The organism is Comamonas sp. CMM03 (genome assembly GCF_019218715.1).
Classification (GTDB): Bacteria; Pseudomonadota; Gammaproteobacteria; order Burkholderiales; family Burkholderiaceae_C; genus Comamonas; species Comamonas terrigena.
Genome location: NZ_JAHUXB010000004.1, coordinates 57,672 through 284,749 on the forward strand (window position 1 = coordinate 57,672; position 227,078 = coordinate 284,749).

Genomic DNA, 227,078 nt, shown 5'->3' on the forward strand with positions numbered 1-227,078 from the left:
ACCTACACCTCCAGCCCGCTGCTGGCGAGCAAGACGCCCAAGTGGCGCAGCAAGTTCATCATGGGCTTGATGGTGCTGGGCTTCACCGGCCTGGGCGTGCGTGCTGCCTATGTGCAGGTGTTCGGCAACGAATTTTTCCAGCGCCAGGGTGAGGTGCGTTACGCGCGCACGCTGGAGTTGCCGGCCAACCGCGGCCGCATTCTGGACCGCAATGGTCTGATCTTGGCGTCCAGCGTGCCGGCGGCCAGCATCTGGGCCATTCCCGAAGATATAGAGCTGGACAGCGCCGAAGTGCGCGCCAAGCTGCCCCAGCTGGCCCGGCTGATGGACATGCCGCTGGCGGCCATCAAGAGCAAGCTGGACAACGACAAGAGCTTTGTCTGGCTTAAGCGCCAGCTGGACTGGGAAGTCGGCCAGCAGATCAAGGCACTGGGGATCAAGGGCATCTACCAGACCAAGGAATACAAGCGCGAATACCCCGAAGGCGAGTCGGCAGCCCACATCGTGGGCTTTACCAATGTGGAAGACCATGGCCAGGAAGGCATGGAGCTGGCTTTCGACAAGGATCTGGCGGGCAAGCCGGGTTCGCGCCGGGTGATCAAGGACCGTTTCGGCCGCGTGGTCGAAGGCCTGGGCGAGGAAATTCCGCCCATGGACGGTCGGGAGATCCAGCTGTCCATCGACAGCAAGATCCAGTTCTACGCCTACCAGAAGCTGCGTGACCAGGTCATCGCCCACAAGGCCAAGGCCGGCACGGTGGTGGTGATGGATGCCAAGACCGGTGAGCTGCTGGCGCTGGCCAACTACCCCAGCTACGACCCGGGCAACCGCAAGCGCCTGACTGGCGAGCAGCTGCGCAACCGCGCCATCACCGACGTGTTCGAGCCGGGCTCGACCATGAAGCCCATCACCGTGGGCGTGGCGCTGCAGAGCGGCAAGTTCAAGCCCAGCACCATCGTGGACACCACGCCCGGTCGCATCAACGTGACCGGCTCGACCATCTCCGACACCCACAACTATGGGGTGCTGACGGTGGAGGGGGTGATCCAGAAGTCCAGCAACGTGGGCACGACCAAGATTTCCCAGCAGCTCACGGCGCAGGAAATGTGGGAAACCTATTCGGCCCTGGGCTTCGGCCAGAAGCCCCAGATTTCCTTCCCGGGCGCCCAGAGCGGGCGCTTGCGACCGTACAAGACCTGGCGGCCTGTGGAGCAGGCCACCATGTCCTACGGCTACGGGCTTTCGGCCAGTCTGCTGCAGATCACCCGGGCCTATACGGTGTTCTCGAATGACGGCAAGGTGATACCGGCCAGCATGCTCAAGATCGATCGCCCCCCTGTGGGCGTTCCTATTTTTTCGGAGCGCACGGCCAGTTCCGTGCGCAAGATGCTGGCGCTGGCCGCCGGTCCCGGGGGCACCGGTCAGCGTGCCCAGACCGTGGGCTATTCGGTGGGCGGCAAGTCGGGTACGGCGCGCAAGCAGGAAGGCAAGGGCTATGCCGCGGGCAAGTACCGCGCCTGGTTTGCCGGCATGGCGCCGATCGAGAGCCCGCGTGTGATTGTTTCCGTGATGGTGGACGAGCCCATGAATGGCACCTACTACGGTGGCACGGTGGCGGCCCCGGTATTCAGCGATGTGGTGCAGCAGACGCTGCGTTTGATGGGCGTGCACCCCGATATGGCCGTGCAGCCCCAGATTGTGGCCAACCCGGTGGAGGAGTCGCTGTGAGCACGCTGCACACACTCGCCACACCGCAGGATGCCGTGCGCTGGCTGCGCAGCCGCGTGACCGGGGCCTTGCGCACCGACAGCCGCCAGGTGCAGCCCGGTGACGGGTTCATCGCCTGGCCCGGCGGCGTGACCGATGGTCGGGCCTATGTGGCATCGGCCCTGGAACGCGGCGCTGCAGCCTGCCTGGTGGAGCTGGAGGGCGCCGACGCCTTTGACCTGCGAGGGGATGCGGTCGCGGCCTTTTCCGGTCTGAAGGCGGCCACGGGTGACATCGCCGACCTGTGGTTTGACCGTCCCTCGGACGCGCTGACCGTGCTGGCCGTGACCGGCACCAATGGCAAGACTTCCACCGCCTGGTGGCTGGCCCATGCACTCTCGGCCTGGCCGATGCACCAGCGCACCGGCTGCGCCCTGGTCGGCACGCTGGGCATTGGCGTGCCGCCGGCGCTGGTCAGCACCGGCATGACCACCCCCGACCCGGTCTGCCTGCAAGAGGCGTTCCGCGGTTATGTGGACCAGGGGCTGGCCGCCTGTGCGATCGAGGCGTCATCCATCGGCATCGAAGAGCACCGCTTGGATGGCACACGCATCCGCTGCGCGGTCTTCACCAATTTCACCCAGGACCACCTGGACTACCACGGCAGCATGGAGGCCTACTGGGCTGCCAAGACCCGCCTGTTCCGCTGGAACGGCTTGCAGACCGCCGTGGTCAATATCGACGATGCCCATGGCGCCACCCTGGCGCAGCAGCTGCAGACACAAGAGGGCCTGGAGGTCTGGACGCTGTCCATCCGCCAGCCCGCACGCCTGTGGGCGCGGGACATAGGCCACGGCCGCGAAGGGCTGCGCTTCACCGTGGTCGAAGGCGATGCCGCAGTGCCGCTGCAGACCCGGGTGGTGGGCCACTACAACATCAGCAACCTGCTGGGCGTGATCGCCACCTTGCGCAGCCTGGGCATGCCGCTGGCGCAGGCCGTGCAGGCCTGTGCGCACCTGGAGCCGGTGCCCGGCCGCATGCAGCAGATTGCCCAGCCTGGTCAGCCGCTGGTGGCGGTGGACTATGCCCATACCCCCGATGCACTGGAGCAGGCCTTGACTGCCTTGCAGCCGGTGGCGCAGGAGCGTGGCGGCCGGCTGTGGTGCGTGTTCGGCTGTGGCGGCAACCGGGATGCCAGCAAGCGCCCGTTGATGGGGCAGGCCGCCCAGCGCCGGGCCGACCAGGTGCTGGTGACCAGCGACAACCCGCGCGGCGAAGTGCCCGAGGCCATCGTGCAGCAGATTGTGGCGGGCATGCAGCCCGGTGCCCTGATCCAGGTGGACCGGGCCGCGGCCATTGCCCAGGCCATTGCCCAGGCGGCGCCCCAGGACGTGGTGCTGCTGGCCGGCAAGGGCCATGAGGATTACCAGGAAGTGATGGGCGTCAAGCGCCCGTTCTCGGACATGGCCGAGGCGCAGCGTGCGCTGGCGGCCCGCGAAGGACAAGCAAAGTGATGATGACATTGCAACAGGCACTGGTGTGGATCCAGCGCTCCCAGCCCGCAGCGCGGCTGGTGGGCGATGGCGCCACGCCCCTGCAGCGCGTGTGCACCGACACGCGCCAGCTGCAGGCCGGTGACCTGTTTGTGGCGCTCAAAGGCGAGCGCATGGACGCCAACGATTTTTTGCCACAGGCCCGGGCTGCCGGCGCCGTGGGCGCCGTGGCCCACCGTGGTCTGGAGGCCGCCGGGCTGGCCGGTATCGAAGTGGCCGACAGCACCCTGGCGCTGGGCGACATTGCGGCCGGCTGGCGGGCGCAGTTCGGTCTGCCGCTGGTGGCCATCACGGGCAGCAACGGCAAGACCACGGTCACCCAGATGGTGGCCAGCATCCTGCGTGCCGCCGCCGGTGAGGCGGCTTTTGCCACGCAGGGCAACTTCAACAACGCCATCGGCGTGCCGCTGACCCTGCTGCGTCTGCAGGCGCAGCACCGCCTGGGCGTGGTGGAGCTGGGCATGAACCACCCCGGGGAGATTGCCGAGCTGGCGCGCATTGCCCAGCCCACCGTGGCCTTGGTGAACAACGCCCAGCGCGAGCACCAGGAATTCATGCACACCGTGCAGGCGGTGGCCGAAGAGAACGGCAGCGTGTTTGCTTTCCTGCCGGCGGATGGCGTGGCGGTGTTCCCTGCGGACGAAGAATTCACCGCGCTGTGGCGCGCGCTGGCGGGGAACCGCCGTCAGCTGACCTTCGGTGGCGAAGGCGCCGATGTGCGCTGCACCACCGCGCAGTGGCAAGGTGGCGCATGGCAGGTCCAGTTGCAGACGCCGGCAGGCGCCGTGGCATGCCAGCTGCACATTGCTGGGCGCCACAACGTGCGCAATGCCCAGGCCGCTGCCGCCTGTGCACTGGCCGCAGGTGTGCCTCCGCAAGCCATCGGGGAAGGGCTGAATGCCTTCCGCCCGGTGAAGGGACGTTCGCGTTCGGCCGCCTTGCAGGTCCATGGCCGCAGCGTGGCTTTGGTGGACGATACCTACAATGCCAACCCCGATTCGATGCAGGCCGCGATTGCGGTACTGGCCGAATTGCCGGCACCGCGTGTGCTGGTGCTGGGTGACATGGGCGAAGTGGGTACGCAAGGCCCGCAGTTCCATGCCGAGATCGGTGCGGCTGCGCATGCGGCCGGGATCGAGCATGTGTTGGCATACGGTGCGCTGATGCAGCACGCCGTGCAGGCCTGTGGTGACACGGGCCGTCATTTTTCAGACAAGGCTGCATTGAATGAAGCAGTCCTGGCATTGCTGCCCCTGGCGGGCAGCGTGCTGGTCAAGGGTTCGCGAAGCATGAAGATGGAAGAGGTGGTGCAGGCGCTGGAGTCTGCCCAGGAAGGGGGCGCAGCATGCTGCTGATACTCGCCCAGTGGTTGCAGGATCTGTTTCCGGACCTGACGTTTTTGCGCGTGGTGCAGTACATCACGTTCCGTGCGGTGATGGCGGCGCTGACGGCGCTGCTGATCGGCCTGTGGATCGGCCCCAAGGCCATCCGCATGCTCACGGCCCTGAAGGTGGGCCAGCCGGTGCGTGGCTATGCCATGCAGACCCATCTGGTCAAGAACGGCACGCCCACCATGGGGGGCGTGCTGATCCTGTTTGCGATTTCGGTCTCCACCCTGCTGTGGTTCGATCTGTCGAACCGCTTTGTCTGGATCGTGCTGCTGGTGACATTGGGCTTTGGCGCCATCGGCTGGGTGGATGACTGGCGCAAGGTGGTCAACAAAGACCCGGAAGGCATGCGTTCGGGCGAAAAGTACTTCTGGCAGTCGGTCATCGGTCTGGTGGCCGCGCTGTACCTGGTGTTCAGCATTTCCGAGAATTCCAACGGCCGCGTGCTGGAGCTGTTCATCACCTGGGTGCAGTCCGGCTTCTCGCTGGACCTGCCGCCCAAGGCCGGTCTGCAAGTGCCTTTCTTCAAGGAAATCAGCTATCCGCTGGGCGTGCTGGGCTTTGTGGTGATGACCTATCTGGTCATCGTGGGCGCCAGCAATGCGGTCAACCTCACCGATGGCCTGGATGGCCTGGCCATCATGCCGGTGATCATGGTGGGCACGGCGCTGGGCATTTTTGCCTATGTGACCGGCAATGCCAGCTATGCCAAGTACCTGCATTTCCCCAGCATTCCCGGTACCGGCGAGCTGATGATCTTCTGCGGCGCCATGGCGGGTGCGGGTCTGGCCTTTCTGTGGTTCAACGCCCACCCGGCCCAGATCTTCATGGGCGATGTGGGGGCGCTGGCCCTGGGCGCAGCCCTGGGCACCATTGCGGTGATCGTGCGCCAGGAAATCGTGCTGGCCATCATGGGCGGCATCTTCGTGGCCGAGGCCGTGTCGGTGATGCTGCAGGTGACGTACTTCAAGTACACCAAGAAGCGCTATGGCGAAGGCCGCCGTCTGCTGAAGATGGCCCCCTTGCACCACCACTTCGAAAAGAGTGGCTGGAAAGAGACGCAGGTGGTGATCCGTTTCTGGATCATCACCATGCTGCTGTGCCTGATCGGCCTGTCCACGCTGAAGCTGAGGTGACAGCCATGGCAGACCACGACCTCCAGCCACCCGTCACCCCTCCCACGCCCGAGGCGCTGGAAGGGGAGCGCCTGCCCGTGCCGGTGAATCCGACGGACACAGATACATTGGGCGTTGACGCTGTAGTTGATGTGGCAGGCTCCGAAGCCGTGTCAGAGCGCGCTGCCGCCGATGCCGACACCAGTGCTGCGGAGGACATTGCCCCCGCGCTGGATACGGTCGAAGTGCCCGCTGCGCCGCCCGCGGTGGAGCCGGTGCCGGATATTTCCACGCTGAGCGCCGCCAAGGATGCGGCGGCCTTCGTGGCCCAGATCTTTGCCGACCCGAGCATCTCCGATGCGGCCGACAGCGAGGTCACGGCAGTGCAGGCCGCCGCCGAGCAGGAGCCCGTGGTGGAGCTGCCCCCGGTGCCGGCGCTGTGGCCGCAGGGCCAGACGCAGCACCTGCAGGGCCAGCGCGTGCTGGTGCTGGGGCTGGGGATTTCGGGCATCGCCATGGCGCGCTGGTGCATACGTGCCGGTGCCGAGGTGACGGTGGCCGACACGCGTGCAGCCCCGCCCCATCTGCCCACCCTGCAGACCGAGCTGCCCGGCGTGCGCTTTGTGGCCGGTGACTTCACGGCCGCTTTGGTGGACGGCCAGAACCTGACCGCGGTCTACCGTTCCCCGGGCCTGAGCCCCGAGACCGTGGCCGCAGTCTTTGACGCTGCGCGCGCCATCGGTCTGCCGGTGGGCGGCGAGCTGGATCTGTTTGCCATGGCGCTGAAGGGCCTGGCCCAGGCCCATGGCTATGCGCCCAAGGTGCTGGCCATCACCGGCACCAACGGCAAGACCACCGTCACCTCGTTGACCGGCCAGTTGCTGGAGCATGCCGGCCTGACGGTGGGTGTGGCCGGCAACATCGGCCCTTCGCTGCTGGACACGCTGTCGGCACGTATCGATGCGCAGGACCTGCCGCAGGCATGGGTGCTGGAGTTGTCCAGCTTCCAGCTCGACGGGGTGCAGGGCTTCGAGCCCACGGCGGCCACGGTGCTGAACATCACCCAGGACCATCTGGACTGGCATGGTGGCATGCCTGCCTATGCAGCTGCCAAGGCGCGCATCTTCGGCGACAAGGCACTGATGGTGCTCAACCGCGAAGACCGCACGGTGATGGACATGCTGCCGCCACCGGTCAAGGTCAAGCTGCAAAAGCCGCAGCTGCGCGCCCATGTCACGTTCGGCGCCGACATGCCGCGCAGCCCCGGGGACTTCGGTATCGAAGTGGTGGGCGGCATGGCCTGGCTGGTGCGGGCCATGGAATCCGACGAAGTCGGTCGCCGCTCGCGCGATCCGCAGGATGATTTGTTTATCCAGCGCCTGCTGCCGGCCGATGCGCTGCGTATCCGTGGCCGACACAACGCCACCAACGCGCTGGCTGCGCTGGCCTTGGCCCAGGCCGCAGGCTGCGCGCTGGCCCCGATGCTCTACGGCCTGCGGGAATACCGGGGAGAGCCCCACCGCGTCCAGCCCATCGGCATGGTGGGCGGGATCGAGTATTTCGACGACAGCAAGGGCACCAATGTGGGTGCTACGGTGGCAGCGCTGACCGGCCTGGGGGCCGACCGCCGCATCGTGCTGATTCTGGGCGGTCTGGGCAAAGGCCAGGATTTTTCGCCGCTGGCAGCGCCGGTGTCGCGCTATGTGCGTGCCGTGGTGCTGATCGGCCGCGATGCGCCGCAGATCCGTGCGGCGCTGGCCGGCGAAGGGGTGCCGCTGTCGGATGCCGACAGCATGGAGGCCGCCGTGCGCCAGGCCACGGCCCAGGCGCAGGCCGGCGATGCCGTGCTGATGTCGCCCGCGTGCGCCAGCATGGACATGTTCCGTGACTATGCCCACCGTGCCGAGGTGTTCGTCGAGTCCGTGCGCCAGCTGGCCCACGATGCCGGCCACGAGCTGGAAGGAGCCGAATGATGGACATGTCCAGCGTGCTCCAACGCGTATCCAACTGGTTTGGCGGTACGTCCGACAAGCCGGTGGATGTGCTGCCGGTGCGCGTGGGCGGCACGGAATACCGTGCCACGCCGGCACGGCCGGTGCAGATGCTGGGTCTGGACCAGGCGCTGGTGTGGGTGGTCATCGCCTTGCTGACCTGGGGCGTGGTGATGGTGTATTCGGCTTCGATCGCCATGCCGGACAACCCCCGTTTCGGCAAGATCGAGCCCTACCACTTCGTGCTGCGCCATGTGATTGCGCTGGGCGTCGGTTTTGTCGGTGCGCTGCTGGCCTTCCAGATCTCGATGAAGACCTGGGAGCGCATGGCGCGCAAGCTGTTCATCCTCTCCATCCTGCTGCTGGTGGCCGTGCTGGTGCCGCATGTGGGCGTGGTGGTGAACGGGGCGCGGCGCTGGATTTCGCTGGGCATCATGAACTTCCAGCCTTCCGAGCTGGCCAAGTTTGCGGTGCTGGTCTATGCGGCCGACTACATGGTGCGCCGCATGGAGATGAAGGAGCGCTTCTTCCGCGCGGTGCTGCCCATGGCGGCGGCCGTGTTCGTCTGCGGCGTGCTGCTGCTGGCCGAGCCGGACATGGGGGCGTTCATGGTGATCGTGGTGATCTCCATGGGCATCCTGTTCCTGGGCGGTGTGAACGCGCGCATGTTCTTCCTGATGGCGGCGCTGGTCATCGGTGCCTTCGTCATCATGATCGCCTTCTCCGACTGGCGGCGCGAGCGCATCTTTGCCTACCTCGACCCCTGGGACATGAAGCACGCGCTGGGCAAGGGCTACCAGCTGTCGCATGCGCTGATCGCCATCGGCCGGGGCGAGCTGTTCGGCGTGGGTCTGGGCCGCAGCGTGGAAAAGCTGCACTGGCTGCCGGAAGCGCACACCGACTTTCTGCTGTCGGTGATCGGCGAAGAGTTCGGTCTGGTCGGCCTGCTGGTGCTGATTGTGGCCTTTGTCTGGTTGACGCGCCGGATCATGGAAATCGGCCGCCAGGCGATTGCGCTGGACCGGGTGTTTTCCGGTCTGGTGGCGCAGGGTGTGGCCATCTGGATTGGCTTCCAGGCCTTCATCAACATGGGCGTGAACCTGGGCGCGCTGCCCACCAAGGGGCTGACGCTGCCGCTGATGAGCTTCGGCGGATCGGCTGTGCTGATGAACCTGATTGCCATCGCGGTGGTGCTGCGCATTGATTACGAGAACAAGGTCCTCATGCCATCGGGCAGGGGAGCAGTGAAATGACAGAGAAAGTGGCACTGGTCATGGCGGGCGGAACGGGAGGACATATCTTCCCGGGTCTGGCCGTGGCGCAGGCTTTGCGGGAGCGCGGCTGGCGCGTGCACTGGCTGGGTGCGCCCGGCAGCATGGAATCCCGTCTGGTTCCGCCCCAGGGCTTTGCCCTGGAAACGATTGAATTCGGCGGCGTGCGTGGCAAGGGGCTGGTGACGCTGGCCCTGCTGCCGCTGCGCCTGCTCAAGGCCTTCTGGCAGGCATGGCGCGTGGTGCGCCGCGTCCAGCCCGATGTGCTGGTGGGCTTTGGCGGCTACATCACCTTCCCCGGCGGGATGATGGGCGTGCTGGCCGGCAAGAAGCTGGTACTGCACGAACAGAACTCGGTGGCAGGGACCGCCAACAAGGTGCTGGCCAGCGTGGCCGACCGGGTGTTCACGGCGTTCCCGAACGTGTTTGCCAAGGGCCGCTGGGTGGGCAATCCACTGCGCGAAGCCTTTGTGCGCCAGCCCGAGCCCGAGGCCCGCTTTGCCGGGCGCAGCGGCCCGCTCAAACTGCTGGTGGTCGGCGGCAGCCTGGGCGCCAAGGCGCTGAACGACATCGTGCCCCAGGCGCTGGCGTTGATTCCGGCGGCGCAGCGCCCCAGCGTGCTGCACCAGAGCGGCGCCAAGCAGATCGACGAACTGCGGGCCAACTATGCCGCCGCCGGCGTGCAGGCGGAGCTGACCCCCTTCATTGATGACACGGCCCAGGCCTTTGCCGATGCCGATGTGATTGTCTGCCGTGCCGGTGCCAGCACCGTGACCGAAATCGCCGCTGTCGGTGCGGCAGCGGTGTTCGTGCCTTTCCCCCATGCGGTGGATGACCACCAGACCGCCAATGCCCGCTTCCTGGTGGAGCAGGGCGGTGGCTGGCTGATTCCGCAAAAGGCGCTGACGGCTGAAAAATTGGCAGAAATGCTACAGAATACGGAGCGTTCTACGCTGCTTGAACGGGCGAGAGACGCTAAGAAAATGCAAAAGATTCAGGCTACCCACGAGGTCGTGGCGGCATGCGAGGAGTTGTCCGCATGAAGCACGCCATCCAGAACATCCATTTCGTCGGCATCGGCGGTGCCGGCATGAGCGGCATCGCCGAGGTGCTGCACAACCTGGGCTACCGCGTCTCGGGCTCGGACCTGTCCAGCTCGGCCGTGCTGCAGCGCCTGCAGTCGCTGGGCATCCACACCTTTGTGGGCCATGCGGCCGAACATATCGGTCACGCCGATGTGGTGGTCACCTCCACGGCGGTGCAGGGCAGCAACCCCGAGGTGGTGGCGGCCCGCGAGAAGAAGATTCCCGTCGTGCCGCGTGCGCTGATGCTGGCGGAGCTGATGCGCTTCAAGCAGGGCATCGCCATTGCCGGAGCCCATGGCAAGACCACCACCACCAGCCTGGTGACCAGCGTGCTGGCCGAAGCCGGCCTGGATCCCACGTTCGTGATCGGCGGCAAGCTCAACAGCGCCGGCGCCAATGCCAAGCTGGGCCATGGCGACTACATCGTGGTGGAGGCCGACGAGTCCGATGCGTCGTTCCTGAACCTGCTGCCGGTGATGGCCGTGGTCACGAACATCGATGCCGACCACATGGAAACCTACGGCCATGACTTCGGCAAGCTCAAGCAGGCGTTTGTGGATTTCCTGCACCGCATGCCTTTCTATGGCCGCGCCATCCTGTGCGTGGACAGCCCGGCCGTGCGCGAGATCCTGCCGCAGCTGGCCCGTCCGGTGACCACCTACGGCTTTGCCGAGGATGCCCAGGTGCGGGCCGTCAATGTGCGCGCCGTGGCCGGCCAGATGCATTTCACCGTGCGCCGCAGCAATGGCCAGCCCATGCCGGACCTGGAGGTGGTGCTGAGCCTGCCGGGCGAGCACAACGTGCTCAACGCGCTGTCTGCCGTGGCTGTGGCCATGGAACTGGAAATTCCCGACGCCGCATTGCTGCGCGCTCTGGAAGGTTTCAAGGGCGTGGGCCGTCGCTTCCAGCGCTACGGCGAATTGCCTGCAGCCCAGGGCGGCGTGTTCACGGTGATCGACGACTACGGCCACCATCCGGTGGAAATGGCGGCCACGCTGGCCGCCGCCCGTGGCGCCTTCCCGGGCCAGCGCCTGGTGCTGGCCTTCCAGCCGCACCGCTACACCCGCACGCGCGACTGCTTTGAAGATTTCGTGCAGGTCATCGGCCATGCCGACAGCGTGCTGCTGTCCGAGGTGTATGCCGCCGGTGAAGCGCCCATCGTGGCGGCCGATGGCCGTTCCCTGACCCGTGCATTGCGCGTGGCAGGCCGGGTGGAACCAATTTTTGTTGAGCAAATCGCTGATATGCCCCAGGCAATTGCGGACAATGCTCGGTCTGGCGATGTGGTGCTGTGCATGGGGGCGGGCTCGATTGGCGCCGTCCCGGGGAAATTGGTCGAAATGCTATCGAAGAGTGAGCGGTCTGGGCAAACGGGAGGTGCGCAGTGAGTACGCACGCACAAGATATGGATGTCCAGGCACTGGGCAAGGTCGCCGTCTTGATGGGCGGCAGCTCGTCCGAGCGCGAAGTCTCGCTGATGTCCGGCAGCGGTGTGCTGCAGGCCCTGCGTTCGCAGGGGGTGGATGCCCATGCGTTTGACCCTGCGGAACGCGATATCGGTGAGCTGAAGAAAGAGGGTTTTGCCCGCTGCTTCATCGCCTTGCATGGCCGCCACGGCGAGGACGGCACGGTGCAGGGTGCGCTGGAATTGCTGCGCATTCCCTATACCGGCCCGGGCGTGATGGCCTCCAGCATGGCCATGGACAAGGTCATGACCAAGCGCATCTGGCGCTTCGAAGGCCTGCCCACACCGGATTGGCGCATGGTGGCCAGCGCGGACCAGACCCGCGCAGCATTCGCGGCGCTGGGTGCGCCCATGATCGTCAAGCCGGCACGCGACGGCTCCAGCATGGGGCTGACCAAGGTGGAGGACGCCAGCCAGTGCGAAGCGGCCTATGCCCTGGCTGCCAAGTACGACGAAGAAGTGCTGTGCGAGCAGTTCATCTCCGGGGACGAAACCACCTGCGCCGTGCTGGGTGAAGGCCGGGGCGCACAGGCCCTGCCCGTGATCCGCATCGTCGCGCCGGACGGCAACTACGACTACCAGAACAAGTACTTCACCGACGTCACGCAGTACCACTGCCCGAGCGGCCTGCCGGCCGAGGAAGAGGCCGAGATCCAGCGCATCGTCGAGCAGGCATTCCGCACGCTGGGCTGCCGCGGCTGGGCGCGTGCCGACATCATGATCCGCGCCAGCGACCGCAAGCCCTTCCTGCTGGAAATCAACACCTCGCCGGGCATGACCGGCCATTCGCTGGTGCCCATGGCCGCACGGGCCAAGGGCATCTCGTACGAAGCGCTGTGCTTGCGCATTCTGGCGACGGCCTCGCTGGATGGCGACGCACACGCCGTGGAAGGGAGTGCCTGATGCGCCACGCACTGCCCCTGGACGTCCGCCTGATGAACGCGACCGCGTCGGTCCTGTTCGCGGGCTGTGCCGTCCTGCTGGTGGCGGTGCTGGGCTGGTGGGCAGTGCGCCATCCGGCGTTCTCGATCGCGCGCATCGTGGTCGAAGGCGAGCTGGTGCACAACAACGCGGTGACGCTGCGGGCCAATGTGGCCCCCAGCCTGACCGGCAATTTCTTTACCGTGGACCTGGCCGGCGCACGCAAGGCGTTCGAGCTGGTGCCCTGGGTGCGCACCGCCGAAGTGCGGCGCGAGTTCCCCAACAGCCTGCGCGTGATCCTGAAGGAGCATGTGGCCCAGGCGTACTGGGGGCCGGAGAACGGCACTTCCATGGTCAATGCCATGGGCGAGGTGTTCGAGGCCAATGTGGGTGAGGTGGAGCGCGAAGGCCTGCCCCGTCTGCAGGGCCCGGAAGGCTCGGCGTCCCAGGTGCTGGCCATGTTCTACGCACTGGAGCCGGCCTTCGAGCCGCTGCAGGTGGAAGTGGACGCCCTGACGCTGCGTGACCGCGGCAGCTGGGTGGCGCGCCTGGACAACGATGCCGTGATCGAGCTGGGCAATGGCTCCCCCGAACAGGTGCTGCAGCGTGCCCAGCGTTTCGTGCGCACGCTGGGCCAGGTCACCGGCCAGTACCAACGCCGTGCCGATGCACTGGAATATGCAGATTTGCGCTATCCCGATGGCTATGCGCTGCGCCTCAAGGGCGTGACCACCGTGTCGCGCGAACGGGCCTTGCAGCTGAGCCGGGATGCCGCAGCGAGAGAAAAGAAGAAAACCCGAACAACCGAGGGCAGGAACTGATATGGCAAGAGAATACAAAGACGTGGTCGTGGGACTGGACATTGGTACCGCCAAGGTCATGGCCGTTGTCGCCGAAGTCATGCCTGGCGGAGAACTCAAGCTGGCGGGGCTGGGTGTGGCACCCAGCAACGGCCTCAAGCGCGGTGTGGTGGTGAACATCGACGCCACGGTGCAAAGCATCCAGCAGGCGCTGAAGGAAGCCGAGCTGATGGCCGACTGCAAGATCCAGCGCGTGCACACCGGCATCACCGGCAGCCATATCCGCGGCCTGAACCAGAGCGGCATGGTGGCCATCAAGGACAAGGAAGTCACCCAGGCCGATGTGGCCCGCGTGATCGAGACCGCCAAGGCCGTCAGCATCTCGTCGGACCAGCGCCTGCTGCTGGTGGAGCCGCAGGAATTCGTGATCGACGGCCAGGATGTGAAGGAGCCGATCGGCATGAGCGGCATCCGCCTGGAAGCCAAGGTGCACATCGTGACCGGCGCGCAGAGCGCGGCCGAGAACATCATCAAGTGCGTGCGCCGCTGCGGCCTGGAAGTGGAACAGCTGCTGCTGAACCCGCTGGCCGCCAGCCAGGCCGTGCTGACCGATGACGAACGCGAACTGGGCGTGGCCCTGGTGGACATCGGCGCCGGCACCACCGATGTCGCCATCTTCACCGGCGGTGCGATCCGCCACACGGCCGTGATCCCGATCGCCGGTGACCTGATCACCAGCGACATCGCCATGGCGCTGCGCACCCCCACCAAGGACGCGGAAGACATCAAGGTCGAAAGCGGCTACGCCAAGCAGATGCTGGCCGACCCGGACAGCCAGGTCGAAGTGCCGGGCCTGGGCGATCGCAGCCCCCGCATGATCAGCAAGCAGGCGCTGGCCGGCGTGATCGAGCCGCGTGTGGAAGAAATCTTCTCGCTGGTGCACCAGGTCATCCGCGAGTCCGGTTACGAAGAAGTCCTGTCCTCCGGGATCGTGCTCACAGGCGGCAGCGCCGTGATGCCCGGCATGGTGGAGCTGGGCGAAGACATTTTCCTCAAACCCGTGCGCCGCGGAGTACCTCAGTACGCCAGCGCCTTGGCCGACATGGTGGCGCAACCGCGCTCGGCCACGGTGATGGGATTGTTAGAGGAGGCTCGCATGGCGCGTATGCGCGGTTTCAAGGTGGCACAAAAGAGTGGGTCTGTGAAGACCGCTTTTGGGCGATTCAAAGACTTCATTGTGGGAAACTTCTAACTATGTGCTCTCGACGTTTGCGCATCACGGGGCCTCCCACGGATTTTCGCTATCAGCGATACCGAAGAACAGCCAAAACGACAGCAGCAGTGACCAATTACGTAGAAATTTCAGGAGCACCAACATGACCATCGAAATGATCGAAGCCGAAGAATTCAACCAGGGCACACGAATCAAGGTGATCGGCGTGGGCGGCGGTGGCAGCAATGCCGTGGAGCACATGATTGCCTGCAATGTGCAGGGTGTGGAGTTTGTCTGCGCCAACACGGACGCCCAGGCACTGATCCGTAGCAATGCACATCGCACCATCCAGCTGGGCCAAAGCGGTCTGGGTGCAGGCAGCAAGCCCGACAAGGGCCGTGATGCCGCTGAAGTGGCGGTCGAAGACATCCGCGCTGCCATCGATGGCGCCCACATGCTGTTCATCACGGCCGGCATGGGCGGCGGCACCGGCACCGGCGCTGCACCGGTGATTGCCCGTGTGGCCAAGGAAATGGGCATCCTGACGGTGGGCGTGGTGACCAAGCCCTTCGACTGGGAAGGCAGCCGCCGCATGTCCAACGCCGATGGTGGCCTGTCCGAGCTGGAAGCCAACGTCGACTCGCTGATCGTGGTGCTGAACGAAAAGCTGCTGGAAGTGCTGGGTGACGATATCTCCCAGGACGAAGCCTTCGCCCACGCCAACGATGTGCTGAAGAACGCGGTGGGCGGCATTGCCGAAATCATCAACGAGTACGGCCATGTGAACGTCGACTTTGAAGACGTGCGCACCGTGATGGGCGAGCCCGGCAAGGCCATGATGGGCACGGCCCGCGCATCCGGTCCGGACCGCGCCCGCATCGCGGCCGAACAGGCTGTGGCCTGCCCGCTGCTGGAAGGCATCGACCTGTCGGGCGCCCGCGGTGTGCTGGTGCTGGTGACCGCCGCCAAGGGCAGCCTGAAGCTGTCGGAGTCGCGTCTGGCCATGTCCACCATCAACGCCTACGCTTCGCCCGATGCGCACGTGATCTACGGCGCGGCCTACGACGACTCGCTGGGTGACGACATTCGCGTGACCGTGGTGGCCACCGGTCTGGCCCGCCAGAACGCCCGCCGCCAGCCGATGTCGGTGGTGCAGGGCGGTCTGCGCACCGGTACCGACGGCATGTACGCGATGCCGACGGCCTCCATGGGTGCCGCAGTCTCCGGCGCCGCTCCTTCCATCGGTGCAGTGGGCCAGGCCGACTACGGCGGCATGAACGTGCCCAGCGTGTGGCGTACCAACCGTACCCAGGCCGCAGCCCGTGTGGATGCTCTGTCCTCCGGCGGCATGGACGATCTGGAGATCCCGGCCTTCCTGCGCAAGCAGGCTGACTGACGGTTTCCCGTAAAACCACCAGCAGGCCCGCAGCGCGCAAGCGCTCGGGCCCATTTTTTTGCCCGGCAATGGCACTGCAGCAATCGCAGCTATTGGGATTTCCCATGACCGTGCCCGGCAGGAAAATGCCGCAGATCGGTAAAATTGGCACCATGCTTCAGCAACGCACCCTCAAGACCATCACCCGTGCCGTGGGCATGGGTCTGCACAGCGGCCAGCGGGTCGAAATGACCTTGCGCCCGGCGCAGCCCGATACCGGCATCGTCTTCCGGCGTGTGGATTTGCCAGAGCCGGTGGACATTCCCGTCAATGCCATGTCGGTGGCCGATACGCGCATGGCCACCACCATTGCCACGGGCAGTGCCAAGGTGCACACCATCGAGCACCTGATGTCCGCCCTGTGCGGCCTGGGCATAGACAACCTCTATATCGACATCACGGCCGAGGAAGTGCCCATCCTGGATGGGTCTTCGTCGTCCTTCGTGTTTCTGCTGCAAAGCGCGGGCATCGAAACCCAGAATGCACCCCGCCGCTTCATCCGGGTGACCAAGCCGGTGGAAGTGCGCGAAGGCGAGGGGGCCAACCTGAAATGGGCCCGCTTCGAGCCCTACCATGGCTTCAAGCTGCGCTTTGACATCGACTTCGCCCACCCGGCCGTGGATTCCACCGGCCAGTCGGTGGAGTTCGACCTGGGCGCCGGCAACTACCCGCGCGACATCGCCCGGGCCCGCACCTTCGGTTTCACCAAGGATGTGGAAATGCTGCGCAACAACGGCCTGGCGCTGGGTGGCGGGCTGGACAATGCCATCGTCATGGACGACTACAAGGTCCTGAACAGCGACGGCCTGCGCTATGACGACGAGTTCGCCAAGCACAAGATACTGGACGCCATGGGCGATCTGTACGCCGTGGGCAAGCCGCTGCTGGCGGCCTACAGCGCGTTCCGTTCGGGCCACGGCATGAACAACCAGCTGCTGCGCGCGCTGATGGCCGACCCGTCGGCCTGGGAAGTGGTCAGCTTTGACAGCGACCGCAAGGCGCCGGCGGGCTTTGCCCAGCTCGCCCAGGCCTGGTAAGCCGGTTCCGGGCGGCTGCAGATGCTGATCTTTCGCTGGCTGGCCTCTGTGCTGCTGCTGGGCTCGGCCCTGTGCTTTGTGTTCTACCTGGGAACCGGGCAGGCGCGGTACAAGCGCTGGGGGCTGCTGGTGCTGAAGTGGACCGTGGTGGCTGCGCTGGCCTTTTTTGCGGTGCTGATCTTCGGGCGCATCGTCTGACGGCGTGGTTCCGTGGGGCCGTGCAGCGGCGGGTTCGGGCCGTGCATGCTGCGCTCCACAGGCTTTCTGTCACGCAATTTACGGTTTGCAAAGCACTGTCACCTCGCCGCAAAGCTGCGGTAAAACCGGCGCTGCAGCATTCCCGCTCCGCTGCAATCGGTGCATGATGGTGCACATGCCGGTTCTTGTGCTGGCCCTTCTCACCCCAGGAAAGGAGTGTCCGATGAAAAAAATGTCTGCACTGGCAGCCGCCCTGGCCCTTGGCATGGGGATGTCGGCTGTGGCTCAAGCCCAGCCCCACCGCAATGACGACCGCCGCGGTCCGCCTTCGCATTCCCAGGGCAATGGCCATTACAAGCACGATGACCGCCGCAATGACCGCCGCGACTGGGACCGTGACCACCGCCGCGACGACCGGAGAGATGACCGCCGTGACGACCGCGATTTCCGCCGGGGCGCCGGCCCGGACCACCGCTGGGTCAAGGGCTACCGCGTGCCCCCGCAGTACCGGGGACCGCAGTATGTGGTGCAGGACTGGCGCGGCCACCACCTGAGTGCGCCGCCCCGCGGCTACCACTGGGTGCAGTACGGCGGCGACTACATGCTGGTGGCGATTGCCACGGGCGTGATCACCCAGCTGATCCTGAGCGGCGTGCGCTACTGAGTCCCGGCGCCCGTCAGCAACAAAGGCACCCTGCGGGGTGCCTTTTTGCATGGTGGCATGCCGCCAGCGGAACTAAAGGTGCTGCAGGTGGGGCGGCAGTCAGTAGGTGCGTCCGCCTTTGTACAGCGCATGCTGGCGGCGCTGCAAGGTGGTCTCCTGGGCCAGCCGGTCCATCACATGGCCGGCATGGGCATGGGTGATGGCCAGGCCCAGTGCATCGGCCGCATCGGGGCCGGGCAGACCGGGTAGCTGGAGCATGCGTTTGACCATCTCCTGCACCTGGTCCTTGGCTGCTCGGCCGTGGCCGGTGATGGCTTTCTTCATCTGCAGCGCCGTGTATTCGGCCACCGGCAGCCCGTGCATCACCAGTGCCGCAATGGCTGCCCCCCGGGCCTGCCCCAGCAGCAGCGTGGACTGGGGGTTGACGTTGACGAAGACGATTTCGACGGACGCGGTGGCCGGCTGGTAGCGGGTGATGACCTCTCCAATGCCTTCGTACAGGATTTTCAGCCGCGCCGGCAGATCGCCCAGTTCCACCCCGGGCGTGCGCGTGGTGCGGATGGTGCCGCAGGCCACATAGCGCAGTTGCTGGCCTTCGCGGTCCACCACGCCGAAGCCGGTGGTTTGCAGGCCGGGGTCGATACCGAGAATGCGCATGAAAAAGTGCTGTAAACAAAGAGGAGTCGGCGCACACCGCGCCGCCCGGCGATTGTGCCCCATGCCCGGGATACACTGCGCGTCCTGCTTGTTTGCCCGCTGTGTGTGCCCATGTCCCTGCCTGTCCATCGACGTCTGTTGCGCGCCTTGTGGCGCGGAGTGTGGGGGCTGGGTGCCGCCGTGCTGCTGTTCCTGGGCTGGCGCATCGCGGTGCTGGCCACCACGCCCGCTGAGCGCCAAGCGGACGTCGTGCAGCAGGTCTTCAGCACCGAAGCCCTGCCGCCTTTCACGCCGGAGCACCTGGCCCTGGTACGCGGCTTGCGGGTCTGGTGGCTGCCGGTGGAGTCCGGGGCGCCGGGCGTGGACCCGCGGCAGCCGCTGCGGGGGGCAGATTCCAGCGCGTCCAGCGTGCAGCTGGCGCAGCAGTTGCTGGCGACCGACGATGCGGCGCTGGCCATGCGGAGGCTGGTGGAGGTGGCGCGCTGGGTGTACCCCTTTGTGGAGCGGGCCCGCCTGGCGCCGGGGCGCTATGCGGTGCCTGCCGAGTTGCAGGCGCAGCTGCCCGGGGTGCAGCAGGGCCAGTTCCAGCTGCGTGCAGAACATCTGACGCTGCTGCGCGGCGCCATCTGGCAGGAGCTGACGGGGCCCAGCCTGGACGCGGTGCTGGCCGAAAGCACCGAGGCCGAGCCGCTGTGGCCCATGCCCTTCATCGACGGCAAGCGCCCCTATGGCGACCGGTCCTACTACACCATCGACATGGCGGAGCTGCTGGGCAGTCCGTTCGCACTGGATGCGCGCGGCCACGCCATCATCGTGCCGGCCCGCGATGCGGCGCTGAAGCGCCTGCATGAGGAAACGCTGACCGCGCTGCAGCTGCTGTTCCTGTACGGCGAGATGGACGGGATGGCGCCTTTACGGTAGCGGCGTGGCCGCCATGCGGCGCTGGATGGCGCTGCTGCGCTGGTTCAGGTAGGGCGAGCGCGGGTTGGCCTCGAAGTGGCGCGGGTTGGGCAGCATCACCGCCAGGCGGGCGGCTTCGGCCGGGGTCAGCCCGGCGGCGCTCTTGCCGAAGTAATGCCGGGCTGCGGCCTCGGCGCCAAAGATGCCGTTGCCCCATTCCACGCTGTTGAGGTAGATCTCCAGAATGCGCTGCTTGCTCAGCAGCAGTTCCAGCAGATGGGCCAGCACCAGCTCCTGGCCTTTGCGCAGCATATTGCGCTCGCCGGACAGCAGCAGGTTCTTGGCCAGCTGCTGGGTGATGGTGGAGCCGCCAAACAGGCGCGCAGGCCGGGTGGACTGCTTGCGCGCCGCGCGGTGTTCTTCCTTGGCATTGCGCTCCATGGCGCGTTCGATGGCGTCCCAGCGCACGCCGCCGTGTTCCACGAACTGGTCGTCTTCCGAGGTCAGCACGGCGCGCTTGAGGTGGTCCGAGATCTGGGCATAGTCCACCCAGCGCTGCTGCCAGGGACGCTCGGCACCATCTTTCCACTGCTGCCACATTTCCGAGCGCTGGAAGGTGGTGGATTCGGGCGCCACCACCACCATCAACCCGATGCGCAGCACAAAGAACAGCTGCAGTCCCACTGCCGCCAGCAGCACCAGACCCAGCCAACGTTCGAATGCCTTCATGCGCAGACTCCGTCGGCCCTGGCTCAGTGGGCGGCTTCGGTGGCCAGCAGGGCGCGCAGTTCGGCCAGCACCTGGGCCGAAGGCGGGCGCACACCGCGCCACAGCGCGAAGGATTCCGCGGCCTGTTCCACCAGCATGCCCAGGCCGTCGCGGCCCGTGGCGCCGTGCAGCGCGGCCCAGTCCAGGAACGCGGCGGCGGCGGGGCCGTACATCATGTCGTAGGCCAGGCTACCGGGACGCAGCACCGTGGCCGGCACGGGAACGCCCGCACCCTGCAGGCTGGCGGCCGTGCCATTGATGACCACGTCAAAGTCACCGTCCAGCGCCTGCTGCGCTTGTGCCTGCAGCACCACGTTCTGGCGTGCTGCCAGTTCCGCATGCTGGGCGACCAGCGCTTCGGCCTTGGCCGCCGTGCGGTTGCAGACCAGGATGCGGCGGGGCGACTGCTCCAGCAGCGGGCCGAGCACGCCGGCCGCGGCGCCACCGGCGCCGATCAGCAGAATGTCCTTGCCGGCCAGTGCCACGCCGGCATTGCGGGTGATGTCGGCCACCAGGCCCAGGCCGTCGGTGTTGTCGGCATACCAGCTGCCATCGCTCTGCCGGGCCAGGGTGTTGGCCGCGCCGGCCAGCGCCACGCGCGGGCTCTGCCGGGCGGCCGCCTGGGCGGCTTCCAGCTTGAAAGGCACGGTGATGTTGCAGCCCTGGCCGCCGGCGGCGGCGAAGCCCGCCAGTGCCGTGGCAAAGCCGTCCAGCGGCGCCAGGCAGCGGTCGTACTGCAGCGCCTGGTCGGTCAGCGCGGCGAAGCGGGCGTGGATCCAGGGCGAGCGGCTGTGGGCCACGGGGTTGCCCATTACGCAGTAGGAGTCAGGAGCAGCAGTCATGTGTGGGCGCTGGCCAACGGGCAGCGTGAAATCCGGAAAACAGGGCAGGGCCGCAGTGTCCGGGCAGGCATGGGGCGGCGGCGAAACGGCTGGGGTTCGCCGCGCAGCGGGGTGGTCTGCCGCTCACCGGACATCGGTCTGCAGCGTCTGGTCGCGGGTGAACTTGAAGCGGGACACCACGGCGATCTGGTCGGCCTTGGCGCGCATGGCCGGGCCAAAGTGGCCGTAGGGGCCGGCGGCGCGGGCAATGGCCTCGGCACGGGTGTCGAGCTGGCGGTTGCCCGAGCCCTGCACCACTTCGGTGGCCAGCACCTTGCCGTCGTGGTTGACGGTCAGGATCATGGTCAGCTCGCCATAGAGTTTCTTGCCGGCCTGCTCGGGGAAATTCTCGGTGCCCTTGTCTTCCACCTTGCGGCGCAGCGCGTCGTAGTAGACCGCGTAGACCTCCTCGCGCGTGGCGGGGCTGATGTAGCGTTTCTTGGGGCGGGCGTTTTCTTCGTTGATCCGCTTTTCGATTTCGGCCAGCAGCTTGACCAGCTGCTGGCGGCGTTCCTGTTCCTGCGCCGCCTGCTTGCTGGACGCCTGTGGGGTCGGGTCCTGCTGCGGCAGCGTGGCCAGTTGCTTGCGCAGCTGGGTCAGCAGCACGCTCTGCTGCTCCTGCATGGCGTCGATCTCGCGCTGGCGGTTCTCGAAATCATCGCCAATGGCCGTGATGGCCGAGTAGGGCATGGGGCTGGTGGCCCGGCCCTGGGCCGCATCGCCGCCTCCGGCCAGCGCCGCCTGGGCAATGGCCTGGGCTTTTTCCGGCCGTTCCTGGGTGTGGGCGTTGACCAGAATCACCTCCAGCGGGGTGTCCTGGAACACGCGGTTGAACTGCTCGGGCGCCACAAAGCGCACGCTCAGCAGCACCGCGTGGACGGCCACCGAGACCCCCAGTGCAATCGACAGGGGGGACAGGGAGCGGAGGGCGGCAGGCAGGGTCACGGAGCGGGATTATCGGCGCTGGCGCCTTCGCTGTCGTTTACATCCACGGCAATGGCGATCGGGCCGGCCACGTTGTCGTCTTCTTCCGACACCTCGTCCACCGGTGCGTCGTCGCTGGTGTCATCCGGGTCGTCCAGGCGCTCCAGCACCGTGCCGTGGATGTCCAGCGTGATCTCGTCGATCTCGCCCAGCTTCACGCGGATGCGGGCGCCACGCGGCAGGTTTTGCGCGCCCAGCACCGAGATCACCAGGGGCAGCGTGTCGGCGCGCACCAGCATCCCGGCGGGGCCGTTGTCCTTGATGACTGCGGCTTCCAGTTCGGTGATGCCGTTCTGTTCCAGATACTTCAGCGTCCAGAAGCGTTCCATGCCGGCCTGGTAGCCGTTGTAGGCACTGTAGGCGCCATCAAAGCTGCTGATGATGCCGAACAGCTCGGCATCCTTGGGCTTGAACGGTGCAGCCAGGGCGGCCGTGGCGCCGTGGCGGGCGCAGGCAATGATCTGCCACTGGTTCACCAGGTCGGTGTAGCGGCGCAGCGGCGAGGTGGCCCAGGAATAGGCTTTCACGCCGATGCCGGCGTGGGGCAGGGCCTTGGTGGACATGCGCACCTTCACGCCCGGGGCCAGGCTGGCCTGGCTGCGGTAGATGCCGGGCACGCCGTGCTCGGCCAGCATCAGGCCCCAGCTGCTGTTGGCGACGATGGCGGCCTCGGCCACGATCAGGTCCAGCGCGGCACCGCGCTTGCGCACGGTGATGCTGACCTTTTCGCTGCCGTTGGGCTCGCCGTCGCCATTGCCTTCCAGGCGGAAGGTGTAGTCGGGGCGCGAGAAGTTCTCGGGCTTGCCGCGCACCACTTCGCGCTCGGCCTTGAGGTGGCGCGCCAGCTTGTGCAGAAAGGACAGCTGGTCGCGCACGGCCAGCAGGTTGGCGGGGGTGTTCTCGACCTCGATGCTGCTGTCGCTCAGCCATTCCTCGGTGACGATGTGGTCCAGCTTGTCGTGGCGGAAATTGGTCACCACCGGCACGCGTTCCAGCCTGGTTTCCTTGGCCAGCACCTCGAACGTGGTTTCGTCATAGGTCACATACAGCGACACGGCGGGGTTGGCACGGCCTTCGTCCAGCGTGTAGATGCGCACCACCTCGTCCGGCAGCATGGTGATCTTGTAGCCGGGCATGTAGACCGTGGACAGGCGGTTGCGGCCCAGCTTGTCCAGCTCGGAGCCGGGCTGGATGGCCAGACCCGGCGCGGCAATGTGGATGCCCAGCGTGACCTTGCCGCTGCCCAGACCCTGGACGGACAGGGCATCGTCGATTTCGGTGGTCATCGAATCGTCGATGGAATAGGCCTGCACATCGGCCAGCGGCAGATCGGCCGGCGGCTGGGGGGCGGTGATGGCCGGGAAGCCCGTGCCCTTGGGGAAGTTGTCGAACAGAAAGCGCTGCCAGTGGAACTGGTAGGCCGAGTCGATGGCGCCGGCCGTTTGCAGCAGGTCCAGCGGTGCTTTCTGGGCATTGCGGCTGGCCTCGACCACGGCCTTGTATTCGGGGGCGTTCTTGTCGGGGCGGAACAGGATCTTGTAGAGCTGCTCGCGGATGGGCTGCGGGCAGGTGCCCGCCACCAGTTCCTGTGCCCAGCCGTCGATCTGGGCCTGGAGCAGCTTTTTCTTCTCGATGGCAGCCAGGGCCTGCTGCAGGATTTCGGCCGGCGCCTTCTTGAAACGGCCCTTGCCGGCGCGGCGGAAGTAGTGGGGGGCGCCATACAGCGCGAACAGCATGCCGGCCTGCTGGGCCAGCGGCGCGTTGTCGGAGAAATAGTCGCGCGCAATGTCGGCAAAGCCGAACTCTTCTTCGGGGGCGAATTCCCAGGCCAGGTCCAGCTCCACGGTGGCGGCAATGGCTTCGGCCTCGGCCATCAGTGCTGCCGGCTCGGGCTTTTCGAACTTCAGCAGGATGTTGGCAGCCTTGACCTTGACCCGTTTGCCGGTGCCAAGCTCGATTTGGGAGGAGGACTCGGCCTCGGACAGGATACGGCCAGCCAGGAATTTGCCGGCGTCTTCAAACAATGCGTGCATGGCCGGCATTTTCCCATGCCGGCTTTGCCCTTTCGTCGCAGTGGCACCACGGGGGATGACGGGCTGCGTGTTCAGGCCAGTTGCAGAAAGTCGCAGATGTCGGGGATATAGGCCTCGAAACCGCTCAGCGCATGGTCGCTGCCTTCGATGAGGATGTGCTCGGCCAGCGGGTAGCGGGCCAGCATCTCACGCCAGTCCAGCAGCTCGTCGCCCTTGGCAAACAGGCCCAGCTCCCGCCCGGCCGGAGCCTTGCCGTGCAGGCCCAGGGCCTGCAGCTCGGGAATGTATTCGGGGCGGAAGAAAAAGCGGGTCTCCGGGTCGTGCCAGCTGCTGTGCTCGCCGATATAGCGCTCCAGGTCGCGGTCGGGGTAGGCGGCCGGGTTGATCAGCACGCTGGGGCAGCCCTTGAGGTGAGCCACCCAGCTGGCATAGAAGCCGCCCAGCGAGGAGCCGATCACCGCCATCTGGTCTGCCGGCCAGTCGCGCACGCCGTCGGCCACCAGTTCCATGGCCTCCCGGGGGGACGGCGGCAGCTGCGGGCACCACCAGTGCACGTCCGGGTGGTGGTGGTGCACATGTGCCGCCATGGCCTGGGCCTTGGCCGATTGCGGGGAGGAGCGAAAGCCGTGCAGGTACAGCAGATGGGTGGTGGTCGCCATCCCTGCATGGTAGCCGCTGGGCCGCAGGGAGGGATGACAGCCAGGGTGCCCCCTGGCCGGTGCAGGGCGCAGCCGCCCCGCGATAATGGCGGGCTTATGGCCGCCGAAATCGACAAACCTTCCCTGCTGCAGCGCTTTGTGCCGCTGTTTCGCAACTTCGACTATCCGTTGCTGATGTGCGTGGGTTTGCTGGCGTGTATCGGTCTGCTGGCCATGTATTCCGCCGGCTATGACCATGGCACGCGCTTTGTGGACCATGGCCGCAACATGCTGCTGGCCGCCGGCCTGCTGTTCGTGGTGGCCCAGGTGCCGCCGCAGCGGCTGATGCTGCTGGCCGTGCCGCTGTACACGCTGGGTGTGGCCCTGCTGGTGGCCGTGCTGCTGTTCGGCATCACCAAGAAGGGGGCCACCCGCTGGGTGAATGTGGGGGTGGTCATCCAGCCTTCCGAGCTGCTGAAGATCGCCACGCCGCTGATGCTGGCCTGGTGGTTCCAGATGCGCGAGGGCCAGCGCCGGGCCATGGACTTTGTGATCGCCTTCGTGCTGCTGCTGGTGCCCGTGGGCCTGATCATGAAGCAACCGGACCTGGGCACCTCGCTGCTGGTGATGGCCGCAGGGCTGGCGGTGATCTTTTTTGCCGGGCTGTCCTGGAAGCTGATCGTGCCGCCGGTGGTGCTGGGCGTGGTGGGCATTGCGCTGATCATCTGGAACGAACCCACGCTGTGCGCCGATGGCGTGAGCTGGTACTTTCTGCACGATTACCAGCGCACCCGTGTGTGCACGCTGCTCGATCCCACGCGCGATCCGCTGGGCAAGGGGTTCCACATCATCCAGGGCATGATCGCCATCGGCTCCGGCGGCGTCTGGGGCAAGGGCTTTATGGCCGGCACACAGACCCACCTGGAATTCATTCCCGAACGCACCACCGACTTCATCTTTGCGGCCTTCTCCGAAGAGTTCGGGCTGCTGGGCAACAGCCTGCTGATCATCGGTTTCCTGCTGCTGGTGTGGCGCGGCCTGGCGATTTCCATCCACGCCAACACGCTGTTCGCGCGCCTAATGGGCGCGGCCGTGGCCATGATCTTCTTCACCTACGCCTTTGTGAACATGGGCATGGTCAGCGGCATCCTGCCGGTGGTGGGGGTGCCGCTGCCGTTCGTCAGCTATGGCGGCACGGCCATGGTCACGCTGGGGCTGGCGCTGGGGGTGCTGATGTCGGTGGCCCGCCACCAGCGCAACGTGCCCAAGGAAGTCGGCTCGCGTTTGTGAAGGATTGCCAGGACCGGTGACAGGCTCTTGCCTGCCGCGATGGGCTGGAGTACAACTGGCAGGCCGCCGTGTCGGATTTCTCTGGTGGGAAGTTCGCACGGCGGTTTTTTCATGTCCAGTTGTGAGGAGCAATGCCCATGGCCGCCAAATTCGCCCTGAAAAAGACCTCGAACGGCAAGTTCAGCTTCAACCTGCTGGCCGGCAACGGCCAGGTCATCCTGACCAGCGAGGTCTATGAGGCCAAGGCCAGTGCCAGCAACGGCATTGCCTCGGTGCGCAAGAACGCGGCCGATGTGGCGCGCTTTGACAAGCTACAGGCCAAGGACGGATCGCCGTATTTCACCCTCAAGGCCACGAACGGCCAGGTGATCGGCCAGAGCCAGATGTATTCCAGCGAGTCGGCGCGCGATGCCGGCATTGCCTCGGTGCAGGCCAATGCGCCCGAAGCGGCGCTGGACGACCAGACCGCCTGACAGCGCGGGTTCGCGCAGACCGGGTGCCGCACGGCGCCCAGCGGCCTGTTGCGGGGCGGGGGCATGGTGGCTTGCCTACAATGCTTGCCATGATCTCCCGCGAACCCACCATCGAGCGCCTGGCCACGGCCCGGCAACTGCTGCTTGAACCTTTTGGGCTGGACGAGCGCCACCTCGGCGCTGCGCTGGCCGAGATCCGTGCCCACCAGGTGGACGACGCCGACCTCTATTTCCAGTACACCCGCGCGGAAGGCTGGAGCCTGGAAGAGGGCATCGTCAAGACCGGCTCCTTCTCCATCGACCAGGGCGTGGGCGTGCGTGCGGTCAGCGGTGAGAAAACCGCTTTCGCGTACTCCGACGATATTTCCGAAGCCTCGCTGCTGGACGCAGCGCGGGCCGTGCGCGCCATTTCCTCGGCCACACAAAGCCGCAAGGTGCGCATTCCCAAGGCCAAGATCGCGCCCAGCCGCACGCTGTACGCCGGTCTGGACCCGATCGCATCCATGGACAGCACCGCCAAGGTGGAGCTGCTGGGCAAGGTCGAAACACTGGCCCGTGCCAAGGACCCGCGCATCGTGCAGGTGATGGCCGGCCTGGCCAGCGAGTACGACGTGGTCATGGTGGCCCGTGCCGATGGCACGCTGGCCGCCGATGTGCGCCCGCTGGTGCGTCTGTCGGTGACGGTGATTGCCGAGCAGAGCGGCCGCCGCGAGGTGGGGTCGTCTGGCGGTGGCGGCCGCTTCGGCCTGGCGTACTTCAGTGACGAGCAGATCGCCCAGTACGTGGACGAAGCCGTGGACCAGGCCCTGGTCAACCTCGAATCGCGCCCCGCACCGGCCGGCATGATGACCGTGGTGCTGGGCTCGGGCTGGCCGGGTGTGCTGCTGCACGAGGCCGTAGGCCATGGCCTGGAAGGCGACTTCAACCGCAAGGGTTCCAGTGCCTTCAGCGGCCGCATCGGCCAGCGCGTGGCCGCCAAGGGCGTCACCATCCTGGACGACGGCACGCTGACCGACCGCCGCGGTTCGCTGAACGTGGACGATGAAGGCTGCCCTTCGCAGGCCAATGTGCTGATCGAGGACGGCATCCTGAAGGGCTATATGCAGGACGCCATGAACGCCCGCCTGATGGGCGTCAAGCCCACCGGCAACGGCCGCCGCGAAAGCTATGCCCACCTGCCCATGCCACGCATGACCAACACCTACATGCTGGGTGGCGACAAGGATCCGCAGGAAATCGTCGCTTCCATCAAGAAGGGCCTGTACGCCACCAACTTCGGGGGCGGCCAGGTGGACATCACCAGCGGCAAGTTCGTGTTCTCGGCCAGCCAGGCGTACTGGGTGGAAAACGGCAAGATCCAGTACCCCGTCAAGGGCGCCACCTTGGTGGGCAACGGTCCCGAGTGCATGAAGAAGGTCAGCCTGATCGGCAACGACATGCGCCTGGACAGCGGCGTGGGCACCTGCGGCAAGGAAGGCCAGAGCGTGCCAGTGGGTGTGGGCCAGCCGACCATGCGCATTGACGGACTGACGGTGGGTGGTACCGCTTAATTATTGAAATTTTGCAGGATTCCTGTGTAGGTCATGCAAAACGCTGCGCTGTGCAAACGGTGTGGCGTTTTTTTTTGGGGTTTTTTGGAATTTTCCTGCGTTGGTGGATGAGGCGGGTGTTGCGCTGCCGCATGAGCGGTGCTACATTCAACCGCTATGCAAGTACGCAGCGCTTTCTATTTTTACTTTTGGTTCTCGGTCCCAGGCGGATGAGAGGCAAGCGCTCGCACACACGAACACCTCCCAAAAAACCGCCGAAGCTGAAAAGCCCGGCGGTTTTTTTTCACCCCTTCACTTTCCACACATCCAACAGGACCACGAGGCTGACATGAACGCTCACCACACCTCCTCCGGCGACGCTTGGTATCGCTCTGTGCAAAAGACTGAAAAGACTGGCCAGACCGACGACGAACGCATTGAGGACATTACCGTGTTGCCCCCTCCCGAGCACCTGATCCGCTTCTTCCCCATCGACGGCACGGCCGTGGAAACCCTGGTGAGTGGCACCCGCAACAGCATCCAGCGCATCATGCGCAACCAGGATGACCGCTTGCTGGTCATTGTGGGCCCCTGTTCCATCCACGATCCCGCCGCCGCACTGGAATACGCCCGCCGCCTGGCCGTGGTGCGCGAGCAGTACAAGGACCGCCTGGAAGTGGTGATGCGCGTGTACTTCGAAAAGCCCCGCACCACCGTGGGCTGGAAGGGCCTGATCAACGACCCCTACCTGGATGGCAGCTACCGCATCGACGAAGGCCTGCGCATTGCGCGCCAGCTGCTGATCGACATCAACCGCCTGGGCGTGCCGGCGGCCAGCGAGTTCCTGGACGTGATCTCGCCCCAGTACATCGGCGACCTGATAAGCTGGGGCGCCATCGGAGCCCGCACCACCGAAAGCCAGGTGCACCGGGAGCTGGCCTCGGGCATCTCGGCGCCCATCGGCTTCAAGAACGGCACCGACGGCAATATCCGCATTGCCACCGACGCCATCCAGTCCGCCAGCCGTGGCCACCACTTCCTGTCGGTGCACAAGAACGGCCAGGTGGCTATCGTCAATACCTCGGGCAACCCGGACTGCCACGTCATCCTGCGCGGCGGCAAGACCCCGAACTACGATGCTGCCCATGTGTCCGCCGCCTGTGCCGACCTGGAAAAGGCCGGCCTGCCGGCCACGCTGATGGTGGACTGTAGCCATGCCAACAGTTCCAAGCAGCACGAGCGCCAGAAGGATGTGGCCGCCGACATTGCCGACCAGATGCGTGGCGGTTCGAACCAGATCTTCGGCGTGATGCTGGAAAGCCATCTGGTGGCCGGCGCCCAGAAGTTCACCCCGGGCAAGGACGACGCCTGCGGCCTAGCCTACGGCCAGAGCATCACCGATGCCTGCATCGGTTGGGACGATACCCTGTCCACGCTGCAGGTGCTGGCCGACGCCGTGCAAGCCCGCCGCAGCGTGCTGGCGGAAGCCGAGCAGGCCCTGGTGGCCGCCTGAATGTAGCGGGGGCGACTTTTGCTCTGAAAAACAGAGCTTCAACCGCCTGTGCTACGCTGATTTCCATCAGTGATTGCCCTGAAAACAAGGAGTTGCCCATCCAGGCGGCTCCTTTTTTCATGGACACTGCGCAGATGCCCTCCGGGCCGTGTTCCGACCGTCTGGCGCTGGTTCGGGCCGGTGCCGGGCTGAGGCCATGGCGGGCGCAGCAGCGTCCACCATCCCCGATTTGTGAGAACGAAAGGCGCACTATGCAGCACGAAGTCATCATCAACCTGGCTGCGGGGCAGGAGCTCCGTATCGACCTGACCCATGTGCCAGCGATGGCGAACGAAGACGGCCGCCGCTGGCTGGACGAGCAGTTCACCGCACTGGAGTGCGAACCGCTGCGCCCCAGCGGCAAGGTGCTGCTGGCAGACAAGGTGCTGGTGGTGGCCCGTGCCGGTCAGCGGCAACTGCAGGGCGATGCCGTCTGGCGCGAGACCTTCGGCCGTGCGGCCGCTGCGGTGCTGCAGCGCCCGCTGATCCGTGTGGATGTGCCGGGCATGGCCATATCGTTCTGATGGCCCTGCCGGGCCGCTGTCTGGCGCCCCGGAGGGATCAGAGTGCCGGGGCTTGCGGGCCGTGGGCCAGCTGCTGCAGGGCTTCGCCCGTCATGCGGTAGCGAATCCATTCGCTCTGGGGCTTGGCGCCCAGGCTGTCGTAGAACGCAATGGACGGGGCGTTCCAGTCCAGCACGCTCCACTCGAAACGGCCGCAATCCTTGTCCAGGGCGATGCGGGCCAGGTGCTGCAGCAAGGCCTTGCCAGCGCCCACGCCGCGTTGCTGGGGCGTGACATACAGGTCTTCCAGATACAGCCCATGCTGGCCCTGCCAGGTGGAATAGTTGAAGAAGTAGATGGCAAAGCCGATGGGGGCGCCGTCCAGCTCGCAGATCAGGCCATGGGCTGTAGGCTGCGCCGCAAACAGCGTGCGGTGGATGTGTGCCGGGGTGGACTGCACCTCGTGCTCGGCTTTTTCGTAGATGGCCAGCTCGCGGATGAAGCGCAGGATGGTGTCGGTATCAGCGATGGTGGCCGGGCGGATGTTCAGTTGTGACATGAAAAAAAAGAGGAAAGAAATAGCTGCGTGCGCAGATGGTATATGTGCACGCAGCTATGAAATTGAATGGGGTTTTAGGGCCGGTTGGCCCTGGGGCGGGCTGGATCGCCCGCGCTTCAGGCGTGCAGCGGCTGCACCGGCATCTCCCAGCCGGCAAAGCGCTCCATGCAGCGGCGCACCACATGGAAGTGGTCTTCGAAGAACTGGGACTCCATGGACGGCAGGTCCTGGATGGGCACCCAGCGGGCCAGGGCCGCATCGTCGCCGCCGGTGACGGCGGGCAGAGCGGTGCCCGGGGCGTCGCCCAGGTCCAGCGCATGCACGTGGGTGATGGTGCGCCCGCGCAGGCTGCGGTCCGGGTGGTCGAACACTTCCACACCCTGCAGCCGCTCGCGCAGCTGGGTCTCGCTCAGCGGGAACAGGGTTTCCTCCTGCAGCTCGCGCAGGCAGGATTGCCACAGCGTATCGCGCGGCTCCACAAAACCGCCGGGCAGGGCCCACAGGCCTTTGCCGGGGCGATGGCCGCGCTGCACCAGCAGCAGCTGTTCGTTGCAGCGCACAAAGCCGTCGACCGTCACAAACACCGGCGGGTAGGGCGCGTTGGACCAGGCGGCCTGGTAGCCCCGGATCATCTGCCATTCCTGCTGGATTTCCGCGTACTGCGGCGTGCGCGCCCATTCCTGCAGAAAGCGCAGCACGGCGGGCGGCACCTGCGTCTCCAGTGCGGGCCACAGGGCGGCCAGTTCGGCGGTGGGCGTGCCCAGGTAGGCATCGCGCACGGGGGTGGCGTCAAAGTCGCCCTGGCGCGGCAGGCTGGCCAGCTCCCAACCGGGAAAGCGTGCCAGGTAGTCGCTGCTGACGTCCTTGAAATGGCCCACCAGCGCAATGCGGCCCCCCGGTGGCACCAGTGCCTGTACGCCGGCGCGCACGGCGGCCACCCAGCGGGGCTCGTCGTAGAAGTCGCGCATGGGCAGGCAGCGCACGCGGGCCTGGTCGGCGTTGGGCAGGGACGCGAGGATCAGCGCCGCGCGCTCCTGCCAGGTGAACGGGTTTTTGGGGCTGCGTGCCTGGCCGGCGCTGCCCAGTACCACCACCACCTGCTCGGCGCGCGCCAGTGCCTGTTGCAGCAAGGCCAGGTGGCCGTTGTGAAAAGGCTGGAAGCGCCCGATCAGCACGGCGGTGTGGGGAGCAGCTTTTGGTGCGGTCGTCATGGCAGGGTCTCCAGGGGCGGTGCGGTCACGCCCACCACAACGGGGGGTGGCCGCACAGGCGGTCTCGGTTGGGCGCTATTTTCGGTGCAGTTGCAGTCTGCTGGCGCACGGGCTGCTGCAATTTTGATAGATGCCTGCGCAGACCGGAATGGGGCTTTCTCCCCACTCCGGCGCGGCAGGCAGGGCAGGGCGGCCGTCATTCGCTCCAGTCATAGCTGGCTGCAATCGGCATCTGCCGGCCGCTGCCGAACGCACGCTGGCGCAGGCGGATGACCGGGGGGGTCTGGTGGCGCTTGTATTCGCTGCGGTGCAGCAGGTGGCGGACTTTCTCGACCATGGCCTTGCCCTCGGGGGTGGCCCGCAGCATGTTCACGGTCTCCTGCGCCGCCAGATGCTCGGCGGCAGACAGTCCGTTGCCTTCGATCAGCAGCTTGAGGATGGCGTCCAGCAGCGTGTAGGGCGGAAGGTTGTCCTGGTCGGTCTGCCCCGGTGCCAGTTCGGCCGATGGCGGCTTGTCGATGATGGTCTGCGGAATCACCTCGCGGCCATGGGTTTCGTTGATGTGGCGTGCCAGCGCAAACACCTCGGTCTTGTACAGGTCGCCCAGTAGGCCCAGGCCGCCGTTGGTGTCGCCATACAGCGTGCAGTAGCCCACCGACAGCTCGGACTTGTTGCCGGTGGTCAGCAGCAGGTGGCCATAGCAGTTGGAGTACTCCATCAGCACCGTGCCGCGCACGCGGGCCTGCAGATTCTCCAGCGTCAGGCCGCCCAGCGGTTCGCCAAAGCTGGCCTGGAACTGCTGGGCAAATGCATCGACCTGGGCGGCAATGGGGTGGTGGATCAGTTCCACGCCCAGATTGCGGCACAGGGCGACCGAATCGTCCACCGATCCGCTGCTGGAAATCCGGCTGGGCATGGTGATGGCGGTCACGTTCTCCGGTCCCAGCGCCTCGGCGGCCAGGGCCAGGGTCAGCGCGCTGTCGATGCCGCCGCTGCTGCCCACCACCACCTTGCGAAAACCGCAGCGCCGGGCATAGTCACGCAGGCCCAGCCGGGTCTGTGCGCGGTAGAAGGCCATGGTGGACAGGCCTTGCGCGGGCACGGGCCGGGTGGGCGTGCCATTGCCCAGGGAGAAACAGCCGCGGTGCAGTTGCAGCGTGGTGATGTGCTCGGCAAAGCGCTCGGCCTCGAACACCACGCCGCTGGCGGGCTCGATGGCAAACGAGGCACCGTCGAACACGATCTGGTCATGTCCGCCCACCTGGTTGACATAGACGATGGGCAGGCCGTGGCGGCGCGCGGCGGCACTGAACACCTGGTGGCGCTGTTCGCGCCGGCCCACGTTGGAGGGGCTGGCATTGATGCTGACCACCACGTCGGGGGCGGCGTCGGCCATGCGTTCGAACGGGTTCACGGCATAGTCGCTGCCGCTGTCGTTCCAGCCGTCTTCGCAGATCAGAAAGCCCACCTGGGCATCGCCCACGCGCAGTACCTTGGCCACATCGCGCCCGGGCTCGAAATGGCGGCGCTCGTCAAAGATGTTGTAGGTGGGCAGCAGCTGCTTGTCGTACTGCAGCTTGACCTGGCCGTCCTGCAGCACCAGCAGGCTGTTGTGCAGGCGCTTGCCCGGGCCGTGGGCGGGCGTGGGGGCTCCCACCACCCAGCACAGTCCGGGCCACTGGCGCGTGGCGGCCAGCAGTTCCTGCAGGCCGCGCGCGCAGCGGGCCAGGAAGGCCGGCTCGTCCAGCATGTCCTCGGGGTAGTAGCCGCACAGCGACAGCTCGGAAAACACCACCAGGTCTGCCTGGGCCTCGTGGGCCTGGCGTGCGGCTGTTTCCATTTTGCGCAGATTGCCGGAGACGTCGCCCACCGTCATGTTCAGTTGGGCCAGGGTGATGCGCAGCATGGAGGACTCCTTGAAAGCTGGGATTCGGTGCAGGGGCAGTGTCGGTGGCCGGCGTTCAGGCCGCAGCAGGGATGTGGAACACCTGGCGCAGGTAGGCGAGGTAGGTCTCGTCTTCGCACAGCGTCTTGCCCGGCGTGTCGGAGATCTTGGCCACCGGCTGGCCGTTGGCGCGGGTGAGCTTCATCACGATGTTCAGGGGCTGCAGGCCCACGTCATTGGTGAGGTTGGTGCCGATGCCAAAGCCCAGCTGGATGTGCGGGGCGAAGTGACGCCACAGGGCCAGCGCCTTGTCCAGGTCCAGCCCGTCGGAGAACACCAGGCGCTTGCTGTGGGTGTTGATGCGCAGCTTGCGGTAGTGGCGCAGGGCTTTCTCGCCCCACTCGAAGGGATCGCCCGAGTCGTGGCGCAGACCATCGAACAGCTTGGCAAAGTACAGGTCGAAGTCTTCCAGGAAAGCATCCATGCCCACGGTGTCGGTCAGCGCAATCCCCAGGTCGCCCCGGTATTCCTGCACCCAGTCTTCCAGCGCGGCCTTCTGGAAATCGCGCAGGCGCACCCCTTGCGACTGGTAGCTCTGCATGTATTCATGGGCCATGGTACCGATGGGCGAGATGTCCAGATCGCGCGCCAGCAGCACGCTGGACGTGCCCTTGAACCACTGCGGCACCTCGCGTGCCAGGGTGCTGACCACTTCGCGCTGCCAGGTGCCGGAAAAGCGCCGGCGCAGGCCGAAGTCCGATACCTCGAACGGGTGGGCCAGCGTGGGGCCGCCCTTCAAGGCACGCATCTGGTCGATCTTGGCCTGCAGGCGGCGGCGCCCTTCCTCCAGCGTGCCGGGCTGCTGCAGGCGGCGGAAATACAGCTCGTTGACGATGCACAGCACCGGAATCTCGAAGCCCATCACATGCACCTGGGGGCCATGGGCTTCGATGGCCAGGCTGCCGTCGGTCTGGCCTTTGACGGTGATGAAGTCCCGCTGGTACTGGAACAGGCGCAGGTAGTCGATGAAGTCGCTCTTGATGTAGCGCAGGCTGCCCACGTAATCCAGCTCGTCCTTGGTGAAGCGCAGATCGCAGAGGTGGTCGATTTCGGCGCGCACCTCGGCTTCCAGTTCGGCCAGCGGAAAGGCCGTGGCATTGCGGCAGGCAAAGCGGTACTCGGCGGTGGTCTGGGGGTTGCGGTGCAGCATGGCCTGCCACATGGTGAACTTGTACAAGTCCGTGTCGAGCAGGCTGGTGATGATGGGCGTCATGCCGTTGTCTCTTCAAAAATAGGAGCTTCTGCCGTTGATGCAGGCGGCTCCTGAGCCTAATTTCTTATAAACCGAATGCAGTGCTGCTGGTGCAGCGTACACCCAAGTCGCGCATCTGCTGCACCAGGCCATCGTGCGCGGCCTCGAAGCCGGTCACCGGGCTCATGCAGTCGGTCAGCAGTACCAGGCGGTCGGGGGCCATACCGCTGTGCTGCACGATGTGCTCGACGGTGGCGCGCACGCAGTGGCTGCTGGCTTCGCCAGCGATCACCACGGTGTCGAAGGCGGCCAGGTGGGTGAGCAGGGTGCGGTTCAGGCTGGTGCCAGGGTCTTGCGGATCGGGCACTTCGGCGCGGATGGCGCTGTAGTGCTCGGACCATGGGTTCATGCCCTTGAACACATGGTGCACGGCGCGCTGCTGCACGGCCTGCCAGTGGCGGCAGGCCTGCAGCACATCGGCATGCACGCCATGGCCCCAGCTGCCGATCTCGCAGTGCAGCGGCCAGACCATCAGGGTGTAGCGGCCTTCTGCTTCCAGCGCGTCCAGGTAGCGCAGCACGCGGGGAAGGGCGGCGGCGTCGTGCGGCGTGAAGTCGCCGGAGCGCACCTGGGCAGCGGTGATGGGGGTGAACGGGGCCACGGCGCTGCCATCGCGCTGCTGCCAGAACGCGGGGTGGGCCACGTCGTAGGCCTGGTGCGAGTCCAGCGTGATGGTGATGCCGTCCAGCCGCGCAGCGTGGCGGTCGATCCAGCCGGCCAGGCGCTGCATATCGGCATGGGCCCCGGCCACCGACAGCGCAGGGCCGGTGGTGGCGGGCCTGCCCGGCAGCGCGGCCGGCCACCAGGTCGCAGGCAGATCGCAGAAATCGTTTTGGGGGTCGATGACCAGCAACTGGGTCGTGGATGCCATGGTGTCTCTCCTCGTTGCGGTCAGTGTAAACCTGTTAAATCAACTTTGCAACTAAGTGATTGAACGCAGGTTTGGGTACAGTGCTGCAAGTTGTCAATAGGAATTGGATGGCTCGCAGGCATACTGTGGTGTAAAAAAGGACTTGGTATCACGATGAATCAAACAGAGGCGCCATATCCGCAGGTACTGGTCAGCGTGGACACGGTGGTGCTGACGCTGCAGGACGATGCGCTGCACGTGGTGCTGGTGCGCCGCAGCCAGCCGCCGTTTGAAGGTGTCTGGGCCTTGCCGGGTGGCTATATCCATGCCCAGGAAGACGCCGATGCCCAGGACAGCGCCGTGCGGGTGCTGCGGGACAAGGTGGGCATTGCGGGTGCCTATCTGGAACAGCTGGCCACGTTCAGCGGCCCGGCGCGCGATCCGCGTGGCTGGTCGGTGGCCATTGCCTATTGCGCCCTGGTGTCCAGTGCACAGCTGCCGCCGCATGACGGGGTGAAACGGGTGCCGGTGGCGGCCCTGGGCCAGCTGCCGTTCGACCACCATGCCATCGTGGCGGCCGCGCTGGCGCGGGTGCGCAACAAAAGCCAGTACTCCTCGCTGCCTGTGCACCTGTGCGGCGAGACATTCACCTTGCCCCAGCTCCAGCAGGTCTATGAAAGCATCCTGGGCGAGCCGCTGAACAAGGTCAGCTTTCGCCGCAAAATGGATGAAATGCAGCTGCTGGAAGCCGTGCCCGGTGCCATGCGCAGCGGTGGCGCCCACCGTCCGGCCCAGCTGTACCGGGTGCGTGCGCCGTTCCAGCAGGCGCTGGCGCTGAGCGTGCGCGGGCTGTAGCAGCGCTTGCCGGTCGTGAAAAAGCCTGCGCAAGGCAGGCCGGGTGGAGAGTGGGAGGGCTGCTAGGCGACGGCGCCGATCCCCAGCAACGCCAGCACCACAAAGATGACGGCGACCACGATGAAGATATAGAACAGGATCTTGGCGATTCCGGCGGCGCCGGAGGCCACGCCGGTAAAGCCCAAGACCCCGGCGACCAGCGAGATGATGGCAAAGATGATGGCCCACTTCAGCATGTGCGCACCTCCTAGGTTGTTGACGATGGCCCCAGGGTAGGCCGATTCGGGGGTGGCCGCGTGCAGGGCAGGGCTGCAATCCGGGTAGGCCAAGGACGACAATGGCGGCGCCCCAGACACGGCGGGGCATGGCCGGGCCGGGCATGAAAAAAGCCAGGCAGAGCCTGGCTTGGGAGGGAGCGGTACCGAAGAATTACTTCAGGCCGGCAGCGGCGCGCAGTGCGGCCGCCTTGTCGGTACGTTCCCAGGTGAATTCCGGCTCTTCGCGGCCGAAGTGGCCGTAAGCCGCGGTCTTGCTGTAGATGGGGCGCAGCAGGTCCAGCATCTGGATGATGCCCTTGGGGCGCAGGTCGAAGTGCTCGGCCACCAGCTTGGAGATCTGGTCGTCGGGGATCACGCCCGTGCCTTCGGTGTACACGGTGATGTTCATCGGGCGGGCTACGCCGATGGCGTAGGCCACCTGCACCTGGCACTGGCGTGCCAGACCGGCGGCGACCACGTTCTTGGCCACATAGCGGGCGGCGTAGGCTGCCGAGCGGTCCACCTTGGACGGGTCCTTGCCCGAGAAAGCGCCGCCGCCGTGGGGGCAGGCACCACCGTAGGTGTCCACAATGATCTTGCGGCCGGTCAGACCGCAGTCACCTTGCGGGCCGCCGATGACGAAACGGCCCGTGGGGTTGATCAGGTACTTGGTGTTCTGCAGCCATTCGTTGGGCAGCACGGGCTTGATGATCTCTTCGATGATGGCTTCGGTGAACGATGCCTTCATCTTGGTCGCGGTTTCCGACTGGTCGGGGCTGTGCTGGGTGGACAGCACCACGGTGTCGATGCTGTGGGGCTTGCCGTCCACATAGCGCATGGTCACCTGGCTCTTGGCGTCGGGGCGCAGGAAAGGCAGGCGGCCATCCTTGCGCAGCTGGGCCTGGCGTTCCATCAGGCGGTGGGCGTAGTAGATGGGGGCGGGCATCAGCTCGGGCGTTTCATCGCAGGCGTAGCCGAACATCAGGCCCTGGTCGCCGGCGCCGATGTTCAGTTCGTCGTCGCTGGCCTTGTCCACGCCCTGGGCGATGTCCTGGCTTTGCTTGTCATAGGCCACCAGCACGGCGCAGCCCTTGTAGTCGATGCCGTAGTCGGTGTTGTCGTAGCCGATGCGCTTGATGGTGTCGCGGGCCACCTGGATGTAGTCCACGTTGGCGCCGGTGGTGATTTCACCGGCCAATACCACCAGACCGGTGTTGGTCAGTGTCTCTGCCGCCACGCGGCTGTAGGGGTCTTGGGTGAAAATGGCGTCCAGAATCGCATCGGAAATCTGGTCCGCAACCTTGTCGGGATGGCCTTCCGAGACGGATTCGGAGGTAAAAAGAAAATCGTTCGCCATTGAATAAACTCCTGTTCTAGCCGATTGCGTTGCTCGGCCAAAGGAGTCGGGCGAACGCTTTAGCAGTTTTGTTTTACGTCGCCCTGCAAGTTGCTCTGTTAACTCGGCGACAGCCCCTATTCTAATGCTTTCCCTGTTTCGAATTTTTTCCGCGTTGCCATTGGGCCTGCTGCATGCCGTGGGTGCTGCCATGGGCTGGCTGGCATGGCTGCTGTCGCCCACCTACCGGCGCCGCTTCCTGGCCAACACTGCGCAGGCGGGCTACCGCTTCGGGGAGGTGGCCGCGGCGGTGGGGCATGCCGGTCGCATGGTGTTCGAGTCCCCGCGCCTGTGGGTGCGCACCACCCAGGTCAACACCATCCATGGGGCCGAGGTGGTGGAGCAGGCCTGGGCGCGCGGCAAGGGTATTCTGTATCTGACGCCGCATCTGGGCTGCTTCGAGCTGTCGGTGCAGGCCGCCGCGCAGCGCTGGTCGGGGGAGCATGGGCCCATCACCATCCTCTACCGTCCGGCCAAGCAGGCCTGGCTGGCCGAGCTGATGCTGACGGCGCGCAACCGCGCCGGCATCCAGGCGGTGCCCACCAATCTGTCGGGGGTGCGCCAGATGATCAAGGCCCTGCGCAAGGGCGAGGCCGTGGGCCTGCTGCCCGACCAGGTGCCTCCGGACGGCCAGGGGCAGTGGGCGCCGTTCTTCGGCAAAGAGGCCTACACCATGACGCTGGCTGCGCGCCTGGCGCTGCAGACCGGCGCCACCGTGGTGCTGGCGCGCTGCGAGCGCCTGTCCTGGGGGCGGGGGTTCGAATTGTTTTTTGAGGAAATGCCGGTGCCACTGTCTGACGAGCTGGAGGCTGCCGTGGTGCAGATCAACCAGGCCATGGAGCACACCATCCGCCAATGCCCGCAGCAGTATCTGTGGGGCTATGGCCGCTACAAGCTGCCACGCAAGGAAGCCGTGGCTGAAGCGGCCGCGCAGAAAGCCGACGCATGAACTGGAGCAAGCTGGGTATCGGCCTGATGCATGTCCTGGCCACACTGCCGCTGCCGGTGCTGCGTGGCATGGGGCGTGGACTGGGCCATCTGCTGTTTCTGCTGGCGCGCCCGCGCCGCAAGGTGGCGCTGCGCAATTTCGAGCTGTGCTTTCCGGAGGTGCCCGAAGCCCAGCGCAAGGCCTGGGCCAGGGAAAGTTTTGTGGTGTTCTGCCAGACCTTTCTGGATCGCAGCTGGCTGTGGTTCGGCTCCGAGGCGCTGGTGCGCAGCCGGGTCAAGCTGGTGGGTGCCACGCACGAGCTGGAGGGTGATACGCCGACCATCGTGTTTGCCCCCCATTTCTACAGCATGGATGCCGGCGGTCTGGCGCTGCCCTTGAACACCACGCGCGAATTCACCTCCATCTTCGCCACCAACCCCAACCCGGTGCTGGACGACTGGTTCATGACTGGCCGCCAGCGTTTTGGCAATGTGAAGATGCTCAACCGCGCCGATGGCGTGAAGCCCATCATCCAGTGCCTGCGCAAGGGAGGTCTGCTGTACCTGCTGCCGGACATGGACTATGGTCGCAACGATTCGGTCTTTGTGCCGTTCTTTGCCGTGCCCGAAGTGGCGACCATTCCCTCGCTGTCGCGCTTTGCCCGGCTGGGCAAGGCCAAGGTGGTGGCGCTGTACAACCGCATGACGCCCGAGGGCTATGTGGCCGAGCTCACCCCCGCCTGGGAGGACTTTCCCACCGATGACCATGTGGCCGACACCGCCCGCATGAACCGCGAGCTGGAAGCCGCCATCCGCACCATGCCGGCCCAGTACTACTGGGTGCACAAGCGCTTCAAGACGCGGCCCGAAGGCCAGCCTTCGCTGTACCGGTGATTCAGTGATTCACTGATTCACTGATTCAGTAATCCAAAGGCAGATCGGCTGTCGATGCACTCTGGGTCGGTGCGGGCGCCGTGCGGTGGGTGAGCGCGGACAGCAGCAGCTGGTGCAGGCTGCGGATCACCACCGCGGGCTGCTCGTGCACCAGCCAGTGGCTGGCACCGGGCACGGGCTCCACCGTCAGGTGGGGTACCCACTGCTCCAGACCGTTCAGCAGCTCGGGCCGCAGCGCCACATCGTCCATGCCCCACAGCACCTGGGTGGGCACGGGGGTGCTCAGCAGGCTGTCGGGTAGCTGGAGCTGCAGGATGCTGTGGTCCGCCTCCCGCGGCGGCACCAGAGGGCTTGCGCTGTAGTAGTGGCAGGCCGTGGCCAGTGACTGTTGCCAGTGCGCCAGGTAACAGGCCTGCAGCTCGGGTGTCAGCCAGTCGGGCAGGGTGCCGGCCGGTGTGCGAAAGAAGTCCCACAGCCGCCGTGCGCCATCGGCCAGCAGCTTGTCGGCCGCATCGGGGCGGCGCAGAAAATGCATGTACTGGCTGGCTGCCTGCTGGGCCGGGTTGTGCTGCAGCTCGCGCAAGAATGTGCCGGGGTGGGGGGCGTTGATGATCAGCAACTGCTCCAGCAGTTGCGGGTGCTGGATGGCCAGGTTCCAGGCCAGTGCACCCCCCCAGTCATGGGCGATCACGCAGGCGGCTGGCTGGCCCGGGCTTTCGCGCGCGATCAGCTCCACCAGGTCCTGCACCAGGGCTTTGGGGCGGTAGGCCGCCACGTCGGCCGGCTGGCTGGAGTGGCCGTAGCCGCGCAGGTCGGGCGCCACGCAGCGCCACCGGTCGGAAAATGGCGTCATCACGCCATCCCAGATGAAGGCCCCTTCTGGAAAGCCGTGCACAAACAGCAACAGGGGTTTTCCAGGGGCTCCGCAGGCCCTGCAGTCCAGCGTGATGCCCTGGGGCAGGTGATGGCGGATGGTTTCGATCATGGCACCTCCGTGAGTTGGCGCCATATTCCCCAAAGTGCGGGGCGGCGTCTATGCGGTATTGCGCGGGCTGGCGCTGTCCGCCGCCGGGGCGTCTGCTGCGTGGGCCGGTGTGGCGGGCGCCAGACCTTCGGGGTGGCACCAATGCCAGAGCAGCTGGGCCACATCGTCCACGCCCTGCCTCTTGAGGGCCGAGAACAGGCGCACCTCGCCACCACCGGCATTGAGCTTGGTGATGGACAGCACCTTGGCCTGCTCGGCGCGGGTCAGCTTGTCGGCCTTGGTCAGCAGCACCAGGAACTTCAGGCCCTGGGCCACGCGCGGGCGCAGGGCGTCCAGCAGGGCTTCGTCCAGTTCGGTAAGGCCCAGGCGGGGATCGCACAGCAGCACCACGGCGGTCAGGCTTTCGCGCTGAATCAGGTAGTTCAGCATCACCTGCTGCCAGCGCTGCTTGTCCGAGCGGGACACTGCGGCATAGCCATAACCGGGCAAATCGGCCAGCACGGCGTCGGTGACGCCCTGTTTCCCCAGGGAAAACAGGTTGATGTGCTGGGTGCGGCCCGGTTTCTTGGACGCGAAAGCCAATTGCTTTTGCTGCGTCAAAGTGTTGATGGACGTGGATTTGCCCGCGTTGGAACGGCCCACGAAGGCAATTTCGGGGACGGTAATTTCGGGCAATTGGTGGAGTTGGGCGGCGGTTGTCAAAAACCGTGCCGTATGCATCCAGCCCATGGCCAGTTTGGGATCAATCAACGCAGTTTCTTGACCCGCAGCAAAAGCGGGATTGATGTTGGTCATGGGGTATATCTATGCGAAAGGGCCTCATTGTAGAATCCAGAGGTTTCGCGCATATATAACCAGACCCTCGATCTTATGAAGCTGCTTGCCTCGTTGCTGACGGCTGCCGCATTGGCAGCACCCGCTCTTTCGGCCTTTGCGGCCGGTGAAACTTCCGCTAAGCCCGATCTGGCCAAGGGAGAGGCTAGCTTTACTGCCGTCTGTGCTGCCTGTCACGGCGCGGATGGCAATTCGTCTATTGTCGCTAATCCTAAATTGGCACACCAGCATCCAGAGTATTTGGTCAAGCAGCTGCAGGAGTTCAAGAACGACAAGCGCGCTGACCCGGTTATGAAGGGCTTTGCCAGCACGCTGTCCGATGGCGACATGCAGAACATTGCGGCCTGGCTGGCCAAGCAGCCCGCCAAGCCCGGCTTCGCCACCGACAAGGAGCTGGTCACCCTGGGCGAGCGCATCTACCGCGGCGGCATTGCCGACCGCAAGGTGGCGGCCTGCGTGGGTTGCCACAGCCCCAATGGCGCCGGCATTCCGGTGCAGTACCCGCGCCTGTCGGGTCAGCATGCGGACTACACCGTCAAGCAACTCCAATCCTTCCGGGATGGTGTTCGCAAGAACAGCCCGCAGATGAAGGACGTCGCTGCTAAGATGAATGATCGCGAAATCAAGGCGGTGGCCGACTATATTGCCGGCCTGCGCTGAAGCCAGGCTGCATGGCACACCAAGGTGTCGTGCATGCAGGGAACTAGCCGCCCAAAAATAAACCCAAACAGGCGGGTCCATCCACACAAGGGATGGCCCCGCCTGTTTTGCTTACGCGCCGTGTTGTGTGCTCCCCATGTCTGAATCCTCTCCCAGCGCCCGCTCCGACCAACGCTCGCATGTCCTGCGGTCGTTCATGGAGTTGTTGGCATCGATGCGCTTTGCCATTGCGCTGCTGACCATTATTTGTATTGCCTCGGTGATCGGCACCGTGCTCAAGCAGCACGAGCCGCTGGTCAACTACGTCAACCAGTTTGGTCCGTTCTGGGCCGAGTTGTTCCTGGCCATCAAGCTCAATGCGGTCTACAGCGCCTGGTGGTTTCTGCTGATTCTGGCTTTTCTGGTGACCAGCACCACACTGTGCCTGATGCGCCATGTGCCCAAGTACCTGGCCGACCTGCGCAACTACAAGGAAAACATCCGCGAGAAAAGCCTGCAGGCTTTTCACCACAAGGCCCAGAACATGCTGACCGAGTCGGCCGATGCGGCGGCCCAGCGCATTGGCGGCATGCTGGCGCGCGGTGGCTGGAAGGTGAAACTGCAGGAGCGCGACACCGCCGATGGCAAGGGTTACATGCTGGCGGCCAAGGCTGGAGCCGCCAACAAGATCGGCTACATCGCGGCGCACAGCGCCATCGTGCTGATCTGCCTGGGCGGTCTGCTGGATGGCGACATGGTGGTGCGCGCCCAGATGTGGTTTGGCGGCAAGACGCCTTACACCGGTGCAGGCCGCATTTCCGATGTGCCCGCCCAGCACCGCCTGTCGCTGAACAATCCCACGTTCCGCGGCAATCTGATGGTGGCCGAAGGCACACAGGCCGGCACTGCCATCCTGAGCCAGTCCGATGGCGTGCTGCTGCAGGAGCTGCCGTTTGCGGTAGAGCTCAAGAAATTCATCGTGGAGTACTACTCCACCGGCATGCCCAAGCTGTTTGCCAGCGAGGTGGTCATCCACGACCGGGAAACGGGCGAACAGCTGGAAAAGCGCATCGAGGTGAACCACCCGGCCAGCTACAAGGGCATCGAGATCTACCAGTCCAGCTTTGACGATGGCGGCTCCAGCGTGAAGCTGCGCAGCGTGCCGTTTGTGGCCGGCTCCAAGCCTTTCGGCGTGGAAGGCATCATCGGCAGCAGCACCCAGCTGGAGCAGGTGGGCGCGGCCAAGCAGATGGCGCTGGAGTTCACCGAGCTGCGCACCATCAACGTGGAGAATTTTGCCGCCCGCAAGAAGGCCGGCGACGCCGCCGTGGATGTGCGCAAGGTGGATTTGCGTAGCTCCATCGAGTCGCGCCTGGGCGCAGGCCACAAGACGGCCACCGAAAAGGAACTGCGCAACGTGGGCCCCAGCATCGGCTACAAGCTGCGCGATGCTTCGGGCCAGGCCCGTGAATACCAGAACTACATGCTGCCCGTGGACATGGGCGAAGGCGTGCCGGTGTTCCTGCTGGGCGTGCGGGAAACGCCGGCCGAGCCGTTCCGCTTCCTGCGGGTGCCGGCCGATGACCAGGGCAGCATGGACGGCTTCATGCGCCTGCGCGCCGCCCTGCAAGACCCTGCGATGCTGAAGGAGGCGGTGCAGCGCTATGCCCGCCAGGCGGTGGCATCGGACCGCGCGGACCTGCGCGATGCGCTGGCCCAGTCGGCCCTGCGTGCGGTGACCCTGTTTGCCGGTACGCCCGCAGCGGACGGCAAGCCCAATGGTGGCCTGCAGGCCATCTCGCAGTTCATGGAAGCCAGCGTGCCGGAGTCCGAGCGCGACCGCGCCAGCGAGGTGCTGATCCGTATCCTGAACGGCGTGTTGTTTGACCTGGCGCAGCTGTCGCGCGAAAAAGCCGGCCTCAAGCCGCTGGAGCCGGGCGAGCAGACGCTGTCCTTCATGACGCAGGCAGTGTTCTCGCTCAGCGATGCACAGTTCTACCCGGCGCCCATGGCCTTCATGCTGGAAGACTTCAAGCAGGTCCAGGCCAGCGTGTTCCAGGTGGCACGGGCCCCCGGAAAGAACATCGTCTACCTGGGCTGCTTCTTCCTGATTCTGGGCGTCTTTGCCATGCTCTATGTGCGCGACCGTCGCCTGTGGGTGTGGGTGGCGCCGGCAGGCCAGGGCAGCCAGGCCACGATGGCCCTGTCGACGAACCGCAAGACCATGGACACCGACCGCGAGTTCGCCCAACTGGCTGAGAAATTAATAGCAGCACCCGCTGCCACTGCAAACGCTACGGAGCGATCAGTATGAATACCGCAACCCCCACGACCACGACCATCTCCTTGAACGAAGGCTTTCTGGCCAAGCGCAACTGGATGGACTGGGTTTTTGCCGTGCTGGCCTTGGCTGGCGGGCTGTTTGCCTTCCAGCGCTATGGTGCGTTCATGGATGTCTATGAAAAGGCGATCCTGATCGGCACCATTCCCTGTGCCGTCTGGCTGGGCTGGTTCTGGCGTCCGCTGCAGAAGCTGATGGTGGTGGTGGCCGCGCTGGCATTGCTGGGGATCTGGCTCTACCAGGGCGCCGACGGGGTGGCGCACATCGACCGTGCGGATGCCGTGTTCGGCCTCAAGTACTTCCTCTCCAGCCAGTCCGCGATCCTGTGGATGTGCGTGCTGTGCTTCATCGCCACGGTGTTTTACTGGATCGGCCTGTTTGCCAAGGGCGAGCGCGACACCATGGGCATGCTGGGCTCGCGCATTGCCTGGGTGGCCGTGACCATGGCCCTGGTGGGTACCATGGTGCGCTGGTACGAAAGCTATCTGCTGGGCCCGGACATCGGCCATATCCCGGTGAGCAATCTGTACGAAGTGTTCGTGATGTTCATCTGGATGACCACGGTGTTCTACCTGTACTACGAACAGCAGTACAACACCCGCGCCCTGGGCGGCTTTGTGATGCTGGTGGTCAGTGCTGCCGTGGGCTTTCTGCTGTGGTACACCGTGGTGCGCGAGGCGCATGAAATCCAGCCGCTGGTGCCGGCCCTCAAGAGCTGGTGGATGAAGCTGCACGTGCCGGCCAATTTCATCGGCTACGGCACGTTCGCGCTGGCCGCCATGGTCTCGTTCGCCTACCTGATCAAGCAGCAGGCCGAGGAGACCAAGTGGTACAAGCTGGCGCCGCTATGGCTGCTGGGTGTGGCCCTGTGCTTCGAGCCGCTGGCCTTCCGCCAGAGCCAGGCCACGGGCAGCAGCTACTGGCTGGTCTATTTCGGCATCTCGGCACTGATCGTGGGCGCCATCCTGGCGGCCCGCAAGCCCATTGCCGCACGCCTGCCGGCCTTCGAGATCCTGGATGATGTGATGTACAAGTCCATCGCCGTGGGCTTTGCCTTCTTCACCATCGCCACGGTGCTGGGCGCGCTGTGGGCGGCCGAGGCCTGGGGCGGCTACTGGAGCTGGGACCCCAAGGAGACCTGGGCGCTGATCGTGTGGCTGAACTACGCGGCCTGGCTGCACATGCGCCTGATGAAGGGCCTGCGCGGCACGGTGTCGGCCTGGTGGGCCCTGGTGGGCCTGGCCGTCACCACCTTTGCCTTCCTGGGGGTGAACATGTTCCTGAGCGGCTTGCACAGCTACGGCGAGCTGTAAGTCGTGGGCCGTGGAGGCCCCACTGCAAAAAAAATGCGGAGTGCCTGGTGCGCGGACGCGGCGGATTTCAGACCGGAGACGGCCTGAAGAACCCACGGTCAGCGAACCAGGCACTCCGTTTTGTATGGGGCGCATGGCAGCGCGCTGTGGCCGTCACTGGGTTGCAAGGGTTGCACGGTGCTTCAGGGAACTGGCATGCGGGTGCATGATCTCACCCTGACGCTGCACCTCTGCACAGTTTTCGGAGCGCGACCATGAACACCTCCCGCACACGCACGGCTTTCCCTGTTTCTCCTGCTTTCCCTGCGCCTGCGGCCAGCGAGATCACGTCTCCTGCCGTTTATGCCCAGCGCCGTGCCTGGCTGCAGTGGGCGGCCAGTGGCGCGGCCGGCGCTGCCCTGGCCGGCTGGGCCGGACGTGATGCCCTGGCGGCAGCCAGCCCGGGCGGTGGCAAGCTGGCGGCCCTGCCGGGCGCCACATCGTCGGTGGCAGGCGCGGCGACCATGGAGAAGATCACGTCCTACCGGGACGCCAGCAGCTACAACAACTTCTATGAATTCGGGACCGGCAAGGACGACCCGGCCCGCTATGCCGATGCGCTGCCCATCCGTCCGTGGAGCGTGCAGGTGGAAGGGCTGGTGCACAAGCCGGGCACCTGGGCGCTGGAGGACCTGCTCAAGCTCAGCCCCATGGAGGAGCGCATTTACCGCCTGCGCTGCGTGGAAGGCTGGAGCATGGTCATCCCCTGGGTGGGTTACTCGCTGGCGGCGCTGATCCGCAAGGTGGAGCCGCTGGGCAGTGCCAGGTATGTGCAGTTCGTCACGTTGGCCGATGCCGAGCACATGCGCGGCCTGCGCTCGCGCGTGCTGGACTGGCCCTATACCGAAGGCCTGCGGCTGGACGAGGCGCTGCACCCGCTGACGCTGCTGGCCTTTGGCATGTACGGTGAAGTGCTGCCCACGCAGAACGGCGCGCCGGTGCGGCTGGTGGTACCGTGGAAGTACGGCTTCAAAAGCGCCAAGAGCATCGTCAAGATCCGCTTTGTGGAGGCCATGCCCGCCACGGCCTGGAACAAGGCCGCGCGCAACGAATACGGTTTCTACTCCAATGTGAACCCCGAGGTGCCGCATCCGCGCTGGAGCCAGGCCACCGAACGGCGCATCGGGGACGGCGGCTTGCTGGCACCCAAGCGCAAGACCCTGCTGTTCAACGGCTATGGCGACCAGGTGGCCGGCCTGTACGCCGGCATGGACCTGAAAAGCAATTTCTGATGGCACGCACTGCAGTGTCCGGGGGCGAGTCGGGCTGGCACGCTGCGCTGCAGCGGGCGCTGCTGTCGCGCGCGGCCAAGCCGGTGGTGTGGGGGCTGTGGCTGCTGCCACTGGCCTGGCTGGTATGGGGCGTGCTGGCCGACAGTCTGGGTGCCAACCCGGCGGAGGCCCTGATCCGCGGCACCGGCGACTGGGCCTTGCGCGCGCTGTGGCTGGCCTTGGCGGTGACGCCGCTGCGGCAGTGGCTGCGTCTGAATGCCTTGGCGCGCCTGCGCCGCCTGCTGGGGCTGTTCGCCTTTTTCTACGCGGTGCTGCACCTGGCGTGCTACGCCTGGCTGGACCAGGGCTGGGTGTGGGGCGATATCGTGGCGGATGTGCTGGAGCGCCCCTTCATTCTGGTGGGCATGCTCACCTTCGTGCTGTTGCTGGTGCTGGCGCTGACATCACCGCGTGTGGTGCTGCGCTGGCTGGGGGGCGTGCGCTGGCAGCGTGTGCACCGCATCGTGTATGGCGCGGGGCTGCTGGCCTTGCTGCATTTCTACTGGATGAGGACCGGCAAGAACGACACGGCGGAAGTGGCGGTGTATGGCGGCTTGCTGGCGGTGCTGCTGGGTTGGCGGATGTGGGCGCGGCGCAAGCCGGCAGCCCGATAGCCGGGCGGGCGCTCAGTGCGTGGTCTGGTCGCTGCGGGCCAGCGAAGGCGCTGGCGCAGGGGTCGGGGGCATGGTGCGGCGGGTCGTCAGATCGATGCGGTCGCGCGGCAACTGGTAGGCGCTGGCATCCATCAGGTCGATGCCGCAGGCCAGGCCGTCCAGCCACGCATAGAAGTCCGCGATCGCCTGGGCGCCCTGGATGGGCGCGCCATGCTGCGGCACCAGCATGTCCACGTCCAGCTGGCGGGCCATGGCGGTCCACAGGCGCAGGATCTTGTTGGACACCATGTAGCGGCGGTGAAAGGCTTCCATGTGGGGCAGATGCGGGGCCAGTTCGCGCACGGGCTGGCTGGCCTGTGTGCCCGAGACCATGGAGGCGCCCAGATCCCCGGTGAACAGGATGCGGCTGACCGGGTCGTAGAAGTGGAAATTGCCCTCTGCATGCAGAAAATGCGCTGGCACCAGCCACAGCGTGCTGCGGCCCAGCGGCAGGCGGGCGCCTTCGTCCGGCACGGCAATGATGCGGTCCTGGGTCTGCCCCACCTTGGTGAAATGCGGGGCAAAGCGTTCCCAGATGCGCGAGATGACCAGCATGGCACGGGTGCTGGTCAGCCACTGGTCCAGCGAGGCGATGATGTCCGGATCGGCATGTGAGGCCAGCAGGTACGACAACCGCGGCGGCGGGAAGTGGGGCGCCATGCTGGCAAACAGCCCGTGAAACGCCAGGTTGCCACCCGGGTCGATGAGGGCGCCCACACCATGGTCGATCACCAGGAACTGGTTGGACTGCACGGCCTGGCCGTCTTCTTCCACCAGGTCGGTGAACATCAGGCAGACATGCTGGGGATTGCGGTAAAGCTCGACAGCCATGGGGAAACTCCGGTCAGGAACAGGGGAGGGCAATGTATGCCGCCCCCCTGGCGTGCCGGTTGATGTGCCTCAAAAGCGAACCCGTACCACCAATTCTGGGGATGCCATGGGGCTGGCACCTCCATCAGCGCCTGGATGTCGTTGGGAATGGCTTCTGGCGACATTGCCGGGAGGCGTTGGCGCTCTCCCAGCCGCAGGGCATCATTGGCCGGCAGGTTTGCCGGGGGTGTCTGCCATCGGATTCAGGGTTTCGGGCAGGGTGGCACGCTGCGCGGCGGCCGGATCGGTCGGCAGATACAGCGGGCCACGCTGGCCGCAGCCCCACAGGGCTGCCGTACTGGCGGCAAGGACAAAAGTCCTGATTAGAATTTGGGAAGCTCTCAACATGTGCGAATTGTAATGACCGACCTTGAATTCTTGGACCGTGCGGAACAGCTGTTGCTGGCGGTCGAGCAGTCTGCAGACCGCATCAACGACACCTCCGATGCCGATGTCGACGCCCAGCGCGTAGGCGGGATGGTGACATTGGTGTTCCCCAACCGCAGCCAGATCATCATCAATCTGCAAAAGCCACTGCACGAAGTGTGGTTGGCGGCCAAGGCCGGTGGCTTCCATTTTCGCCTGGATGGGGAGCAGTGGCAGGACACCAAGGGGGCGGGTGAGTTCTTTGAACGTTTGAGCACCTACGCCTCCGAGCAGTCGGGGCTGGCGCTGTCATTCACCGCCCAGGGCTGACCGCGGCCCCTGGCCTTGGCACTCGGGGCCCCGGTGCAAGGCCTGGGTCTGGTGCCCAGCGTCCGTGGGACATAAAAAAACCGCATGCGTGGTGCATGCGGTTTTTTTTGTGCCTGGGGCCCGATCAGTTGCGGAACAGGTCCAGGATGCGGCTGCGTTCCTCGGGCGGCGGCGCGGTGGTGGCGCCTTCCGCTGCAGCATCGTCCATGCCGAGGCTGCTGACGCCGGCGTTGCGCGCGTATTCCTCGTAGAACCATTCACCGCCGACATTGACCACGCCAGGCGGCACGGGCATTTCGGCCACGGGAACGCCCTTGAGCGCGTGCTGCATGAAGTTGATCCACACTGGCAGGCTCAGGCCGCCGCCGGTTTCGCGGGAGCCCAGGTTGCGCGGGGTGTCATAGCCGATCCAGGTGACGGCTGCCAGCGTGGGCTGGTAGCCGGCGAACCAGGCATCCATCGCATCGTTGGTGGTGCCGGTCTTGCCATACAGGTCTGGGCGCTTGAGGGTGGCTTGGGCCTTGGCCGCCGTGCCCACGCGGGCCACATCCTGCAGCAGGCTGCTCATGATGAAGGCGTTGCGCGGCTCGATGGCCTGGGGCAGTTGCTCCAGCGGAGGCGCCGTGTATTCCGACAGCACGCGGCCCTTGTAGTCGGTGATCTTGGCGATCAGCCAGGGATTGACGCGGTGTCCGCCGTTGGCAAACACGGCGTAGGCGGCCGCCAGCTGCATCGGCGTCACCGAGCCGGCGCCCAGGGCCATGGTCAGGTAGGCCGGATGCTTGGCGGCATCAAACCCGAAGCGGGTGATCCACTCCTGGCCCTGCTTGGGGCCGACGGCCTGCAGCAGACGGATGGAGATCATGTTCTTGGACTTGTTCAGGCCCGTGCGCATGGTCATGGGCCCGTCGTAGCGGCTGTCGTAGTTCTTGGGCTCCCAGGGCTGACCACCGGTGACACCCGCGCTGAAGAACAGCGGGGCATCGTTGATCATGGTGGCGGGCGTGAAGCCTTTTTCCAGCGCGGCCGAGTAGATGAACGGCTTGAAGCTGGAGCCCGGCTGGCGCCAGGCCTGGGTGACGTGGTTGAACTTGTTCTTGTCGAAGTCAAAACCACCCACCAGGGCGCGGATGGCGCCGGTCTGCGGGGTCAGCGCCACAAACGCGCCTTCCACCTCGGGCAGCTGTGTGGCTTCCCAGCCGGCCTTGGTCTTGGCCACGCGGATCACGGCGCCAGGGCGCAGCTTGATATTGGGCGGCGCCTTGTCGCTCAGTCCGGATTGCACGGGTTTGAGGCCATCGCCCGTGATCTGGAGCTTCTCGCCATCCGGGCGCTGGGCCACGATCTTGCGGGCCGAGGCTTCCAGCACCACGGCGGCCAGCAGGTCGCCGTTGTCCGGGTGCGATGCCAGCGCGTCGTCGATCACATCTTCCTGGGCCTGTGCATCGGCCGGCAGGGCGACGAACTTCTCCGGACCTCGGTAGCGCTGGCGGCGCTCATAGTCCATCAGACCCTGGCGCAGCGCGTTGTACGCGGCTTCCTGTTCACCGGCATTGAGTGTGGTGTAGACGTTCAGGCCGCGCGTGTAGGCGTCATTGCCATACTGGGCAAACACCAGCTGGCGCACCATTTCAGCCACATATTCGGCGTGCACGCGGGTGTTGGCGGCACTCGAATTCTTCAGCTGCAGCGGCTCGGCGCGGGCCTGCTCGGCCTGCTGCGCCGTGATGAAGCCGTTGTCCTGCATGCGGTCGATGATGTACTGCTGGCGGATATGGGCGCGCTTGGGGTTGCTGATCGGGTTGTAGGCCGATGGTGCCTTGGGCAGGCCTGCCAGCATGGCCGCTTCGGCCACGGTGATGTCCTTCAGCGGCTTGCCGAAATAGGCTTCGCTGGCGGCGGCAAAACCGTAGGCGCGGTTGCCCAGGTAGATCTGGTTCATGTAGATCTCCAGGATCTGTTCCTTGGAGAGCAGGTGTTCCAGCTTGAAGGTCAGCAGGATTTCGTAGATCTTGCGGGTGTAGGTCTTCTCGGAAGAGAGGTACACATTGCGCGCCACCTGCATGGTGATGGTGGACGCACCCTGGCTCTTGACCCGGCCGAGGTTGGCCAGGGCCGCACGCAGCATGCCCTTGTAGTCCACGCCACCGTGCTCGAAAAAGCGGGTGTCTTCAATGGCCAGCACGGCGTCGACCATCACCTTGGGGATGTCGGCGATGGGCGTGAGTGTGCGCCGCTCTTCGCCAAATTCACCCAGCAAGGCACCCTCGGTCGAGTAGACGCGCAGGGGCAGCTTGGGCCGGTAGTCGGCCAGTTCGGAAACGTCTGGCAGGTTGGGATAGGCCATGGCCAGAGCCACGGCAACAGTCAGCAGAATGGCCACGAAGCCCGCTGCCATCACGCCCAAGAGCCACAGCAGCGACTTGGGAAGCCAGTGCATTTTTCGTGGGGACTTGGGGGAGGCGTTGGAGGTGGTCTTCTCGTTGTTCGGAGAGGAAGTAGGCATGTCGCTCCACGCAGAAGTGGGTAGGCATTATAGGAAGCGTGCTTTAAGCCAGGCTGAAACAGGTTGTGGCAGTTGCCCGACCTTGGAAACGACACCGCGTCAGGCCGCGTGTGCATGGTGCCGCGCAGCTTGACGGAAAATGGCGTCTGGCGCTGAGGTGGTGCTTGAACGCTAGGAAGCTAGGAAGAGATGGAATCCAACAGCAAGATCGTGGCATTGGTCGGCCTGCCCGGCTCGGGAAAATCAACCGTGGGACGGCATCTGTCCAAGCGCTGGGGGATTCCCTTCATCGACTCCGACCATGAAATCGAAGCGCGCACGGGCGGCCCGGTGCGCGACTTCTTTGCGGCCCACGGCGAGGCGGCATTTCGCGATCTGGAGCAGGCGGTGATTGCGCAGCTGTGTGCCGACAATGGCCAGGCCCGGATTCTGGCCACCGGCGGTGGCGCGGTGCTGCGCGAGGCCAACCGCCAGGTGCTGCACCAGCACTGCCATGTGTTCTATCTGAAGGCCTCGCCCGAAGAGCTGTACCAGCGCCTGCGCAACGACAAGACCCGGCCCCTGCTGCAGGTGGACGACCCGGCCCAGCGGCTGCGCGAGCTGTTCGAGGCGCGGGATGCCCTGTATGCCGAGATTGCGCACTACGTGATCGATTCGGCCCGCTTGTCTTCCCACCAGCTGCTGCACCGCGTGGCCATGCAGGCCGAGATGGCGGGCATTGTCCCGGCCCGCGCGCAGCCCTGAATGGGCGTCAACGGGCGCCACACGTAAAAAAGCGCTGCGGCCAGTGGACGCAGCGCCGGGTGGAAGAATGTGCCCGTCCGGTGGCGGGTCAGGCTGCCGGGGCCAGGGCGTGCAGCAGCTTGGCGTGGATGCTGCCAAAGCCGCCATTGCTCATGCAGACGATATGGTCGCCCGGCTGCGCGGCTTCCACGATCATGTTCACCAGGGTGGGCAGGTCGTTGCTGCTGCGGGCCGCTTCGCCCAGGGGGGCCAGGGCGCCGGAGACATCCCAGTCCAGTCCGGCGGTATGGCAGAACACCAGATCGGCCTCTTTCAGCGCCCAGGGCAGCTGGGATTTCATGGTGCCCAGCTTCATGGTGTTGCTGCGCGGCTCGAACACGGCCAGGATGCGCGGGCTCTGGCCCAGGCGTTTGCGCAGGCCTTCCAGCGTGGTGCGGATGGCCGTGGGGTGGTGGGCAAAGTCGTCGTAGACGGCAATGCCCTGCACCGTGCCGCGCAGTTCCATGCGGCGCTTGACGTTGTGAAAGCGCCCCAGGGCTTCGGCCGCCACCTGGGGCGACACGCCCACATGTTCGGCGGCGGCAATGGCCGCCAGCGCATTGAGCTGGTTGTGTACGCCAGTCAGCTGCCATTCCACGCGGGCCACCGAGCGGCCGCGTTGCAACACCTCAAAGGCGTGGGCCGGGCCTTCGGCGCTGAATTCCGATACGGCGCTGCCGAAATGCGTCACCTCGCTCCAGCAGCCCTGGTTCAGCACCCGTGTCAGCGATTCTTCCAGGCCGTTGCTCACAATGCGTCCCGTGGCCGGAACGGTACGCACCAGGTGGTGGAACTGGCGCTCGATCGCGCCCAGATCGTCAAAGATGTCGGCGTGGTCGAATTCCAGGTTGTTCAGCACGGCCGTGCGCGGGCGGTAGTGCACAAACTTGCTGCGCTTGTCGAAGAAGGCGGTGTCGTATTCATCCGCCTCGATCACGAACAGCGGGCGCTCCTGGCCGGCGGCCAACTGGCCCAGGCGGGCGCTGAGGCCAAAGTCCAGCGGCACGCCGCCGACCAGAAAGCCGGGCGTGAGGCCGGCGCATTCCAGGATCCAGGCCAGCATCGACGTGGTGGTGGTCTTGCCGTGTGTGCCGGCCACGGCCAGCACATGGCGGCCTTGCAGCACATGCTCGGACAGCCATTGCGGGCCGCTGGTATAGGGCAGGCCGGCATCCAGGATGGCTTCCATCAGCGGGAATTTGGGCGAACCGTCGGCCAGGCGTGCGCGGCTGACGACGTTGCCCACGACGAACACATCGGGCTTCAGCGCCAGTTGCTCCACGCCGTAGCCTTCAATCAGCTCGATGCCCAGGGCACGCAACTGGTCGCTCATCGGCGGGTACACGCCCGCGTCGCAACCGGTCACTTTATGGCCCGCCTCGCGTGCCAATGCAGCCACCCCGCCCATGAAGGTGCCGCAAATCCCCAGGATGTGAATATGCATGTGCCCAATTCTACGGGGCCGGCCATGCCGCGGCGGCGGTCACCGCGCATGGAATGCAAGCGGTTGCTACCAATTTTGCAGTGGCAGACATTTTTGGCAAGTCGCCCCATGCGGGCATGCTGCGGGGCGCAGCGGGGTACACCAACAGCGCCGACAGGGCCGAGGCCGGCAAGGACGCATGCGCAGGCGGGGGCGCATGCGACGTGCTCCTGGCCGCTGGTGCAGGGGTATCCCGGACTGGGCCACAATGGGTCCATGTCTGTACCGTCCATTGCCGATGAAATCGCCCAGACCGCTGCCCGACTGGTGGTGGAAGAGGGGCTGGAGTGGGGCCCTGCCAAGCGCCGTGCCGTGCGCCAGCTGGGCTTGCCGCAGCGCACCCCCTTGCCGGACAACGACCGGGTTGAAGCCGCGGTGCGGGAATATATCGAGCTGTTCTGCGCCGATACCCAGCCCCAGGAGCTGCGCGCGCTGCGCGAGCTGGCCGTGGTGTGGATGGAGCGGATGGCGCCGTTTCGCCCCTATCTGGCCGGAGCGGTATGGCGCGGCACGGCCACCCGGCTGTCGGACATCTATATCCAGATGTTCTGCGATGACCCCAAGTCGGCCGAAATCGCGCTCATCGACCACAACGTGCAGTACGACGTGACCCAGGTCACGGGCTTCCATGGCGAGACCGTGGATGCCCTGAGCATCAGCAGCTTCTGCAAGCCCCTGAATGAAGCCGTCGGGGTGCACCTGATGGTCTACGACTTCGACGATCTGCGCGGCGCGCTCAAGCCCGATGGGCAGGGCCGCACCGCGCGGGGCGAGGTGACCGCGCTGCGTGCGCTGCTGGATGCGGAGGCCGCCGCATGAGCCCCGCACCCCATACCCCGCAAGAGACCGTGCAGCCCGGGCGCCGCCGCTGGCTGGTGGCCGGCGTGGCGGGCGGCGCTGCCGTGGCCGGCGCTGGCTGGGCCTGGTGGCGCAGCAGTGCAGCGCCTTCGCCCAATGCCGCGGCGGAGCAGGCCTTCTGGGCCTTGCAGCTGCAAACGCCAGAGGGCGCACCGCTGGCGCTGCAGCAGTTTGCCGGCAAGCCTTTGCTGGTGAATTTCTGGGCCACCTGGTGTCCGCCCTGTGTGCGGGAGCTGCCGCTGCTGTCCCGCTTTGCGCAGGAGCAGCCGCAGGTGCAGTTGCTGGGTCTGGCCGTGGACCAGGCGGCGCCGGTGCAGAAATTCCTGGCGCGCCAGCCGCTGGCATTTCCGGTGGCCATGGCCGGGGCGGGCGGCAGCACGCTGACGCGGACCCTGGGCAATGTCACAGGGGGGCTACCTTTCTCTATCTTGTTCGATACAAGAGGAAATGTGAAGCAACGTAAAATAGGCGAGTTGAGCAGCGCCGATCTGCAGCAGTGGGCCCAGTCCCTATAGCTGATTTGGCGCAAGCGAGTGCAGAAATGCGAAGCTTTACCATGTTGGCGTTCGCTAAAAATGCAGCCCAATGTGCGGAGAAGGGCGAAATTAGGGTAAATTCGCGCCCTACTTAGTTTTAGCCGTTGGAGCTTCCATGGATCTGCGAAAACTCAAAACCCTGATTGATCTGGTGTCCGAATCGAATGTGTCGGAGCTGGAAATCACCGAAGCCGAAGGCAAAGTCCGTATCGTCAAGGGCGGTGGCGCCGTGGTGCAGCAGTTTGTGGCTGCACCGGTGCAAGCCGCTCCCGCCGCTGCGGCACCTGCTGCTGCCGCACCCGCTGCCGCCGCTGCGGTCGCTGAATTGCCCGCACCTGTGGTGGGCCATCAAGTGAAGTCCCCCATGGTGGGCACGTTCTACCGTTCTGCCAGCCCAGGCGCCAAGGCGTTTGTCGACGTGGGTGCCCAGGTCAAGGAAGGCGACACGCTGTGCATCATTGAGGCCATGAAGATCCTCAACGAGATCGAAGCCGACAAGTCCGGCACCGTGACCCGCATCCTGGCCGACAACGGCCAAGCCGTGGAATACGGACAACCGCTGTTCGTGATCGAGTGATCTGCCAGGGCCCACAGGGTCAGCGGACTGTGCCGCTGCCCTGCGGATTCCACGGTTCGCCCTGACAGGGCGAGGAACAACGAGGACCTCCATGTTTAAGAAAATTTTGGTTGCCAACCGGGGTGAAATTGCCCTGCGCATCCAGCGTGCTTGCCGCGAAATGGGCATCAAGGCCGTGATGGTCTACTCGGAAGCCGACCGCGAAGCCAAGTACGTCAAGCTGGCCGACGAAGCCGTGTGCATTGGCCCGGGCCCGTCGCCTCTGAGCTACCTCAATATGCCGGCCATCATCTCGGCTGCCGAGGTGACCGATGCCGAAGCCATCCACCCCGGTTATGGCTTCCTGAGCGAGAACGCCGACTTTGCCGAACGTGTCGAGCAAAGCGGTTTCGCCTTCATCGGCCCCACGGCCGATTCCATCCGCATCATGGGTGACAAGGTTTCGGCCAAGCAAGCCATGATCAAGGCGGGCGTGCCCTGCGTGCCCGGATCGGACGGCGAACTGCCCGAAGACCCGGCCCAGATCCGCCGCATCGCCAAGGCCATCGGCTACCCGGTGATCATCAAGGCCGCTGGTGGCGGTGGTGGCCGCGGCATGCGCGTGGTGCACACCGAAGCCGCCCTGGTCAATGCCGTGCAGATGACCAAGGCCGAAGCCGGTGCTGCCTTCGGCAATCCTGCGGTTTACATGGAGAAGTACCTCCAGAATCCACGCCACATCGAAATCCAGGTGCTGTGCGACCAGCACAAGAACGCGGTGTACCTGGGCGAGCGCGACTGCTCCATGCAGCGCCGCCACCAGAAGGTGATCGAGGAGGCTCCGGCCCCCGGTATCCCCCGCCGCCTGATCGAGAAGATCGGCGAGCGCTGCGTGGCTGCCTGCAAGAAGATCGGCTACCGCGGTGCGGGCACGTTCGAGTTCCTGTACGAGAACGGCGAGTTCTACTTCATTGAAATGAACACCCGCGTCCAGGTGGAGCACCCGGTGACCGAATCGATCACCGGCGTGGACATCGTGCGCACCCAGATCATGGTGGCGGCCGGCGACAAGCTGCCCTTCACCCAGCGCCAGATCAACACGCAGATGCGCGGTCACGCCATCGAGTGCCGCATCAACGCCGAAGATCCGTACAACTTCATGCCTTCGCCCGGCCGTGTCACCATGTGGCACATGCCTGGCGGTCCTGGCGTGCGTGTGGACTCGCACGTGTACAACAACTACTTCGTGCCGCCCAACTACGACTCCATGATCGGCAAGCTGATCGTGTACGGTGACACCCGCGAGCAGGCCCTGGCCCGCATGCGCACGGCGCTGTCGGAAGTGGTGGTCGAAGGCATCAAGACCAATGTGCCCCTGCACCAGGACCTGATGGTGGACGCCAAGTTCATGGAAGGCGGCACCAACATCCATTACCTGGAGCAATGGCTGGAACACCGCAAAAAGCGCTGATCCACCACGGTAGATGACCAGCATGCTGGCCCTTGGCAACGGGGGCCAGCATTTCGTTTTTCAGCCCAAGGAGTTGCCTTATGCATGAGCTGAGCCTGATGTGCCCGGAAGACCGGGTGGAAGATGTGAGCGATGCGCTCGATGCGCTGGATGCCCTGAGCGTGTCCGTGGAGGACATGGACGCCCAGACCGAAGCGGAACAGGCGCTGTTCGGCGAGCCTGGCATGCCACCCCCCAAGGATGGCTGGAACCGCAGCCGCATCGTGGCCTTGTTCCCCGATGAAGCCGCCGCCCGGCAGGCGCAGGACCTGCTGGTGCTGCAGGATTTCTTTGGCGGCTGCCAGGTCCTGGGCATCCAGGAAGTGGAAGCCCAGGACTGGGTGCGGCTGACGCAGTCGCAGTTCCAGCCAGTGGACATCACCCCTGAGTTCTGGATCGTGCCCACCTGGCACGAGATGCCCGAAGCCGCCAAGGTCAGCATCCGCCTGGATCCGGGCCTGGCCTTCGGTACCGGCACCCACCCCACCACCCGCATGTGCCTGCGCTGGATTGCCACGCAGCCGGCAGGCAGCCTGGGCCGTACGCTGGACTATGGCTGCGGCTCCGGCATTCTGGCCATCGGTGCGGCCAAGTTCGGCGCGCCAGCGATTGATGCGGTGGACATCGATCCCGATGCCGTGGTCTCCTGCGAGCTCAATGCCCAGGCCAATGCGGTGCAGCTGAACGCCGGCCTGCCCGACAAGGCCCAGGGCCAGTACCAGACGGTGTTGGCCAACATCCTGGCGACGCCGCTGCGGATGCTGGCGCCGCTGCTGTGCAACCATGTGCAGGCCGGTGGCCATCTGGTGCTGGCCGGTATCCTGGAGCGCCAGGCGGATGAGCTGAAGCAGGCCTATGCACCCTATGTGCAGCTGGATGTGAGCGACAGCGAAGACGGCTGGATTCTGATGACGGCCCGCAAGGCCTGAGCCGCACGCACAGCTTCTTTTGGGCTGTGACTGTCTGCCCCCCGCGGGTTGCGGGTGTGGCGGGCGGGCGGCCTGCTTCTACAATCGGTGCGCCATGAGCCAGATCACCACCTGTCCTTCCTGCAGCACGCGTTTTCGCGTGGTGGCAGACCAGTTGCGCATTTCCGATGGCTGGGTGCGCTGCGGTCAGTGCCAGGAGGTGTTCGACGCGCGCGACCACCTGGATGCGGTGGTTGCCGTGGAGCCTGCGGCGGCGCCGGAGCCCGTGCCGGCAGCCCCTGCCGTTCCGGACGCTGTGGCGCACACCGGTGTGGCCGGTGCGTCTGCCGTGCCAGCCGTGCAAGCCATGCCTGTGGCACCCTTTGCCGAGGAAGTGGTGACCGAGCCTGAGGGCGAGGAGCCATCGCTTCCAGCGCCCGACATGCCGGTGCCTGCGCCGGTCGTGCCACCCGCTCCGGGTTATGAGCTGCCGGCGCCGCAATGGTCGGACGATCCCGAGCTGCCGGAACCTCCGGCAGCGCATGAAGAGCCAGAGCCTGAGGTGGCGCAGCCGCTGCGTCCATCGCATGCAGCGGTGGAGCCGGACCATTTTTCAGATCCCGAGCCGGCGCTGCAGTCGCCATCGGTCGCGCCTGCAGCGCCGGCGTCGGGGCGCACAGACCCCGTATGGAATGCCAGCGCGGCGGCACCGGCTGAGGTGGCAAGGCAGGAGCCCTCGGCATCCGCGGAGGCCTTGACTGACGCGTGGGCCGCTGCCGACCGCTATGGCCTGCAAGGTGCAGCACCGGCACAGGACGGGCGCTCGGATGCCGAGCCCGAGGGGCCGAATTCTGTGCAGGAAGCGGCGGATAGGGTGGACGCATCCACACCGGTGCTGCCGGCAGAGGCGGCGGAGGCGGCCGAGGTGGTGACCCATGCTGCGGAGCCCGCGGATGCCGGAGCTGCAATGCCGCCGGTGGATGCCATTGAATCTGCGGCACAGAAGCTGGCGCAGTCCGAAGCCGCAATCGCCTCCGCGGCAGCACCGGCATTTCCGTTTGCCGAACCGGTGGACGATGACGATCCGCTGGTGCTGGACTCTTCACTGGAGCCGGGTTTTGTGCGCGATGCACGGCGCAAGGCCTGGTGGCAAAAGCCCGTGGTGCGGGTCGCCATGGGCGCGAGCGTCGTGGTGCTGCCGGTGGCGCTGGTCCTGCAAGTGGCCTTGCATGAGCGCAACGCACTGGCGGCCTGGCAACCCAGCCTGCGGCCGGCACTGGAGTTCATGTGCACGGCCCTGCAGTGCAAGCTGGGGCCGCGCCAGCAGATTGGCGCCATGGTGGTGTCGGGCTCCACGTTTGCCAAGGGCGAGCGCGAGCGTGCCTACCAGCTGAGTCTGAGCATACAGAACCGCGCCGGCACGCCCGTGGGCATGCCGGCCGTGGAGTTGACGCTGACCGATGCCCAGGACCAAGCCATCGCCCGCAAGGTGATTCAGGCCAAGGAGCTGGGCGCACCGCCAGAACTCAAGGCCGGTGCCGAGTGGAGCGGCACGGTGCCGGTGACCACCGAAGGTTTGAACCTGCAGGTGTCAGGCTACCGCGTGCTGCTGTTTTACCCCTGATTTTTTTCTTTCAAGGATTTCCCATGCCTGCATTGATTTGCGGATCCCTGGCCTTTGACAACATTATGACCTTCGAAGGTCGCTTTGCAGACCAGATCATGCCGGAGCAGCTGCACATCCTGAATGTGTCTTTCCTGGTGCCTTCGCTGCGCCGTGACTTCGGTGGCTGCGCCGGCAACATCGCCTATGCGCTGCAGCAGCTGGGTGGTCAGCCCTTGCCCATGGCCATGGTCGGCAGCGATGGCGCGGACTACCTGGCACGCATGCAGGCGCAGGGCATCGACACCCGCCATGTGGGCCAGGTGCAGGATACGCACACGGCCCAGTGCATGATCATGACCGACCGTGACAACAACCAGATCGCGGCCTTCCACCCCGGTGCGATGTCGCTGGCCCATCAGAACGTGATCACCGCGGAATGCGGTGCCCGGATCGCCATCATCTCGCCCGACGGCCGTGATGCCATGCTGCAGCATGCGGCACAGCTGGCCCAGGCCGGCATTCCTTTTGTGTTTGATCCCGGCCAGGGCCTGCCCATGTTCAACGGGCAAGAGCTGCTGCAGTTCATCGACCAGGCGTCCTGGGTCACCGTCAACGACTACGAAGGCAAGATGCTGTGCGACCGCACCGGGCTGTCGCTGGAGGCCCTGTCGCAAAAGGTGCGCGGCCTGGTGGTGACCTTGGGGGCGGAAGGCTGTGAAGTGTGGGAACAGGGCGTGCGCACCCTGGTGCCTGCGGTCACCCCCGCTGCCGTGGTGGACCCCACAGGATGTGGCGATGCCTGGCGCGCTGCCTTGCTGTACGGTCTGGAGCAAGGCTGGTCGCTGGCGCAATGTGCCGAGCTGGGCAACCAGGTGGGCGCAGTCAAGGTGGCACACCGTGGCCCGCAAAACTACACCCTGGAGCAGTTGCGTGACAGCCTGCTGGCGGCCTGATGCCCCAGCGCTGACCCCATGAAAAAAGCCCGCATCTGCGGGCTTTTTTCATGGGCGATGGCCGCAACGGCCAATGCTTCAGGGCTTGCCGCCGGTAGGGAAGGGCCAGGCAGCCTGGGGTGCCAGCGCTGTCTGTGCCACAGGCGCAGCAGCTACGGCAGGCGCAGCAGCAGCCTTCTTGGCAGGGGCAGCCTTCTTGGCAGCAGCAGGTGCAGCGGCCTTCTTGGCGGCAGCAGGCGCAGCGGCCTTCTTGGCAGCAGCAGGCGCAGCGGCCTTCTTGGCAGCAGGCGCAGCAGCCTTCTTGGCAGCAGGTGCAGCGGCCTTCTTGGCAGCAGGTGCAGCGGCCTTCTTGGCAGGAGCAGCCTTCTTGGCGGCAGCAGGCGCGGCAGCCTTCTTGGCAGCAGGTGCAGCGGCCTTCTTGGCGGCAGCAGGCGCAGCGGCCTTCTTGGGTGCAGCGGCCTTGGCGGTGGTGGCCTTCTTGGCGGCGGCCTTGGGAGCTGCAGCCTTAGGAGCGGCGGCCTTCTTGGCAGCAGGAGCAGCGGCCTTCTTGGGCGCAGCAGCCTTGGCGGTGGCGGCCTTCTTGGCGGCGGCCTTGGGAGCTGCAGCCTTGGGAGCGGCGGCCTTCTTGGCAGCAGGAGCAGCAGCCTTCTTGGGCGCAGCAGCCTTGGCGGTGGTGGCCTTCTTGGCGGCGGCCTTGGGAGCAGCGGCCTTCTTGGCAGTAGCAGGAGCAGCAGCTTTCTTGGGCGCAGCAGCCTTGGGAGCGGTAGCCTTCTTGGCAGCAGGTGCAGCGGCCTTCTTGGGAGCTGCGGCCTTAGGTGCAGCAGCCTTGGGAGCGGCAGCCTTCTTGGCAGCAGGTGCAGCAGCCTTCTTGGGAGCAGCAGCCTTGGCGGTGGTGGCCTTCTTGGCAGCGGCCTTGGGGGCTGCGGCCTTGGGGGCTGCGGCCTTGGCGGCGGTCTTCTTCACTTCTGCCTTGACGGCAGTTTTCTTGGTGCTTTCGCTGCCGGTGGTGGCAGCCTTTTTCGCTGCGGTTTTCTTTGCAGTTGCCATCATCTTCTCCTTCGTTGGTTTATACAAAGCGCTGTTTGCGATTGGAACGCAGGGCGTGATCCTGTGCGCCGTGGAGGGATTCAACGCAACACGCATAAAAGCGCCCCATGCCACCAAATTCGCAAAAGCAGTTGATGGCATGGGGCGCATTATGAATTTTCTTGTAGCACTTGAGGAGGTATTAATCCCAAGAAAGTGCACCTCCGGACTGATATTCGATGACTCGTGTCTCAAAGAAGTTACGTTCCTTCTTCAAATCGATCATTTCACTCATCCAGGGGAACGGATTTTCTTCACCCGGGAACAGCTCTTCCAAACCGATTTGTGTGGCGCGGCGATTGGCGATGTAGCGCAGATAGCCCTTGAACATCGATGCATTCATGCCCAGCACACCGCGTGGCATGGTGTCTTCGGCATATTGGTATTCGAGCTCGACGGCCTTGCGGAACAGCTCGTTGATCTCTTCCTTGAATGCAGGGGTCCACAGGTGCGGGTTCTCCAGCTTCAACTGGTTGATCAGGTCGATGCCGAAATTGCAGTGCATGGATTCATCGCGCAGGATGTACTGGTACTGCTCGGCAGCGCCCACCATCTTGTTCTGGCGGCCCAGCGCCAGGATCTGCGTGAAGCCCACGTAGAAGAACAGACCTTCCATCAGGCAGGCAAACACGATCAGGCTCTTGAGCAGGGTCTGGTCGGTTTCCGGTGTGCCGGTGTGGAAGTTCGGGTCCATGATCGCTTCGATGAAGGGGATCAGAAACTCGTCCTTGTTGCGGATGGACTCGACCTCGTTGTACGCATTGAAGATCTCGCCTTCGTCCAGACCTAGCGACTCCACGATGTACTGGTAGGCGTGGGTGTGGATGGCTTCCTCGAAGGCCTGGCGCAGCAGGAACTGGCGGCATTCCGGTGCGGTGATGTGGCGGTAGGTGCCCAGCACAATGTTGTTGGCCGCCAACGAATCGGCGGTCACAAAGAAGCCCAGATTGCGTTTGACGATGCGGCGCTCGTCTTCAGTCAGGCCATTGGGGCTCTTCCACAGCGCGATGTCGCGCGTCATGTTCACTTCCTGCGGCATCCAGTGGTTGGCGCAGGTGGCCAGGTACTTTTCCCAGGCCCACTTGTACTTGAAGGGCACCAGCTGGTTGACGTCGGTCTTGGCGTTGATGATGCGCTTGTCGGCCGCGTTCACACGCTTGTGGGTGTTGGTGGATGCGCCGCTTTCCGCGCTGCTGGCGGAAGGGGCAAGGGTGTCGTCGTCAAAACTCAGCATGGTGTATTCCTTGGAGGGAGCAGCTGGGTGCGTTCATTGCCATCCAGCTTTTTCGATTCATCGATGTCACAAGTGTGGCGGCAGGCGGCACATGGGCGCGTTGCATTTCGCCGTCGCCGGGGGCATGCAGCCCCCGAGGGCCTCGCCCGCTCTGGCGTCTGGCGTCTGGCGCCAAAGCGGGGGTGCACCGAACGCTGGGCGCCCTGTGCACCGGGAGGCATCTGCCGTTACTGGCAGGCCTCGCAGCCGGGGTCGTCGATCGCGCAGAACTTGATGTCCGTGGCCGGTGCCTGCTGGGCGCGGGCGGCGGCTGCGGCTTTTTCCAGCGCGCTCATGGAGGCCATGGCGGCGGGAGCGTTGGCCGACACGGCATTCAGCACACGGCTTTGGACCGTGGACTTCTCCACGTGGGTGGCGCTGATGGTGCGCAGGTAGTAGGTGGTCTTCAGACCACGCTGCCAGGCCAGCAGGTAGGTGTCGTGCAGCTTCTTGCCGGATGCACCCGCCATGTAGATGTTCAGGCTCTGGGCCTGGTCGATCCACTTCTGGCGGCGGCTGGCAGCCTCCACCAGCCAATGCGGTTCCACTTCGAAGGCGGTGGCGTACAGCTGCTTGAGGTCGTGCGGCACGCGCTCGATGGGGCGCAGCGAACCGTCAAAGTGCTTCAGGTCCATGACCATCACTTCGTCCCACAGGCCCAGCTTCTTCAGGTCACGCACCAGGAACTGGTTGATGACGGTGAATTCGCCGGACAGGTTGGACTTGACCGACAGGTTGCCGAACGAGGGCTCGATGGAGGCGTCCACCCCCACGATGTTGGAGATGGTGGCCGTGGGCGCAATGGCCACGCAGTTGGAGTTGCGCATGCCGTCGGCCTGGATCTTGGCGCGCAGCGCTTCCCAGTCCAGACGCACGGTGCGGTCCACGTCCACATAACCGCCGCGTTCCTTTTCCAGCAGGTTCAGCGAATCCAGCGGCAGGATGCCCTGCGACCACAGCGAGCCCTGGTAGCTGGAGTAGGTGCCGCGCTCCTTGGCCAGCTCGGTCGATGCCCAGTAGGCGTAGTAGCAGACCGCTTCCATGGCGGCGTCGGCAAACTCCACGGCAGCCTGGCTGGCGTAGGGGGTGCGCATTTCATACAGCGCATCCTGGAAGGCCATGATGCCCATGCCCACCGGGCGGTGGCGCATGTTGGAGTCGCGGGCCTTGTCCACGGCGTAGTAGTTGATGTCGATCACGTTGTCCAGCATGCGCATGGCCGTGGTGATGGTCTTGCGCAGCTTGGCGTGGTCGATGGCGCCGTTGGTGATGTGGCGTGCCAGGTTCACGGAGCCCAGGTTGCAGACGGCGGTTTCGCTGTCGCTGGTGTTCAGCGTGATTTCCGTGCACAGGTTGGAGGAGTGCACCACGCCCACATGCTGTTGGGGCGAGCGGATGTTGCAAGGGTCCTTGAACGTGATCCAGGGGTGGCCGGTCTCGAACAGCATGGACAGCATCTTGCGCCACACATCCACGGCGGGCACGCGCTTGAACAGCGTAATTTCGCCGGTCTGGGTCTTGGCTTCGTAGGCGGTGTAGGCCTTCTCGAAAGCCTGGCCGAACAGGTCGTGCAGCTCGGGCACGTCGGAAGGCGAGAACAGGGTCCAGTCGCCCTTTTCCACCACGCGCTTCATGAACAGGTCGGGAATCCAGTTCGCCGTGTTCATGTCGTGGGTGCGGCGGCGGTCATCGCCAGTGTTCTTGCGCAGTTCCAGGAATTCTTCGATGTCCAGGTGCCAGGTTTCCAGGTAGGCACAGACAGCGCCCTTGCGCTTGCCGCCCTGGTTCACCGCCACAGCCGTGTCGTTGACCACCTTCAGGAAAGGCACCACGCCTTGCGATTCGCCGTTCGTGCCCTTGATGCGGGCGCCCAGGGCGCGCACATTGGTCCAGTCGTTGCCCAGGCCGCCGGCAAACTTGGACAGCAGCGCGTTTTCCTTGATGGCGTCGTAGATGCCGCCCAGGTCGTCGGACACAGTGGTCAGGTAGCAGCTCGACAGCTGCGAACGCAGCGTGCCGCTGTTGAACAGCGTGGGCGTGGAAGACATGAAGTCGAACGAGCTCAGCAGTTCGTAGAACTCGATGGCGCGGGCATCGCGGTCGGACTCCTGCAGCGCCAGGCCCATGGCCACACGCATGAAGAAGCTCTGCGGCAGTTCGATGCGCGTCTTACGCACGTGCAGGAAGTAGCGGTCGTACAGCGTTTGCAGACCCAGGTAGTCGAATTGCTGGTCGCGCTCGGCCTTCAGTGCCTTGCCCAGGCGGGGCAGGTCGAACTTCAGCAGCTCTGGGTTGAGCAGCTCGTTGTCCACGCCCTTCTGGATGAATCCGGGGAAGTAGTCGGCATAGGCTGCGTCCATGTCGGCAGGCTGCACATCGCGGCCCATGACTTCGCGCACGATGGTGTGCAGCAGCAGGCGGGCGGTGACATAGGTGTAGTCGGGATCGGTCTCGATCAGGGTGCGGGCGGCCAGGATGGCGGCCTTGTAGACCTCGGCCAGCGGCACGCCGTCGTAGAGATTGCGCAGCGTCTCGCTCAGGATGGGCGCAGCGGAGATATCGGGGTTCAGGTTGCGGCAGGCAGCTTCAAACAGGGCCTGCAGGCGTTCCTGGTCCAGCGGCTGGCGCTGGCCGTTGTCGGTCACGTGCAGCGTGGGCTTGGGGGCTGCAGCGGCTGCGGCTTCTTCCTCGGCCTTCTTCTTGGCGGCGGCGCGTTCCTGGTTGCGGGCTTCGCGGTACAGCACATAGGCGCGGGCCACATCCTGGTGACCGCCACGCATCAGACCCAGTTCCACATGGTCCTGGATGTCTTCAATGTGGAAGGTGCCGCCGCCCGGACGCGAACGCACCAGGGCGCGGATCACGGCGTGGGTCAGGCTGTCGACGGTTTCGCGCACGCTGGCGGATGCAGCGCCCTGGGCGCCGCGCACGGCCAGGAAGGCCTTGGTGGCGGCGGTGGCGATTTTCTGCGGAGCAAAAGGCACGACATCGCCACTGCGGCGGATCACCTGGTAGGTCTCCAGCGCTACCTGGGTGGTCGTGGGCTGGTCGGCAGACAGGGTATTCGGTGCGTCTTGCATGGGTTCCTCTTGATTGGGATGGCGGGGCCGACGGCGGTGGGGCCCTGCGTCTGAATGCGGTAGTTGCAACAAGATGTTGCACACTAGATGTAGTGGTCGATTGATTGCCGAGCACTAGGGGTAGTGTACTGCGCAGGCCTGTGCTGCCAAGCCGGAAGCGGGAAAAAATCTGTGGCGTCAGGGGCTTGACACGCTGGCAGCGCCCGCCCGCTGGTGCTTTTCCGGCGAAAGTCCGCAAGCCATGCGGGGTGGCAGGCCATGGCGCCGGGCAATGGCGCACCAGCATTGCGTGCACCGGTGGTCCGGGGGCGTGTCTGCCGCCCGGGCGTCGCGTTTTGGCTGCAGCCTGCGGTCAATGGGGATTGACGCCGCGCATGGGGGCGAAAGTCTGCCTACCCATGCCGTCACGGCGCGCTGTGGCAGGGGGGTGGGTACGCACCAAGCAGAAGGAGAAGGCGCCGTGGCGGGCGGTGCGCGGCATGGGCACAGCGCAATGACCTTGCTGGCGGCGTGGAACGCACGCAGGGGGCTAGGCCGGCGGAAACTGCCAATCCGGGTGGCGGGTCTGCAAGGGGTGCTGCAGGCGCGGCCAGTCAAAACCGGGGCCGGGGTCCTGCTTGCGGCCGGGGGCAATGTGCTCGTGGCCGGCGATGTGCTGCAGCGGGTAATGCTGGCCAATGGCTTCGCTCAGCTGCAGCAGGCTGGTGTACTGGGCGTCTTCAAAGCCCAGGCCCTCCAGGCCTTCGAGCTCGATGCCGATGGAGTCGTCATTGCAGTTGCCGCGCCCGCGCCAGCTGGACTGGCCGGCATGCCAGGCGCGCGCGTCGGCACTGACAAACTGCCAGATTTGGCCTGTGCGCTCGATGAAGAAATGCGAGGACACCTCCAGCCCGCGAATGCCCTGGAAGTAGGGGTGGGCGTCCCAGTCCAGCTGGTTGGTGAACAGCTGCTGCACGCAGCCGGTGCCAAACTGGCCTGGCGGCAGGCTGATGGAATGCACCACCAGCAGATCGACCTGCGCCTGGGCAGGGCGGGGGCCGAAATTGGGCGAAGGCAGGTGGCGCACGCCGGACAGCCAGCCGTCACGCCACACAGGCGGGTCAAAGTCCATGGGAAGGAGGGTCTGTCGCTTCGGGCGCCAAGGGAGTCTGCAAACGGTTCACACGATAGCGCATTTGCTGCTGCCGCAGACCCGGGCGGGATGCCGCTGCCAGGCAGTGGCGGGGAGTCCCGTTCCGGTCGCCAGATGCAGGTCCTGGTGTTCGCAGGTTCAGGGGCGGGGGCCGAGCTTGCGGTGCGCCTCGCAGCAGTAGGACTGCTGCTGTGCATCGCTCAGGGCATCGCGCTGCGGCAGGTGCAGGCCGCAGTGGGCGCAGGCCACCATGGGCTGGGGCGGCGCGAGCGTGGGCTGGGACGGTGGCGCCGGGGGGCGCAGCGACTGGCGCTGCTTCTTCCAATACAGATAGAACACCGCCACCACGGCGATCACCAGCAGGTATTTCATTGCAAGCGCCCCAGCACCACTTCCAGCACGAAGCGCGAACCCACATAGCCCAGCAGCAGCAGCAGCGCGCCCGCATAGATCATGCGCACCGCATGGTTGCCGCGCCAGCCAAAGCGGCGGCGGCCCACCAGCAACACGGCAAACACCAGCCAGCTCAGCAGGGAAAAGATTTCCTTGTGGCCCCAGCGCCAGGCGTGGCCGTAGAGCTGTTCGCCAAACAGCCAGCCGGCCAGCAGCGTGGCCGTCAGCAGGATGAAGCCGGCTGTCACAAAGCGGAAGGTCAGCCGCTCCAGCAGCAGCAGCGGCATGCCGCTGTCGGATTCGGCGCCGGTGCGCATGCGCTGCTCGGCCTGGCTCATCAGTGCGCCGTGCACCACGGCGGCGGCAAACAGCCCATAGCAGGCAATGCCGAGCGCCAGGTGCAGCGGCAACCAGGCCGAGGCCTGGACATGCAGCGGGTGGCCCGGAAACACCAGGGCCAGGGCCACCGTGACGGCGCCCAGTGCGGCCAGCACCCAGCGGGCCCGCATCTGGGGAAAGAGCTGCTGCTCCACGGCGTACACCGTCAGCATCAGCCAGGCCGTGATGGACAGCGCCGGGGCAAAGCCAAAATGGGGCGGGCTGTTCAGCAGGGTGAAGACCAGCGCCAGGCCATGCAGCACCCAGGCGCAACGCAGTGCCAGCCGGGCCTTGGCAGGCGTGAGATGGCGTATGCCCAGCGCGGGCACGGCATAGGCCAGGATGGCGGCCATGGACATGCCCCAGCCAGGCAAGGAAGAAGGGGTCGGAACCATATCTGGATGATAGCCGTCGGCGTAGCTGCTGCGCCGCTGTGCGGGCGCAAGTCAGCATCAGAAATGCGGCCAAGCGCCGCAGAAAACCACAGTTTGCCCGCCGGGCGGGGCCGGGCGCCGGCGCCCATGGGCTTCCGGGCAGGCGCCATGCCGCCCCGGGCGGCAGCGGCGTTCCCCTGTGCGCGGCAGCGCAGGGGTGGGGCATGTAAAATTGGCGCTTACGCCCGGGGGCGCACGCGCGTCCACGTCCTTTGCCACTGGTTGGACCTGCGGCAACCGATATTTCCCCGGCCCTGCTGCGCAGGCACCCAGCCTGCCTTGGCAGCAGCACGACCCACTCTTCCCCGGAACAGACAGCTATGGCATCCGCACTCACCGACAAACTCTCGCGACTCGTCAAGGAGATGCGGGGCCAGGCCCGCATCACCGAATCCAATGTGCAGGACATGCTGCGCGAAGTGCGCATGGCCCTGCTGGAAGCCGATGTGGCCCTGCCCGTGGTGCGCGACTTCATCGCCCGGGTCAAGGAAAAGGCGCTGGGCCAGGAGGTGCTGGGCAGTCTGAAGCCCGGTCAGGCCCTGGTGGGCATCGTGAATGCCGAACTCTCCGCCACCATGGGCGAGGGAGTGGCCGACATCAACCTGAATGCCCAGCCGCCGGCCATCATCCTGATGGCCGGCCTGCAAGGTGCCGGTAAAACCACCACCACCGCCAAGCTGGCCAAGCACCTGATCGAAAAGCGCAAGAAGAAGGTGCTGACGGTCTCGGGTGACGTGTACCGCCCTGCGGCCATCGAACAGCTCAAGACCGTCACCGCCCAGGCCGGTGCCGAATGGTTCCCCTCCACGCCCGACCAGAAGCCGCACGACATTGCCGTGGCTGCGCTGGACTACGCCAAGAAGCATTTCTTCGACGTGCTGCTGGTGGACACGGCCGGTCGCCTGGCCATCGACGAGCTGTTGATGGCCGAAATCAAGGACCTGCATGCCACCTTGAAGCCGGTCGAAACCCTGTTCGTGGTCGATGCCATGCAGGGCCAGGATGCGATCAACACCGCCAAGGCCTTCAAGGAAGCGCTGCCGCTGACCGGTATCGTGCTGACCAAGCTGGATGGTGACTCGCGCGGTGGTGCTGCCCTGTCGGTGCGCCAGATCACCGGTGCGCCCATCAAGTTTGCCGGTGTGTCCGAAAAGATCGACGGCCTGGAAGTGTTCGATGCCGACCGCCACGCCCAGCGCGTGCTGGGCATGGGGGACATCGTGGCCCTGGTGGAGCAGGTCACCAAGGGCGTGGATATGGAGGCCGCGCAGAAGCTGGCCGAAAAGGTCAAGAGTGGCGACGGGTTTGACCTGAATGACTTTCTGGCCCAGATCCAGCAGATGAAGCAGATGGGCGGTCTGTCCACGCTGATGGACAAGCTGCCTTCCGAGCTGACCGCCAAGGCCGGCGCCGTGGACATGGACAAGGCCGAGCGCGAAATCAAGCGCAAGGAAGGCATCATCTGCTCCATGACCGCCAAGGAGCGCAAAAAGCCCGAAATCATCAAGGCCACCCGCAAGAAGCGCATTGCCGACGGCGCAGGCGTGCAGGTGCAGGAAGTCAACCGCCTGCTCAAGGAATTCGAGCAGATGCAGACCATGATGAAGAAGATGAAGGGCGGCGGCTTGATGAAGATGATGAAGAAGATGGGTGGCATGAAAGCCATGAAGGGCATGATGGGTGGCGGTGGCATGCCCAAGCTGCCGTTCTAAGCCTTCTTGGCTGCCTGCGCTGTCTGCATGGCAGCGCGGTGTGTGTACCAGGCGCCTGCAACAGGCGCCTTTTTCATGCCCGCTTGGTGGGGGCCGGTGGTCTGTGCCGCCGTGCTGCGGCGGATGACCAGACCGCGTTCTGGCGGCTGGGCTGGCGACTGGGCCACAGGGCGCTGGGGCGTGCGGTGGACCTGGATGTGACGTTATCTGCCGCCTTGGCGGTGCCAGTGCTTGTGCCGGATACGAGCAGCGGGCGCTGCGAAGCACGCTGTAGGAGATGCGGTGCGCCCGTCGCCTTTATTTCAGGCGCCCATAAAAAAACCGCCCGGTCTTGCGACGGGGCGGTATGAATCGGAAAGCGTTGAGTTTTCCAAAGGGGAACGGGTGAATCAGTGGAGCATCAGCGCACCTGCGCTCTTGCTCTTGCCGGCACGGGCCGGCGGGTTGCACAGGCCACATTCGTAGTGGCGTGCGTTTTCATAGGGTTCGGTCACAAACATGCCGGAGCACTTGGAGCACTTGGTGCGGGTCAGCATATTGGCGTCCACGAACTTCACCAGGCGCCAGGCGCGGGTGAAGGACAGCATCAGATCCAGGCCGGCGGCTTCGATCTGTTCGCTGTAGAGGCGGTAGGCCTTGGTCAGTTGCTCCACTGCATCCAGCTCCACACCCTTGGACAGGTATTCGTAGATGTTCAGGAACAGCGAGCTGTGGATGTTTTCTTGCCAGGTCAGGAACCAGTCGGTGGAAAACGGCAGCTGTCCCTTGGACGGCGACTTGCCTGCGATTTCCTTGTAGAGGCGGATCAGGCGCTCATACGACAGCGTGGTTTCGGACTCGAGCACCTGCATGCGGGCGCCCATGCCGATCAGCATGGCAGCGCGTTCGATCTGCTTGGACTCGTTCAGCACGCTCTTGGTGGTGGTGGCCATGGTGGTTTCTCCGTGTGTGGTTGCGTGGGGCAATCAGCGTGTGCCTTACAGCACTTCGGAGACGCGGCTGGCCATCAGGATGTTGGCGTGCAGCGTGTTGGTGGCTTCGTTGCCGATCTTGTTGCTGCTGTGGTTGGTCAGCAGGCTCCAGACCAGTTCGTCGTCCACACGGAAGCTGCACAGCAAGGTGTTGCGGGAGGCGAGCTTCAGAACTTGTGCGGCGGAGAGGGCACCCAGGATGTCGCAGGCGTCTTCATTGAGGCCCAGACGGAACACGGCTTCTGCCTTGTCTTGGCGGATCAGGGTTTGCGCCAGCATCAGGTAGGTGAGGTTGGCTTCACGGATCTCGGCGAGCAGTTGGTCGTTGTTCATTGGGTGTTCCTTTCCTTTGGAGTCCAGTCAAAAGTGATTGGTCTTTCAGATCGCTGCGGTCTTGCGCTGTTGTCGATCTGATGGAATGGATTGTGAAGAACCCAATGGGGGAACTGAAGTCAGGGTGCGTCGGTGCGCGGAGTCTGGTTCCCTCACCTTGCGTGTAGGAATTTATCTGACATGGCGGCCATCTTCATGGCATTGACAGGGACAGACTGTACCGGCACGTAGCGCACATCGATACGTGGATAAATGTTACAAAAGGACGTCAATCCAGCGGATGCGCTCTTTATGTAGCTTTGCGAAATCCACCGAATGGCGGCCCATTGCATGCATGGGTGGATATTGCAAGTTATTGAAAATTAAGGGTTTTATTGTTTTTCTGGGCGGCGCTACGGTGTGTGTCGGGAGCCGGCAGTCATCGCCAACACCATCCGCCGAGATAAGCCGGTCACCTGACTTGTAACGTCTTGTGGTCCAGTCGGTAACCGCCGGCTTGCAGGCCGGTGCCGTAGACCGGATCGGCCGCAGGTGCTGCAAAAGCCAAGGCTGTAGTCCATTGCTGACAAACGGCAGCCGGTGTAGACAGCGGTTTCGAACTTGCTGTACTGGTGCTGGGGCGCTTGCCTGGATGACGGCGTGCGGATGGCTACTGTGTATGGCAGGGGCGGCTAGGTGTTGAGTCTCAGGAGGTTGTTCATGGCCGGTATACGGCTCATGGGAGGCTGGCGGTTGAGAGCGGAGTGTGGCCTGAGCCAGTTGTAGTGGTCAACGAAGGGCTGCAAGGCGGCCTGCCGCTGCGCTGAGCTTGGGCGTAAGCCCACTCGCGCAGGCTGGTCTGCACGAAGCGCTCGGCCTTGCCATTGGTCTGTGGGGTGTAGGGCCGGGTGTGGATGTGGCGTATGCCCAGCTCGTCGCAGGCAGCCTTGAAGGCGTTCTTGTACCCCGTCCCGTTGTCGGTCATGACGCGCTCGATCTTCACGCCCATGCCCGCATACCAGGCTACGGCCTCGCGCAAGAACTGCACGCAACTGGCGGCCGTCTCATCGGGCTTGATCGCGGCGAAGGACACTCGCGAGTGATCGTCGATGGCCAGGTGCACCGCATCCCAGCCGATGCCCCTGTTGCGGGTCGTCCTGTCGCCCGTGATTCGGTGACCGATGCCCTGGATGCGTCCGAGCCGCTTGGTGTCGATGTGCAGCAGCTCGCCGGGGGCTGCCCGCTCGTAGCGGATCACCGGCACGGGCGGCTGCAAGGCCTCGAGCCTGCTCAAGCCCATGCGCGCCATGTGGCGCGCAACCGTCGCCAGGCTGCGACCGCACTCCCTTGCAATCCGCCACAGCGGCACACGCTCGCGGCGGCGCTGCTCGAACCGATGGAGCTGCTCGGGATCGCAGGCGCTCGGGCTACGCCAAGGCCTGCTGCTTCGATCGCTCAACCCCGCATGGCCCTCGGCCTTGAATCGCGCTAGCCACTTGTAGCCCGTGCGCTCGCTGACTCCCGCCGCACTGCTGGCATCCCTGACCTTGCAGCCCTCGTGCAAGACCCTGTAGACCAGCAGGGCTCGACCTCGCGGCGTCAATGCCGCATGCTTATGGCTGTTCATCCGTCTTCCTTTGCTGAGTTGCGATGGCCTGGTAACCACAGCTTCCCAGAGCAGGGACGGATGAACAACCTATTAAGACTTCACAGCTAGGCCGCACACGCAAGAAAAAACCCGCAGGGCTTGCGCACTGCGGGTTTCGGGTGTCCTGGTGGTCGTAGTGGGACTTGAACCTACGACATCAGCATTATGAATGCTGCGCTCTAACCAACTGAGCTATACGACCGACAGGGCGCGATTCTAGGGGGAAAAAAGGTGGCCCCGCACGAAAGTGGGCAATTTTTTGTGTCCGGTCGCTGCGCAGCAGCCCGGTCTGCATGGCCATGCCGGGACGCAGGAGCGGCAAAGTAGCGCACAGCAAGCGTGCAGGCAAAGAAAAACCCGCAAGGCTTGCGCATTGCGGGTTTCAGGGATTCTGGTGGTCGTAGTGGGACTTGAACCTACGACATCAGCATTATGAATGCTGCGCTCTAACCAACTGAGCTATACGACCGACAGACAGAAATTATATACCAGCTTTTATTGGTTGGTAAAGTTCGCCGGGCGCTTGTTCAGGAAAGCGTCCATGCCTTCCTTCTGGTCCTGGGTGGCAAACAGGGAATGGAACAGGCGGCGCTCGAACATCAGGCCGTCGGAGAGCTGGCCTTCATAGGCGCGGTTCACGGCTTCCTTGGCGGCCATCACTGTGATCTGCGAGAAGCCGCTGATGGTGATGGCTGCGGCCAGCGTTTCTTCCATCAGCTTGTCCAGCGGCACCACGCGGCTGACCAGACCGCTGCGCTCGGCCTCGGCGGCGTCCATCATGCGGGCCGTCAGGCACATGTCCATGGCCTTGCTCTTGCTGATGGCGCGGGGCAGGCGCTGCGTACCGCCGGCGCCGGGGATCACGCCCAGCTTGATTTCGGGCTGGCCGAACTTGGCGTTGTCGGCGGCGATGATGAAGTCGCACATCATCGCCAGCTCGCAGCCACCGCCCAGGGCAAAGCCGCTGACGGCGGCGATCACGGGCTTGCGGATGCTGCGGATGGTTTCCCAGTTGCGGGTGATGAAGTCACCGCGGTAGGCATCGGCAAAGCTGTACTTGGCCATGGCGCTGATGTCGGCGCCTGCCGCAAAGGCTTTCTCGCTGCCGGTGATGACCATGCAGCCGATCTTTTCGTCCGCCTCGAAGGCCTTCAGCGCCTCGCCCAGCTCGTTCATCAGCTGGTCGTTCAGGGCGTTGAGCTGCTTGGGGCGGTTCAGGGTGATGACGCCGACTTTGTCCGCTTCGACGCGGACTTCGATGGTTTCGTAGGCCAAGGGGCTATCTCCGTAGGTATGTTTATAGGACGGGTGGATGGAGAAACTATACCCAAGCCGCCCGTCCGTACAGTCACCTACGGCCAGACCCTGAAACGGCACCACTGGCGGGCAGCCGCGGCTTCACTGCGCCGCCAACCATTTGGCGGCCACGGCAGCATCCTGCATGCCCAGCTTGATGTTGGCGGGCGTTTCCGTGTCGGGCGCTGCCGGCGATTTGCCCGAGCGCTTGAGCGCCGGCCGGGCGGTCGCCTTGGCCGCAGCCGGCAGTTGCAGCGACAGGCGCAGCAGCTGGTGGTCGCGGGCGACCAGGGCCGTCACCACCTCGCCTGGGCGGGTGTAGAGCGGCAGGTCCTGCAGCTTGCTCAGGCGCCAGCCGTCGCCGCCTGCGCGTTCCACGCCCAGCCATTCGTCGCCGGCCATCAGGCCTGCCTGTTCGGCCAGGCCGCCGCGCAGCACGGTCTTGATCAGCACGCTGCGCTTGTCCTGCACGCGCAGGCCCAGTTGCTGGGCCAGGGCCGGGCGGTCGGCCTGCAGCAGCACGCCGTGGGCCGCCAGCAGTTCTGCCAGCGGCAGCTCGCCGGTGCCGTGCACCCACTGGGTGATTTCGGTTTCCCAGCTGCGGCCCGTCAGCTCCTGCAGCACGGCCAGCACATCGGCCTCGGCCATCGGGCCGCCGTGGCAGCGGGTCCACAGGCCGCGCATCACCTGGTCCAGCGTGACCGGGCCTTCGCGGCGCAGTGCCAGGTCCAGGCACAGGGCCACCAGCGAGCCCTTGGTGTAGTAGCTGACGGTGGCGTTGGCGGTGTTCTCGTCCTGGCGGTAGTACTTGACCCAGGCGTCCCAGCTGGACTGCGCCACGCTCTGCACCTGGCGACCGGGCGTCTGCTGTACCTGGTTGATGGTCTTGGTCAGCAGGGCCAGGTACTGGGCGTTATCGATCAGGCCGGCACGGCGCAGCAGCAGGTCGTCGTAGTAGCTGGTGAAACCTTCGAAGAACCACAGCAGCTGGGTGTAGTTCTCGGCGTTGTAGTCGTAGCGGGCAAATTCGGCCGGGCGCAGGCGCTTGACGTTCCAGGTGTGGAAGTACTCGTGGCTGATCAGGCCCAGCAGCGTGGTGTAGCCCTCGGGTTGCTTGCCGCCTTCGCCCAGGGCGCTGGCGCTGCGCGGCAGGTCGCGCCGGCCGCAGATCAGCGCGGTGGAATTGCGGTGTTCCAGCCCGCCGTAGTTGTCGTCCGTGGCGTTGAGCATGAACACGTAGCTGCGGTGCGGCGGCTTCTTGCCCTTGCCGTGCCAGAAACGGATTTCCTCTTCGCAGATGGTCTGGGTGTCGCGCAGCAGCTTATCGCCGTCAAAGCTGGCCGGGGCGCCGGCCACCACAAAGCGGTGGGGCACGCCACAGGCGGTGAAGCGGCCCTGCCAGAAGGCGCCCAGTTCCACCGGGCAGTCCACCAGCTCGTCATAGTCGGCCGCCAGATAGTGGCCAAAGCCCTGGCTGTCCACCGCGTGGGGCGTCAGGCCCGTGGCCAGCTGCCAGTCGGCCGGGGTGGCGGCAGAGCGGGCGATTTCCAATGCATGCGGGGTGCGTTCCTGGCCATGCACGCGCAGCAGCAGGCTGGTGCCGTTGAAAAAGCCGCGCCGGCTGTCCAGCCAGGCGGTGCGCACCGAGGTGTCATAGGCGCAGACCTGCCAGTGCAGCTCCACCGGCTGGCCGGCCTTGCAGTCGAGCTGCCAGCGGTGCTTGTCCAGCTGCTGCACGGAAATGGCCTTGCGGCCCTGGGTCGCCTTCAGCCCTTGCAGGTTCTTGGCGAATTCGCGCACCAGGTAGCTGCCCGGAATCCACACCGGCAGCGACAGCTGCTGGCCGGCCTGGGGCGCGGCAATGCGCAGGCGCACGGCAAACAGGTGGGCGTGCAGGTCCAGGGCTTCCACCCGGTACTGCAGCGGGGCATGGGGCGGCTCCAGGGCATCGGTGGACAGGGCGTGCGCTGCCGCTGCCGACAGCTTGGGGGCCGATGGGGCGGTGTTTTGGGGGATGGATGTGGACATGGCGGCGTCGGCGAGAGAGGGCGGCGTGCCTGGCGGCCACGCCGCAAAAAAGAACAGGGCCTGCACGGCGGCAGGCCCCGGGGGCTTAGCGTTTGGCGGCGGCGAGGTGTTTTTCCACCTCGGAAGCCGGAATGGCACCGGGCACGCGGCTGTTGTCTTCAAAGATCAGCGTGGGGGTGCCGGTGATCTTGTGTTTCTTGCCCAGGGCCAGGTTGCGCTGCAGTGCCGTCACATCGCAGCTGGCGGCGGCCGGGGCCTTGTCGCGCAGCATCATGTCGTGCCAGGCGGTGACCTTGTCCTTGGAGCACCAGATGTTGCGCGACTTCTCGGCCGAGTCCGGGCTCAGGATGGGGTAGAGGAACATGTAGATGGTGACGTTGTCCACCTTCTGCATGTCGCGCTCGAAACGCTTGCAGTAGCCGCAGTTCGGATCTTCGAACACGGCCAGCTTGCGCTCGCCCTTGCCCCGCACGACGGTGAAGGCGTCCTGCAGCGGCAGGTCCTTGAACTGCACCTCGGTCAGCTTGGTGATGCGGTCTTCGGTCAGGTTGCGGCGTGCCTTGGTGTCGATCAGCTCGCCCTGGATCAGGTAGTTGCCCTTGGCATCGGTGTAGAACAGGTCGGTACCGATGCGCACCTCGTACAGGCCCTGCATGGGCGTGGGGCGGATCTCGTCGATCTTGTCCAGCTGCGGAATGCGCTCGGCCAGGGTCTTTTTCAGATTGGCGTCCTGGGCATGGGCGCCCAGGCCCAGGGTGAGGGCGGCGGCGACAAGCAGGGCAGAGGGAATCAGCTTCATGAATACAACCGTGCAATAAGAGGCAAAAACAAAGGGTTGGGGTGGCCTGGGCGGCAAAGGTTCCCCGGTCAGCGCCGGGAGGCACCCTCCAGGGTCACAGGCCCATGGCCTGGCGGGCCATCCAGTCCTTGAGCGGGCCGCTGCGCTCGAACGCCTGCATGCCCCAGTTGCGCAGCGCCTGCAGCGGCGCTTCGGGCCGGCTGAACAGCTGCTGCAGCCCGTCCATGGCCAGTCCCATCGGGGCCAGGCCGGCCTTGCGTTCGCGCTCGTAGCGGCGCAGCAGCTTGCTGTCGCCGGTGCTGCGCCAGGCGTCGCGCTCCTGCAGGATGCGCGCCAGGGCCTGCACATCGGCCAGGCCCAGGTTCAGACCCTGGCCGGCCAGCGGATGCACATTGTGGGCGGCGTCGCCGGCCAGCACCCAGCTGGCGCCCGGGTTGCCGGGCTGCACACCGCTCCAGCGGCGGGCCACGGCCTGCTGCAGCGGCCAGGTCAGGCGCGGGCCTTGCAGTTCCAGCGTGCCCAGGGCGTGCTGGCTCAGCTCCTGCAGCCGGGTGGTGAAATCGGTGGGCGCCGCGTCTTTCCATTGCTGGGCGGCTTCGGGAGCGGTGGACCAGACCACGGCCACGGTGTGGCCGTCGGCCCCGTCCAGCGGCAGCAAGGCCAGGATGCCGTCGGCGCTGAACCACTGGCGGGCCACCTGGCCGTGGGGTTTTTCGCAGACCAGGCGCGTGGCCAGGGCGTGCTGGGGATAGGGGGTGACGTCAAACTCCACGCCGAATTCGCTGCGCGTGCTGCTGGCACGGCCTTCGCAGATGGCGGTCAGCGGGGCGTCTACCGGGCGCTCGACCACTTCGACCAGCGGCTGGTAGCGCACGGCTTCGACCAGGCGGTTTTCCAGCGCCGGCACATCGACGATCCAGCCCAGGGCATCGACCGACTGGGCTCCGGCATCGAAATGCACGCTGCCGCCTTCATCGCCGAACACTTCCATGTGGCGCAGTGCGGTGGCGTGGACGGGGTCGGGCCAGACCCGCAGCGAGGCCAGCAGCTGCCTGGAACTGGTGTTGAGCGCATAGGCACGCACATCGCGCGCTGCGTCAGGGGCTGGCGGGGTGGCAACCAGGGCGACACGCAGCCGCTCGCGCGCCAGCAACAGGGCCAGGGTGCGGCCCACAATGCCGGCCCCACGGATACATACGTCAAAGGATTGCGCCATGGCCTGCATTGTAGGAGGGCGGCGCTGGCCCCCGCTGGCGTGCTGCCATGTTCCAATCACCCGCGGGACCGGGCAGACCGGGGTCAGATCAGAAGGAGACGAAAAAATGGCAGCAGCATCATGGGATGCGGTGGAGACTTCGGCCGATGTGCAGGGCCGCATTGCCCAGCTGTGGGTGTACCCGGTCAAATCCTGCGCCGGGGTGCAAGTGCCCGCGGTGCGGCTGGACGCCACCGGGCTGGCCCAGGACCGGGAATGGATGGTGGTCGATCCGGAGGGCGTGTTTCTGACCCAGCGCAGCCACCCGCGCATGGTGCTGATCCAGCCCGAGCTGCTGGATGGCGGCGAAGTGCTGGCGCTGCAGGCCCCCGGCCAGGTGCGCCATGTGGTGCAGCCGCCGGCCGAGGCCGCCCTGCAGCAGGTGGAGGTGTGGGACGACCGCGTGACCGGCCACGACCAGGGCGATGCCGTGGCCGGGTGGCTGAGTGCCTTCCTGGGCACGGACTGCCGTCTGGTGCGCTTTGACCGCAGCCGCCAGCGCCCGTGCAGCCGCAAATGGACGGGCGATGTGGCCGCCAGTACCTTTTTTGCCGATGGCTACCCGCTGCTGGTGACCACCACCGCGGCAGGCACCGAGCTGGCCGAACGTGTGCAGTCTGCCGGTGGTCCGCATGTGGACCTGCTGCGCTTTCGCGCGAACCTGGTGCTGGACGGGCTGGAGGCCCATGAGGAAGACCATCTGGCCCAGCTGCACATCCGCACCGCGGGCGGCGTGGTCACGCTGCGCCCGGTCAAGCCCTGCACGCGCTGCCCGATTCCGGACATCGACCCCGCCACCGCTGCAAGTAGCCTGGACGTGAGCACCGCCCTGGCGGGCTACCGTGCCGATGCGCGCATGGACGGCGCCATCACCTTCGGCATGAATGCCATCGTGCTGCAGGGGGCCGGCCTGGTGCTGGAAGCCGGCCAGCCCATGGTGGGCGAGCTGGCGTTCGACTAGGACGGGTGCTTCACGCGGCCGTGCGGCCGATCTCTGGCCAGCGGTGGTGCAGATAGATCCACGACAGCAGGCCGATGGCCATCAGCGCGGCCGAGCCAAGTGCCAGGGCCGCGGTGGAATGCATGACCAGCGGAGCCAGCACGCCGGCCACCAGGCCGTTGGCGGTCGACCCCACCACGGCCTGCAGCGAGGACGCCAGTCCCCGGCGCAGCGGGTACAGATCCAGCACCAGCAGCGTGACCACCGGCACCATCAGCGACCAGCCGAACGCGTAGATGCCCACCGGCAGCAGCGCCCAGCCGACATGGGCCGGCAGCAGCAGATTGGCCACCACATTGGCGATGGAGACCACGGTCATGATCAGCAGGCCGTGGCGGATCTGCCGCTTGGGCGCAATGCGTCCGGCGAGCCGGCCGCTGACCCAGGCGCCGCCCATGATGCCGGCAATGGTCAGCAGGAACAGCCAGAAGAACTGCGTGGGGCCCAGGCCCAGGTGGTCGCCCAGAAACGCCGGGGCCGACAGCACGTAGAGAAAAAAGCCGTTGAACGGCACGCCGCTGGCCAGCGCCAGCAGCAGAAAACGCGGATCGGTGCACAGCTCGCCATAGCCGCGCATCAGGTGGCGCACGTCAAAGGGCTGGCGCTGGCTGGCATGCAGCGATTCGGGCAGCTGCCGCCAGTTGACGGCCAGCAGCACCACGCCGATGCCTGTCAGCAGCCAGAAGATGCTGGCCCAGCCCAGGTGCACAAACAGCCAGCCACCCATGATGGGGGCGATGGCCGGGGCCACGCCGAAGAAGATGGTGATCTGGCTCATCACCCGCTGGGCCTCGGTGGGCGGGAAGATGTCGCGCACGATGGCGCGCGAGACCACCACCCCTGCGCCGGTGGACAGGCCTTGCAGCGCGCGGAAGAACACCAGCTGGCCGATATCCTGCGACAGCGCGCAGCCGGCCGATGCCAGGGTGAACACCGCCAGACCGCCCAGGATCACCGGGCGGCGGCCAAAGCTGTCGGCCAGGGCCCCGTGGAACAGGTTCATGAAGGCAAAGCCGAACAGATAGGCCGACAGCGTTTGCTGCATCTGCAGCGGCGTGGCGTCCAGTGCCCGCGCAATGCCCGAGAACGCGGGCAGGTAGGTGTCGATGGCGAAGGGGCCGAGCATGCCCAGCACGGCCAGCAGCACGGCAAGGGTCCAGCGCGGACCACGCCACAGGGTATCGGCATGGGGGTGCATGGGAAGTGTCACAGGGGAGAACAGTCCCGCAGTGTGCCAGCAATGGCCGCCGCTGGCAGCCGGGGCGGCGACAGCCCCGCTGCCGGGCGGCATGCGGCAGGCCACGGCACGGTGCGCCCGGCGGCAGTGCCGTTCAGGGCTGGTACGGCACCCAGGTGGTGGAGTCCTTGGAGCGCATCCAGTAGCGCTGATCCGGCATGCGCAGCATGGTCACGGTTTCGTTGTCGGTCACGAAATCGGTGCCGGCCATGGCTTGGCTGCGCGCTTCCAATGAAGGGGACCCCGCCTGGAAAGGCGAATTCTGGAACATGCCGTTGAGCAGGGTGAACAGGTCCACATAGCTCACCGGCTTGTCCACGCGCACCTGGGGTTCGGGCGGCGTGGGCGTGTTGAGCAGGTACACCAGGGTGGGCACCAGCGTGATGCGTGGCGTGGGGATCTCGCGCATGCCGGGAATCTGCATGCTGTCGCCGCGCAGATTGGCGCCGTGTTCGGGCAGCATGATCAGCACCGTGGGGCGACCGCTGGCCTTGAGCTCCTGGGTGAAGCGGGCAAAGTCGTCCAGCAGTTGCTGCAGCCGGGGTTTGTAGGTGGCGATGCTGTTGCTGGCGCTGGCATCCGGCGCGTGCACACCGTCATGCAGCGTGATGGAGTTGTAGTACAGCGCCACCGGGGCCTGGCTGTCCAGGGCCTTGCGTTTTTCCAGCCACTGGTGGAGGGTGCCGTAGTCGCTGAAGATGGTGCTGTTGTCAAAGCTGCGGTAGGCCGCAGGGGCGCCCTGGTTGGACTGCAGCTTGCCCCCCAGACCGCCGCGCTCTTCCAGCTCCTTGGCGAAGTTGTCGTAGACGCCGTCGTGGTTCAGCAGGCCATGGGCCTGGTAGCCCACGCCTTCCAGGGCCGGGAACACATAGCAGCTGCGGTCCAGACCCTGGTACAGCCCCTCGTGCGTGGCCTGGCCGCACATGCCGTGCAGCAGGCGCAGCGATGCCGGGCCGCTGTAGCTGGAGGCGCTGTTGAACTGGCTGAACACCATCTGCGCCTGGGTCATGAAGGGGTGCTCGGCCAGTCCCACATGGGTCATGTCGTCCCAGGCCAGCGAGCAGACATGCAGCACCACCACATCGAATGCGCTGTCGGGATGCTGCAGCACCACCTTGCGCTGCTGCTCTCGGTCGAAAAAGGCGGTCAGCATGCTGTCGGGGGTCAGCGTGGTGTTGCCGGCGGGGCCGCCCGTGCCCATGGGCACCGATGCGGCGGCGGCTGCCATGCCGTTGCGCGGCTGCTGGGTGGTTTGCCAGGCGGCTTGCAGGCCCACTCCCAGGATGCCCAGGATGGCAAACGTGGCAAAGCGGATGCGTGCGGACAGCAGGACATACACCACCAGGGCGGCGGCCAGTCCCAGCAGCAGCTGCCAGCTCACCAGCCGGCCGATCAGCTCCAGCGTGTAGCGGGTGCTGAAGCCGGCCAGCAGGTGGGCCTGTGAAAAGGCCCGCTCCAGGCTGGGCAGGCCGCTTTCGGCGTACAGCAGCAGCACGGCGCAGACGATGCCTGCCAGGGTGCGCAGCCGCAGCCAGTGCGGCTTGCGCACGGGCCAGAAGACCGAGATGGCCAGCAACAGATTGGGCAGCCACTGCATGTGCAGGTGGCCGGTGAAATGCAGGGCCGTCTTGGCCAGGAAGTAAAACGCCCAGAAGCTCATGGCAATACCTGCGCTGTACGCGCCTGTGGCGCGCCAGCGAAACACCCGCCGCAGCCCAGGCTGCCGGCAACCGGGTGGCGGTTGGAAGGGAGAGAGAGGGACAGCACGCGGTTCTTCATGGCGCATGCACCTGTGCCGCCTGGTAGCTGGCGTAGTTCAGCGGCGTGTGCGCAGGCGCAGGCAACGGGGTGGGGACTGGAGTGGGCGCCTTCCACAGGCCGCGCAACTGGCCAAGCAGGTACGCCAGCAGCACGCGGTAACCCTTGCCGCTCATCTGCAGCATGTCGCGCAGCGTGTGGGCACTGTTGTTGGCTTCATAGGTATTGCTCCAGCCTTTCCAGGCTTCGGCGCGGGCGAAGGTGCATTGCACCAGCGCGATCTGCTGCTGGTGCGTCATGTCCCCAAACTGCAGGCCCATGATGCCCTCGCTGTTGTGCGAGGTGACCTGGGCCGGGAAGGTGTGCTCCTGTCCCTCAGACCACAGGCCCACGTCGATGTGCATGCCGGCGCTGATGGCCTGGCCCGGTGCCAGCCGCAGTCCCAGTCCGCTGAGCGAGAAGTCATGGCACTGCGCGGGCAGGGTGTGGCCGTAGGGCAGGTACAGCACGGTCTGCAGCTCGGTGGCCACACGGTGCATGCGCCGCACCTGGCGGGTTTCGCCAGCCACCCCCATGGCCGCGCCCAGCATGAAGACGCTGTAGAGCGTCCACACCAGGTTCAGCAGCAGGGCCACGGTATCGCGCTGCTCGGAGAAGAACAGGTGCCACAGCCCGAACAGCAGGGCGGACAGGTTGAGCAGCACCAGCAGCACATAGGGGCGCGAGATATGGCTGTCGAAATAGGCCTCTTCCACCAGGCCGCCCTTGGCGGTGACGTTGAACTTGCCCAGCTTGGGCGCGATCAGCGCCACCGTGGTGGGCAGGGTGATGTACCAGGCCAGCACGGTCTCGTAGACCTCGGCCCAGAACGTGTGGCGGTACGGGCCCTGGATGTGGGCGTTGGCGATGGTGGCCTGCACGATGTAGGGAATCAGGTAGAGCAGCAGCAGCATCGACGAGGTGGAGATGATGTGCAGCCCGAAGAACAGGTAGGCCATGGGGGCGGTCAGGAAGACCAGCCGCGGCAGACCGAAGAAGAAGTGCAGCATGGCATTGCCGTAGCAGATGCGCTGCCAGAGATCCAGGCCCTTGCCCAGGAAAGGGTTGTCCACCCGGAAGATCTGGGCCATGCCGCGTGCCCAGCGGATGCGCTGGCCGATGTGGGCGGACAGGCTTTCGGTGGCCAGACCGGCGGCCTGGATGTCGCGGATATAGGCGGTGCGGTAGCCACGCCGGTGCAGCTTGAGGGCGGTGTGGGCGTCTTCGGTGACGGTTTCCACGGCAATCCCTCCCACCTCCATCAGCGGGCCGCGCCGCAGCACGGCGCAGGAGCCGCAGAAGAAGGTGGCGTTCCAGAAGTCGTTGCCATCCTGGATCAGTCCATAGAACAGGGCCCCTTCGTTGGGGACGCGGCGGAAGGTGCCGAGGTTGCGTTCGAACGGGTCGGGTGAGAAGAAATGGTGCGGCGTCTGCAGCATGGCGCACTGCGGGTCGCGCTGGAACCAGCCCACGGCGGTGTGCAGGAAGCTGTTCACCGGGATGTGGTCGCAGTCGAAGATGGCCACCAGATCCCCGTGCGTCATGGCGAGCGCGTGGTTGAGGTTGCCGGCCTTGGCGTGCAGGTTGTCCGGGCGGGTGATGTAGTCCACGCCGAACTCTTCGGCAAAGGTGCGTACCTCCTCGCGCTTGCCGTCGTCCAGGATGTAGACACGCAGCTTGTCGGCCGGCCAGTCCAGGGCCAGTGCGGCCAGCACGGTGGGCCGCACCACTTCCAGCGGTTCGTTGTAGGTGGGGATGAAGACATCCACCGTGGGCCAGGCATCCGGTTCGCCCACCAGCGGGGCAGGCCGGCGGTGCAAGGGCCAGGCGGTCTGGATGAAGCCCAGCACGACGACCAGCCAGGTGTAGGCCTCGGCCGCCAGCAGGCCGTAGCCCAGCATGGCTTCCAGCCAGGTATCGAAGGTCAGGGTGTGGCTCAGCCGCCACCAGGCATAGCGGCCCATGGCGACCAGGCTGATGGTGGCCAGGGCCAGTGCGGCAAATCGCCCCTGGATCTGGCGCAGCACGATGGACAGCATCCATGCCAGGACCAGAAAGATGAACTGGCCGTAGCCATTCATGGGGGTGGTGATGACCAGCAGGATGATGGCGCCCCCCAGGGCCAGCACGAGCTGGGGCATGCCTTTGCGCTGCAGCACCGGGGCGACCAGCTGTTCGGCCTGCGGGCCCAGCTGCCAACGGTTTACACGCCGGCCCAGGGCACCCAGCAGCCGCAGCATCTGGTTCATGGGCCAGGCCAGGAGGTGCCAGACCGTGGCCAGGGTCCGGTGCAGCAGCCAGCCGACGGCATGCAGCACCCAGCTGATGGCGCGCATGGCCGGTGTCAGGGTGCCCGGGGCCGGGCCGGGGCGGACCACCAGGCGCAGCAGCCATTGCCAGAGGCTGGCGTTGCGCGGGACATCCAGGTGCCGCGCCAGCCATTGCAGAGGGTCGGGCACTTCACCTGCCGTGACCGGTTGCCAGGGCGTGGCGGCGGAGCGGTAGACAAACAGGCGCCACACCCAGGACCCCAGCTGGGCGGGCTGGTCGACGCGCAACTGGTTGGCCAGCCACGCCAGGGTGTGCTGTCCCCGGCTCATGCGGGCGCCCCTGGTGGTGGGGCCGTCAGCCACAGGTGCAGGCTGTGTGCCACCCCCTGCAGGTCATGGGAGGACAGGGCGTGGGGTGCATGCAGCTGCACCGGGCTGCCTTCGGCCCAGCTTTCCGGCACGGCTTCGTCTTCATGGACCACGTCGTCCAGCAGATGCGCCTTCCAGTGGGCGTGCAGCAAGGCAATGCCGCGCTGGTGGCTGAGGCGCCGGGCGTCGATGCGGCTGGTCAGGATGCGGAACCGGTCGGGCCCGGCCGCCGCGGGCAGGCCCGCATGCAATGGCGCCAGCGCATGCACGCTGTCCAGCGCCGGCGTGGTGCAGCACAGCACCGCATCGGCGATGGCCAGCGCCTGCCAGGCCAGTGCAGAGGTGGGCAGGCCCACGTCGGCAATGACCAGGGTGTCCGCCGGCAGTGCCAGGCCCTGCAGCTGGGTGTGCAGCCACTGGGGCTGGTCCAGCCACTGCTGTGACAGCTGCAGCTGCTGTGCCATGTTGCTGGGGCCATAGGGCAGGAACAGCAGGCTGTTGGCTGCGGCGACGGCGCAATCCCCCCACCACCGGCCTTGCGCGGCAGGCGCCGCCCAGCCGCTTTGCGCCGGGTAGGGCAGTCCCAGGTGCACCCCCAGCTGGTTGCGTGGATGCAGCTCCAGCGCCAGGCAGGCGTGGCCCATGGTCTGCAGCATCAGCGCCACATGGGCCGCGACCGTGGTGCAGCCCGCGCCGCCGGCAGCCGCCGTCAGTGCAATCAGTCGCATGCAGGCCCTTTCTCGGAAGCGGCGGGCGCCGGAGGTGGTGTGGGCGCATAGGGTTGCAGGTAGCGCAGGCGCTGGTGCCGGAGCTTGAGCCGGGCGCGCGCCGGCCGGCGCAGGGGAATGTACCGGGCCAGAAAGACCGCCAAAACGATCCCCAAGGCCATCCACAGCAGGAAAACCCAGAAGCTCATGGTGCACGCTCCTCCGAAGTCGGCTGTTTGCCGAGTGGGTGGGGCTGCCAGATCAGGGCGGGCGCGGGCGCCGGCTCCGGATACGCAGCGACCGCTGGCAGCGGCGGGACGGCGACCGGGGGGACGAGGGCAGCCCGTACCGGAGGGAGCGCGCCCGCAGCGGCAGGCACCGCACGCGCCGCACCCAGCATCTGGCTGTAATCCGGCAGGGGGTGCTGTTCATTCTCTTCCATCAGCAGCCGCAGCTGCAGGGCAATGCCGGGCAGCTGGCTGTGGGTGGTCTGGCTGCTGAAGAGGTTGGTGGTGGGGGTGGAGAACAGCCGCTCGATGGTGGGGTTCAGGTCCACCTCCCGGCAGGTGTAGAGAAACAGCCACAGGCTGTGCGCGTCGGCGGTCAGCAGATCCCCGGAGCGGGTGCCGCAATAGGCCTTGAGGGCCATGCTGTGCGAGACATGCGGCAGCAGATGCAGCTGCACCATGGCATGGTTCAGATCCTGGCGCTGTGCGCGCTCGAGCATGTCGCGCACCAGCTCGATGAAGCGCGCGGGTGGTTGGTAACCCTGTTCGGGCACGGGCAGGAAATCGGCCAGGATGGCTTTCCAGTCCGCCGGCAGGTCGCGCATATAGACCTGGTCGCGCATTTTCTGCACATGGCGCACCACGCGGGCCATGCGCATCTCGGCGTAGAACACCTCGTTGGCACCCAGCTGCAACAAGGCCCGCTCGTGGTGGGAGCGTAGCTTGGCACTGGTTTCCCGCACGGCAATTTTCAGGGTGGGCGGGTGCGTGCTGCGCAGGCGGTGGACCAGGGTCGCCAGGGCTTCAAACTGCTCGGGCGTGCCGGCATCCAGCAGCACCGTGGCGCCGATCGCGGACTGCACGGCGCTTTCCGCCGCCTGCCAGTTGTCCACGGCATTCCAGTGCTGCGGGAGCGCGCGCAGCTCGTTCAGACAGGCTTGCGTGGCATAGACCACCTCGGCATCCGGTGCCTGTGCCAGGCGTGCGGCCGAGCCGCGCACGATGCTGCCATTGGCACGCAGCAGGCCGTCGGGCCCAGGCTCCAGCCCATAGCGGGTGTTGAACAGCGCGCCCTGCGGGCTGTCCCAGCGCTCCAGCACCAGGCCGGGTTCGGTGGCATGCACTTCCAGGTGCGCGGCATACAGAAAGCTGCGGGCCAGGGCGCTGATGATGGAGCGGATGTGGGGCTGACCCACTTCCACGGTGAAGCACCAGACCGATGCCCGGTGGCGCTGGCGGGCCCAATGCACCCATTGCCCGCTCATGCGTTCCAGGTGGACCAGGCGGGTGCGCTGCAGCAAGCCTGCCGCATTGGTGCACAGCAGGGCATGGTGTGGCCGCAGTCCGGCGGTGTGCAGCTCGGACAGCAGCTCGGCCAGCCGGCGTTGGGCGATGTGGGCCTGTGCCTCCAGCGGCAGTATCCAGGGCTGGATGCGCCCCTGGTGCAAGGCCTCCTGCAGATCGGCAGGGGCCAGCAACCGGTCCATGGCCTGGGGCGTGTCGGCTACCACAAACACGCCGCGCGCACTGGCCAGCAGGGAGCGCAGCAGCTGCTGCTGCCAGCGGTGGAAATGGGCATCGTCCGGGCCGGTGATGGCCGTGTTCATCCGGGTGGGCAGGGCGGCGACGCGCTCGGGCAGACCCTCCACGGCCAGTGTGGCGGGCGGGCGCTTGGGCGCCGGCGCACGCGGGCCGCCGGGCAGGCGCCGCCAGGTCAGCAGACGGCCGATGCGCGCCGACAGGGTGTTACTGGAAGAAGGGGCGGATGCAGGCATGGCTCAGAACTGTGAATACGGTGTCACCGGCCGCGGGTAGTTGACCAGGGGCGTGCGCACGGGGTCGAAGTAGTAACGCGCATACAGCATCACATTGGTGGGTGCGTAGTAATCCGATCGGTCCAGCGACAGATGTCCACCCAGGGCCAGATTGGGCGTGACCTGCCGCTCCAGCGTGGCCGCGAACGACCAGCCGGTGCCGGAGCCGCCGGCGCTGCGGTAGCCCAGGTCGGAGGCCAGGGCCTGCCATGCGGGCGGGATCTGGACCGGGCGCGGGTACAGGGGCGAGGTGCTGGATGCCGTTTGCGACAGGCTGACCGAGGCCTTGACGCGCCAGGTCCAGGCGCCTTCGCGGCCGGTCCATTCCACCGGGAATGCCAGGGACAGGCTGCGCTTGGGGCTGTAGTAGCCGCCATGGCCCCAGGAGTATTCGGACAGGTCACGGGTGTGGGCCGTGGCGGTCAGGGTGGCGCCGGCGTACACGCGCTGGAACGGGGTGCGCCAGACATCGGTGCCCGCCGTGGTGCGGACCTGCATGCGCTGGTTGCTGGCCACGTTCTTGCCGGTATACAGGCCCCAGCTGGCCTGTGCCGACAGGTCCCAGCCAGCGTCCGTTTCGCCCGCAATCCGGGCACTGGCGGTGTTGAGCACCACGCCGCCCCAGGTCTGGCCGGTCACCGGATCGCGCGCGCCGGCATAGGACAGCAGGCTGCCCGTGACCGGACGGCGCTCCAGGCGCAGGGTCCAGCTGGTGTCGGTGGCGGTGGGCAGGCTCCAGCGCAGTCCCCCCACCACATTCGTCACCGGCATGCCGATGCCCGTCAGGCCCAGGTCCCAGCCGAAATCATCGCCGTCATGCCCGGTACCGATGTTGTAGCCGCGCGCGGACTGGGTGCGCCAGCCACTCTGGGCATAGCGCTGCAGAAAGTCGCCGCCCTGCTGGCTGTCCTGGGCACGCACGGCCGAGGCCCCCAGCTGGCCGAAACGGGCCACGTCGGGCAGGTCGTCGATGTCGCCGCTGTTGACGAAGGCAGGGTCGAAATTGGCCAGGCGACCGGCGTTCAGGCTCACCCGGTCCACATGCACGAACTGGGGCCCTTCGTAGCCCCGGGGGATCCAGGCCACATTGGCCCATTCCCAGCCGTTGAGGGTGGAGATGCCATCGGTGCCGGATTTGTGCAGCCGTGTCAGCCCGCTTTCCACCCAGGCCTGTCTGCGGGATTCGATCTGCTGGCGCTGCGTCTCCACATTCAGGCGTTCTGCGGCCGAGGCGGATGCCATGCCGTCCAGTGCCTGGCCGAACAGCTGGGAGGCTTGGGCGTAATGGCGCTGTGCCCGCTGCAGGCGGGCACCATGCAGCAGCAGCTCGGTGCGGTCGGCCTGCGGGTCGCGGGCCACGGTGTCCAGCACGACCTGGGCTTCGTCCATGCGGCCCATGCGCTGCCACAGCCGTACCAGCGCCAGCTTGCGCCAGGCGGCTTGCTGGGGGGCCATGGCCTGCGCGGCTTCGGCATGGGGCAAGGCCTGGCGACGGTCGCCGGCCAGGACCCAGGCATTGCCCGTGTCCACCTGCAGATCGAAGTTGTGTGGATCGGCCGCCACCGCCTGCTGCAGCAACGGCAGGGCGGCGGCGCTGTCCTGGGCGGCCATGTGCAGGCGTGCACGGGCGGCAGCGGTGTGCGCCGGGGTGATGCCCGGGCCTTCGCGCAGCGGCACGTCGCGCGCCAGCGCTCTGGCGGCGGTGATCCGGCCCTGGCCGTGCAGGTCGGCAATGCGGCGCTCTTCCAGGCCGGACTGCAGTTCCAGCAGGCTGGCATTGTCTTCGGGGGCCCAATCGCTGCGGTCCAGCAGACCGGGCAGGATGGCGGTCAGGCGGGTGTCGGCACGGGCGCGGTCCAGTGCCTGGGCGTAGGCCAGGTCCAGCGCCGGCGTGGCGGGCAGGTGGGTGCGCTGGCGCTCCCACAGGGCCACGGCCTGTTCGGGCTGGCCAATGTCGAACCAGGCATTGGCCACCTGGCGTATGGCATCGGGGTCCTGGTCGATCAGGTTTTCCGCCTGGGCCAGCAGTGCCTGGCGCTGCCCGGCATCGGCCTGGGCCAGGGCCTGGGCGATCAGCACCTGCCGCCGGGCTTCCTGCAGCAACAGGGTCTGCGAAGGTGAACGCTGCGCCGGCGCAATGGCCTGCATGTCTTCCAGGGCCGCATCCGGTTGGTCCTGGGCCAGCCAGATCAGGGCGCGGGCCTGGCGCATGTCGGGATCCGTGGGGGCGAGGGCCACGCCATCGGCCATCACAGCGTTGGCCAGGGCGGGCTGTTTCTGCTGCAGATAGGTGCGTGCCAGCCGGTGGCGCAGCCAGGCGTTGTCGGGTGCCAGTGGCAAGGCCGTCTCCAGCAGCTCCATGGCCTGCACGGGCTGGTTCTGGGCCAGGGCGGCTTCGGCCTGTGCCTGCAGCAGATCGGCGCGCAGGCCGGCCGCCTCGGCCGCCGTGGCCGGGGGGAGCTGGGCCAGCAATTGCTCGGCATCACGGCTGCGGTTTTGCTCCAGGTACATGCCTACCAGGGCGCGTACCGCAGGCATATGGTCGGGGTGGGCTTGCCGCAGCGCCAGCCAGGCCTGTTCGGCCTGTTGGGGCTGGCCGCGGGCTTGCAGGGTGTTGGCCTGGAGGCCCAGGGCCTCGGGGTTGGTGGGCTGAAGCGCCAGGGCCTGCTCGGCCATCTGCGCGGCGGTGGCGGTGTCACCGGCATCCAATGCCTCATTGCCGCGGGCCAGCAGCGCCCAGAAGCGGGCGGTGTCGCGCAGCCCGCGCCACTTGGCCACGGGTTCGACGGCCAGGGCCTGGGCAAAGAATTCGGCGGCCTCGGCATGCTGGCTTTGCCGCATGGCGACGATGCCCAGCCCGCCCAGTGCTTCGGCATTGCGCGGCGACAGTTGCAAGGCGCGGCGGTACGCGGCGTCGGCTGCCGGCAAATCCTTGCGGTCCAGCGCGCGGTCGGCCGTGCGCAGTGCCTGCTGGGTGGGGGAAGGCGGCGGCGGCGCGGGCGGTGCGGCGTTGGCTTCTGCCCTGACTGCACCACCTGGGCTGGCAGGGGCAACCGTGCCACCGGTGCTGCCGCCAAGGGCGGCGTGGGCCTTGGCCAGGTGTTGCTGCATGGCCGTGTCCTGCGGGTAGCGCTGCAGATAGGCCTGGGCTGCGGCGGGAGTGGCGTTCCAGGGCAGTTTGTCGATGGCCCAGCTCCACAGGCTGCGAACGGCCTGTTCGTCGGTGCCGGGCTGGTCCGCCAAGCGGGCCATTTCATTGAGCAGGGCCGGCGTGGTCGAGCCGTGCCGCAGCTGGCGTTGCAGGGCCAGGATGCGGTAGCGCACATCGCCGGTCTGGGTGTATTGCTGCTGCAGTGCGCGGTCCAGTGCGGTGTCGTCTTCCGGTGCGACGCTGCTGACGATCTGGTAGTACTCCAGCGCCATCGAGCCCGAGGTAGGAGGGCCGTCCGGGAACAGCGAGCGCGCCAGCGTGGCGGCCTCCTGCAGGCGGCCCGCCTGGGCCATCAGCCGCATGGTGGCCAGCTTCTGGCTGTCCGGCCCCATCAGGCGTGAAAGCAGGCTCAACTCCTTGGTGGCCGGGTGCTGGGGGAATTGCCGGCGCAGCAGCTCCAGCTGGGCCCGGGCTTCGTCGGCCTTGCCTTCGCGCAGCGCAATATCGCCGAGGGTGGCGTGACCCCAGGCCGAATCGGGGTGCACCAGCAGCAGCTTTTCGATGTGCTGGCGGGCCAGGTCGGTGCGGTGCTTGCTGATCCACAGCTGCGCGCTGCGGATGATCTCCGCTTCGGCCGTGAGATCGCCGGCGGAACGGGTCTGCGCGGGGGCGGCGGGGATGGCAGCGCAGGCCCAGACGCCGATCGCTGCAGCCCAGTACCAGGGGGAGGTGGGACGGCGTTGCATGGCGCCCCTAAGCCTTGTACCAAGGCAGTTGCAACTGTCCCTGGGGGGTGAAGGCATAGTCCTTGCGCATCCAGCCCTGGCCGAACAGTGCCAGGCATTGTTCGTAATAGGCCGTGGGCCGCAGCGGCTGTGCCTGCAACCGCTGGCGCTGGGCATCGAGGGCGCGGCTGGCGCCCTGGGCCTGCAGAAAGGGCAGCATGGCGGCACTGAAGCCGGACGGGCCGGGGCCGCTGATTACCAGCGTGCGCGGGTGGATGTATTCGGGCGGGGCCTGGTCACGCTCGACGATGGCCGCCATCGGTGCCAGGGTCCGCAGCAACTGTGCGCGCCCCGGTGCCTGCGGATGCAGCATGCCGGCCCACAGGTAGGTGCGGATGGCGTTGTAGCCGCCACGGCCCTGGGCCTCTGTGTCGGTCTCGTCGGTCAGAAAGCCCTGCTGGCTGTCGTACAGCGTCCAGTCCGGCGTGATGCCTGCCGGGGCGCTGCGCACCAGCAGGTCCAGCGAGGCATCGGCCAGTTGCTGCCAGCCTGGTTCCTGCATTTCCAGGGCCAGCGCCTGCAGGACCTGCAGCGGCAGGTAGCTGGGGTTGAGCCGCCAGCGTTGGCCCGGCTGCAGCACAAAGCCTTGCGCGCCCGGCAGCAGGCTGGGGCCCAGGCCGGGCAGTTGGGCCACTTCCTTTTGCCAGATCAGCGCTGCCAGCGTGCGGCCCTGGGCGGTGTAGGGCCGGTAGCGCCACAGGCGCCCGGCCTGCAGCAGGGTGTAGGCAATCCACAGGTCGGCATCGGATGCGGAATTGCTGTCAATCACGCCCCAGGCGCCGTCGTCCTGCCGCCCCCACAGCCAGGCCGGCAGATGCTGGCCCAGATCGCCCTGGCTGAGGTTGTCGCGGGTCCAGTGCAGCAGGGCGTCGAAGCGGCGGCGGTCGTTGGCCACCAGGGCAAAGAACAGCGCATAGCTCTGGCCTTCGGAATAGGTGCGTGACAGCTTGCCGTCGTCCGAGACCACGCGTCCATCGGCCTGCATGAACTGCTGCGCAAAGCGCGGCCAGCTGGCTTCCACGGCCGTGGCGCTGGCGGCCTGGCTCCCGGGCACGGCGGACAGTGCGGCACTGGCTCCCACCCATTGCAGCCAGTGCCGGCGGTGCAACAGGCTGTGGGAGGGCTTATGCATCCGCTTGTTCCAGCCGGCGGCGGGCCAGCAGGCGCAGGCTGGCGTAGACCATGAAGGTGAACAGCAGGCCGGTCACGATGCCCAGCACGGCCAGCAGCACCGGATGCGCGTGCAGCCGGTACCACAGCGCGGTCCACCACGGCAGCTGGCCCACGTAGTACACGTCCTGTACCCGGAAGCTTTCCGCCGCGCTGCCGCGCAGCAAGGTCAGATCGCCGCGCATGCGCTGCAGCGTGTCCACTGCGCTCAAGCCGTCGCGCACCAGCTCCAGGGCCTGGGGCTGGTTGGCCATCAAGGCCACCACGCTGCGGCCGCTTTGCAACGGAGATTCAAACCCGGCAACGGCTGCCAGCGGACCGGAACCCTGCAGCGTGGCCTCTCCGCCGTGCTGGGGGCGCCAGGTGTTGGTGTCCAGGCGCATCAGGTCGGCAATGGTGTCCAGCACGCGCTCGGTCGGGCGCAGCGACTGCGCGCCGGCTTCCACCAAGGCGGGCAGGGCCTTGTGCCAGTGGTCGAGCAAGGGGTTGGCGGCACCATCGGCGACCAGCAGCAGATCGCGGTCCCCGGCTTTGTCGGCCTGGCTGTAAGGCAGCAAGGTGAAGCGGGTGCCAGGGTAGCCGGTGGCGGCCGACAGCTGGCCAATGGCCGTCAGGTAGGTGGAAATGGCTTCCGGCGTGGGCTGGTCCGGGATCAGCACCGCCGTTTCCTGCAGGTCGGCGAACTTGCTGAACGGGAAGCCCCCGCGCGCAAAAGCCTGCAAGTCAGGCATGGCGATGTAGTGGTGCAGCTTCGAGATGTTGAGCGTGGAGTCGGGGTCGATGGCCGCACGCATTTCCTGCTGGGTGATGGAGGTGCAGCGACCCATGTCCGGTGCGGGGATTTGCACACCGACGTGGAAGCTGTTCTGGTTGCGCAGCAGTTCGGCAGGCAGCTGGAAGTGGCGCTGCACCAGGGCATCACCGGACCATCCGCTCACCTGGCTGAGGATGGCCGAAGGGGATGTCTTGCTGGTGGCCCGCTCCAGCGGCCAGGAGTGCACAAACTGTTCGTTGAACAGCACGCTCACCATGCCGTGTTGCGAGACCTGGTTGGGGGTGTAGCGGTAGCGCAGGTCCACCGGGATGGTGCTGCCATTCCAGGTGAACAGATCGGGCGGCAACTGCAGGCTGAGGTTCACCGCATCGTTGAGCGCATAGCCGCGCAGCTGCAGTTGCCCGGGATCGCGGGCCAGCTCGGCAATGCGCACCGGCCGGTCGGTGGCGATCCAGTTCGGGGCATCGTAGGGCTTGCGCAGGGCGGGCAGCTCCAGCGTCTTGACCGTCACGGTATCACCGCTGAAGGCGGCGTGGCCGACGGCCAGCGCCTGCGCGGCGGTTTCCAGCTGGGCGCTGTCCTTGCCCAGCACCAGCAGCAGCTTGGCCGAAGGCACGCCGGGGTGGTCCACCAGCTGCAGCGTGGGCACGTCGACCGCTGGCAGATGGCGCAATGCGGGTGGGCGCTGGGCATTGGTGGCGAACACGATGCCGTGGCCGGCCGGCAACTGGTCGATCTGTGCCGTGAACGAGGTGCCCCGGTAGCCGGCCTGCTTGCCCAGCCAGGCCGCGACAATGCCTGCCGCCTTGAGGGTGGTGGCATCTGCGCCGGCGGCATACACAAACTGGGTCTGCAGCTTGCGGTTGTCGCGTTGGTCAAAGAAGGGCAGGGGCAGGTGGGCCAGATCGTTGGGCAACTGCAGCTGGCGCAGCTGCAGCGTCAGGCGGCTTTCGTCGCTGAGATTGGCCCACAGGCTGGAGTGCGAGGGCAGCTCGCATTCCATGGTGTAGTGGCCGATGAACTGCAGGCGCAGCTTGTTGTAGTCCGCAAAAAAGCGCGGATCGATGGGGATGCGGATGTGCTGCGGCTTGCCCAGGTTTTCCTTGGGCAGGACCAGGGTCTGGACCAGTTCGTCGTTGAGGTAGACCTTGAGGTGGGACAGGTCGGCCAGCAGCGCGGGAGAGAAGGTGTAGTCCAGGCGCAGATCGGCGCTTTCCACCACCTCGTCGCCCCGCAGGCTGAAGTCCAGCGTGGTTTGTCCTTCGGTGCCGCGCAGGTTGATGCCGCCGGTGGCACCCATGCGGGCAAAGCTCAGATCAATCTGGCGGCCGGGCAGCTCGGCCAGCGTGGTGCCGGGGGTGCTGACCGCGGTGGGGCGCTCCTGGGCCCACAGCGCAGGCTGTGAGGGCAGCATGCCGGTTGCCAGCAGGGCAAGCGTCAGCATGTGGCGCTGGGAAAACGGGGAAGTCCGAAGCAGGTTTTTTTTCTTGCAGCGCAACATCGTCATTCCGAAAAAGGGCGAGATGGGACGCGTTCGAGCTTAGCCCGCATGCTGAAAAAAGCACCAGTATTTACATCGTGTGACGTGGATGATTGTTTCTATCTGTGCAAAAGTAGCGATAGAAGAATGGAAAAAGCCTGCCTTGGGAGCCAAGGCAGGCTTTGGAGATGGTGGGCCCTGAGTGATTCGAACACTCGACCAACGGATTAAGAGTCCGCTGCTCTACCAGCTGAGCTAAGAGCCCTTTCGGTGTGAACCGAAAGTCGCCAATCTGAAAAACAATTTCAGACCGACTGAAAAAAGTGGTGGGCCCTGAGTGATTCGAACACTCGACCAACGGATTAAGAGTCCGCTGCTCTACCAGCTGAGCTAAGAGCCCACTTTTCTCGGATTGCGTTGCAACCTGAGCCCTCTATTATGCTCCACTTTTTTTGAGTGCGCAGCCAGGCGGTGCAAAAAAACGCAAAAACTTCACTGCAGCGCGTTGCGGCTGGCCAGTTCCACGAACAGGCCGCTGTGGTCCAGCCCACCCAGGCCGTGCTCCACGCCGTCGGCGTAGAGCTTGGCAAAGAGTTCGGTGATCGGAGCATCGAAGCCGATCTCGCCCGCCGTGGCCAGGGCGTTGCGCAGGTCCTTGAGCTGCACGCTCATCTTGCCGTGTGGGGCAAAGTCGCGTTCCACCATGCGCTGGCCGTGCAGTTGCAGGATGCGGCTGTCGGCGAATCCGCCGGAGATGGCTTCGCGCACCTTGGCCATGTCGGCGCCGCCCTTGGCGCACAGCAGCAGGGCCTCGGCCACCGCGCCGATGGTGATGCCCACAATCATCTGGTTGGCCAGTTTGGTGAGCTGGCCGGTGCCGTGCGGGCCGACATGGGTGGCGCGGCCCAGGGCGGCGAACACGGGCAGGGCGGCCGCAAAGTCTTCGGCCCGGCCGCCGGCCATGATGGCCAGGGTGCCGTTGTCGGCGCCCACGGTGCCGCCGGAGACCGGGGCATCCAGGTGGCGCAGGCCGCGCTCGGCCAGGCGCGAGGCATGGTCGCGTGCCTCGCGCGGCTGGATGGAGGCCATGTCGATGAACAGGCTGCCCTCGTGCATGCCGTGCACGGCGCCTGCGCCGCCCATGCCGAACAGCACCTCGCCCACCACCGTGCCGTTTTCCAGCAGGCTGATCACGATGTCGCTGTGCGCCGCTGCGGAGCGGGGCGTATCGTGCACCGTGGCGCCAAAGGCCTGCAGTGCCTCGGCCTTGGCACGGGTGCGGTTCCAGACCTGCACCTGGTGGCCGGCCTCACACAGGCGGCGGGCCATGGGCGCGCCCATCAAGCCGGTGCCCAGTACGGCAATGCGCAAAGGTGGGGGAATGGGGGTGGTCAAGGCTGTGTCTCCCGAGCTGTCCGCTGTTGTGTGTGGTGTATGCGGATCATGCCGATGTGTAGCGGCCCGGAGCTTGCAGATGGCTTGCACCCGCATGCTGTTGGCGGCAAAACAGCTTTGCTTTTTAAGCTATCAAAAAAGAAGCTGCCTGTGCTCGTCGGAGTAGGAACACACGCTGTTTGTGGCGTGAATTCCAACGCTTTCGGGCGCAGGCAGCTTCGGCGGTTCAATTGTAAGAGTTTGCAGCCGGCGCCGGGCCGGCTGCGCCTGCCTGCGTCCGGGAGCGCGCAGCAGGATGGCGGGGCTTACATCATTACATCAGCAGGTGTTCGCCGGCGTTGTCGCCGCCCAGGATCACGTAGTTGACCTTGCGGATGTCCATCAGCTTGGTGCCGCCGGCATAGCTGATGGAGGACTGCACGTCCTGTTCCATCTCGATCAGCGTGCTGCGCAGCAGGCCTTTGATGGGCTCCAGAATGCGCTTGCCTTCGACGTGCTTGTACTCGCCCTTGTTGAAGTCGCTGGCCGAACCGTAGTATTCCTTGAACAGCTCGCCGTCCACCTCCACGGTCTTGCCGGGCGATTCTTCGTGGCCGGCAAACAGCGAACCGATCATCACCATGGTGGCGCCAAAGCGGATGCTCTTGGCGATGTCGCCATGGCTGCGGATGCCGCCGTCGGCAATGATGGGCTTGGTGGCCACGCGGGCACACCACTTCAGCGCCGACAGCTGCCAGCCGCCCGTGCCAAAGCCGGTCTTGAGCTTGGTGATGCACACCTTGCCCGGGCCCACGCCCACCTTGGTGGCGTCGGCGCCCCAGGCCTCCAGGTCGATCACGGCTTCGGGCGTAGCCACGTTGCCGGCAATCACAAAGGCCGCAGGGATCTTGGCCTTCAGGTACTGGATCATGTTCTTCACGCTGTCGGCATGGCCGTGGGCGATGTCAATGGTGATGTACTCGGGGCAGATGTCATCGGCCACGAAGCGGTCGACCACGTCGTAGTCGGCCTGCTTGACACCCAGCGAGATCGAGGCGTACAGGCCCTGCGACTGCATGGCCTTGGTGAATGCCACGTTGTCGATGTCAAAGCGGTGCATCACGTAAAAGTAGCCGTGCTGCGCCAAAAACTTGCAGATCTTCTCGTCCAACACCGTTTTCATGTTGGCGGGCACCACCGGCAGGCGGAAGGTGCGGCCACCCAGCTCCACGCTGGCGTCGCATTCGGAGCGGCTTTCCACGCGGCACTTGCGCGGCAGCAGCAGGATGTTGTCGTAGTCGAAGATTTCCATGAGATTCCAAGCTCCTAAAGAGGTCGCAGCGAACGATTTCGCATTGCGATGGGGCGCTTGGCTTGGAGACCGGCTTTGCGGGTGCATCCCGCACGGGGGCACCAGACCTGCAGTTGCACAGGCACAAAAAACCGGACCACAAGTAACTTGGGCCCGGTGATTGATTCTATACGGCCTGCTCCGGCGCGGCAGCCGGCCGCACTGCAATGGTGGGTATATGCAAAACCATATACCGTTCTGCGGGCCATGCCGTCCCCTGTGCGGGGCCCCGCATCCCCGGGCAGCGGCGCAGGGCAGGGCGCGCTTTCTACAATGGCGGCATGTTTCCGCTCGATCTGCTCGACGGTGCCGAAGAATCTTCCGCACCCGCTCACCGCCCATCCTCTTTGCTGGACAACCTCAACGACGAGCAGCTCGCTGCCGTCACGCTGCCGGCCGGCCATGCGCTGATCCTGGCGGGCGCCGGCTCCGGCAAGACGCGGGTGCTGACCACGCGCATTGCCTGGCTGCTGCAAAGCGGCCAGGTCACGCCCGGCGGCATTCTGGCGGTCACCTTCACCAACAAGGCGGCCAAGGAAATGGTGGCCCGCCTGTCGGCCATGCTGCCCTACAACGTGCGCGGCATGTGGATCGGCACTTTCCACGGCCTGTGCAACCGCCTGCTGCGCGCCCACCATGTGGCGGCCGGTCTGCCCGCCACCTTCCAGATTCTGGACACGCAGGACCAGCTCTCGGCCATCAAGCGCCTGTGCAAGCAGTACCAGGTGGACGAGGAGCGCTTTCCGCCCAAGCAACTGGGCTGGTTCATTGCCGGCTGCAAGGAAGAAGGCATGCGCCCCAAGGATGTGGTGGCGTCCGACCCCGACACCAAGAAGAAAGTGGAGCTCTACCAGCTGTACGAGGACCAGTGTCTGCGTGAAGGCGTGGTCGATTTCGGCGAGCTGATGCTGCGCAGCTTCGAGCTGCTGCGCGACGATGCGGCGCTGCGCCAGCACTACCAGCGGCGTTTTCGCTTCATTCTGGTGGACGAGTTCCAGGACACCAACAAGCTGCAGTACGCCTGGCTCAAGCAGCTGGCCGGCGAGATGGTGGGCGGTCGCCTGCAATCGAGCTCCAGCGTGCTGGCCGTGGGCGATGACGACCAGAGCATCTACGCCTTCCGCGGTGCGCGCGTGGGCAATATGACCGATTTTGTGCGCGAGTTCGATGTACAGCACCAGATCAAGCTGGAGCAGAACTACCGTTCGTTCAGCAACATCCTGGATTGCGCCAATGCGCTGATCAGCCACAACAGCCAGCGCCTGGGCAAGAACCTGCGCACCAACCAGGGTGCGGGCGAACCGGTGCGGGTGTATGAGGCCCCCACCGACCTGGATGAAGCCAGCTGGATGGTGGAGGAAATCCGCAATCTGGTGCGGCAGGACAGCGTGCCGCGCCAGGAGATTGCCGTGCTCTACCGCAGCAATGCGCAAAGCCGGGTGATCGAGTCCAAGCTGTTCAATGCCGGCGTGCCCTACCGGGTGTACGGCGGCCTGCGCTTCTTCGAGCGTGCCGAAATCAAGCACGCACTGGCCTATCTGCGCCTGCTGGAGAACCCGCACGATGACACCAGCTTCATGCGGGTGGTGAACTTCCCGGCCCGCGGCATTGGCGCGCGTTCGGTCGAAACGCTGCAGGAAACGGCGCGCGCGGCGGGTTGTTCGCTCAGCGACGCGGTCACCGCCGTGGGCGGTGCGGCCGGCACCAAGCTGCAGGGCTTTGTGGCCAAGATCGACGTGCTGCGCGAAGAAACCCAGGGCAAGAGCCTGCGCCAGACCATCGAGCGCATGCTGGAAGCCAGCGGTCTGATCGACTTCTACCTGAACGAGAAGGAAGGCCAGGACCGCATCGAGAACTTGAAGGAACTGGTGAATGCGGCCGAGAGCTTTGTGACCCAGGAAGGTTTCGGCAAGGATGCGATCGCCCTGCCCATCGACGAGCACAGCCGCGCCGACGCCGCGCTGACGCAAAGCCCGGCCAGCCAGGGCCTGAACCCTGCGCTGCCCATGCTGGACGTGCCGCTGGGCGGCACCGATGCCGAAACCGGCGAAACCCTGTCGCCGCTGGCCGCATTCCTGGTGCACGCGGCACTGGAGGCCGGGGACAACCAGGCCCAGGCCGGCCAGGAGGCCGTGCAGCTGATGACGGTGCACGCCAGCAAGGGGCTGGAATTCGATGTGGTCTTCATCGGCGGGCTGGAAGAAGGCCTGTTCCCGCACGAGAACGCCGCCAGCGACAAGGGCGGGCTGGAGGAAGAGCGCCGCCTGATGTATGTGGCCATCACCCGCTCCCGCAAGCGCCTGTACCTCAGCCATTCGCAAAGCCGCATGCTGCACGGTCAGACGCGCTTCAACCTGCCCAGCCGCTTTCTGGATGAGCTGCCCGAAACCAACCTCAAATGGCTGACCGCCAAGCAGCCAGGCTTTGGCACGTTCACGCCCAAGTTCGGCGGCGGTTCTGCCTATGGCAATGGGTTCCGTGCTGCGTCGGGCACCCGGTCGTCCGATGTGTTTGCCAATCCCGTCGTGCCGCCGCAAAAGACGGTGCCGGGCCATGGCATCACCAAGGGCATCACCGTGTTCCACGCCAAGTTCGGCGAAGGCAAGGTGCTGGCCGTGGAAGGCACGGGTGACGATGCCCGTGCCCAGATCAATTTCCCGCGCCACGGCACCAAGTGGCTGGCGCTGGCGATTGCCAAGCTGACCATCGTGGAGTGAGGGTCCTGCGCCGCTGAACTGCCGAGGCCGCCCGGGAGGGCGGCTGTGCGGTCTGGCCCAGTGGGCCCCAACGGGCCGCGCTTGCGCCACTGTCTGACAGCCGCACCCGCCGGGTATCGGGTGTGATGAACCTCCTGGTTTGGCCGCAGAGAGGTTTTGCATGCACACCCCACCGGACCCCACCCCTCCCCCCTCCACCGCACCGCAGGTGCCGCGCAGCGACACCGCGCTGCAATTGCTGGAGCGCGCGCAGTGGCGCGACAGCGTGGCACTGACCAGCCAGCCTTCGCTGCGCATTGCCACCGTGGCGGGCATGCAGGCGGCCCTGTCCGTGCTGCTGGCGGTGCTGCTGGTGCATGTCTCCCCCTGGCCGCACCTGGTGGGCTTTGCCGCGCTGGGTGCCTTGTCGGCGCTGTTCGGCCGTTTTGCACCGCTGCGGCTGCGCATGCGCATCGTCACCCTCTGTGCCGGGCTGATGGCGCTGGGCGTGCTGATCCCCTCGCTGGCCACGCTGGCCGGGGCCGGTCCGACCACGATGCTGGGGGTGATGGCGCTGGTGACCGGGGCCGCCACCCTGGTCGTCAGCCACTGGGTGCTGGGCGGGCCGGGGGCGGTGATCATCGTCTTTGCCACCGGTGCAGCGCTGGTGCCTGCGCCCGATGGATTGACGGTGGCGGCCCGCACCCTGGCCGCGCTGGCGGGCGGTGCCGTGGCATGTGCGACCTGCCGGGCCACCGACTGGCTGCGCAAGGATGCACTGCCCCACCTGGCGCTGCCGCCGCCGGTAGCACCCCCGCTGCGGCTGGAGCTGCTGGTGGCGCTGCGCATCACCGTGGCCGCCGGGCTGTCGGCCTGGGTGGCCTATCTGGCGGGCATGCCGCATCCGGCCTGGGCGGCCATCGGCGCCGTGGCGGTGATGCAGGGTGCCCACCTGCACATCACCATGAACCGGGCGCTGCAGCGCATGGCGGGCACGGTGGTGGGGGCGGTGGTGGCGTGGCTGATCCTGGCGCAGAACCCCGGCTTTGGCACGGTGCTGGCCTGCATCGTGCTGTTCCAGTTTGTCACCGAGGTCGTCATCGGCTTCAACTATGCGCTGGGCCAGATCGCGGTCACGCCGTCGGCGCTGCTGATGACCCACCTGGCGGCACCCGCCGCCGCGGTGGCCGGCATGCCGGTGGAGCGGGTGATGGACACCATCCTGGGGGCGGCGCTGGGCATCGGGTTTGCGGTGCTCTTTTCCACCCTGGACGACCGCCGCCAGCTGGCGCAGCTGCGGGCACGGGAATCGGGCACACGGCACTGAAACCGGTGCCGAAACCGTTGCCGTGTGGTCCAGGCATGCCGCATGCAAAAAGGGACGCCGCGGCGTCCCTTTGTCCTTTGCAGGGCAGGCCACTGCCTGGGGCAGTGGCGCGGCATCACGGCGTGGGGCCGGTGTCGTGCGGGGTGTAGGTGACGCCGCCGTCCTCTTCCAGCTCATCGTGGCCGTCCGGTGCCGAGAAGCAGTCGCGGAAGGTGAACACCACCGAGCTGAAGAACATGGCGGCCAGCATCATGGCCGCGCCGATCATCAGTCCGGCCGCGATATCGCCCACCAGGGCCGACAGCAGGGCAGTGACCAGCGCCAGCACCAGGCCGGTGGCAATGAACACGCCCATCCACGACAGAAAAAACACGGCAAATGCGGTCAGATTGCGCCAGCAGGCGATAAAGCTAAAGAACAGCGCCTTGGCCGGAGGGATGTTGTGCCAGTGCACCAGACCGGGCGCATGCCAGAACAGCAGCGACAGCGGCAGGTACAGCAGCAGGGAGAACCACATGGCGGCCTGGAAATCGGCCTCCTGGGCCAGCTCGGGCGTCATGGGGGTGGTGCCCAGGTACACCTGGGCGAACTGGCCGCCGTCGATCAGGGCGGACACGCCCATCACCAGCAGAAAGCCCACGGCATAGAAGGCCCCCAGCAGCGCCATGGCGTGCATGCGCTGGCGACCGGTGCGGAAGGCGACCAGCAGCAGCGCCGGCGTGGGCATGCGGCCCTGCAGGGTCTCGGCGGCGCCCACCATCATCACCAGCGACGCCGTGGGCAGCAGCGCCAGCGCCAGCGCCGGCCCGACCAGCGGAAACAGGGAGATCAGCGACATGGCGGCCATGCACAGGAAGAACAGGGCCGACAGCGCCATCGGGTGGCGCCAGAAAGTCTGTATGCCCTGGCGGACCCATTGGGCACCGGTGCGGGCGGGAACGATATTGAGTTTCATGACCGGGAAGTGAAAGGGCCGGACGGGCGCGGGCAGGAGGCCGATACAGCGGCGACCTGCGGCGCGCGGGAGGGGACCTGAGCACAGGACTGTACCCCAGCCGCCCAAAGCCCCCGGCGGGACGGGCCGGATGGCGGGCGGCGGTGTCAGGCCAGGGCGACCGGGCGCTCGATGGCGGTCAGCGGATGGGCCACGCGCTGGCGCAGCACGCGTTCGAAGTGGGTGGGGTCGTGGGGCTGCAGCAGCGCGGCTTCGCGCGGCAGATAGAAGTCCCACAGGCGCGAGACCCAGAAGCGCAGCGCACCGGCGCGCAGCATGGGGTTGAGCAGCTCGCGTTCGGCCGCTTCGAGCGGGCGCACGGCCTGGTAGGCGTCCAGCATGGCCTGGGCCCGGGCCGCGTCATGGGCGCCGCTGGCGTGGTCGATGCACCAGTCGTTCAGGCACACGGCCAGGTCGAACAGCCAGGTGTCCACGCCGGCAAAGTAGAAGTCGAAAAAGCCGGTCAGTTCCTCGCCGTCGAACATCACGTTGTCGCGGAACAGGTCGGCGTGGATGGGACCGCGCGGCAGGGCGGCGTGGCTGGGGCTAGCGGCCACATGGTTCTGGAACGCCAGTTCGCTGCGCAGCAGGTCGGCGGCATCCTGTTCCAGATAGGGCAGCACCACGGGCACGGTCTCGTTCCACCAGGGCAGGCTGCGCAGATTGGGTTGCTCGCGGGCGTAGTCACGGCCGGCCAGGTGCATGCGGGCCAGCATGTCGCCCACGGCGGCGCAGTGCACGGCCTGGGGCTGCAGCTGGCTCTTGCCGCGCAGCTTCTGCACCACGGCGGCAGGCTTGCCGCAGACCTTGTGCAGGATGTCGCCGCTCTTGGCATCGGCCTGGGGGGCCGGCACGGGGATGCCGGCCAGCGCCAGGTGCTTCATCAGATACAGGTAGAACGGCAGTTGCTCGAAGGTCAGGCGCTCAAACAAAGTGAGCACCCACTCTCCTTGATCGGTTGTCAGGAAGTAGTTGGTGTTCTCGATGCCGCCCTGAATGCCGCGCAGTTCGGTCAGGTTGCCCAGAGGGACACGGCGCAGCAGGTCGCGCGCCTCTTTGTCGGAGACTTCGGTAAAAACGGCCATCGCTCAGGACGCTCAAAAAAACAGGGGGGTGAAAACGAACAACGCCGACACGCACTCCGAAGAGGCCGGTGCCGGCGCAGAGGCAATGGGCCGCAAGGCCCGGGCGCTCAGAACTTGAGGTTCCAGACACGGCGGCCATTGGTGCCGTCGTTGCCGTTCTGGTTCACGCCGTCGCGTGCGGCATTGCCGGGCTTGACCTCATAGGACGGCATATTGCCGACCTTGGGCTGCACATTGATGCTTTGCGTCTGACCGCCCACGCGCAACTCGTCCACCCGACTGCCGGCATCTTCTTCGCGAATGCGCTCGATGCGCTGGTTCTGGCGCGACGGAGCGGCGCTGTTGTCCTGCTGGGGCTGGCCCGCAGGCGCAGGGGCCGCAGCGGGTGCGGCCTCGCTGGAAGGCTGTGCCCACGCCACAGCGGAGGCCAGAACGGCGATGGAAAAGAGGATAGGTGCGCGCATAGGGAGATTGTAGTGGCGCGTGCACAATCTTGGGTATGAGCAATTCCAAGACATTGGTGCTGGTGGACGGTTCCAGCTACCTCTACCGCGCCTACCATGCCATGCCCGACCTGCGGGCCGTTCCCGGCGACCCGGCCAGCCCGGCCACGGGTGCCATCCGCGGCATGGTCAACATGATGCAGGCGCTGCGCAAGGATGTGCAGGCCGACTACGCCGTCTGTGTGTTCGACACCAGCGGTCCCACCTTCCGCGACGCCATGTACGACCAGTACAAGGCCACGCGCTCGCCCATGCCCGACGATTTGCGCAGCCAGATCGAGCCCATCCACGAGGTGGTGCAGCTGCTGGGCTGGAAGGTGGTGGCCGTGCCCGGCGTGGAGGCGGATGACGTGATTGCCACCCTGGCGCAGACGGCGGCCGCCCAGGGCATCAATGTGATCGTCTCCAGCGGCGACAAGGACCTGAGCCAGCTGGTGAACGAGCATGTGACCATCATCGACACCATGAACGGCAAGAAGCGCGATATCGCCGGCGTGACGGCCGAGTTCGGCGTGCCGCCCGCCCAAATGATCGACTACCAGGCCCTGGTGGGCGACACCGTGGACAACGTGCCTGGCGTGACCAAGGTGGGCCCCAAGACTGCGGCCAAGTGGCTGGAAGAGTATGGCTCGCTGGACAACCTGATCGCCAATGCGGCGGCGATCAAGGGCGTGGCAGGCCAGAACCTGCGCGATGCCATCGCCTCGGGCCAGCTGGCATTGAGCCGGCAGCTGGTGACCATGAAGACCGATTGCGACCTCTCCGGGCATGTGGCCGGTCTGCCGCAGCTGGACAGCATCACCCTGGGCGAGCCCGATAACGCCGGTCTGGCGCCTTTCTACGAAAAATACGGCTTCAAGGGCCTGGTGCGCGCGCTGGGTGCGGTGGCGACGGAAGCCACAGCTGCCAAGAAGTCCGCTCCCGCATCCCCGCAAGGCGGTCTGTTCGATGCGGATGACGCCGCTACCACCGAAATCGCGGTCGAAGCCCAGCAGCGCGATGTGGTCTATACCACCATCCTGACCGAGGACGCGCTGGACCACTGGCTGGCCAAGCTCCAGGCGGCCGAGTTGGCGGCACTGGACACCGAGACCGATTCACTGGATGAAATGGTCGCCCAGATTGTGGGTATCAGCTTCAGCGTGGCCGTGGGCGAAGCGGCCTACATTCCGCTGCGCCACGAAGGCATGGATGTGCCCGAGCAGCTCGATATGGCCCTGGTGCTGGCCCGGCTCAAGCCCTGGCTGGAAGATGCCTCGAAAAAGAAGCTGGGCCAGCATGTCAAATACGACCAGCATGTGTTTGCCAACCATGGCATCACCGTGCGCGGCTACGCGCACGACACCATGCTGCAGTCCTATGTGCTGGAGGCCGACCGTCCCCACAACCTGACCAGCCTGGCCCTGCGCCATGTGAACCGCACCGGCATCAGCTACGAAGATCTGTGCGGCAAGGGCAAGAACCAGATCCCGTTTGCCCAGGTGAGTGTGGACAAGGCGGCGGCGTACAGCTGCGAAGACTCCGACCAGACGCTGGATGTGCACGGCGTGCTGTGGCCGCGCATCCAGGCCCATGCCGGCCTGCTGCACATCTATGAATTGGAAATGCAGACCAGCGAGGCGCTGTTCCGCATCGAGCGCAATGGTGTGCGCATCGACGCGGGCGAGCTGGCGCGGCAGAGCAACGATCTGGGGGCGCGCATCCTCAAGCTGGAGGAAGATGCGTACGAGATCGCAGGCCAGCCTTTCAACCTGTCATCGCCCAAGCAACTGGGCGAGATCTTCTTCGACAAGCTGGGCATGCCGGTGGTCAAGAAGACCGCCACCGGTGCGCGCAGCACCGATGAGGAAGTGCTGGAAAAGCTGGCCGAGGACTACCCGCTGCCTGCCAAGCTGCTGGAGCACCGCAGCCTGTCCAAGCTCAAGGGCACCTACACCGACAAGCTTGCCCAGATGGCCTTGCCCAGCGATGGCCGGGTGCACACGCACTACGCCCAGGCGGTGGCGGTGACGGGGCGCCTGTCCAGCAATGACCCGAATCTGCAGAACATTCCGGTGCGCACACCGGAAGGCCGCAGGGTGCGCGAAGCCTTTGTCGCGCCCGAGGGCAAGCTGATTGCCAGTGCCGACTATTCGCAGATCGAGTTGCGCATCATGGCCCACCTCTCCGGGGATGAAGCCCTGCTCAATGCCTTCCGGGACGGTCTGGACGTGCACCGTGCCACGGCGGCCGAGGTGTTTGGCGTTAGCGTCGATGCCGTCAGCAGCGAGCAGCGCCGCTACGCCAAGGTCATCAATTTCGGCCTGATCTACGGCATGAGCAGCTTTGGCCTGGCCAAGAACCTGGGCATCGAGACCAAGGCCGCCGCGGCCTACATCGACAAATACTTCCAGCGCTACCCCGGCGTGAAGCGCTACATGGACCAGACCGTAGAGCTGGCCCATGCCCAGGGCTATGTGGAGACTGTGTTCGGACGCCGCCTGGTGCTGCCCGAGATCAATGGCGGCAACGGCCCGCGCAAGAAAGCGGCCGAGCGCGCTGCCATCAACGCGCCCATGCAGGGCACGGCGGCGGACCTGATCAAAAAGGCCATGGTGGCTGTGCAAGCCAAGTTGGATGCCGAAAAGCCCGAGGTCAAGGTCATCATGCAGGTGCACGATGAACTGGTGTTCGAGCTGCCCGCGTCGGAAAAAGACTGGGTCCGGGCGGAAATCCCGGTACTGATGGCGGGGGTGGCCGACCTGGCCGTGCCGCTGCTGGCCGAGATCGGTTTTGGGCCGAACTGGGAAAAGGCGCACTGAGCACTTTCCGATCAAAGGCGCCACCCGCCGTCCGTCCCCCACTGCATGCGCACAGAGGGAAAAGGCCTGCTGGCATTCGTGCGCAGGAGGGTGTACGGGTTTGGAGGGTGGGCACTTGCTTGTAAGACAAGTGCTTGTAGAGCTTGTGGGACAAGGACCAATGGCTATGGCGCTCTGCATCCCCTTGCAGGATCATCTGCTATCAGATTATTCAGCAGGGACTCTATGCCATGCAGTACCCAAGCTCTACAACGTATATGTTCCGTCACGCCCGCCGACCAGACCGTCGGGGCTTGCGCAACCGGCTGCTAGCCGGGCTTTTCGCGGCGCTTGCCAGCCAGGCGGGCATGGCGGAATCGTCGCCGCTGTTGCTGGTGCAACCCATGGAGCACACCCCAGTGGGCAATGTGGTGGCGCAGCACTTTGTGCGCTGGATGCCGCATTACCTGGGTGAAAAAGCCACGCTGCACCGTCCCAGCAATGCCGGAGGGATGGATGCGATTGTCTGGGCGGCCCGTTCGGGCCCACCCGAGCGCACCCTGGTGCTGATGTCGCAGCTGTGGCTGGGGCGGCTGGAAGCGCTGCCGGCGGCCCGTGTCTGGGTGCCGCTGCAGATCGTGCTGCAGGGTTCCTGGTGCCTGATGGCGCCCGAAGCGCGCCACCTTCCGGACTTCGCCGCCTTGCAGGCCTGGCTGCGCACCATGGGCCGGCCGGTGCGCCTGGGCCTTCCCTTCAATTTCGGTTTCCCCGAGCTGTGGATGCAGGCCATGAGCCGCAAGACTGGTCTGACCTGGCAGGCCAGCACCTATGGCACGGCACGCCAGACGGTCCAGGCACTGGCCGCGGGCAAGGTGGATCTGGTGCTGGACCGCTGTGGCGACAGCTCCCAGTACCTGGGCAACCCGCAGGAGCGGGAGCGTAGCGGTTATGCGGGGGTACAGGTACTGGCGCAGGTGGGCGCGCCGACACCGCTGGCGGCCGCCACGTTTGCCCAATGGCAACTGCCGCCCCTGCCGCTGGGCTGGATGGCCTGGTTTGCCTCGGAGTCCATGCCGGAGGAGCGCAGAGAGGCGGTGGGTAAGGCGCTGTATGCCATTTTGCTGCGCCCCGATACCCAGGCACTGATTGCCGCGCAGCAGCAGCAGCCGGTGCGCATGAGCCCGAGCGAGTCCCAGAATTTTGTGCGCCGCGCCCAGGTGCAGAGTGAATCCCTGCGGAACTGGCTGGAACGCTCGGCCGATCCGTTGCGGGAGCTGAACAGCCGGATCCCCTGACATCCTGAGGGTGCGGAGCACAGGCTGGCCGGATCTGGCCTGTCGCCTGCGTGGCCTTCCGGCGGCCCGGTCCTGCTGGCGCGCCGGGCCGGGGGCTTACCATGGAGGCTTGCGGGCCGGGGTGGTGCGGGTATCCATGCCGCCCCTTTGCATGGTCCCATGGCACTGCATGCCGCCGCGGCGTGCGCAATGAGCGATTTGTCCGATGTCTCCTGATTCCTCTGCCTGCGCTGCGCCGCAGCGCGGTCTGACCCCTGCCGTGCGCATGGGCCTGTCGATTTCCGTGGCCACCGGGCTGTACGGCATTTCCTTTGGTGCGTTGGCCGTCGCGTCCGGGCTGCATGTCTGGCAGGCCATGGCGCTGAGCGCGCTGATGTTCACCGGGGGCTCGCAGTTCGCATTCATTGGCGTGATCGCCGGTGGCGGCACCGGGGCTGCCGCCCTGGGGGCCGCCAGTCTGCTGGGTCTGCGCAATGCCGTCTACGGCATGCAGATGAACCGCCTGCTGGGCTTGCAGGGTTGGCGCCGCTGGCTGGGGGCGCAGATGACCATTGACGAATCCGCCGCCACGGCGATTGCCCAGCTGGATGCAGCCGAGCAGCGCCGGGGCTTCTGGACGGCCGGCCTGGGCGTGTACCTGCTGTGGAGCGGCTTCACCCTGCTGGGGGCCTGGCTGGGCGATGCCCTGGGCGACCCGCGCCAGTGGGGTCTGGATGGTGCGGCAGTGGCTGCCTTCCTGGGCCTGCTGTGGCCCAGGCTGCAGCAGCGTGAACCGGTGGCGCTGGCCGTGCTGTGCGGTGTGGTCACGGCCTTGGCCGTACCGCTGTTGCCGCCGGGCCTGCCGATTCTGCTGGCAGCCGTGGTGGGCGCCATCTGGGGCTGGTGGCGCAGCCGTGCCGCCACGGCGGATGCCGACTGTGTGCAGGAGGCCGCATGAGCGCCGGGACGATCGATATCGGCCTGTGGGGCTGGATTCTGGGGGCCTGTGCCGTGGCCTTTGCCACCAAGCTGGCCGGTTACGCCGTGCCTGCGCGCTGGTTGCAGAACCCCCGGATGACACAGGTCGCTGCCTGCATGACGGTGGCGCTGCTGGCGGCGCTGACGGTGATGAACACCTTCGCCGCAGGTACGGCCCTGGTGCTGGATGCGCGGCTGGCAGCGCTGGCGGTGGCTGCCGTCGCACTGTGGCTGCGTGCGCCTTTTCTGCTGGTGGTGGTGCTGGGTGCGTTGGCGGCCGCCCTGCTACGCTGGCTGGCGTAGCCACGGACAGCATCGTCGCCGGTTGAATGCAGCGTGACCGTCTGCATCTGGCGCTAGACTGCGTTTCTCGTTGTTCCCCTTGATCGACTGTTCACCAGGAGCCTGCCCATGGATTTTCGCGATGCACACAACGATGTCGGCGCCTTGCTGCCCGGCAAGTCCACCGAACACGGCGCCAGCCGCCGCACCGCCTTGCAGGCCGTGCTGGGCCTGGGCTACGCTGCAGCTGCGGCGCCCATCATGGCGCAGACGGCCATCACCACGCCGGGCGACGGGCTGGAGGAGGGCTGGGTGACCATTCCTTCGCAGGGCTTTGACCTGCCGGCCTACCAGGCCAGACCCAAAGGCAAGAAGCACCCGCCTGTGGTGCTGGTGGTGCAGGAAATCTTCGGCGTGCACGCCTATATCCAGGATGTGTGCCGCCGCCTGGCCAAGGCCGGCTATCTGGCGATCGCGCCCGAGTTCTATGCCCGCCAGGGCAAAGCCAGTGACTACACCGAGATCAGCAAGCTGCAGGCCGAGCTGGTCAGCAAGGTGCCCGATGCCCAGGTGCTGGGCGATCTGGATGCTACGCTGGCCTGGGCGGCCAAGGCCGGCGGCAACACGCAGAAAGCGGCCATCACCGGCTTTTGCTGGGGCGGACGCATCACCTGGCTGTACGCGGCCAGCGGCAAGGTCAAGGCCGGCGTGGCCTGGTACGGCCGGCTGGAAGGCCAGGCTTCGGCCATGACGCCCACCCACCCGCTGGCCCTGGCCGGTCAGCTGAAGGCGCCGGTGCTGGGTCTGTACGGCGGGCAGGACACCGGAATTCCCGTGGCCAGCGTGGCCAAGATGCAGGAGGCCCTGGCCCAGGGCAGTGCGGCAGCCAAAAAGTCGGAATTTGTGCTGTTCCCGGATGCCCCGCATGCCTTCCATGCGGACTACCGCGCCAGCTACCGCGAGGCCGCCGCCCGGGATGGCTGGCAGCGTCTGCTGCAGTGGCTGCACAGCCACGGGGTGTAAGCAAGCACACCGGCGGGCGGCGCCCGCCTGCCGCTCGCCGTGGCAGTCCTGTCGCCTGGCCGTGGGGGATGGAGGGGCCGCTGCTGCGGCAAAACCCCCGGCCAGGGGGTGGTGCGGCCACCGCTTTCGGCGCGAAAAAGTCAGTAGGTGTAAGCTTTTGGCCCTTGTCGCACAGCCATCGGTGTCTGTGGGTGCGTGGTACGGCGCATTCCAGCAGGCACCCCGTAGCGCGCATGCCAACCTATAAAAATACCCGCCATTTCGGGTGCTCCAACCCGTTCACAAAGCGCAAAAAGCTATGACCTTGGTCGCAATTCTTCTGGCCACATTGGCCGCCGGCATTGGCAGTGTCTGGGTGGCCGACCTGCTGTTGAGGGCCGGTCTGGGCCGCGGCAATGCCCAGCAGGGCATGCTCAGCCTGGCTGCCGGTGCCCTGCTGGCTACGGCCTTCATGCACCTGCTGCCCGAAGCTTTCGAAAGCGAAGCCGGGGCCAAAGACCTGTTTCTGACCCTGCTGGTGGGGGTGGTGTTCTTCTTTCTGCTGACCAAGGCCGAGTTGTGGCACCACGGCCATGAGCACCACCATGCGCCGCTGGCGCAGGGGGAGGACCATGCCCATCACGACCACGCGCACCACGGCCATGCCCACCCGTCGGCCCATGGTCACGCGCGCAGCCACCGCAGTGGCGGAGGCTGGTCGCTGCTGACCGGTGACAGCGTGCACTGCTTTGGCGACGGCATCCTGATTGCCTCGGCGTTCCTGGCTGATATGCGGCTGGGTGTGATTGCCGCGGTGTCGGTGCTGGCCCACGAGGTGCCGCACCACATGGGCGATCTGGTGGTGATGCGTCTGAACAGCAACCGCAATGCCGCCGTGCTCAAGGTGTCGCTGGCCGGTGCCGTGACGGCCTTTGGCGGTCTGCTGGGCTACTTTCTGGTGGGGCAGCTGGAAGCCTGGCTGCCGTTCTTCCTGACCATCGCGTCCAGCAGCTTTGTCTATGTGGCGCTATCGGACCTGATTCCGCAGCTGCAAAAACAGCTGTCCGCACGGGAAACGCTGGCCCAGGTGGTCTGGCTGGCGGTGGGCATCGTGCTGGTCACGGTGGTCAGCCACCTGGCCCACGGCGGACACTGAGCACCCGGCAGGCAAGCAGGTCCATCTGCACGGGGCACGCCATAAAAAAACGCTGGCCACCTTGCGGTGCCAGCGTTGGCTGATGCAGATGCGCCAGCGGGCGCGGATCAGGCCATTTCCGGCTGCACCTGGATGTGCGGCTGGTTCATGATGGCCCGCACGGCAGACAGCTGGCGGCGCGAGACCATCAGCAGCTCGGGCACGGCATGCATGCGCAGCGCCCAGCCTTCGCCATCGTCTTCGGTGTAGTGCTTTTCCAGGCTGCGCATCTGTTCACGGGTGACCAGGGCGTTGCGGTGGATGCGCACGAACTGCAGGGGATAGCGGCCTTCCAGCTCGGTCAGCGAGTTGTCCAGGATGTAGCTGCGGGTGGCCGTGCGCACGGTGACGTACTTCTGCTCGGCCTTCAGATAGATCACCTGGTGCAGCGGCACACGTTCGGTGCGGCCGCGGTCACGGATCAGCAGGGCGGCGGCGCTGCCCATGGACATGGTGGCCGGTGCCTTCTGCTCCAGCGTATACAGGCGGCGCACCTTGGCCACGGCCTGCTGCAGGCGGTCCGGGCGCACCGGCTTGGTCAGGTAGTCCACGGCTTCCACTTCGAACGCATTGGCGGCGTACATGGCGTGGGCCGAGATGAACACCACCGCCGGCGGCCGGGGCAGGGAGCGGAGCGTCTGTGCAAAGCGCAGACCGTCCTGGCCGGGCATCTGCACGTCCAGGAAGATCATGTCGACGGGATGGTGGTCCTTGGTGCGGTGCAGCACATCCAGCGCCTGGGCGGCGGTGGCAGCTTCCGATACCAGGAACGGTGCCGAGGGATCCTCGCAATCACTCAACAGAACGCGCAGGCGGTTACGGGCCAAGAGTTCATCATCAACGATCAGTACGTGCATAGCTCCTTCTCCCTTATCTCAATATGGCGGATACATCAGGTACTGGCAGCGTGACGACAGACGGACTCTTCACTTCAGGCATGGAAATTCGCCTGAATGTCATGCCGTAGTACCAAAACGCGTTTGCACATTCGCGTGGGGCGTGCCTTGACCCTACGCAACCTCCCTCCGTTTAACAGGGGTGAAACAAAGTGTATTGGTAACTTGCAAGATGCATCCGTGACTGAAGAGTTTTGTTGTGACTGTCACGTTTCTGCTGCATTTACGGGCCGTTCCCGACACTTTGCGGCGTTTTCTGCCCGCAAAGCCAGTGAAAACCCTGATGCGGGTCGCGGGGTCAGACTCCGTGGGCCGGGGCGCAGCAGGTGCCCATGGCATCGGTGCTCTGGCTGTCCCCACGGCAGCCGGACCACCTCCGCGGTAGAGGCGCCAGACGCCAGCGCGGAGCCGGTGTCGCGGTGCAACGTGGGGTCACCGCAGGCCGCAGAAACCGGGGGAGCCGCCGGGCTCGATAAAATTTGCGTATCTTGCACACGCGGCACCCGGATTTCCGGGTGTCCTGAACTTCCGGAAAATCTGTCCTCGCCTATGTCCTCCAACACCACCGCGCAGCCCTCCCACAACCAACTCGACACCAAGGCGCAGGCGTGGTCTGCCCTGTTTTCCGAGCCCATGAGCGACCTGGTCAAGCGCTATACCTCCAGCGTTTTCTTTGACAAGCGCATGTGGAAGGCCGACATCACCGGCAGCCTGGCGCACGCGGAAATGCTGGCTGCGCAGGGTGTCATCGGTCAGGACGACTACGCTGTCATCCAGAAGGGCATGGCCCAGATCAAGTCGGAGATCGAAGCCGGTCAGTTCGACTGGAAGCTGGACCTGGAAGACGTGCACCTGAACATCGAAGCGCGCCTGACGGCCCTGGTGGGTGATGCCGGCAAGCGCCTGCACACCGGCCGCAGCCGCAACGACCAGGTGGCCACCGATGTGCGCCTGTGGCTGCGCGACGAGATCGATCTGATCGAAGGCCTGCTAAAGGAGCTGCAGCTGTCGCTGGTGGAAGTGGCCGAGCAGAACGTGGAAGTAATCCTGCCCGGCTTCACCCACCTGCAGGTGGCCCAGCCGGTGAGCTTTGGTCACCACATGCTGGCCTATGTGGAAATGTTCAAGCGCGACGCCGAACGCATGCTGGACGTGCGCAAGCGCGTGAACGTGCTGCCCCTGGGCTCGGCCGCGCTGGCCGGCACCACCTACCCGCTGGACCGCGAGCGCGTGGCCCGCACGCTGGGCATGGAAGGCGTGTCGCAGAATTCGCTGGACGGCGTGAGCGACCGCGACTTCGCCATCGAGTTCACGGCCGCCGCCAGCCTGTGCATGGTGCACGTGAGCCGTCTGTCCGAAGAACTGATCATCTGGATGAGCCAGAACTTCGGTTTCATCAAGATTGCCGACCGCTTCACCACCGGCTCGTCGATCATGCCCCAGAAGAAGAACCCCGACGTGCCCGAGTTGGCACGCGGCAAGACCGGCCGTGTGGTCGGGCACCTGATGGGCCTGATCACCCTGATGAAGGGCCAGCCCCTGGCCTACAACAAGGACAACCAGGAAGACAAGGAACCGCTGTTCGACACCGTTGATACGCTGAAGGACACGCTGCGCATCTTTGCCGAAATGATTGGCGGCCAGGTCAACCCCGCCTCCGGCAAGAAGGAAGGCGGCATCACCGTGAATGCCGAGAACATGCGTGCTGCCGCCCTGAAGGGCTATGCCACTGCCACCGACCTGGCCGATTACCTGGTCAAGAAGGGCCTGCCTTTCCGCGATGCCCACGAAACCGTGGCCCATGCGGTGAAGCTGGCTTCCATGAAGGGGGTGGACCTGACCGAGCTGCCCTTGATCGAACTCCAGGCCTTCAACCCGCACATCGAAGCCGATGTGTTCGAGGCGCTGAGCCTGGAAGGCTCGCTCAACGCCCGCAACACGCTGGGCGGCACGGCACCTGCCCAGGTGCGTGCACAGCTGGTCAAGCACCGCGCACGCCTGGCCTGAGAGGCCGGGGCGCTGGGCGCAGGGAGGCAGGTCGGCAAGACCCCTGTCTGCGCACATTAAAAAGGGACGCCTTGGGCGTCCCTTTTTTTATGGGATCGGCGCAGGGGCAGAAGGATGGTTTCGCGATTAAAGATGTGCGGCATCGCAAAACAGGGTGTCTCTGGATTTTTTTTCGGGCATCCGACCGATACGCTCGCAGATGGCCGTGTATGGCTTCTTCTTTTTTCTGCCTTCGGAGCACGTTGTGACCCTCTCTTCCCGCCGCCGATTCCTGGTTCACTCCGCTGCACAGGCCGCGGTTCTGGCTGCAGCCAGCGGGTCCGGCGGGGTCTGGGCCAAGGGCGGCCGGCCACTGCGCATCCTGGTGGGTTTTCCGCCGGGTGGCGGCAGCGACGTGATTGCGCGCCTGCTGCAGGAGCCGCTGTCGGAGCTGCTGGCGGTGCCCGTGATCGTGGACAACCGCCCCGGCGCGGGCGGGCAGATCGCCGCCCAGCAGCTCAAGGCCGCCCAGCCCGATGGCACGACGGTGTTTCTGACGCACGACCACACCATCTCCATCCTGCCGCAGGTGGTGCGCCAGCCGGGCTTTGATCCGGCACAGGACTTTGTGCCGGTCGGCGGTTTTGCCTCGTTCGTGAACTGCCTGGCTGTGTCCGGCCAGCACCCGGCACACAGCCTGGCCGAGTATGTGGACTGGGTGCGCAATGCTGCCCAGGGGCGCAGTGCGGTGGGGATTCCGGCGCCGGCATCGACCCCGGAGTTTCTGGTGCAGCTGCTGGCCAGGCACTACCAGCTGGATCTGGTGGCGGCGCCCTACAAGGGCAGCGCACCGATGATCGGCGATCTGCTGGGTCGGCAGATCGAAGCCGGCATTGGCTCGGTGCAGGATTTTGTCGAGTACCACAAGAGCGGCAAGCTGCGCGTGCTGGCCGTGCTGGGGGCACACCGGCAAAAGGCGTTTCCCCAGGTGCCCACCCTGGGCGAGCTGGGTCTGGCGGGCTTCGAGGACATGCCCTACTACGGTTTCTATGCACCCAAGGGCACGTCCGCAGCGTTTACACAACGTTTTGCCCAGGCGCTGGCCCAGGTGGTAGCGCGTCCGCAGATCCGCAGCCAGCTCGAACAGCTGGGGCTGACGGTGGAGCCCATGAACCCGCAGCAGCTGCAGCGCCGTGAGCAGGCCTATACCGCCGCCTGGAAGGCCATCATCCGCAAGAGCGGCTTTCAGCCGCAGTAAGCGCCAGCTCGTGGTGCCTGTGGCGCACCGGTGCCGGGTGGCCGCCGTGGGCCATTCCCTGGACGGAAAGCAGGACACGCCAGGGCGCTGCCTGCCGAATGGCGTCTGCCATGTGCGTTTTGTCCGATTTGTTTCAGCTTGAAACGGCTGCTGCACGCCCTGGGGGAAGTTGCAGCCCTTTGGTACCCTCGTTGCTTCGCAAGAGGAGACCGCATGAAGCGCATGCACAAATGGGCTGCCGCAGCTGCCTTGTTGGGGGCGGGGCAGACATGGGCATTGGACATACAGAACGTCACCCCCCAAGGGCAGGTGGCAGAGATTCGCCAACTGGTGGTGCGGCTGGATGCCGACGCCGTGGCACTGGGCTCGGCCGAGGGGCCTGCACCGGTGGACTTCAGCTGCGCACCCGAGCAGCTGCCCGGCGGCAGCGGTCGCTGGAACAATGCGCGTGAGTGGGTCTGGCAGTGGAACAGCCCGCTGCCCCCCGGCACCCGTTGCACGGTGACACCGAAAAAAGCCTTCAAGGCGGTGTCCGGCGCCACGCTGACCAGCACCAAACGCTACCAGTTCGAAACGGCAGGGCCTTTTGTGCGCCACATCTGGCCGCGTGGCTGGGTGGCCATCGATGAGGAACAGTTCTTCCTGCTGCAGCTCAGCGGCCCGGCCACCCAGCAAAGCCTGCAGGAGCATGTCTATTGCCAGGCCGAAGGCGTGGGCGAACGCATTCCGGTGCGCTGGATCGGCGGCAAGGAGCGCGACGCGGTGCTCAAGACCCAGGTCTGGGACCAGGAGCTGCTGAAAAAATCACCGGACGAGTTCGCCGTGCTGGCCTGCAACCGGCGCCTGACGGCCGGCACCGCCGTGCAACTGGTGTATGGCAAGGGCGTCGCCGGCCCGCAAGGCGTGGCCAACCGGGAGGAAAAACGTTTTGACTTCACGGTGCGCGAGGCCTTTGCGGCCGAAATGCGCTGCGAGCGCGAAAACGCACAGGCCGGCTGCCTGCCGATCCGCCCGGTCTACCTGCAGTTCAGCGCTCCCGTGCCGCGCAGCAAGGCGCAGGAGATCCGCCTGGTGGGCGGTGGCGGCAACCTCAAGCCCGTGCTGGACGAGGGCAGCGGCGACGTGCGTGAGCTGCGCTTTGAAGGGGGTCTCAAGCCCCTGACCGGCTATCAGCTGGAACTGCCCAAGGACCTGAAGGACGATGCCGGCCGGCCGCTGCGCAACGCCGCGATGTTCCCGCTGGCGATCAAGACCGGCGACACCCCGCCGCTGGCCAAGTTCTCCGCGGCGCCGTTCGGCATTGTCGAGCGCTTTGCCGAAGGTCCGGACGGGCCGGCGCTGCTGCCGGTGACCCTGCGCAAGGTGGAGGCCAGCGCCAATTCCCAGGTCAGCACCCTGCAGCTGCAAAGCGATGCCGACATCATCCGCTGGCTCGACAAGGTGCAGAACTACCACGAGAACAGCGTGTCCCGTACCGAGGCCCGCAAGGACGTGAAGACCCTGCCGCCGGTGATCGACCCGGACAACCAGAACTATGTGGCCACGCGCCAGCTGTCGCTGCTGCAGGGGCGGGACGGCGTGCAGCAGATGCAGCTGCCGGCCGGCAGCAAGGACGACCCGCGCCCGTTCGAGGTGGTGGGCATTCCGCTGCAGCCGGGTTTCCATGTGGTGGAAATCGCTTCGCCCCGCCTGGGCGCGGCCTTGCTGGATGAGCGCTATGGTGCGCAGCGCAAGATGTATGTGCGCACCGCCGCACTGGTCACCAACCTGGCGGTGCACTTCAAGCTGGGGCACGAAGGCTCCATGGTCTGGGTGACCTCGCTGGACAAGGGCAAGCCGGTGGCCGGGGCCCAGGTGCAGGTGTCGGATTGCGCAGGCAAGCCGGTGACCCAGGGGGAAACCGATGCCCAGGGCGTGCTGCGCCTGCCGGAACTGGCCGGTGAAGCGCCGCGCTGCCGCACGGGTCGCAACAGTGGCTCCTATTTTGTGAGCGCCCGCGCCACGCAGGCCGGCGTGGCCGATATGGCTTTCACCTGGAGCGACTGGCAAAAGGGGATCGAGCCCTGGCGCTTCAATGTGCCCGTGGCCTGGTCTGGCGAAAGCCAGCTTGTGGCCCACACGGTGATGGACCGCATGCTGGTGCGCGCCGGTGAAACCGTGTCCATGAAGCATTTCCTGCGCCAGCAGACGCTGACCGGCCTGGGCCTGCCGCAGCAGTGGCCGCAGGAAGCCATCATCACCCACATTGGCAGCGGCCAGCAGTTCCAGCAGGCGCTGCAGTGGCGCACCACGGCGACCGGGGGCAAGAGTGCGGAAGCCAGCTTTGCCGTGCCGCGCGCCGCCAAGCTGGGCCAGTACGACGTGGAACTGCGCCTGCCGGGGGGCCGCAGCCTGCAGTCCGGCAGCTTCCGCGTGGAAGCCTTCCGCCTGCCGGTGCTGCAAGGCCAGGTGGTCCCGGCGGACAAGGGGCCACTGGTGCGCCCGGGCAAGCTGGCGGTGGCCGTGCGCCTGGATTATGTGAACGGCGGCGCCGCAGCCAACCTGCCGGTGCAGGTGACAGCCATGGTGCGTTCGCGTTCGACCAGCTTCAAGGGCTGGGACGATTACAGCTTTGGTCCGCCGCAGTCGCAGCGCAGCGAGCAGGGCGAAGGGCTGGACGATGAGGCGCCGCGCGAGAGCAACCGCATCGTGCTGGACCGTGCCGCCCTGAAGCTGGATGCCAAGGGCCAGGGGCAGGTGGTGATCGACGCACTGCCGCCGTCCGAGCAGCCGCAGGACCTGGTGCTGGAAGCCACCTATGCCGACCCCAGCGGAGAAATCCAGACCCTGCGCAGCACCCACCCGCTGTGGCCTTCGGCCGTGGCGGTGGGCGTGCGCGCCGAAGGCTGGGCCGCAGCCGGCCAGCAGGTGCGGTTCCAGGCGCTGGCGCTGGGGCTGGACGGCCAGCCCAAGGCGGGCGTGGCACTGTCGGTCAAGGCCATGCTGCACACCACCACTTCGGCGCGCAAGCGCATGGTGGGAGGTTTCTACACCTACGACAACCAGGAAAGCAGCAAGGACCTGGGCGAGGTCTGCAGCGGCACCAGCGACAGCCGCGGCCTGCTGCTGTGCAACACCAAGCTGGAGCAATCCGGCCAGGTGGAGCTGATTGCCACCGCCAAGGACGACAAGGGCCATCCCGTGCAGGCCGCCACCAGTGTGTGGATCACGCGCCAGGGCGAGCTGTGGTTTGGTGGCCAGGACCACGACCGCATGGACCTGCTGCCGGAAAAACGCAGCTACGAGCCGGGTGAAACCGCCCGCCTGCAGGTGCGCATGCCATTCCGCCATGCCACGGCCCTGGTGACGGTGGAGCGCGAAGGCATTCTGGACGCCCGCGTGGTGGAACTGCGCGGCGACAACCCGACGGTGGATGTGCCAGTGCAAAAGGAATGGGGCCCGAACGTGTATGTCAGCGTGATGGCGCTGCGCGGCCGCTTGGTGGAGGTGCCGTGGTACAGCTTCTTCACCTGGGGTTACAAGTCGCCCCGCGCCTGGTGGCAGGCCTTCTGGCATGACGGCAAGCAGTACGCGGCGCCCACGGCACTGGTGGACCTGTCCAAGCCGGCATACCGGCTGGGCATGGCCGAGCTGCAGGTGGGCCAGAAGGGGCAGACGCTGCAGGTGACGGTGACGCCGGAAAAATCCAGCTACCGCATCCGCGACACGGCCCGCGTGACCATCGAAGTCCGCCAGCCCGATGGCAAGCCGGCCGCCGGTGCCGAGGTGGCACTGGCCGCGGTGGACCAGGCGCTGCTGGAGCTGATGCCCAACACCAGCTGGCAGCTGCGCGATGCGCTGTGGCAACGCCGCAGCTGGGGCGTGCAGACAGCGACGGCGCAGATGGAAATCATCGGCCGGCGCCACTATGGCCGCAAGGCCGTGCCGGCCGGCGGCGGCGGTGGGCGTGCACCCACCCGCGAGCTGCTGGACACGCTGCTGCTGTGGAACCCGCGCGTGGTGCTGGACGCCAACGGCAAGGCCACGGTGAATGTGCCGCTCAACGATGCGCTCACGGCTTTCCGCATTGCCGCCGTGGCCGATGACGGCGTGCAGTGGTTCGGTACGGGCGAAGCCTCCATCCGCACCACGCAGGATCTCCAGATCGTCAGCGGTCTGCCGCCGCTGGTGCGCGAAGGCGACCAGTTCCGTGCCCAGCTCACGCTGCGCAACACCACCAAGGCGGCGATGCAGGTGGAACTGTCGCCGCGCGCCACCTGGCTGGATCTGAAGCCCCAGACGGTGGAGATTCCGGCCGGCGCCTCGCGCGAAGTGGCCTGGGACGTGACCGTGCCGGCCGCACTGGGCCAGACCCGTACCCAGCAGCTGATGTGGGAGGTGGCGGCCAAGGACAAGACCAGCGGCGCCAGCGATACGCTCAAGATCAGCCAGCGCGTGGAAGCTGCCGTGCCGCTGGCGGTGCAGCAATCGGTGCTGCAGCAGTTGGACGGCCCGTGGAGCCAGCAGGTCAGCCTGCCGGCCAATGCCGTGCCGGGCCGCGGCGGCATGCGCCTGGACTTCAGTGCGCAGCTGGCGGGCGGACCGGATGGCCTGCCCGGCGTGCGCGCCTGGTGGGAACGCTACCCGTATAGCTGCCTGGAGCAGACCAGCAGCCGTGCCATCGGCCTGAAGAATGCCGATCTGTGGCGCAGCACCATGGACAGCCTGCCCACCTACCTGGACGGTGACGGACTGGCCCTGTACTTCCCGGTGCAGGACGGTCAGCGCGCCCAGGGCAGTGACACCTTGACGGCCCACCTGCTGGCCGTGGCCAGCGTGGCGGCCGAGCTGGACCCGGCGTTCGCCATTCCACCGGCGCAGCGGGCGCAGATGGAGTCCGGCCTGATCGCCTTTGTGGAAGGCCGTCTGCAACGCAAGTTCTGGAGCCCGCGCCAGGATCTGCAGGAGCGCAAGCTGGCCGCCATCGCCGCGCTGGCGCGCGGCGGCAAGGCCCAGGCGCGCATGCTGGGCAGCATCGACATCACCCCTGTGCAGTGGCCCACACACACGCTGATCGACTGGATCACGGTGCTGCAGAAACTGCCGGATGTGCCCCAGCGTGAGGAGCGCCTGGCCGAGGCGCAGCAGCAGCTGCGCAACCGCCTGAGCTACCACGGCAGCCAACTGGCCTTCAGCACCGAGGACCAGGACCGCTGGTGGTGGCTGATGCAGGATACGGACAGCAATGCGGCCCGTCTGCTGCTGGCCACCATGGGCGATGCCAGCTGGGCTTCGGAAGTGCCACGCATGGTGGCCGGTCTGCTGGCACGCCAGAAGGGCGGCGCCTGGTCCACCACCACGGCCAACGTCTGGGGCGGGCTGGCGCTGCGCCAGTTCTCGCGCAAGTTCGAGAACACGCCCGTGGCCGGCACCACCACCACGGTGCTGGGCGCGCAGTCGGTGAATGTCGACTGGAAGGATGTGAAGCCCCTGCCCAAGCCGGAAGCCGGCGCACAGGACGGCGCAGCGCTGGAGTCCCTGACGGCCGCACTGGCTGGTGCGGTGCAGCAAGACCCGCAGACGCCGCAGCGCATCTTCATGCCCTGGGGCGAGCGCCGTTCGGGTGAGCTGCGCATCACCCACCACGGTGCAGGCAAGCCCTGGGTCACGCTGCAGTCGCTGGCTGCGGTGCCGCGCAAGGAGGCCTTCAATGCCGGCTATGCGGTGCGCAAGACCATCACCCCGGTGCAGCAGGCCGAAGGCGTTGCCGCTGGCAAGTACCAGCGCGGCGATGTGCTGCGGGTGCGGCTGGAGGTGGAGGCCGGCGCCGACATGACCTGGGTGGCGCTGAGCGACCCCATCCCCGGCGGGGCCACGATCCTGGGCAGCGGCCTGGGCCGTGACTCCGAAGTGGCGGTGCGGGACCAGAAGGCGCCGGAAGGGGCCTGGCCGGCGTACGAGGAACGGGCGCACAACGCCTTCCGTGCCTACTACGCCTACCTGCCCAAGGGCAAGTCGGTGGTGGAGTACACCATGCGCCTGAACAACGCGGGCACCTTCGCCCTGCCGCCCACCCGGGCCGAGGCGCTGTATGCCCCGGAGGTGTTTGGCGAAGCACCCAACGCCAGCATGCAGGTGCTTCAGGGCAAGCCCTGAGCACGCAGTCTGCGCAGCAGGTGTCGGCAGATGCCCGCTGCGTGGACAATCAACCGGCCGGCGCCGCACTGCGATTTTTCGGGTGCGGCGCTTTTTTATTGGGCCACCTGGCTGGCGTGGCCTGCCTGCACTTCTGGAGGAGACTTTCCATGCACTACCTGCTGACCTACGAATACACCGCTGACTACCTGGAGCGCCGTGGCACTTACCGCAATGCGCACATTGCCAAGGCTTGGCAGGCACAGGAGCGGGGCGAGCTGCTGCTGGCCGGCGCCGCCGGCGATCCGCCGGACAGCGCGGTGTTTGTCTTCGACTGCGACAGTGCGGCGCCCATTGAGGCCTTTGTGCAGGGCGACCCCTACTACGTGAACGGCCTGGTGGCCCGCCATGTGATCAAGCCCTGGACCACGGTGGTGGGCAAGGACGCCAAGACGCCCATCCGTCCGGACTAAGCCCTGCATGCCGCGGCCGTGACGGGCGGCTGCAGCAACAGGATGCGCCGAGGCATGCGCCCAGGCGCTGTGCCTTCCCAGATGTCCCCTGTGCCGTGCCCGGGGAAGCCGCCCAATGGCGCAGGCGGTGTCGGGGTGTCATGACGCTGTCATGCCAGCCATCGACAACAGGGGGTTTATCCCGTCATGACGTTGACACAAGTCGTTTCTAGACTGGGTGCATGTCAACCATTCAACTGGAAGCCATCGCCAAATCGTGGGGAGACACCACGGCGCTGCGGGCGATGGATCTGCAGATTCCTGCGGGATCGTTCTGTGTGCTGCTCGGCCCTTCGGGCTGCGGCAAATCCACCACCTTGCGCATCATTGCGGGCCTGGAGTCCGCCACCTCTGGGCGGGTGAAGATCGGCGGCAAGGACGTGACCGACCTGCCGCCAGCCGCCCGCGGCATCGCCATGGTGTTCCAGAACTATGCGCTGTTTCCGCACCTGAGCGTGGCGGAGAACATCGGCTTCGGCCTGTCGGTGCGCAAGGTGCCCAAGGCCGAGGCCGACCAGCGTTTGAAGGAAGCAGCCGACCTGCTGGGACTGTCGCAGCTGCTGGACCGCAAGCCGGGTCAGCTCTCGGGCGGTCAGCAGCAGCGCGTGGCGCTGGGCCGCGCCCTGGTGGCCCAGGCCCATGTGTGTCTGATGGACGAACCGTTGTCCAACCTGGACGCCCAGTTGCGCCAGGAAATGCGCGCGGAGCTGCGCGAACTGCAGCAGCGCCTGGGCCTGACGGTGGTGTACGTGACGCACGACCAGGCCGAAGCCATGAGCATGGCCGACCAGGTGGTGCTGCTGCACGAGGGCAAGGTCGAGCAGTGCGCGGCACCGCGCACCCTGTATGCACAGCCTGCGACCACGTTTGCGGCGCGCTTCATCGGCACGCCGGCGATGAACCTGCTTCGGCTGCAGGACGGCGCCATCGCCGGCAGCGAGGTGCGCCTGCCCGCCCCGGCGGGTGCCGCCTGGCTGGGCCTGCGGCCCGAGGCGGTGCACTGGGCCGATGCCGCCGGGGTGCCGGCCGGCGTGACCGGCCAGGAATACCTGGGGGCCGACGTGGTGCTGCGCTGTGCGATTGGCAGCGAACCGATTATGGTGCGTGCCCCCGGCCACCAGCAGGCAGCGGTGGGCGCTGCCGCACACCTGGCCTGGCAGCCCCAGGATATGCATTTCTTTGACGTCCAGGGCCAGCGCATCGCCTGCGGCTGACCTCGGTTTCCGCTCTCCCTTTCTTTTGTTTGAATCGCGCTTTGGCGCACCAGGAGTTTCCATGCAACGCAGCACCTTCTTGAAATCCATTCTGGCCACCACGGCCGCCATGCTGGGCCTGAGCGCACCCACCGCCCAGGCCGCCGAGCCGCTGGAAGTGCCGTTCTACTACCCCGTGGCCGTGGGCGGCCCCATCACCAAGGTGATCGACGGTTACGCCGCCGACTTCAACAAGGCCCACCCGCAGTACAAGGTCACGCCCATCTACGCGGGCACCTACCAGGAGACCATCGTCAAGGCGCTGACGGCCAACAAGTCGGGCAAGGCACCGGCCACGTCGGTGCTGCTGTCCACCGACATGTTCACGCTGATCGACGAAGACGCCATCGCCCCCATCGACGACTTTGTGAAGACCGATGCCGACAAGGCCTGGCTCAAGGGCTTCTACCCCGCATTCATGGCCAACAGCCAGACCGGAGGCAAGACCTGGGGGGTGCCGTTCCAGCGCTCCACCGTGGTGATGTACTACAACAAGGAAGCGTTCAAGGAAGCCGGCCTCGACCCGAGCAAGGCCCCCGCAACCTGGAAGGAGCTGAGCGAAGCGGCCAAGAAGCTGACCAAGAAAGATGCCAACGGCAATGTCACGCAGTACGGCATCCAGATTCCGTCGACCGGCTTTGCCTACTGGATGCTGCAGACGCTGACCACGCCCAATGGCGTGCTGCTGGCCAATGAGGGCGGCACCAAGGTCACGTTCGACCACCCCAAGGTGATCGAGGCGCTGGACTTCTGGGTCAACCTGACCAAGGACGGCGTGCACCCCAAGGGCGTGGTGGAGTGGGGCACGACCCCCAAGGATTTCATGGAAAAGAAGGCCGCCATCATCGTCACCACCACCGGCAATCTGACCAATCTGAAGGCCAATGCCAAGTTCGACTTTGGCGTGGGCCAGATCGCGGGCAATGTGCGCAAGGGCTCGCCCACCGGGGGCGGCAACTTCTACATCTTTAAGAAGGCGCCCAAGGAGCAGCAGCAGGCGGCGTTCGAGTTCGCCAAGTGGGTGACCCAGCCCGAGCGTGCGGCCCAGTGGAGCATGGACAGCGGCTATGTGGCTGTCTCGGCGGCCGCGTACGACACCCCCACGCTGAAGAAATACGGCCAGGATTTCCCCCAGGCCCTGGTGGCACGTGACCAGCTGCCGGTGTCGGTGGCGGAGTTCTCCACCCACGACAACCAGCGTGTGACCAAGGTGCTCAACGATGCGGTGCAGGCGGCGCTGAACGGCACCAAGACTTCGGCACAGGCCATGAAGGATGCGCAGAAGGAAGCCGATCGCATTCTGCGTTCGTACAAGTAAGCGGTGTCACCGCCAGGCCTGACAAGGCCTGGGATGCCTTGGCCCGGATGGTCGGCCGCACTGCGGCAGCCCATTCGGGCGCCATGTCTTCGGACAGGCACTGCCACCCGGCGTGGTGGTGATGCGGGATTGCAAACAGAGAAATTTCGGGAATGAGTGCTTCTTCTTCCATCGCCGGGTCCGGTCAGCGCAGCATCCATGCCTGGTTGCTGCTGCTGCCTGCGCTGGTGTTGCTGGTCACGTTCACCCACTGGCCGGCCGTGGCCACCTTGATCGACAGCTTCTATTCCACCCCCAAGGGCGTGCGCGCGGCGGTGTGGGTGGGGCTGGAGAACTACGAGACCATGGTGGATGACCCGGTGTTCTGGCAGGCCGTGCGCAACAACCTGTGGTTTGCGGCGGCCACCATTCCGGCATCAATCGGCCTGGCGCTGCTGATGGCGGTGTGGGTCAACGAACGCATTACGGGCCGCACCTTCATCCGCATGGCCTATTTCACGCCCACGGTGCTGCCCATGATTGCTGTGGCCAACATCTGGCTGTTCTTCTACACGCCGCAGTACGGCCTGCTGGAGCAGGTGACGGGCGCCCTGGGGCTGCCGTCGCACAACTGGCTGGGCAGTCCCTCGACCGCACTGGGCGCCATCACCCTGGTGGCCGTGTGGAAGGAAGCCGGCTTCTTCATGATCTTCTATCTGGCGGCGCTGCAGACGCTGAATCCCAGCCTCAAGGAAGCGGCGGCCATCGAAGGTGCCTCGCGCTGGTATTTCTTCCGCCGCGTGCAGTGGCCGCTGCTGATGCCCACCACCCTGTTCGTGCTGGTCAACGCCGTCATCAACGCCTTCCGCCTGGTGGACCATGTGTTCATCCTCACCCGCGGCGGGCCGGACAACGCCACCACCTTGCTGCTGTACCACCTGTACGAGGTGGGCTTCAAATTCTGGGATACGGCCTATGCGGCCGCCATCACGGTGGTGTTGGTCGTGGTGCTGGCCGGCGTGGCGCTGTTCCAGTTCTTTGTGCTGGACAAGAAGGTGCACTACAAATGAACCGCACCCACGCACCTGCGGTGATCTACCGCCACACCTGGTTCGACACGCTGGCCGCCTGGCTGCTGGCCCTGTGCTGGATCCTGCCGCTGGCCTATGCGGTGTGGACGGCTTTCCACCCCAGCGAATACGCCACCCGCTTCGATCTGACAGCGCCGTGGACCCTGCAGAACTTCCGCCACGCCTGGGAGGCTGCTCCGTTTGCACGCTATTTTCTGAACACCACGCTGCTCGTCACCATCATCCTGCTTGCGCAGCTGGTGCTGTCCACCCTGGCGGCGTTCGCCTTTGCGCGCTATGACTTCCGGGGCAAGAACATTGCGTTTGCGCTGGTGCTGGTGCAGCTGATGATCATGCCGGACATCCTGCTGGTGGAAAACTACCAGACCATGGCCAGGCTGGGCCTGGTCGATACGCTGCTGGCCATCGGCCTGCCGTACTTCGCATCGGCCTTTGCCATCTTCCTGCTGCGCCAGACCTTCATGGGCATTCCCAAGGAGCTGGACGAGGCGGCACGCGTGGAAGGTGCCAGCACCCTGCAGATTCTGTGGCGCGTCTATGTGCCCCTGGCCAAGCCGGTCTACACCGCCTTCGCACTGGTGTCGGTCAGTTTCCACTGGAACAACTTCCTGTGGCCGCTGATCATCACCAACAGCGTGGAATCGCGCCCGCTGACGGTGGGGCTGCAGGTGTTCTCCAGCGTGGAGCAGGGCGTGGACTGGTCCACCATCACCGCCGCGACCCTGATGACTTCGGCACCGCTGCTGGTGGGCTTCATCCTGTTCCAGCGCCAGTTTGTGCAGAGCTTCATGCGCGCCGGCATCAAGTGAGGCGACGGTTGCTGCGCGCACAATCGGACCATGTCTGAGAACGCTGTATCCGGCCTGGTCTTGCGCCAGGCCACGCCCGTGGATCTGCCCCGGTTGATCGCCATCGAAAACGCCTGCTTCACGCCGCAGGAGGCGGCCACCGCCGCCGCCTTTGCGCAGCGCCTGCAATGCATCCCCGACAGTTTCTGGGTGGCCGCACTGGATGGCCGGGTGGTGGGTCTGGTCAACGGCCCGGTGGTGAACGAGCGCTATATCCGCGATGGTCTGTTTCGTGAGCTGGGGGCCAACCCGGCCACCGGCGGGCACCAGACGGTGCTGGGGCTGGCGGTGGATCCGGCCTGCCGCCGACTGGGCCTGGGCCGCAGGCTGCTGGCACAGCTGGAAGCCGTGGCCCGCGCCGCACAGCGCGAAACCGTCACGCTCACCTGCCTGCAGGACCGGGTGCCGTACTACGAAGCGCTAGGCTATGCCAACGAAGGTCCGTCGGCATCGGCCCATGCGGGCGCGCAATGGTTCAACATGGTCAAGCCGCTGGCTTGAGAAAGTCTTGGCAATGCAGATCCTGACGTGGAATGTGCAATGGTGCTGCGGGCTGGACGGCGTGGTCAGTCCGCAGCGGATCGTGCAGCACGCGCTGTCGATGGGAGCCGACCACGGCGCTCTGGACGTGCTGTGCCTGCAGGAGGTGGCGGTGGGCCACGATGGCTTGCAGGGTGCGCCGGGCGACCAGGTGGCGCAGCTGCGTGCGCTGCTGCCGGGGTGGCAGCTGTGCTTTGCCGCCACCACCGAGGGCTTTGATGCCCAGGGTCGGTACCGGGCCTTTGGCAATCTGGTGGCCACGCGCCTGCCGGTGGCCGAAGTGGCGCAGCACCGCCTGCCATGGCGGGCCGAAGCCGGCGTGGTCAGCATGCCGCGCGGCTGTCTGGTGGTGACGGTGCGCGACCCTGCGCTGGGCCTGGTGCGGGTGATGACCACGCACCTGGAATACCACAGCGCCCACCAGCGCCGCGACCAGGTGCAGGCACTGCGCCGCCTGCATGCCGAGGCCCTGGCACAGTGTGCGGCGCTTCCCGGCACGGCCGGGGCGGCCACGCCTTACGCCACGCCGGTGCATACGCCGCATGCCGTGCTGTGCGGCGACTTCAATCTGGAGCCGCACGAGGCGGAATATGCCCAACTGGTGGCGGCGGCGGCCCCGGGCGAAGCCGCTTTCCACGACAGCTGGTCGCTGCTGCACCCGGGCGACCAGCAGCCTGACACGTTTCGCCTGTTCGACCGGACCTGGGGGCCGGAGCCGGGGGCCTGCGATTTTGTGCTGGTCAGCGACAGCCTGCGCGAGGCCGTGCGCGGCTGGCGCACGGACAGTGTCACCCGGTTTTCGGACCACCAGCCGGTGTGCACCGCGCTGGGCTGAACGCCACGCCCCAGGGCGCCTGAGAAGGCACACCGGGTTGCCAGCCTACCGGGCAGGGGACAGTGGGCCTGGCAGATTGAGACCTTCGGTACAGCGGGTGCTGCTGCGTCAGCAGGGCCACTGGCCCAGGCGGTAGGCACTGTCCCAGAACATCCATTCCAGTCGCGCCGCATCGGTGTAGGCCTGGTGCATGGCTTCCAGCGTGCGGGCATCGGCCTGGGCGGCCAGCTGGTCGATGGTGGCACGCACACGGGCCACCAGGGCGTGGAATTCGTCACCGGCGTAGGTATCGACCCAGCTCTGGTAGGGATTGTTCGGCCGGGCTTCGGCCAGGATGGCGCGGCCCACTTCGGCATAGATCCAGAAGCAGGGCAGCAGTGCGGCCAGCGCCACCGGGTAGCTGCGGCTCCAGCCCATGGACTGCAGGTAGTGCACATAGTGGTGGCAGACCGGGGACAGCGGTGTGGCCTCGAACTGCGCGGCGCTGACCGCGTATTCGCGCATGAAGCCGTCATGCAGCGCGCGTTCCACGACCACGGCCTCTTCGGCCGCCTTGGCGAACTGCACCACGCCGTCGGCATCATCGGCCTTGGCGGCAGCCACGGCCAGGCTGCGGCCAAAGGCCACCAGGTAGTGCGCATCCTGGATCATGTAATGCTGAAAGCGCTCGCGGCTCAAGGTGCCGGCGGCCAGTTCGCGGTTGAAGGGCAGGGCCAGCGTGGCGTTGAACAAGGGCAGATTGCGCTGCCAGGCAGCATCGGTGAAGCAGGGTGTGCTCATGTGGTGGTTTCTCCGGTAGCCAGGCGCACCGCCGCAGGGGGCGCGCGAAAGCGCCGATCATCGCCCATGGTGCAGGCAAACACCGGGATAGGCCGGCATGGCCGGCGGGCTTTGTGCCGCGCCGCGGGGTGTGGTGCAGGCGGTCCGCGGGGAACGAAGCGGCTGCGCTGCCGCCGCTCTGCTACAACCACGGCTGGATTCTTTGTGGATGTGGTCTGTGTCAGCTGTTGTGCGTGCTTCTTTGTCGTTGTCCTTTCTGCCCCGGCGTCTGCTTGCGCGCACGGCCTGGCTGTGCCTGGCCGGCAGCCTGGCCGGCCACGCCTGGGCCCTGCCCAGCTACACCGAGGTGCGCGCGGACTTTCGCCCGTCGGAGACCTGGATCCTCTCGCGCGACGGAGAGCCGCTGCAGCGCCTGCGCACCGACAGCGCGGCCCGGCGCGGAAACTGGACGCCGCTGGCCGACATCTCTCCCGCACTGCGCATGGCCCTGGTGCTGAGTGAAGACCAGCGTTTCTATGCCCACAGCGGTGTGGACTGGGCGGCTGTCACGGCCGCTGCTTGGGGCAATCTGTGGAACAGCCGCACGCGCGGGGCCAGCACCATCACCATGCAGCTTGCCGGTCTGCTGGACGAGGACTGGCGCCAAAGCGGCGGCGGTCGCAGCGTGACCCAGAAGCTGGGCCAGGCCGTGGCCGCGCAGCGGCTGGAACGCAGCTGGCGCAAGGACCAGATTCTGGAGGCCTACCTGAATCTGGTGCCGTTTCGCGGCGAGATCGTGGGCATCGATGCGTTGTCGCGCAGCCTGTTCGGCAAGGCCCCGCACGGGCTGGACATGCAGGAAGCAGCCATTGCCGCTGCCCTGGTGCGCGCGCCCAATGCCAGCGCCCAGCGCGTGGCCCAGCGTGCCTGCGGGGTATGGGGCGACATGCTGCAGGCACAGTCGTCCGCCAGCCGTCCACGCCAGAAAAACAGCCAGAACCCAAGTCCGGATCAGGGCGAGCACCCCGTCGAGGCGGTCCGCTGTGAGGTGCTGGAATGGCAGGTTAGCCAGATCCTGCAGCAGCGGCGCTGGCCGGCCAGCGAAGGCGAGGCGCCCCACTTTGCACGCCAGTGGCTGCAGCGGGTGCCGGACAGCCGCAAGGCGGCTGCGGTGCGCACCAGCCTGCGCGCCGATGTGCAGCGGGTGGCGCTGCAAAGCCTCAAGCAGCATCTGCTGGAGCTGTCCGGCCGCAATGTGGAAGACGGCGCCGTGGTGGTGCTGGACAACGCCAGCGGCGAGGTGCTGGCCTGGGTGGGATCTTCCGGCAGCCTGAGCCAGGCCCAGGAAGTGGATGGCGTGTTGGCGCGGCGCCAGCCCGGCTCCACGCTCAAGCCGTTTCTCTATGCCCAGGCGATAGCGGAAAAGCGCCTGACGGCAGCTTCGTTGATCGAGGATTCCGCCGCGCAGATCCGCACGGCCAACGGCCTGTACATCCCGCAGAACTACGACCGCAGCTTCAAGGGCTGGGTCTCGGCGCGCACGGCGCTGGGGGCGTCGCTGAACGTGCCGGCGGTGCGCACGCTGGTGATGGTCACGCCGGATGCGTTTTTCGAACAGCTGCAGGCCCTGGGCCTGCGCCTGCCGGAAAGCGGTGGCTACTACGGCTACAGCCTGGCCTTGGGCAGCAGCGAAGTCACCTTGCTGGACCTGACCAATGCCTACCGTGCGCTGGCCAACCAGGGGCTCTACACCCCGGTGGCCTGGGGCAGTGCCGCACGGCCGGCAGCGCTGCGCGCCGTGGATGCCGGTGCCGCCTTTGTTGTGGGCGACATGCTGGCCGACCGCAATGCGCGGGCCATGACCTTCGGCCTGGACAGCGTGCTGGCCACGCGTTTCTGGACCGCTGTGAAGACCGGTACCAGCAAGGACATGCGCGACAACTGGGTGGTGGGCTGGTCGGCGCGCTACACCGTGGGCGTGTGGGTGGGCAATGCCAGCGGCGCGTCCATGCACAGTGTCAGCGGTGCCAGCGGGGCGGCGCCGGTCTGGGCCGAGGTGATGGGGCATCTGCATGACCGCCAGCCCAGCCGCCCGCCGCAGCCGCCCGTGGGGGTGGCGCAGCAGGCCGTGCGCTACGGGGCCGACCCGGTGACGGGCGTGCCGCCCGAGAGCGCACGCCAGGAGTGGTTCCTGCCCGGCACGGCCCAGGCGGAATTCCAGATGGGCAGCGCAGGCAGCCAAGTGGCTGCGGGGGCCGGGCGCATTCTGCAGCCGGTGGATGGCAGCGTGCTGGCGCTGGACCCGGACATTCCGCCCAGCCGCCAGCGTGTGCAGCTGCGCGCCCGGGCGGGTGAGGCACGCGAGACGGCGCAATGGCGCTGGCGCGTGGCGGGCGAGACCGTGCCTGCCAACCGGCGCGCGCTGGGCCAGGGCGCGCAGGCGCAGTGGTTCCCCTGGCCGGGGCGCCACCGCATCGAGCTGGTGGCGGCGGATGGACGGGTGCTGGACAGCGTGCAGATCGAGGTGCGCGGCGCCGGCGTGCGCTAGCCAGGCTACCGTTCGTCCGGCGTTCAGGGTCAAAGAATGTGAACGGCGCCGCTTTGTGGCGCAGTGGCGACGCGGCGGCGCAGGGCCGACAGGAGAATGGGTAAACCCCTTTCTGTCCCTCTTTCTTCCTCCTGACCATGGGTGCCCCCTTCTTGCCGTGCCGTCTGCGTGCCGCGCGCCCGCTGCTGGCGGGGGCGCTGCTGGCTTGCACCGGCGTGGCTGCAGGGGCGCAGGAGGGCAATACCCGGGGCATGACTGTGCCGGCGGCCTCGGTGTCCGCTGCGGTGGCGCAAACGGTCTGGGGGGTGCTGGGCTATACGCGCTGGCCCGGTGATCCATCCCCTGTGCAGCTGTGCCTGGTGGGGGAAACCGCCCACGCTCAGGTGCTGCTGGCTGGCACGGAACTGCCGGGCGGGCGCAGGCTGCAGACCCGGCGCATCAGCCCGGACGATGCACAGCCCCTGAACGCCTGCCATGCGGTGTATGCCGGCCCTCTGCGCCCCGGCCAGTGGCAGCGGCTGATGGCGGCCTGGCCTGCAGGCCAGCCGCTGCTCACGATCAGCGAGGTGGCGGCCGACTGCGCCACGGGCGGCATGTTCTGTCTGGACATCACGCCGCAGGGCGTCAGCTTCGAGCTGAACCTGGATTCCATGGCCCGCAGTGGCGTGCGCGTGAATCCCCGGGTGCTGGGGCTGGCCCGCCGCAAGGAGGGCAGCTGATGCATTTGCGTCAGGCCCTGCGCCGCACCCACACCCGCATTGCCCTGACGGCCGTGGCCGTGGCCAGCGTGCTGCTGCTGGCGGCCGGGCTGACGGCACTGCGGGCCAACACCCAGGATAACCTGGAGCTGATGGCCCGCTCGCTGGTCTACAACGTGGAGCCGGCCCTGGTGTTCGGCGACAAGCTGGATGCCGCGGAATCGCTGGCCCGGATGGTGCGCGACGAAGGCGTGGCCGAAGCCACGGTCTGGGACGCGCGGGGCAATGTCTTTGCCCAGTGGATGGCGCCCAACTGGCTGCCCTGCAACTGCGGTCACCAGCTGGCACGCGTGCTGGGGCTGAAAGTGGCAGCGCAGGAGGTGCGGGCCAATGGGGTGGTGATTGGCCGGGTCGAGCTCAGCAGCAACGGCCAGCGCATGCTGGCATTTCTGCTGTGGGGCGGCCTGGCGCTGATGGTGTGCATGGCGGCCAGCGTGGTGGTGGGGCATATCGTGTCGCGCCGTATCCACCGCAGCATCGTCAAGCCGCTGCAGGAGCTGGGGCGGGTGGCACGTGCCGTGCACCGCGAGCGTGCCATGGGCCAGCGCGTACCGCTGGCGGACATTGACGAGCTGCGGGAACTGGGGGAGCACTTCAACGCCTTGTTGGACGAGCTGGAGGCCCGCCAGCTGCACCTGCAGCAGGAAAACCTGGTGCTGGAGCACAAGGCCTACCACGATGGGCTGACGGGCGTGTTCAACCGCGTGTACTTCGAGCTGCGGCTGATGGTGGCATTGCGCCAGGCCGCGCAGACCCATGGGCGGCTGGCATTGCTGTTTCTGGACCTGAACCACTTCAAGGCGGTGAACGACAACCATGGCCATGCCATGGGAGACCTGCTGCTGAAGGCGGTGGCCCAGCGCACACAGAGGCAGGTGCGGGATGCTGATCTGGTGGCACGGCTGGGAGGCGATGAATTCGTGGTGCTGCTGCTGGAGCCGCATTCGCGGGAGGCGGTGCAGCAGGTGGCACGCAAGATACAGGAGGCGGTGCAGGCCCCGCTGGTGGCGGACGGGGGCGTGGTGCTCCAGCCCTCGGTCAGCATCGGGATGGCGCTGTTCCCGGAAGACGGGCAGACCATGGAGGCGCTGATGGCCGCCGCCGACGGCGCCATGTATGCCGCCAAACAGCACTTCCGCGCCGGTGCGTAGCCGCGTGGAACGCAACAGGAAATGGAGGAAGGGAGTATGGGACGTTTGTTATGGAAGTGGAGTGCCGCCTGCTGGCTGGCGATAGGTCTGGCGGCGTGCCAGAGCCCGGTGCAGCAGCCGGCCGCGCCGGGGCTGTCGCCCGAGCAGGTGCAGGTGCTGCGCTCCCACGGATTCGAGGACCAGGGAGGCAGCTGGGCCCTGATGATGCCGAGCAAGCTGTTGTTTGCGGTGGACACCGACCAGCTTGGCAGCCAGCAGGCCGATTACGTGAACCAGCTGGCCCAGGATCTCAAGCGCGTCGGTATCCAGAGCGTGCGGGTGGAAGGGCATACCGACGATACCGGTCCGGTGCTGTACAACCAGCAACTGTCGGAGCGCCGTGCACAGCGGGTGGCGGAGCAGCTGGTGCGTGCCGGCATGGACCCTTTGCAGATCAGCACCCGGGGTTGGGGCAACAGCAAGCCCCTGCCCATGGCCCAAGGGCAGGATGCGCGGCGGGAGAACCGGCGCGTGGCCATCATCATCCCGGCCCCTGTGGGGCCGTGAGCGAATAGCTGCACGGGTGGTCGACGGGGCGGCCTGCACCCGGGCGCAGGCCCTGAGGGCCGCGTGGGCGGCAGGACGGTGGCGCGGGCGGCCTCAGCGCTCCTGTACCAGCAGGTTGCTGGTGATCTCGGCCACGTTCTTCACGCTGGTCAGGGTCATGGCCACGCGCATTTCCTTTTCCAGCAGCTGGAGCAGATGGCTCACGCCGGCACCGCCCTGTGCGGCCAGGGCATAGATGAACGCCCGTCCGATCATGGTGCAGTCGGCGCCCAGTGCCAGCATGCGCACGATGTCCAGGCCGTTGCGCACCCCGGAGTCGGCCAGGATCTTGATCTGGCCCTTGACCGCATCGGCAATCGCAGGAAGGGCGCGGGCCGACGAGAGCACGCCATCGAGCTGGCGGCCGCCGTGGTTGGAGACGACGATGCCATCGGCTCCAAAGCGCACGGCATCCTTGGCGTCCTCGGGGTCGAGGATGCCCTTGATGACCATGGGGCCCTTCCAGAAGTCGCGGATCCACTCCAGGTCGCTCCATGAGATCGAGGGGTCAAAGTTCGCCCCCAGATAGCCCATGTAGTCTTCCAGGCTGACGTTCTTGCCCAGATAGGTCGAGATATTGCCCAGCGTGTGGGGCCGACCTTGCAGGCCCACGTCCAGCGCCCAGTGCGGGTGGGTGGCAGCCTGCAGGTAGCGGCGCATGGCGGCGTTGGGGCCGCTCATGCCGGAGTGCGCATCGCGGTAGCGTGCGCCGGGCACGGGCATGTCCACGGTGAACACCAGGGTCGACACGCCGGCTGCCTGCGCGCGCTCCAGCGCATTCTTCATGAAACCCCGGTCCTTGAGCACATAGAGCTGGAACCACATGGGGCGCTGGATCTTGGGCGCCACTTCCTCGATGGGGCAGACCGACACGGTGGACATGGTGAAGGGAATGCCCTTCTGGTCGGCCGCCTGGGCGGCCTGCACCTCGCCACGGCGGGCGAACATGCCCAGCAGGCCCACCGGCGCCAGCACCACCGGCAGTGAGAGCTTTTCGCCGAACAGCTCGATGCTGGTGTCCAACTGGCTCATGTCCTTGAGCACGCGCTGGCGCAGGGCCACATCGGTCAGGTCGCTGACATTGCGTGCCAGCGTCTTTTCCGCGTAGGCGCCACCATCGATGTAGTGAAACAGAAACGGTGGCAGGCGCTTCTGCGCGGCTGCGCGGTAGTCGGTGGTGGACGAAATGATCATGTGAAAGGCTTGTGTTGTGTGGATGAAAAGCGTCCCAGCCGCTGTTGGCGGGCCTCCTCGGCGTCGGCCTCGGCCAGCTTGGCGTGGACAAAGGCCAGATGCTCGCCGATGACCGCTCTGGCCTGTTCGGGCTCGCCCTGGACGATGGCCTGCATCAGATCCTGGTGCTGCTGGGTCAGCCGCTCCAGGACCTTGGGGTCCTTGTGCACAAACATCTCGCGGCGGTTCTGGGCCACGGTGTTGAGCACCATGTCAAACAGGCTGCGCATCACCTGCACCACCACGACGTTGTGGGAGGCTTCGGCAATCGCCAGGTGAAATTGGGTGTCGGCCCGGGCGGCGTTGTCGCCATCCTGGCGTTGCTGGTGGTGCAGCATGGCGTCAAAGCAGCGGCGGATGTTGTCGCGGTCCTGGTCGGTGGCGCGCTGGGCCGCCAGCCAGGCGGTGCTGACCTCGATGATCTGGCGCGCTTCCAGCACGTCGTAGCGGTACTGCGGGTCGTCACGCAGCAGCGGTGCCAGCGGGGAGATGGCCCGGTCACTCCACAGCGCAGCGGGGGCGCGCACAAACGTGCCCGAACCCATGCGGCTTTCCAGCATGCCGCGGCTGGAGAGCTGCTGTATGGCCTCCCGCAATGCGACGCGCGAGACCCCCAGCTCGGCGGCCAGTTGCCGTTCGGCAGGCAGACGCTGGCCGGGCTGCAGCTGTCGCTGCTGCACCAGGGCACAGAGTTGTTCGGCTACGTGGTCTGAGAGTCGCATACAGAGGGCCCCGAGGGACAGAGGGTCCATCGGTGTGGTGTCAAATTGGTCTTACCGGAAATCATGGACTGACGGGATTTGGATTTTAGAAATTGGATATTGGGCGGTATCACATGGTTTACCCTGGTAAATTTGAAATAATTGGTGTGACCAATTTGCGGAATGCAAGCGACCCCGGAACGGGGCGTGCGGGCATGGCGTGCGGGGCAGCGGTGCCGCAGCGGCGGAGTCGACCGATTTTTCTGGGGACAATGCGCCCATGACCCAGCTTGCCCACATCACCTGTATCGAAGACCTGCGCGTGATCGCCGAACGCCGTGTGCCGCGCATGTTCTATGACTATGCCGACTCCGGCTCGTACACCCAAGGCACCTACCGCGACAACGAGGCCGCTTTCCAGAAGATCAAGCTGCGCCAGCGCGTGGCCGTCAACATGGAAGGCCGCAGCACGCGCAGCACCATGGTGGGCCAGGACGTTGCCATGCCGGTGGCGATTGCGCCCACCGGCCTGACCGGCATGCAGCATGCCGATGGGGAAATCCTGGCCGCCCGGGCGGCCAAGGCCTTTGGCATCCCTTTCACCCTGTCGACGATGAGCATCTGCTCGCTGGAAGACGTGGCCGAGCACACCGGCCGCCACCCGTTCTGGTTCCAGCTGTACATGATGCGCGACCGCGGCTTCATGGAGCGCCTGATCGAACGCGCCAAGGCGGCCAACTGTTCGGCGCTGCAGGTCACACTCGATCTGCAGATCCTGGGCCAGCGCCACAAGGACATCAAGAACGGTCTGTCCACGCCCCCCAAGCCCACGCTGCGCAACCTGATCAACCTGGCCACCAAGCCGCGCTGGTGCATGGGCATGCTGGGCACCCGGCGGCGTTTCATGGGCAACATCGTCGGCCATGTCCAGGGCGTGGCCGACATGGGCTCGCTGGCATCGTGGACGGCCGACCAGTTCGATCCGACGCTGAACTGGAAGGATGTCGAATGGATCAGGCAGCGCTGGGGCGGCAAGCTGATCCTGAAGGGCATCATGGACGCGGAAGACGCACGGCTGGCGGCCGAGACCGGTGCCGATGCGCTGATCGTCAGTAACCACGGCGGCCGCCAGCTGGACGGTGCGCCCGCCACCATCGATGCGCTGCCGTCCATCGTGCAGGCGGCAGGCCGGGACATCGAGGTGTGGCTGGACAGCGGCATCCGCAGCGGTCAGGACGTGCTCAAGGCCCGTGCGCTGGGTGCGCAGGGCACGCTGATCGGGCGCAGCTTCCTCTATGGCCTGGGTGCCTACGGTCAGGACGGCGTGACGCGTGCGCTGCAGATCATCCAGAAGGAGCTGGACACCACCATGGCCTTCTGCGGCCATACCGACATCAACCGCGTCGGCCAGGACATCCTGCTGCCGGGCACCTACCCGCTGCCGTTTCCGCAGGTCTGATACCGCGGGCATGCTGCGGGCGCGCGGGAGTAGCAGGTTTTCTGAAAATCATGGGGTTTTGCAGGCAAATGCGTGCGATTTCGCATGGAGTTGCATTCCGATGTGCGGAGGTGTCCTACATCCTCAGCCTGGTGCATGTTCCTAGACTGGGCCTTTTGCTGCCGCAGTGGTGGCTGGTGCAGCCCATTCAAAGGAGTGCGACATGCTGGATACCTTGATTCGTGAAGTCAGTGCGCGGCTGGGCCTGGGCGACCAGGCCCGCCCCCTCATCCAGATGCTGGTGGCCTACATCGCCAACCCCGCGACCGGCGGGCTGTCGGGTTTTCTGGACAAGTTCCGCTCTGCCGGCATGGACGGCCTGGTGCAGAGCTGGCTGGGATCGGCCACCACACCGCAGGTGCCCAGTGCCTCGCAGCTGGACACGGTGCTTGGGGCAGGGGACGGTCTGCTGAACAAGCTGGCCACGCGCCTGGGCCTGCCCTACGACAAGGTGAGCACGGCCGTGGCGGCCTTGCTGCCCATGCTGGTCTCGCGCATGACCCCGGGCGGCACGGTACCGAGTGTGCTGCCCACGGAATTCACTGACATTGCCCGCGAAGGCCAGTCGCTGTTTGGCATGGGCCAGGCGGCGGCCCGGGCGGGGGCGGCAGCCACAGCCGCCACGGCAAGCGCTGCGGCGCCGGTGGCAGCAGCCAGTGGCGGCGTCGGCAAATGGCTGCCATGGCTGATTGCGGTCCTGGTGGTGATCTTGGGCATCAGCTACTGCGCCAAGGGCAAGCCGCCCGCCGAAGCACCCGCGCCCGCTGCCGTGCCCGCGCCGGCGGCACCAGGGCCCGCACCAGCGCCCGCGCCGGCCGCCACCCCGCCGGCGACCGACAGCTTCACCGCCCCGGAAGGGGCCGGGGTGCTGGAAGGGATGCTGCAGGACATGCCGATGCTGCGCGTGTTCTTTGACAGCGGCAAGACCGAGGTGGCTCCGGAATTTGCCGACAAGGCCAAGGCCTTGGTGGCTTATCTGCAGGGGAACCCGGACGCCAAGGCAGTGATTTCCGGCTTCAACGATCCCACGGGCGACCCGGCCAAGAACGCCGAACTCTCCAAGCACCGGGCTGAAGCCGTGCAGACCGCTCTGGTGGCGGCCGGCGTGCCCATCGAGCGCACGGCGCTGGAAAAACCGGCCGACACCACGGACACGGGGGCCAGCAATGCGGCCTCACGCCGTGTGGATGTGGTGCTGCGCAAATAGATAGGTTGTGCCGTACCTGTGACGGCGGCGGCCCAGCCCGCGCGTGGCGCGGCACACCCTGGTGTGGAGGGCGCGCCACGCGGCAGACCTTGCCAGCCTGGGCGCCTATCATGGGGCCATGATTGACCATACCGGTATCCATGTGCAGGACCTGGCGCTCAGCCTGGCGTTCTACAAGGCGGCGCTGGCGCCGCTGGGTTATGGCGTGCGGCTGTCCCTGCCGGACGCCGTGGGTTTTGGTGCCGTGCCGCCGGCGCCGGGGGATGACCCGGGCGGTGATTTCTGGATCACCCGGGCCACGCCCATGGCACCGCGCAGCCACATCGCTTTCCGGGCACACAGCCGTGCACAGGTGGAGGCCTTCCACCGTGCGGCGTTGCAGGCTGGCGGCACCGACAATGGGCCGCCCGGCCTGCGTCCGCACTACCACGCGCACTACTACGCAGCGTTTGTGCATGACCCCGATGGCTACAACATCGAGGCCGTCTTTCACGGCGCCTGAGGTGGTGGGCGAACAGCAGGGCAGGTGGTAGACCGCCTGGGCGGCATGCAGGGCGGCTGCCCGCTGCGCCGGCATCCATGGCGCACAGGCCCGTCGCCGTGCGCGATTGCATCGCTGCCCGGAGGGAGGGGCGTCGCCAATCGTGCCGCCGGGCGCCTGCCGGGCTGGGTATGCTGGTGACCCGTGGCCTGAGAGGGTGTTGTTGCCTTCCCGGCCAGGGCGTTGCCGCCGTGCCGCAGTGTTTGCGGGCACCGGCCCTGCGCCTGGGCGGCGGTGCATGGTGGCACCGGGCGCCGTTTGCCTTGACCCTGCTTCATGTCCCTCTCCTTGCACGATCTCACCTGGTTGTGGGTGCCCATCACCCTGTTCGCCGCTGCGGCGCAAACCGTTCGCAATACCGCCCAGCGCTCGCTGACGCAGGAGCTGGGCACGCTGTCTGCCACCCTGGTGCGTTTCATGTACGGCCTGCCGTTTGCGGGCCTGTGGCTGGCGCTGCTGTATCTGGTGCCGGCGCAGACGCCGGCGGTGCCCGATTTGAGTCCGGCCTACCTGGGCTGGATTGCGCTGGGGGCCTTGTTTCAGGTGGGCGCCACCGTGGCGCTGCTGCTGGCCATGAAGGAGCGCAACTTCGCGGTGGCGGTGACCCTGTCCAAGACCGAGGTGCTGCAGGTGGCCCTGTTCTCCACTGTGTTCCTGCACGAGCTGCCCACGCCGCTGGCGCTGCTGGCCATGGCCGTGGCCACGGCGGGCGTGCTGATTCTGTCGCTGCCGCCGCGCGGACAGCTGCTGTCGCTGCAGGCATGGATGAGCAAGTCCGCGCTCTATGGTCTGGCGTGCGGCGCCTGCTTTGCGATCGCCACCGTGGCTTTCCGGGGCGGCGCGCTGGCGCTGGCGGCGGAATCGCCCTGGCTGTCCGGTGCCTGGGGGGTGTTGATTGCACAGACCTTGCAGACCTTGGGCATGGGGGCCTGGATCCAGTGGCGCAGCGAACAGGGCCTGGCACCTATCTTTCGCGCATGGCGCATTTCCCTGGTGGCCGGCAGCATGGGGGCCGCGGCCTCGCTGGCCTGGTTCACCGCCTATGCCATGCAGGGCGCGGGGCCGGTGCGTACGCTGGGCATGGTCGAGGTAGTGTTCAGCTACCTGGTGTCACGCCGCTTGCTGAGCGAAGCGCTGAACCGCAACGAAAAAATCGGCATGGGGCTGATGCTGGTGGGGCTGGTGCTGATCTGCCTGCAAGGGGTGTAAAGCACAGAGGGGCAGCGGCGGCGCTGCAGGCGCCACAATGGGGGCTGTGAACGCGCCAGCCCCCGATCAAGCCCCCGCGCCAGCACCCGCCGTGCTGCCGCGCCGCATTGCCCACCTGGACATGGACGCGTTCTTTGCGTCGGTGGAACTGCTGCGCTACCCGCAGCTGCAGGGCTTGCCGGTGGTGATCGGCGGCAGCCGCCACACACCCGAGGACGAAGCTGCACTGATCGCCCGCTGGGGCGGCCTGGAGCAGATCCCGCTGGAGGCCTTTCCCCGCCTGGCAGGCTATGTGGGGCGGGGCGTCATCACCACCGCCACCTATCCGGCACGGCAGTTTGGTGTGGGGTCGGCCATGGGCATGATGAAGGCCGCCCGCCTGTGCCCGCAGGCCATTCTGCTGCCCATCGATTTTGTGCGTTACCGCACCTACTCGCGCCGCTTCAAGGAGGTGATCCTGTCCCTGGCACCGGTGATGGAGGACCGAGGCGTGGACGAGGTCTACATCGACTTCACGGCGGTGCCCGGCGGGCAGGAGGAGGGCGGCCGTGCGCTGGCGGCGCGCATCCAGCAGGCCATCCATGCCAAAACCGGGCTGACCTGCTCGGTGGGCGTGGCACCCAACAAGCTGCTGGCCAAGATGGCCAGCGAATTCCAGAAGCCGCGCGGTATCTCCATCGTGCAGCCGCAGGATCTGGAGCAGCTGATCTGGCCGCTGGCCTGCCGCAAGATCAATGGCATCGGTCCCAAGGCAGACGCCAGGCTGCAGGCGCTGGGCATTACCACCATCGGTGATCTGGCGGCCTGCTCGCTCCCTTTTCTGGTCCAGCACTTTGGCAAATCTTATGGGGCCTGGCTGCATGCCGCCGCCCATGGCCAGGATGAGCGGCCGGTGGTCACCGAGAGCGAACCCGTCAGCATGAGCCGGGAAACCACCTTCGAGCGGGACCTGCATGCCGTGCAGGACAAAGCGGAGCTGGGCGCCATCTTCACCCGGCTGTGCGAGCGGGTCGCCGAGGACCTGGTGCGCAAGGGGTACGCGGGACGGACCATCGGCATCAAGCTGCGCTATGCCGACTTTCGCAGCGTGACGCGCGACATGAGCCTGGACCATTTCACCCAGGATGCCGCGGCCATCCGCCGGGCCGCAGGCCTGTGCCTGAAGCGGGTGCCCTTGCAGCAGCGCATCCGTTTGCTGGGCGTGCGCGTGGGGGCGCTGGTGGCCTGGGAAAACGGGGCTCCCCGGGATGCCGGCGAAGTGCCTGTGGCGAGCCATCGGTCCCGCCCGTCGGATCCCTTTACCGCGCCCCTGTTCTGATGTGCAGAAGGGCGTTGCCACACGCCTAGCGGTGAATGCAGAAAAGCGCGCCGGTAGTAGCCTCCATGCCATCCAGTACAGGAGTGAGAGGGACCATGCGCACCAATTTGCCAATCACGGAAAAAGAGTACGACTTCTCGAGTGATGAACTGCTGATGTCCACCACGGACAACAAAGGCCAGATCACCCACTGCAACACCGCCTTCCTGCGCGTGAGCGGTTTCACCATGGACGAGCTGATGGGCCAGCCCCACAACATGGTGCGCCATCCGCACATGCCGCCCGAAGCGTTCAAGGACATGTGGAGCACGATCGGCAATGGCCGCAACTGGAGCGGTCTGGTCAAGAACCGGCGCAAGAATGGCGATTTCTACTGGGTGCGCGCCCATGTCACGCCCATCGTGGTGAATGGCAAGCCGCGGGGCTATATGTCGGTGCGCACCAAGCCGTCGCGCGAGGAGGTGCATGCGGCGCAGGCGCTGTACGCCAGGATCCAGGCCGAGCGCGAAGCCGGTATCAAAACCTTTGTGTTGCACGCCGGTCAGGTGCGTCCCACGGGCTGGCGCGACTATGTGGGCAGGCTGCAGCGTGCCTCCTTCACCCAGCGCTTGGCGGCCATGCTGCTGCTCACGCTGGTGGCGGCCATGCTGCCGGGCTTCATGGGCTGGACGGCTCCGTGGCAGCAGGGACTGCAGCTGGCGGTGGTGGCCGTGCTGTCGGCGGCCATGCTGTTTCGCTTTCACCGGCGGCTCACGGCCGCCGTGCAGGAAGCCAATGACCTGGCGCGCGATATTGCAGGCTGCAACCTGGCCAACGATCTGCCGCCGCTCAGCGGTCGCCACCCCATGGCCCTGCTGATGGAGCGGCTGCACCAGATCCACATCAATCTGCGGGCCGTGGTGGGGGATGCGCGGCATGAGATCCATGGCTTCGGGGACCTTGCCAACTCCGTTGCCCAGGGGGCCAGCCAGCTGTCTGCGCGCACCGAGCAGCAGGCCTGCAGCCTGGAGGAAACGGCCGCGGCCATGGAACAGCTGTCCAGCACGGTGCGCCAGTCTGCCGAGACGGCCGAGCAGGTGATGAAGGTCAGCGAACAGAGCGCATCCTTGGCGCGGCAAGGTGGTGAGGCAGTGTCCAAGGTGGGGGAAGTGGTGCAGCGCATCGAGCATTCCTCGCACAAGATGGGGCAGATCATCACCACCATCGAGGGCATTGCGTTCCAGACCAATATCCTGGCGCTGAATGCGGCGGTGGAGGCGGCGCGTGCCGGGGAGCAGGGGCGCGGCTTTGCGGTGGTGGCTTCCGAAGTGCGCGCGCTGGCGCAGCGCAGTGCGGAAGCGGCAGGGGAGATCCGCGGGCTGATCGGGGAGTCCAAGTCGCAGATTGCGCTGGGTGCGGAACAGATGCTGCAGGCCAGCCAGACCATCGGTGAGGTGGTCACGTCGGTGGCCCATGTCAACGGCCTGATGGGCCAGATCGGTGGTGCCACACGAGAGCAGTCCACGGGCATCTCCCAGGTGAACGATGCGGTCACCGACCTCGATCGTTCCACGCAGGACAATGCCCGCATGGTGGACGAGTCGGCCAAATCCGCGCGTGAAATGAGCGAGAACGCGGCCGTGCTGGGCCGCACGCTGGATGTGTTCCGTCTGCCTGGGGCGTCGTCGTCACAGCAGCATGCAGCGGCACCGGTGGCGCCTGCGAGCATGCCGGGCGCGGTGCCTGGCGTGGGCATGCCTGCACGCTTGCGCGTACCGGCCATGCATTGAATTGCAGGGTGTTCAACTGCTTGTGCACGGGATGCAGAAACATATTCCTTGTGCGATGATCCCGTGTGAATAAAAAACCGCTGCAGCTCTGGGAGGAGCTGCAGCGGTTTTGTCATGCGCCGTCAGGCGCGGACATGCCGGAGGAACCCACTGCCCATGCGCACCAATCTACCCGTTACCCAGAACAACTACGACTACCCCGGGGATGAGCTGCTGGTCTCCATCACCAACACCAAGGGGGAGATCACCCACTGCAATTCAGCATTCGTGCGAGTGAGCGGGTACACCTATGAAGAGCTGCTGGGCCAGCCGCACAACCTGATCCGCCATCCCGACATGCCTGCGGCAGCGTTCCAGGATCTGTGGCGCACGATTGCCCATGGCTATCCGTGGACCGCCCTGGTCAAGAACCGGCGCAAGAACGGGGACCATTACTGGGTGCGGGCCAATGTCACGCCCATCATGGAGGCGGGCAAGCCCAGAGGCTATCTGTCGGTCCGTACCAAACCAGCAGCGGCCGAAGTGGCCGCGGCCGAGGCGCTCTATGCGCAGATGCGCAGCGATGCGGCACAAGGGCAGGAGAGCTTCCGTCTGCGCGGCGGCCAGTTGCGGCACAAGGGCCTGCGCGGCCTGTGGGAGCGGTCCAGGGATGTGGGTGCCGTGGTGCGCATGGTCAGCATGTTGCTGCTGCTCACCGTGGTGGTCATGCTGCCTGACATGCTGGGGTGGCAGGGTGTCAGCGCCTGGGCCAGCCGCGTAGGCGCCATGGTGCTGGGCGGAGCTTGGATCTGCCAGCATTTCTACGACCGCTGCGTGCGTGGCCTGGAGCAGGCCAGTCGCTTTGCCGCAGACATTGCCAGCTGCAACCTGACCACGACCTACGAGAACGGCTTCCCCGGTGACATGGGGGCATTGATGCAGCGCCTGCAGCAGATCCAGATCAATCTGCGGGCGGTGGTGGGCGATGTGCGCGCGGAGGTGAAAGGCTTTGCGAACACGGCACAGGAAATCGCGCACGGCAGCCTGGATCTGGCCGCCCGCACGGAATCGCAGTCCAGCAATCTGCAGGAGACGGCAGCCTCGATGGAGGAGATCGCTGGCACCGTGGCCCAGACGGCGGACATGGCCCAGTCCATGGAACGCGAAAGCACTGCCAGCAAGGGCGTGGCACGCCGTAGCGGCAGCGCCATTCTGGAAGTGGGCACGGCCATGGAGCATATCCGCGGCTCTTCCACGCGCATGAGCGAGATCATCGGCGTCATCGAGAGCATTGCCTTCCAGACCAATCTGCTGGCCTTGAATGCGGCGGTCGAGGCGGCGCGGGCGGGCGAGCAGGGCCGTGGTTTTGCCGTGGTGGCGGGCGAGGTGCGGGCGCTGGCCCAGCGCAGCGCGGAAGCGGCCAAGGAAATCAGCGTGCTGATCCACCGCACGGTCGATGGCATCAACGATGGCAACGCCCGCATGGGTGCGGCCGGCCAGACCATCAATGGCATGGTGGAGGCGGTCGAACGGGTCAGCGACATGGTCCACCAGATCAGCATCGCCACGCGGGAGCAGTCCATGGGCATCGCACAGGTGAATGAGGCGGTCGCCCAACTCGATTCCGTGACGCAGCAGAACGCCGCCTTGGTGGAGGAATCCAGCAGCGCAGCGCATTCCCTGCGGCACAGCGCAACCACCTTGGAACGCTCGGTGGACGTGTTCACCATGCGCTGACACCCACGGTACCCGCGCATGCGGTGCGCGGTATCCGGAGGGATGTTGCGAAAAGGCAGCCTTTTGGCTGCCTTTTTTCTGTCTCATCTGCGCGCGCCGCCGGTGTTTTGTCAGCGGTCTTAGGTAGCATGGGGGGATGAATCTCCTGCTGAGCTCACTGGCCGTCGTGGCCTTTGTGGTGCTGGTGTTGCTGCTGTTGGCGCTGTTGGTGCTAATGGTGTATCGGCGCCGGCGTTCGAACGTCTCCAGAAATGCGGTGGGCCAGCAGGCGCACGGTATGGGAGGGCATGCGGGCGCGGACGGCAAGGATGTGCAATTCCGCATGCAGGGAGAGCGCGGCGCGGGCGGGCCCGTGTATGGCGATGTGCTGTGTGGCGATGGGGTGTACCTGCCCAAAGTCTGGGAGTCGGACTACCACACCTCGTTTGACGGCCGCTGGATCCGCACCGGTGCCTATGGCGGCGGCACGCCGTGCCTGATCGACCGCAAGTCGCTGCGCAGCTGGAATCTCACCACCGCCGAAGTCTCGGCGCTGGATAGCGTGCACTGGCGCCTGCCGCGCTGGAGCGAGGTCAGCGCCAACCGGCAGCGCCAGATGGAGGACGGGCAGCAGGTGTTCACGGATGCGGCCTTCGATGAATGGCTGAAGGACAACGTGGAGGGCGCGGCACAGGCCCTGGTGGCGGTGCGCGATCTGTGGGTGCCTGCAGACCAGGTCCCGTCGGAAGACGGACAGCAGGCACCGGCCCTGACCCAGCCGGACGAAACGCCGGTGAAGCTGTCCATGCAGCGCCACTGGCCGGCATCGTTGCGCACCCAGCGCCGGCCGCTGGAGCCGGTGCTGCGTCCGCGCTGGAAGCTGCTGTTCGGTGAAACGCCCCAGCCCTGGGCGGTGGACGAGCACACCGAGCTGGTGTGGCGCGAGGACGGGCAGGCGTTCGCCTTTTACGGCACGTCGGCCGCGGAAAGTGAACAGATGCCGGACACGGCACTGATTGTCTGGAGTGCGCAGCATGGCTGGCTGCACTGGGATGCCCCGGCGCCAGCGGACCGCAAGTCCTGGCGCATCGGCATCTCCGTGGCGGGCGATGCCTCGGTGACCAAGTCCGTGGTGCCTGTGCTGCGCTGGGATGGCGACACCCTGCTGCAGCGCATGGAAGTCGACACCCCCGAACTGGAGCGTCTGCACGACGGCCAGCAGATCCACAGTGCCATGGACGGGGTCGACGGCTGTGTCACGCACAGCCGTGACGGCCGTGTGCGGCTGCAGAAGATTCCGCGCACCATGTTCCTGTGGCGCAGGCATCTGGCCAAGCCCGAGCTGTGGCAGGCTTACAGCGCCCCGGTGGCAGGCAAGCCGCTGTGCTGGACCCTGGTGAAGGAAGCGGCCGATGAAACCGGCGCCACCCCCGCCTACCAGCTGGAATGGGGCGAAAGCCGCCTGTCCGGTCTGTGGGAGCTGGAGCATGTGGTGGTCCAGGGCCGCTGGGCCGTGCTGCTGCAGCATGGTGCGTCGCCGCTGCGGGGCGAGAAAAATACCGTACAGATCTGGGATGGTGCCCAGCTGCAGACTTTGAGCCTGCCCTGGCCCGTGGCGCGGCTGCGCCCGGTGCCGTCGTCGAGCGGAAACACCGCACCGCGGGTGCAACTGCTGGCCATTGCGGCCTGCGCAGCCAGCAATGGCTCGGACCCCAGCACCGGTCTGTGGCGCTGGCACCTGCAGCCGCCCACCGCCAACTTCCTGGGCCGTGCCGGCTGGGAGGCTTGCTATGCGGTGCGCGATGCCGCGCCGGACGCGCTGGGCCACTGGCATGTGCAGCCCGGCTGGCGTGAGGTGGAACAGATCCAGCACCCGTGTGCCGACGGCGACTATGTGTGGCGCCAGCAGAAGGCGGGTGAGGTGATGTGGTGGTTTGGCGGCCTGCACAAGGAAGCCAACAACCAGTGGAGCCCGGATCTGCCGCGCGGTGAAGGTGTGGCGGTGACGCGCCATGGTGCCGTGCTGTGCGGCACCGGCCCCAGCGCCTGCCCGCACCCGGGCGGTGAAGGCTGGGTGGTGCTGGAGCTGGTGGCGCGCAGCGAGCACGAACCCCACCACTGGAAGCTGCACTGGTTGCAGCCGGCCATGCACGAAGTGCACACCCTGGCATTGCGTGCCTACCTGCCCATGCTGCAAAGCTGGGATGGTGTGGGCCTGCACTGGTACGAAGGCGAGCCCACGGTGGATGGAGCTGCCGCCGACACGGGTGCGGCGCCCAAGGCCAAGGGGCCGGAGCTGCAGACGGTGAGCTGGTCGCAGTGGATAGACGCCAAGGTCGAGGTGCTCTACGAAGGCCCTGAAGGCCTGTGGATGCGCAAGGAAGACATGCGTTACGCCGAGAACATCCTGGCGCGCGATGACTGGCCCTGGAAACGCATCAAGACGGCCGCTGCGGCCCAGATCTAGCGCTCCAATCACTCCATCTGACGCCGCTGCACCCGCGTGGCGCAGCCGGCATGCAAAAAACCCATCTCCTGCCTGGCAGGAGATGGGTTTTGTCGTTGTGGTGGCCCGGGTTTACTGGCGTGCCGTGCGCAGGGCAACCGGCATGGCACTGGGGTGGCTGGTGCGGAAGGGATTGATGTCCAGGCCGCCGCGGCGTGTGTAGCGCGCATAGACGCTGAGCTTGACCGGCTGGCACTGGCGCCAGATGTCGGTGAACATGCGTTCCACGCACTGCTCGTGGAACTCGTTGTGGTTGCGAAAGCTCACGATGTACTGCAGCAGCCGTTCCTGGTCGATGGCCGGGCCGGTGTAGGCAATCTGCACGCTGCCCCAGTCCGGCTGACCGGTGACCAGGCAGTTGCTCTTGAGCAGGTGGCTGACCAGGGTTTCGCTGATGGGAGGGGTCTCGGTATCGGCGCGCAGCAGTTCGGGGCGGGGCTGGTAGTCGGTGCATTCCACATCCAGGCGGTCCAGCTCCAGGCCTTGCAGTTCCTGGACTTTCTGCGTGGCAAAGGCTTCGGGCAGCACCAGGCGCACGCCCACGGTGGCGCTGTGCTCGGCGCCGCGCCAGACGGCTTCGCTGACATCGGCACGCAGGCGGGCCAGCACCTCATCGGCACTGGCAAAACGGCTGTTGTTGAAGCTGTTCAGGTACAGCTTGAACGACTTGCTCTCGATGATGTGGGGCGTTTCGCAGGGGATGGTGAAGTGCACCAGCGCCACCTGGGGCTTGCCGCGCAGGTTCAGCCAGGACAGCTCATAGCCCGTCCACAGGTCGGCGCCAAAGAAGGGCAACTGGCTGCCGATGCCGATTTCCGTGCGCTTGGTGGCGCGGGGTAGGGGAAAGAGCAGGCTGGCGTCGTACTGGTCGGCGTAGGCCGAGGGCTTGCCCAATTGGGATTGTTCGGGAGTGCTCATAAAAAATAGCTGTCCATGCGCCCCGGGATCGGCGCCGGAGCGGAAATTTCACAGTCTGGTGGCGATGGGGTCAGTGGAACTCGCGTTCGCGCAGCCACTTGGTGGCGATCCATTTCTCGCCACGCAGCACCGGATCGCCGCCGTGCAGCGTCAGTGTATGGGCTTGGGGCTGGGCATAGCTGAAGAAGACCGCATTGCCCTTGCGCGGCTGGATGCGCAGCCGGGCTTCGGGGAAGGAGGTGCCGCCGCCTTCCTCGGGATCGTTCAGGTAGATCACGATCGTGCCCACGCGCTGGCCGCCCCGGCGCACGATGGTGGCCGTGCCGGGCTCGGCCGGGTCGAAGTAGTCGTGGTGGGGCTTGTACTCCGCCCCGGGGCCGTAGTGCAGCACCTGCAGGCCCTCCCCGTTTTCCAGCGGCCACTGCAGCAACCTGGCCAGGCGCGCTTCCAGCCGGGCCACTTCAGGGGTCTGGCCGCGCACGAAGAACATGCCCTGGCTGGTGCGGTCGGCATTGATCTCTTCGCTGCCGGTACGGGTCTCCACGGTGCGCGAGCGTGCCATCTGGGGGCGCGCCGCGGCCACGATGGCATCGCACTCGTCTGCACTGAGCAGGTTGCCAAACAGCACGATGCGGGGGTGCTCCAGTGCCATCAGCACATGCACGGCACGGTCGCCCACATCGATGTCGGTGGGACTGCGGCGCAGGTCGGGCTCCGGAATCGGCGGGGCAGCCTGGGGCGCGGGGGCACTGCGCCAGCGCACCACCTGCGCAAAGGCCTGGCGGGCCACCGCATCGGACCAGCCGGTGTCGCGCAGCGACTGCAGCAGCGTGGCCTCCTTTTGACCGGCCTGCAGCTGCTGGTCCAGCCAGCGCAGCAGATCGGGCGTGGAGCCGGGCACCATGGCGCTCAGGCTTTCCAGGGTGGTGGGGGCTGCACGCTCGGGCATAGGGGCTCTCCGTGGTCAGGTTCCAGAAGGGGCGGTACGGCGGAAGACCCAGCGGTCGGGCTGCGAGACTTCCGGTGCATAAGCATAGCCTTCGGCGTCGAACTGTTGAAGCTGGGCCGGACGGGTGAGGCGGTGTTCGATCGCATAGCGTGCCATCAGCCCGCGTGCGCGCTTGGCATGGAAGCTGATGATCTTGTACTTGCCGCCCTTGAAGTCTTCGAACACGCATTCGATGACGCGGGCCTTCAGGTGCGCCAGGTCCACCGCCTTGAAATATTCCTGCGATGCCAGGTTGACGACCACGGGAGTCTTGGCGTCCTTCTGGCGCGCGTTCAGATGCTCGGCGATGCGCGTTCCCCAGTAGTGGTAGAGGTTGCGGCCCTGGTCGGTGGCCAGGCGGGTTCCCATTTCCAGGCGGTAGGGCTGCATCCAGTCCAGCGGGCGCAGCACGCCATACAGGCCGCTGAGGATGCACAGGTGCTCCTGTGCCCACTGCAGATCCTGGGTGGACAGGGTCCGGGCCTGCAGGCCTTCGTACACATCGCCATTGAAGGCCAGCACGGCCTGGCGGGCATTGCCGGCGGTGAATTCCGGGCTCCAGGCGGCGTAGCGCGCCACATTCAGTGCCGCCAGCTTGTCGCTGATGGACATCAGGCTGGCCACCTCCTGTGGTGCCAGCTCCCGCAGCACATCGATCAGCGCCTGGGACTGGGGGATGAACTGCGGCAGCGTGTGCGGCAACCGGTCAGGCAGGGGGGTGTCGTAATCCAGCGACTTGGCGGGCGAGAGCAAAAACAGCATGGCAAACAAAACGGAGGCTGGAGTGCAAACAGGGGCCACATGGGCCCCTGTTGTCTTGCGGTGCGATCAGGCAGCGGTGGCGCTGTCTTCGCGTTCAAACGGCAGCGTCATGGCCGCCAGGTCTTTGCGGGTCTCGACCAGGATCAGCGGACCCTCGTCGAGCACCACCACCGGCGGCCGCTCGCGCGGAACGTGCACGGGCTTGGGCTCGGCCGCGATGGCCGCCTGCACGGCAGCGATCTTGTCGGCATCGGAGTTGATCCACTGCAGACCCGAGGCTGCTGCAATCTGCTGCAGCGTATCCAGCGGCAGCTGGTACTGGCCGATGCGGGGCATGCGGCTGGCCGGTTCGGCCGCCACCACAGGCGCTGCCACCGGTGCCGGAGCCGCCACGGGTGCGGCTGCGACCACGGGCGCGGCGGCCGGTGTGGTCGGTGCAGCAGCGGTCTCGACCGGTGCGGCAGCTTCGGCCACGTTCTCCACCGCATCGACGGCCGCAGCAGCAGGTGCAGCAGCGCGTTCGAAGTAGCTGCGGCGGGCCGGAGCGGAGTCGTCAGCGGCGGCATCCACGGGGGCGGCGGATTCGACCTGCGGGGCTTCCGCGGTCAGAGGCTGGGCTGCCACTGCGGCTTCGGCCTCTTCGCTCACTTCGCCTTCGGCGGCGGCATCGCGGCCACGGCCACGGCGGTCGCGGCCATAGCGGTCACGCGAGCGGCGTTGGCGTGGTGCGCCGTCCTCGCCCACCGCGGCGGCCGAGGGCTCGCCATCTTGCGGCACGGCGGTGGCAGCGTTGTCCAGCACGTCGGCGGCAGAGGCTTCAGGGGCCACAGCCGGGGCGCGTTCGCGGCGGCCTTCGCCGCGTTCTGCGCGCTCGCCACGTTGGCGGCCTTCGCCACGCTCACCGCGCTCGCGGCGGGGGCTGCGTTCGCTGCGTGCGGGCTCGGCACCGGCTTCCAGGCTCACGCCTTCGACCAGGTTCTGTGCAGCACCTTCCTGGGCCGACAGGCGTTGCTCGGCATCGCGGCGTTCGCCACGCTCTGCACGCTCACCGCGTTCGCGGCGCGGTGCGCGCTCGGTGCGCTCTCCGTCCTGCGGGCGGTTGGCACGGGCTTCGCCGTTGCGTTCGTTGCGGCGGCCGTTGCCATTGCCGTTGCGCTCGCCACGGCCTTCACCGGCTTCGCTGCGTTCACCGCGTTCGCCACGGTTGCCACCGCGTTCGTTGCGGCGGCCACGGCCTTCGCCGGTGCGACCGTCGCGGCGGGGCTCACGCTGGCCTTCGGGCTTGGCGGCCGGGGCGGCTTCCGTGGCCGGTTGGGCTGCCGGAGCGCTAAAACCGAACAGGCTCTTGAGCCAGGAGAAGAAGCCTTGCTCGCGCACTTCGGGCTTGGCCGCCGGCGCTGCCGTGGCAGCAGCCGGGCGCTGGCCTGCGGTGCGGCTGGCAGCGGGGGCGCGGGGTTCGGCCACCGGTGCCGGCACATCGGGCAGCACGCCCTTGATGATGGGGGTCTGCTTGTTGGTGGGCTCTTGCGAGCGGCGGGTGACCTTGGTCTGGTCTTCCACCACATCGGCCAGCTTGTAGCTGGAGTCCAGGTCTTCCAGACGCGCGTCGTCGTGCTTCAGGCGGTCCAGCTTGTAGTGCGGCGTCTCCAGCGTCTTGTTGGGGACGAGCATCACCGACACGCGCTGCTTGAGCTCGATCTTGGTGATTTCGGTGCGCTTTTCGTTCAGCAGGAAGGAGGCCACTTCCACAGGCACCTGACAGTGCACGGCGGCCGTGTTGTCCTTCATGGACTCTTCCTGGATGATGCGCAGAATCTGCAGCGCCGAGCTTTCGGTGTCGCGGATATGGCCGGAACCGCTGCAGCGCGGGCAGTTGATGTGGGCACCTTCGCTCAGGGCGGGCTTCAGGCGCTGGCGGCTCATTTCCATCAGGCCGAACTTGCTGATGGTGCCGAACTGGACGCGGGCACGGTCCTGGCGCAGGGCGTCGCGCAGGCGGTTTTCCACTTCGCGGCGGTTCTTCGACTCTTCCATGTCGATGAAGTCGATCACGATCAAACCGCCCAGGTCGCGCAGTCGCATCTGGCGGGCCACTTCGTCGGCGGCTTCCAGGTTGGTGCGGGTCGCGGTTTCTTCGATGTCGCCGCCCTTGATGGCGCGGGCCGAGTTCACGTCCACCGACACCAGTGCTTCGGTGTGGTCGATGACGATGGCGCCACCGGAAGGCAGTTGCACGGTGCGCGAGTAGGCCGATTCGATCTGGTGCTCGATCTGGAAGCGGCTGAACAGCGGCGCGTCGTCGCGGTAGCGCTTCACGCGGGCGGCATGTTCCGGCATCACGTGGGCCATGAACTGCTGGGCCTGCTCGTAAATGTCATCGGTGTCGATCAGGATGTCGCCGATGTCATTGTTGAAATAGTCGCGGATGGCGCGGATCACCAGGCTGGATTCCTGGTAGATCAGGAAAGCGCCCTTGCCCGACTTGGCGGCGCCGTCGACGGCGCTCCACAGCTTGAGCAGGTAGTTCAGGTCCCACTGCAGCTCGGGCGCGGTGCGGCCGATGCCGGCGGTGCGCGCAATGATCGACATACCCTTGGGGTACTCGAGCTGGTCCATGGCTTCCTTGAGCTCGGCCCGGTCATCGCCCTCGATGCGGCGCGACACGCCACCGCCACGGGGGTTGTTGGGCATCAGCACCACATAGCGGCCGGCCAGCGAGATGAAGGTGGTCAGGGCGGCGCCCTTGTTGCCGCGCTCTTCCTTTTCGACCTGGACGATCAGTTCCTGGCCTTCACGGATCACATCGTTGATGCGGGCCTGGCTGGGCGATACGCCTTCGGCAAAGTACTGCTTGGAGATTTCCTTGAAGGGCAGGAAGCCGTGGCGGTCTTCACCGTAGTCCACGAAGCAGGCTTCCAGGGAGGGTTCGACGCGGGTGACAACGGCCTTGTAGATATTGCCCTTGCGCTGTTCGCGGCCTTCGATCTCGATCTCGTAGTCGAGCAGTTTCTGGCCGTCCACAATGGCCAAGCGGCGTTCTTCAGGCTGCGTCGCGTTAATCAGCATCCGTTTCATGATGCGTTTCCTTTTCGTGAGGGGCGGGCAGTGGCAGCGATACGCTGCTTCACCGCGACGCCCCTGATTTTTTGCAATCAAAGACAGGCTCTGCTGGAGCCGTGATACCTGACTGACGCGCCGAAACGAAAAGGAAGGGAATCGCCTGAGGCCTGGTTGCAACTGTGCCGAATCAGGTCAGCAAAGGTGGCAAGGGCAGGGGGCAGGGAGCGAGACGCGCATACAGCAGCGGCCGCTGTGTGCGGTCCGAGCCAGAGGCGACAAAAGACGGTGGGCGGCTTTTCACGGGGGCAGCAACGCTCCGCACCGGCACGTGCCGTTGCGTGATGCTCACCAGCCAGGAAAGAAAAGCCCACATGCTCGCTATACGTTTAATCGGCGGGTGGTGTGCAGAGCACCGTGCTCCAAACAGCACCACCAGCGTGAAGATTCCGTTCAGTGTTTCAATGCGTCAACCAGCCAGGTGGTGCGCCACTCCGTCAGGCCTGTCAGCCTGGAAATCATGGGCGCGACACCTGTGGCATCGACCTTCCTGCACGGGGGAAATGGCTGGCTGGACTAAACTCCATCAAAATCAACCACTTATAAATAAGTCGCGCAGGTGAAACACATTATAGAGGGCAAACCGGCCACCGACCGTTCCCCACAGCAAGTACAGGCGGCCGTGCGACTGATCGAGGTCGACGAGGAATCGGCAGGCCAGCGTCTGGACAACTTCCTGATGCGCCACCTCAAAGGCGTGCCCAAGACCCATGTCTACCGCATCATTCGCAGCGGCGAGGTCCGCATCAACAAGGGCCGTTGTGCGGCCGATACACGGGTGCAGACGGGGGATGTGGTGCGGCTGCCACCGGTGCGCGTGTCCGACAAGGTGCAGGAAAAGGCCGAGCGCCCGGCACCGGCACGGGAATTTCCCATCCTGCTGGAAGACGAGCACCTGATCGCCATCGACAAGCCGGCCGGCGTGGCCGTGCACGGCGGCTCGGGCGTCAGTTTTGGCGTGATCGAGCAATTGCGCCAGGCCCGGCCGGAGGCCAAGTTTTTGGAGTTGGTGCACCGCTTGGATCGCGAAACCTCGGGCATCTTGCTGGTGGCCAAGAAGCGCTCGGCGCTGACCAAGCTGCAAGACCAGTTCCGGGAACGCGAAACCGGCAAGACCTACCTGGCCCTGGTGGCGGGCAGCTGGCCGGGCAACAAGAAGGTGATTGACACCCCGCTGCGCAAATACCTGTTGCCGGATGGCGAGCGCCGCGTGCGCACCACCACGGTCGACGATCCGGATGCCATGCGGGCGCTGACCCTGGTCAAAGTGCGCAGCCAGCTCGAGGCACGCAGCCTGCAGGGCCTGCCGGCCATGAGCTTGCTGGAAGTGACCATCAAGACCGGTCGTACCCACCAGATCCGGGTGCACCTGGCCTCGCAAGGCCACGGCATCGTGGGGGATGAGAAATACGGGGACTTCGATCTGAATCGCCGTCTGCCCAAGCAGGGGCTCAAACGCATGTTCCTGCATGCCTGGCGGCTGCAGTTCAACCACCCGGCCACCGACGAGCGCATCGAGTTGCGGGCAGAATTGCCCGAAGAGCTGGCCGAGTTTGTGGCCTGAAAGCACGCATGAGCACTGTGGATTCTTCTGTGCGGCCCCGCCGCTTTGATCTGATTGCCTTCGACTGGGATGGCACCTTGTTCGACTCCACCGCCGCCATCACCCGCAGCATCCAGGCTGCGGTGCGCGATGTGGGGGGAACGGTGCCGTCGGACGCCCAGGCGTCCTATGTGATCGGGATGGCGCTGATGCCAGCGCTGGCCCATGCGGCGCCCGATGTGCCGCAGGACAAATACCCGGAGCTGGCCAACCGCTACCGCTACCACTATCTGCAGCAACAGGAGCAGGTGACGTTGTTCGATGGTGTGCTGCCCCTGCTGCAGGCGCTGCGGGAGCGCCACCACTGGCTGGCCGTGGCCACGGGCAAGAGCCGCAGGGGGCTGAACGAGGCCCTGGCCACGGTGGATCTGAAAGGTGTGTTCGATGGCTCGCGCACGGCCGATGAAACGGCCGGCAAGCCCCACCCCCTGATGCTGCAGGAGCTGATGGCCGAATTCGGGGTGGCGCCGGACCGGCTGCTGATGATTGGCGATACCACGCACGACCTGGAAATGGCCCGCAACGCCGGCTGTGCCAGCCTGGCGGTGGCCTATGGCGCCCACGGCAGCGAAGGCTTTGCGCCCCTGGGGCCCTTGCATGTCGCGCAGACGGTAGCGGATCTGCACGCCTGGCTGCTGGCCCACGCCTGATGCCAGCTTTGTCCCTATAGTGGCGGCATGACCCTGCCGCCCGACACTGCCATTGCCCTGTGCGCCAGCACCGATCTGCAGGAGCGGGGGCGCGGGGTGTCGTTTGATGTGGTTTTTTCGGGACAGACCTGCCGAGGTTTTGCGATTCGTTACAACGGCGTGGTCTATGGCTATCTGAACCGCTGTGCCCACATCCCCATGGAAATGGACCATGAGGCCGACCGCTTTCTCGACGACAGTGGCGAATGGCTGCTGTGCTCCACCCATGGCGCGGTGTATGAACCCCATACCGGGCTGTGCGCGGGTGGGCCCTGCCGCGGCGGCCGTCTGGTGCCGATCGCACTGAGCGAGAGCGACGGGGTGGTGCACTGGCATACTGCCCACAACCTGCAACCTATCGAGTTTTGAGATGAGTTCACCGCAGACGCCCGGTACACCGGGTTCCGACCCTTCTTCCGCACTGCCCGGCCAAGACCTGTGGGCGCGCGCTGCCGTCCCCGAGACGCCGACCGCATCCGCTGCGGCAGCCCAGGCCCAGCCACCGGGCTGGGAGCGCGATCTGCTGGAAAAGCTGGCCTTTGCCTCGCTCAACGAGCAGCGCAGCGCCCGCCGCTGGCGCCTGTTCTGGCGCTTTTCCTGGCTGATTCTGGGGCTGGCACTGCTGTGGGCGCTGCTGTCCAAGGAGGTGTCGACGGCCGCCGTGTCCGGTCCGCACACCGCCGTGGTGGATATCAAGGGTGAAATCGCCTCGGGGGCCGACGCCAGTGCCGAATTCGTCATCGCCGCCATGCGCAGCGCGCTGGAGGACCAGGGTGCCCAGGCTCTGGTGCTGCTGATCAACTCGCCGGGCGGCAGTCCGGTGCAGGCCGGCATGATCACCGACGAGATCGTGCGCCTCAAGGCCATCCACCAGAAGCCGATTTACGCGGTGGTCGAGGAAAGCTGCGCTTCGGCGGCCTACTACATCGCCTCGGCGGCGGATGAGATTTTTGTCGACAAGGCCAGCATCGTCGGCAGCATCGGCGTGCTGATGGACGGCTTCGGTTTCACCGAAGTGATGCAGAAGGTCGGTGTGGAGCGCCGCCTGCTGACGGCAGGCGAGAACAAGGGCTTCCTCGACCCCTTCAGCCCGCTGACCGAGAAGCAGCGCGGGTTTGCGGAAACCATGCTGGGCCAGATCCACCAGCAGTTCATCGACGTGGTCAAGCGCGGGCGCGGTGACCGCCTGAAGGTGACCGATGAGACCTTCAGCGGCCTGTTCTGGACCGGCCAGCAAGCCATTGACCTGGGACTGGCCGACAAGCTGGGCAGCCTGGACTATGTGGCGCGCGAGATCGTCAAGGCCGAAGAGGTGATCGACTACACGCGCCGCGACAACATTGCCGAACGTCTGGCCAAGCGCTTTGGCGCCGCCATTGGCGGTGGTGCGGTGAGTGCGGTGCGCGGCATGGCGCCGGCCATCCGCTGACAGCCCAAGCCCGCTTCAATCCCCTTTCAATACAGAAGCGCCTTCAGCGCCGTCTGCCAAGGTTTCCAGGCATCGTGCCTGGAAATTCCTGTGCAGCGGGCGGAAGGCGCTTGGTGTTTCTGGGGGCGGCTGCGCCGCCTATTGCTTATTGCCTATTGCCCCAGGGCAAACACCACCGGGGTGTGCTTGTCGGGCACGCGGTCCAGCTTTTTCCAGTCGCGCACGGTTTTGGACTGCACGCTGGCGCTCTCCAGCGTCAGGCCGCTGGCCACCACCAGGCGGGTGGCGGGCTGCAGGCTTTGCAGCAAAGCCTGCCACAGGGCGGGGTTGCGATAGGGTGTCTCGATGAACAACTGGGCCTGGTTCAGGCGCTGGCTCAGGCCCTCCAGTTCCTTGATGCGCTGGGCACGCGGTGCGGCATCCTGGGGCAGGTAGCCCACAAAGGCAAAGTTCTGGCCGTTCAGGCCGCTGGCGGCCAGGCTCAGCAGCAGCGACACCGGGCCGATCAGCGGCACCACGGTGATGCCCAGGTCGTGGGCGGCGCGCACGATGGAGCTGCCAGGGTCGGCCACGGCTGGCATGCCGGCTTCGCTGACCAGTCCCATGTCGTGGCCGGCCAGCGCCGGTGCCAGCAGGGCCTTGGCGTCAAACTGGGCACTGCCTTTGCCGCCGTGGTCGCCTTTTTTATGGGCTTCCCGCGGGAGTTCCTGGATCGCCTGGGACTGCAGCGGGGCCGCCAGGGGGAACAGGGCGTCCACCCGCTTCAGGTAGGCGCGGCAGCTTTTGGCGTTTTCGCTCACCCAGTGGGTCAGGCGGGCGGCCGTGCGCAGCGTCAGCTCGGGCAGCACGTCGGTCAGCGGGCTCTGGCTGTCGCAGCCAAAATCCAGGGGTGCGGGCACCAAATACAGGCGCCCCGGGGTGGTGGTGGCGCTCATGGCAGCACCAGCCCGGCAGCACGCAGCATGCGGCAGGTGCGGATCAGCGGCAGGCCGATCAGCGCGGTGGGGTCATCGCTGTCAATCGCGTCCAGCAGGCTGATGCCCAGGCCTTCGCTCTTGGCGCTGCCGGCGCAGTCATACGGTTTTTCGGCCAGCAGATAGCGTTCGATCTCGGCGTCCGTCAGATCGCGAAAGCGCACGCCCACCTCGGCGATATCGCTGTGCACCATGCCGGTGGCCTGGCAGACCACGGCCAGGGCGGTGTAAAAGCGCACGGTCTGGCCGCGCATCTGGCGCAGCTGGGCCACGGCGCGTTCGTGTGTCAGCGGTTTGCCCAAGGGCTGGCCGTTCAGGTCAGCCACCTGGTCGGAGCCGATGACGACGGCCTCGGGGTGCTGCTGGGCCACGGCATGGGCCTTGGCCAGTGCCAGGCGCAGCGACAGGTCGCGCGAGGCTTCGCCGGGGCGGGGCGTCTCGTCCACATCGGGCGAGGCGGTGGTGAAAGGGTATTGCAGGCGCTCCAGCAGCTCGCGGCGGTAGCGCGAGGTGGAGCCCAGGATCAGCGAGCGGGCCACAGGGGCGGAAGAAGCGGTGGATTCAGGCATGCAAGGATTCTCTTACACTGCCGCCATGAGCAAGGATTTCTCTCCGGATCACCTTGATGTGAAGGCGTTTGCCCAGGCAGGCGCCACACTGACAGGCAGCGATCCGCTGTCACGATATACACGACTGGCCCAGGACGCCGAAGGCCCGGTGGACGGGTTGCAGGTGGATTGGCGCGCCGAAGGCGAATTGCGCGCCGAATCCGGTGGTGCCAGCCATCTGTGGCTGCACCTGACGGTCGAGGCCGGCCTGCCGCTGACCTGCCAGCGCTGCCTGCAGCTGGACCGCATGCCGCTGCAGGTGGACCGTTCCTTCCGCTTTGTGGCGGACGAGGCCACGGCCGAAGCCCTGGACGACGAAGCCGAGGAAGATCTGCTGGCGCTGAGCCGCGACTTCGATCTGCGTGCGTTGATCGAGGACGAGCTGCTGATGGCGCTGCCTCTGGTGCCGCGCCACGAGGTCTGCCCGCAGGAGCTGCCCATGCAGTCCAGCGACGCCGACTTCGAGCAGGCCAGCGAGGAAAAGCCCAACCCGTTTGCGGTGTTGCAAGGCTTGCGCAAGAATGGCGCCCCGGACTGACTGGAGGTTTTCTCCATTCAGAAGCCTGCGCTGCTGCAGCGATCTTCGATCGGCAGCGTGGCCTGCCCAAGACACTGGTTATTCATTGCATAACGCTGTTGATAACGTTTGCGCTATACTCTAGGGCTTCGCGCGAAACCCCCTCGTGTCTTTAATGGGCTGATCGCGTATTTTTAGGGCATGCGTCTGTACGCAGGCCATGTCACCAACCCTTTTCAGACTCAGGAGCCATCATGGCTGTTCAGCAAAACAAAAAGTCTCCTTCCAAGCGCGGCATGCACCGTTCGCACAACGCACTGAATGTGCCTGGTATCGCAGTGGAAGCCACCACCGGTGAAACCCACCTGCGCCACCACATCAGCCCCAACGGCGTGTACCGCGGCCGTCAGGTGCTGAAGAACAAGTCCGAAGCCTAAACTAGCGTCTCGGACCCCCGCAAGGCCCGTCGCTACTTCTGGTAGCACGGGCTTTTGCGTTTTTTGAACACGCCCTGGCGTGTGACGGTTTCGGTCTGCCGCTCAGGCCTGCGCACCTTTCCTTCATGATCACTTTGGCAGTTGACTGCATGGGTGGCGATCACGGCCCCCGTGTCACGCTGGCCGCATGCCGCCAGTTTCTGGATTCCCACTCCGATGCCCAGCTGTTGCTGGTGGGGCGTGCGGAGAGTCTGCAGTCGTTTGCGCACCCCCGTGCCACGGTGGTGGGTGCCAGCGAAGTGGTGGGCATGGACGACCCGGTGGAGGTGGCGCTGCGCAAGAAGAAGGATTCTTCGATGCGCGTGGCCATCCAGCAGGTCAAGGATGGCATCGCCCAGGCGGCCGTGTCGGCCGGCAACACCGGTGCGCTGATGGCCGTGTCGCGCTACCTGCTCAAGACCCTGGAAGGCATCGACCGCCCGGCCATCGCCACCCAGATGCCCAATGAAAAAGGCGGCGCCACCACGGTGCTGGACCTGGGTGCCAATGTGGACTGCACGCCCGAGCACCTGCTGCAGTTTGCCGTCATGGGCACCGCCCTGGTGAGCGCATTGAACGAGAGCGCTTCCGGTGGCGAGCCGTCGGTGGGCTTGCTCAATATTGGTGAAGAAGCCATCAAGGGCAATGAAACCATCAAGCGCGCCGGCGAATTGCTGCGTGCGGCCGGCGAGGCCAAGGCCCTGAATTTCTACGGCAACGTAGAAGGTAACGACATTTACAAAGGGCCGGTGGACATCGTGGTGTGTGACGGCTTTGTGGGAAATGTGGCCCTGAAGGCCAGCGAAGGCGTGGCCAGCATGATCGTGGGTGGCTTGAAGTCTGAATTCAAGCGCAACATCTTCACGAAATTTGCCGCCATCATGGCCTATCCCGTGCTATCTGCGCTGATGAAGCGTATGGATCACCGTCGATACAATGGGGCGGCCCTGTTGGGCTTGCGTGGCCTGGTGTTCAAAAGCCATGGCTCGGCCGATGCGATCGCTTTTGAGCACGCGCTCAATCGTGCGTATGATGCGGCCCGCAACAACCTGCTTGACCGTGTCCGGGCCCGGATTGCGACTGCGGCCCCTTTGCTGGTGCCTGCCGTTGCTGCGCCAGCCGCTGGAACCACGGGCAGCCCTGAGTGAGCCTCCGCATGACACGTTACGCACGCATTACCGGCACCGGCAGCTACCTGCCTCCCCGCCGCCTGACCAACAACGACTTGGCGGCGGAGCTGGCCCAGCGCGGTATTGAAACCTCGGACGAATGGATCGTCGAGCGCACGGGCATCCATGCCCGCCACTTTGCCGCTCCCGATGTGGGCAGCAGCGATCTGGCGCTGGAAGCCAGCCGCAATGCGCTGGAAGCCGCAGGCATCACGGCGCAGGACCTGGATCTGATCATCGTCGCCACGTCCACCCCGGACATGGTGTTCCCCTCGACGGCGGCCATCCTGCAGCACAAGCTGGGCATCACCAATGGCTGCCCCGCGTTCGACGTACAGGCCGTGTGCAGCGGCTTTGTCTATGCATTGACCGTGGCCGACGCCATGATCCGTTCGGGCTCTGCCCGGCGCGTGCTGGTGGTGGGCGCGGAAGTGTTCAGCCGCATCCTGAATTTCAACGACCGCACCACCTGCGTGCTGTTTGGCGACGGCGCCGGCGCCGTGGTGGTGGAAGCCTCCGAAGAGCCCGGCATCCTGGCCAGCGATCTGCACGCCGACGGCAGCCATGTGGGCATTTTGTGCGTGCCCGGCCATGTGTCGGGTGGCGAGGTCCTGGGTTCGCCCATGCTGACCATGGACGGCCAGGCCGTCTTCAAGCTGGCCGTGGGCGTGCTGGAAAAAGCCGCCCGTGCCACGCTGGACAAGGCCGGCATGACGGACGCCGACATCGACTGGCTGATCCCGCACCAGGCCAATATCCGCATCATGCAAAGCACGGCCCGCAAGCTGAAGCTGCCCATGGAGAAGGTGGTGGTCACGGTGGGTGAGCACGGCAACACCTCGGCGGCGTCGATTCCGCTGGCCCTGGACCATGCCGTGCGCAACGGTCAGGTGCAAAAAGGCCAGAACGTCCTGCTCGAAGGCGTGGGCGGCGGTTTCACCTGGGGTGCAGTACTCCTGAAAATGTAGTGTTCGGTGCGCTCCATGAGCGCACCAGAGCCTGTTTTACCCCTTTTGAGTGACCAACACATGACGCAATTTGCATTCGTCTTTCCCGGCCAGGGCTCGCAGTCCGTGGGCATGCTGGACGCCTGGGGCGACCACCCGGTGGTGGCCCAGACGCTGAAGGAAGCCTCTGACGCCATGGGTGAAGACGTGGGCGCCCTGATCCACAGCGGCCCCAAGGAAGCGCTGGCCCTGACGACCAACACCCAGCCCGTGATGCTGGTGGCCGCCGTGGCCGCTTGGCGCGTGTGGCGTGCCGAAGGTGGCGCGCTGCCTGCCGCCGTAGCCGGCCATTCCCTGGGCGAGTATTCCGCCTTGGTGGCGTCCGGCGTGCTGACGCTGGGCCAGGCTGCTCCGCTGGTGCGCCTGCGCGCCGCGGCCATGCAGGAAGCCGTGCCCGTGGGCGTGGGCGCCATGGCCGCCGTGCTGGGTCTGGAGGCTGACAAGGTCAAGGCCGTCTGCGCTGAAGTGACAGCCCAGCTCGGCGGTGCCGAGGTGGTGGAGGCGGTGAACTTCAACGATCCCGGTCAGACCGTGATCGCCGGCTCCAAGGCTGCCGTGGAAGCCGCCAGCGTGGCCGTCAAGGCCGCAGGTGCCAAGCGCGCACTGCCGCTGCCGGTGTCGGCACCGTTCCACTCCAGCCTGATGAAGCCTGCTGCCGAAAAGCTGAAGCTGGCACTGGCTGCGCTGGAACTGCAAGCCCCCCAGATCCCCGTGATCAACAACATCGACGTGACCGTGCAAACGGACGCCGATGCCATTCGCGACGCTCTGTACCGCCAGGCTTTCGGCCCGGTGCGCTGGGTGGAATGCGTGCAGGCCATCAAGGCCCGTGGCATCACCACCCTGGTGGAGTGCGGCCCCGGCAAGGTGCTGGCCGGCATGACCAAGCGCATTGATGCGGAATTGGCGGGCGTTGCCCTGTATGACCCTGCCACACTGGCAGAAGTGAAGGAATTGCTCGCATGACAGAGACGACCACCCCCGGCCAAGTGGCCCTGGTGACCGGTGCCACCCGCGGCATTGGCGCTGCCATTGCCCAGGAACTGGCCGCCCGCGGCTACACCGTGATCGGAACCGCTACCTCGGACGACGGCGCAGCCCGCATCAGCGCGGCCCTGGCCCCTCTGGGCGGCCGTGGCGTGAAGCTGGATGTGAATGACGCTGCTGGCGTGGACGCGCTGGTGGACGACATCGCCAAGAACCAGGGCGGCCTGCACGTGCTGGTCAACAATGCCGGCATCACCCGCGACACCCTGGCCATGCGCATGAAGGATGACGATTGGGACGCCGTGGTCGACACCAATCTGAAGGCCGTATTCCGACTCAGCCGCGCGGCTATTCGCCCGATGATGAAGCAGCGTTTCGGCCGCATCATCAGCATCACCAGTGTGGTGGGCGGCATGGGCAATGCCGGTCAGGCCAACTATGCTGCAGCCAAGGCTGGCGTGGCTGGCATGACGCGCGCTCTGGCACGTGAACTGGGTAGCCGCGGTATCACCGTGAACTGCGTGGCCCCCGGCTTCATTGCAACAGATATGACTGCAGTGCTCCCAGAAGAGCAGCAAAAGGCCTTGTCCGCACAGATCCCTCTGGGCAAGCTGGGCCAGCCTTCCGACATTGCAAACGCAGTGGCCTATCTGGCCTCTGCCGGTGCCGGCTATGTGACAGGCCAGGAATTGGCTGTCAATGGCGGCATGTACATGTAAATAACGAAAGTTATGCCGTTTCCTCGCGACGGCAAGCCGGATGAAGGGAGATTCCCTGAACCGGCTAGAATCGCGGGTTCATTCACAACCCCCTGAGGGAAACCATGAGCGATATCGAAGCACGTGTCAAAAAAATCATTGCTGAACAACTCGGCGTTGAAGAGTCCCAAGTGACCAGCGAAAAGGCCTTCGTGGCTGATCTGGGCGCTGACTCCCTGGACACGGTCGAACTGGTGATGGCCCTGGAAGATGAATTCGGCATCGAAATCCCCGATGAAGACGCTGAAAAGATCACGACGGTGCAAAACGCCATCGACTACGCCAACACCCACCAAAAGGGCTAAGCCCTTTTGAGCGCACCGAGCGATAAGAATAAGGTTTGAACGCATGAGCCGTCGTCGCGTTGTCGTGACCGGCCTGGGTTGCATCAGTCCCGTGGGTAACACGGTTGCTGAGGCCTGGGCCAATCTTTTGGCCGGCAAGTCCGGCATTGGCCACATCACCAAGTTTGATGCCACGAATTTTTCGTGCCGCATCGCAGGTGAGGTCAAGGGATTCAACGTGGAGGATTACATGAGCGCCAAGGATGCGCGCTCCATGGACACCTTCATTCACTATGGCATCGCGGCTGCGGAACAGGCTGTGAAGGATGCGGGTCTGCCTACGGGCGAGGCCTTGTCCGACGACCTTGCGACCCGCATCGGTTGCGTGCTCGGGTCCGGTATCGGGGGCTTGCCCCTGATCGAGAACACTCAGATTGAGCTCTCGAACCGGGGTCCCCGACGCATCACCCCATTTTTCGTGCCCGCTTCCATCATCAACATGGTGGCTGGACACGTTTCCATGCGCTTTGGCTTCAAGGGTCCGAACCTGTCCGTGGTGACAGCGTGCACGACCGGCCTGCACTGCATCGGCGAAGCCGGGCGCATGATCGAGTACGGCGACGCCGACATCGTGGTGGCCGGTGGTACCGAAGCCACGGTGTCCCCGCTGGGCGTGGGCGGCTTTGCTGCCATGCGTGCCCTGTCGACCCGCAATGACGATCCCACTGCAGCTTCTCGTCCCTGGGACAAGGACCGCGACGGCTTCGTGCTGGGTGAGGGCGCTGGCGTGCTGGTGCTGGAAGAGTATGAACACGCCAAGGCCCGTGGCGCCAAGATCTACGCAGAGCTGAGCGGCTACGGCATGAGTGCCGATGCCGGCCACATGACGGCTCCCAATATGGACGGCCCGCGCCGCGCCATGTTGAACGCCATGCGCAATGCCGGTGTGAATCCGGACCAGATCAACTATCTGAACGCCCACGGCACCTCGACCCCTCTGGGCGACCAGAACGAAAGCAATGCCATCAAGGCAGCGCTGGGCGATGCCGCGTTCAAGACCGTGGTCAGCTCCACCAAGTCCATGACCGGCCACTTGCTGGGCGGTGCGGGCGGTGTGGAAAGCGTGTTCACCGTGATGGCGCTGCACGATCAGAAGATCCCGCCGACCATCAACCTGGACAACCAGGATCCCGGCTGCGATCTGGACTACTGCGCCAATGTGGCACGCGATGCCAAGATCGATGTGGCCCTGAAGAACAACTTCGGCTTTGGTGGTACCAACGGCTCGCTGATCTTCAAGCGCATCTGACCGTATTGATGACAGTCCCTGGCGTCCGGGAGCTCCGCTCCTGAAACGCCCATCACCCGCAGGCCGATCAAACGGCTCTGCGGGTTTTGTTTTTGTGGTGCTGCCGTGGCATGGTCGACACCATGCCTTCTGCACACCATCTGCCGCCTGCCGTGCGCTACCCCGTGGAGCGCCACCGGCTGCCCGGCTACCTCGGAGGCCTGCTGTGGCTGCTGGCGGGTGCCGTGCTGCTGGCCTGGTGGCGGTACAGTGCGCCCCAGCCCGCCGCCGTGCGGGGGGCGGCGGTCCTGCTGTGGCTGGCCGCCGGCGGGGCCCAGTTGCACGCCTGGCGTGCCGCACCACGCGGGATGCTGCAATGGGATGGCGGTGCCTGGTGGTGGCAGGCCCAGGGGGAAGCGGAGCCCCAGCCGCTGGAGGTCCTGGAGCTGCGCATCGATCTGCAAACCGTCGTGTTGCTGGCCTGGCGCGGTACGGGCGGCCGCTGGCAGCATGCCTGGCTGCTGCAGCGCAGCGTACCCTGGCGTTGGGGGGATTGGCGGCGTGCGGTATATTCGGCGGCCACCGTGTTCCGCCAGACGGAGTCTGCGGTCTGACCTTTCCCCCGCTGCATGAGCCCCCACGTCGCACCTCCTCCCGCACCTTCTGACACCGATCTGCAACTGGTGGAGCGCACGGTAGCGGGCGACCAGCGGGCCTATGAGCTGCTGGTGCTCAAGTACCAGCGCCGCATCGAGCGCCTGATTGCGCGCATGGTGCGCGACACCGATCTGGTCCAGGACATCGCCCAGGAAACCTTTCTGCGCGCCTACCGGGCCCTGCACCAGTTCCGGGGCGAGGCACAGTTCTACACCTGGCTGTACCGGATTGCGGTGAACACGGCCAAGAAGGCGCTGCTGGACATGAAGCGCAATCCGGTGGTCACCGAGAGCGCGTTACAAACCTCCGATGACGAGGATGAAACTTCTCGGCCCGGAAACGAACCAATCAACGAGGAGACTCCCGAGACGGTGCTGGCGGCGCAGGAAATTGCAGCTGCCGTGAACGCCGCGATGGATGCTTTGCCCGAGGATTTGCGCCAGGCGGTCACGCTGCGCGAGATCGAGGGGCTGAGCTACGAAGAAATTGCCACTGTCATGGGTTGTCCCATCGGAACCGTGCGTTCGCGCATCTTCCGAGCCCGCGAGGCCATCTCCGCACGCGTCAAGCCGCTGCTGGAGCGCCAATCGGGCAAGCGGTGGTGAGGGTGGTGTTGAACACATGGCAGGCGCGAGCCCAAGTGAGCAGGTAACCCCATGACGGACGATCTGAAAAACAAGGAATTGCTGTCGGCGCTGGTCGACGGCGAGCTGTATGGCGATGAACTGAGCCAAGCAGTGGCGTGGGCCGAAGAAGGCGAAGGCCATGCCAGCTGGCAGCTCTACCATCTGGTGGGCGATGTGCTGCGCTCGCCTGAGCTGGCCCACCACAGCCACCACGATCTGCTGAGCGGTCTACGTGCCCAGCTGGCCCAGGAGCCACCGCTGTCGCTGCAACCCGCCGCGCTGGAGCAGCTGGCACCGGCCCAGCTGCCCATGACCTCGGCCGTGCAGAGCCTGGTGCGTGATCCCGTGGCCAATGCCTCGGTGTTCCGCTGGAAGGTGGCCGCCGGCTTTGCCTCCGTGGCAGCCGTGGCCGCCATGGGCTGGAATCTGGTGGTGGTGCCGGCCGGCACCGGCAGCCAGCTGGCCCAGGCGCCGGCCGCCAGCCAGGCCAGCGTGCAGCTGGCACAGGGCACGCCCGGAGCCCCGATGATGTCTGTCCCTCAGACCGATGGCTCGGTGATTGCCGTGGCCACCGGCAATGGCTCGGAAGTGATTCTGCGCGACCCGCGTCTGGACGAGCTGCTGGCCGCGCACCGCCAGTTCGGCAGCAAGGCATCGCTGCAGATGCCGGCCGATTTCCTGCGCAATGCCAGCTTCGCCAGCACACCGGTGCCGGCGGCCAACCGCCATTGATCTGCCGGGGCAGATGGGTGTTGCTTGTGTTTTGATAGCTTCCTGCGCTGATGCAGAGGGCTTTTCAAACTAGAAATCCGATACAGAACATGAAATGAGCGCCCAAGGCGCTCATTTTTTTGTGCATGCGGCCCACAGCGTCCACGGCGCTTCGGTGCATGATGCTGGGGAACCAATCGCGCGGATGCCTTTCCAAACAGGCAGTCTGATAGCGAGATAGAGCGCCTTGGAAAGGATGAAGATGCCCGCATTGCAACGCAAAACCCTGCAAGCCTTGAGTGTGGCGGCCTTGATCGCGGCCGCCGCAGCCGGTGGTGCCGTTTGGAATCTGCCACTGGCCCAGGCACAGGCCGCAGCCCCCAGTCCGGCCACGTCGGCGCCCGCAGCGTCGGCAGCCGCAGCCCCCGCGGCTGCGCCGCTGGTCAGCGGTCTGCCGGATTTCACCGCGCTGGTCGACCATGTCGGCCCCTCGGTGGTCAACATCCGCACCACCGAAAAAGTGGCCGCCCGCGGCAATGGCGGCGGATCGGCACTGGGCATGGACGAGGACATGCTGGACTTCTTCCGCCGTTTCGGCCTGCCGGTGCCCAATATTCCCAAGCAGCCACAGCGCCCCGGCCCGGGCGGCAGCGACGGGGATGGCGAATCCCAACCCAGCGGCGTGGGCTCGGGCTTCATCCTGACCGGCGACGGCTATGTGATGACCAATGCCCACGTGGTCGAAGATGCGGACGAAGTCATCGTCACGCTGACCGACAAGCGCGAGTTCAAGGCCAAGATCGTGGGCAGCGACAAGCGCACCGATGTGGCCGTGGTCAAGATCGACGCCAAGGGCCTGCCCGCCGTGAAGATCGGCGACGTGAGCCGCCTGAAGGTGGGCGAGTGGGTGATGGCCATTGGCTCGCCCTTCGGCCTGGAAAACTCGGTGACGGCCGGCATTGTGTCGGCCAAGCAGCGCGATACCGGTGACTACCTGCCGTTCATCCAGACGGACGTGGCCATCAACCCCGGCAATTCCGGCGGGCCGCTGCTGAACCTGCGCGGCGAGGTGGTGGGCATCAACAGCCAGATCTATTCGCGCTCCGGCGGCTTCATGGGCATCAGCTTTGCGATTCCGATTGACGAAGCCGTGCGCGTGAGCGACCAGTTGCGCTCCACCGGCAAGGTCACGCGCGGCCGCATCGGTGTGCAGATCGGCTCGGTGACCAAGGAGGTGGCGGAATCCATTGGCCTGGGCAAGCCGCGTGGCGCCCTGGTCTCGGCGGTGGAAGCCGGTTCGCCCGCCGCCAAGGCCGGCGTGGAGGCCGGGGACGTGATTATCAAGTACAACGGCACGGACATCGACAAGGTCTCCGACCTGCCGCGCCTGGTGGGCAACACCAAGCCGGGCGTTAAGGGCACGGTCACCGTGTTCCGCCGGGGCAGCAGCAAGGACTTGTCCATCACGATTGCCGAGGTGGAGCCCGACGAGGCCGTGGCCGCACGCAAGAAGGCCGAAAGCAGCAGCGCCGCGACGGCCAGCGCCAAGTCGCTGGGCCTGGTGGTGGCCGATCTGACGGCCGCGCAGAAGAAGGAGCTCAACGTCAAGGGCGGCGTGCGCATTGTCAGCGTGGCCGATGCCGCGGCCCGCGCCGGTCTGCGTGAAGGTGATGTGGTGCTGTCCGTCGCCAATACCGAGGTGGCCGACGCCAAGGGCTTCGAGGCGGCGCTGAGCAAGGCCGACAAGAACAAGCCCGTCAACATGCTGGTGCGCCGCGGTGAGTGGGCCCAGTACGTGCTGGTGCGACCGGCCCGCTGAGGTGGGTGCCTGGGGGGCGGCTGCCATGCCGCCCTAAGGGGACTGGGAATGCCCGTGAGCGCAAGGTGGTCGCTTGGGTAGAATCCCTAATCCGGCGCACAGGTGCCGTCGCGAGCGGGTGCTTGCTGCGGTGCTAGGAGCTGACGGGCATTGCCGGCAGCGAATTTCCGCTGAACCGCAATTGTGGATAAGCTGTGGTTAGTTTTGCTGCATCGCTGGCGCTGAGCTGCCAGACAGCAAAAACGGTGCTTTTGCAGAGGGCTTTTGCCTACAATCAGCAGCCCAACCATCGCAGTTGCCCAAGATTGTTGGTTCAGGGCGCGTCAGAGTCGACGCGCCCTTTTTTCTTGCCTTGTGCGCGCCACATTCATTTAAGTTACCAAGACGCTTTTCGTTGATGAATCACATCCGTAATTTCTCCATCATTGCGCACATCGACCATGGCAAATCCACGCTGGCCGACCGCTTGATCCAGCGTTGTGGCGGCTTGGCCGAGCGCGATATGGAAGCCCAGGTGCTGGACTCGATGGACATCGAGAAAGAACGTGGCATCACCATCAAGGCGCAGACGGCTGCACTGCAGTACAAGGCCAAGGATGGCAAGGTCTACAACCTCAACCTGATCGACACGCCCGGCCACGTGGACTTCTCGTACGAAGTCTCGCGTTCGCTGTCGGCCTGCGAAGGCGGTCTGCTGGTGGTGGATGCCTCGCAGGGCGTGGAAGCCCAGACCGTGGCCAACTGCTACACCGCACTCGACCTGGGGGTCGAGGTGTTTGCCGTGCTCAACAAGATGGATCTGCCCAATGCGGATCCGGACAACGCCAAGGCCGAGATCGAGGACGTGATCGGCATCGACGCGACCGATGCGATTCCCTGCTCGGCCAAGACCGGCATGGGCATCGACGAGATTCTGGAAGCCATTGTGGCCAAGGTGCCGGCGCCCAAGGGCGACCCGGATGCACCGCTGCGCGCCATGATCGTGGACAGCTGGTTCGACCCCTATGTGGGCGTCGTGATGCTGGTGCGCGTGGTCGATGGTCAACTCAAGAAGGGCGAGCGCTTCAAGATGATGGCCACAGGCGCAGCCTATGAAGCCAACAACATCGGCGTGTTCACCCCTGCCAACCAGCCGCGCGATGCACTCAAGGCCGGCGAAGTGGGTTACATCATTGCCGGCATCAAGGAGTTGAAGGCCGCCAAGGTGGGCGATACCGTCACGCTGGAAAAGAAGCTGCCGAACAATCTGGGCCCTGCCGAGAAGGCGCTGCCCGGCTTCAAGGAAGTCAAGCCCCAGGTGTTTGCGGGTCTGTACCCGACCGAAGCCAGCGAATACGACCAGCTGCGCGATGCGCTGGAAAAGCTACAGCTCAACGATGCGGCACTGCAGTACGAACCCGAAGTTTCGCAAGCGCTGGGCTTTGGCTTCCGCTGCGGCTTCCTGGGCCTGCTGCACATGGAAATCGTGCAGGAACGCCTGGAGCGCGAGTTCGATCAGGACCTGATCACCACCGCGCCCAGCGTGGTGTACGAAGTGGTCAAGGCCGATGGCGAAGTCATCCAGGTGGAAAACCCCTCCAAAATGCCCGATCAGGGCCGCATGGAAGAAATCCGCGAGCCCATCGTGACCGTGCACCTGTACATGCCGCAAGACTATGTCGGCCCGGTGATGACGCTGGCCAACCAGAAGCGTGGCGTGCAGAAGAACATGGCCTACCACGGCCGCCAGGTCATGCTGACCTATGAAATGCCGCTGGGCGAAATCGTGCTGGACTTCTTCGACAAGCTCAAGTCCGTGTCGCGCGGCTATGCCTCCATGGACTACGAGTTCCTGGAGTACCGCGCCTCGGACGTGGTGAAGGTCGACATCCTGCTCAACGGCGAAAAGGTCGATGCGCTGTCCATCATCGTGCACCGCTCGCAGGCCACTTTCCGCGGTCGTGCCGTGGTGGCCAAGATGCGTGAAATCATCAGCCGCCAGATGTTCGACGTGGCGATCCAGGCGGCGATCGGCGCCAACATCATCGCCCGTGAAACCGTCAAGGCCATGCGCAAGAACGTGCTGGCCAAGTGCTACGGCGGTGACATCACCCGCAAGCGCAAGCTGCTCGAAAAGCAGAAGGCCGGTAAGAAGCGCATGAAGCAGATCGGCTCGGTGGAAGTGCCGCAGGAGGCTTTCCTGGCCATCCTGCAAGTGGAGGATTGATGCAAGCCATGCAATGGATCACAGCCGCCATCCTGGCGGCTTTCGTAGGCTATGTGGGCGCCTGGTACACGGGCGCGATCGAAGGCAATTTCGCCCTGCTGATGTTCCTGGCCACCGTGGTGACCGGTGCCTACTGGCTGGCGGAGCGCCTGTATTTCTGGCCGCGCCGCAAGCAGGCGGCTCAGGCCCTGGCCGATGCCGCCACGGCACGCCGTGCCGAGCTGGACCGCATGGGCATTGCCAAGGTCGATCTGGACACCACCGAAGGCCAGCAAAAAGCCCTGGTCCAGCCCTGGTGGCTGGATTGGACGGCCGGTCTGTTCCCGGTGATCGCCGTGGTGTTCATCCTGCGCTCCTTCCTGTTTGAGCCGTTCAAGATCCCTTCCGGTTCGATGATTCCCACGCTGCTGGTGGGGGACCTGATCCTGGTGAACAAGTTCACCTACGGTGTGCGCCTGCCGGTGCTCAACACCAAGGTCATCGATGGCAAGACGCCGGAACGCGGCGATGTAATGGTGTTCCGCTACCCGCCCCAGCCCTCGCTGGACTACATCAAGCGCGTGGTGGGCGTGCCCGGTGACACCGTGGCCTACCTGAACAAGCGCCTGACGATCAATGGCCAGCCAGTGCCTACCAAGGACCTGCCCGATTTCTTCGATGAAGACGCCATGCGCTACTTCAACCAGTACGAGGAAACCCTGGGCCTGTTGCCGCACCGCCTGCTCAATACCCAGGGCGTGCCGGCCTTTGTCCAGGGCGCCAGCAACTACGCGTACCGGGAAAACTGCACCTACAGCGTCGAAGGCGTGACCTGCAAAGTGCCCGAAGGCCACTACTTCGTGATGGGTGACAACCGCGACAACTCGCTGGACTCGCGCTACTGGGGTTTTGTGCCGGATGCGAACATCGTCGGCAAGGCCTTCTTTGTCTGGATGAATTTCGGCAACCTCAAGCGCATCGGTTCCTTCAACTGATCGCCGGCACCGGGGGAGGGCGCCATGCCGCCCCCGGCGCACCACAGCCCGCGCCCGCCAACGCGGGCTTTCCTTCAGAGCGCGGGTGTTTAGGAGGCACCGCCGTCGCGGCTTTCGCGATTGGCGGACAATCGGTCCTCTGTCTTTCTGGACATACCAGACCCTGTGCAAGACGACACCCCCGGGATAGCCCGTGCCGGACGGCATGGGTCCCGGCTTCACCCCGCCCCGCCGCCGATGGCATGACGCCGCGCAAGCGTGCCGCGTGGCAGCCGCCCGGTGCATGAAAAAGCACTGGCCGACGGCCTGTATTCCCGATAGATTTCGCTGGCAGGCGCCGCCTGCCTTGTTCACCGATTTAACGACCAGATTCCTAGGTGCTACCCGGCCTTTTAGCTTTGCAGCAGCGTCTGCAACATAATTTTTCTGAACCCGCCTTGCTGCAACGTGCGCTGACGCACCGCAGCTTCTCGGCGGACAACAACGAACGCCTGGAGTTCCTGGGGGACTCCGTGCTCAGCCTGGCCGTCTCCACGCTGCTGTACCAAAGGCTGCAGTCGCTGCCCGAAGGCGATCTCTCCCGCGTGCGGGCCAACCTGGTCAAGGAAGGCACGCTGCACCAGATCGCACTCAAGCTGGAGCTGTCCGGCCTGCTGCGCCTGGGCGAGGGCGAAGCCAAGTCGGGCGGCAAGCAGCGCCCCTCCATCCTGGCCGATGCCGTGGAAGCGCTGATCGGCGCCGTCTATCTGGACGCCGACTACCGCACGGCCGAACGCCTGGTGCACCACCTCTATGAGGGGGTGGACATCAACCCGCACATGCGTGCGGTGCAAAAAGACCCCAAGACCGCACTGCAGGAATGGCTGCAGGGCCGTCGCATGAAGCTGCCGCAGTACAAAGTGGCAGAGATCACCGGGGCCGCGCATTTGCAAACCTTCGAGGTGGCCTGCGAAATCGCAGAACTCCACCTCCATGCCAACGGCACAGGCGCTTCGCGCCGTGCTGCGGAGCAGGCAGCAGCCGCTGCCTTGCTCGATCAACTGAAAGCGAAACATCCATGACCGACGCTGCCAAGAAAAAAACAGCAGGCAAAACCAGCCCCGATCGCGCCAAGAGCCAGATCGACATCAACGATCCCAGCCTGGACTACATCAGTGCCATGCTGTCCGGGGCCAAGCCCGGAGCGGCCGCCACGCCCATCCGCAGCGAAGAGGAAAGCGCCGCCGAGCCCGTGCGCGAAGTGCCGGTGGAAGAGCAGCGCTGTGGCCTGATCGCCATCGTCGGCAAGCCCAACGTGGGCAAGTCCACGCTGATGAACGCGCTGGTGGGGCAGAAGATCTCCATCACCTCGCGCAAGGCACAGACCACCCGCCACCGCATCACAGGCATCCACACCAAGGACGATACGCAGTTCGTCTTTGTGGACACCCCGGGTTTCCAGACCAAGCACTCCACCGCACTGAACAAATCGCTGAACAAGACGGTGATGGGGGCCATCGGTGACGTGGACCTGATTCTGTTCGTGGTCGAGGCCGGCAGCTTCACCCTGGCCGACGCCAAGGTGCTGAGCCTGTTCAAGCCCGGCATCCCCACGCTGCTGATCGCCAACAAGCTGGATGCCGTGGGCCGCCGCCACGAAATCGCTCCCTGGCTGCAAAGCATGCAGGAGCGCCACCCCTTCGCAGAGTTCGTGCCCATGTCGGCCAAGAACAAGAAGGACATCGAGCGCATGTACGGCATCTGCGCCAAGTACCTGCCGCAGCAGCCCTGGTTCTACAGCCAGAACGAGCTGACCGACCGCAGCGAGAAGTTCCTGGCTGCCGAAACCGTGCGTGAAAAGCTGTTTCGCTTCACCGGCGACGAGCTGCCCTATACCTCGACGGTGGTCATCGACAAGTTCGAGGAAGAGCCCAGCAAGACCCACAAGCGCTTCATGCGGGTGGCCGCCACCATCGTGGTGGAGCGCGATGGCCACAAGGCCATGGTGATCGGCCAGGGGGGCGAACGCCTCAAGCGCATCAGCACCGAAGCGCGCCAGGAACTGGAAAAGCAGTTCGACGCCAAGGTGTTCCTGGAAGTCTGGGTCAAGGTGAAGTCCGGCTGGGCTGACGACGAGGCCCGCGTCAAATCCTTCGGTTACGAGTGAGCGCCAGGTGCCGCAAGAGGCCTTCGCTGCGCCGTGCCAAGGGCTTGCGCCCGGCATCGGCCGCTGCGCAGCGCGCTCTGCGACACTGTGAGGCTCTGTGACAGCCTTTCATTCCAAGGCCCTTCGGGGCCTTTTGTTTTCACCGCACCATGGCCACCAAAAGGGTTAGCGAAGAACCTGCCTTCATCCTGCACCAGTACGACTGGAGCGAATCCAGTCTGATCCTGGAATGCTTCACCCGCCACCGTGGGCGGGTGGCGCTGGTGGCCAAGGGGGTCAAACGCCACACCTCCAATTTCCGGCCGGTGCTGCTGGCGCTGCAGCCGCTGCGGCTGAACTGGACGCTGTCGGGCGACGGAGCAGCCGACATCCATGTGCTCAAAGGGGCGGAATGGGCTGGCGGCCATGTGCTGCCCATGGGCGACGGACTGATGACCGGCATGTACCTGAACGAGCTGCTGCTGCGTCTGCTGGCCCGCGAAGACCCGTACGCGCTGCTGTTCGACGCCTATGCCGCAGTCGTGCGCCTGCTGGCCGCAGCCTCGGCGCCGCGCCGCCAGGCCGGGGAGGGGGAGGCTGCCGTGGAGCCCGCACTGCGCGCGTTCGAGCTGCTGCTGCTGCGTGAGCTGGGTCTGCTGCCTGCGCTGGACAGCGAAACCCTGACTCTGCAGCCGCTGCAACCCGAGGCCCGCTATGCCCTGGCCGCCGAATCCGGCCTGCAAGCCACCACCAGCCCGCGTGGCAGCCTCCAAGGGGCGCAGTGGCTGGCGCTGAATACCGCGCTGCAACAAAAAGACCCGATGACCGCCCTGGCACGCTGCTGCGAAGCCGTGGCCGCGCCGCTCAAGCCGCAGCTGCGGGCGCTGTTGCAATACCATTGCGGCAACCCCCCGCTGCGCACCCGCCAGCTGATGTTGGATCTTCAATCGCTATGACCGCTTCTCCCGTTTCGTCCGGTGCCGTGCGCACCGCGCTGTCCGTCAACGTCAACAAGGTCGCGCTGGTGCGCAACACGCGCCACCTCGGCATTCCCAGCGTCACGCGTGCGGCACAGCTGTGCCTCGAGGCCGGTGCCCAGGGCATCACCATCCACCCGCGGCCGGACGAGCGGCATATTCGCGGCACGGATGTGTACGAACTGGCCGAGCTGATGCAGGCCTGGCCGCGGGCGGAGTTCAATATCGAAGGCAATCCCACGCAGAACCTGATGGACTTCATCCGGCAGGTGCGCCCGCATCAGGCCACCTTCGTGCCGGACAGCGAGGAGCAGTTCACCAGCGACCATGGCTGGACCTTTCCGCAGGATGCCGAGCGCCTGCGTCCGCTGATTGCCGAATGCAAAGCCCTGGGGGTGCGCGTGAGCCTGTTCATGGACCCGGTGCCCGAGCAGATGGCTGCAGCCCAGGCCGTGGGCGCGGACCGCGTGGAGCTGTACACCGAACCCTATGCCGCCTCCTGGGGAACGCCCCAGCATGCCGAGCAGCTGCGCATCTACGCGGCCGCCGCCCAGGCTGCGCTGGATGTGGGCCTGGGCATCAACGCCGGGCACGATCTGAACCGTGACAACCTGCCGGCCTTTGTGGCCCAGGTGCCGGGGGTGGCGGAGGTGTCGATCGGCCATGCACTGATCGCCGATGCGCTGGAGCTGGGCTATGCCGAGACTGTGCGTGGTTACCAGCGTGCCATCGATGCCGGCATGGCGGACCGGGCGTGAAGACGAGGGGCCACGCCGCCGCGCTGGCGGTCTGTGTGGCGGCCTCGGTGGCGAGGCATTGACTGTGCGGAGGGTTCTTTGATGATCTACGGCATTGGTACCGATATCTGTGACATCCGCCGCATCCGCGCCAGCCTGGAGCGGCACGGCGAGCGCTTTGCCCGCAAGGTGCTGAGCGACGCCGAAATCGCCACCTGGAAAAAGCGCAGCGAGCGCTGGCCGGACCGCGGCGTGCGTTACGTGGCCACGCGTTTTTCGGCCAAGGAGGCGTTCAGCAAGGCCATCGGCCTAGGCATGGTCATGCCCATGACCTGGCGCAGCTGCGAGATTGCCAACCTGCCCAGCGGCCAGCCCACGGTGGTGCTGCATGGCGCGCTCAAGGCCTGGTGCGAGGCCCGGGGCCTGCAGGCCCACATCTCCATGTCCGATGAATCGGAATACGCCACCAGCTACTGTGTGGTCGAAAAAAAGCCCTGAATGGATGGCCGCCCGTGCGCAACAGCAGCGCGGGCCGCGATCTGCACCGAAGTCTCTGACACCTTCACCCGTTTCCAAGGTCTCTCCATGCGCTTGCACGCTCCTTTGATCATCGACATCGCCGGCACCTCGCTCTCCGACGCGGACCGCGCACGCCTGGCCCACCCGCTGGTGGGCGGCATCATTCTGTTCAAGCGCAACTGGGAAGACCGGGCGGCCCTGGTGCAGCTGTGTGCCGACATCAAGGCCGTGCAGCCGGACCTGCTGATCTGTGTGGACCACGAAGGCGGCCGCGTGCAGCGCTTTCGCACCGATGGTTTCACCCACATCCCTCCCATGCGCGCCCTGGGTGCAATGTGGATGGATGACGGCAAGGGCAGCAAGCACCGCGAAGGCAGCGGCGCCATGCGGGCCCTGAATGCCGCCACCGCGGCCGGCTATGTGCTGGGCAGCGAATTGCGCGCCTGTGGTGTGGATTTCAGCTTCACCCCGGTGCTGGACCTGGACTATGGCGAAAGCTCGGTCATCGGGGACCGCAGCTTCCACCGGGACCCGCGTGTGGTGGCGGCCCTGGCCAGGAGCCTGATGCACGGCCTGCTGCAGGCCGGCATGGGCAACTGCGGCAAACACTTTCCGGGCCACGGCTTTGTGAAGGCGGATTCGCATGTCGACATCCCCGTGGACCCGCGCAGCCTGAAAGCCATTCTTGACGAAGATGCTGCGCCGTACCCGTGGCTTTCCAGCGTGCTGACGGCCGTGATGCCCGCCCACGTGATCTACCCCAAGGTGGACAAGCGTCCGGCGGGCTTCAGCGAAAAATGGCTCAGGGACATTCTGCGCAGCCGCCTGCGCTATGACGGCGCGATCTTCAGCGACGACCTGAGCATGGAGGGTGCCCGGCGCCTGCACGGCAGCAGTGGCCCGCTGATCAGCTACACCGAAGCTGCGCTGTCCGCGCTGCAGGCGGGCTGCGACATGGTGCTGCTGTGCAATCAGAGCCTGGGCTTTGGCGAGCACGTGGACCAGTTGCTCGACGGCATGGATGCGGCGCTGCGCGATGGCCGCTGGGTGCCGGATGTGGATTCCGAATCGCGCCGCGTGTCGCTGCTGCCGGACACCGAGCCCCAGGCCTGGGACGATCTGATGCGCCAGCCCGCCTATCTGCAGGCGCTGGACCAGCTGCCCTGAACACCCGGCCCGACAGGGGCCCTGTATCCGCCGATCCGCTGCAAACCCTGGTTTGCAGCGGATTTTTTTATGCCTTGGATGCCGCCATCGTCCCGGTAGAACGGGACCGCCAGCCGCCATGCCACCCAGGGGCGGCAGGCGTGTTTGCAGGCGTGTGCGGGGTCATGATCGACCTCGTGACCGAGGGAGAAAACGTAAGCACAAGTCTTGGGTCTTATATCTAATGGAAAACCCCAGTATTTTTCTCCAATAAAAAACCACTGGTGGTTTGCAGTTGTGCGTGGCCTCTGAAACAAATGCTTGCCAGCGCTACTAGTATCGGAGCATTAAAACAACATGATCTCGCTCAAAGAAGCGGGAGTTATGTGTGCGCGCGCACCTTCGAAAGTGCATTTTTTGTGATGTAGATCTAACTTCTGCATTGCCAAAAAAACACGTTCGATGCAACGAAACACTTCCCACACACTGGCGTGTGGCGCGGTGTTGACACGATGTAGGAATAGAAAAATGTCTAACTTTTCCCCACCCAGCCGCCGATCTTTCCTGATGGCATCCGGTGCCGGTGTGGCACTGACGGGCGTCGCCATGACGTTCCATGCCAACTCCAAGGAAGCCCCCGTACCGCTGGACAAGTACCAGCCCGTGTACTTCAACGCAGAGGAGTGGGCTTTTGTGCTGGCTGCCACCGCACGCCTGATCCCCTCGGAAGGGGACGGCCCAGGTGCCATCGAAGCCCATGTGCCGGTGTTCATCGACCGCCAGCTGAAGGACTACTACGGCAATGCCGACATCTGGTACATGGAAGGCCCGCACGACCCGGCCGCCACGCCCGATCGCGGCTGGCAATCGCCGCTGACGCCGGCGCAGCTGTACCGCCAGGCCATCCCTGCCTTCAACGCAGCGTGCCAGGAACGCTTTGGCAAGGAATTCAAGAGCCTGACGGTCGAGCAGCAGAACGAAGCCCTGACCGCCCTGCAAAAGGGGGAGATCAAGCTGGCTCCCGAGCTGAGCTTCTTCTTCGCCACCCTGCTGGCCAACACCAAGGAAGGCTACTTCGCCGACCCCGTGCACGGCGGCAACCATGGCATGCAGGCCTGGAAGTACATCGGTTTCCCCGGCGCGCGTGCCAGCTACGCGGAATGGGTCGACCAGCACAACAAGAAGTACCCACTGGGACCGGTATCCATCAAGGGCGAAAGGGCTTAAACCATGGCACGCATTGAAAAGAAAAAAGACGTGGTCATCGTTGGCCTGGGCTGGACCGGCTCCATCGCCGGGATGGAACTGGCCGCCGAAGGGCTGGAGATCGTGGCGCTGGAGCGCGGCGGCGACCAGAACACGGTGCCCGAGTTCAAGTACCCCAACCAGATCGATGAACTCACCTACGGTGTGCGCCTGAAAAACATGCAGCACCCCCGTCAGCAGACGGTGACGGTGCGCCGCGACGACAACGAAGTCGCCTTGCCCTACCGCTCGATGGGCTCCTTCCTGCCCGCCAACGGCGTGGGCGGTGCCGGCACGCACTGGAACGGTCTGCTGTGGCGTCCGCAGGCGGAAGAAATCAAGCTGCGCACCTATGTGAAGGAGCGCTGGGGCGAGTCCATCATTCCGGAAGGCATGAACCTGATGGACTACCCCGTCAGCTATGACGAGCTGGAGCCTTTCTTCACCCAGTTTGACGAAGTGGCTGGTGTCTCCGGCAAGGCAGGCAACATCAAGGGCCAGATCCAGGCCGGCGGCAACCCGTTCGAAGGCTGGCGCTCCAAGGACTACCCCATGCCTGCGCTGCCATCGACCTACGATTCCAGCAAGTTCGAAGCCTGCGCCAAGAGCATGGGCCTGCACCCGTTCCCGGCACCGGCCGGCATCGCGTCCACGTCCTATGTGAACCCGTATGGCATGCAAATGGCGCCTTGCAATTTCTGCGGCTTCTGCGAGCGTTTCGGCTGCTACCAATACTCCAAGTCGTCGCCCCAGACGGCCGTGCTGGACGCCCTCAAGCGCAAGCCCAACTTCGAATACCGCACCCACTCTGAAGTGCTGCGCGTGGAAAGCTCGGCCGACGGCAAGACCGCCACCGGCGTGACATACTTCGACGCGGTCAAGCAGGAAGAAGTGTTCCAGCCTGCGGACCTGGTGATCCTGTCGTCCTACCAGCTGAACAACGTGCACCTGCTGCTGGTGTCCGGCATCGGCAAGCCCTACGACCCCAAGACCAATACCGGTGTGACGGGCAAGAACTACGCCTACCAGATGAATGGTGGCGTGACCCTGTTCTTCAAGGACGAAAGCTTCAACCCCTTCATCGGTCACGGCTCCAACGGCATGTGCATCGATGACTACGGCATCAACCAGAACGACTTCGGCAAGCTGGGTTTCATCGGCGGCGCCTACTGGCGTGTCGGCACCATGAATGGCCAGCCGATCCGCTCCATGCCGCTGCCCAAGGGCACGCCGGGTTGGGGTGCGGGCTGGAAGAAGGGCATTGGCGAGTGGTACGGCCACTCCATGTCGATCGGCACGCACGGTTCGCACATGTCCTACCGCAACAACCACCTGGACCTGGACCCGACCTACAAGGATCCGCATGGCCGTCCGTTGATGCGCATGACCTTCAACTGGCAGGAAAACGACATCAAGATGACCCAGTACCAGAAGGTCAAGGCCGAGGAGGTGGGCAACGCCCTGAAGCCGGATCTGATGCAGTCGGGGTTCAAGAACATCGGTGCCAAGTTCGACGTGCGTCCCTACCAGACCACGCACAACACCGGCGGCCACGTGATGTCCGAGAAGCCCACCGAAGGGGTGGTCAACCGCTACTGCCAGACCTGGGACAGGCACAACGTGTTCGTCTTCGGTGCCGGCAACTTTGTGCAGAACACCCAGTACAACCCCACCGGCATGGTCGGCGGTCTGGCTTACTGGACGCTGCATGCCATCCGTACCATGTACCTGAAGAACCCGCGTCCGTTGGTCTGAGGAGTGTCATCCATGAAAAAAATCCTCAGCATCCTGATTGCACTGATCGTCCTGGGTATCGTCGCTGCGCTGGCCCTGGCCTACGCGCCGTTCAAGCCCACCCCGGCCAACGAAACCCTGGCCGCCGACTGGAAGGCCGAGCCCGGCCGTGGTGAATATGTCATGCGTGCAGGCGACTGCATGGCCTGCCACACCGCCAATGGCGGCGAGTCCATGGCCGGTGGCCGTGGCATCGAAAGCCCGCTGGGCACCATCTGGTCGTCCAACATCACGCCCGACAAGGAAACCGGTATCGGTAACTGGACACTGGACCAGTTCCGCGCCGCCATGGTCGATGGCGTGGGTGGCCACGGTCAGCAGCTGTACCCGGCCATGCCGTACGAGAACTACCGTTTCATGACGGAAAGCGATCTGCGCGCCCTGTACGACTACATCCAGACCGAAGTGAAGCCCGTGAAGAACGAAGTGCAGGCAACCAGCCTGACCTTTCCGTTCAACATGCGCTTTGGCCTGCGTGCCTGGAACTGGCTGGCCCTGTCGGGTGAAGCCAAGTTCAAACCCATGGCCGGTGACGAGCAGCAGATCCGCGGCCAGTACCTGGTCGAAGGTGCAGGCCACTGCGCCGCCTGCCACAGCCCGCGCACGACCTTCATGGCCCAGGACGGTACCCGCCTGAGCGATGCCAGCTTCCTGACCGGCGGCATGGTGGACGAGTGGACGGCACCTGCACTGCGCGGCAAGGATGCTCGCGTGCAGAAGTGGACGGCCGAAGAGATCGCCGCCTACCTGGCAACGGGCCGCAATGCACACGCGGTGGCCAATGGCGAGATGGCGCTGGTGGTCGAGCACTCGATGCAGTACATGACCGATGCCGACCTGAACGCCATGGCGGTGTTCCTGAAGAGCATGGACGGCCAGCCGGTGGAAGCCGTGCCTGCCAAGGTGGCCGCTGCCGGTCCCCGCAGCATGCCCGCACTGCCTGCTGACGAAGCCGGCAAGGCCACGGCCACGCTGCTGACGTCTGCATCGCCGGACATGCCGGTGGGCGCCCGTCTGTATCTCGACAACTGCGCAGCCTGCCACTTTGTGAGCGGCAAGGGTGCGCCCGAGATCTTCCCCGAGCTGCAAGGCAATGCCATGGTGCTGGGCAAGGACGCCAACCCGTTCGTGTCGGTGATCCTGAACGGTACGTCGGTGCCTTCGACCAGCCGCCGCCCCATGCACCTGGCCATGCAAGGCTATGCCGATCGCCTGACCGACGAAGAAGTGGCCCAGCTGGCCAGCTTTATCCGCAACGGCTGGGGCAACAAGGCTTCCAACGTCAGCGCGAGCGACGTCAGCAAGGTGCGCAAGCACACCCAGGCTGCGGCGGCTCCCGAACGCGCCCAGTAAGCCGCAAGGCGCGCACCCCGGCCCTTCACGGGCCGGGCATGCCTCCCATCGAACCCAGCCGGACAGAGCGTCCGGCTGGGTTTTTTTATGCCGCAAGCGCCTGCCGGCGTGGGATGATTCCGTTTTGCACCGCTGCGTGGTTATGACGCCGCCCGGTGCGGTACAGAACAAGGAGTCTTTTCATGCGCGTTGGTGTGTTGACCGGTGGGGGCGATTGCCCGGGCCTGAATGCAGTGATCCGCGCGGTCACCAAGTCCCTGATCAACCATGGCCAGTGCGAGGTGCTGGGCATTGCCGACGGCTTTGAAGGTCTGATGGGCGAGGTGCCGCGCGTCAAGCCCCTGAGCTGGGATGAGGTCTCGGGCATTCTGCACATCGGCGGTACCATTCTGGGCACCAGCAACAGCGCCAACCCGCTGCGCGACGAAGCCACGCTGGCGCAGGTGGGGCGCAACGTCCAGACGCTGGGCCTGGACGTGGTGGTGGCCATCGGCGGCGACGGAACCATGAGCCTGGCCCACGGTCTGTCGCGCGTGGGCCTGCAGTGCGTGGGAGTGCCCAAGACCATCGACAACGACATTGCCCGCTGCGAGCGCAGCTTCGGCTTTGACACGGCCGTGGCCACGGTGACCGAAAGCCTGCGCCGCATCGAAAGCACGGCCAACAGCCACCACCGCGTGATGATTGTGGAGACCATGGGGCGCCATGCCGGCTGGCTGGCGCTGGAATCCGGCATTGCCGGCGCGGCCGACGTCATCCTGCTGCCCGAGATCGACTACGACCTGCAGAGCATCATCCATGTCTGCCAGGAGCGCGAGCAACGCCAGCGCTACACCATCATCTGCATCGGCGAAGGCGCCAAGGAAAGCGGCCACAGCCTGACGGTGCGCGAACACATTGCCCACAGTCCCGATCCGGTGCGCCTGGGCGGCGTGGGCCATGTGCTGCGCGAACGCCTGCAGCCGCATCTCCAGAGCGAGGTGCGCACCACGGTGCTGGGCCATGTGCAGCGCGGTGGCGATCCCACCCCGTTCGACCGGGTGCTGGCCACCCAGTTCGGCCACCACGCCGCCCAGCTGGTGCTGCAGGGCCAGTTCGGCCGCATGGTCACGCTGGAGCACGGGGCGATTGGCAGCGTAGCGATTTCCGAGGTCGCCAATACCCAGCGCAAGGTGCCGCTGGACCATGGGCTGCTGCGCATGGCCCGGGATATCGGCATCTGCCTGGGCGAGTACTGCTGAGCGTCCGCCCGGTGCGCCGCCGCGCCGGGCTGATGCAGGCTTTTACACCGTGCGCAGCGGGCAGGGCGGCCAAAACGCGCTAAGGTGCGGGGCTGCTGAATTTGCAAGAAACACAAGCCATGGACCGACATGAAGAAGCCGTGATGCAACTGCTCACGGCCAACGGCGAAACCTTTGTGGCCCACCACTACGATGTGGCCGCCGGCTGGCAAAGCCCGGCCTTTGTGGCGCTGCGTCCCACCAAGCGCCAGCTGTATGTGGTGGAGGTCTCGGCCTCCGGATTCCCGCTGGGGCTGGTCAACAAGCTCAATGAACGCGTGGCCAAGTGGTACGCCCCGCTGCTGGAGCAGCTGCAGGGCCTGGGCGTGACCGATGCCGAATGGAGCATCAACACCCTGGTGTTTGTGCGCAGCGACCAGATCGCCTGGCTGCAGGAGCGCGTGCAGGACCTGGCCGGCGTGCATGTGCTGAGCCTGGAGCAGGCCAGCGCCAACTGGAACTGGGGCGATGCCGTGTGGTCCGGGGACTATGACTTTGCCAGTGGCGAAGTGCCCCAGCGTGGCAGCGGCAAGGCCGCACTGACACATTGACGCACTGAACCGCGCACTGACGATACGACCCTCCACCGCCTGGCGTGCCGCTGTTGCAGCGCACCCAGGTCAGCATCCCTATCGAGAGCATGAGCACCATTTCTTCCGGCTTTGCCGAACAACTGCGCCAGTCCAGCATCAGCGACTGGAACGCCTGCGTACAGCACCGTTTTGTCGACGAAATATTTGCTGGCACGCTGGACGATGCCGTGCTGCGCCGCTACCTGGTGCAGGACTACCAGTTCATCAACCGCTTTGTGGCCTTGCTGGGCGCTGCCATTGCCAGTGCCGACCGGTTTGCGCCGCGTGTCACGCTGTCGCAGTTTGCGGCCATGATCACCAGCGACGAGAACACCTATTTCCTGCGCAGCTTCGACGCGCTGGGTGTGCCCGAGCCCGAGCGTCTGGCGCCGTCGCTCACGCCCCAGACCCAGGCCTTCCAGCAACTGATGCACGAAGCCGCGCAGAGCCTGAACTACGCCAACTGCATCGCCGTGCTGGCCGTGGCCGAAGGCCTGTACCTGGACTGGGCAGACCAGCCCGCCAAGCAGCAGCTGCCGCTGCCCGTGCGCTTCGAGCATGCGGAGTGGATCACCTTGCACGCCAATGACTTCTTCCGCAGCTTCGTGGCCTGGCTGCGCAGCGAGCTGGACCGGGTCGGTCCGGCGCTGAGCGACGCGGCCCGTGCCGAGGCCGCTGGCTATTTCCAGCGTGCCGTGCAGCTGGAGCGGCAATTCTTCGACCATGTCTATGCCTAGGCCTGGAGCCGCAGTGTCTGCACCATCGCCGGCGGACATGGGGCGCATGCACAAGCCCTGCGGCCCACTGCAGCAGCCTGCATGGAGAATGGCTGTGCATTTCCCCAGGAGCACTTTCCCATGCAGATGAACGACATCCCCTTTGGCACCACCGACTGGTCGCAGGTGGAACCCACGGCCCATCCGGGCGAACAGGGCACGGCCTGGTGGCGCACCCGCCAGTTTGGGGCGCTGCGCGTGCGCATGGTGGAGTACACGCCGGGTTACCTGGCCGACCACTGGTGCAGCAAGGGCCATATCCTGCTGTGCCTGGAAGGGGAGCTGCACACCGAACTGGACGATGGCCGCCACGTGGTGCTGCGCCCGGGCATGAGCTACCAGGTGGCCGACCAGGCGGAAGCGCACCGTTCTTCGGCACCTTCCGGTGCCAAGCTGTTCATCGTGGACTGAGTGGCAGATGCTGGCGCCGCACAACCCGTTCGGCCGCCAGGGCCAGCGGCCAGCCACTATGATTCCGCTTGTGCGGCGGAGCCTTCCGCCATGTAAAACGATAGCGGGTTACGCCCGCTGGCTGGACGGAAAACGCTTATGACCACCCTCGGAACCCCTCTCACCCCCCACGCCACCAAAGTCATGCTGCTGGGCAGCGGCGAGCTGGGCAAGGAAGTGCTGATTGCCTTGCAGCGCCTGGGCGTGGAGACCATAGCTGTCGACCGCTACGACAACGCCCCCGGCCAGCAGGTGGCCCACCATGCGCGCACCATCACCATGAGCGATCCGGCGCAGCTCAAGGCCTTGATCGAGGCCGAAAAGCCCGATCTGGTGGTGCCCGAGATCGAAGCCATTGCCACCCCCATGCTGGAAGAGCTGGAAGCCGCCGGCGTGGTCACTGTCATTCCCACGGCGCGCGCCACGCGCCTGACCATGGACCGCGAAGGCATACGCCGCCTGGCGGCCGAAACCTTGGGCCTGCCCACCAGCCCCTACCGCTTCTGCGATTCCCAGGACGAGCTGCAGGCCGCCATCGACGGCAGCGACGGTCAGCCCGCGATCGGCTACCCCTGCGTGGTCAAGCCGGTAATGAGCAGCTCCGGCAAGGGCCAGAGCAAGATCGACGGCCCCGCCGATGTGCAGAAAGCCTGGGACTACGCGATGGCCGGTGGCCGCGTGGCCAAGGGCCGTGTGATCGTTGAAGGCTTCATCGACTTCGACTACGAAATCACCCAGCTGACGGTGCGCGCCAAGGGCGCGGATGGCCAGGTCCAGACCCATTTCTGCGACCCAGTCGGCCATATCCAGCAAGCGGGCGACTATGTGGAAAGCTGGCAGCCCCATCCCATGTCCGCCATGGCCCAGGCGAAGTCGCAGCAGATTGCCAAGGCAGTGACCGACAACCTGGGCGGCCTGGGCCTGTTCGGCGTGGAACTGTTCGTCAAGGGCGAGCAGGTGTGGTTCAGCGAAGTCTCGCCGCGCCCGCACGATACGGGGCTGGTCACGCTGGCCACCCAGTGGCAGAGCGAGTTCGAGCTGCATGCCCGTGCCATCCTGGGCTTGCCGGTGGACACCAGCCTGCGCAACCCCGGTGCCAGCGCCGTGATCTACGGCGGCCAGGATGCCCAGGGCCTGGTGTTTGACGGCGTGGACGAAGCGCTGGCGATTCCCGGCACCGATCTGCGCCTGTTTGGCAAGCCTGAAAGCTTTGTGAAGCGCCGCATGGGCGTGGCCCTGGCGCGGGCTGCCGATGTGGAGCAGGCCCGTGTGACAGCCAAGCTGGCTGCCAGCAAGGTCAAGCCGCGCAAGCCCTGAGCGGCCTTGACAGCGGCCGCTTCGGCGCAGGAGAGTAGCGCTGAAGTACCCCACAAAAAAGCCACGGCACCGCAAGGCGCCGTGGCTTTTTTGACGCCGGCCGCCCTCAGCGGCGCTGGCTGGCCAGGCGCCGCACGATGGCGACCAGCTGGTCGATTTCCTCGAAGGTGTTGTAGAAGGCCAGCGACGGGCGCACCGCCGTTTCCACGCCGAAGCGGCGCAGAATCGGTTGGGCGCAGTGGTGGCCCGTGCGCACGGCGATGCCTTCGGCATTCAGCGCCTTGCCCACCTCGTCGGTCGTATAGCCTTCCAGCGTGAACGACAGCACGCTGGCCTTGCCGGGCACGGTGCCGATCAGGCGCAGCCCGGCAATCGTGGCCAGTTGCTGCATGCCGTAGTCCACCAGCGCGTGCTCGTAGCGGCTGATGTTCTCGATGCCGATGCGCTCCACATACTCCAGCGCCGCCCCCAGTCCCACGGCGTCGGCAATGTTGCCGGTACCCGCCTCGAAGGTGTTGGGCAGCGGCTGGAACACCGTCTTCTCGAAGCTCACGTCCGCAATCATGTTGCCGCCGCCCTGCCAGGGCGGCATGGCCTCCAGCACGGCGCGGCGGCCCCAGAGTGCACCGATGCCGGTGGGGGCAAAGATCTTGTGGCCCGAGAAGACAAAGAAGTCCGCCCCGATGTCCTGCACATCGACCGGTGTGTGGGCGATGGACTGGGCGCCATCCACCAGCGTGGTGATGCCGCGCGCCCGGGCACGGGCCACCACTTCCTTGACCGGCACCACGGTGCCCAGCACATTGGACACATGGCCGATGGCGACGATCTTGGTGCGGTCGTTCAGCAGCTTCTCGTATTCGTCGAGGCGGATCTGTCCCTGGTCATCGACCGGAATCACGCGCAGCTTGGCTCCCTTGGCCTGCGCCAGCTGCTGCCAGGGGACGATGTTGGCGTGGTGCTCCAGGTGGCTGACGATGATTTCATCGCCCGCCCCCACGTTCTGCCCGCCCCAGGCCTTGGCAACCAGGTTGATGGCTTCGGTGGTGCCGCGCACGAAGATGACTTCGTTCACATCGGGGGCATGGATGAAGCGGCGCACCACTTCACGGGCGTGTTCGTAGGCGTCCGTGGCGCGGGCCGCCAGCGTGTGGGCGGCGCGGTGGATGTTGGAGTTCTCGTGCGCGTAGAAGTGCGCAATGCGCTCGATCACCTGGCGCGGCTTGTGGGTGGTGGCGGCGTTGTCCAGCCAGACCAGCGGCTTGCCGTTGATGCGCTCGGCCAGGATGGGAAAGTCGCGGCGCACGGCCTGCACATCGAAGCCGGGATGGCGGTCGGCCTGTGCCAGCGGCGTGCTGGCGGCCTGCCCGTGGGGATGGGGCTTGGCCGGGGTGACAAAACCGCTGGGCAGGGCGACCGCATCCACAAAGTAGAACTGCGGGGCGGCGGCATCGGTGCTGCCGGGCAGCGCGGCCGCAGGCGCAGCGGGCGTTGCCAGCAGGCCGGAGGGGATGGCGGGAACGAATGGGGTACCCGGTGCCGTGCCCTGGCTGCCCAGTGCGGTCACCGCCTGCTGGCTCAGTGCATCCAGTCCGGGATGGGGGGCGTGCGGCGGCGCAACGCCCGCAGCGTCCACGGGGGCGGGCCGCTGCGTGGAGGCCGCTGCGGCCGCGGCCTGGGGCACGCCATCGGTGGCGCTGGCCAGGCGGGGTTCGTAGGCGGGCAGGGCGGTGAATGCCTGGTCGGGCACGCCGTTGCCGGCGGCCGCATGCGGGCGGGCCGTTGCGGCGCGGTGGCCCAGGGCCAGCACGGTGCCGGGGTTGCTGGGCAGCACATTGGCCCCCGGGATCTGTCCTTGCGGGAAGGGCGTTCCGGGCACATTGGGCGCCAGGCCCGCCGGGCTGGCCAGGGGGGAGCCGCCTGGGGCCCAGGTGGTGGGGGGCTGGGCGCCCTGGGGGGCGGCGCTGCCGGGCAGGCTGCGGAACAAGGCCGTCGCCAGCTGGGCCAGCGCGCCGGTGTCCAGCGGCGCAGCCGGGGTGGAAGGAATCGGGGGCGCCAGCGGGGCGGCCTGTGCGGCGGCCGGGGTGGGCACTTGCGCGGTGGTGGTGCTCAAAACCGCATCTCCTGTGGTGCGCGATGTCGAAAAGGGGCTGCTTGTGCTTTGGGGATGTGCGCTGCGTGGGGATGGCCAACCACCCCGGCGCAGCGCAGAGCGGGACTTACTTGTAGGTGTCCAGCACCGAGTAGTCGTGGTACTTGTTGATTTCCACGTCGTCCAGCACGGCCACGGCGTCGGGGGTGAGCACGGCCAGCGAGCAGTACAGCGAGATCAGGTAGCTGGCGATGGCGTGGTTGTTGATGCCCATGAAGCGCACCGACAGGCCCGGGCTCTGTTCGCCGGGCAGGCCGGGCTGGAACAGGCCCACCACGCCCTGGCGGCGGTCGCCCACGCGCAGCAGCAGGATCTTGCTCTTGCCATCGGCCACCGGCACCTTGTCCGAAGGGATCAGCGGCACGCCGCGCCAGGTGATGAACTGGCTGCCGAACAGGCTGACAGTGGGCGGAGGCGTGCCACGGCGCGTGGCTTCGCGGCCAAAGGCGGCAATGGTCAACGGGTGGGCCAGGAAGAAGGCGGGTTCCTTCCAGACCTTGGTCAGCAGCTCGTCCAGGTCATCGGGGGTGGGGGCGCCGGTCAGCGGGAAGATGCGCTGCTCGTCGCTCACCTGGGACAGCAGGCCGTAGTCGGGGTTGTTGATCAGCTCGCTTTCCTGGTTTTCCTTGATGGTCTCGATCGTCAGGCGCAGCTGTTCCTTGATCTGGTCGTGCGGGCTGCTGTAGAGGTCGGAGATGCGGGTGTGCACATCCAGCACGGTGGAGACTGCGTTCAGGAAGTACTCGCGCGGCTTGGCGTCGTAGTCCACATAGGTGCGCGGCAGCTGGTTCTCGTGCTGCTTGGCGGTGCAGGTGACCTTGATGTCCTCCGGGTTCTGGACCTGGTTGACGCGGTAGATGCCGGCCTCCACCGGCACCCATTGCAGCAGATGGGTCAGCCAGCGCGGCGTGATCGTGGCCAGCTGCGGTGCGGTCTTGGTGGCATTGGCAAGCTGGCGGGCTGCGTTGTCGCCCAGGGCGGTGGTACCGCCGACGGTTGCTGTCATGGAAAAAGGCTCCTGGTGGAATCGGTGGTGGGAAATGCGGGAAAACAGTCTTCGCCAGTGTTCAATGCCGCCGATCGGGCTTCAACCGGCTATCGCCGCCAAGCGCGTCGCCAGGTGCTGGCGCTGGCTTTCACGCTGCAGGCGTATGCGTTCGGCATGCGCCAGCAGGTCGGCTGTGCCCAGGTGCAGGGCCTGGGCCAGTTTGTGCAGCGTGATCAGCGAGGGCGCCACCTGGCCGCGCTCGATCTCGCCCACATAGGAGCGGTTCAGATCGGACTGTGCGGCCAGGTGCTCCTGCGACCAGCCATGCCCTTCGCGCAGCTGGCGCACGGCCAGTCCGAAGTCCTGGACCAAGTGTTGCGCGGGCATGTTCAGGCGGCCACGCGGGCGGTGCGTTCCGGGGCCGGAGCGGACAGCACCGGGGGTGTGGCGGGCGCCACCGCCGCAGCTTCGGACTGCTCCACCGGCTGCTCCGCCGGTTGCTCGGCCTGGCGCAGGCTGGCCTGGCTGACATGGGTGCCGGCGGGCACGTCGTCGGTGATCCAGACGTTGCCGCCGATGACCGCGCCTTTGCCAATGGTCACCCGCCCCAGGATGGTGGCGCCAGCGTAGATCACCACGTCATCCTCCACGATGGGGTGGCGTGCCCAGCCTTTTTGCAGATGGCCCTGGGCATCCTTGGGAAAGCGCTTGGCGCCCAGTGTCACGGCCTGGTAGATGCGCACGTTCTGGCCGATGACGGCGGTTTCGCCAATCACGACACCGGTGCCGTGGTCGATGAAGAAGCCGGGGCCGATCTGTGCGCCGGGGTGGATGTCGATGCCCGTCTGCCCATGGGCCAGCTCGGCCATGATGCGGCCCAGCAGCGGCAGCTCCAGCCGGTAGAAGGCGTGGGCGATGCGGTGGTGGATCAGCGCCAGCACGCCGGGGTAGCTCAGCACCACCTCGTCCACGCTGCGCGCAGCGGGGTCGCCATGGAAGGCCGCCAGCACATCGATGTCCAGCAACTGGCGCAACAGGGGCAACTGCTGGGCAAAGGCCTGGACTGCGCGCTGGGCCTGGGCCGCCTGGCCGGAGGGATCCGGCACGCTCACTCCCGCGCTGCGGTGGCGGTAGTGCAGCTCGATCTGGGCCTGGGTCTGCAGCAGCTGCAGCGCCGTGTTCAGGGTGTGGCCCACATAGAAATCTTCGCTGGCGTGGCGCAGGTCGGACGGCCCCAGGCGCTGCGGGTAGAGCACGCCTTTGAGGCCTTCCACGGCCTGGGCAATGGCGTCCCGCGACGGGAATTCGCGGTGTCCGGATTCCGTGCGGTTCTGCTGTTCTCGCCAATGGTCGCGGACCTGGCGCAGCTGCGTGACGATGGGGGCAATGTCGAAAGAGCTCATGGTGGCAATCGCAATCCGGTAAAGAGGGGAGGGGTCAGTCCTGGACCCAGGGCAGGCCGTAAAAGCGCCAACCATTGAAGTGGCCGCGTTGCTGCTGTGCGTCGTGGTCGCCCTCAAAGCCTTCGCTGACATTGAAGACATGGGGCAGGCCGGCCTTGGCTGCTTCCTGGGCGGCCAGGGCGGAGCGTTTGCCGCTGCGACACAACAGCAGCACAGGCAGCGGTTGTGGCTGTTTGGCGTGCAGCGCGGCCAGTTCGCGGGCAAAGCGGGGGTTGCGTGTCAGCGCCGTGCCGCTGGCCCAGGCCACATGGGCACTGCCCGGCACTTGGCCGACAAACTTGCGTTCTTCGGCGCTGCGCACGTCCACCAGCAGGGCCAGGCCTTGCTGCACCAGCTGCCAGGCCTGGAGCGGGGCCACGCTGCCGGCGTAGGGCAGGCCTTGTTCCTGGGCCTGCGCCAGGGCCTGCTGCAGCACGGCAGGCAGCTGCGGGCGCTGGGCGGCGGCGGTGGTGGCGGTGGTGGCGGTGGCGGTGGCGGTGGCGGTGGTCTCGGCGGCGGTAGCGGTGTAAGTCATGGCGTGGTCTTTCGGTGCAATCCATCGCAGGAAGATGGCGATAGACAGCATCTTGCGAGCCGCCGGCGTCACATCCAACGAACAAAAATGGATGTGCTTGTGCGCAAAACGATGAAGCAACACAGCGATGCCGGCCTCCGGTGGCGGCCGACGGGCGGGCTGAACGCGGCTGTCATCAAACCGTCGCACGGGGCGCGTAGCCTGTGTGGCAGATGCCACAACCGGCAAAGCAAGAAGGTGTGCGATGAATTGGGACAACCGTGAAGAGCTGGTGCGCCGTATCGAGAGCGACCTGCTGGACAGCCTGGACGAAGAGCTGGAGCTGGAAATCGAAGACCGTACCGGGGTGCTCGGCGCCGTACCGGGCGCGGCAGAAGTTGCACCGGAAAGCCATGCCCAGCGCGTGGCGTATTTCAAGGAGCTGTTCCGGTTGCAGGCCGAGCTGGTCAAACTGCAGGACTGGGTGGCGTCCACCAAACAGAAGGCCGTGATCCTGTTCGAGGGGCGGGATGCCGCCGGCAAGGGCGGCGTGATCAAGCGCATCACCCAGCGCCTGAATCCGCGCGTGTGTCGCGTGGTGGCGCTGCCGGCCCCGAACGACCGCGAACGCACGCAGTGGTACTTTCAGCGCTATGCCGCCCACCTGCCGGCCGCCGGGGAGATGGTGCTGTTTGACCGCAGCTGGTACAACCGCGCCGGGGTGGAACGGGTGATGGGTTTCTGTTCGGACGAGGAGTACGACGAGTTCTTCCGCTCCGTGCCCGAGTTCGAGCGCATGCTGGCGCGCTCCGGCATCCGCGTGATCAAGTACTGGTTCTCCATCACCGACGAAGAGCAGCACCTGCGCTTTCTGGGGCGCATCCACGACCCGCTCAAGCAGTGGAAGCTCTCACCCATGGACCTGGAGTCCCGCCGCCGCTGGGAGGACTACACCCGTGCCAAGGAAGTGATGATGGAACACACCCACATCCCCGAAGCACCGTGGTGGGTGGTGCCGGCCGACAACAAGAAGCAGGCGCGGCTGAACTGCATACGGCATTTGCTGTCGCAGTTCCCCTACAGCGAGGTGCAACGCCCTGAAGTGGAGCTGCCCGCGCGCGTGCGCTATGCGGACTACCTGCGCAACCCGGTGCCGGAAAGCATGATCGTGCCCCAGCTGTACTGAGCGCTGCCCATACCGCGCCGCAGGCGCCACCAGGCGGTCGGGCTCGGGTCCATGCCGCCCCTGCGGATCAAAAAAAGCCCTGGTGCAATGCAGCAGGGCTTTTTGTCTGGAGGGCGCGGTGCTTACGGGAAGGTCGCGCTCTTGGGGGCGGGAGCAGGTTCCGATGCACCGGGGGCCGGCGGGGCCGGGTGCTGCAGCTTTTCGGGCGGCAGCTCGGTGCCGGCGCGCCAGCGGCGCACCACGCGCTGGAAGATCAGTGCATTCGGAATCTGCAGCAGCGTGCCGGCCACCGGGGCGGTGGCGTCTTCCAGCGTGGTGTAGAGCAGGTTGATGTCCACCACCTTGCCCAGGGCGCCGGGCTTTTCGGCCGTGTCCAGCAGCTCGATGTGATCGCCCACGCGAAACGGCCCCACGGTGAAGATCAGGAAGGCGCAGAACAGGTTGGACAGCACGCTCCACGCTGCAAAAAACGCCACGGCGCCCACGGTCGCAAAGCCGGTGAAGGCCGTCCACAGCACGCTGGCAGAGACCCCCAGGCGCTCCAGCACCAGCAGCAGCGCGCTGATGATGATCAGCCAGCGCACCACGGTGTGGATGGGCATCAGCAGCTCGTGCGGGAACTGGTAGTGGTCACTGGCGCGCACGATCAGCCGTTTGAGCAGGCGGTGCAGCAGCCAGGCGACCACGATGATCAGCACCATCTGGAGCAGGGGAACCACGACATCCAGCCAGTCCGTCACCCAGGCGGGCAAATGGGTCTGGAGGCTCTTCATGCGTTGCAGCAGGGTCACGGGAACAAAACTTTCTATCCAAAAAAACAGGGCACCGCCGTGGTGCCCTGGTCGGTGTGGCGCAGGCCGGGTTCAGACCCGGCGTTGCTCAATGGTATCCATCTGCATCTCGAAACTGAAAAACCGGTCGCGGCCCTGGGCTTTGGCCGCGTACAGCGCTTCGTCGGCGCGCATCACCATGCTCTCGGCGCTGGTGCCTTCGTCGGGAATGCAGGTGGTGATGCCGCCGGACAGCGACAGCACGGCGCCGTTGGGCGAATCCGGATGGGGGATGGCGCGGCTGCGCAGCATGCTGCCCAGCGCACGGGCAAACGTCATGGCGCCGGAGCGCGGCGTGTTGGGCAGAATCATCGCAAACTCCTCCCCACCGTAGCGCGAGGCCACGTCGCGCGGGCGCACGCAGACCTCCTTGAGCAGCCGGCCCACGGCGCGCAGGCAGTCATCGCCCTGCACATGGCCTGCGGCGTCATTGAAGCGCTTGAAATGGTCCAGGTCGCACAGCATCAGTGTCAGCGGTTGCTGCTCGCGGCGGGCGGCATCGATCTCGGAGTGCAGGATGCGGTCGAAGCCGCGGCGGTTGACCAGCCCGGTCAGGGAGTCGACCTCCACCATCTCGTTGAGGCGCTGGTTGGCCAGGTGCAGCTCGGCCGACAGGCTGACCAGGCGGCGGCGCATGTCCAGCAGGCGCCGCATGGCACGCAGCTTGGCGATCAGCACAATGGGCTTGACGGGCTTGATCAGGTAGTCGTCGCCACCGGATTCAATGCCGCGCCAGATGTCCAGGTCGTTGTCCAGGCCCGACAGGAAAATGATGGGCGTCCAGTCGCCCACTTCGGCCTCGCGCAGCTGCTGGGCGACCCAGTAGCCGTCGTGCGTGGGCAGGCGGATGTCCAGCAGCACCAGGTCCGGGCGGCGCATCTTGAACATCTGCACGGCAGACGGTGCGTCCACGGCTTCCATCACCTCGGTGACGCCTGCGTGGCGCAGTTCGGTGATCAGGGAATGGCGCACCGAGGCCTGATCGTCCACCACCAGCACGGTGAAGCTGTTGGACAAGGGGGGCGAAGCGTCCGGATGGGGCGCTGCGGCATTCAATGCAGGGGATGCATGCATTCGGCAGTCCTGTCTCTCCAAAAAAGCGGCGCCACCACGCACAAAGGGCCGCGATGTGCGGCCCAGTGTAGTGGTTGGTTACGAAGGCAGCCATCGCGGGCCGCCGAACGTGGTTTTATCCGGCGTTCTGTTCGCGGCGCAGGGCAGGGAACAAAATGATGTCACGAATGCTGGCGCTGTCTGTGAGCAGCATCATGAAACGGTCAATCCCGATGCCGCAGCCGCCGGTGGGGGGCATGCCGTATTCCAGGGCGCGCACAAAGTCGTGGTCGAAGTACATGGCTTCGTCGTCACCGCCGTCCTTGGCATCCACCTGGGCGTTGAAGCGGGCGGCCTGGTCTTCGGCGTCGTTCAGCTCGGAGAAGCCGTTGCCGAATTCACGGCCGGTGATGTAGAGCTCGAAGCGCTCGGTCACCTCGGGGCGGTCGTCGTTGGCACGGGCCAGCGGCGAAATCTCGGTGGGGTGCTCCATGATGAAGGTGGGGTTCCACAGTTTCTCTTCGACCACTTCTTCGAAGTACAGCACCTGCAGGCTGGCCAGGGAGCGGGTGGACAGCTTGTCCTTGTCTTCCTTCATGCCCAGCTTCTTCAGGGCATTGGTCAGCCACTCGCGGTTGCCCACGTTCTCGCCGGCATCGGTGTACTTGACGATGGCTTCCGGGATGGTCAGGCGCTCGAACGGCGCGGCCAGGTCCACCGGCTTGCCGCCGTAGGTCAGCTGCAGCGTGCCCACGGCCTTGGTGGCGGTGTCGCGCACCAGGGCTTCGGTGTAGTCCATGATGTCGCGGTAGTTCCAGTAGGCCGCGTAGAACTCCATCATGGTGAACTCGGGGTTGTGGCGCACCGAGATGCCTTCGTTGCGGAAGTTGCGGTTGATCTCGAACACGCGCTCGAAACCACCGACCACCAGGCGCTTGAGGTAGAGCTCCGGCGCAATGCGCAGGTACATCTCCTGGTCGAGCGCGTTGTGGTGGGTGATGAACGGCTTGGCATTGGCACCACCAGGGATGGGGTGCAGCATGGGGGTTTCGACTTCCAGGAAGCCGTTTTGCACCATGAAGTCGCGCATGCCGGAGACGGCCTTGCTGCGGGCCACAAAACGCTTGCGGGCGTCTTCGTCCATCATCAGGTCGACGTAGCGCTGGCGGTACTTCTGTTCCTGGTCGGCCATGCCGTGGAACTTGTCGGGCATGGGGCGCAGGCTCTTGGTCAGCAGGCGGATGCGGGTGGCCTTGATCGACAGTTCGCCGGTCTTGGTCTTCATCAGCACGCCTTCGGCACCGATGATGTCGCCCAGGTCCCACTTCTTGAAGTCGGCATAGACCTCTTCGCCCACGGCGTCGCGGGTCACATAGATCTGGATGCGGCCGGTGGCGTCCTGGATGGTGGCAAAGCTGGCCTTGCCCATCACGCGCTTGAGCATCATGCGGCCGCCCACGCTGACGGTGGCGGCAGCGGCGTCCAGGGCTTCGGCTTCCTGGCCGGCGTGCGCCGCAATCAGGTCGGCAGCGCGGTCGGCAGGCTTGAAGTCATTGGGGAATGCCACACCACCCTGGGCCTTGACCTGCTCGCGCAGGGCCTTGAGTTTTTCGCGGCGTTCGGCGATGAGCTTGTTTTCGTCCTGGGGAGCGGCAACTTCTGCCGCAGCGGTGTGGGTGGTGTCAGACATGGAGGTGCGCAGCCCGCAGGCCGTTGTTGCAAATACCAAAACCCTGCATTCTAGTTTTTTTGCCTCTGAATGTGGGTAAGTGCGGTAATGGCGCACCGCCAGGGCGGCTGCGGCGAGCTGGCGCGCGGTGGGCCTGGGCAACGACCGCAGTGAGCCCAGGGGGCTGGAAGAGGACGGCCCGCGGACCGCGGGAGCGGGAATGGACAGAGGGGGTGACGGACGGCGCTGCCGCTCAGAAGGCAATGCCAGTGCGCTCCAGCACATCGCCGACCAGTTCCAGCCGCACCAGCGGGCTTTCCAGCTCCAGCAATTGCTGCTTGAGCGCGAGCGGAATGGGCAGCAGCTCGCACCAGCGGTTGGCGACCCAGCCGCAGTCGTCCAGCTGCAGGTCGGTGGGCAGGTCCACGGACGGGCCCTGCACCCGGTCTTCCTGGGCCAGCTGGCGCTGGTGCAGCTTGTGCAGCACCTGGGACAGGGCCTGGCTGATGCTGCGCAGGTCTTCGGGAACGCCACAGCGCAGGTCCATGGCAATCAGGGAGACGTCGGCCACCCACAGGCCATGGGGCAGCTGGTGGGCGCGGTCCAGGTGCATGCGGGCATGGCCCTGGCACAGGATGTGCAGCAGACCGGGCTGTACGCTGTCGAGTTGCTGGATCTGGGCCAAGGTGCCCACCGGGTGGAAGGATTCGGTGGGTTGCATCGGGCGGCGCACCTCTTCGCCACCGGTCAGGGCCACCACGCCAAATGGAGTGCCCGCCTGGTGGCACTTGCGCACCATATCCAGGTACCGCACCTCGAACACCCGCAAAGGCAGCTGACCGCCAGGAAACAGCACGGTGTTCAGCGGAAACAACGGCAGCGAGGTCAAGGTCAGCGGGTTTGGCATGGGCAGCAGCTTTCCATCGCTATCATCATCCCATGCAGCCCCGGAAGCGGGGCTGGTTGTCTCAACTTGTTTCCGCTGTTGCAGCATTCACTGTTTTGCGATTGCCGTCGCACCCCACCACTGGAGCGCTGACCCGTCCATGATCGAGCAAATCCTGTCTTTTCTTCTTGAAGTGGCCGCCGGCCTGATTTCGGGCGCCTGCCTGCTGCGCCTGTACATGCAGGTCCAGCGCGTGCCGTTTTCCAACCCCGTGGGGCAGCTGGTGTTTGCCTTGTCCGACTGGCTGGTGATGCCGCTGCGCAAGGTCATCAAGCCCACGGGCAAGTACGACATGTCCAGCCTGATCGGCGCCATCCTGATCCAGCTGGTGCACTATCTGCTGCTGTGGGGCCTGGCGGGCGCAGCGGGCTCGCTGGTGATGGTGCCGCTGCTGGCGCTGTTCGGCCTGGCGCGCATGGTGCTGACCGGGCTGATCGGCCTGCTGATCGTCTACGCCATCCTGTCCTGGGTGTCGCCGCATTCGCCCATCTATGGCGTGATCGCCCGCCTGTGCCAGCCCGTGCTGCGCCCGTTGCAGCGCATCATCCCGTTGGTGGGCGGGGTGGACCTGTCACCGCTGGCGGCGCTGATCGTGTTGCAGGTGCTGCTGATGGTGCTGGCCCACCTGCAGTTCAGCGTGCTGGGCAGCGTGGCGGCAGGCATGGCCATGATGTAGGCGCCGCCGCCTGGGCCAGGCGGAACACGCCCTGGCCTGCGGTGCAGACACAAAAAAAGCGGTCCGGGGACCGCTTTTTTTATTGCCTGGCGCAGGATAGGCTGGGCTTACTCGGCGCCTTGCACCACGGCATCGGCCGGCAGGCGTTGCAGCATGGCCAGCGAGGTGGCCACGGTCTGGCGCAGTTCGCGGCGGTCGACGATCATGTCCACGGCACCCTTTTCCTTCAGGAACTCGGCACGCTGGAAGCCTTCGGGCAGCTTCACGCGCACCGTGGTTTCGATCACGCGGGGGCCGGCAAAGCCGATCAGGGCCTTGGGCTCGGCCATCACGATGTCGCCCACGAAGGCGAAGCCGGCCGACACGCCGCCCATGGTCGGGTCGGTCAGCACGCTGATGTAGGGCAGGCCCTTCTTGGCCAGGCGGGTCAGTGCGGCATTGGTCTTGGCCATCTGCATCAGGGACAGCAGGCCTTCCTGCATGCGGGCGCCACCGGTGGCGGTGAAGCACACAAAAGGCACTTTCTGCTCGATGGCCGTCTCGACACCGCGCACAAAGCGCTCGCCCACCACGGAGCCCATGGAGCCGCCCATGAAGTCGAACTCGAAGCAGGCCACGACCAGCTCGATGCCCTTCACCGCGCCGCCCATGACGATCAGGGCATCGGTCTCACCCGTGTTTTCCAGGGCTTCTTTCAGGCGCTGGGGGTATTTGCGGCTGTCCTGGAACTTCAGCGCGTCAACGGGAATGACTTCCTGACCGATCTCATAGCGGCCTTCGGCGTCCAGAAAGTGGTTCAGGCGTGCACGGGCACCGATGCGGTGGTGGTGACCGCAGGTCGGGCAGACGTTCTGGTTCTTTTCCAGATCGGCCTTGTACAACACGGATTCGCAGCTGGGGCACTTGATCCACAGGCCTTCGGGAATCTGCGTTTGGCGTTCCGAGGGGGTCGTTTGCTGGATTTTGGCAGGCAGGAGTTTTTCGAGCCAGGACATGGTGTCTTCCTTCTTTCAGGCAGGATCACCGCATCCTCCCGGAGGGGATGCGGTGACGGTGCCGCATTATGCGTCCATCGCCTTGCGCACGCCGCGCAGGAAATCAATGGTCAGGGGAATGATTTTTTCGTGTGGCTGGTCTTCGAGCAGCTGAATGATCTTGCTGCCGATGATGACCGCGTCCGAAAACTGGGAAATGGTCTGGGCGGTCTGGGCATCGCGGATGCCAAAGCCGACGCCGACCGGGATGTGCACGTGCTGGCGGATGACGGACAGCATCTGCTGCACGCTGTCGGTGTCCAGCGCGCCGGAGCCGGTCACGCCCTTGAGCGACACGTAATACACATAGCCGCTGGCAATGCGTGCCACCTGCTGCATGCGTTCCACGGTGCTGGTGGGGGCCAGCAGGAAGATCTGGTCCATGCCGCGCGCCTGCAGCTTGGCGGCAAATTCCTCGGATTCCTCGGGCGGATAGTCCACCACCAGCACGCCGTCCACGCCGGCGGCTGCCGCATCGTTGATGAAGGCGTCCTGGCCGTGGATCTGGTCGTAGCGCTCCACCGGGTTGGCATAGCCCATCAGCACCACCGGGGTGGTGCTGTCTTTCTGGCGGAATTCGGCCACATAGGCAAGCACCTGGGCCAGGCCCACACCATTGGCAATGGCGCGGTCACCGGCTTTCTGGATCACCGGGCCATCGGCCATGGGGTCCGAAAACGGCACGCCCAGCTCGATGATGTCGGCACCGGCGTCCACCATGCCGTGCATCAGCGACGGGGTGATGGCCGCAAAGGGATAGCCGGCAGTGATGAAGGGGATCAGCGCCTGGCGGCCTTCGGATTTCAGTTTTTCGAATGTGGTAGCGGTGCGGCTCATGCTGCAGGCCCTCCCTTGACAGTGTGGCCGCGCATGCTGGGGCGGTCGTAGTAGTCGCCGCCGGTCAGGTCGGCCACGGTGCCGATGTCCTTGTCACCCCGGCCGGACAGGCTGACCAGAATGGACTGGTCGGCGCGCATGGTCTTGGCCAGCTTCATGGCATAGGCCACGGCATGGCTGGATTCCAGCGCGGGGATGATGCCTTCGGTGCGGCACAGGTAGTGGAAGGCTTCCAGCGCTTCCTGGTCGGTGATGCCCACGTACTGGGCGCGGCCCAGTTCCTGCAGCCAGGCATGCTCGGGGCCGACGCCGGGGTAGTCCAGGCCGGCGCTGATGCTGTGCGTCTCGGTGATCTGGCCGTTTTCGTTCTGCAGGATGAAGGTGCGGTTGCCGTGCAGCACGCCGGAGCTGCCTTTTTGCAGCGAGGCGGAGTGCTTGCCGCTTTCCAGGCCCTCACCGGCCGCCTCGACCCCGATCAGCTTCGTGTTTTCGAAGGGGATGTAGGGGTAGAAGATGCCCATGGCATTGGAGCCGCCGCCCACGCAGGCGACCACGGCGTCCGGTTGCTCGGCCGCAATGTGCTGCTGCTTCAGCAGCTCGGGCATCTGTGTCAGGCATTCGGTGCCGATCACGCTCTGGAAGTCACGCACCATGGCCGGGTAGGGGGCGGGGCCGGCCACCGTGCCGATGATGTAGAAGGTGTTGTCCACATTGGCCACCCAGTCGCGCATGGCTTCGTTCAGCGCGTCCTTCAGGGTCTTGGAGCCGGATTCCACGGGCACCACGGTGGCGCCCAGCAGCTTCATGCGGTAGACATTGGGGCTTTGGCGCTTCACGTCCTCGGCACCCATGTAGACCACGCATTCCAGGCCATAGCGGGCGCAGATGGTGGCCGTGGCCACGCCGTGCTGGCCGGCACCGGTTTCGGCAATGATGCGCGGCTTGCCCATGCGCCTGGCCAGCATGGCCTGACCGATCACATTGTTGATCTTGTGGGCACCGGTGTGGTTGAGGTCTTCGCGCTTCAGATAGATCTGGGCGCCGCCCATTTCCTGCGACATGCGGGCGGCATGGTAGACCGGCGAGGGACGGCCGACGAAGTGGGCCAGCTCGTAGCGGAACTCGGCCAGGAAGTCCGGGTCGTTCTGGTACTGGGCGTAGGCCTGGCTCAGCTCTTCGAGCGCATGGGTCAGCGTCTCGCTGGCAAAGCTGCCGCCGTAGGGGCCGAAATGGCCGCGTGCATCGGGGTAGGAGTATTCAAACATCGGTGAAAGAGGCAAGTTGGGCGTCGGCGGCGCGCACGGCCGCAACGAAGCGTTGGATTTTTCCGGCGTCCTTGATGCCCTTCAGGGGCTTTCCATCAGGCCCTGTGGCCTCGACGCCGGAACTGACATCAACCGCCAGCGAGAGACCCCGCGGGCGTACTTGCAAGATGCCATCGGTCACGTTTGCAGGCGTGAGTCCACCAGACAAAACGAGGTGAGAGGCGACGTTTGGTGGAAGCAGTGACCAATTGAATGTTTGCCCGCCGCCGCCGTAGCCCTCCACGTGGGCGTCCAGCAAAACGGCCTGGGCCTGGGAATATCGTTGGGCATATTCTACGAGGTCGAGCCCCAGAGTGTCCCCGGTGAGGGGAATGCGCGCTGCACGCAGAAAGGGCCGGCGCCCGGCGTCGGTGGCGGCCAGGCAGTCCGCCGGCGATTCATCCCCATGAAACTGCACGGTGGCGCCCGGTATATGGCTGCATGCAGCTATTACATTGGGAGCGGTCTCGTTGACGAACAGCAGCACCGGCGTGACAAAAGGCGGCAGGCGCCGGGCCAGCTCGGCCGCGCGCGCCACCGTTACCGCCCGGGGGCTGGGGGCGTAGAGCACAAAGCCGATGGCGTCCGCACCGGCTTGCACGGCGGCGTCCACATCGGCTTCACGGGTCAGGCCGCAGATCTTGATGCGGGTGCGGGGGGTAGATACAGACATGGCAAATCCCAGGCGTAGCAGCCGTCAAAAGCGCGCGGCCGCTCAGGGCAGCCAGGCAAACGGGGGCGTGTCGGTCGGCAGGCCCCAGCGTGCATCGTAGATGGGACCGAGAAAATACAGTCCGTCGGGCGAAAACGTGGGCGCTGCCACCTCGCGCGAGCGGGCGTCCAGCACCTGCTGCACCCATTCCACCGGCTTGGTGCCCTGGCCCACATACAGCAGGCAGCCCATGATGTTGCGGATCATGTGGTGCAAGAAGGCATTGCCTTCGAATTCGAAGTGCCAGTAACCGCAGTCCATCTGCCCGTCGCGCATGGGGGCCTGTCCGGCCGGGCGGTAGCGGATGTCGATGCGGTGCAGGGTCTTGACGGGGGTCTTGGCCTGGCAACCGGCCGCACGAAAGGATGAAAAATCGTGCTCGCCCAGCAGCAGTGCGGCCGCGGCCCGCATGCGCTCGGCGTCCAGCGGCTGAAAGATCCAGCCCACCCGGCCGTGGTCCACGCTGGGGCGCACGGGCGACTGCAGCAGCACATAGGCATAGCGGCGGGCCGTGGCGCAGGCGCGGGAATGGAAGCCATCCAGGCCCTCCGGGACCTCGGCGGCCCACTGCACGGCGATGTCCTTGGGCAGAAAGGTGTTGGTGCCACGCACCCAGGAGTTGGGCGCGCGCTGCAGCGCGGTGTCGAAATGCACCACCTGCATCAGTCCGTGCACACCGGCATCGGTGCGGCCCGCGCAGATGGTGGACACCTCCTGAGCAGTGAAGCGGCCCAGGGCCGCTTCGAGGTGGTCCTGCACGGTGTTGCCGGACGGTTGACTTTGCCAGCCGTTGTAGGCCTGGCCGTTGTAGGAGACCCCGAGGGCTATGCGCATGGCCGGCCCTCAGGCCCAGCGCCATGCGCCGGGGAAAAACACAGAAACAGCATCAATCGATTTCGGCAAGCAGGTTTTGGGCACGTTCCTTGAGGTCGCCGGACGCTTCGGCAATCACTTCCTCGACCAGGGTGCGTGCGCCTTCGCTGTCGCCGATGGCGTGGAATTCGCGGGCCAGGTCCAGCTTGGTGGACAGGGGGTCATCGGCCACCGCAGGGGCTGCGGCAGTGTCCGGGGCCGGGGCATCGCCCAGGTCCAGGTCCAGATCACCCAGGTTCAGCCCCAGGTCGATGTTGGCGGCAGAGACTGCGGCAGGGGTGGGCACGGTGGCGGGTTCGTCGTCCAGCGTGAAGTCCAGCGTCTCCAGCTCCGGTGGTTTCTGGAGCTCGGGTGTTGCGGCAGCAAGCGGCTCCACCACCTGCGCAGGGGCGGCCGGTTCTTCCGGCGTGTCCCAGTCGGGTTCCAGCGCCGCCAGGTCCGGCTCGGACAGCTCGGGCTCGGCCACGGGTGCTGCGGCCTCGGTTGCTTCGGCGCTGGAGGTCGCACCGGGCAGGTCCAGGTTCAGATCCAGGTCGGGCGGCAGGTGCTGGCCCAGTGCCGAGCCAGCGGCTTGCGCCGCAGCCGCGGAGACCGCCGCCGCAGGCGCGGCATGGCTCTTGGCCAGCGCGTCGGCAAACGCGCTGGTGCTGGGTGCGGTGGGTGCGGGGGCCTCCTGGTACAGAGGGTTGCCGGCGTCCACGGATTGACCCAGTTCCACAATGCGGTCCCAGCTGGGGCCGACGCCATGGGTGAGTGCTTGCACGGCCAGGGCCGTGGCTTCCAGGGCCTTGGCGTTCTGGCGCTTGGCGTGGATTTCGGCCAGCTTCATGTGCACGCCCAGGTGTTCCGGCTGGGTGCGTAGCGCCTCCAGCAGGATTTCCTCGGCCTGCACATCGCGGCCATAGGCCAGGTAGACCTCGGCTTCGGCCACCGGATCGACCGTGTCGTCGCTGTCCAGCTGGCTGGGCACTTCGGCCGGGGCCGTGCTGTCGGCTGCGGCGTCCTGGTGGGTGTCGACCTGCTGGCCGCCGCTGTCGGCAAAGAAGGCATCGGGCGGCACGGGGCTGTCGGAAGCCGTGTCGGCTGCGGCATCCTGTGGGGCACGGCGGCGCTGTGCGATGCGCCAGCCCAGCAGGCCCAGCAGCAAGGCCAGTACGCCACCGGCGGCGGGCAGGACCAGCGGGTTGCCGCCGGTCAGCGCGTCCAGCGCACCGGGGGCAGGAGCGGGCACTGGTGCCGGAGCCGCTGCAGCGGTGGGCTGGGGCGTTGCCGCAGCGGCAGCCGCTTCTGTAGCAGCGGGCGCCGTGCTGTCAGGCGCCGTACCTTCGGGGGGGGCCGCCGAGGCTTCGGCGGACGGGGTCTCTGCCGCGGCGGGTGACGGCGTGGTTGCGCTGGCGTCGGCTGTCGCAGCAGCGGCCACCGGGGCTTCCACGGGCAGCGTCACGCCGGGTGTGGCAGCGGCCGCAGGGGCGGCTGCGGCGCTGGCAGCACCAGCGGGGGCTGCTGGCGCGGAGGCCGACGCCACTTTCTGCAGCTCGGACAGATTGCGTTGCAGCTCGCCCACGCGATCGGCCTGGGCGCTGGCCTGCTTGTCCTTGGCCAGCTTTTCCTCGGCCGCGTGCTGGTTCAGCGCGCCCTTGCTCAGCGTCAGCTTGTCGGCGGCTGCGGCGGCGGCGCTGTTGTCCTGCACCTGGGCCTGCACCTGGCCGGAAGAGGCGCGCTCGGCGGCGGCCACCTTGGCTTCCTGGGCCTTGCCGGCGAGGCGGCGGCGGAATTCGTTGAAGTCACGGCTCTGGGCCGCCACGATCTGGCGGGCTTCCTGGGCCGTGGTGGCGGTTGCCTGGTCCTTGCTGGGCATCTGCACCACGCTGCCGGCACGCAGGCGGTTGACGTTGCCGTTGACGAAGGCATTCGGGTTGGCGCGCAGCATGGCCACCAGCATCTGGTCCAGCGAGACGCCGGCGGGGCGCTGGGCATTGGCCAGTTGCCCGGCGGTGTCACCGGCCCGCACGGTCACGCTGCCGCTGCTGGCAGCAGCCTTGGCGGGGGCAGATGCGGGCGCTGCGGCCACGGGAGCGGCACCATCGCTGCTGACGGTCCGCCCGGTGACAGACGCCGGTGCGGGGGCAGGGCGGCTGGCGCTGATCTGCGGGGCGTTCGTGGGCGCCGGCGTTGGCGTGGCCTGCGGGGTGGGGGCGGGATCCAGCAGCAGGGTGTAGCTGCGCACCAGATGGCCCGCTGCCCAGTTGGCGTCGATCACCAGGTCCATGAAGGGATCGCTCACCGGGCTGCGGCTGCTGAGCTTGAGCTTGGCCGTGCCGTCAGGCTGGCGCACCACTTCCACCTGCACCTGGCGGGCGGAATTCGAGTATTCCATGCCATGGGCCTTGAACACATCCGGGTTGGCGATGCGGGCCTGCAGGGCATCCAGCTCGGCGGCCGTGGCCTGGGGCACGTCAATTTCGGCGCGCAGCGGTTCGCCGAGTGCGGACTGCACCGCGATGCGACCCAGGGTCAGAGCCGAAGCGTCGGTGGGGGTCAGTGCGGCAGAGGCAAAGGCCGCAGCGGCAAGGGCTGAGAGTTTCCAACGATGCATTGTGCGTGTGGTGTGGTTATGCCGCCGGGCGGCAGTCGTTGATCGCAAAGGGCTCCCGTGGATCCATCCAGTTGGGGCCCACCTGGGCAGCAACGTTGCCGGCAGCGGACCGCAAGGGCCAGGCCCAGATTATGACCAAGGCACGGCATCGCCTCACATCGGTGGGTCTTGTCGGCCTCCCCGGTGGGGATGCATCCAGGGTGCGGGCACCGGGGGACATGACACAGACGCTTTGCCATGGCCAGCCGGTACAGTGTGCGGCAGCGCCGCGCGCGGTGCATGCAGGTGCCGCAGACCGTTGTTTCCATGACACATGCCGCCAGGCCTTCTGTCGTTGCGCCCGGTGTAGCAGGTGCTATGAAAAATGGAGCAGCAACAAAAAAGGGGCCTCAGGCCCCTTTGGTGTCCGTGTCCGGTGGGCCTCAGGCCGCCAGCAGGATGCGCAGCATGCGGCGCAGTGGCTCGGCAGCGCCCCACAGCAGCTGGTCGCCGATCACGAAGGCCGACAGGTACTCCGGACCCATGTTCAGCTTGCGCACGCGGCCCACGGCCACTTCCAGGCCGCCGGTGGTGGCGGCAGGAGTCAGTTCCTTGACGGTCAGCGCGCGTTCGTTGGCGACGAATTTCACCCAGGGGTTGCCGGCCTTGATGAGGGCTTCGATCTCCTCCAGGGGCAGGTCCTTCTTCAGCTTCAGGGTCAGCGCCAGGCTGTGGCAGCGCATGGCGCCGATGCGCACGCACAGGCCATCGACCGGGATGGTGGCGTCGGTGCCAAGGATCTTGTTGACTTCGGCCTGGCCCTTCCACTCTTCCTTGGACTGGCCGTTGGGCAGCTGGGCGTCGATCCAGGGGATCAGGCCGCCAGCCAGCGGGGCGCCGAAGAATTCGGTGGGCACGTCTTCGCGGATGGTCGCAGCCACCTTGCGGTCGATGTCCAGAATGGCGGAAGCCGGCGTGGCCAGCTCATCGGCCACTGCAGCGTGCACCACGCCCATGCCCTTGAGCAGTTCGCGCATGTGGTTGGCGCCGCCGCCCGAGGCAGCCTGGTAGGTCATGGACGACACCCATTCCACCAGACCGGCCTTGAACAGACCGCCCAGGCCCATCAGGAGGATGGAGTTGGTGCAGTTGCCGCCGATCCAGTTCTTGCCGCCGGCCGCCAGCTTGCTCTTGATCAGGTCGTCGTTGACGGGGTCCAGCACGATGACGGCGTTGTCTTCCATGCGCAGCGAGGAGGCGGCATCGATCCAGTGGCCGTTCCAGCCGGCAGCGCGGATCTGGGGGAAGACTTCCTTGGTGTAGTCACCGCCCTGGCAGGTGATGATGATGTCGCACTTGGACAGCTCGGCGATGTCGTTGGCATCCTTGAGCTGGGTGTGCACCGTGGCCATCGCAGGGGCCTTGCCGCCGGCATTGGAGGTGGAGAAGAACACTGGCTCGATCAGCGCGAAGTCGCCTTCGGCCTGCATGCGGTCCATCAGCACGGAGCCGACCATGCCGCGCCAGCCGACCAGACCTACCAATTGCTTGCTCATTTGAAATTGCCCTTTCAGTGGTGAAAACAGTGTGTGCAGACTGTCGTCGCCCGGCTCGTCGGGGCCGGATGAAGGGCGCAAGACGAACCGGGCTGGGTCAGCCTGTAATCGTCTTAATGGTGGTGGAGATGTGTGCGCGCGCAGCCACGCCAGCCAGGGCGGCAGAGGCGATGTTCAGCGAGACGGTGAAGCGGTGGGCGCACATAAGAGTTGCCATTCTAGCCAAGGCACAGCCTTTGGCGACGGCGAAAGTGGAGAATGGATCCGTCGAAACGACGAAAACAGCTACTTATTTTTGACGAATTGCAGTTGGTGCGCACTGCCTGCAGTGGCGCAGCCAGCGAAAAGGCCTTTCCATCCACCTGCATGGCCGGGGTGGAAAGAAAAGCCTGGAGGCCCGCAGCGGTGGCTGCGGGCGCATGGGCTGCTATCAGGCTTGCAGTGCGGCGACCACGGCGTCACCCATTTCGCGGGTGGAGACCTTGGTGGTGCCTTCGCTGTAGATATCGGGCGTGCGCAGACCGTCGGCCAGCACCTTCTGCACAGCGGCTTCGATCTTCTGGGCGGCATCTTCCAGGCCCAGGCTGAAGCGCAGCAGCATGGCGGCGCTCAGGATGGTGGCCAGCGGGTTGGCAATGCCCTTGCCGGCGATGTCGGGGGCCGAGCCGTGGCTGGGTTCGTACAGGCCCTGCTTCTTGTCGTTCAGGCTGGCGGAGGGCAGCATGCCGATGGAGCCGGTCAGCATCGAGGCTTCGTCGGACAGGATGTCGCCGAACATATTGCCGGTCACCACCACGTCAAAGCGCTTGGGTTCCTTGACCAGCTGCATGGCGGCGTTGTCCACGTACATATGGTCTAGCGCCACATCGGGGTACTGCTGGCCCACTTCGGTGACCACATCCTTCCAGAACTGGAAGGTTTCCAGCACATTGGCCTTGTCCACGCTGGTGACCTTCTTGCCGCGCTTGCGGGCGGCCTGGAACGCCACATGGGCGATGCGCTCGATCTCGGGCTTGGAGTAGCGCATGGTGTCGAACGCTTCCTCGGCACCGGGGAAGTGGCCGTCGGTGGCCACGCGGCGGCCGCGCGGCTGGCCGAAGTAGATGTCGCCAGTCAGCTCGCGGATGATCAGGATGTCCAGGCCTGCCACCAGCTCGGGCTTCAGGCTCGAGGCGTGGGTCAGTTCCTTGTAGCAGATGGCCGGGCGGAAGTTGGCAAACAGGCCCATGTGCTTGCGCAGGCCCAGAATGGCCTGCTCGGGGCGCAGATGGCGCTCCAGCGTGTCGTACTTCCAGTCGCCCACGGCGCCGAACAGCACGGCGTCGGATTCCATGGCCAGCTTCAGCGTGGCTTCGGGCAGGGGGTGGCCGTGGGCCGCATAGGCCGCGCCACCGACGGGGGCGGATTGCAGCTCCAGATCCAGGTCCAGCGCGTTCAGCACCTTGACGGCTTCGGCAACGATTTCGGGTCCAATGCCGTCACCCGGCAGTACGGCGATCTTATGGGTCATATCTCTTCCTGATGGTGTGGCTGCGCAGGCCGGGGCTCCCTGCGTGCGCGCCTGTTTTTTAATTGTGGTCGACGAAAACGGGCTCAGCCCTGCACCAGACGGTGGGACAGCCAGGGCTTTTGCGCCAGGCGCTCGGCTTCGAACGCCTTGATCTTGTCGGCGTGGCGCAGGGTCAGGCCGATGTCGTCAAAGCCATTGAGCAGGCAGTACCTGCGGAAGGCGATCACGTCGAAGGGGATTTCCTCGCCCTGGGGACGCACGATGACCTGGCGCTCCAGATCAATGGTCAGCTCGTAGCCGGGGAAGGCCGCCACTTCGTTGAACAGCAGATCGATGGTGGCCGCCGGCAGCACGATGGGCAGCAGACCGTTCTTGAAGCAGTTGTTGAAGAAGATGTCGGCAAAGCTGGGAGCCAAGATGGCGCGGAAGCCGTACTGGTCCAGCGCCCAGGGGGCGTGCTCGCGGCTGGAGCCGCAGCCGAAGTTGGCGCGTGCCAGCAGGACGCTGGAGCCCTTGTAGCGCGGCTGGTTCAGCACGAAGTCGGGGTTGGGCTTGCGGGCCGATTCGGGGACGCCGGGCTGGCCGGGCTGGTCCAGGTAGCGCCATTCGTCAAAGGCGTTCACGCCGAAGCCGGTCTTCTTGATCGACTTGAGGAACTGCTTGGGGATGATGGCGTCGGTGTCGACGTTCTCGCGGTCCATGGGGGCCACCAGGCCCTTGTGCACGGTGAATTTTTGCATGGCGGTATCGGTGTGTCGGGGGTCAGCGCGCCGCGCGCTCGATGGCGTTGCCGGCTTTCTGCACGTCCTGGCCAATGCCCTGGACGGTGTTGCAGGCGCCCAGGGTGAAGGCCAGGCCAATCAGGAGGATCGAGATAGAAGGCTTCATGGTGTGGCTCGCGGGGTCGGTGGTATCAGGCGAACTTGCGGATGTCGACGAAGTGGCCGTGGATGGCGGCTGCCGCCGCCATGGCCGGGCTGACCAGGTGGGTGCGGCCCCCGGCGCCCTGGCGGCCTTCGAAGTTGCGGTTGGACGTCGAGGCACAGCGTTCACCGGGCTCCAGGCGGTCGGCATTCATCGCCAGGCACATCGAGCAGCCGGGTTCACGCCATTCAAAGCCGGCGGCCTTGAAGATCTGGTCCAGGCCTTCGCGTTCGGCCTGTTCCTTGACCAGGCCCGAGCCGGGCACGACCATGGCCAGCTTGATGTTCTTGGCCACTTTCTGGCCCAGCTTCTTCACCACGGCTGCCGCTTCGCGCATGTCTTCGATGCGGCTGTTGGTGCAGGAGCCGATGAACACCTTGTCGACAAAGATGTCGTTCAGCGGCTTGCCGGGTTCCAGGTTCATATAGGTCAGCGCGCGTTCGATGGCGCCACGCTTGTTGGCGTCCTTTTCCTTGTCGGGATCGGGCACGCGGGCGTCGATGCCCAGCACCATCTCGGGCGAGGTACCCCAGGTCACCTGCGGCACGATGTCGGGGCCATGCAGTTCCACCACGCGGTCGAACTTGGCGTCGGCGTCGGAATGCAGCGTCTTCCAGTAGGTCACGGCGGCGTCCCATTCGGCGCCGGTGGGCGCCAGCGGACGGCCTTTCACATAGGCAATGGTCTTGTCGTCCACCGCCACCAGACCGGCGCGGGCACCGCCTTCGATGGCCATGTTGCAGACGGTCATGCGGCCTTCCACGCTCAGGTCGCGGATGGCTTCGCCGGCAAACTCAATGGTGTAGCCCGTGCCGCCGGCTGTGCCGATCTTGCCGATGATGGCCAGCACGATGTCCTTGGCGGTGATGCCGGGAGCGACCTTGCCATTGACCTGCACCAGCATGTTCTTGGCCTTCTTGGCCAGCAGGGTCTGGGTGGCCATCACGTGCTCGACCTCGGAGGTGCCGATGCCGTGGGCCAGTGCGCCGAATGCGCCGTGGGTGGAGGTGTGGCTGTCGCCGCAGACCACGGTCATGCCGGGCAGGGTGGCGCCTTGCTCGGGGCCCATCACGTGGACGATGCCCTGGCCCTTGTCCATGAAGGGGAAGAAGGCCGCAGCGCCGAATTCGGCGATGTTGCTGTTCAGGGTGACGATCTGCTCTTTGCTGATCGGGTCTTCAATGCCGTCGTAGCCGCGTTCCCAGCCGGTGGTCGGGGTGTTGTGGTCGGCCGTGGCCACCACCGAGCTGGTACGCCACAGCGGACGGCCGGCCACGCGCAGACCTTCGAAGGCCTGGGGGCTGGTCACTTCGTGCACCAGGTGGCGGTCGATGTAGAGGATGGAGGTGCCGTCTTCTTCGGTATGAATGACGTGCTCGTCAAAAATCTTGTCGTAGAGGGTGCGTCCCATGGTGTTCTCGTGGTCGTTGGGTTTTTTGAAATCGGTGGATTCTAGGGAGTTGCCTGCAAGGCCTGTGGCACTTGCGGGGCGGACCGGCTCAGGTGTTCCACCAGCAGGCGCGCCGTCACCGGCAAGGTGTCGAAGTCGCGGGCGACCAGGCTGAGCATGCGCTGCGCCCAGGCATCGGTCAGCGGCACGGCGCGCAGCTGGCCCACGCCGTGCATCAGCTCAAAGGCGCGGTCCGGAATCAGGCCCACGCCCAGGCCGTTGTCGATCATGCGGCACATGGCATCCAGGCTGGTCACCTGGATGCGCTGGTGCAGCGGTTGGCCCGCGCGGGCAGCGGCGCCGCGCATGGCCAGACTGATGGAGCTGCCGCCGTGCAGGCCCACCACGTCCCAGTCCAGCACCTCGTCAAAGGCCACGTTTTCACGTTCGGCCAGCGGGTGGTGGTCGGGGCAGACCAGCACCAAGCGGTCGTTGCGGTAAGGGCGGCTTTGCAATCCGTTGTCGCTGCCGGAGGCCAGCGAGCAGATGCCGATGTCGGCCGTGCCTTCGGCCACGGCGCTGATCACGTCAGGGCTCAGGTGCTCCTGCAGATCGATCTTGATCTGGCTGTGTTCCTTGGCAAATGCGCCCAGGTCTTCCGGCAGGAACTGCACGATGGCCGAGATGTTGGCGTGCATGCGCACATGGCCGCGCACGCCTTCGGCGTATTCGCTGAGCTCGCCCTGCATGCGCTCCAGCCCGTACAGCACGTTGCGGGCATGGTGCAGCAAGCTTTCGCCGGCAGGGGTGAGGGTGACGCCACGGCTGTGGCGGTAGAGCAGGGCGGTGTCGACCGCAGCTTCCAGGTCGGACAGGCGTTTGCTGACGGCGGAGGCGGCAATGTATTCGCGCTCGGCCGCACGGCCGATGCTGCCCAGTTCGCAGACTGCGACAAACAGCTGCAGCGATGTCAGGTCGATGCGTCGCGCAAAACTGCGCTCGGAATTTCTCATGGTGGGGGAGAGTCGTTTTATCTTCTCGTTTGGAGAAGTGTTGGGGATTTTCCATGGTAAATCACCGCTCAGTCATCGTCAAATGCGATGTCTTGTGTGGCCGGCGGTGCAGGCCGCCTTCGCGGTTGGAGCGGGCTGCGTGGCACGGCGATCCGCCGCCAGCCTCTTGGGGGCGTGGGGGACGGCGGCCTGCGCTGCTTTTTCCAGTGAAATCAAGGCGGTATGCACAGGGCTGCGTTACATGAGGGCGCGCGCAAGGCCAGGTCGCGCCGCCGTGCCGGGGCGAAAGTGCCCGTAGACGGTACCCACGGCGTGTCTCGGGAGCCCGTCAAAGGGGTGCCGAGGAAATGGAGCGTGTGGCGCGCCTGCCACCTGGGAGGAGAGGCGCTGCAGCCGGTGTCACCGCGTGGAAATCGCTTCAGGGCAAAAAAAAACGCAGCCCGAAGGCTGCGTTTTCCGTGGTGCGCGCGGTGCGCCGCAATGGCGTCATGACGCAATGGCGCAATCAGCTGAAGAAGCTCTTGAGCTTGTCGGTCCAGCTGCTGCCGCTGGGCGAATGGCGCGAGCCGCCTTTCTTGAGCGAGTCTTCCAACTCGCGCAGCAGCTTGCGCTGGTGCTCGGTCAGCTTGACGGGGGTTTCCACCACGATGTGGCAGTACAGATCGCCGGGGTAGCTGGAGCGCACGCCCTTGATGCCCTTGCCGCGCAGACGGAACTGCTTGCCGGCCTGGGTGCCTTCGGGGATGTCGATCGCGGCCTTGCCTTGCAGCGTGGGCACCTCGATCTCGCCACCCAGGGCCGCGGTGATGAAGCTCACCGGCACCTGGCAGTGCAGATCGTCACCGTCGCGCTCGAAGATGTCGTGCTTCTTGATGCGGATCTCGATGTACAGATCGCCTGCCGGGCCGCCATTGGTGCCGGGCTCGCCATTGCCGACGCTGCGGATGCGCATGCCGTCGTCGATGCCGGCGGGAATCTTGACTTCCAGCGTCTTCTGCTTCTTGAGCTTTCCCTGGCCGTGGCAGCTGGTGCAGGGCTCGGGAATGATCTTGCCCGTGCCGCGGCAGTGCGGGCAGGTCTGCTGCACGCTGAAGAAGCCCTGGCGCATCTGCACCGAGCCCTGGCCACCGCAGGTGGTACAGGTCTTGGGCTGGGTGCCGGGCTTGGCGCCGCTGCCGTGGCAGGTGTCGCAGCTTTCCCAGCTGGGGATGCGGATCTGGGCGTCCTTGCCCTTGGCCGCTTCTTCCAGCGTGATTTCCATGCCGTAGCTCAGGTCGTTGCCACGGTAGACTTGGCGTCCGCCGCGACCCTGGCCGCCACGGCTCTGGCCGAACATGTCGCCAAAGATGTCGCCAAACGCTTCGGCGAAACCGCCAAAGCCTTCCGCACCGCCGCCCATGCCGCGGTTGGGGTCCACGCCGGCGTGGCCGTACTGGTCATAGGCCGCACGCTTCTGGCCGTCGGAAAGCATCTCGTAGGCCTCTTTGACCTCCTTGAACTTTTCTTCGGCTTCTTTGGCCTGGTCTCCCTGGTTGCGGTCAGGGTGGAACTTCATGGCCAGCTTGCGGTAGGCCTTCTTGATTTCATCGTCCGAGGCGGTCTTGGCAACGCCCAGAACCTCGTAATAGTCGCGTTTGGACATGAGTGGTGGGGTCCTTCAGAACAGGAACGCCGCGCAAGCCCTGAAACCAGGGTCCGGCGCGGCGGCAGGCGGGCCGTGCGGCCGCTCTACTGCATCAAATTACTTTTTGACTTCCTTGACTTCGGCGTCAACGATGTCGTCGTCGCTGGCATTGCTGGAAGCCTGTTGTGCGCCGGCAGCCGATTCGGCACCGGTGGCGCCTGCGGCACCGGCCGCTGCGGCTTGGGCAGCCTGGGCGTCAGCGTACATCTTCTCGCCCAGCTTCTGGCTGGCGGTCATCAGGGCGTTGGTCTTGTCGTCGATCGCGGCCTTGTCGTCACCCTTGAGGGCTTCTTCCAGGTCCTTGATGGCGGCTTCGATCTTTTCCTTCTCGCCGGCGTCCAGTGCGTCACCGTGCTCGGTCAGGCTCTTCTTGACGCTGTGGATGGTGGCTTCACCCTGGTTGCGGGCCTGGATGATTTCCAGCTTCTTCTTGTCTTCGGCTGCGTTCAGTTCCGCATCCTTGACCATCTGCTGGATCTCGTCTTCGGACAGACCGGAGTTGGCCTTGATGGTGATCTTGTTTTCCTTGCCGGACGCCTTGTCCTTGGCCGAGACGTTCAAGATGCCGTTGGCGTCAATGTCGAACGCCACTTCGATCTGGGGAACGCCACGGGCTGCGGGCGGGATGCCTTCCAGGTTGAATTCACCCAGCAGCTTGTTGCCCGAAGCCATCTCGCGCTCGCCTTGGTAGACCTTGATGGTCACGGCCGGCTGGTTGTCGTCGGCGGTGGAGAAGGTCTGGGCGAACTTGGTCGGGATGGTGGTGTTCTTGGTGATCATCTTGGTCATGACACCGCCCAGGGTTTCGATACCCAGGGACAGCGGGGTCACGTCCAGCAGCAGCACGTCGGAACGTTCACCGCCCAGCACTTGGCCTTGCACGGCAGCGCCCACGGCCACGGCTTCGTCAGGGTTCACGTCCTTGCGGGGCTCCTTGCCGAAGAATTCCTTGACCTTTTCCTGCACCTTGGGCATGCGGCTCATGCCGCCGACCAGGATGATGTCGTCGATGTCGGACACGGCAATGCCGGCATCCTTGATGGCGGTGCGGCAAGGGGCGATGGTGCGCTCGATCAGCTCTTCCACCAGGCTTTCCAGCTTGGCGCGGGTCAGCTTGATGTTCAGGTGCTTGGGACCCGAAGCGTCCGCAGTGATGTAGGGCAGGTTGATGTCGGTGGCGGCCGAGCTGGACAGCTCGATCTTGGCCTTTTCGGCTGCTTCCTTCAGGCGCTGCAGGGCCAGCACGTCCTTGGACAGGTCCACACCCTGTTCCTTCTTGAACTCGGCAATGATGTAGTCGATGATGCGCTGGTCGAAGTCTTCGCCGCCCAGGAAGGTGTCGCCGTTGGTCGACAGCACTTCGAACTGCTTTTCGCCGTCCACGTCGGCGATTTCGATGATGGACACGTCGAACGTACCGCCACCCAGGTCATACACGGCGATCTTGCGGTCGCCCTTGCCGGTCTTGTCCAGGCCGAAGGCCAGGGCTGCGGCAGTGGGCTCGTTGATGATGCGCTTGACTTCCAGGCCGGCGATGCGGCCTGCGTCCTTGGTGGCCTGGCGTTGTGCGTCGTTGAAGTAGGCCGGCACGGTGATCACGGCTTCGGTCACGGCTTCGCCCAGGTAATCCTCGGCGGTCTTCTTCATCTTGCGCAGCACTTCTGCGGAGATCTGGGGCGGGGCCAGCTTCTGGTCGCGCACCTGCACCCAGGCGTCGCCGTTGTCGGCCTTGACGATTTCAAAAGGCATCAGGTTGATGTCCTTTTGCACTTCCTTCTCGTCGAACTTGCGGCCGATCAGGCGCTTGGCGGCGTAGATCGTGTTCTTGGGGTTGGTGACGGCCTGGCGCTTGGCCGAAGCACCGACCAGGATTTCGCCGTCTTCTTGGTAGGCGATGATGGACGGCGTGGTGCGGGCACCTTCGCTGTTTTCGATGACCTTGGTGGTGTTGCCTTCCATGATGGCAACGCAGCTGTTGGTCGTGCCCAGGTCAATACCGATGATTTTTCCCATTTTTGAGGCTCCGAATTGGTGAAATATTTGGTGGACTGGTTGGTAGCTAGGGGTGTATTCCCGGTCTTCAAGCCAGTAGGGTCTTTTTTTTGCTTACTTGGGGGCGGCCACGGTGACCAGGGCCGGGCGCAGCACGCGGTCGGCAATCAGGTAGCCTTTTTGCAGCACGCCCACAATGGTGTTGGCTTCCTGCTCGGCAGGCACCATGGAGATGGCCTGGTGTTGGTGCGGGTCGAACTTGGCGCCGGCTTCCGGATTGATGGTCACCACCTTGTTGCGCTCCAGCGCGTGGACCAGCTGGCGCAGCGTGGCGTCCGAGCCTTCGCGCAGTTGCTCGGGGGTGGCGTTCTGGATGGCCAGGGCCGCGTCCAGGCTGTCGATCACAGGCAGCAGGCTTTCGGCAAAGCTTTCGATGCCGAACTTGCGGGCCTTGGCGACTTCTTCTTCGGCGCGGCGGCGGGCGTTCTCGGCCTCGGCCTTGGCGCGCAGGAACTGGTCAGCCAGTTCTGCACTCTTGGCTTTCAGCTCGGCCAGCTCCGCCTGCAGACGGTCCATTTCGCCGGCGGCATGGGCGGCCAGCGCGGCCTCCATTTCCTCTGGGGAAGCGTCGGCCGGTAGGGTGTTGGTGTTCTGATCGGACATGGGTGCAGTGGTCAGTGAATGGTGAAGATACCTTCTACCGTGGGGGCGGTGTGCCGGATTTCAAGGGAAAGTTCCCCGGAAAACCAATGCCCCCATTGCGGCAGACGGTTTTTTGCCAGCCGTCACTGTACAGGGAAAACGCCTAAGTCTATAATTGCATGCTTTGCCTTGCCACACCGCTTCAGGACGCAGCGGGGGGCCTAACCCAAAAGGGAGTTTTCATGCGTCATTACGAAATCATTTTGTTGATCCACCCGGATCAAAGCGAACAAGTTCCAGCCATGCTGGAGCGCTACAAGGGCATGATTGCCGCCGGCGGCGGTAAGGTGCACCGTGAAGAAGACTGGGGCCGTCGTCAGCTGGCCTACATGATCAACAAGCTCGCCAAGGCCCACTACCTGTGCCTGAACATCGAAGCCGACCAGGCTGTGATGGCTGAGCTGGAGCATGCCTTCAAGTTCAACGACGCCGTGCTGCGTCACCTGACGGTTCAAAAGAAGAACGCCGATACGGCTCCTTCTTCGATGATGAAGACCGTCGAGCGTGAAGAAGCCCGCAAGGCCAGCCAAGCTGAACAAGCCTAAGCTGCCCGGTAGTCACTGATCCCTTGGGAGTGGAAAACCACGTTGCCTTGACCGCCTGTATCGCCGAGGTTCAGCCCCTGCGCTACACGCCAGCCGGATTGCCCGCTTTGGACATGCGCCTCGAACACGAGTCGCAGCAACAAGAAGCCGGCAATGCCCGCAAGGTTCAGGCGATGGTGAAGGCGGTGGCCTTCGGTGCGCTGGCAGAGCGTCTCGCCCGCCAGGCACTGGGAAGCAGCTGGAAGTTCCAGGGCTTTCTGGCCACGCCGCGCAACAGCAAGACTGTGGTGCTTCACATCCAAGACATTCAACAAAATTAATTTTCAAGAGGTCCAGCAATGGCCACGTTCAAGAAATTCAACAAAGACAAGCGCCCCAAGCGCAACAACCAGTCGCTGCTGTTCAAGCGCAAGCGCTTCTGCCGCTTCACCGTGGCTGGTGTGGTCGAAATCGACTACAAGGATGTCGACACCCTGCGTGACTTCATCGCCGAAAACGGCAAGATCATCCCCGCACGCCTGACCGGCACGCGCGCCATCTACCAACGTCAGCTGAACACTGCCATCAAGCGCGCTCGCTTCCTGGCCATGCTGCCGTACAGCGACCAGCACAAGATCTAAGGAGCACGAACCATGCAAATCATTCTGCTCGACAAGGTTGTGAACCTGGGTAACCTGGGTGAAATCGTCAAGGTCAAGGACGGTTACGCACGTAACTTCCTGATCCCCGCTGGCCGCGCTCGTCGCGCTACCGAAGCAGCCAAGGCTGAATTCGAAGCCAAGCGCGCTGAACTGGAAAAGGCTGCTGCTGAAAAGCTGGCTGCTGCCCAGGCTTCCGGCGAAAAGCTGAACGGCACGACCGTGAAGCTGTCGCAAAAGGCTGGCGTGGATGGCCGTCTGTTTGGTTCCGTGACCAACGCCGACATCGCTGAAGCCCTGAAGGCCCAAGGCTTTGACGTGGTCAAGTCCCAAGTGCGCATGCCCAACGGTCCCATCAAGACCGTGTCTGCTTCCACCGTGGAAGTGGCTCTGCACACCGACGTGGTCGTGGAAGTGAGCGTGGAAGTGGCTGGCGACCACGCCTAAGCTTTCGCGGATCTTTTCGATCTGTCACCAAAAGCCGCCTTTGGGCGGCTTTTGTGTTTTCTGCGGCCCAGCCGGGTCGCCTGGAAACTTCCTGCACCAGGGCCGGCGATGCCGGGCCTGCTGTGCGCAGGCAGCGCCTGATTCCGGGGCTGCTGCGGTGTGCCACGCTGCTGCGCCTGGGGCGAGCAGTGTGGTGCGCATGACCCTTGTCACCCGCCTGCGCGGGATGACTCTCCGTGACGCGGCGCTGCCATGGCGCTACGATCAAGGGCTTGATTGTTTGGGAACCCCATGTCTTCTGTGATGCCCCCCCTGGATACCGATGATGTTTTTGGCGCCCCTGCCGGTTCGGGCGTGGCGGACCAGCAGGTGGCGCAGCTGCGGGTGCCCCCGCACTCGCTGGAGTCCGAATCCTCGGTGCTGGGCGGCCTGCTGCTGGACAACAACGCCTGGGACCGCGTGGGTGACTTGCTCAAGGACAATGACTTCTACCGCCACGAGCACCAGCTGATCTTTGAAGCCATCGGCAAGATGATCAACGCCTCCAAGCCGGCGGACGTGATCACGGTGTACGAGCACCTGCAGGGCATGGGCAAGGCCGAGGAAATCGGCGGTCTGCTGTATCTGAACCAGCTGGCCCAGTACGTGCCCAGCGCCACCAATATCCGCCGCTACGCGGAAATCGTGCGCGAGCGCGCCATCCTGCGCAAGCTGGTGACGGCCAGCGACGAGATTGCCACCAACGCCTTCAATCCCCAGGGCAAGCCCGTGGAGCGGGTGCTGGATGAGGCCGAGCAGAAGATCTTTGCCATTGGCGAAGAAGGCTCGCGCATGAAGCAGGGTTTCCAGTCGCTGGACACCTTGGTCGTGAACCTGCTGGACCAGGTGCAGGAGATGGCCGACAACCCCATGGACGTGACCGGCGTGCCCACGGGCTTCGCCGATCTGGACCGTATGACATCGGGCCTGCAGGCCGGCGACATGGTGGTGCTGGCGGCGCGTCCTTCCATGGGCAAGACCTCGTTCGCGGTGAACATTGCCGAGCATGTGGCACTGAACGAAGGCCTGCCGGTCGCCATCTTCTCCATGGAAATGGGGGCCGCCCAGCTGGCGGTGCGTATCGTGGGCTCTATCGGCAAGGTGAACCAGGGCAATCTGCGCACCGGCAAGCTGACCGATGAAGAGTGGCCGCGCCTGACCGAAGCCATCGAGCGCCTGCGCACGGTGAGCCTGCACATTGACGAAACCCCGGGTCTGACCCCGTCCGAGCTGCGTGCCAACGCCCGCCGCCTGGCGCGCCAGTGCGGCAAGCTGGGTCTGATCGTGGTGGACTACTTGCAGCTGATGAGCGGCTCCGGAGCGGGCAGTGCCGACAACCGCGCCACGGAGCTGGGGGAAATCTCCCGGGGCCTGAAGATGCTGGCCAAGGAGTTGCAATGCCCGGTGATTGCGCTGTCGCAGCTGAACCGTTCGGTGGAGCAGCGCACCGACAAGCGCCCCATGATGTCCGACCTGCGTGAATCGGGCGCCATCGAGCAGGATGCGGACATCATCATGTTCATCTACCGCGACGACTACTACAACAAGGACAGCAAGGAGCCGAACATTGCGGAGGTCATCATCGGCAAGCAGCGTAACGGCCCCACGGGCACGGTGAAGCTCTTCTTCCAGAAGAACCAGACCCGCTTCGAAAACCTGGCCATGGACTACAGCACCAGCAGCGACTACTGAGGCCGCAGCCGTCCGTACCCGGACCCTGTCCATGAAAAAAGGCCTTGCCGGTTGGCAAGGCCTTTTTGTTGCAGTCGGTGCAGTAGCGTTCAGCCCTGCTTCTTTCTATGCATACCCCTGGTGGACTCCGGCGGGGTATTTATAGATATGGATCGGCGAGTTTTTGTCCCGGCCGTCCGTTGCGCAGCCCTAGCTGCGCAGCACCTGGATCAGCAGGCCGATCACCACCACACCGAGCACGCCGCAGGCCCAGGCCAGGCGGGTGGCACCGGTGCGCAGCAGGCCCACGGTCTGCACGATCTGGGACTGCTGCTCGGCCATCTGCTCGATCAGCTGGGCGGAGGCGTGCTGGGCCTGTTCCAGCTGGGCCACGCGGGCTTCCAGCTGGGCCACATGCTGCAGTGCCAGCTCGCCCGCATTCTGGGCGGGCAGGGCGATGCCGGCCGGTGCGCTGGGCGCCACGGCGGCATCACCGCCGCCTTCGGCCGGTGACTTGTTCAGCAGCCCCTTGGCTGCCTTGAGCACATGGGGCGCTGCCTGGATGACATCGCCCCAGGGCACCAGCTTTAACGCGGAAACCCAACCGATGGCCATGGCTTACAGCACCTCGCTGGCAAAGTCCGCCAGGCGCGAGCGTTCGCCGCGCGCCAGCTGGATGTGGCCGCTGTGCGGCCAGCCCTTGAAGCGGTCCACGGCAAACGTCAGACCGGACGAGCCTTCCGTCAGGTAGGGTGTGTCGATCTGTGCCAGATTGCCCATGCAGATGATCTTGGTGCCGGGGCCGGCACGGGTGATCAGGGTCTTCATCTGCTTGGGCGTCAGGTTCTGCGCCTCGTCGATGATGACGTACTTGTTCAGGAAGGTACGGCCACGCATGAAGTTCATGCTCTTGATCTTGATACGGCTGCGGATCAGCTCGTTGGTGGCCGCGCGGCCCCATTCGCCGGGGTTACCGCCGTCGCCCTTGGCCAGGAACTCCAGATTGTCGTCCAGGGCGCCCATCCAGGGGCCCATCTTCTCTTCCTCGGTGCCGGGCAGGAAGCCGATGTCCTCGCCCACGCTCACCGTGGCGCGGGTCATGATGATCTCGGTGTAGCGGCGCTCGTCCAGCACTTGCGTGAGGCCGGCGGCCAGGGCCATCAGCGTCTTGCCGGTGCCGGCGGTGCCGGTGAGGGTGACAAAGTCCACCTCAGGGTCCATCAGCAGATTCATGGCGAAGTTCTGCTCACGGTTGCGGGTGTTCACGCCCCAGACGGCGTGCTTGCTGCTGCCGTAGTCCTTGAGTGTCTCCAGCACGGCCGTCTTGTCGCGGATCTCGACCACGCGCGCATACAGGCTGGGCGCGCCCGGGGCTTCGTAGTAGACGAACTGGTTGATCATCAGCTGCTGCGCAAAGCTGCCGGTGATGCGGTAGAAGTTGCGGCCGCTTTCCTGCCAGCTTTCCACCTGCTTGCCGCCCTTGTCCCAGAAGTCGGCGGGCAGGGCCAGGGCGCCGGAGTACAGCAGATCGCCATCGTCCAGGGCCTTGTCGTTCTGGTAGTCCTCGGCCGGCAGGCCCAGGGCGCGCGCCTTGACGCGCATATTGATGTCCTTGGACACCAGCACCACTTCCTGCTGGCCTTTCTTGTGGCTGCGCAGGGCTTCGACCACGCCCAGGATCTGGTTGTCGGCCTTGCCTTGCGGCAGGCTGGTGGGCAGCTGGTAGTCCAGCGGTTCGGTCTGGAAGTACAGGTGGCCGGTGCTGCCCTTGTTGCCCGTGGCATCCAGACGCAGGCCGGAGCCCAGGTCGGCGTTTTCCTGTGCGGCGACCAGGGCATCCAGGGTGCGGCTGACCTGGCGGCCGTTGCGGGCCACTTCGGTCATGCCCTTCTTGTGGGCATCCAGCTCTTCCAGCACCACCATGGGCAGGAAGATGTCGTGTTCCTGGAAGCGGAACAGGCTGCTGGGGTCGTGCAGCAGCACATTGGTGTCCAGCACAAACAGCGTGCTCTGGCCCACGCGCTGCTTCTTGCTGGTGCGGGCGGGGGTGTCGGTCGTTGGGGTGCTGGTCGCTGCCTTGCGCGTACCGCGCCTGGCCTCTGGGGCTGCGGCCGGTTCGGCGGTTGCCCGGACGGGGCTGGAGGGGGCTACAGGCTTGGCTGCGGGGGCGGCTGACGTGACCGGTGCGGTCGGGGCCGGGCTCAGCAGCGCGGCGCGCTGGCGGGCCAGGCTCTGGGCGGCTGCAGCGGTCGCGTTGCTGACCTGGGGGTTGTGGTTCTGAGGGGATGCCTTGGCGCTGCTCTTGCGCGCCCGGGCGGGGGCAGCAGGCGCGGCCTGCATGGGCGCGGCGGGCTGGATGGCGTCGTCATCGGCCACTTCTGCGAGGGCGGCTGCCGCACGCTTTGTGGTGCGCAGCGGCGCATCAAAGGCTTCCTTGGCGAGCCGGGAGGCGCGGCGAGTCGGTGCGGGAGGCAGGGGCATGGTGTTCAGGCCTTGTTTTCAGGGCTAGAAAAGCACAAAGCCGCCGGATCGCTGACCCAAGCGGCTTTGGTAGGGAGGAAAGAAATGCAGGGCACACAGCTCAAACGCATGGGCCCATTATGCACATCTGGCGGCCCAGATCGGCCGCCGGAATGCCAGTGGATCAAGCGGCCTTTTTGATGGCTGCTTTGAGGCCCTTGACGGCCTTGAGGACTTCGTCCACGTGGCCGGGGACCTTCAGGCCGCGCCACTCCTGCACCAGCAGGCCGTCGGGGCCGACCAGGAAGGTGGAGCGCTCGATGCCCTTGACCTTTTTGCCGTACATGATCTTGTTCTTGACCACGCCGAACATGTGGCACATTTTTTCTTCGGTGTCGGCGATCAGCTCGAACGGCAGCTCGAGCTTTTCCTTGAAGTCATCATGGGACTTCATGTTGTCGCGCGACACGCCAAACACCGCGGCGCCGGCCTTCTCGAAATCCTTGTACTTATCGCGGAACTGCATTGCTTCCGTGGTACAACCAGGCGTATTGTCCTTGGGGTAGAAATACAGGATCAGGATCTGGCCCGTATGGGAAGTGTTGGATACCTTGATCCCACCGGTTGCGTTGGCTTCAAATTCAGGAAGGGGTTTGTTGACAACGATCGCCATGCGCTTCTATCTCTCGGATGTGGACGTTAAAAAGCCGAGGGTATGGGTGTGCTGCTTTGAACTCGTTAAGCCCCCGACCGCAACCTGCGATTTTACCCTGATTCGCTTCAAAAAGGGAATCCGCTCAGGAGCCTACTCCACGAGTAGGGCTGCGAGCACCGGCCGGCCTTCTTGTGACAAAACGTTATAGGTGCGGCAGGCCGCCGGAGTGCCCATGGTTTCCACGCCGATGCGCTTGGCCGTCAGCGGGGCCAGCCAGGCGGGCGGCACAAAACGCAGCTTGGCGCCGCTGCCAAAGATCACCACCTCCACCGGCTGTTCGGCCAGCAGCGCAAAGTGCTCGGCCGTCAGGTCTTCGAAACGGGTGCAGTTCCAGGCCTGCAGCAGGCCGTTGGAGCCCACCAGCATGCTGCTGGTGAACTGCACCTGGTCCACGGCCAGCCAGCCGCTGCCGTGGCCGGTGAGTGTCAGGGTGTCGGATTTGTCGGGCTGGAATTTCATGGGTCGGCGCTCCTTCTGCGTTCAAGATGCCACACCGTCCCAACGGGCGCAGCCACATTCCGCACCCGCATGGGGCATACGCGCGGAACTGTGGTCAAATTATAGGTTTCACCGAGGCGCGGGCGCGCCTTGGCGCCAACCAGCCCTTCGGAATCCTCCCCATGAAGACCGTCCAGAAATCTGCCAAGTTAGCCAACGTCTGCTATGACATCCGCGGGCCGATCATGGACGCGGCGAAGAAGATGGAGGAAGACGGCCAGAAGATCATCAAGCTCAACATCGGCAATCTGGCGGTGTTCGGCTTCGATGCGCCGGAAGAGGTCCAGCAGGACATGATTCGCAACCTGCCCAATTCGGCCGGCTATTCGGACAGCAAGGGTATCTTCGCCGCCCGCAAGGCCGTGATGCACGAAACCCAGCGCCAGGGCATCAAGGGAGTCACGCTGGATGACATCTACCTGGGCAACGGCGCCTCCGAGCTGATCAGCATGGCCACCAATGCCTTGCTGGACAACGGCGACGAGATGCTGCTGCCGGCCCCCGACTATCCGCTGTGGACCGCCGCGACCAGCCTGTCGGGCGGCACGCCGGTGCACTACATGTGCGATGAGAGCAATGGCTGGATGCCCGACATGGCCGACATCCGCGCCAAGATCACGCCGCGCACCAAGGGCATTGTGGTCATCAACCCCAACAACCCCACGGGCGCGCTGTACTCCAAGGAACTGCTGCTCGAGATCGTGGCACTGGCCCGCGAGCACGGCCTGGTGATCTTTGCCGACGAGGTCTACGACAAGGTGCTGTACGACGATGCCGTGCACACCCCCCTGGCCGGACTGTCCACCGATGTGCTGACGCTGACCTTCAACTCCCTGTCCAAGGCCTACCGCAGCTGCGGCTACCGTGCGGGCTGGATGGTGGTCTCGGGCGACAAGAAGCCCGCCAAGGACTACATCGAAGGCCTGAACATGTTGTCCAACATGCGCCTGTGCGCCAACGTGCCCGGGCAGTGGGCCGTGCAGACGGCACTGGGCGGCCACCAGAGCATTGACGCGCTGGTGAAGGAGGGCGGCCGCCTGCGCGTGCAGCGCGATCTGGCCTGGGAGCTGATCAATGCGATTCCGGGCGTGAGCTGCGTCAAGCCCCAGGGCGCGCTGTACATGTTCCCGCGCCTGGACCCCGCGGTCTATCCCATCCAGGACGACCAGGAGTTCTTCCTCGAAGCGCTGCAGGAAACCAAGGTCATGCTGGTGCAGGGCACGGGCTTCAACTGGCCCCACCCCGACCATTTCCGCATCGTCTTTCTGCCGCACGACGCCGACCTGCGCGAAGCCATCAACCGCCTGGCTGCCTTCCTGGCCAAGTACCGCCAGCGCCACGGCACCGACAAGCTCGCGCTGGTCAAGCCGGGCAAGCCCAGCAAGGCTGTGGCATAAATTTTTTTATAGCTGTATGCGTAGTTCCAGTAAGCGCTGCAGTCCCTTTTGACTGGTAATCGTTAGACCTTATGAAACCGATCCAAGTAGGCCTGTTGGGCATTGGCACCGTGGGCAGCGGCACTTTCAACGTGCTGCAGCGCAACCAGGAAGAGATCCGCCGTCGCGCGGGTCGTGGCATTGAGATTGCCATGGTGGCCGACTTGGATACCACGCGCGCCAAGGCCGTGGTGGGCGACGCTGCCAAGGTGGTGGGCGATGCGCGCGAGATCATCGCCAACCCCGACATCGACGTGGTGGTGGAGCTGATCGGTGGCTACGGCATTGCCAAGGCCCTGGTACTGGAAGCAATTGCGGCCGGCAAGCATGTGGTCACCGCCAACAAGGCGCTGCTGGCCGTGCATGGCACGGAAATCTTCAAGGCGGCGGCCGAAAAGGGCGTGATGGTGGCCTATGAAGCGGCCGTGGCCGGTGGTATCCCCATCATCAAGGCGCTGCGCGAAGGCTTGACCGCCAACTCCATCCAGTGGGTGGCGGGCATCATCAACGGCACGACCAACTTCATCCTGTCCGAAATGCGTGACAAGGGCCTGGACTTCGATGTGGTGCTGAAGGAGGCGCAACGCCTGGGCTATGCCGAAGCCGACCCCACCTTCGACATCGAGGGCGTGGATGCGGCCCACAAGGCCACCCTGATGAGCGCGATTGCCTTCGGCATCCCCGTGCAGTTCGACAAGGCCTATGTGGAAGGCATCACCAAGCTGTCTTCGGCCGACATCAAGTACGCCGAGCAACTGGGCTACCGCATCAAGCTGCTGGGCATCACCAAGCGCACGGACAAGGGCATCGAGCTGCGCGTGCACCCCAGCCTGATCCCGGCCAAGCGCCTGATCGCCAATGTGGAAGGCCCCATGAACGCCGTGGTGGTGAACGGCGATGCCGTCGGCACCACGCTGTACTACGGCAAGGGCGCGGGCTCCGAGCCCACGGCTTCCGCCGTGGTGGCCGACCTGGTGGACATCGCCCGCATGGACGGCTCCGACCCCGCCCACCGCGTGCCGGCCCTGGCCTTCCAGAGCAGCACGCTGGCCGCCGCCGGCAGCGAACTGCCGGTGCTGCCCATGGCCGATGTGGTCACCAGCTACTACCTGCGCATCCGCGTGGCCGACGAAGCCGGAGTCCT

General features: G+C 65.7%; 194 protein-coding genes, 4 tRNA genes and 1 pseudogene (2 of these 199 cut by a window edge). 111 read left to right on the forward strand and 88 right to left on the reverse strand.

The features are described 5' to 3' along the window. The 15 genes from KW830_RS14185 to KW830_RS14255 all read left to right on the forward strand — a co-directional run. Window positions 1-1,728, forward strand: partial view of a penicillin-binding protein 2 gene (locus tag KW830_RS14185; protein ID WP_066537859.1) — the 3' portion only. 15 nt of this gene lie to the left of the window's left edge; only the last 1,728 of its 1,743 coding nucleotides appear in the window; the start codon falls outside the window, past its left edge; the stop codon is at window positions 1,726-1,728. Then, window positions 1,725-3,221, forward strand: coding sequence for a UDP-N-acetylmuramoyl-L-alanyl-D-glutamate--2,6-diaminopimelate ligase (locus tag KW830_RS14190; protein WP_066537788.1), 1,497 nt, complete (start codon window positions 1,725-1,727; stop codon window positions 3,219-3,221). The genes KW830_RS14185 and KW830_RS14190 overlap by 4 nt, the downstream gene beginning before the upstream one ends. Beyond that, window positions 3,221-4,615 carry a UDP-N-acetylmuramoyl-tripeptide--D-alanyl-D-alanine ligase gene (murF, locus tag KW830_RS14195; protein ID WP_218333527.1) on the forward strand — a complete coding sequence of 465 codons (1,395 nt, stop codon included), beginning with the start codon at window positions 3,221-3,223 and terminating at the stop codon, window positions 4,613-4,615. Before KW830_RS14190 ends, murF begins: the two co-directional genes overlap by 1 nt. Then, window positions 4,606-5,784, forward strand: coding sequence for a phospho-N-acetylmuramoyl-pentapeptide-transferase (gene mraY / locus KW830_RS14200; protein WP_066537782.1), 1,179 nt, complete (start codon window positions 4,606-4,608; stop codon window positions 5,782-5,784). The genes murF and mraY overlap by 10 nt, the downstream gene beginning before the upstream one ends. A gap of 5 nt (window positions 5,785-5,789) precedes the next feature. Beyond that, window positions 5,790-7,736, forward strand: coding sequence for a UDP-N-acetylmuramoyl-L-alanine--D-glutamate ligase (gene murD, locus KW830_RS14205; RefSeq protein ID WP_218333528.1), 1,947 nt, complete (start codon window positions 5,790-5,792; stop codon window positions 7,734-7,736). A 5-nt stretch (window positions 7,737-7,741) separates the two neighbouring features. Further along, complete coding sequence (gene ftsW / locus KW830_RS14210; RefSeq protein ID WP_066537851.1) at window positions 7,742-9,007, forward strand: putative lipid II flippase FtsW; 1,266 nt, start codon at window positions 7,742-7,744, stop codon at window positions 9,005-9,007. Further along, on the forward strand, window positions 9,004-10,068 hold the full coding sequence (murG, locus tag KW830_RS14215) for an undecaprenyldiphospho-muramoylpentapeptide beta-N-acetylglucosaminyltransferase (protein WP_172591769.1): 1,065 nt from the start codon (window positions 9,004-9,006) through the stop codon (window positions 10,066-10,068). The genes ftsW and murG overlap by 4 nt, the downstream gene beginning before the upstream one ends. Continuing rightward, a complete protein-coding gene (murC, locus tag KW830_RS14220; protein ID WP_066537770.1) occupies window positions 10,065-11,498 on the forward strand; it encodes a UDP-N-acetylmuramate--L-alanine ligase in 1,434 nt (477 codons plus the stop codon). The genes murG and murC overlap by 4 nt, the downstream gene beginning before the upstream one ends. 17 nt (window positions 11,499-11,515) lie before the next feature. Further along, window positions 11,516-12,478 (forward strand): D-alanine--D-alanine ligase, encoded by a 963-nt coding sequence (locus KW830_RS14225; RefSeq protein WP_218333529.1) that lies wholly within the window; start codon window positions 11,516-11,518, stop codon window positions 12,476-12,478. Then, on the forward strand, window positions 12,478-13,317 hold the full coding sequence (locus KW830_RS14230; RefSeq protein WP_218333530.1) for a cell division protein FtsQ/DivIB: 840 nt from the start codon (window positions 12,478-12,480) through the stop codon (window positions 13,315-13,317). Before KW830_RS14225 ends, KW830_RS14230 begins: the two co-directional genes overlap by 1 nt. A 1-nt stretch (window position 13,318) precedes the next feature. After that, window positions 13,319-14,548, forward strand: coding sequence for a cell division protein FtsA (ftsA, locus tag KW830_RS14235; RefSeq protein WP_066537764.1), 1,230 nt, complete (start codon window positions 13,319-13,321; stop codon window positions 14,546-14,548). A gap of 124 nt (window positions 14,549-14,672) precedes the next feature. Next, entirely contained in the window at window positions 14,673-15,905 is a 1,233-nt protein-coding gene (ftsZ, locus tag KW830_RS14240; protein WP_066537762.1) for a cell division protein FtsZ, read from the forward strand. Between the two features lie 152 nt (window positions 15,906-16,057). Continuing rightward, complete coding sequence (lpxC, locus tag KW830_RS14245) at window positions 16,058-16,981, forward strand: UDP-3-O-acyl-N-acetylglucosamine deacetylase (RefSeq protein WP_066537848.1); 924 nt, start codon at window positions 16,058-16,060, stop codon at window positions 16,979-16,981. Between the two features lie 21 nt (window positions 16,982-17,002). Continuing rightward, a complete protein-coding gene (locus KW830_RS14250; RefSeq protein ID WP_172591770.1) occupies window positions 17,003-17,179 on the forward strand; it encodes a hypothetical protein in 177 nt (58 codons plus the stop codon). A gap of 223 nt (window positions 17,180-17,402) precedes the next feature. Continuing rightward, a complete protein-coding gene (locus tag KW830_RS14255) occupies window positions 17,403-17,843 on the forward strand; it encodes an RcnB family protein (protein ID WP_066537761.1) in 441 nt (146 codons plus the stop codon). A gap of 99 nt (window positions 17,844-17,942) precedes the next feature. On the opposite strand, the gene ruvC is transcribed toward KW830_RS14255, so the two are convergent. Beyond that, the gene (ruvC, locus tag KW830_RS14260; RefSeq protein ID WP_066537759.1) at window positions 17,943-18,500 is read right to left on the reverse strand and encodes a crossover junction endodeoxyribonuclease RuvC; all 558 of its coding nucleotides are present in this window, start codon (window positions 18,498-18,500) and stop codon (window positions 17,943-17,945) included. A 111-nt stretch (window positions 18,501-18,611) separates the two neighbouring features. Between ruvC and KW830_RS14265 the strand changes: the two genes are divergently transcribed. Next, a complete protein-coding gene (locus KW830_RS14265; protein WP_227657922.1) occupies window positions 18,612-19,421 on the forward strand; it encodes a hypothetical protein in 810 nt (269 codons plus the stop codon). Here the strand turns inward: KW830_RS14265 and mtgA are convergent. The 5 genes from mtgA to KW830_RS14290 form a co-directional block, all read right to left on the reverse strand. After that, window positions 19,413-20,129, reverse strand: a complete 717-nt coding sequence (mtgA, locus tag KW830_RS14270) for a monofunctional biosynthetic peptidoglycan transglycosylase (RefSeq protein WP_066537752.1) — start codon at window positions 20,127-20,129, stop codon at window positions 19,413-19,415. The genes KW830_RS14265 and mtgA overlap by 9 nt on opposite strands. A 23-nt stretch (window positions 20,130-20,152) precedes the next feature. Then, the gene (aroE, locus tag KW830_RS14275; RefSeq protein WP_218333531.1) at window positions 20,153-21,010 is read right to left on the reverse strand and encodes a shikimate dehydrogenase; all 858 of its coding nucleotides are present in this window, start codon (window positions 21,008-21,010) and stop codon (window positions 20,153-20,155) included. 123 nt (window positions 21,011-21,133) lie between these two features. Next, complete coding sequence (locus tag KW830_RS14280) at window positions 21,134-21,994, reverse strand: energy transducer TonB (RefSeq protein ID WP_066537747.1); 861 nt, start codon at window positions 21,992-21,994, stop codon at window positions 21,134-21,136. After that, a complete protein-coding gene (locus KW830_RS14285) occupies window positions 21,991-24,066 on the reverse strand; it encodes a ribonuclease catalytic domain-containing protein (RefSeq protein WP_218333532.1) in 2,076 nt (691 codons plus the stop codon). Before KW830_RS14285 ends, KW830_RS14280 begins: the two co-directional genes overlap by 4 nt. Before the next feature lie 71 nt (window positions 24,067-24,137). Next, window positions 24,138-24,725: a YqiA/YcfP family alpha/beta fold hydrolase gene (locus KW830_RS14290; protein WP_066537742.1), complete on the reverse strand. Its 588-nt coding sequence runs from the start codon at window positions 24,723-24,725 to the stop codon at window positions 24,138-24,140. 96 nt (window positions 24,726-24,821) lie between these two features. Here KW830_RS14290 and rodA point away from each other — a divergent pair, with 96 nt between their 5' ends. From rodA to KW830_RS14315, 5 genes are all read left to right on the forward strand, one after another. Next, window positions 24,822-25,994 (forward strand): rod shape-determining protein RodA, encoded by a 1,173-nt coding sequence (rodA, locus tag KW830_RS14295; protein WP_218333533.1) that lies wholly within the window; start codon window positions 24,822-24,824, stop codon window positions 25,992-25,994. 137 nt (window positions 25,995-26,131) lie between these two features. After that, a complete protein-coding gene (locus tag KW830_RS14300; RefSeq protein ID WP_066537844.1) occupies window positions 26,132-26,467 on the forward strand; it encodes a YegP family protein in 336 nt (111 codons plus the stop codon). A gap of 89 nt (window positions 26,468-26,556) precedes the next feature. Next, a complete protein-coding gene (gene tldD, locus KW830_RS14305; protein WP_218333534.1) occupies window positions 26,557-28,017 on the forward strand; it encodes a metalloprotease TldD in 1,461 nt (486 codons plus the stop codon). A 328-nt stretch (window positions 28,018-28,345) separates the two neighbouring features. Further along, entirely contained in the window at window positions 28,346-29,509 is a 1,164-nt protein-coding gene (locus KW830_RS14310) for a 3-deoxy-7-phosphoheptulonate synthase (RefSeq protein ID WP_066537738.1), read from the forward strand. Window positions 29,510-29,760: 251 nt separating this feature from the next. Further along, window positions 29,761-30,072 carry a hypothetical protein gene (locus KW830_RS14315; protein WP_066537735.1) on the forward strand — a complete coding sequence of 104 codons (312 nt, stop codon included), beginning with the start codon at window positions 29,761-29,763 and terminating at the stop codon, window positions 30,070-30,072. 37 nt (window positions 30,073-30,109) lie between these two features. On the opposite strand, the gene KW830_RS14320 is transcribed toward KW830_RS14315, so the two are convergent. From KW830_RS14320 to KW830_RS14340, 5 genes are all read right to left on the reverse strand, one after another. Then, window positions 30,110-30,610, reverse strand: coding sequence for a GNAT family N-acetyltransferase (locus KW830_RS14320; protein WP_066537732.1), 501 nt, complete (start codon window positions 30,608-30,610; stop codon window positions 30,110-30,112). Between the two features lie 116 nt (window positions 30,611-30,726). Then, window positions 30,727-31,821 (reverse strand): bifunctional nicotinamide-nucleotide adenylyltransferase/Nudix hydroxylase, encoded by a 1,095-nt coding sequence (locus KW830_RS14325; RefSeq protein ID WP_218333535.1) that lies wholly within the window; start codon window positions 31,819-31,821, stop codon window positions 30,727-30,729. A 196-nt stretch (window positions 31,822-32,017) separates the two neighbouring features. Next, window positions 32,018-33,727: an NAD+ synthase gene (locus KW830_RS14330; RefSeq protein ID WP_066537719.1), complete on the reverse strand. Its 1,710-nt coding sequence runs from the start codon at window positions 33,725-33,727 to the stop codon at window positions 32,018-32,020. Window positions 33,728-33,782: 55 nt separating this feature from the next. After that, on the reverse strand, window positions 33,783-34,979 hold the full coding sequence (gene pncB / locus KW830_RS14335; protein ID WP_066537717.1) for a nicotinate phosphoribosyltransferase: 1,197 nt from the start codon (window positions 34,977-34,979) through the stop codon (window positions 33,783-33,785). Window positions 34,980-35,043: 64 nt separating this feature from the next. Further along, the gene (locus KW830_RS14340) at window positions 35,044-35,889 is read right to left on the reverse strand and encodes a cysteine hydrolase (protein WP_218333536.1); all 846 of its coding nucleotides are present in this window, start codon (window positions 35,887-35,889) and stop codon (window positions 35,044-35,046) included. A 153-nt stretch (window positions 35,890-36,042) separates the two neighbouring features. On the opposite strand from KW830_RS14340, the gene KW830_RS14345 reads away from it, so the two are divergent. Continuing rightward, window positions 36,043-36,723 carry an NUDIX domain-containing protein gene (locus KW830_RS14345; RefSeq protein ID WP_066537710.1) on the forward strand — a complete coding sequence of 227 codons (681 nt, stop codon included), beginning with the start codon at window positions 36,043-36,045 and terminating at the stop codon, window positions 36,721-36,723. A 62-nt stretch (window positions 36,724-36,785) separates the two neighbouring features. Here the strand turns inward: KW830_RS14345 and KW830_RS14350 are convergent, their stop codons facing one another. Further along, window positions 36,786-36,959, reverse strand: coding sequence for a DUF1328 domain-containing protein (locus KW830_RS14350; RefSeq protein WP_083520464.1), 174 nt, complete (start codon window positions 36,957-36,959; stop codon window positions 36,786-36,788). A gap of 193 nt (window positions 36,960-37,152) precedes the next feature. Then, complete coding sequence (gene metK, locus KW830_RS14355) at window positions 37,153-38,337, reverse strand: methionine adenosyltransferase (RefSeq protein ID WP_066537706.1); 1,185 nt, start codon at window positions 38,335-38,337, stop codon at window positions 37,153-37,155. A 124-nt stretch (window positions 38,338-38,461) separates the two neighbouring features. Between metK and KW830_RS14360 the strand changes: the two genes are divergently transcribed. Further along, window positions 38,462-39,325 (forward strand): lysophospholipid acyltransferase family protein, encoded by an 864-nt coding sequence (locus tag KW830_RS14360; RefSeq protein WP_218333537.1) that lies wholly within the window; start codon window positions 38,462-38,464, stop codon window positions 39,323-39,325. Then, the gene (locus KW830_RS14365) at window positions 39,322-40,197 is read left to right on the forward strand and encodes a lysophospholipid acyltransferase family protein (RefSeq protein WP_066537701.1); all 876 of its coding nucleotides are present in this window, start codon (window positions 39,322-39,324) and stop codon (window positions 40,195-40,197) included. Before KW830_RS14360 ends, KW830_RS14365 begins: the two co-directional genes overlap by 4 nt. A 25-nt stretch (window positions 40,198-40,222) precedes the next feature. Here KW830_RS14365 and KW830_RS14370 read toward each other — a convergent pair whose 3' ends face one another. Together KW830_RS14370 and yihA are read right to left on the reverse strand one after the other, a co-directional pair. Beyond that, complete coding sequence (locus tag KW830_RS14370; RefSeq protein WP_218333538.1) at window positions 40,223-41,182, reverse strand: alpha/beta fold hydrolase; 960 nt, start codon at window positions 41,180-41,182, stop codon at window positions 40,223-40,225. Window positions 41,183-41,230: 48 nt separating this feature from the next. Further along, entirely contained in the window at window positions 41,231-41,977 is a 747-nt protein-coding gene (gene yihA, locus KW830_RS14375) for a ribosome biogenesis GTP-binding protein YihA/YsxC (protein ID WP_066537698.1), read from the reverse strand. A 75-nt stretch (window positions 41,978-42,052) separates the two neighbouring features. Between yihA and KW830_RS14380 the strand changes: the two genes are divergently transcribed. The 5 genes from KW830_RS14380 (at window position 42,053) to KW830_RS14400 (ending at window position 48,233) form a co-directional block, all read left to right on the forward strand. After that, window positions 42,053-42,676, forward strand: a complete 624-nt coding sequence (locus KW830_RS14380) for a cytochrome c (RefSeq protein WP_066537692.1) — start codon at window positions 42,053-42,055, stop codon at window positions 42,674-42,676. A 136-nt stretch (window positions 42,677-42,812) separates the two neighbouring features. After that, complete coding sequence (locus tag KW830_RS14385; protein WP_066537690.1) at window positions 42,813-44,969, forward strand: cytochrome c biogenesis protein ResB; 2,157 nt, start codon at window positions 42,813-42,815, stop codon at window positions 44,967-44,969. Next, window positions 44,966-46,309: a c-type cytochrome biogenesis protein CcsB gene (ccsB, locus tag KW830_RS14390; protein WP_066537688.1), complete on the forward strand. Its 1,344-nt coding sequence runs from the start codon at window positions 44,966-44,968 to the stop codon at window positions 46,307-46,309. Before KW830_RS14385 ends, ccsB begins: the two co-directional genes overlap by 4 nt. A gap of 254 nt (window positions 46,310-46,563) precedes the next feature. Beyond that, the gene (msrP, locus tag KW830_RS14395) at window positions 46,564-47,580 is read left to right on the forward strand and encodes a protein-methionine-sulfoxide reductase catalytic subunit MsrP (RefSeq protein WP_218333539.1); all 1,017 of its coding nucleotides are present in this window, start codon (window positions 46,564-46,566) and stop codon (window positions 47,578-47,580) included. Then, the gene (locus KW830_RS14400) at window positions 47,580-48,233 is read left to right on the forward strand and encodes a sulfite oxidase heme-binding subunit YedZ (protein ID WP_218333540.1); all 654 of its coding nucleotides are present in this window, start codon (window positions 47,580-47,582) and stop codon (window positions 48,231-48,233) included. Before msrP ends, KW830_RS14400 begins: the two co-directional genes overlap by 1 nt. Window positions 48,234-48,245: 12 nt before the next feature. Here KW830_RS14400 and KW830_RS14405 read toward each other — a convergent pair whose 3' ends face one another. Beyond that, the gene (locus tag KW830_RS14405) at window positions 48,246-49,103 is read right to left on the reverse strand and encodes an MBL fold metallo-hydrolase (RefSeq protein ID WP_218333541.1); all 858 of its coding nucleotides are present in this window, start codon (window positions 49,101-49,103) and stop codon (window positions 48,246-48,248) included. 201 nt (window positions 49,104-49,304) lie between these two features. Further along, window positions 49,305-49,490: a lipoprotein gene (locus KW830_RS14410; protein WP_083520458.1), complete on the reverse strand. Its 186-nt coding sequence runs from the start codon at window positions 49,488-49,490 to the stop codon at window positions 49,305-49,307. 12 nt (window positions 49,491-49,502) lie between these two features. Between KW830_RS14410 and cyaY the strand changes: the two genes are divergently transcribed. Further along, entirely contained in the window at window positions 49,503-49,838 is a 336-nt protein-coding gene (cyaY, locus tag KW830_RS14415) for an iron donor protein CyaY (RefSeq protein WP_066537680.1), read from the forward strand. A 124-nt stretch (window positions 49,839-49,962) separates the two neighbouring features. Here cyaY and KW830_RS14420 read toward each other — a convergent pair whose 3' ends face one another. Further along, window positions 49,963-52,278 (reverse strand): penicillin-binding protein 1A, encoded by a 2,316-nt coding sequence (locus KW830_RS14420; RefSeq protein WP_218333796.1) that lies wholly within the window; start codon window positions 52,276-52,278, stop codon window positions 49,963-49,965. 255 nt (window positions 52,279-52,533) lie between these two features. Here KW830_RS14420 and KW830_RS14425 point away from each other — a divergent pair, with 255 nt between their 5' ends. Further along, window positions 52,534-53,088 (forward strand): shikimate kinase, encoded by a 555-nt coding sequence (locus KW830_RS14425; RefSeq protein ID WP_192334201.1) that lies wholly within the window; start codon window positions 52,534-52,536, stop codon window positions 53,086-53,088. 88 nt (window positions 53,089-53,176) lie between these two features. Here KW830_RS14425 and mpl read toward each other — a convergent pair whose 3' ends face one another. Beyond that, window positions 53,177-54,571 carry a UDP-N-acetylmuramate:L-alanyl-gamma-D-glutamyl-meso-diaminopimelate ligase gene (gene mpl / locus KW830_RS14430; RefSeq protein ID WP_218333542.1) on the reverse strand — a complete coding sequence of 465 codons (1,395 nt, stop codon included), beginning with the start codon at window positions 54,569-54,571 and terminating at the stop codon, window positions 53,177-53,179. A 255-nt stretch (window positions 54,572-54,826) separates the two neighbouring features. Here mpl and KW830_RS14435 point away from each other — a divergent pair, with 255 nt between their 5' ends. The 7 genes from KW830_RS14435 (at window position 54,827) to KW830_RS14465 (ending at window position 61,537) form a co-directional block, all read left to right on the forward strand. Next, complete coding sequence (locus tag KW830_RS14435) at window positions 54,827-55,429, forward strand: hypothetical protein (protein WP_066537673.1); 603 nt, start codon at window positions 54,827-54,829, stop codon at window positions 55,427-55,429. Then, the gene (locus KW830_RS14440; protein WP_218333543.1) at window positions 55,426-55,983 is read left to right on the forward strand and encodes a TlpA disulfide reductase family protein; all 558 of its coding nucleotides are present in this window, start codon (window positions 55,426-55,428) and stop codon (window positions 55,981-55,983) included. The genes KW830_RS14435 and KW830_RS14440 overlap by 4 nt, the downstream gene beginning before the upstream one ends. 136 nt (window positions 55,984-56,119) lie before the next feature. Continuing rightward, entirely contained in the window at window positions 56,120-56,581 is a 462-nt protein-coding gene (gene accB, locus KW830_RS14445) for an acetyl-CoA carboxylase biotin carboxyl carrier protein (RefSeq protein WP_066537660.1), read from the forward strand. A gap of 91 nt (window positions 56,582-56,672) precedes the next feature. Beyond that, window positions 56,673-58,031, forward strand: a complete 1,359-nt coding sequence (accC, locus tag KW830_RS14450; RefSeq protein ID WP_066537652.1) for an acetyl-CoA carboxylase biotin carboxylase subunit — start codon at window positions 56,673-56,675, stop codon at window positions 58,029-58,031. Between the two features lie 80 nt (window positions 58,032-58,111). Beyond that, entirely contained in the window at window positions 58,112-58,999 is an 888-nt protein-coding gene (prmA, locus tag KW830_RS14455; RefSeq protein WP_066537643.1) for a 50S ribosomal protein L11 methyltransferase, read from the forward strand. Window positions 59,000-59,093: 94 nt separating this feature from the next. Further along, window positions 59,094-60,602 carry a zinc-ribbon and DUF3426 domain-containing protein gene (locus KW830_RS14460; protein ID WP_218333544.1) on the forward strand — a complete coding sequence of 503 codons (1,509 nt, stop codon included), beginning with the start codon at window positions 59,094-59,096 and terminating at the stop codon, window positions 60,600-60,602. A 23-nt stretch (window positions 60,603-60,625) separates the two neighbouring features. Next, entirely contained in the window at window positions 60,626-61,537 is a 912-nt protein-coding gene (locus KW830_RS14465) for a carbohydrate kinase family protein (RefSeq protein ID WP_066537629.1), read from the forward strand. Between the two features lie 78 nt (window positions 61,538-61,615). Here KW830_RS14465 and KW830_RS14470 read toward each other — a convergent pair whose 3' ends face one another. From KW830_RS14470 to KW830_RS14495, 6 genes are all read right to left on the reverse strand, one after another. After that, a complete protein-coding gene (locus KW830_RS14470) occupies window positions 61,616-62,584 on the reverse strand; it encodes a hypothetical protein (protein ID WP_218333545.1) in 969 nt (322 codons plus the stop codon). A 181-nt stretch (window positions 62,585-62,765) separates the two neighbouring features. Continuing rightward, window positions 62,766-63,857 carry a ribonucleotide-diphosphate reductase subunit beta gene (locus KW830_RS14475; RefSeq protein WP_066537613.1) on the reverse strand — a complete coding sequence of 364 codons (1,092 nt, stop codon included), beginning with the start codon at window positions 63,855-63,857 and terminating at the stop codon, window positions 62,766-62,768. Between the two features lie 227 nt (window positions 63,858-64,084). Then, the gene (locus KW830_RS14480) at window positions 64,085-66,976 is read right to left on the reverse strand and encodes a ribonucleoside-diphosphate reductase subunit alpha (protein ID WP_218333546.1); all 2,892 of its coding nucleotides are present in this window, start codon (window positions 66,974-66,976) and stop codon (window positions 64,085-64,087) included. A 529-nt stretch (window positions 66,977-67,505) separates the two neighbouring features. Continuing rightward, window positions 67,506-68,087, reverse strand: a complete 582-nt coding sequence (gene ampD / locus KW830_RS14485) for a 1,6-anhydro-N-acetylmuramyl-L-alanine amidase AmpD (RefSeq protein WP_218333547.1) — start codon at window positions 68,085-68,087, stop codon at window positions 67,506-67,508. 159 nt (window positions 68,088-68,246) lie between these two features. Continuing rightward, the gene (locus tag KW830_RS14490) at window positions 68,247-68,480 is read right to left on the reverse strand and encodes a PP0621 family protein (RefSeq protein WP_066537582.1); all 234 of its coding nucleotides are present in this window, start codon (window positions 68,478-68,480) and stop codon (window positions 68,247-68,249) included. Then, complete coding sequence (locus KW830_RS14495; protein WP_218333548.1) at window positions 68,477-69,274, reverse strand: inner membrane protein YpjD; 798 nt, start codon at window positions 69,272-69,274, stop codon at window positions 68,477-68,479. The genes KW830_RS14490 and KW830_RS14495 overlap by 4 nt, the downstream gene beginning before the upstream one ends. Window positions 69,275-69,633: 359 nt before the next feature. Between KW830_RS14495 and ffh the strand changes: the two genes are divergently transcribed. After that, window positions 69,634-71,025, forward strand: a complete 1,392-nt coding sequence (ffh, locus tag KW830_RS14500) for a signal recognition particle protein (protein ID WP_218333549.1) — start codon at window positions 69,634-69,636, stop codon at window positions 71,023-71,025. 389 nt (window positions 71,026-71,414) lie between these two features. Here the strand turns inward: ffh and flhC are convergent, their stop codons facing one another. The 9 genes and pseudogenes from flhC to KW830_RS14545 all read right to left on the reverse strand — a co-directional run bounded on the left by flhC (window position 71,415) and on the right by KW830_RS14545 (window position 79,295). Then, window positions 71,415-71,957, reverse strand: coding sequence for a flagellar transcriptional regulator FlhC (gene flhC / locus KW830_RS14505; protein WP_066537566.1), 543 nt, complete (start codon window positions 71,955-71,957; stop codon window positions 71,415-71,417). Window positions 71,958-72,002: 45 nt separating this feature from the next. Further along, window positions 72,003-72,329, reverse strand: coding sequence for a flagellar transcriptional regulator FlhD (gene flhD / locus KW830_RS14510; RefSeq protein ID WP_066537563.1), 327 nt, complete (start codon window positions 72,327-72,329; stop codon window positions 72,003-72,005). 671 nt (window positions 72,330-73,000) lie between these two features. Further along, window positions 73,001-73,935, reverse strand: a pseudogene (locus tag KW830_RS14515) (IS481 family transposase). 146 nt (window positions 73,936-74,081) lie between these two features. Further along, window positions 74,082-74,158 (reverse strand) — tRNA-Met (locus KW830_RS14520). Window positions 74,159-74,348: 190 nt separating this feature from the next. After that, window positions 74,349-74,425 (reverse strand) — tRNA-Met (locus KW830_RS14525). Window positions 74,426-74,451: 26 nt separating this feature from the next. Next, entirely contained in the window at window positions 74,452-75,231 is a 780-nt protein-coding gene (locus tag KW830_RS14530) for an enoyl-CoA hydratase (protein ID WP_066537561.1), read from the reverse strand. Between the two features lie 123 nt (window positions 75,232-75,354). Continuing rightward, window positions 75,355-77,280 carry a M61 family metallopeptidase gene (locus tag KW830_RS14535; protein ID WP_218333550.1) on the reverse strand — a complete coding sequence of 642 codons (1,926 nt, stop codon included), beginning with the start codon at window positions 77,278-77,280 and terminating at the stop codon, window positions 75,355-75,357. Window positions 77,281-77,365: 85 nt separating this feature from the next. Beyond that, the gene (locus tag KW830_RS14540) at window positions 77,366-78,079 is read right to left on the reverse strand and encodes a DsbC family protein (protein WP_066537559.1); all 714 of its coding nucleotides are present in this window, start codon (window positions 78,077-78,079) and stop codon (window positions 77,366-77,368) included. Between the two features lie 94 nt (window positions 78,080-78,173). Beyond that, window positions 78,174-79,295, reverse strand: coding sequence for an FAD-dependent monooxygenase (locus tag KW830_RS14545; RefSeq protein ID WP_218333551.1), 1,122 nt, complete (start codon window positions 79,293-79,295; stop codon window positions 78,174-78,176). Window positions 79,296-79,401: 106 nt separating this feature from the next. Here KW830_RS14545 and KW830_RS14550 point away from each other — a divergent pair, with 106 nt between their 5' ends. Next, window positions 79,402-80,295: an MOSC domain-containing protein gene (locus KW830_RS14550; protein WP_218333552.1), complete on the forward strand. Its 894-nt coding sequence runs from the start codon at window positions 79,402-79,404 to the stop codon at window positions 80,293-80,295. A gap of 10 nt (window positions 80,296-80,305) precedes the next feature. Here KW830_RS14550 and KW830_RS14555 read toward each other — a convergent pair whose 3' ends face one another. The 13 genes from KW830_RS14555 to KW830_RS14615 form a co-directional block, all read right to left on the reverse strand. Next, a complete protein-coding gene (locus KW830_RS14555; protein WP_066537550.1) occupies window positions 80,306-81,532 on the reverse strand; it encodes a multidrug effflux MFS transporter in 1,227 nt (408 codons plus the stop codon). Window positions 81,533-81,665: 133 nt separating this feature from the next. After that, window positions 81,666-83,231 carry a cellulose biosynthesis protein BcsG gene (bcsG, locus tag KW830_RS14560; protein ID WP_218333553.1) on the reverse strand — a complete coding sequence of 522 codons (1,566 nt, stop codon included), beginning with the start codon at window positions 83,229-83,231 and terminating at the stop codon, window positions 81,666-81,668. Between the two features lie 115 nt (window positions 83,232-83,346). Further along, window positions 83,347-85,968 (reverse strand): UDP-forming cellulose synthase catalytic subunit, encoded by a 2,622-nt coding sequence (bcsA, locus tag KW830_RS14565; protein WP_218333554.1) that lies wholly within the window; start codon window positions 85,966-85,968, stop codon window positions 83,347-83,349. Continuing rightward, a complete protein-coding gene (bcsQ, locus tag KW830_RS14570) occupies window positions 85,965-86,735 on the reverse strand; it encodes a cellulose biosynthesis protein BcsQ (protein WP_218333555.1) in 771 nt (256 codons plus the stop codon). Before bcsQ ends, bcsA begins: the two co-directional genes overlap by 4 nt. Next, window positions 86,726-86,923, reverse strand: a complete 198-nt coding sequence (locus KW830_RS14575) for a hypothetical protein (protein WP_218333556.1) — start codon at window positions 86,921-86,923, stop codon at window positions 86,726-86,728. The genes bcsQ and KW830_RS14575 overlap by 10 nt, the downstream gene beginning before the upstream one ends. After that, complete coding sequence (locus tag KW830_RS14580; RefSeq protein WP_218333557.1) at window positions 86,920-88,716, reverse strand: BcsE family c-di-GMP-binding protein; 1,797 nt, start codon at window positions 88,714-88,716, stop codon at window positions 86,920-86,922. The genes KW830_RS14575 and KW830_RS14580 overlap by 4 nt, the downstream gene beginning before the upstream one ends. A gap of 3 nt (window positions 88,717-88,719) precedes the next feature. Beyond that, window positions 88,720-92,652 (reverse strand): cellulose synthase subunit BcsC-related outer membrane protein, encoded by a 3,933-nt coding sequence (locus tag KW830_RS14585; protein ID WP_218333558.1) that lies wholly within the window; start codon window positions 92,650-92,652, stop codon window positions 88,720-88,722. Between the two features lie 7 nt (window positions 92,653-92,659). After that, window positions 92,660-93,823: a cellulose synthase complex periplasmic endoglucanase BcsZ gene (gene bcsZ / locus KW830_RS14590; RefSeq protein WP_218333559.1), complete on the reverse strand. Its 1,164-nt coding sequence runs from the start codon at window positions 93,821-93,823 to the stop codon at window positions 92,660-92,662. Further along, entirely contained in the window at window positions 93,816-96,080 is a 2,265-nt protein-coding gene (bcsB, locus tag KW830_RS14595; RefSeq protein WP_218333560.1) for a cellulose biosynthesis cyclic di-GMP-binding regulatory protein BcsB, read from the reverse strand. The genes bcsZ and bcsB overlap by 8 nt, the downstream gene beginning before the upstream one ends. A 225-nt stretch (window positions 96,081-96,305) precedes the next feature. After that, window positions 96,306-96,381: transfer RNA gene (locus tag KW830_RS14600), tRNA-Lys, on the reverse strand. A 59-nt stretch (window positions 96,382-96,440) separates the two neighbouring features. Then, a tRNA-Lys gene (locus KW830_RS14605) sits at window positions 96,441-96,516 on the reverse strand. Between the two features lie 92 nt (window positions 96,517-96,608). Next, the gene (locus tag KW830_RS14610; RefSeq protein WP_083520444.1) at window positions 96,609-97,511 is read right to left on the reverse strand and encodes an NAD(P)-dependent oxidoreductase; all 903 of its coding nucleotides are present in this window, start codon (window positions 97,509-97,511) and stop codon (window positions 96,609-96,611) included. 313 nt (window positions 97,512-97,824) lie between these two features. Further along, on the reverse strand, window positions 97,825-98,802 hold the full coding sequence (locus KW830_RS14615; protein ID WP_218333562.1) for a GMP reductase: 978 nt from the start codon (window positions 98,800-98,802) through the stop codon (window positions 97,825-97,827). A gap of 320 nt (window positions 98,803-99,122) precedes the next feature. Here KW830_RS14615 and KW830_RS14620 point away from each other — a divergent pair, with 320 nt between their 5' ends. Both KW830_RS14620 and KW830_RS14625 read left to right on the forward strand, forming a co-directional pair. After that, the gene (locus KW830_RS14620) at window positions 99,123-101,558 is read left to right on the forward strand and encodes a UvrD-helicase domain-containing protein (protein WP_218333563.1); all 2,436 of its coding nucleotides are present in this window, start codon (window positions 99,123-99,125) and stop codon (window positions 101,556-101,558) included. Between the two features lie 160 nt (window positions 101,559-101,718). Beyond that, a complete protein-coding gene (locus KW830_RS14625; protein WP_218333564.1) occupies window positions 101,719-102,864 on the forward strand; it encodes an FUSC family protein in 1,146 nt (381 codons plus the stop codon). Window positions 102,865-102,979: 115 nt separating this feature from the next. Here the strand turns inward: KW830_RS14625 and KW830_RS14630 are convergent, their stop codons facing one another. The 3 genes from KW830_RS14630 to KW830_RS14640 form a co-directional block, all read right to left on the reverse strand. After that, window positions 102,980-103,819: a BPSS1780 family membrane protein gene (locus KW830_RS14630; RefSeq protein WP_066537279.1), complete on the reverse strand. Its 840-nt coding sequence runs from the start codon at window positions 103,817-103,819 to the stop codon at window positions 102,980-102,982. 146 nt (window positions 103,820-103,965) lie between these two features. Beyond that, window positions 103,966-104,943, reverse strand: coding sequence for a homoserine kinase (locus KW830_RS14635; protein WP_066537277.1), 978 nt, complete (start codon window positions 104,941-104,943; stop codon window positions 103,966-103,968). Between the two features lie 107 nt (window positions 104,944-105,050). Beyond that, window positions 105,051-105,407 carry a hypothetical protein gene (locus KW830_RS14640; RefSeq protein ID WP_066537275.1) on the reverse strand — a complete coding sequence of 119 codons (357 nt, stop codon included), beginning with the start codon at window positions 105,405-105,407 and terminating at the stop codon, window positions 105,051-105,053. Window positions 105,408-105,442: 35 nt separating this feature from the next. Between KW830_RS14640 and polA the strand changes: the two genes are divergently transcribed. From polA to KW830_RS14670, 6 genes are all read left to right on the forward strand, one after another. Beyond that, complete coding sequence (polA, locus tag KW830_RS14645; RefSeq protein ID WP_218333565.1) at window positions 105,443-108,247, forward strand: DNA polymerase I; 2,805 nt, start codon at window positions 105,443-105,445, stop codon at window positions 108,245-108,247. A gap of 383 nt (window positions 108,248-108,630) precedes the next feature. After that, window positions 108,631-109,521: a hypothetical protein gene (locus KW830_RS14650; RefSeq protein ID WP_127446261.1), complete on the forward strand. Its 891-nt coding sequence runs from the start codon at window positions 108,631-108,633 to the stop codon at window positions 109,519-109,521. Between the two features lie 205 nt (window positions 109,522-109,726). Further along, window positions 109,727-110,458, forward strand: coding sequence for an AzlC family ABC transporter permease (locus KW830_RS14655; protein WP_218333566.1), 732 nt, complete (start codon window positions 109,727-109,729; stop codon window positions 110,456-110,458). Beyond that, window positions 110,455-110,781: an AzlD domain-containing protein gene (locus tag KW830_RS14660; protein ID WP_227657920.1), complete on the forward strand. Its 327-nt coding sequence runs from the start codon at window positions 110,455-110,457 to the stop codon at window positions 110,779-110,781. The genes KW830_RS14655 and KW830_RS14660 overlap by 4 nt, the downstream gene beginning before the upstream one ends. A gap of 108 nt (window positions 110,782-110,889) precedes the next feature. Continuing rightward, complete coding sequence (locus KW830_RS14665; protein ID WP_218333567.1) at window positions 110,890-111,783, forward strand: dienelactone hydrolase family protein; 894 nt, start codon at window positions 110,890-110,892, stop codon at window positions 111,781-111,783. Window positions 111,784-112,081: 298 nt separating this feature from the next. Next, window positions 112,082-112,918 carry a ZIP family metal transporter gene (locus KW830_RS14670; protein WP_218333568.1) on the forward strand — a complete coding sequence of 279 codons (837 nt, stop codon included), beginning with the start codon at window positions 112,082-112,084 and terminating at the stop codon, window positions 112,916-112,918. 107 nt (window positions 112,919-113,025) lie between these two features. Here KW830_RS14670 and KW830_RS14675 read toward each other — a convergent pair whose 3' ends face one another. Continuing rightward, window positions 113,026-113,814 carry a LytTR family DNA-binding domain-containing protein gene (locus KW830_RS14675; RefSeq protein WP_192334208.1) on the reverse strand — a complete coding sequence of 263 codons (789 nt, stop codon included), beginning with the start codon at window positions 113,812-113,814 and terminating at the stop codon, window positions 113,026-113,028. A 588-nt stretch (window positions 113,815-114,402) separates the two neighbouring features. On the opposite strand from KW830_RS14675, the gene argH reads away from it, so the two are divergent. The 10 genes from argH to KW830_RS14725 all read left to right on the forward strand — a co-directional run bounded on the left by argH (window position 114,403) and on the right by KW830_RS14725 (window position 129,587). Continuing rightward, window positions 114,403-115,860, forward strand: a complete 1,458-nt coding sequence (argH, locus tag KW830_RS14680) for an argininosuccinate lyase (RefSeq protein WP_218333569.1) — start codon at window positions 114,403-114,405, stop codon at window positions 115,858-115,860. 199 nt (window positions 115,861-116,059) lie between these two features. Then, entirely contained in the window at window positions 116,060-117,097 is a 1,038-nt protein-coding gene (locus KW830_RS14685) for a Bug family tripartite tricarboxylate transporter substrate binding protein (protein WP_218333798.1), read from the forward strand. A gap of 222 nt (window positions 117,098-117,319) precedes the next feature. After that, the gene (locus KW830_RS14690; protein ID WP_218333799.1) at window positions 117,320-123,232 is read left to right on the forward strand and encodes an alpha-2-macroglobulin; all 5,913 of its coding nucleotides are present in this window, start codon (window positions 117,320-117,322) and stop codon (window positions 123,230-123,232) included. Between the two features lie 149 nt (window positions 123,233-123,381). Next, window positions 123,382-123,684: a YciI-like protein gene (locus tag KW830_RS14695; RefSeq protein WP_066537251.1), complete on the forward strand. Its 303-nt coding sequence runs from the start codon at window positions 123,382-123,384 to the stop codon at window positions 123,682-123,684. A gap of 221 nt (window positions 123,685-123,905) precedes the next feature. After that, complete coding sequence (locus KW830_RS14700; protein WP_218333570.1) at window positions 123,906-124,937, forward strand: ABC transporter ATP-binding protein; 1,032 nt, start codon at window positions 123,906-123,908, stop codon at window positions 124,935-124,937. Between the two features lie 61 nt (window positions 124,938-124,998). Then, on the forward strand, window positions 124,999-126,294 hold the full coding sequence (locus tag KW830_RS14705) for an ABC transporter substrate-binding protein (RefSeq protein WP_218333571.1): 1,296 nt from the start codon (window positions 124,999-125,001) through the stop codon (window positions 126,292-126,294). Window positions 126,295-126,446: 152 nt separating this feature from the next. Further along, window positions 126,447-127,343 (forward strand): carbohydrate ABC transporter permease, encoded by an 897-nt coding sequence (locus KW830_RS14710; protein WP_218333572.1) that lies wholly within the window; start codon window positions 126,447-126,449, stop codon window positions 127,341-127,343. Next, window positions 127,340-128,173: a carbohydrate ABC transporter permease gene (locus KW830_RS14715; RefSeq protein WP_066537233.1), complete on the forward strand. Its 834-nt coding sequence runs from the start codon at window positions 127,340-127,342 to the stop codon at window positions 128,171-128,173. The genes KW830_RS14710 and KW830_RS14715 overlap by 4 nt, the downstream gene beginning before the upstream one ends. Before the next feature lie 30 nt (window positions 128,174-128,203). Further along, complete coding sequence (locus KW830_RS14720; RefSeq protein ID WP_218333573.1) at window positions 128,204-128,713, forward strand: GNAT family N-acetyltransferase; 510 nt, start codon at window positions 128,204-128,206, stop codon at window positions 128,711-128,713. A 13-nt stretch (window positions 128,714-128,726) separates the two neighbouring features. Beyond that, window positions 128,727-129,587 carry an endonuclease/exonuclease/phosphatase family protein gene (locus KW830_RS14725; RefSeq protein ID WP_218333574.1) on the forward strand — a complete coding sequence of 287 codons (861 nt, stop codon included), beginning with the start codon at window positions 128,727-128,729 and terminating at the stop codon, window positions 129,585-129,587. 108 nt (window positions 129,588-129,695) lie between these two features. Here KW830_RS14725 and tenA read toward each other — a convergent pair whose 3' ends face one another. After that, window positions 129,696-130,367 carry a thiaminase II gene (gene tenA, locus KW830_RS14730; RefSeq protein WP_066537224.1) on the reverse strand — a complete coding sequence of 224 codons (672 nt, stop codon included), beginning with the start codon at window positions 130,365-130,367 and terminating at the stop codon, window positions 129,696-129,698. Window positions 130,368-130,575: 208 nt separating this feature from the next. Between tenA and pbpC the strand changes: the two genes are divergently transcribed. From pbpC to KW830_RS14750, 4 genes are all read left to right on the forward strand, one after another. Beyond that, window positions 130,576-132,894, forward strand: coding sequence for a penicillin-binding protein 1C (gene pbpC, locus KW830_RS14735; RefSeq protein WP_218333575.1), 2,319 nt, complete (start codon window positions 130,576-130,578; stop codon window positions 132,892-132,894). 137 nt (window positions 132,895-133,031) lie between these two features. Further along, a complete protein-coding gene (locus tag KW830_RS14740) occupies window positions 133,032-133,613 on the forward strand; it encodes a YfiR family protein (protein WP_218333576.1) in 582 nt (193 codons plus the stop codon). Beyond that, the gene (locus KW830_RS14745) at window positions 133,613-134,803 is read left to right on the forward strand and encodes a sensor domain-containing diguanylate cyclase (RefSeq protein ID WP_218333577.1); all 1,191 of its coding nucleotides are present in this window, start codon (window positions 133,613-133,615) and stop codon (window positions 134,801-134,803) included. Before KW830_RS14740 ends, KW830_RS14745 begins: the two co-directional genes overlap by 1 nt. Window positions 134,804-134,839: 36 nt before the next feature. Next, window positions 134,840-135,349, forward strand: a complete 510-nt coding sequence (locus KW830_RS14750) for an OmpA family protein (RefSeq protein WP_172591773.1) — start codon at window positions 134,840-134,842, stop codon at window positions 135,347-135,349. Window positions 135,350-135,442: 93 nt separating this feature from the next. On the opposite strand, the gene lldD is transcribed toward KW830_RS14750, so the two are convergent. Both lldD and lldR read right to left on the reverse strand, forming a co-directional pair. After that, the gene (gene lldD, locus KW830_RS14755; protein ID WP_218333578.1) at window positions 135,443-136,582 is read right to left on the reverse strand and encodes an FMN-dependent L-lactate dehydrogenase LldD; all 1,140 of its coding nucleotides are present in this window, start codon (window positions 136,580-136,582) and stop codon (window positions 135,443-135,445) included. Continuing rightward, window positions 136,579-137,343, reverse strand: coding sequence for a transcriptional regulator LldR (lldR, locus tag KW830_RS14760; protein WP_066537208.1), 765 nt, complete (start codon window positions 137,341-137,343; stop codon window positions 136,579-136,581). Before lldR ends, lldD begins: the two co-directional genes overlap by 4 nt. Window positions 137,344-137,602: 259 nt before the next feature. Between lldR and KW830_RS14765 the strand changes: the two genes are divergently transcribed. The 8 genes from KW830_RS14765 (at window position 137,603) to KW830_RS14800 (ending at window position 149,026) form a co-directional block, all read left to right on the forward strand. Then, complete coding sequence (locus KW830_RS14765; protein ID WP_066537464.1) at window positions 137,603-138,781, forward strand: alpha-hydroxy acid oxidase; 1,179 nt, start codon at window positions 137,603-137,605, stop codon at window positions 138,779-138,781. A gap of 202 nt (window positions 138,782-138,983) precedes the next feature. Further along, the gene (locus KW830_RS14770; protein WP_218333579.1) at window positions 138,984-140,027 is read left to right on the forward strand and encodes a YidB family protein; all 1,044 of its coding nucleotides are present in this window, start codon (window positions 138,984-138,986) and stop codon (window positions 140,025-140,027) included. A gap of 118 nt (window positions 140,028-140,145) precedes the next feature. Next, entirely contained in the window at window positions 140,146-140,529 is a 384-nt protein-coding gene (locus tag KW830_RS14775) for a VOC family protein (protein WP_218333580.1), read from the forward strand. Between the two features lie 315 nt (window positions 140,530-140,844). Continuing rightward, on the forward strand, window positions 140,845-141,777 hold the full coding sequence (locus KW830_RS14780; protein WP_218333581.1) for a DMT family transporter: 933 nt from the start codon (window positions 140,845-140,847) through the stop codon (window positions 141,775-141,777). Between the two features lie 37 nt (window positions 141,778-141,814). After that, window positions 141,815-143,095 carry a DNA polymerase IV gene (gene dinB / locus KW830_RS14785; protein WP_066537195.1) on the forward strand — a complete coding sequence of 427 codons (1,281 nt, stop codon included), beginning with the start codon at window positions 141,815-141,817 and terminating at the stop codon, window positions 143,093-143,095. Window positions 143,096-143,190: 95 nt separating this feature from the next. Continuing rightward, window positions 143,191-144,864, forward strand: coding sequence for a methyl-accepting chemotaxis protein (locus tag KW830_RS14790; RefSeq protein WP_218333582.1), 1,674 nt, complete (start codon window positions 143,191-143,193; stop codon window positions 144,862-144,864). A gap of 156 nt (window positions 144,865-145,020) precedes the next feature. Further along, window positions 145,021-146,580, forward strand: a complete 1,560-nt coding sequence (locus KW830_RS14795) for a PAS domain-containing methyl-accepting chemotaxis protein (RefSeq protein ID WP_218333583.1) — start codon at window positions 145,021-145,023, stop codon at window positions 146,578-146,580. A 136-nt stretch (window positions 146,581-146,716) separates the two neighbouring features. Next, window positions 146,717-149,026, forward strand: coding sequence for a hypothetical protein (locus tag KW830_RS14800; protein ID WP_218333584.1), 2,310 nt, complete (start codon window positions 146,717-146,719; stop codon window positions 149,024-149,026). Between the two features lie 111 nt (window positions 149,027-149,137). Here the strand turns inward: KW830_RS14800 and queF are convergent, their stop codons facing one another. The 4 genes from queF to KW830_RS14820 form a co-directional block, all read right to left on the reverse strand. Then, on the reverse strand, window positions 149,138-149,983 hold the full coding sequence (queF, locus tag KW830_RS14805; RefSeq protein WP_218333585.1) for an NADPH-dependent 7-cyano-7-deazaguanine reductase QueF: 846 nt from the start codon (window positions 149,981-149,983) through the stop codon (window positions 149,138-149,140). Between the two features lie 70 nt (window positions 149,984-150,053). Then, window positions 150,054-150,932 carry a 2OG-Fe(II) oxygenase gene (locus tag KW830_RS14810; RefSeq protein WP_066537189.1) on the reverse strand — a complete coding sequence of 293 codons (879 nt, stop codon included), beginning with the start codon at window positions 150,930-150,932 and terminating at the stop codon, window positions 150,054-150,056. Between the two features lie 15 nt (window positions 150,933-150,947). After that, a complete protein-coding gene (gene yaaA / locus KW830_RS14815) occupies window positions 150,948-151,733 on the reverse strand; it encodes a peroxide stress protein YaaA (RefSeq protein WP_218333586.1) in 786 nt (261 codons plus the stop codon). 66 nt (window positions 151,734-151,799) lie between these two features. Then, window positions 151,800-154,808, reverse strand: coding sequence for an Rne/Rng family ribonuclease (locus KW830_RS14820; RefSeq protein WP_218333587.1), 3,009 nt, complete (start codon window positions 154,806-154,808; stop codon window positions 151,800-151,802). A 601-nt stretch (window positions 154,809-155,409) separates the two neighbouring features. On the opposite strand from KW830_RS14820, the gene KW830_RS14825 reads away from it, so the two are divergent. Genes KW830_RS14825 through KW830_RS14840 form a run of 4 tightly spaced genes read left to right on the forward strand, consistent with a single transcriptional unit; the run spans window position 155,410 to window position 158,571 of the window. Next, entirely contained in the window at window positions 155,410-156,414 is a 1,005-nt protein-coding gene (locus KW830_RS14825) for an RluA family pseudouridine synthase (protein ID WP_066537183.1), read from the forward strand. 8 nt (window positions 156,415-156,422) lie between these two features. After that, entirely contained in the window at window positions 156,423-157,103 is a 681-nt protein-coding gene (locus KW830_RS14830) for an HAD family hydrolase (protein WP_066537180.1), read from the forward strand. 27 nt (window positions 157,104-157,130) lie between these two features. Continuing rightward, window positions 157,131-157,511: a Rieske 2Fe-2S domain-containing protein gene (locus KW830_RS14835; protein ID WP_066537177.1), complete on the forward strand. Its 381-nt coding sequence runs from the start codon at window positions 157,131-157,133 to the stop codon at window positions 157,509-157,511. A 1-nt stretch (window position 157,512) separates the two neighbouring features. Next, window positions 157,513-158,571 carry a S49 family peptidase gene (locus tag KW830_RS14840; protein ID WP_218333588.1) on the forward strand — a complete coding sequence of 353 codons (1,059 nt, stop codon included), beginning with the start codon at window positions 157,513-157,515 and terminating at the stop codon, window positions 158,569-158,571. A gap of 152 nt (window positions 158,572-158,723) precedes the next feature. Here KW830_RS14840 and KW830_RS14845 read toward each other — a convergent pair whose 3' ends face one another. After that, window positions 158,724-159,506 (reverse strand): SAM-dependent methyltransferase, encoded by a 783-nt coding sequence (locus KW830_RS14845; RefSeq protein WP_066537172.1) that lies wholly within the window; start codon window positions 159,504-159,506, stop codon window positions 158,724-158,726. Continuing rightward, window positions 159,503-160,114 (reverse strand): Maf family nucleotide pyrophosphatase, encoded by a 612-nt coding sequence (locus tag KW830_RS14850; RefSeq protein WP_218333589.1) that lies wholly within the window; start codon window positions 160,112-160,114, stop codon window positions 159,503-159,505. The genes KW830_RS14845 and KW830_RS14850 overlap by 4 nt, the downstream gene beginning before the upstream one ends. A 25-nt stretch (window positions 160,115-160,139) precedes the next feature. On the opposite strand from KW830_RS14850, the gene KW830_RS14855 reads away from it, so the two are divergent. The 28 genes from KW830_RS14855 (at window position 160,140) to purT (ending at window position 187,923) form a co-directional block, all read left to right on the forward strand. After that, on the forward strand, window positions 160,140-160,691 hold the full coding sequence (locus KW830_RS14855; RefSeq protein ID WP_066537168.1) for a DUF177 domain-containing protein: 552 nt from the start codon (window positions 160,140-160,142) through the stop codon (window positions 160,689-160,691). Window positions 160,692-160,924: 233 nt separating this feature from the next. Continuing rightward, entirely contained in the window at window positions 160,925-161,107 is a 183-nt protein-coding gene (rpmF, locus tag KW830_RS14860) for a 50S ribosomal protein L32 (protein ID WP_003058062.1), read from the forward strand. A 125-nt stretch (window positions 161,108-161,232) separates the two neighbouring features. After that, the gene (gene plsX, locus KW830_RS14865) at window positions 161,233-162,294 is read left to right on the forward strand and encodes a phosphate acyltransferase PlsX (RefSeq protein WP_066537165.1); all 1,062 of its coding nucleotides are present in this window, start codon (window positions 161,233-161,235) and stop codon (window positions 162,292-162,294) included. Between the two features lie 8 nt (window positions 162,295-162,302). Then, entirely contained in the window at window positions 162,303-163,283 is a 981-nt protein-coding gene (locus KW830_RS14870) for a beta-ketoacyl-ACP synthase III (protein WP_066537162.1), read from the forward strand. A gap of 60 nt (window positions 163,284-163,343) precedes the next feature. Next, window positions 163,344-164,288, forward strand: a complete 945-nt coding sequence (gene fabD, locus KW830_RS14875; RefSeq protein WP_218333590.1) for an ACP S-malonyltransferase — start codon at window positions 163,344-163,346, stop codon at window positions 164,286-164,288. Then, window positions 164,285-165,028, forward strand: coding sequence for a 3-oxoacyl-ACP reductase FabG (gene fabG / locus KW830_RS14880; protein WP_066537156.1), 744 nt, complete (start codon window positions 164,285-164,287; stop codon window positions 165,026-165,028). Before fabD ends, fabG begins: the two co-directional genes overlap by 4 nt. Before the next feature lie 104 nt (window positions 165,029-165,132). Then, window positions 165,133-165,372: an acyl carrier protein gene (gene acpP / locus KW830_RS14885; RefSeq protein ID WP_066537147.1), complete on the forward strand. Its 240-nt coding sequence runs from the start codon at window positions 165,133-165,135 to the stop codon at window positions 165,370-165,372. Between the two features lie 43 nt (window positions 165,373-165,415). Further along, window positions 165,416-166,660: a beta-ketoacyl-ACP synthase II gene (gene fabF, locus KW830_RS14890; protein WP_066537146.1), complete on the forward strand. Its 1,245-nt coding sequence runs from the start codon at window positions 165,416-165,418 to the stop codon at window positions 166,658-166,660. Between the two features lie 122 nt (window positions 166,661-166,782). Next, complete coding sequence (locus tag KW830_RS14895; protein ID WP_218333591.1) at window positions 166,783-167,253, forward strand: hypothetical protein; 471 nt, start codon at window positions 166,783-166,785, stop codon at window positions 167,251-167,253. Between the two features lie 15 nt (window positions 167,254-167,268). After that, complete coding sequence (gene rpoE / locus KW830_RS14900) at window positions 167,269-167,901, forward strand: RNA polymerase sigma factor RpoE (protein WP_066537142.1); 633 nt, start codon at window positions 167,269-167,271, stop codon at window positions 167,899-167,901. A 51-nt stretch (window positions 167,902-167,952) separates the two neighbouring features. After that, entirely contained in the window at window positions 167,953-168,654 is a 702-nt protein-coding gene (locus KW830_RS14905) for a sigma-E factor negative regulatory protein (protein WP_218333592.1), read from the forward strand. A gap of 241 nt (window positions 168,655-168,895) precedes the next feature. Then, window positions 168,896-170,452, forward strand: coding sequence for a DegQ family serine endoprotease (locus KW830_RS14910; RefSeq protein WP_255578430.1), 1,557 nt, complete (start codon window positions 168,896-168,898; stop codon window positions 170,450-170,452). Window positions 170,453-170,849: 397 nt separating this feature from the next. Continuing rightward, window positions 170,850-172,658 carry a translation elongation factor 4 gene (gene lepA, locus KW830_RS14915; protein ID WP_066537125.1) on the forward strand — a complete coding sequence of 603 codons (1,809 nt, stop codon included), beginning with the start codon at window positions 170,850-170,852 and terminating at the stop codon, window positions 172,656-172,658. Beyond that, on the forward strand, window positions 172,658-173,632 hold the full coding sequence (gene lepB, locus KW830_RS14920; protein ID WP_218333593.1) for a signal peptidase I: 975 nt from the start codon (window positions 172,658-172,660) through the stop codon (window positions 173,630-173,632). Before lepA ends, lepB begins: the two co-directional genes overlap by 1 nt. Window positions 173,633-174,009: 377 nt before the next feature. Further along, window positions 174,010-174,693 carry a ribonuclease III gene (gene rnc / locus KW830_RS14925; RefSeq protein WP_066537113.1) on the forward strand — a complete coding sequence of 228 codons (684 nt, stop codon included), beginning with the start codon at window positions 174,010-174,012 and terminating at the stop codon, window positions 174,691-174,693. Further along, on the forward strand, window positions 174,690-175,778 hold the full coding sequence (gene era / locus KW830_RS14930) for a GTPase Era (RefSeq protein WP_225608717.1): 1,089 nt from the start codon (window positions 174,690-174,692) through the stop codon (window positions 175,776-175,778). The genes rnc and era overlap by 4 nt, the downstream gene beginning before the upstream one ends. Window positions 175,779-175,927: 149 nt before the next feature. Beyond that, window positions 175,928-176,713 (forward strand): DNA repair protein RecO, encoded by a 786-nt coding sequence (locus tag KW830_RS14935; RefSeq protein ID WP_218333594.1) that lies wholly within the window; start codon window positions 175,928-175,930, stop codon window positions 176,711-176,713. Next, entirely contained in the window at window positions 176,710-177,492 is a 783-nt protein-coding gene (locus KW830_RS14940; RefSeq protein WP_066537447.1) for a pyridoxine 5'-phosphate synthase, read from the forward strand. Before KW830_RS14935 ends, KW830_RS14940 begins: the two co-directional genes overlap by 4 nt. 81 nt (window positions 177,493-177,573) lie before the next feature. Further along, window positions 177,574-177,969, forward strand: a complete 396-nt coding sequence (acpS, locus tag KW830_RS14945) for a holo-ACP synthase (protein WP_066537103.1) — start codon at window positions 177,574-177,576, stop codon at window positions 177,967-177,969. A gap of 87 nt (window positions 177,970-178,056) precedes the next feature. After that, complete coding sequence (nagZ, locus tag KW830_RS14950) at window positions 178,057-179,157, forward strand: beta-N-acetylhexosaminidase (protein WP_218333595.1); 1,101 nt, start codon at window positions 178,057-178,059, stop codon at window positions 179,155-179,157. Window positions 179,158-179,664: 507 nt separating this feature from the next. Further along, window positions 179,665-180,363, forward strand: coding sequence for a gluconate 2-dehydrogenase subunit 3 family protein (locus KW830_RS14955; protein WP_066537090.1), 699 nt, complete (start codon window positions 179,665-179,667; stop codon window positions 180,361-180,363). Window positions 180,364-180,366: 3 nt separating this feature from the next. Continuing rightward, complete coding sequence (locus KW830_RS14960; protein ID WP_218333596.1) at window positions 180,367-182,136, forward strand: GMC family oxidoreductase; 1,770 nt, start codon at window positions 180,367-180,369, stop codon at window positions 182,134-182,136. 12 nt (window positions 182,137-182,148) lie between these two features. After that, a complete protein-coding gene (locus KW830_RS14965; RefSeq protein ID WP_066537086.1) occupies window positions 182,149-183,528 on the forward strand; it encodes a c-type cytochrome in 1,380 nt (459 codons plus the stop codon). Between the two features lie 182 nt (window positions 183,529-183,710). Then, complete coding sequence (locus KW830_RS14970; RefSeq protein ID WP_066537084.1) at window positions 183,711-184,769, forward strand: 6-phosphofructokinase; 1,059 nt, start codon at window positions 183,711-183,713, stop codon at window positions 184,767-184,769. A gap of 119 nt (window positions 184,770-184,888) precedes the next feature. After that, window positions 184,889-185,359 (forward strand): hypothetical protein, encoded by a 471-nt coding sequence (locus KW830_RS14975; protein WP_066537082.1) that lies wholly within the window; start codon window positions 184,889-184,891, stop codon window positions 185,357-185,359. 89 nt (window positions 185,360-185,448) lie between these two features. Beyond that, window positions 185,449-186,117: a TenA family protein gene (locus KW830_RS14980; protein WP_218333597.1), complete on the forward strand. Its 669-nt coding sequence runs from the start codon at window positions 185,449-185,451 to the stop codon at window positions 186,115-186,117. 120 nt (window positions 186,118-186,237) lie between these two features. Then, the gene (locus KW830_RS14985) at window positions 186,238-186,567 is read left to right on the forward strand and encodes a DHCW motif cupin fold protein (RefSeq protein ID WP_218333598.1); all 330 of its coding nucleotides are present in this window, start codon (window positions 186,238-186,240) and stop codon (window positions 186,565-186,567) included. 138 nt (window positions 186,568-186,705) lie between these two features. Beyond that, window positions 186,706-187,923: a formate-dependent phosphoribosylglycinamide formyltransferase gene (purT, locus tag KW830_RS14990; RefSeq protein WP_066537079.1), complete on the forward strand. Its 1,218-nt coding sequence runs from the start codon at window positions 186,706-186,708 to the stop codon at window positions 187,921-187,923. Window positions 187,924-188,029: 106 nt separating this feature from the next. Here purT and KW830_RS14995 read toward each other — a convergent pair whose 3' ends face one another. From KW830_RS14995 to KW830_RS15015, 5 genes are all read right to left on the reverse strand, one after another. After that, the gene (locus KW830_RS14995) at window positions 188,030-190,036 is read right to left on the reverse strand and encodes a family 2A encapsulin nanocompartment cargo protein cysteine desulfurase (RefSeq protein WP_370626139.1); all 2,007 of its coding nucleotides are present in this window, start codon (window positions 190,034-190,036) and stop codon (window positions 188,030-188,032) included. A 106-nt stretch (window positions 190,037-190,142) separates the two neighbouring features. Beyond that, entirely contained in the window at window positions 190,143-191,081 is a 939-nt protein-coding gene (locus KW830_RS15000) for a family 2A encapsulin nanocompartment shell protein (protein WP_066537077.1), read from the reverse strand. 81 nt (window positions 191,082-191,162) lie between these two features. Continuing rightward, window positions 191,163-191,450, reverse strand: a complete 288-nt coding sequence (locus KW830_RS15005) for a helix-turn-helix domain-containing protein (RefSeq protein WP_066537075.1) — start codon at window positions 191,448-191,450, stop codon at window positions 191,163-191,165. A gap of 2 nt (window positions 191,451-191,452) precedes the next feature. Further along, window positions 191,453-192,466: a serine O-acetyltransferase EpsC gene (epsC, locus tag KW830_RS15010; protein ID WP_083520440.1), complete on the reverse strand. Its 1,014-nt coding sequence runs from the start codon at window positions 192,464-192,466 to the stop codon at window positions 191,453-191,455. Window positions 192,467-192,500: 34 nt separating this feature from the next. Beyond that, window positions 192,501-193,040, reverse strand: a complete 540-nt coding sequence (locus tag KW830_RS15015) for a rhodanese-like domain-containing protein (RefSeq protein WP_218333599.1) — start codon at window positions 193,038-193,040, stop codon at window positions 192,501-192,503. Between the two features lie 244 nt (window positions 193,041-193,284). Between KW830_RS15015 and ppk2 the strand changes: the two genes are divergently transcribed. Beyond that, entirely contained in the window at window positions 193,285-194,205 is a 921-nt protein-coding gene (gene ppk2 / locus KW830_RS15020; protein ID WP_218333600.1) for a polyphosphate kinase 2, read from the forward strand. A 122-nt stretch (window positions 194,206-194,327) separates the two neighbouring features. Here ppk2 and KW830_RS15025 read toward each other — a convergent pair whose 3' ends face one another. From KW830_RS15025 to KW830_RS15040, 4 genes are all read right to left on the reverse strand, one after another. Continuing rightward, complete coding sequence (locus tag KW830_RS15025) at window positions 194,328-194,978, reverse strand: mechanosensitive ion channel family protein (protein WP_066537419.1); 651 nt, start codon at window positions 194,976-194,978, stop codon at window positions 194,328-194,330. A 90-nt stretch (window positions 194,979-195,068) separates the two neighbouring features. Beyond that, entirely contained in the window at window positions 195,069-196,109 is a 1,041-nt protein-coding gene (locus KW830_RS15030) for a diguanylate cyclase domain-containing protein (RefSeq protein WP_066537072.1), read from the reverse strand. 115 nt (window positions 196,110-196,224) lie between these two features. Then, window positions 196,225-197,778, reverse strand: coding sequence for a lysine--tRNA ligase (gene lysS, locus KW830_RS15035; RefSeq protein WP_066537062.1), 1,554 nt, complete (start codon window positions 197,776-197,778; stop codon window positions 196,225-196,227). A 232-nt stretch (window positions 197,779-198,010) separates the two neighbouring features. Next, the gene (locus KW830_RS15040; RefSeq protein WP_218333601.1) at window positions 198,011-198,664 is read right to left on the reverse strand and encodes an LON peptidase substrate-binding domain-containing protein; all 654 of its coding nucleotides are present in this window, start codon (window positions 198,662-198,664) and stop codon (window positions 198,011-198,013) included. Window positions 198,665-198,803: 139 nt separating this feature from the next. Here KW830_RS15040 and KW830_RS15045 point away from each other — a divergent pair, with 139 nt between their 5' ends. Next, complete coding sequence (locus KW830_RS15045; RefSeq protein ID WP_066537058.1) at window positions 198,804-199,379, forward strand: YggT family protein; 576 nt, start codon at window positions 198,804-198,806, stop codon at window positions 199,377-199,379. Between the two features lie 107 nt (window positions 199,380-199,486). Here KW830_RS15045 and accD read toward each other — a convergent pair whose 3' ends face one another. From accD to grpE, 15 genes are all read right to left on the reverse strand, one after another. Then, the gene (gene accD / locus KW830_RS15050; RefSeq protein WP_066537056.1) at window positions 199,487-200,374 is read right to left on the reverse strand and encodes an acetyl-CoA carboxylase, carboxyltransferase subunit beta; all 888 of its coding nucleotides are present in this window, start codon (window positions 200,372-200,374) and stop codon (window positions 199,487-199,489) included. A gap of 66 nt (window positions 200,375-200,440) precedes the next feature. After that, window positions 200,441-201,250, reverse strand: coding sequence for a tryptophan synthase subunit alpha (trpA, locus tag KW830_RS15055; protein ID WP_066537047.1), 810 nt, complete (start codon window positions 201,248-201,250; stop codon window positions 200,441-200,443). Further along, complete coding sequence (trpB, locus tag KW830_RS15060; protein WP_218333602.1) at window positions 201,247-202,515, reverse strand: tryptophan synthase subunit beta; 1,269 nt, start codon at window positions 202,513-202,515, stop codon at window positions 201,247-201,249. The genes trpA and trpB overlap by 4 nt, the downstream gene beginning before the upstream one ends. Further along, window positions 202,508-203,227, reverse strand: a complete 720-nt coding sequence (locus KW830_RS15065; protein WP_218333603.1) for a phosphoribosylanthranilate isomerase — start codon at window positions 203,225-203,227, stop codon at window positions 202,508-202,510. The genes trpB and KW830_RS15065 overlap by 8 nt, the downstream gene beginning before the upstream one ends. A gap of 42 nt (window positions 203,228-203,269) precedes the next feature. After that, window positions 203,270-204,100 carry a tRNA pseudouridine(38-40) synthase TruA gene (truA, locus tag KW830_RS15070; protein ID WP_066537041.1) on the reverse strand — a complete coding sequence of 277 codons (831 nt, stop codon included), beginning with the start codon at window positions 204,098-204,100 and terminating at the stop codon, window positions 203,270-203,272. Between the two features lie 52 nt (window positions 204,101-204,152). After that, entirely contained in the window at window positions 204,153-206,735 is a 2,583-nt protein-coding gene (locus tag KW830_RS15075) for a FimV/HubP family polar landmark protein (RefSeq protein WP_218333604.1), read from the reverse strand. A 422-nt stretch (window positions 206,736-207,157) separates the two neighbouring features. Then, window positions 207,158-208,270, reverse strand: a complete 1,113-nt coding sequence (asd, locus tag KW830_RS15080; protein ID WP_066537026.1) for an aspartate-semialdehyde dehydrogenase — start codon at window positions 208,268-208,270, stop codon at window positions 207,158-207,160. A 430-nt stretch (window positions 208,271-208,700) separates the two neighbouring features. Further along, window positions 208,701-209,780, reverse strand: coding sequence for a 3-isopropylmalate dehydrogenase (gene leuB, locus KW830_RS15085; protein WP_066537024.1), 1,080 nt, complete (start codon window positions 209,778-209,780; stop codon window positions 208,701-208,703). 83 nt (window positions 209,781-209,863) lie between these two features. Then, on the reverse strand, window positions 209,864-210,520 hold the full coding sequence (gene leuD / locus KW830_RS15090; RefSeq protein WP_066537023.1) for a 3-isopropylmalate dehydratase small subunit: 657 nt from the start codon (window positions 210,518-210,520) through the stop codon (window positions 209,864-209,866). A 22-nt stretch (window positions 210,521-210,542) separates the two neighbouring features. After that, a complete protein-coding gene (locus KW830_RS15095) occupies window positions 210,543-210,668 on the reverse strand; it encodes an entericidin A/B family lipoprotein (RefSeq protein WP_066537020.1) in 126 nt (41 codons plus the stop codon). 25 nt (window positions 210,669-210,693) lie between these two features. After that, on the reverse strand, window positions 210,694-212,115 hold the full coding sequence (gene leuC / locus KW830_RS15100) for a 3-isopropylmalate dehydratase large subunit (RefSeq protein ID WP_218333605.1): 1,422 nt from the start codon (window positions 212,113-212,115) through the stop codon (window positions 210,694-210,696). A 41-nt stretch (window positions 212,116-212,156) separates the two neighbouring features. After that, window positions 212,157-213,107 (reverse strand): LysR family transcriptional regulator, encoded by a 951-nt coding sequence (locus tag KW830_RS15105; protein WP_066537015.1) that lies wholly within the window; start codon window positions 213,105-213,107, stop codon window positions 212,157-212,159. 505 nt (window positions 213,108-213,612) lie between these two features. Then, window positions 213,613-214,749 (reverse strand): molecular chaperone DnaJ, encoded by a 1,137-nt coding sequence (gene dnaJ, locus KW830_RS15110; protein WP_066537006.1) that lies wholly within the window; start codon window positions 214,747-214,749, stop codon window positions 213,613-213,615. Between the two features lie 99 nt (window positions 214,750-214,848). Continuing rightward, window positions 214,849-216,804: a molecular chaperone DnaK gene (gene dnaK, locus KW830_RS15115; protein WP_066537005.1), complete on the reverse strand. Its 1,956-nt coding sequence runs from the start codon at window positions 216,802-216,804 to the stop codon at window positions 214,849-214,851. 93 nt (window positions 216,805-216,897) lie between these two features. Beyond that, on the reverse strand, window positions 216,898-217,446 hold the full coding sequence (grpE, locus tag KW830_RS15120) for a nucleotide exchange factor GrpE (RefSeq protein ID WP_218333606.1): 549 nt from the start codon (window positions 217,444-217,446) through the stop codon (window positions 216,898-216,900). A 221-nt stretch (window positions 217,447-217,667) separates the two neighbouring features. Between grpE and rpsF the strand changes: the two genes are divergently transcribed. The 5 genes from rpsF (at window position 217,668) to dnaB (ending at window position 220,846) form a co-directional block, all read left to right on the forward strand. Continuing rightward, complete coding sequence (gene rpsF / locus KW830_RS15125; protein WP_066537003.1) at window positions 217,668-218,030, forward strand: 30S ribosomal protein S6; 363 nt, start codon at window positions 217,668-217,670, stop codon at window positions 218,028-218,030. A 29-nt stretch (window positions 218,031-218,059) separates the two neighbouring features. After that, entirely contained in the window at window positions 218,060-218,350 is a 291-nt protein-coding gene (priB, locus tag KW830_RS15130) for a primosomal replication protein N (protein ID WP_066537001.1), read from the forward strand. Between the two features lie 18 nt (window positions 218,351-218,368). Then, entirely contained in the window at window positions 218,369-218,650 is a 282-nt protein-coding gene (gene rpsR, locus KW830_RS15135) for a 30S ribosomal protein S18 (protein ID WP_066536999.1), read from the forward strand. Window positions 218,651-218,662: 12 nt separating this feature from the next. Then, window positions 218,663-219,115, forward strand: a complete 453-nt coding sequence (gene rplI, locus KW830_RS15140; RefSeq protein ID WP_066536997.1) for a 50S ribosomal protein L9 — start codon at window positions 218,663-218,665, stop codon at window positions 219,113-219,115. Window positions 219,116-219,406: 291 nt separating this feature from the next. After that, the gene (gene dnaB, locus KW830_RS15145; RefSeq protein ID WP_066536996.1) at window positions 219,407-220,846 is read left to right on the forward strand and encodes a replicative DNA helicase; all 1,440 of its coding nucleotides are present in this window, start codon (window positions 219,407-219,409) and stop codon (window positions 220,844-220,846) included. A gap of 189 nt (window positions 220,847-221,035) precedes the next feature. On the opposite strand, the gene KW830_RS15150 is transcribed toward dnaB, so the two are convergent. From KW830_RS15150 to KW830_RS15165, 4 genes are all read right to left on the reverse strand, one after another. Next, complete coding sequence (locus tag KW830_RS15150; RefSeq protein ID WP_066536995.1) at window positions 221,036-221,440, reverse strand: hypothetical protein; 405 nt, start codon at window positions 221,438-221,440, stop codon at window positions 221,036-221,038. Window positions 221,441-221,443: 3 nt separating this feature from the next. Then, entirely contained in the window at window positions 221,444-223,306 is a 1,863-nt protein-coding gene (locus KW830_RS15155) for a PhoH family protein (RefSeq protein ID WP_218333607.1), read from the reverse strand. A gap of 163 nt (window positions 223,307-223,469) precedes the next feature. After that, the gene (locus KW830_RS15160; RefSeq protein ID WP_066536993.1) at window positions 223,470-223,958 is read right to left on the reverse strand and encodes a peroxiredoxin; all 489 of its coding nucleotides are present in this window, start codon (window positions 223,956-223,958) and stop codon (window positions 223,470-223,472) included. Window positions 223,959-224,090: 132 nt separating this feature from the next. Continuing rightward, window positions 224,091-224,459, reverse strand: coding sequence for an Mth938-like domain-containing protein (locus KW830_RS15165; RefSeq protein ID WP_066536991.1), 369 nt, complete (start codon window positions 224,457-224,459; stop codon window positions 224,091-224,093). A 161-nt stretch (window positions 224,460-224,620) separates the two neighbouring features. Here KW830_RS15165 and KW830_RS15170 point away from each other — a divergent pair, with 161 nt between their 5' ends. After that, window positions 224,621-225,895, forward strand: a complete 1,275-nt coding sequence (locus tag KW830_RS15170) for a pyridoxal phosphate-dependent aminotransferase (protein ID WP_192334211.1) — start codon at window positions 224,621-224,623, stop codon at window positions 225,893-225,895. Between the two features lie 71 nt (window positions 225,896-225,966). Next, a protein-coding gene (locus tag KW830_RS15175; RefSeq protein ID WP_066536988.1) for a homoserine dehydrogenase crosses the window boundary here: on the forward strand, window positions 225,967-227,078 show its 5' portion. 223 nt of this gene lie beyond the right edge of the window; only the first 1,112 of its 1,335 coding nucleotides appear in the window; the start codon lies at window positions 225,967-225,969; the stop codon falls past the right edge of the window.

What these genes read in the sequence shown, in the direction of transcription:
- KW830_RS14905 (WP_218333592.1), top strand. Translation starts at nt 167,953, where the DNA reads ATGACGGACGATCTGAAAAACAAGGAATTGCTGTCGGCGCTGGTCGAC.
- cyaY (WP_066537680.1), top strand. Translation starts at nt 49,503, where the DNA reads ATGACCGACCTTGAATTCTTGGACCGTGCGGAACAGCTGTTGCTGGCG.
- rpsR (WP_066536999.1), top strand. Translation starts at nt 218,369, where the DNA reads ATGGCCACGTTCAAGAAATTCAACAAAGACAAGCGCCCCAAGCGCAAC.
- dnaK (WP_066537005.1), bottom strand. Translation starts at nt 216,804, where the DNA reads ATGGGAAAAATCATCGGTATTGACCTGGGCACGACCAACAGCTGCGTT.
- murD (WP_218333528.1), top strand. Translation starts at nt 5,790, where the DNA reads ATGGCAGACCACGACCTCCAGCCACCCGTCACCCCTCCCACGCCCGAG.
- KW830_RS14980 (WP_218333597.1), top strand. Translation starts at nt 185,449, where the DNA reads ATGAGCACCATTTCTTCCGGCTTTGCCGAACAACTGCGCCAGTCCAGC.
- rpoE (WP_066537142.1), top strand. Translation starts at nt 167,269, where the DNA reads ATGAGCCCCCACGTCGCACCTCCTCCCGCACCTTCTGACACCGATCTG.
- leuD (WP_066537023.1), bottom strand. Translation starts at nt 210,520, where the DNA reads ATGCAAAAATTCACCGTGCACAAGGGCCTGGTGGCCCCCATGGACCGC.
- KW830_RS14725 (WP_218333574.1), top strand. Translation starts at nt 128,727, where the DNA reads ATGCAGATCCTGACGTGGAATGTGCAATGGTGCTGCGGGCTGGACGGC.
- KW830_RS14345 (WP_066537710.1), top strand. Translation starts at nt 36,043, where the DNA reads ATGAATCAAACAGAGGCGCCATATCCGCAGGTACTGGTCAGCGTGGAC.
- KW830_RS14545 (WP_218333551.1), bottom strand. Translation starts at nt 79,295, where the DNA reads ATGGCGCAATCCTTTGACGTATGTATCCGTGGGGCCGGCATTGTGGGC.
- trpA (WP_066537047.1), bottom strand. Translation starts at nt 201,250, where the DNA reads ATGAGCCGCACCGCTACCACATTCGAAAAACTGAAATCCGAAGGCCGC.
- lysS (WP_066537062.1), bottom strand. Translation starts at nt 197,778, where the DNA reads ATGTCTGACACCACCCACACCGCTGCGGCAGAAGTTGCCGCTCCCCAG.
- KW830_RS14640 (WP_066537275.1), bottom strand. Translation starts at nt 105,407, where the DNA reads ATGCGCGCACCTATCCTCTTTTCCATCGCCGTTCTGGCCTCCGCTGTG.
- KW830_RS15170 (WP_192334211.1), top strand. Translation starts at nt 224,621, where the DNA reads ATGAAGACCGTCCAGAAATCTGCCAAGTTAGCCAACGTCTGCTATGAC.
- dnaJ (WP_066537006.1), bottom strand. Translation starts at nt 214,749, where the DNA reads ATGTCCAAACGCGACTATTACGAGGTTCTGGGCGTTGCCAAGACCGCC.
- KW830_RS14970 (WP_066537084.1), top strand. Translation starts at nt 183,711, where the DNA reads ATGCGCGTTGGTGTGTTGACCGGTGGGGGCGATTGCCCGGGCCTGAAT.
- truA (WP_066537041.1), bottom strand. Translation starts at nt 204,100, where the DNA reads ATGCGCATAGCCCTCGGGGTCTCCTACAACGGCCAGGCCTACAACGGC.
- KW830_RS14655 (WP_218333566.1), top strand. Translation starts at nt 109,727, where the DNA reads ATGTCTCCTGATTCCTCTGCCTGCGCTGCGCCGCAGCGCGGTCTGACC.
- acpP (WP_066537147.1), top strand. Translation starts at nt 165,133, where the DNA reads ATGAGCGATATCGAAGCACGTGTCAAAAAAATCATTGCTGAACAACTC.
- trpB (WP_218333602.1), bottom strand. Translation starts at nt 202,515, where the DNA reads ATGTTTGAATACTCCTACCCCGATGCACGCGGCCATTTCGGCCCCTAC.
- yihA (WP_066537698.1), bottom strand. Translation starts at nt 41,977, where the DNA reads ATGACCAACATCAATCCCGCTTTTGCTGCGGGTCAAGAAACTGCGTTG.
- KW830_RS14695 (WP_066537251.1), top strand. Translation starts at nt 123,382, where the DNA reads ATGCACTACCTGCTGACCTACGAATACACCGCTGACTACCTGGAGCGC.
- KW830_RS14720 (WP_218333573.1), top strand. Translation starts at nt 128,204, where the DNA reads ATGTCTGAGAACGCTGTATCCGGCCTGGTCTTGCGCCAGGCCACGCCC.
- KW830_RS14255 (WP_066537761.1), top strand. Translation starts at nt 17,403, where the DNA reads ATGAAAAAAATGTCTGCACTGGCAGCCGCCCTGGCCCTTGGCATGGGG.
- accB (WP_066537660.1), top strand. Translation starts at nt 56,120, where the DNA reads ATGGATCTGCGAAAACTCAAAACCCTGATTGATCTGGTGTCCGAATCG.
- KW830_RS14380 (WP_066537692.1), top strand. Translation starts at nt 42,053, where the DNA reads ATGAAGCTGCTTGCCTCGTTGCTGACGGCTGCCGCATTGGCAGCACCC.
- KW830_RS14360 (WP_218333537.1), top strand. Translation starts at nt 38,462, where the DNA reads ATGCTTTCCCTGTTTCGAATTTTTTCCGCGTTGCCATTGGGCCTGCTG.
- KW830_RS14690 (WP_218333799.1), top strand. Translation starts at nt 117,320, where the DNA reads ATGCACAAATGGGCTGCCGCAGCTGCCTTGTTGGGGGCGGGGCAGACA.
- KW830_RS14975 (WP_066537082.1), top strand. Translation starts at nt 184,889, where the DNA reads ATGGACCGACATGAAGAAGCCGTGATGCAACTGCTCACGGCCAACGGC.
- dinB (WP_066537195.1), top strand. Translation starts at nt 141,815, where the DNA reads ATGGGGGCTGTGAACGCGCCAGCCCCCGATCAAGCCCCCGCGCCAGCA.
- accD (WP_066537056.1), bottom strand. Translation starts at nt 200,374, where the DNA reads ATGTCCTGGCTCGAAAAACTCCTGCCTGCCAAAATCCAGCAAACGACC.
- tldD (WP_218333534.1), top strand. Translation starts at nt 26,557, where the DNA reads ATGATCTCCCGCGAACCCACCATCGAGCGCCTGGCCACGGCCCGGCAA.
- KW830_RS14665 (WP_218333567.1), top strand. Translation starts at nt 110,890, where the DNA reads ATGGATTTTCGCGATGCACACAACGATGTCGGCGCCTTGCTGCCCGGC.
- KW830_RS14320 (WP_066537732.1), bottom strand. Translation starts at nt 30,610, where the DNA reads ATGTCACAACTGAACATCCGCCCGGCCACCATCGCTGATACCGACACC.
- KW830_RS15075 (WP_218333604.1), bottom strand. Translation starts at nt 206,735, where the DNA reads ATGCATCGTTGGAAACTCTCAGCCCTTGCCGCTGCGGCCTTTGCCTCT.
- KW830_RS14575 (WP_218333556.1), bottom strand. Translation starts at nt 86,923, where the DNA reads ATGAGCTTCTGGGTTTTCCTGCTGTGGATGGCCTTGGGGATCGTTTTG.
- rpmF (WP_003058062.1), top strand. Translation starts at nt 160,925, where the DNA reads ATGGCTGTTCAGCAAAACAAAAAGTCTCCTTCCAAGCGCGGCATGCAC.
- KW830_RS14940 (WP_066537447.1), top strand. Translation starts at nt 176,710, where the DNA reads ATGACCGCTTCTCCCGTTTCGTCCGGTGCCGTGCGCACCGCGCTGTCC.
- KW830_RS14710 (WP_218333572.1), top strand. Translation starts at nt 126,447, where the DNA reads ATGAGTGCTTCTTCTTCCATCGCCGGGTCCGGTCAGCGCAGCATCCAT.
- KW830_RS14780 (WP_218333581.1), top strand. Translation starts at nt 140,845, where the DNA reads ATGTCCCTCTCCTTGCACGATCTCACCTGGTTGTGGGTGCCCATCACC.
- KW830_RS14820 (WP_218333587.1), bottom strand. Translation starts at nt 154,808, where the DNA reads ATGAAACGGATGCTGATTAACGCGACGCAGCCTGAAGAACGCCGCTTG.
- argH (WP_218333569.1), top strand. Translation starts at nt 114,403, where the DNA reads ATGTCCTCCAACACCACCGCGCAGCCCTCCCACAACCAACTCGACACC.
- KW830_RS15030 (WP_066537072.1), bottom strand. Translation starts at nt 196,109, where the DNA reads ATGCATGCATCCCCTGCATTGAATGCCGCAGCGCCCCATCCGGACGCT.
- KW830_RS14660 (WP_227657920.1), top strand. Translation starts at nt 110,455, where the DNA reads ATGAGCGCCGGGACGATCGATATCGGCCTGTGGGGCTGGATTCTGGGG.
- asd (WP_066537026.1), bottom strand. Translation starts at nt 208,270, where the DNA reads ATGAGCAAGCAATTGGTAGGTCTGGTCGGCTGGCGCGGCATGGTCGGC.
- ppk2 (WP_218333600.1), top strand. Translation starts at nt 193,285, where the DNA reads ATGAATTGGGACAACCGTGAAGAGCTGGTGCGCCGTATCGAGAGCGAC.
- KW830_RS14325 (WP_218333535.1), bottom strand. Translation starts at nt 31,821, where the DNA reads ATGACGACCGCACCAAAAGCTGCTCCCCACACCGCCGTGCTGATCGGG.
- rodA (WP_218333533.1), top strand. Translation starts at nt 24,822, where the DNA reads ATGGCCGCCGAAATCGACAAACCTTCCCTGCTGCAGCGCTTTGTGCCG.
- KW830_RS14840 (WP_218333588.1), top strand. Translation starts at nt 157,513, where the DNA reads ATGAGTTCACCGCAGACGCCCGGTACACCGGGTTCCGACCCTTCTTCC.
- KW830_RS14225 (WP_218333529.1), top strand. Translation starts at nt 11,516, where the DNA reads ATGGATGTCCAGGCACTGGGCAAGGTCGCCGTCTTGATGGGCGGCAGC.
- KW830_RS14960 (WP_218333596.1), top strand. Translation starts at nt 180,367, where the DNA reads ATGGCACGCATTGAAAAGAAAAAAGACGTGGTCATCGTTGGCCTGGGC.
- KW830_RS15000 (WP_066537077.1), bottom strand. Translation starts at nt 191,081, where the DNA reads ATGACAGCAACCGTCGGCGGTACCACCGCCCTGGGCGACAACGCAGCC.
- KW830_RS14425 (WP_192334201.1), top strand. Translation starts at nt 52,534, where the DNA reads ATGGAATCCAACAGCAAGATCGTGGCATTGGTCGGCCTGCCCGGCTCG.
- KW830_RS14480 (WP_218333546.1), bottom strand. Translation starts at nt 66,976, where the DNA reads ATGCAAGACGCACCGAATACCCTGTCTGCCGACCAGCCCACGACCACC.
- KW830_RS14835 (WP_066537177.1), top strand. Translation starts at nt 157,131, where the DNA reads ATGACCCTGCCGCCCGACACTGCCATTGCCCTGTGCGCCAGCACCGAT.
- KW830_RS14540 (WP_066537559.1), bottom strand. Translation starts at nt 78,079, where the DNA reads ATGAAGCTGATTCCCTCTGCCCTGCTTGTCGCCGCCGCCCTCACCCTG.
- KW830_RS14955 (WP_066537090.1), top strand. Translation starts at nt 179,665, where the DNA reads ATGTCTAACTTTTCCCCACCCAGCCGCCGATCTTTCCTGATGGCATCC.
- bcsA (WP_218333554.1), bottom strand. Translation starts at nt 85,968, where the DNA reads ATGAGCCGGGGACAGCACACCCTGGCGTGGCTGGCCAACCAGTTGCGC.
- yaaA (WP_218333586.1), bottom strand. Translation starts at nt 151,733, where the DNA reads ATGCTGTTTTTGCTCTCGCCCGCCAAGTCGCTGGATTACGACACCCCC.
- KW830_RS14685 (WP_218333798.1), top strand. Translation starts at nt 116,060, where the DNA reads ATGGCCGTGTATGGCTTCTTCTTTTTTCTGCCTTCGGAGCACGTTGTG.
- KW830_RS15095 (WP_066537020.1), bottom strand. Translation starts at nt 210,668, where the DNA reads ATGAAGCCTTCTATCTCGATCCTCCTGATTGGCCTGGCCTTCACCCTG.
- accC (WP_066537652.1), top strand. Translation starts at nt 56,673, where the DNA reads ATGTTTAAGAAAATTTTGGTTGCCAACCGGGGTGAAATTGCCCTGCGC.
- ruvC (WP_066537759.1), bottom strand. Translation starts at nt 18,500, where the DNA reads ATGCGCATTCTCGGTATCGACCCCGGCCTGCAAACCACCGGCTTCGGC.
- pncB (WP_066537717.1), bottom strand. Translation starts at nt 34,979, where the DNA reads ATGACGCCCATCATCACCAGCCTGCTCGACACGGACTTGTACAAGTTC.
- flhC (WP_066537566.1), bottom strand. Translation starts at nt 71,957, where the DNA reads ATGGCCACCACCACCAAGAGCGTGCTGAACGAGTCCAAGCAGATCGAA.
- KW830_RS15005 (WP_066537075.1), bottom strand. Translation starts at nt 191,450, where the DNA reads ATGCCCGCGCAACACTTGGTCCAGGACTTCGGACTGGCCGTGCGCCAG.
- bcsG (WP_218333553.1), bottom strand. Translation starts at nt 83,231, where the DNA reads ATGAGCTTCTGGGCGTTTTACTTCCTGGCCAAGACGGCCCTGCATTTC.
- KW830_RS14615 (WP_218333562.1), bottom strand. Translation starts at nt 98,802, where the DNA reads ATGGAAATCTTCGACTACGACAACATCCTGCTGCTGCCGCGCAAGTGC.
- KW830_RS14635 (WP_066537277.1), bottom strand. Translation starts at nt 104,943, where the DNA reads ATGGCCGTTTTTACCGAAGTCTCCGACAAAGAGGCGCGCGACCTGCTG.
- KW830_RS14630 (WP_066537279.1), bottom strand. Translation starts at nt 103,819, where the DNA reads ATGAAACTCAATATCGTTCCCGCCCGCACCGGTGCCCAATGGGTCCGC.
- KW830_RS14365 (WP_066537701.1), top strand. Translation starts at nt 39,322, where the DNA reads ATGAACTGGAGCAAGCTGGGTATCGGCCTGATGCATGTCCTGGCCACA.
- KW830_RS14265 (WP_227657922.1), top strand. Translation starts at nt 18,612, where the DNA reads ATGTCCCTGCCTGTCCATCGACGTCTGTTGCGCGCCTTGTGGCGCGGA.
- KW830_RS15165 (WP_066536991.1), bottom strand. Translation starts at nt 224,459, where the DNA reads ATGAAATTCCAGCCCGACAAATCCGACACCCTGACACTCACCGGCCAC.
- KW830_RS14405 (WP_218333541.1), bottom strand. Translation starts at nt 49,103, where the DNA reads ATGGCTGTCGAGCTTTACCGCAATCCCCAGCATGTCTGCCTGATGTTC.
- KW830_RS14770 (WP_218333579.1), top strand. Translation starts at nt 138,984, where the DNA reads ATGCTGGATACCTTGATTCGTGAAGTCAGTGCGCGGCTGGGCCTGGGC.
- KW830_RS14285 (WP_218333532.1), bottom strand. Translation starts at nt 24,066, where the DNA reads ATGCACGCATTGTTTGAAGACGCCGGCAAATTCCTGGCTGGCCGTATC.
- KW830_RS14470 (WP_218333545.1), bottom strand. Translation starts at nt 62,584, where the DNA reads ATGGCAACTGCAAAGAAAACCGCAGCGAAAAAGGCTGCCACCACCGGC.
- KW830_RS14550 (WP_218333552.1), top strand. Translation starts at nt 79,402, where the DNA reads ATGGCAGCAGCATCATGGGATGCGGTGGAGACTTCGGCCGATGTGCAG.
- polA (WP_218333565.1), top strand. Translation starts at nt 105,443, where the DNA reads ATGAGCAATTCCAAGACATTGGTGCTGGTGGACGGTTCCAGCTACCTC.
- lepA (WP_066537125.1), top strand. Translation starts at nt 170,850, where the DNA reads ATGAATCACATCCGTAATTTCTCCATCATTGCGCACATCGACCATGGC.
- KW830_RS14315 (WP_066537735.1), top strand. Translation starts at nt 29,761, where the DNA reads ATGCAGCACGAAGTCATCATCAACCTGGCTGCGGGGCAGGAGCTCCGT.
- KW830_RS14230 (WP_218333530.1), top strand. Translation starts at nt 12,478, where the DNA reads ATGCGCCACGCACTGCCCCTGGACGTCCGCCTGATGAACGCGACCGCG.
- rpsF (WP_066537003.1), top strand. Translation starts at nt 217,668, where the DNA reads ATGCGTCATTACGAAATCATTTTGTTGATCCACCCGGATCAAAGCGAA.
- KW830_RS14310 (WP_066537738.1), top strand. Translation starts at nt 28,346, where the DNA reads ATGAACGCTCACCACACCTCCTCCGGCGACGCTTGGTATCGCTCTGTG.
- lldD (WP_218333578.1), bottom strand. Translation starts at nt 136,582, where the DNA reads ATGATCATTTCGTCCACCACCGACTACCGCGCAGCCGCGCAGAAGCGC.
- dnaB (WP_066536996.1), top strand. Translation starts at nt 219,407, where the DNA reads ATGTCTTCTGTGATGCCCCCCCTGGATACCGATGATGTTTTTGGCGCC.
- KW830_RS14340 (WP_218333536.1), bottom strand. Translation starts at nt 35,889, where the DNA reads ATGGCATCCACGACCCAGTTGCTGGTCATCGACCCCCAAAACGATTTC.
- KW830_RS14465 (WP_066537629.1), top strand. Translation starts at nt 60,626, where the DNA reads ATGCCTGCATTGATTTGCGGATCCCTGGCCTTTGACAACATTATGACC.
- msrP (WP_218333539.1), top strand. Translation starts at nt 46,564, where the DNA reads ATGAACACCTCCCGCACACGCACGGCTTTCCCTGTTTCTCCTGCTTTC.
- KW830_RS14705 (WP_218333571.1), top strand. Translation starts at nt 124,999, where the DNA reads ATGCAACGCAGCACCTTCTTGAAATCCATTCTGGCCACCACGGCCGCC.
- murG (WP_172591769.1), top strand. Translation starts at nt 9,004, where the DNA reads ATGACAGAGAAAGTGGCACTGGTCATGGCGGGCGGAACGGGAGGACAT.
- KW830_RS14495 (WP_218333548.1), bottom strand. Translation starts at nt 69,274, where the DNA reads ATGGTTCCGACCCCTTCTTCCTTGCCTGGCTGGGGCATGTCCATGGCC.
- rplI (WP_066536997.1), top strand. Translation starts at nt 218,663, where the DNA reads ATGCAAATCATTCTGCTCGACAAGGTTGTGAACCTGGGTAACCTGGGT.
- KW830_RS14490 (WP_066537582.1), bottom strand. Translation starts at nt 68,480, where the DNA reads ATGAAATACCTGCTGGTGATCGCCGTGGTGGCGGTGTTCTATCTGTAT.
- pbpC (WP_218333575.1), top strand. Translation starts at nt 130,576, where the DNA reads ATGTGGTCTGTGTCAGCTGTTGTGCGTGCTTCTTTGTCGTTGTCCTTT.
- KW830_RS14435 (WP_066537673.1), top strand. Translation starts at nt 54,827, where the DNA reads ATGTCTGTACCGTCCATTGCCGATGAAATCGCCCAGACCGCTGCCCGA.
- ftsA (WP_066537764.1), top strand. Translation starts at nt 13,319, where the DNA reads ATGGCAAGAGAATACAAAGACGTGGTCGTGGGACTGGACATTGGTACC.
- purT (WP_066537079.1), top strand. Translation starts at nt 186,706, where the DNA reads ATGACCACCCTCGGAACCCCTCTCACCCCCCACGCCACCAAAGTCATG.
- KW830_RS14670 (WP_218333568.1), top strand. Translation starts at nt 112,082, where the DNA reads ATGACCTTGGTCGCAATTCTTCTGGCCACATTGGCCGCCGGCATTGGC.
- KW830_RS14580 (WP_218333557.1), bottom strand. Translation starts at nt 88,716, where the DNA reads ATGCCTGCATCCGCCCCTTCTTCCAGTAACACCCTGTCGGCGCGCATC.
- KW830_RS14385 (WP_066537690.1), top strand. Translation starts at nt 42,813, where the DNA reads ATGTCTGAATCCTCTCCCAGCGCCCGCTCCGACCAACGCTCGCATGTC.
- KW830_RS14715 (WP_066537233.1), top strand. Translation starts at nt 127,340, where the DNA reads ATGAACCGCACCCACGCACCTGCGGTGATCTACCGCCACACCTGGTTC.
- KW830_RS14555 (WP_066537550.1), bottom strand. Translation starts at nt 81,532, where the DNA reads ATGCACCCCCATGCCGATACCCTGTGGCGTGGTCCGCGCTGGACCCTT.
- KW830_RS14965 (WP_066537086.1), top strand. Translation starts at nt 182,149, where the DNA reads ATGAAAAAAATCCTCAGCATCCTGATTGCACTGATCGTCCTGGGTATC.
- KW830_RS14650 (WP_127446261.1), top strand. Translation starts at nt 108,631, where the DNA reads ATGGAGCACACCCCAGTGGGCAATGTGGTGGCGCAGCACTTTGTGCGC.
- plsX (WP_066537165.1), top strand. Translation starts at nt 161,233, where the DNA reads ATGATCACTTTGGCAGTTGACTGCATGGGTGGCGATCACGGCCCCCGT.
- bcsQ (WP_218333555.1), bottom strand. Translation starts at nt 86,735, where the DNA reads ATGCGACTGATTGCACTGACGGCGGCTGCCGGCGGCGCGGGCTGCACC.
- KW830_RS14855 (WP_066537168.1), top strand. Translation starts at nt 160,140, where the DNA reads ATGAGCAAGGATTTCTCTCCGGATCACCTTGATGTGAAGGCGTTTGCC.
- KW830_RS14400 (WP_218333540.1), top strand. Translation starts at nt 47,580, where the DNA reads ATGGCACGCACTGCAGTGTCCGGGGGCGAGTCGGGCTGGCACGCTGCG.
- KW830_RS14420 (WP_218333796.1), bottom strand. Translation starts at nt 52,278, where the DNA reads ATGCACTGGCTTCCCAAGTCGCTGCTGTGGCTCTTGGGCGTGATGGCA.
- KW830_RS14810 (WP_066537189.1), bottom strand. Translation starts at nt 150,932, where the DNA reads ATGCCCGAGCGTGCAGCCCCCACCACCCTGGAAAGCCTGAGCGCCATG.
- KW830_RS14300 (WP_066537844.1), top strand. Translation starts at nt 26,132, where the DNA reads ATGGCCGCCAAATTCGCCCTGAAAAAGACCTCGAACGGCAAGTTCAGC.
- KW830_RS14775 (WP_218333580.1), top strand. Translation starts at nt 140,146, where the DNA reads ATGATTGACCATACCGGTATCCATGTGCAGGACCTGGCGCTCAGCCTG.
- KW830_RS15155 (WP_218333607.1), bottom strand. Translation starts at nt 223,306, where the DNA reads ATGCCCCTGCCTCCCGCACCGACTCGCCGCGCCTCCCGGCTCGCCAAG.
- KW830_RS14985 (WP_218333598.1), top strand. Translation starts at nt 186,238, where the DNA reads ATGCAGATGAACGACATCCCCTTTGGCACCACCGACTGGTCGCAGGTG.
- KW830_RS15025 (WP_066537419.1), bottom strand. Translation starts at nt 194,978, where the DNA reads ATGAAGAGCCTCCAGACCCATTTGCCCGCCTGGGTGACGGACTGGCTG.
- KW830_RS14870 (WP_066537162.1), top strand. Translation starts at nt 162,303, where the DNA reads ATGACACGTTACGCACGCATTACCGGCACCGGCAGCTACCTGCCTCCC.
- KW830_RS14795 (WP_218333583.1), top strand. Translation starts at nt 145,021, where the DNA reads ATGCGCACCAATCTACCCGTTACCCAGAACAACTACGACTACCCCGGG.
- mpl (WP_218333542.1), bottom strand. Translation starts at nt 54,571, where the DNA reads ATGCATATTCACATCCTGGGGATTTGCGGCACCTTCATGGGCGGGGTG.
- mtgA (WP_066537752.1), bottom strand. Translation starts at nt 20,129, where the DNA reads ATGAAGGCATTCGAACGTTGGCTGGGTCTGGTGCTGCTGGCGGCAGTG.
- KW830_RS14850 (WP_218333589.1), bottom strand. Translation starts at nt 160,114, where the DNA reads ATGCCTGAATCCACCGCTTCTTCCGCCCCTGTGGCCCGCTCGCTGATC.
- KW830_RS14410 (WP_083520458.1), bottom strand. Translation starts at nt 49,490, where the DNA reads ATGTTGAGAGCTTCCCAAATTCTAATCAGGACTTTTGTCCTTGCCGCC.
- ffh (WP_218333549.1), top strand. Translation starts at nt 69,634, where the DNA reads ATGGCATCCGCACTCACCGACAAACTCTCGCGACTCGTCAAGGAGATG.
- tenA (WP_066537224.1), bottom strand. Translation starts at nt 130,367, where the DNA reads ATGAGCACACCCTGCTTCACCGATGCTGCCTGGCAGCGCAATCTGCCC.
- KW830_RS14765 (WP_066537464.1), top strand. Translation starts at nt 137,603, where the DNA reads ATGACCCAGCTTGCCCACATCACCTGTATCGAAGACCTGCGCGTGATC.
- queF (WP_218333585.1), bottom strand. Translation starts at nt 149,983, where the DNA reads ATGAGCACTCCCGAACAATCCCAATTGGGCAAGCCCTCGGCCTACGCC.
- KW830_RS14250 (WP_172591770.1), top strand. Translation starts at nt 17,003, where the DNA reads ATGCTGATCTTTCGCTGGCTGGCCTCTGTGCTGCTGCTGGGCTCGGCC.
- KW830_RS14740 (WP_218333576.1), top strand. Translation starts at nt 133,032, where the DNA reads ATGGGTGCCCCCTTCTTGCCGTGCCGTCTGCGTGCCGCGCGCCCGCTG.
- leuC (WP_218333605.1), bottom strand. Translation starts at nt 212,115, where the DNA reads ATGGGACGCACCCTCTACGACAAGATTTTTGACGAGCACGTCATTCAT.
- KW830_RS14910 (WP_255578430.1), top strand. Translation starts at nt 168,896, where the DNA reads ATGCCCGCATTGCAACGCAAAACCCTGCAAGCCTTGAGTGTGGCGGCC.
- KW830_RS15045 (WP_066537058.1), top strand. Translation starts at nt 198,804, where the DNA reads ATGATCGAGCAAATCCTGTCTTTTCTTCTTGAAGTGGCCGCCGGCCTG.
- KW830_RS14800 (WP_218333584.1), top strand. Translation starts at nt 146,717, where the DNA reads ATGAATCTCCTGCTGAGCTCACTGGCCGTCGTGGCCTTTGTGGTGCTG.
- lpxC (WP_066537848.1), top strand. Translation starts at nt 16,058, where the DNA reads ATGCTTCAGCAACGCACCCTCAAGACCATCACCCGTGCCGTGGGCATG.
- KW830_RS14460 (WP_218333544.1), top strand. Translation starts at nt 59,094, where the DNA reads ATGAGCCAGATCACCACCTGTCCTTCCTGCAGCACGCGTTTTCGCGTG.
- murC (WP_066537770.1), top strand. Translation starts at nt 10,065, where the DNA reads ATGAAGCACGCCATCCAGAACATCCATTTCGTCGGCATCGGCGGTGCC.
- lldR (WP_066537208.1), bottom strand. Translation starts at nt 137,343, where the DNA reads ATGCGACTCTCAGACCACGTAGCCGAACAACTCTGTGCCCTGGTGCAG.
- metK (WP_066537706.1), bottom strand. Translation starts at nt 38,337, where the DNA reads ATGGCGAACGATTTTCTTTTTACCTCCGAATCCGTCTCGGAAGGCCAT.
- KW830_RS14475 (WP_066537613.1), bottom strand. Translation starts at nt 63,857, where the DNA reads ATGCTGAGTTTTGACGACGACACCCTTGCCCCTTCCGCCAGCAGCGCG.
- epsC (WP_083520440.1), bottom strand. Translation starts at nt 192,466, where the DNA reads ATGAGCTCTTTCGACATTGCCCCCATCGTCACGCAGCTGCGCCAGGTC.
- KW830_RS14935 (WP_218333594.1), top strand. Translation starts at nt 175,928, where the DNA reads ATGGCCACCAAAAGGGTTAGCGAAGAACCTGCCTTCATCCTGCACCAG.
- KW830_RS15065 (WP_218333603.1), bottom strand. Translation starts at nt 203,227, where the DNA reads ATGTCTGTATCTACCCCCCGCACCCGCATCAAGATCTGCGGCCTGACC.
- ftsW (WP_066537851.1), top strand. Translation starts at nt 7,742, where the DNA reads ATGTCCAGCGTGCTCCAACGCGTATCCAACTGGTTTGGCGGTACGTCC.
- KW830_RS14585 (WP_218333558.1), bottom strand. Translation starts at nt 92,652, where the DNA reads ATGCAACGCCGTCCCACCTCCCCCTGGTACTGGGCTGCAGCGATCGGC.
- KW830_RS14750 (WP_172591773.1), top strand. Translation starts at nt 134,840, where the DNA reads ATGGGACGTTTGTTATGGAAGTGGAGTGCCGCCTGCTGGCTGGCGATA.
- acpS (WP_066537103.1), top strand. Translation starts at nt 177,574, where the DNA reads ATGATCTACGGCATTGGTACCGATATCTGTGACATCCGCCGCATCCGC.
- KW830_RS15040 (WP_218333601.1), bottom strand. Translation starts at nt 198,664, where the DNA reads ATGCCAAACCCGCTGACCTTGACCTCGCTGCCGTTGTTTCCGCTGAAC.
- murF (WP_218333527.1), top strand. Translation starts at nt 3,221, where the DNA reads ATGATGACATTGCAACAGGCACTGGTGTGGATCCAGCGCTCCCAGCCC.
- KW830_RS14790 (WP_218333582.1), top strand. Translation starts at nt 143,191, where the DNA reads ATGCGCACCAATTTGCCAATCACGGAAAAAGAGTACGACTTCTCGAGT.
- fabD (WP_218333590.1), top strand. Translation starts at nt 163,344, where the DNA reads ATGACGCAATTTGCATTCGTCTTTCCCGGCCAGGGCTCGCAGTCCGTG.
- fabF (WP_066537146.1), top strand. Translation starts at nt 165,416, where the DNA reads ATGAGCCGTCGTCGCGTTGTCGTGACCGGCCTGGGTTGCATCAGTCCC.
- KW830_RS14370 (WP_218333538.1), bottom strand. Translation starts at nt 41,182, where the DNA reads ATGATCGAAACCATCCGCCATCACCTGCCCCAGGGCATCACGCTGGAC.
- KW830_RS14845 (WP_066537172.1), bottom strand. Translation starts at nt 159,506, where the DNA reads ATGAGCGCCACCACCACCCCGGGGCGCCTGTATTTGGTGCCCGCACCC.
- ampD (WP_218333547.1), bottom strand. Translation starts at nt 68,087, where the DNA reads ATGGACTTTGACCCGCCTGTGTGGCGTGACGGCTGGCTGTCCGGCGTG.
- ftsZ (WP_066537762.1), top strand. Translation starts at nt 14,673, where the DNA reads ATGACCATCGAAATGATCGAAGCCGAAGAATTCAACCAGGGCACACGA.
- aroE (WP_218333531.1), bottom strand. Translation starts at nt 21,010, where the DNA reads ATGACTGCTGCTCCTGACTCCTACTGCGTAATGGGCAACCCCGTGGCC.
- KW830_RS15105 (WP_066537015.1), bottom strand. Translation starts at nt 213,107, where the DNA reads ATGAGAAATTCCGAGCGCAGTTTTGCGCGACGCATCGACCTGACATCG.
- KW830_RS14895 (WP_218333591.1), top strand. Translation starts at nt 166,783, where the DNA reads ATGCCTTCTGCACACCATCTGCCGCCTGCCGTGCGCTACCCCGTGGAG.
- prmA (WP_066537643.1), top strand. Translation starts at nt 58,112, where the DNA reads ATGCATGAGCTGAGCCTGATGTGCCCGGAAGACCGGGTGGAAGATGTG.
- KW830_RS14675 (WP_192334208.1), bottom strand. Translation starts at nt 113,814, where the DNA reads ATGCACGTACTGATCGTTGATGATGAACTCTTGGCCCGTAACCGCCTG.
- leuB (WP_066537024.1), bottom strand. Translation starts at nt 209,780, where the DNA reads ATGACCCATAAGATCGCCGTACTGCCGGGTGACGGCATTGGACCCGAA.
- ccsB (WP_066537688.1), top strand. Translation starts at nt 44,966, where the DNA reads ATGAATACCGCAACCCCCACGACCACGACCATCTCCTTGAACGAAGGC.
- KW830_RS15150 (WP_066536995.1), bottom strand. Translation starts at nt 221,440, where the DNA reads ATGGCCATCGGTTGGGTTTCCGCGTTAAAGCTGGTGCCCTGGGGCGAT.
- KW830_RS14625 (WP_218333564.1), top strand. Translation starts at nt 101,719, where the DNA reads ATGCACACCCCACCGGACCCCACCCCTCCCCCCTCCACCGCACCGCAG.
- KW830_RS14290 (WP_066537742.1), bottom strand. Translation starts at nt 24,725, where the DNA reads ATGGCGACCACCACCCATCTGCTGTACCTGCACGGCTTTCGCTCCTCC.
- KW830_RS14620 (WP_218333563.1), top strand. Translation starts at nt 99,123, where the DNA reads ATGTTTCCGCTCGATCTGCTCGACGGTGCCGAAGAATCTTCCGCACCC.
- bcsB (WP_218333560.1), bottom strand. Translation starts at nt 96,080, where the DNA reads ATGCTGACGCTTGCCCTGCTGGCAACCGGCATGCTGCCCTCACAGCCT.
- KW830_RS14745 (WP_218333577.1), top strand. Translation starts at nt 133,613, where the DNA reads ATGCATTTGCGTCAGGCCCTGCGCCGCACCCACACCCGCATTGCCCTG.
- lepB (WP_218333593.1), top strand. Translation starts at nt 172,658, where the DNA reads ATGCAAGCCATGCAATGGATCACAGCCGCCATCCTGGCGGCTTTCGTA.
- nagZ (WP_218333595.1), top strand. Translation starts at nt 178,057, where the DNA reads ATGCGCTTGCACGCTCCTTTGATCATCGACATCGCCGGCACCTCGCTC.
- KW830_RS15160 (WP_066536993.1), bottom strand. Translation starts at nt 223,958, where the DNA reads ATGGCGATCGTTGTCAACAAACCCCTTCCTGAATTTGAAGCCAACGCA.
- bcsZ (WP_218333559.1), bottom strand. Translation starts at nt 93,823, where the DNA reads ATGCATAAGCCCTCCCACAGCCTGTTGCACCGCCGGCACTGGCTGCAA.
- mraY (WP_066537782.1), top strand. Translation starts at nt 4,606, where the DNA reads ATGCTGCTGATACTCGCCCAGTGGTTGCAGGATCTGTTTCCGGACCTG.
- KW830_RS14535 (WP_218333550.1), bottom strand. Translation starts at nt 77,280, where the DNA reads ATGTCCACATCCATCCCCCAAAACACCGCCCCATCGGCCCCCAAGCTG.
- fabG (WP_066537156.1), top strand. Translation starts at nt 164,285, where the DNA reads ATGACAGAGACGACCACCCCCGGCCAAGTGGCCCTGGTGACCGGTGCC.
- KW830_RS14700 (WP_218333570.1), top strand. Translation starts at nt 123,906, where the DNA reads ATGTCAACCATTCAACTGGAAGCCATCGCCAAATCGTGGGGAGACACC.
- KW830_RS15015 (WP_218333599.1), bottom strand. Translation starts at nt 193,040, where the DNA reads ATGACTTACACCGCTACCGCCGCCGAGACCACCGCCACCGCCACCGCC.
- era (WP_225608717.1), top strand. Translation starts at nt 174,690, where the DNA reads ATGACCGACGCTGCCAAGAAAAAAACAGCAGGCAAAACCAGCCCCGAT.
- KW830_RS14830 (WP_066537180.1), top strand. Translation starts at nt 156,423, where the DNA reads ATGAGCACTGTGGATTCTTCTGTGCGGCCCCGCCGCTTTGATCTGATT.
- KW830_RS14440 (WP_218333543.1), top strand. Translation starts at nt 55,426, where the DNA reads ATGAGCCCCGCACCCCATACCCCGCAAGAGACCGTGCAGCCCGGGCGC.
- KW830_RS14330 (WP_066537719.1), bottom strand. Translation starts at nt 33,727, where the DNA reads ATGCTGCGCATCACCCTGGCCCAACTGAACATGACGGTGGGCGACGTC.
- grpE (WP_218333606.1), bottom strand. Translation starts at nt 217,446, where the DNA reads ATGTCCGATCAGAACACCAACACCCTACCGGCCGACGCTTCCCCAGAG.
- KW830_RS14350 (WP_083520464.1), bottom strand. Translation starts at nt 36,959, where the DNA reads ATGCTGAAGTGGGCCATCATCTTTGCCATCATCTCGCTGGTCGCCGGG.
- flhD (WP_066537563.1), bottom strand. Translation starts at nt 72,329, where the DNA reads ATGAACAACGACCAACTGCTCGCCGAGATCCGTGAAGCCAACCTCACC.